214 protein-coding genes and 2 tRNA genes (2 of these 216 only partly in view) are annotated in these 229,793 nt (G+C 65.4%); 123 read left to right on the top strand and 93 right to left on the bottom strand.

Annotation, left to right across the window (positions count from 1 at the left end):
• Positions 1-454: the 5' portion of a helix-turn-helix domain-containing protein gene (locus tag CV023_RS05750; protein WP_230744510.1), read on the bottom strand. It extends 221 nt beyond the left edge of the window; only the first 454 of its 675 coding nucleotides appear in the window; it begins with the start codon at positions 452-454; its stop codon lies beyond the left edge, outside the window.
• Between the two features lie 65 nt (positions 455-519).
• Here CV023_RS05750 and CV023_RS05755 point away from each other — a divergent pair, with 65 nt between their 5' ends.
• From CV023_RS05755 to CV023_RS05785, 7 genes are all read left to right on the top strand, one after another.
• A complete protein-coding gene (locus CV023_RS05755; RefSeq protein WP_230744511.1) occupies positions 520-1,377 on the top strand; it encodes an AzlC family ABC transporter permease in 858 nt (285 codons plus the stop codon).
• The gene (locus CV023_RS05760; protein ID WP_230744512.1) at positions 1,374-1,889 is read left to right on the top strand and encodes an AzlD domain-containing protein; all 516 of its coding nucleotides are present in this window, start codon (positions 1,374-1,376) and stop codon (positions 1,887-1,889) included. The genes CV023_RS05755 and CV023_RS05760 overlap by 4 nt, the downstream gene beginning before the upstream one ends.
• Before the next feature lie 111 nt (positions 1,890-2,000).
• The gene (locus CV023_RS05765; RefSeq protein ID WP_230744513.1) at positions 2,001-2,312 is read left to right on the top strand and encodes a DUF2516 family protein; all 312 of its coding nucleotides are present in this window, start codon (positions 2,001-2,003) and stop codon (positions 2,310-2,312) included.
• A 15-nt stretch (positions 2,313-2,327) separates the two neighbouring features.
• The gene (locus CV023_RS05770) at positions 2,328-3,266 is read left to right on the top strand and encodes an alpha/beta fold hydrolase (RefSeq protein ID WP_230744514.1); all 939 of its coding nucleotides are present in this window, start codon (positions 2,328-2,330) and stop codon (positions 3,264-3,266) included.
• A 48-nt stretch (positions 3,267-3,314) separates the two neighbouring features.
• Positions 3,315-4,841 carry a glycosyltransferase gene (locus tag CV023_RS05775; protein ID WP_230744515.1) on the top strand — a complete coding sequence of 509 codons (1,527 nt, stop codon included), beginning with the start codon at positions 3,315-3,317 and terminating at the stop codon, positions 4,839-4,841.
• Positions 4,842-4,948: 107 nt separating this feature from the next.
• Entirely contained in the window at positions 4,949-5,635 is a 687-nt protein-coding gene (locus CV023_RS05780) for a YbjN domain-containing protein (RefSeq protein ID WP_230744516.1), read from the top strand.
• A complete protein-coding gene (locus tag CV023_RS05785) occupies positions 5,632-6,018 on the top strand; it encodes an iron chaperone (protein ID WP_230744517.1) in 387 nt (128 codons plus the stop codon). The genes CV023_RS05780 and CV023_RS05785 overlap by 4 nt, the downstream gene beginning before the upstream one ends.
• 108 nt (positions 6,019-6,126) lie before the next feature.
• Here CV023_RS05785 and CV023_RS05790 read toward each other — a convergent pair whose 3' ends face one another.
• Positions 6,127-6,705 (bottom strand): GNAT family N-acetyltransferase, encoded by a 579-nt coding sequence (locus CV023_RS05790; RefSeq protein ID WP_230744518.1) that lies wholly within the window; start codon positions 6,703-6,705, stop codon positions 6,127-6,129.
• Positions 6,702-7,739 carry a bile acid:sodium symporter family protein gene (locus CV023_RS05795; RefSeq protein ID WP_230744519.1) on the bottom strand — a complete coding sequence of 346 codons (1,038 nt, stop codon included), beginning with the start codon at positions 7,737-7,739 and terminating at the stop codon, positions 6,702-6,704. Before CV023_RS05795 ends, CV023_RS05790 begins: the two co-directional genes overlap by 4 nt.
• Positions 7,740-7,843: 104 nt before the next feature.
• Between CV023_RS05795 and CV023_RS05800 the strand changes: the two genes are divergently transcribed.
• Positions 7,844-8,587 carry a phosphoglyceromutase gene (locus tag CV023_RS05800; RefSeq protein ID WP_230744520.1) on the top strand — a complete coding sequence of 248 codons (744 nt, stop codon included), beginning with the start codon at positions 7,844-7,846 and terminating at the stop codon, positions 8,585-8,587.
• A 3-nt stretch (positions 8,588-8,590) separates the two neighbouring features.
• On the opposite strand, the gene CV023_RS05805 is transcribed toward CV023_RS05800, so the two are convergent.
• Positions 8,591-9,502, bottom strand: a complete 912-nt coding sequence (locus CV023_RS05805; RefSeq protein ID WP_230744521.1) for a LysR family transcriptional regulator — start codon at positions 9,500-9,502, stop codon at positions 8,591-8,593.
• A 72-nt stretch (positions 9,503-9,574) separates the two neighbouring features.
• Here CV023_RS05805 and CV023_RS05810 point away from each other — a divergent pair, with 72 nt between their 5' ends.
• A complete protein-coding gene (locus tag CV023_RS05810) occupies positions 9,575-10,528 on the top strand; it encodes an EamA family transporter (protein ID WP_230744522.1) in 954 nt (317 codons plus the stop codon).
• A gap of 63 nt (positions 10,529-10,591) precedes the next feature.
• Here the strand turns inward: CV023_RS05810 and phoU are convergent, their stop codons facing one another.
• Positions 10,592-11,254, bottom strand: coding sequence for a phosphate signaling complex protein PhoU (gene phoU, locus CV023_RS05815; protein WP_230744523.1), 663 nt, complete (start codon positions 11,252-11,254; stop codon positions 10,592-10,594).
• Between the two features lie 180 nt (positions 11,255-11,434).
• Here phoU and CV023_RS05820 point away from each other — a divergent pair, with 180 nt between their 5' ends.
• Complete coding sequence (locus tag CV023_RS05820) at positions 11,435-12,871, top strand: sensor histidine kinase (RefSeq protein ID WP_230744524.1); 1,437 nt, start codon at positions 11,435-11,437, stop codon at positions 12,869-12,871.
• Complete coding sequence (locus CV023_RS05825) at positions 12,868-13,551, top strand: response regulator transcription factor (protein ID WP_230744525.1); 684 nt, start codon at positions 12,868-12,870, stop codon at positions 13,549-13,551. Before CV023_RS05820 ends, CV023_RS05825 begins: the two co-directional genes overlap by 4 nt.
• A gap of 147 nt (positions 13,552-13,698) precedes the next feature.
• On the opposite strand, the gene CV023_RS05830 is transcribed toward CV023_RS05825, so the two are convergent.
• Positions 13,699-14,304, bottom strand: coding sequence for a hypothetical protein (locus CV023_RS05830; protein WP_230744526.1), 606 nt, complete (start codon positions 14,302-14,304; stop codon positions 13,699-13,701).
• A gap of 187 nt (positions 14,305-14,491) precedes the next feature.
• Here CV023_RS05830 and CV023_RS05835 point away from each other — a divergent pair, with 187 nt between their 5' ends.
• The 3 genes from CV023_RS05835 to CV023_RS05845 all read left to right on the top strand — a co-directional run bounded on the left by CV023_RS05835 (position 14,492) and on the right by CV023_RS05845 (position 16,652).
• A complete protein-coding gene (locus CV023_RS05835) occupies positions 14,492-14,692 on the top strand; it encodes a hypothetical protein (RefSeq protein ID WP_230744527.1) in 201 nt (66 codons plus the stop codon).
• Positions 14,693-14,774: 82 nt separating this feature from the next.
• Positions 14,775-15,257, top strand: a complete 483-nt coding sequence (locus tag CV023_RS05840) for a CarD family transcriptional regulator (protein WP_230744528.1) — start codon at positions 14,775-14,777, stop codon at positions 15,255-15,257.
• Positions 15,258-15,398: 141 nt separating this feature from the next.
• Complete coding sequence (locus CV023_RS05845) at positions 15,399-16,652, top strand: hypothetical protein (RefSeq protein WP_230744529.1); 1,254 nt, start codon at positions 15,399-15,401, stop codon at positions 16,650-16,652.
• Here CV023_RS05845 and CV023_RS05850 read toward each other — a convergent pair.
• The 5 genes from CV023_RS05850 to CV023_RS05870 form a co-directional block, all read right to left on the bottom strand.
• Positions 16,618-17,940, bottom strand: a complete 1,323-nt coding sequence (locus tag CV023_RS05850) for an amino acid permease (RefSeq protein WP_269067222.1) — start codon at positions 17,938-17,940, stop codon at positions 16,618-16,620. The genes CV023_RS05845 and CV023_RS05850 overlap by 35 nt on opposite strands.
• Positions 17,941-18,175: 235 nt before the next feature.
• Positions 18,176-18,847 (bottom strand): MBL fold metallo-hydrolase, encoded by a 672-nt coding sequence (locus CV023_RS05855; RefSeq protein WP_230744531.1) that lies wholly within the window; start codon positions 18,845-18,847, stop codon positions 18,176-18,178.
• A complete protein-coding gene (locus CV023_RS05860) occupies positions 18,847-19,938 on the bottom strand; it encodes an S-(hydroxymethyl)mycothiol dehydrogenase (protein WP_230744532.1) in 1,092 nt (363 codons plus the stop codon). The genes CV023_RS05855 and CV023_RS05860 overlap by 1 nt, the downstream gene beginning before the upstream one ends.
• Before the next feature lie 303 nt (positions 19,939-20,241).
• Positions 20,242-20,346 carry a methionine/alanine import family NSS transporter small subunit gene (locus CV023_RS05865; protein WP_230744533.1) on the bottom strand — a complete coding sequence of 35 codons (105 nt, stop codon included), beginning with the start codon at positions 20,344-20,346 and terminating at the stop codon, positions 20,242-20,244.
• Positions 20,346-21,941, bottom strand: coding sequence for a sodium-dependent transporter (locus CV023_RS05870; RefSeq protein WP_230744534.1), 1,596 nt, complete (start codon positions 21,939-21,941; stop codon positions 20,346-20,348). Before CV023_RS05870 ends, CV023_RS05865 begins: the two co-directional genes overlap by 1 nt.
• 248 nt (positions 21,942-22,189) lie before the next feature.
• Here CV023_RS05870 and cysS point away from each other — a divergent pair, with 248 nt between their 5' ends.
• Positions 22,190-23,644 carry a cysteine--tRNA ligase gene (gene cysS, locus CV023_RS05875; protein ID WP_230744535.1) on the top strand — a complete coding sequence of 485 codons (1,455 nt, stop codon included), beginning with the start codon at positions 22,190-22,192 and terminating at the stop codon, positions 23,642-23,644.
• A gap of 54 nt (positions 23,645-23,698) precedes the next feature.
• Positions 23,699-24,634, top strand: coding sequence for a 23S rRNA (guanosine(2251)-2'-O)-methyltransferase RlmB (gene rlmB, locus CV023_RS05880; protein WP_230744536.1), 936 nt, complete (start codon positions 23,699-23,701; stop codon positions 24,632-24,634).
• Between the two features lie 105 nt (positions 24,635-24,739).
• Here the strand turns inward: rlmB and CV023_RS05885 are convergent, their stop codons facing one another.
• The 4 genes from CV023_RS05885 to CV023_RS05900 form a co-directional block, all read right to left on the bottom strand.
• Complete coding sequence (locus CV023_RS05885) at positions 24,740-26,233, bottom strand: amino acid permease (protein ID WP_230744537.1); 1,494 nt, start codon at positions 26,231-26,233, stop codon at positions 24,740-24,742.
• A gap of 166 nt (positions 26,234-26,399) precedes the next feature.
• Positions 26,400-27,248, bottom strand: a complete 849-nt coding sequence (locus CV023_RS05890; protein ID WP_230745168.1) for an SDR family NAD(P)-dependent oxidoreductase — start codon at positions 27,246-27,248, stop codon at positions 26,400-26,402.
• Positions 27,249-27,475: 227 nt separating this feature from the next.
• On the bottom strand, positions 27,476-28,780 hold the full coding sequence (locus CV023_RS05895) for a DUF4032 domain-containing protein (RefSeq protein ID WP_230744538.1): 1,305 nt from the start codon (positions 28,778-28,780) through the stop codon (positions 27,476-27,478).
• Positions 28,781-28,783: 3 nt separating this feature from the next.
• Positions 28,784-29,563 (bottom strand): ABC transporter ATP-binding protein, encoded by a 780-nt coding sequence (locus CV023_RS05900; RefSeq protein WP_230744539.1) that lies wholly within the window; start codon positions 29,561-29,563, stop codon positions 28,784-28,786.
• Between the two features lie 164 nt (positions 29,564-29,727).
• On the opposite strand from CV023_RS05900, the gene CV023_RS05905 reads away from it, so the two are divergent.
• Positions 29,728-30,708 carry a LacI family DNA-binding transcriptional regulator gene (locus CV023_RS05905; RefSeq protein WP_230744540.1) on the top strand — a complete coding sequence of 327 codons (981 nt, stop codon included), beginning with the start codon at positions 29,728-29,730 and terminating at the stop codon, positions 30,706-30,708.
• Positions 30,709-30,734: 26 nt separating this feature from the next.
• Complete coding sequence (locus CV023_RS05910) at positions 30,735-31,769, top strand: substrate-binding domain-containing protein (protein WP_230744541.1); 1,035 nt, start codon at positions 30,735-30,737, stop codon at positions 31,767-31,769.
• A 173-nt stretch (positions 31,770-31,942) separates the two neighbouring features.
• On the opposite strand, the gene otsB is transcribed toward CV023_RS05910, so the two are convergent.
• Together otsB and CV023_RS05920 are read right to left on the bottom strand one after the other, a co-directional pair.
• Positions 31,943-32,857 (bottom strand): trehalose-phosphatase, encoded by a 915-nt coding sequence (gene otsB, locus CV023_RS05915; RefSeq protein ID WP_230744542.1) that lies wholly within the window; start codon positions 32,855-32,857, stop codon positions 31,943-31,945.
• A gap of 9 nt (positions 32,858-32,866) precedes the next feature.
• Entirely contained in the window at positions 32,867-34,522 is a 1,656-nt protein-coding gene (locus CV023_RS05920; RefSeq protein WP_230744543.1) for an alpha,alpha-trehalose-phosphate synthase (UDP-forming), read from the bottom strand.
• Between the two features lie 65 nt (positions 34,523-34,587).
• On the opposite strand from CV023_RS05920, the gene CV023_RS05925 reads away from it, so the two are divergent.
• The 4 genes from CV023_RS05925 to CV023_RS05940 all read left to right on the top strand — a co-directional run bounded on the left by CV023_RS05925 (position 34,588) and on the right by CV023_RS05940 (position 38,957).
• Entirely contained in the window at positions 34,588-36,642 is a 2,055-nt protein-coding gene (locus CV023_RS05925) for a serine/threonine protein kinase (RefSeq protein WP_230745169.1), read from the top strand.
• Between the two features lie 214 nt (positions 36,643-36,856).
• The gene (locus CV023_RS05930; RefSeq protein WP_230744544.1) at positions 36,857-37,717 is read left to right on the top strand and encodes a DsbA family protein; all 861 of its coding nucleotides are present in this window, start codon (positions 36,857-36,859) and stop codon (positions 37,715-37,717) included.
• Between the two features lie 163 nt (positions 37,718-37,880).
• A tRNA-Thr gene (locus CV023_RS05935) sits at positions 37,881-37,953 on the top strand.
• 290 nt (positions 37,954-38,243) lie between these two features.
• The gene (locus CV023_RS05940; protein ID WP_230744545.1) at positions 38,244-38,957 is read left to right on the top strand and encodes a hypothetical protein; all 714 of its coding nucleotides are present in this window, start codon (positions 38,244-38,246) and stop codon (positions 38,955-38,957) included.
• A 125-nt stretch (positions 38,958-39,082) separates the two neighbouring features.
• Here CV023_RS05940 and CV023_RS05945 read toward each other — a convergent pair whose 3' ends face one another.
• The 3 genes from CV023_RS05945 to CV023_RS05955 all read right to left on the bottom strand — a co-directional run bounded on the left by CV023_RS05945 (position 39,083) and on the right by CV023_RS05955 (position 42,478).
• Positions 39,083-40,696, bottom strand: a complete 1,614-nt coding sequence (locus tag CV023_RS05945; RefSeq protein WP_230744546.1) for an ABC1 kinase family protein — start codon at positions 40,694-40,696, stop codon at positions 39,083-39,085.
• 36 nt (positions 40,697-40,732) lie between these two features.
• Positions 40,733-41,098, bottom strand: a complete 366-nt coding sequence (locus CV023_RS05950) for a hypothetical protein (protein WP_230744547.1) — start codon at positions 41,096-41,098, stop codon at positions 40,733-40,735.
• Positions 41,099-41,254: 156 nt separating this feature from the next.
• Positions 41,255-42,478, bottom strand: coding sequence for an MFS transporter (locus tag CV023_RS05955; protein WP_230744548.1), 1,224 nt, complete (start codon positions 42,476-42,478; stop codon positions 41,255-41,257).
• A gap of 100 nt (positions 42,479-42,578) precedes the next feature.
• On the opposite strand from CV023_RS05955, the gene CV023_RS05960 reads away from it, so the two are divergent.
• From CV023_RS05960 to CV023_RS05975, 4 genes are all read left to right on the top strand, one after another.
• Positions 42,579-43,784 carry a low temperature requirement protein A gene (locus CV023_RS05960; protein ID WP_230744549.1) on the top strand — a complete coding sequence of 402 codons (1,206 nt, stop codon included), beginning with the start codon at positions 42,579-42,581 and terminating at the stop codon, positions 43,782-43,784.
• A gap of 166 nt (positions 43,785-43,950) precedes the next feature.
• Positions 43,951-45,123 (top strand): M4 family metallopeptidase, encoded by a 1,173-nt coding sequence (locus CV023_RS05965; protein ID WP_230744550.1) that lies wholly within the window; start codon positions 43,951-43,953, stop codon positions 45,121-45,123.
• The gene (locus tag CV023_RS05970) at positions 45,120-45,599 is read left to right on the top strand and encodes a hypothetical protein (RefSeq protein ID WP_230744551.1); all 480 of its coding nucleotides are present in this window, start codon (positions 45,120-45,122) and stop codon (positions 45,597-45,599) included. Before CV023_RS05965 ends, CV023_RS05970 begins: the two co-directional genes overlap by 4 nt.
• 10 nt (positions 45,600-45,609) lie before the next feature.
• Positions 45,610-46,623 carry a tryptophan 2,3-dioxygenase gene (locus CV023_RS05975; RefSeq protein WP_230744552.1) on the top strand — a complete coding sequence of 338 codons (1,014 nt, stop codon included), beginning with the start codon at positions 45,610-45,612 and terminating at the stop codon, positions 46,621-46,623.
• Between the two features lie 84 nt (positions 46,624-46,707).
• On the opposite strand, the gene CV023_RS05980 is transcribed toward CV023_RS05975, so the two are convergent.
• Together CV023_RS05980 and CV023_RS05985 are read right to left on the bottom strand one after the other, a co-directional pair.
• Complete coding sequence (locus tag CV023_RS05980; RefSeq protein ID WP_230744553.1) at positions 46,708-47,550, bottom strand: alpha/beta hydrolase; 843 nt, start codon at positions 47,548-47,550, stop codon at positions 46,708-46,710.
• Positions 47,543-48,376: an SGNH/GDSL hydrolase family protein gene (locus CV023_RS05985; protein ID WP_230744554.1), complete on the bottom strand. Its 834-nt coding sequence runs from the start codon at positions 48,374-48,376 to the stop codon at positions 47,543-47,545. The genes CV023_RS05980 and CV023_RS05985 overlap by 8 nt, the downstream gene beginning before the upstream one ends.
• A 235-nt stretch (positions 48,377-48,611) precedes the next feature.
• Between CV023_RS05985 and CV023_RS05990 the strand changes: the two genes are divergently transcribed.
• Together CV023_RS05990 and CV023_RS05995 are read left to right on the top strand one after the other, a co-directional pair.
• Positions 48,612-49,892, top strand: coding sequence for an amidohydrolase (locus tag CV023_RS05990; protein ID WP_230744555.1), 1,281 nt, complete (start codon positions 48,612-48,614; stop codon positions 49,890-49,892).
• Positions 49,889-51,661: a threonine/serine ThrE exporter family protein gene (locus CV023_RS05995; protein ID WP_230744556.1), complete on the top strand. Its 1,773-nt coding sequence runs from the start codon at positions 49,889-49,891 to the stop codon at positions 51,659-51,661. The genes CV023_RS05990 and CV023_RS05995 overlap by 4 nt, the downstream gene beginning before the upstream one ends.
• A gap of 17 nt (positions 51,662-51,678) precedes the next feature.
• On the opposite strand, the gene CV023_RS06000 is transcribed toward CV023_RS05995, so the two are convergent.
• Entirely contained in the window at positions 51,679-52,377 is a 699-nt protein-coding gene (locus CV023_RS06000; RefSeq protein ID WP_230744557.1) for a uracil-DNA glycosylase, read from the bottom strand.
• A gap of 242 nt (positions 52,378-52,619) precedes the next feature.
• Here CV023_RS06000 and CV023_RS06005 point away from each other — a divergent pair, with 242 nt between their 5' ends.
• From CV023_RS06005 to CV023_RS06030, 6 genes are all read left to right on the top strand, one after another.
• Entirely contained in the window at positions 52,620-54,086 is a 1,467-nt protein-coding gene (locus CV023_RS06005) for an aldehyde dehydrogenase family protein (protein ID WP_230744558.1), read from the top strand.
• A 271-nt stretch (positions 54,087-54,357) separates the two neighbouring features.
• Positions 54,358-54,624 (top strand): DUF3263 domain-containing protein, encoded by a 267-nt coding sequence (locus CV023_RS06010; RefSeq protein ID WP_230744559.1) that lies wholly within the window; start codon positions 54,358-54,360, stop codon positions 54,622-54,624.
• A gap of 3 nt (positions 54,625-54,627) precedes the next feature.
• The gene (locus CV023_RS06015; protein WP_230744560.1) at positions 54,628-55,230 is read left to right on the top strand and encodes a LytR C-terminal domain-containing protein; all 603 of its coding nucleotides are present in this window, start codon (positions 54,628-54,630) and stop codon (positions 55,228-55,230) included.
• Positions 55,231-55,647: 417 nt separating this feature from the next.
• Entirely contained in the window at positions 55,648-55,851 is a 204-nt protein-coding gene (locus tag CV023_RS06020; RefSeq protein ID WP_167950127.1) for a cold-shock protein, read from the top strand.
• Between the two features lie 477 nt (positions 55,852-56,328).
• Positions 56,329-57,966, top strand: a complete 1,638-nt coding sequence (groL, locus tag CV023_RS06025) for a chaperonin GroEL (RefSeq protein WP_230744561.1) — start codon at positions 56,329-56,331, stop codon at positions 57,964-57,966.
• A gap of 188 nt (positions 57,967-58,154) precedes the next feature.
• A complete protein-coding gene (locus CV023_RS06030) occupies positions 58,155-58,538 on the top strand; it encodes a nuclear transport factor 2 family protein (RefSeq protein ID WP_230744562.1) in 384 nt (127 codons plus the stop codon).
• 29 nt (positions 58,539-58,567) lie between these two features.
• Here CV023_RS06030 and CV023_RS06035 read toward each other — a convergent pair whose 3' ends face one another.
• Positions 58,568-59,338, bottom strand: coding sequence for a DUF1707 SHOCT-like domain-containing protein (locus CV023_RS06035; protein WP_230744564.1), 771 nt, complete (start codon positions 59,336-59,338; stop codon positions 58,568-58,570).
• Between the two features lie 151 nt (positions 59,339-59,489).
• On the opposite strand from CV023_RS06035, the gene CV023_RS06040 reads away from it, so the two are divergent.
• The 3 genes from CV023_RS06040 (at position 59,490) to CV023_RS06050 (ending at position 61,442) form a co-directional block, all read left to right on the top strand.
• Positions 59,490-60,239 (top strand): sulfite exporter TauE/SafE family protein, encoded by a 750-nt coding sequence (locus CV023_RS06040; RefSeq protein ID WP_230744565.1) that lies wholly within the window; start codon positions 59,490-59,492, stop codon positions 60,237-60,239.
• Between the two features lie 166 nt (positions 60,240-60,405).
• The gene (locus CV023_RS06045; RefSeq protein WP_230744566.1) at positions 60,406-61,230 is read left to right on the top strand and encodes a hypothetical protein; all 825 of its coding nucleotides are present in this window, start codon (positions 60,406-60,408) and stop codon (positions 61,228-61,230) included.
• Positions 61,230-61,442, top strand: a complete 213-nt coding sequence (locus tag CV023_RS06050) for an RNA-binding S4 domain-containing protein (protein WP_230744568.1) — start codon at positions 61,230-61,232, stop codon at positions 61,440-61,442. The genes CV023_RS06045 and CV023_RS06050 overlap by 1 nt, the downstream gene beginning before the upstream one ends.
• A gap of 158 nt (positions 61,443-61,600) precedes the next feature.
• Here CV023_RS06050 and pspAB read toward each other — a convergent pair whose 3' ends face one another.
• The 10 genes from pspAB to CV023_RS06100 form a co-directional block, all read right to left on the bottom strand.
• Positions 61,601-62,197, bottom strand: a complete 597-nt coding sequence (gene pspAB, locus CV023_RS06055; RefSeq protein ID WP_230744569.1) for a PspA-associated protein PspAB — start codon at positions 62,195-62,197, stop codon at positions 61,601-61,603.
• Positions 62,198-62,245: 48 nt separating this feature from the next.
• The gene (gene htpX / locus CV023_RS06060; protein WP_230744570.1) at positions 62,246-63,157 is read right to left on the bottom strand and encodes a zinc metalloprotease HtpX; all 912 of its coding nucleotides are present in this window, start codon (positions 63,155-63,157) and stop codon (positions 62,246-62,248) included.
• 87 nt (positions 63,158-63,244) lie between these two features.
• Positions 63,245-63,529: a PspA-associated protein PspAA gene (gene pspAA / locus CV023_RS06065; RefSeq protein ID WP_230744571.1), complete on the bottom strand. Its 285-nt coding sequence runs from the start codon at positions 63,527-63,529 to the stop codon at positions 63,245-63,247.
• Positions 63,526-64,275 carry a PspA/IM30 family protein gene (locus tag CV023_RS06070; RefSeq protein ID WP_230744573.1) on the bottom strand — a complete coding sequence of 250 codons (750 nt, stop codon included), beginning with the start codon at positions 64,273-64,275 and terminating at the stop codon, positions 63,526-63,528. The genes pspAA and CV023_RS06070 overlap by 4 nt, the downstream gene beginning before the upstream one ends.
• Positions 64,276-64,452: 177 nt before the next feature.
• Positions 64,453-64,740 carry a WXG100 family type VII secretion target gene (locus tag CV023_RS06075; protein WP_230744575.1) on the bottom strand — a complete coding sequence of 96 codons (288 nt, stop codon included), beginning with the start codon at positions 64,738-64,740 and terminating at the stop codon, positions 64,453-64,455.
• 270 nt (positions 64,741-65,010) lie between these two features.
• On the bottom strand, positions 65,011-67,188 hold the full coding sequence (locus CV023_RS06080) for a S1C family serine protease (RefSeq protein WP_230744576.1): 2,178 nt from the start codon (positions 67,186-67,188) through the stop codon (positions 65,011-65,013).
• Entirely contained in the window at positions 67,185-69,032 is a 1,848-nt protein-coding gene (locus CV023_RS06085; RefSeq protein ID WP_230744577.1) for a sensor histidine kinase, read from the bottom strand. Before CV023_RS06085 ends, CV023_RS06080 begins: the two co-directional genes overlap by 4 nt.
• Positions 69,033-69,062: 30 nt before the next feature.
• Positions 69,063-69,821 (bottom strand): response regulator transcription factor, encoded by a 759-nt coding sequence (locus CV023_RS06090; RefSeq protein ID WP_230744578.1) that lies wholly within the window; start codon positions 69,819-69,821, stop codon positions 69,063-69,065.
• 210 nt (positions 69,822-70,031) lie between these two features.
• Positions 70,032-70,760: a hypothetical protein gene (locus CV023_RS06095; RefSeq protein ID WP_230744579.1), complete on the bottom strand. Its 729-nt coding sequence runs from the start codon at positions 70,758-70,760 to the stop codon at positions 70,032-70,034.
• On the bottom strand, positions 70,760-71,350 hold the full coding sequence (locus CV023_RS06100) for a CGNR zinc finger domain-containing protein (RefSeq protein WP_230744580.1): 591 nt from the start codon (positions 71,348-71,350) through the stop codon (positions 70,760-70,762). Before CV023_RS06100 ends, CV023_RS06095 begins: the two co-directional genes overlap by 1 nt.
• Positions 71,351-71,557: 207 nt before the next feature.
• Between CV023_RS06100 and CV023_RS06105 the strand changes: the two genes are divergently transcribed.
• Together CV023_RS06105 and CV023_RS06110 are read left to right on the top strand one after the other, a co-directional pair.
• Positions 71,558-72,526: an EamA family transporter gene (locus CV023_RS06105; protein ID WP_230744581.1), complete on the top strand. Its 969-nt coding sequence runs from the start codon at positions 71,558-71,560 to the stop codon at positions 72,524-72,526.
• 92 nt (positions 72,527-72,618) lie between these two features.
• On the top strand, positions 72,619-74,298 hold the full coding sequence (locus tag CV023_RS06110) for an ABC-F family ATP-binding cassette domain-containing protein (RefSeq protein ID WP_230744582.1): 1,680 nt from the start codon (positions 72,619-72,621) through the stop codon (positions 74,296-74,298).
• Between the two features lie 142 nt (positions 74,299-74,440).
• On the opposite strand, the gene CV023_RS06115 is transcribed toward CV023_RS06110, so the two are convergent.
• A complete protein-coding gene (locus tag CV023_RS06115) occupies positions 74,441-75,610 on the bottom strand; it encodes an acyl-CoA dehydrogenase family protein (protein ID WP_230744583.1) in 1,170 nt (389 codons plus the stop codon).
• Positions 75,611-75,691: 81 nt separating this feature from the next.
• Here CV023_RS06115 and CV023_RS06120 point away from each other — a divergent pair, with 81 nt between their 5' ends.
• The 6 genes from CV023_RS06120 to CV023_RS06145 all read left to right on the top strand — a co-directional run bounded on the left by CV023_RS06120 (position 75,692) and on the right by CV023_RS06145 (position 81,505).
• Positions 75,692-76,390, top strand: coding sequence for a FadR/GntR family transcriptional regulator (locus CV023_RS06120; RefSeq protein ID WP_230744584.1), 699 nt, complete (start codon positions 75,692-75,694; stop codon positions 76,388-76,390).
• Positions 76,391-76,605: 215 nt separating this feature from the next.
• Positions 76,606-77,643 carry a TRAP transporter substrate-binding protein gene (locus CV023_RS06125; RefSeq protein ID WP_230744585.1) on the top strand — a complete coding sequence of 346 codons (1,038 nt, stop codon included), beginning with the start codon at positions 76,606-76,608 and terminating at the stop codon, positions 77,641-77,643.
• A complete protein-coding gene (locus CV023_RS06130) occupies positions 77,640-78,233 on the top strand; it encodes a TRAP transporter small permease (protein WP_230744586.1) in 594 nt (197 codons plus the stop codon). Before CV023_RS06125 ends, CV023_RS06130 begins: the two co-directional genes overlap by 4 nt.
• Positions 78,230-79,510 carry a TRAP transporter large permease gene (locus tag CV023_RS06135; protein ID WP_230744587.1) on the top strand — a complete coding sequence of 427 codons (1,281 nt, stop codon included), beginning with the start codon at positions 78,230-78,232 and terminating at the stop codon, positions 79,508-79,510. Before CV023_RS06130 ends, CV023_RS06135 begins: the two co-directional genes overlap by 4 nt.
• A gap of 11 nt (positions 79,511-79,521) precedes the next feature.
• Entirely contained in the window at positions 79,522-80,715 is a 1,194-nt protein-coding gene (locus CV023_RS06140; protein WP_230744588.1) for a CaiB/BaiF CoA transferase family protein, read from the top strand.
• A gap of 64 nt (positions 80,716-80,779) precedes the next feature.
• On the top strand, positions 80,780-81,505 hold the full coding sequence (locus CV023_RS06145) for an IclR family transcriptional regulator (RefSeq protein WP_230744589.1): 726 nt from the start codon (positions 80,780-80,782) through the stop codon (positions 81,503-81,505).
• A gap of 11 nt (positions 81,506-81,516) precedes the next feature.
• On the opposite strand, the gene CV023_RS06150 is transcribed toward CV023_RS06145, so the two are convergent.
• On the bottom strand, positions 81,517-83,151 hold the full coding sequence (locus CV023_RS06150; RefSeq protein WP_230744590.1) for a DNA repair helicase XPB: 1,635 nt from the start codon (positions 83,149-83,151) through the stop codon (positions 81,517-81,519).
• 115 nt (positions 83,152-83,266) lie between these two features.
• Entirely contained in the window at positions 83,267-85,381 is a 2,115-nt protein-coding gene (locus CV023_RS06155; RefSeq protein WP_230744591.1) for a helicase-associated domain-containing protein, read from the bottom strand.
• A gap of 71 nt (positions 85,382-85,452) precedes the next feature.
• On the opposite strand from CV023_RS06155, the gene CV023_RS06160 reads away from it, so the two are divergent.
• The 5 genes from CV023_RS06160 (at position 85,453) to CV023_RS06180 (ending at position 89,365) form a co-directional block, all read left to right on the top strand.
• Positions 85,453-85,677, top strand: coding sequence for a hypothetical protein (locus CV023_RS06160; protein ID WP_230744593.1), 225 nt, complete (start codon positions 85,453-85,455; stop codon positions 85,675-85,677).
• A gap of 446 nt (positions 85,678-86,123) precedes the next feature.
• The gene (locus CV023_RS06165; protein ID WP_230744594.1) at positions 86,124-86,504 is read left to right on the top strand and encodes a cold-shock protein; all 381 of its coding nucleotides are present in this window, start codon (positions 86,124-86,126) and stop codon (positions 86,502-86,504) included.
• On the top strand, positions 86,504-87,466 hold the full coding sequence (locus CV023_RS06170; RefSeq protein ID WP_230744595.1) for a DUF3027 domain-containing protein: 963 nt from the start codon (positions 86,504-86,506) through the stop codon (positions 87,464-87,466). The genes CV023_RS06165 and CV023_RS06170 overlap by 1 nt, the downstream gene beginning before the upstream one ends.
• An 8-nt stretch (positions 87,467-87,474) precedes the next feature.
• Positions 87,475-88,734, top strand: coding sequence for an MFS transporter (locus CV023_RS06175; protein WP_230744596.1), 1,260 nt, complete (start codon positions 87,475-87,477; stop codon positions 88,732-88,734).
• Between the two features lie 133 nt (positions 88,735-88,867).
• Positions 88,868-89,365 carry a DUF456 domain-containing protein gene (locus CV023_RS06180; protein WP_230744597.1) on the top strand — a complete coding sequence of 166 codons (498 nt, stop codon included), beginning with the start codon at positions 88,868-88,870 and terminating at the stop codon, positions 89,363-89,365.
• A 166-nt stretch (positions 89,366-89,531) separates the two neighbouring features.
• Here CV023_RS06180 and serC read toward each other — a convergent pair whose 3' ends face one another.
• A complete protein-coding gene (gene serC / locus CV023_RS06185) occupies positions 89,532-90,710 on the bottom strand; it encodes a phosphoserine transaminase (RefSeq protein ID WP_230744598.1) in 1,179 nt (392 codons plus the stop codon).
• 128 nt (positions 90,711-90,838) lie between these two features.
• Here serC and pdxH point away from each other — a divergent pair, with 128 nt between their 5' ends.
• The 5 genes from pdxH to CV023_RS06210 all read left to right on the top strand — a co-directional run bounded on the left by pdxH (position 90,839) and on the right by CV023_RS06210 (position 96,080).
• Complete coding sequence (gene pdxH / locus CV023_RS06190) at positions 90,839-91,510, top strand: pyridoxamine 5'-phosphate oxidase (RefSeq protein WP_230744599.1); 672 nt, start codon at positions 90,839-90,841, stop codon at positions 91,508-91,510.
• Positions 91,511-91,949: 439 nt separating this feature from the next.
• Positions 91,950-92,636, top strand: coding sequence for a metal-dependent transcriptional regulator (locus CV023_RS06195; protein WP_230744600.1), 687 nt, complete (start codon positions 91,950-91,952; stop codon positions 92,634-92,636).
• A gap of 429 nt (positions 92,637-93,065) precedes the next feature.
• On the top strand, positions 93,066-93,899 hold the full coding sequence (locus CV023_RS06200) for a C40 family peptidase (protein WP_230744601.1): 834 nt from the start codon (positions 93,066-93,068) through the stop codon (positions 93,897-93,899).
• 460 nt (positions 93,900-94,359) lie between these two features.
• Positions 94,360-94,860 (top strand): HNH endonuclease, encoded by a 501-nt coding sequence (locus tag CV023_RS06205; RefSeq protein WP_230744602.1) that lies wholly within the window; start codon positions 94,360-94,362, stop codon positions 94,858-94,860.
• A 155-nt stretch (positions 94,861-95,015) separates the two neighbouring features.
• Entirely contained in the window at positions 95,016-96,080 is a 1,065-nt protein-coding gene (locus CV023_RS06210) for a universal stress protein (RefSeq protein ID WP_230744603.1), read from the top strand.
• A 78-nt stretch (positions 96,081-96,158) separates the two neighbouring features.
• Here the strand turns inward: CV023_RS06210 and CV023_RS06215 are convergent.
• Positions 96,159-96,231 (bottom strand) — tRNA-Arg (locus tag CV023_RS06215).
• A gap of 106 nt (positions 96,232-96,337) precedes the next feature.
• Between CV023_RS06215 and CV023_RS06220 the strand changes: the two genes are divergently transcribed.
• Positions 96,338-101,275 carry a DUF4011 domain-containing protein gene (locus CV023_RS06220; protein ID WP_230744604.1) on the top strand — a complete coding sequence of 1,646 codons (4,938 nt, stop codon included), beginning with the start codon at positions 96,338-96,340 and terminating at the stop codon, positions 101,273-101,275.
• Positions 101,268-101,576 carry a hypothetical protein gene (locus CV023_RS06225; protein ID WP_230744605.1) on the top strand — a complete coding sequence of 103 codons (309 nt, stop codon included), beginning with the start codon at positions 101,268-101,270 and terminating at the stop codon, positions 101,574-101,576. Before CV023_RS06220 ends, CV023_RS06225 begins: the two co-directional genes overlap by 8 nt.
• 145 nt (positions 101,577-101,721) lie before the next feature.
• Here CV023_RS06225 and mscL read toward each other — a convergent pair whose 3' ends face one another.
• From mscL to CV023_RS06245, 4 genes are all read right to left on the bottom strand, one after another.
• Positions 101,722-102,186: a large conductance mechanosensitive channel protein MscL gene (mscL, locus tag CV023_RS06230; protein ID WP_230744606.1), complete on the bottom strand. Its 465-nt coding sequence runs from the start codon at positions 102,184-102,186 to the stop codon at positions 101,722-101,724.
• A 216-nt stretch (positions 102,187-102,402) separates the two neighbouring features.
• Positions 102,403-103,068, bottom strand: coding sequence for an SAF domain-containing protein (locus CV023_RS06235; RefSeq protein ID WP_230744607.1), 666 nt, complete (start codon positions 103,066-103,068; stop codon positions 102,403-102,405).
• A 191-nt stretch (positions 103,069-103,259) separates the two neighbouring features.
• Entirely contained in the window at positions 103,260-103,604 is a 345-nt protein-coding gene (locus CV023_RS06240) for an FmdB family zinc ribbon protein (protein WP_230744608.1), read from the bottom strand.
• Between the two features lie 137 nt (positions 103,605-103,741).
• The gene (locus CV023_RS06245) at positions 103,742-104,461 is read right to left on the bottom strand and encodes a 5-formyltetrahydrofolate cyclo-ligase (RefSeq protein ID WP_230744609.1); all 720 of its coding nucleotides are present in this window, start codon (positions 104,459-104,461) and stop codon (positions 103,742-103,744) included.
• A gap of 46 nt (positions 104,462-104,507) precedes the next feature.
• Here CV023_RS06245 and galU point away from each other — a divergent pair, with 46 nt between their 5' ends.
• From galU to CV023_RS06260, 3 genes are all read left to right on the top strand, one after another.
• Entirely contained in the window at positions 104,508-105,410 is a 903-nt protein-coding gene (gene galU, locus CV023_RS06250) for a UTP--glucose-1-phosphate uridylyltransferase GalU (protein WP_230744610.1), read from the top strand.
• Between the two features lie 120 nt (positions 105,411-105,530).
• Positions 105,531-106,115, top strand: a complete 585-nt coding sequence (locus CV023_RS06255; protein WP_230744611.1) for a GNAT family N-acetyltransferase — start codon at positions 105,531-105,533, stop codon at positions 106,113-106,115.
• Between the two features lie 129 nt (positions 106,116-106,244).
• A complete protein-coding gene (locus CV023_RS06260) occupies positions 106,245-108,227 on the top strand; it encodes a hypothetical protein (protein WP_230744612.1) in 1,983 nt (660 codons plus the stop codon).
• 72 nt (positions 108,228-108,299) lie between these two features.
• Here the strand turns inward: CV023_RS06260 and CV023_RS06265 are convergent, their stop codons facing one another.
• Complete coding sequence (locus tag CV023_RS06265) at positions 108,300-108,818, bottom strand: putative immunity protein (RefSeq protein WP_230744613.1); 519 nt, start codon at positions 108,816-108,818, stop codon at positions 108,300-108,302.
• A gap of 7 nt (positions 108,819-108,825) precedes the next feature.
• Positions 108,826-109,665 (bottom strand): IclR family transcriptional regulator domain-containing protein, encoded by an 840-nt coding sequence (locus tag CV023_RS06270; RefSeq protein ID WP_230744614.1) that lies wholly within the window; start codon positions 109,663-109,665, stop codon positions 108,826-108,828.
• Positions 109,666-109,858: 193 nt separating this feature from the next.
• Here CV023_RS06270 and shiA point away from each other — a divergent pair, with 193 nt between their 5' ends.
• Positions 109,859-111,223 carry a shikimate transporter gene (gene shiA, locus CV023_RS06275; RefSeq protein ID WP_230744615.1) on the top strand — a complete coding sequence of 455 codons (1,365 nt, stop codon included), beginning with the start codon at positions 109,859-109,861 and terminating at the stop codon, positions 111,221-111,223.
• Complete coding sequence (locus CV023_RS06280; protein ID WP_230744616.1) at positions 111,223-112,260, top strand: zinc-dependent alcohol dehydrogenase; 1,038 nt, start codon at positions 111,223-111,225, stop codon at positions 112,258-112,260. Before shiA ends, CV023_RS06280 begins: the two co-directional genes overlap by 1 nt.
• A 214-nt stretch (positions 112,261-112,474) precedes the next feature.
• On the opposite strand, the gene CV023_RS06285 is transcribed toward CV023_RS06280, so the two are convergent.
• A complete protein-coding gene (locus tag CV023_RS06285) occupies positions 112,475-113,932 on the bottom strand; it encodes an NAD-dependent succinate-semialdehyde dehydrogenase (RefSeq protein WP_230744617.1) in 1,458 nt (485 codons plus the stop codon).
• Between the two features lie 77 nt (positions 113,933-114,009).
• Complete coding sequence (locus tag CV023_RS06290; protein WP_230744618.1) at positions 114,010-114,699, bottom strand: MerR family transcriptional regulator; 690 nt, start codon at positions 114,697-114,699, stop codon at positions 114,010-114,012.
• A gap of 96 nt (positions 114,700-114,795) precedes the next feature.
• On the opposite strand from CV023_RS06290, the gene CV023_RS06295 reads away from it, so the two are divergent.
• Positions 114,796-115,314, top strand: coding sequence for a DUF2306 domain-containing protein (locus CV023_RS06295; protein WP_230744619.1), 519 nt, complete (start codon positions 114,796-114,798; stop codon positions 115,312-115,314).
• A gap of 79 nt (positions 115,315-115,393) precedes the next feature.
• Here CV023_RS06295 and CV023_RS06300 read toward each other — a convergent pair whose 3' ends face one another.
• Complete coding sequence (locus CV023_RS06300; protein WP_230744620.1) at positions 115,394-115,720, bottom strand: GNAT family N-acetyltransferase; 327 nt, start codon at positions 115,718-115,720, stop codon at positions 115,394-115,396.
• 237 nt (positions 115,721-115,957) lie between these two features.
• Here CV023_RS06300 and CV023_RS06305 point away from each other — a divergent pair, with 237 nt between their 5' ends.
• Positions 115,958-116,545 (top strand): GNAT family N-acetyltransferase, encoded by a 588-nt coding sequence (locus tag CV023_RS06305; RefSeq protein ID WP_230744621.1) that lies wholly within the window; start codon positions 115,958-115,960, stop codon positions 116,543-116,545.
• A gap of 72 nt (positions 116,546-116,617) precedes the next feature.
• Here CV023_RS06305 and CV023_RS06310 read toward each other — a convergent pair whose 3' ends face one another.
• The 3 genes from CV023_RS06310 to CV023_RS06320 form a co-directional block, all read right to left on the bottom strand.
• Positions 116,618-118,021 (bottom strand): SLC13 family permease, encoded by a 1,404-nt coding sequence (locus tag CV023_RS06310; protein WP_230744622.1) that lies wholly within the window; start codon positions 118,019-118,021, stop codon positions 116,618-116,620.
• A gap of 211 nt (positions 118,022-118,232) precedes the next feature.
• Positions 118,233-119,546, bottom strand: a complete 1,314-nt coding sequence (locus CV023_RS06315; protein ID WP_230744623.1) for an NAD(P)/FAD-dependent oxidoreductase — start codon at positions 119,544-119,546, stop codon at positions 118,233-118,235.
• Between the two features lie 30 nt (positions 119,547-119,576).
• A complete protein-coding gene (locus tag CV023_RS06320; RefSeq protein ID WP_230744624.1) occupies positions 119,577-120,674 on the bottom strand; it encodes a YeiH family protein in 1,098 nt (365 codons plus the stop codon).
• Between the two features lie 86 nt (positions 120,675-120,760).
• On the opposite strand from CV023_RS06320, the gene CV023_RS06325 reads away from it, so the two are divergent.
• From CV023_RS06325 to CV023_RS06350, 6 genes are all read left to right on the top strand, one after another.
• Entirely contained in the window at positions 120,761-121,678 is a 918-nt protein-coding gene (locus CV023_RS06325; protein ID WP_230744625.1) for a LysR substrate-binding domain-containing protein, read from the top strand.
• 91 nt (positions 121,679-121,769) lie between these two features.
• Complete coding sequence (locus CV023_RS06330) at positions 121,770-122,987, top strand: trans-sulfuration enzyme family protein (RefSeq protein ID WP_230744626.1); 1,218 nt, start codon at positions 121,770-121,772, stop codon at positions 122,985-122,987.
• 50 nt (positions 122,988-123,037) lie between these two features.
• The gene (locus tag CV023_RS06335; RefSeq protein WP_230744627.1) at positions 123,038-123,625 is read left to right on the top strand and encodes a GNAT family N-acetyltransferase; all 588 of its coding nucleotides are present in this window, start codon (positions 123,038-123,040) and stop codon (positions 123,623-123,625) included.
• 137 nt (positions 123,626-123,762) lie between these two features.
• The gene (locus tag CV023_RS06340) at positions 123,763-124,518 is read left to right on the top strand and encodes an enoyl-CoA hydratase-related protein (RefSeq protein ID WP_230744628.1); all 756 of its coding nucleotides are present in this window, start codon (positions 123,763-123,765) and stop codon (positions 124,516-124,518) included.
• A 167-nt stretch (positions 124,519-124,685) separates the two neighbouring features.
• Positions 124,686-126,317 (top strand): long-chain-fatty-acid--CoA ligase, encoded by a 1,632-nt coding sequence (locus CV023_RS06345; RefSeq protein WP_230744629.1) that lies wholly within the window; start codon positions 124,686-124,688, stop codon positions 126,315-126,317.
• Between the two features lie 183 nt (positions 126,318-126,500).
• A complete protein-coding gene (locus CV023_RS06350; RefSeq protein ID WP_230744630.1) occupies positions 126,501-127,241 on the top strand; it encodes a YceI family protein in 741 nt (246 codons plus the stop codon).
• 89 nt (positions 127,242-127,330) lie between these two features.
• Here CV023_RS06350 and CV023_RS06355 read toward each other — a convergent pair whose 3' ends face one another.
• Positions 127,331-128,194, bottom strand: a complete 864-nt coding sequence (locus tag CV023_RS06355; RefSeq protein ID WP_230744631.1) for a hypothetical protein — start codon at positions 128,192-128,194, stop codon at positions 127,331-127,333.
• Positions 128,195-128,310: 116 nt separating this feature from the next.
• Between CV023_RS06355 and CV023_RS06360 the strand changes: the two genes are divergently transcribed.
• Positions 128,311-129,255 carry a 3-hydroxyacyl-CoA dehydrogenase NAD-binding domain-containing protein gene (locus CV023_RS06360; RefSeq protein ID WP_230744632.1) on the top strand — a complete coding sequence of 315 codons (945 nt, stop codon included), beginning with the start codon at positions 128,311-128,313 and terminating at the stop codon, positions 129,253-129,255.
• Between the two features lie 78 nt (positions 129,256-129,333).
• On the opposite strand, the gene CV023_RS06365 is transcribed toward CV023_RS06360, so the two are convergent.
• Together CV023_RS06365 and aztA are read right to left on the bottom strand one after the other, a co-directional pair.
• Entirely contained in the window at positions 129,334-129,687 is a 354-nt protein-coding gene (locus CV023_RS06365; RefSeq protein ID WP_230744633.1) for a nuclear transport factor 2 family protein, read from the bottom strand.
• Between the two features lie 31 nt (positions 129,688-129,718).
• On the bottom strand, positions 129,719-130,396 hold the full coding sequence (gene aztA / locus CV023_RS06370) for a zinc ABC transporter ATP-binding protein AztA (RefSeq protein WP_230744634.1): 678 nt from the start codon (positions 130,394-130,396) through the stop codon (positions 129,719-129,721).
• A 30-nt stretch (positions 130,397-130,426) separates the two neighbouring features.
• Here aztA and aztB point away from each other — a divergent pair, with 30 nt between their 5' ends.
• The 10 genes from aztB (at position 130,427) to CV023_RS06420 (ending at position 142,681) form a co-directional block, all read left to right on the top strand.
• Positions 130,427-131,257, top strand: a complete 831-nt coding sequence (aztB, locus tag CV023_RS06375) for a zinc ABC transporter permease AztB (RefSeq protein ID WP_230744635.1) — start codon at positions 130,427-130,429, stop codon at positions 131,255-131,257.
• Positions 131,258-131,285: 28 nt separating this feature from the next.
• A complete protein-coding gene (locus tag CV023_RS06380; RefSeq protein ID WP_230744636.1) occupies positions 131,286-132,548 on the top strand; it encodes a hypothetical protein in 1,263 nt (420 codons plus the stop codon).
• Positions 132,545-133,495, top strand: coding sequence for a zinc ABC transporter substrate-binding protein AztC (gene aztC, locus CV023_RS06385; RefSeq protein WP_230744637.1), 951 nt, complete (start codon positions 132,545-132,547; stop codon positions 133,493-133,495). The genes CV023_RS06380 and aztC overlap by 4 nt, the downstream gene beginning before the upstream one ends.
• Positions 133,496-133,546: 51 nt before the next feature.
• Entirely contained in the window at positions 133,547-134,800 is a 1,254-nt protein-coding gene (gene aztD, locus CV023_RS06390; protein WP_230744638.1) for a zinc metallochaperone AztD, read from the top strand.
• A 132-nt stretch (positions 134,801-134,932) separates the two neighbouring features.
• Entirely contained in the window at positions 134,933-136,315 is a 1,383-nt protein-coding gene (locus tag CV023_RS06395; RefSeq protein ID WP_230744639.1) for an NAD-dependent succinate-semialdehyde dehydrogenase, read from the top strand.
• A gap of 109 nt (positions 136,316-136,424) precedes the next feature.
• Positions 136,425-137,804 carry a short-chain fatty acid transporter gene (locus CV023_RS06400; RefSeq protein ID WP_230744640.1) on the top strand — a complete coding sequence of 460 codons (1,380 nt, stop codon included), beginning with the start codon at positions 136,425-136,427 and terminating at the stop codon, positions 137,802-137,804.
• A 271-nt stretch (positions 137,805-138,075) separates the two neighbouring features.
• Positions 138,076-140,148, top strand: a complete 2,073-nt coding sequence (gene betT, locus CV023_RS06405; protein ID WP_230744641.1) for a choline BCCT transporter BetT — start codon at positions 138,076-138,078, stop codon at positions 140,146-140,148.
• 119 nt (positions 140,149-140,267) lie between these two features.
• A complete protein-coding gene (locus CV023_RS06410; protein WP_230744642.1) occupies positions 140,268-140,978 on the top strand; it encodes a DNA-3-methyladenine glycosylase I in 711 nt (236 codons plus the stop codon).
• 32 nt (positions 140,979-141,010) lie between these two features.
• The gene (locus CV023_RS06415; protein WP_230744643.1) at positions 141,011-141,454 is read left to right on the top strand and encodes an NUDIX hydrolase; all 444 of its coding nucleotides are present in this window, start codon (positions 141,011-141,013) and stop codon (positions 141,452-141,454) included.
• Between the two features lie 138 nt (positions 141,455-141,592).
• On the top strand, positions 141,593-142,681 hold the full coding sequence (locus CV023_RS06420) for a YihY/virulence factor BrkB family protein (protein WP_230744644.1): 1,089 nt from the start codon (positions 141,593-141,595) through the stop codon (positions 142,679-142,681).
• A gap of 51 nt (positions 142,682-142,732) precedes the next feature.
• On the opposite strand, the gene CV023_RS06425 is transcribed toward CV023_RS06420, so the two are convergent.
• Positions 142,733-143,284 carry a hypothetical protein gene (locus CV023_RS06425; protein WP_230744645.1) on the bottom strand — a complete coding sequence of 184 codons (552 nt, stop codon included), beginning with the start codon at positions 143,282-143,284 and terminating at the stop codon, positions 142,733-142,735.
• Positions 143,285-143,394: 110 nt separating this feature from the next.
• Between CV023_RS06425 and CV023_RS06430 the strand changes: the two genes are divergently transcribed.
• Positions 143,395-144,657, top strand: coding sequence for an MFS transporter (locus CV023_RS06430; protein ID WP_230744646.1), 1,263 nt, complete (start codon positions 143,395-143,397; stop codon positions 144,655-144,657).
• Between the two features lie 7 nt (positions 144,658-144,664).
• Here the strand turns inward: CV023_RS06430 and CV023_RS06435 are convergent, their stop codons facing one another.
• Positions 144,665-145,051: an ArsR/SmtB family transcription factor gene (locus CV023_RS06435; RefSeq protein WP_230744647.1), complete on the bottom strand. Its 387-nt coding sequence runs from the start codon at positions 145,049-145,051 to the stop codon at positions 144,665-144,667.
• A 16-nt stretch (positions 145,052-145,067) separates the two neighbouring features.
• On the opposite strand from CV023_RS06435, the gene CV023_RS06440 reads away from it, so the two are divergent.
• A complete protein-coding gene (locus CV023_RS06440; RefSeq protein WP_230744648.1) occupies positions 145,068-145,556 on the top strand; it encodes an SRPBCC domain-containing protein in 489 nt (162 codons plus the stop codon).
• Here the strand turns inward: CV023_RS06440 and CV023_RS06445 are convergent.
• Complete coding sequence (locus tag CV023_RS06445; protein ID WP_230744649.1) at positions 145,504-146,004, bottom strand: DoxX family protein; 501 nt, start codon at positions 146,002-146,004, stop codon at positions 145,504-145,506. The genes CV023_RS06440 and CV023_RS06445 overlap by 53 nt on opposite strands.
• Before the next feature lie 100 nt (positions 146,005-146,104).
• Here CV023_RS06445 and CV023_RS06450 point away from each other — a divergent pair, with 100 nt between their 5' ends.
• Complete coding sequence (locus tag CV023_RS06450) at positions 146,105-146,674, top strand: TetR/AcrR family transcriptional regulator (protein ID WP_230744650.1); 570 nt, start codon at positions 146,105-146,107, stop codon at positions 146,672-146,674.
• On the opposite strand, the gene CV023_RS06455 is transcribed toward CV023_RS06450, so the two are convergent.
• Together CV023_RS06455 and CV023_RS06460 are read right to left on the bottom strand one after the other, a co-directional pair.
• Positions 146,631-146,804 carry a hypothetical protein gene (locus CV023_RS06455; protein WP_230744651.1) on the bottom strand — a complete coding sequence of 58 codons (174 nt, stop codon included), beginning with the start codon at positions 146,802-146,804 and terminating at the stop codon, positions 146,631-146,633. The genes CV023_RS06450 and CV023_RS06455 overlap by 44 nt on opposite strands.
• Positions 146,805-146,897: 93 nt before the next feature.
• Entirely contained in the window at positions 146,898-148,454 is a 1,557-nt protein-coding gene (locus CV023_RS06460; protein ID WP_230744652.1) for an NAD(P)-binding domain-containing protein, read from the bottom strand.
• Between CV023_RS06460 and CV023_RS06465 the strand changes: the two genes are divergently transcribed.
• Genes CV023_RS06465 through CV023_RS06480 form a run of 4 tightly spaced genes read left to right on the top strand, consistent with a single transcriptional unit; the run spans position 148,420 to position 152,147 of the window.
• Entirely contained in the window at positions 148,420-149,769 is a 1,350-nt protein-coding gene (locus CV023_RS06465) for a TRAP transporter large permease subunit (protein WP_230744653.1), read from the top strand. The two genes, CV023_RS06460 and CV023_RS06465, sit on opposite strands and share 35 nt — an antisense overlap.
• Positions 149,770-149,779: 10 nt before the next feature.
• Positions 149,780-150,037: a hypothetical protein gene (locus CV023_RS06470; RefSeq protein ID WP_230744654.1), complete on the top strand. Its 258-nt coding sequence runs from the start codon at positions 149,780-149,782 to the stop codon at positions 150,035-150,037.
• A complete protein-coding gene (locus CV023_RS06475; protein ID WP_284934607.1) occupies positions 150,034-151,275 on the top strand; it encodes a CaiB/BaiF CoA transferase family protein in 1,242 nt (413 codons plus the stop codon). Before CV023_RS06470 ends, CV023_RS06475 begins: the two co-directional genes overlap by 4 nt.
• Positions 151,272-152,147: an HpcH/HpaI aldolase/citrate lyase family protein gene (locus CV023_RS06480; protein ID WP_230744656.1), complete on the top strand. Its 876-nt coding sequence runs from the start codon at positions 151,272-151,274 to the stop codon at positions 152,145-152,147. The genes CV023_RS06475 and CV023_RS06480 overlap by 4 nt, the downstream gene beginning before the upstream one ends.
• Here CV023_RS06480 and CV023_RS19105 read toward each other — a convergent pair.
• From CV023_RS19105 to CV023_RS06505, 5 genes are all read right to left on the bottom strand, one after another.
• Positions 152,138-152,896, bottom strand: coding sequence for an IclR family transcriptional regulator (locus CV023_RS19105; protein WP_442859924.1), 759 nt, complete (start codon positions 152,894-152,896; stop codon positions 152,138-152,140). The genes CV023_RS06480 and CV023_RS19105 overlap by 10 nt on opposite strands.
• Positions 152,897-153,053: 157 nt before the next feature.
• Entirely contained in the window at positions 153,054-153,344 is a 291-nt protein-coding gene (locus CV023_RS06490; protein ID WP_230744658.1) for a hypothetical protein, read from the bottom strand.
• Positions 153,345-153,434: 90 nt separating this feature from the next.
• Positions 153,435-154,445 (bottom strand): aldo/keto reductase family protein, encoded by a 1,011-nt coding sequence (locus CV023_RS06495; protein WP_230744659.1) that lies wholly within the window; start codon positions 154,443-154,445, stop codon positions 153,435-153,437.
• Positions 154,446-154,526: 81 nt separating this feature from the next.
• Positions 154,527-154,724, bottom strand: a complete 198-nt coding sequence (locus CV023_RS18790; protein ID WP_269067191.1) for an NAD-dependent epimerase/dehydratase family protein — start codon at positions 154,722-154,724, stop codon at positions 154,527-154,529.
• Positions 154,721-155,671, bottom strand: a complete 951-nt coding sequence (locus tag CV023_RS06505; protein ID WP_230744660.1) for an EamA family transporter — start codon at positions 155,669-155,671, stop codon at positions 154,721-154,723. Before CV023_RS06505 ends, CV023_RS18790 begins: the two co-directional genes overlap by 4 nt.
• A gap of 130 nt (positions 155,672-155,801) precedes the next feature.
• On the opposite strand from CV023_RS06505, the gene CV023_RS06510 reads away from it, so the two are divergent.
• Entirely contained in the window at positions 155,802-156,698 is an 897-nt protein-coding gene (locus CV023_RS06510) for a LysR family transcriptional regulator (protein WP_230744661.1), read from the top strand.
• Positions 156,699-156,781: 83 nt separating this feature from the next.
• The gene (locus CV023_RS06515) at positions 156,782-157,573 is read left to right on the top strand and encodes a sulfite exporter TauE/SafE family protein (protein WP_230744662.1); all 792 of its coding nucleotides are present in this window, start codon (positions 156,782-156,784) and stop codon (positions 157,571-157,573) included.
• 283 nt (positions 157,574-157,856) lie between these two features.
• Here the strand turns inward: CV023_RS06515 and CV023_RS06520 are convergent, their stop codons facing one another.
• Positions 157,857-158,207 (bottom strand): hypothetical protein, encoded by a 351-nt coding sequence (locus tag CV023_RS06520; protein ID WP_230744663.1) that lies wholly within the window; start codon positions 158,205-158,207, stop codon positions 157,857-157,859.
• A 243-nt stretch (positions 158,208-158,450) separates the two neighbouring features.
• Between CV023_RS06520 and CV023_RS06525 the strand changes: the two genes are divergently transcribed.
• Together CV023_RS06525 and CV023_RS06530 are read left to right on the top strand one after the other, a co-directional pair.
• A complete protein-coding gene (locus tag CV023_RS06525) occupies positions 158,451-159,560 on the top strand; it encodes a GmrSD restriction endonuclease domain-containing protein (protein WP_230744664.1) in 1,110 nt (369 codons plus the stop codon).
• A 214-nt stretch (positions 159,561-159,774) separates the two neighbouring features.
• Positions 159,775-161,364, top strand: coding sequence for an AMP-binding protein (locus CV023_RS06530; RefSeq protein ID WP_230744665.1), 1,590 nt, complete (start codon positions 159,775-159,777; stop codon positions 161,362-161,364).
• 3 nt (positions 161,365-161,367) lie between these two features.
• Here CV023_RS06530 and CV023_RS06535 read toward each other — a convergent pair whose 3' ends face one another.
• Together CV023_RS06535 and CV023_RS06540 are read right to left on the bottom strand one after the other, a co-directional pair.
• Entirely contained in the window at positions 161,368-161,916 is a 549-nt protein-coding gene (locus CV023_RS06535) for a PaaI family thioesterase (RefSeq protein ID WP_230744666.1), read from the bottom strand.
• Between the two features lies 1 nt (position 161,917).
• Positions 161,918-162,352 carry a PaaI family thioesterase gene (locus CV023_RS06540; protein ID WP_230744667.1) on the bottom strand — a complete coding sequence of 145 codons (435 nt, stop codon included), beginning with the start codon at positions 162,350-162,352 and terminating at the stop codon, positions 161,918-161,920.
• A 213-nt stretch (positions 162,353-162,565) separates the two neighbouring features.
• Between CV023_RS06540 and CV023_RS06545 the strand changes: the two genes are divergently transcribed.
• Positions 162,566-163,036 (top strand): winged helix-turn-helix transcriptional regulator, encoded by a 471-nt coding sequence (locus CV023_RS06545; RefSeq protein WP_230744668.1) that lies wholly within the window; start codon positions 162,566-162,568, stop codon positions 163,034-163,036.
• Here CV023_RS06545 and CV023_RS06550 read toward each other — a convergent pair.
• The gene (locus tag CV023_RS06550) at positions 163,008-163,904 is read right to left on the bottom strand and encodes a LysR family transcriptional regulator (RefSeq protein WP_230744669.1); all 897 of its coding nucleotides are present in this window, start codon (positions 163,902-163,904) and stop codon (positions 163,008-163,010) included. The two genes, CV023_RS06545 and CV023_RS06550, sit on opposite strands and share 29 nt — an antisense overlap.
• An 81-nt stretch (positions 163,905-163,985) precedes the next feature.
• Here CV023_RS06550 and CV023_RS06555 point away from each other — a divergent pair, with 81 nt between their 5' ends.
• On the top strand, positions 163,986-164,210 hold the full coding sequence (locus tag CV023_RS06555) for a hypothetical protein (RefSeq protein WP_230744670.1): 225 nt from the start codon (positions 163,986-163,988) through the stop codon (positions 164,208-164,210).
• A 67-nt stretch (positions 164,211-164,277) separates the two neighbouring features.
• Here the strand turns inward: CV023_RS06555 and CV023_RS06560 are convergent, their stop codons facing one another.
• The 6 genes from CV023_RS06560 to CV023_RS06585 all read right to left on the bottom strand — a co-directional run bounded on the left by CV023_RS06560 (position 164,278) and on the right by CV023_RS06585 (position 169,237).
• On the bottom strand, positions 164,278-165,507 hold the full coding sequence (locus tag CV023_RS06560) for a calcium:proton antiporter (protein WP_230744671.1): 1,230 nt from the start codon (positions 165,505-165,507) through the stop codon (positions 164,278-164,280).
• Between the two features lie 179 nt (positions 165,508-165,686).
• Entirely contained in the window at positions 165,687-166,244 is a 558-nt protein-coding gene (locus tag CV023_RS06565; protein WP_230744672.1) for a dihydrofolate reductase family protein, read from the bottom strand.
• 124 nt (positions 166,245-166,368) lie between these two features.
• Positions 166,369-166,857 (bottom strand): DoxX family protein, encoded by a 489-nt coding sequence (locus CV023_RS06570; protein ID WP_230744673.1) that lies wholly within the window; start codon positions 166,855-166,857, stop codon positions 166,369-166,371.
• Positions 166,858-167,000: 143 nt separating this feature from the next.
• A complete protein-coding gene (locus tag CV023_RS06575) occupies positions 167,001-167,567 on the bottom strand; it encodes an NADPH-dependent FMN reductase (RefSeq protein ID WP_230744674.1) in 567 nt (188 codons plus the stop codon).
• Positions 167,567-168,655 carry an LLM class flavin-dependent oxidoreductase gene (locus CV023_RS06580; protein WP_230744675.1) on the bottom strand — a complete coding sequence of 363 codons (1,089 nt, stop codon included), beginning with the start codon at positions 168,653-168,655 and terminating at the stop codon, positions 167,567-167,569. Before CV023_RS06580 ends, CV023_RS06575 begins: the two co-directional genes overlap by 1 nt.
• 129 nt (positions 168,656-168,784) lie before the next feature.
• On the bottom strand, positions 168,785-169,237 hold the full coding sequence (locus CV023_RS06585) for a MarR family winged helix-turn-helix transcriptional regulator (RefSeq protein WP_230744676.1): 453 nt from the start codon (positions 169,235-169,237) through the stop codon (positions 168,785-168,787).
• A 96-nt stretch (positions 169,238-169,333) separates the two neighbouring features.
• Here CV023_RS06585 and CV023_RS06590 point away from each other — a divergent pair, with 96 nt between their 5' ends.
• Positions 169,334-169,873: a MogA/MoaB family molybdenum cofactor biosynthesis protein gene (locus tag CV023_RS06590; RefSeq protein WP_230744677.1), complete on the top strand. Its 540-nt coding sequence runs from the start codon at positions 169,334-169,336 to the stop codon at positions 169,871-169,873.
• A 5-nt stretch (positions 169,874-169,878) separates the two neighbouring features.
• Positions 169,879-170,766, top strand: coding sequence for a formate dehydrogenase accessory sulfurtransferase FdhD (gene fdhD / locus CV023_RS06595; RefSeq protein WP_230744678.1), 888 nt, complete (start codon positions 169,879-169,881; stop codon positions 170,764-170,766).
• A 72-nt stretch (positions 170,767-170,838) separates the two neighbouring features.
• On the opposite strand, the gene CV023_RS06600 is transcribed toward fdhD, so the two are convergent.
• Positions 170,839-171,069, bottom strand: coding sequence for a hypothetical protein (locus CV023_RS06600; protein ID WP_230744679.1), 231 nt, complete (start codon positions 171,067-171,069; stop codon positions 170,839-170,841).
• A 176-nt stretch (positions 171,070-171,245) separates the two neighbouring features.
• Between CV023_RS06600 and CV023_RS06605 the strand changes: the two genes are divergently transcribed.
• A complete protein-coding gene (locus tag CV023_RS06605) occupies positions 171,246-172,559 on the top strand; it encodes an MFS transporter (RefSeq protein WP_230744680.1) in 1,314 nt (437 codons plus the stop codon).
• Between the two features lie 79 nt (positions 172,560-172,638).
• Here CV023_RS06605 and CV023_RS06610 read toward each other — a convergent pair whose 3' ends face one another.
• Positions 172,639-175,062 (bottom strand): HNH endonuclease signature motif containing protein, encoded by a 2,424-nt coding sequence (locus tag CV023_RS06610; RefSeq protein ID WP_230744681.1) that lies wholly within the window; start codon positions 175,060-175,062, stop codon positions 172,639-172,641.
• Between the two features lie 423 nt (positions 175,063-175,485).
• On the opposite strand from CV023_RS06610, the gene CV023_RS06615 reads away from it, so the two are divergent.
• From CV023_RS06615 to crtI, 3 genes are all read left to right on the top strand, one after another.
• Positions 175,486-175,989, top strand: coding sequence for a hypothetical protein (locus tag CV023_RS06615; protein WP_230744682.1), 504 nt, complete (start codon positions 175,486-175,488; stop codon positions 175,987-175,989).
• Between the two features lie 422 nt (positions 175,990-176,411).
• On the top strand, positions 176,412-177,494 hold the full coding sequence (locus CV023_RS06620) for a phytoene/squalene synthase family protein (protein WP_230744683.1): 1,083 nt from the start codon (positions 176,412-176,414) through the stop codon (positions 177,492-177,494).
• Positions 177,491-179,233 (top strand): phytoene desaturase family protein, encoded by a 1,743-nt coding sequence (gene crtI / locus CV023_RS06625; protein WP_230744684.1) that lies wholly within the window; start codon positions 177,491-177,493, stop codon positions 179,231-179,233. The genes CV023_RS06620 and crtI overlap by 4 nt, the downstream gene beginning before the upstream one ends.
• Positions 179,234-179,348: 115 nt before the next feature.
• Here the strand turns inward: crtI and CV023_RS06630 are convergent, their stop codons facing one another.
• The 5 genes from CV023_RS06630 to CV023_RS06650 are packed head-to-tail and all read right to left on the bottom strand — an operon-like array spanning position 179,349 to position 184,252.
• Positions 179,349-181,031, bottom strand: a complete 1,683-nt coding sequence (locus CV023_RS06630; RefSeq protein WP_230744685.1) for an FAD-dependent oxidoreductase — start codon at positions 181,029-181,031, stop codon at positions 179,349-179,351.
• Positions 181,028-181,429: a lycopene cyclase domain-containing protein gene (locus CV023_RS06635; protein WP_230744686.1), complete on the bottom strand. Its 402-nt coding sequence runs from the start codon at positions 181,427-181,429 to the stop codon at positions 181,028-181,030. Before CV023_RS06635 ends, CV023_RS06630 begins: the two co-directional genes overlap by 4 nt.
• A complete protein-coding gene (locus tag CV023_RS06640; protein ID WP_230744687.1) occupies positions 181,426-181,839 on the bottom strand; it encodes a lycopene cyclase domain-containing protein in 414 nt (137 codons plus the stop codon). The genes CV023_RS06635 and CV023_RS06640 overlap by 4 nt, the downstream gene beginning before the upstream one ends.
• Positions 181,836-183,200, bottom strand: coding sequence for a cytochrome P450 (locus CV023_RS06645; RefSeq protein WP_230744688.1), 1,365 nt, complete (start codon positions 183,198-183,200; stop codon positions 181,836-181,838). Before CV023_RS06645 ends, CV023_RS06640 begins: the two co-directional genes overlap by 4 nt.
• On the bottom strand, positions 183,197-184,252 hold the full coding sequence (locus CV023_RS06650) for a polyprenyl synthetase family protein (RefSeq protein ID WP_230744689.1): 1,056 nt from the start codon (positions 184,250-184,252) through the stop codon (positions 183,197-183,199). Before CV023_RS06650 ends, CV023_RS06645 begins: the two co-directional genes overlap by 4 nt.
• A gap of 104 nt (positions 184,253-184,356) precedes the next feature.
• On the opposite strand from CV023_RS06650, the gene CV023_RS06655 reads away from it, so the two are divergent.
• Positions 184,357-184,944, top strand: coding sequence for a MarR family winged helix-turn-helix transcriptional regulator (locus tag CV023_RS06655; RefSeq protein WP_230744690.1), 588 nt, complete (start codon positions 184,357-184,359; stop codon positions 184,942-184,944).
• 60 nt (positions 184,945-185,004) lie between these two features.
• Here the strand turns inward: CV023_RS06655 and CV023_RS06660 are convergent, their stop codons facing one another.
• Positions 185,005-185,898 (bottom strand): SDR family oxidoreductase, encoded by an 894-nt coding sequence (locus CV023_RS06660; RefSeq protein WP_230744691.1) that lies wholly within the window; start codon positions 185,896-185,898, stop codon positions 185,005-185,007.
• 47 nt (positions 185,899-185,945) lie between these two features.
• The gene (ku, locus tag CV023_RS06665) at positions 185,946-186,815 is read right to left on the bottom strand and encodes a non-homologous end joining protein Ku (RefSeq protein WP_230744692.1); all 870 of its coding nucleotides are present in this window, start codon (positions 186,813-186,815) and stop codon (positions 185,946-185,948) included.
• 152 nt (positions 186,816-186,967) lie between these two features.
• Here ku and CV023_RS06670 point away from each other — a divergent pair, with 152 nt between their 5' ends.
• Together CV023_RS06670 and CV023_RS06675 are read left to right on the top strand one after the other, a co-directional pair.
• Positions 186,968-189,475 carry an ATP-dependent DNA ligase gene (locus tag CV023_RS06670; protein WP_230744693.1) on the top strand — a complete coding sequence of 836 codons (2,508 nt, stop codon included), beginning with the start codon at positions 186,968-186,970 and terminating at the stop codon, positions 189,473-189,475.
• A gap of 183 nt (positions 189,476-189,658) precedes the next feature.
• On the top strand, positions 189,659-190,075 hold the full coding sequence (locus tag CV023_RS06675) for a ChaB family protein (RefSeq protein ID WP_230744694.1): 417 nt from the start codon (positions 189,659-189,661) through the stop codon (positions 190,073-190,075).
• Between the two features lie 6 nt (positions 190,076-190,081).
• Here the strand turns inward: CV023_RS06675 and CV023_RS06680 are convergent, their stop codons facing one another.
• The 3 genes from CV023_RS06680 to CV023_RS06690 all read right to left on the bottom strand — a co-directional run bounded on the left by CV023_RS06680 (position 190,082) and on the right by CV023_RS06690 (position 192,399).
• Positions 190,082-190,594, bottom strand: coding sequence for a flavin reductase family protein (locus CV023_RS06680; protein WP_230744695.1), 513 nt, complete (start codon positions 190,592-190,594; stop codon positions 190,082-190,084).
• Between the two features lie 9 nt (positions 190,595-190,603).
• Positions 190,604-191,368 carry a pyrimidine reductase family protein gene (locus CV023_RS06685; protein WP_230744696.1) on the bottom strand — a complete coding sequence of 255 codons (765 nt, stop codon included), beginning with the start codon at positions 191,366-191,368 and terminating at the stop codon, positions 190,604-190,606.
• A gap of 89 nt (positions 191,369-191,457) precedes the next feature.
• A complete protein-coding gene (locus CV023_RS06690) occupies positions 191,458-192,399 on the bottom strand; it encodes a glycerophosphodiester phosphodiesterase (protein WP_230744697.1) in 942 nt (313 codons plus the stop codon).
• 486 nt (positions 192,400-192,885) lie between these two features.
• Between CV023_RS06690 and CV023_RS06700 the strand changes: the two genes are divergently transcribed.
• Positions 192,886-194,355 (top strand): polysaccharide pyruvyl transferase family protein, encoded by a 1,470-nt coding sequence (locus tag CV023_RS06700; RefSeq protein WP_230744698.1) that lies wholly within the window; start codon positions 192,886-192,888, stop codon positions 194,353-194,355.
• A 10-nt stretch (positions 194,356-194,365) separates the two neighbouring features.
• Here CV023_RS06700 and CV023_RS06705 read toward each other — a convergent pair whose 3' ends face one another.
• The gene (locus tag CV023_RS06705) at positions 194,366-195,553 is read right to left on the bottom strand and encodes a magnesium and cobalt transport protein CorA (protein ID WP_230744699.1); all 1,188 of its coding nucleotides are present in this window, start codon (positions 195,551-195,553) and stop codon (positions 194,366-194,368) included.
• A 67-nt stretch (positions 195,554-195,620) separates the two neighbouring features.
• On the opposite strand from CV023_RS06705, the gene CV023_RS06710 reads away from it, so the two are divergent.
• The 11 genes from CV023_RS06710 (at position 195,621) to CV023_RS06760 (ending at position 211,654) form a co-directional block, all read left to right on the top strand.
• A complete protein-coding gene (locus CV023_RS06710) occupies positions 195,621-196,889 on the top strand; it encodes a CDP-glycerol glycerophosphotransferase family protein (protein WP_230744700.1) in 1,269 nt (422 codons plus the stop codon).
• 108 nt (positions 196,890-196,997) lie between these two features.
• A complete protein-coding gene (gene tagD / locus CV023_RS06715; RefSeq protein WP_230744701.1) occupies positions 196,998-197,387 on the top strand; it encodes a glycerol-3-phosphate cytidylyltransferase in 390 nt (129 codons plus the stop codon).
• 24 nt (positions 197,388-197,411) lie between these two features.
• Positions 197,412-198,806 (top strand): glycosyltransferase family 2 protein, encoded by a 1,395-nt coding sequence (locus CV023_RS06720; RefSeq protein WP_230744702.1) that lies wholly within the window; start codon positions 197,412-197,414, stop codon positions 198,804-198,806.
• Positions 198,807-198,899: 93 nt separating this feature from the next.
• Complete coding sequence (locus CV023_RS06725) at positions 198,900-199,730, top strand: CDP-alcohol phosphatidyltransferase family protein (protein ID WP_230744703.1); 831 nt, start codon at positions 198,900-198,902, stop codon at positions 199,728-199,730.
• A complete protein-coding gene (locus CV023_RS06730) occupies positions 199,727-200,650 on the top strand; it encodes a glycosyltransferase family 2 protein (RefSeq protein ID WP_230745170.1) in 924 nt (307 codons plus the stop codon). The genes CV023_RS06725 and CV023_RS06730 overlap by 4 nt, the downstream gene beginning before the upstream one ends.
• 108 nt (positions 200,651-200,758) lie before the next feature.
• Positions 200,759-201,817 carry an acyltransferase family protein gene (locus CV023_RS06735; protein ID WP_230744704.1) on the top strand — a complete coding sequence of 353 codons (1,059 nt, stop codon included), beginning with the start codon at positions 200,759-200,761 and terminating at the stop codon, positions 201,815-201,817.
• 246 nt (positions 201,818-202,063) lie between these two features.
• The gene (locus tag CV023_RS18980) at positions 202,064-203,758 is read left to right on the top strand and encodes a CDP-glycerol glycerophosphotransferase family protein (protein ID WP_230744705.1); all 1,695 of its coding nucleotides are present in this window, start codon (positions 202,064-202,066) and stop codon (positions 203,756-203,758) included.
• A gap of 146 nt (positions 203,759-203,904) precedes the next feature.
• Complete coding sequence (locus CV023_RS06745; protein ID WP_230744706.1) at positions 203,905-205,329, top strand: bifunctional cytidylyltransferase/SDR family oxidoreductase; 1,425 nt, start codon at positions 203,905-203,907, stop codon at positions 205,327-205,329.
• A 638-nt stretch (positions 205,330-205,967) separates the two neighbouring features.
• Positions 205,968-209,021: a CDP-glycerol glycerophosphotransferase family protein gene (locus CV023_RS06750; RefSeq protein ID WP_230744707.1), complete on the top strand. Its 3,054-nt coding sequence runs from the start codon at positions 205,968-205,970 to the stop codon at positions 209,019-209,021.
• An 81-nt stretch (positions 209,022-209,102) separates the two neighbouring features.
• Entirely contained in the window at positions 209,103-210,431 is a 1,329-nt protein-coding gene (locus CV023_RS06755; protein ID WP_230744708.1) for a polysaccharide pyruvyl transferase family protein, read from the top strand.
• A complete protein-coding gene (locus CV023_RS06760; protein ID WP_230744709.1) occupies positions 210,428-211,654 on the top strand; it encodes a CDP-glycerol glycerophosphotransferase family protein in 1,227 nt (408 codons plus the stop codon). Before CV023_RS06755 ends, CV023_RS06760 begins: the two co-directional genes overlap by 4 nt.
• Positions 211,655-211,657: 3 nt before the next feature.
• Here CV023_RS06760 and CV023_RS06765 read toward each other — a convergent pair whose 3' ends face one another.
• Together CV023_RS06765 and CV023_RS06770 are read right to left on the bottom strand one after the other, a co-directional pair.
• Positions 211,658-213,319 (bottom strand): stealth family protein, encoded by a 1,662-nt coding sequence (locus CV023_RS06765; protein WP_230744710.1) that lies wholly within the window; start codon positions 213,317-213,319, stop codon positions 211,658-211,660.
• Positions 213,320-213,337: 18 nt separating this feature from the next.
• On the bottom strand, positions 213,338-215,062 hold the full coding sequence (locus CV023_RS06770) for a stealth family protein (RefSeq protein ID WP_230744711.1): 1,725 nt from the start codon (positions 215,060-215,062) through the stop codon (positions 213,338-213,340).
• A 223-nt stretch (positions 215,063-215,285) separates the two neighbouring features.
• On the opposite strand from CV023_RS06770, the gene CV023_RS06775 reads away from it, so the two are divergent.
• The 5 genes from CV023_RS06775 to CV023_RS06795 are packed head-to-tail and all read left to right on the top strand — an operon-like array spanning position 215,286 to position 221,484.
• Positions 215,286-216,281, top strand: a complete 996-nt coding sequence (locus tag CV023_RS06775; protein ID WP_230744712.1) for a TetR/AcrR family transcriptional regulator — start codon at positions 215,286-215,288, stop codon at positions 216,279-216,281.
• Positions 216,278-217,825, top strand: a complete 1,548-nt coding sequence (locus CV023_RS06780) for an ABC transporter substrate-binding protein (RefSeq protein ID WP_230744713.1) — start codon at positions 216,278-216,280, stop codon at positions 217,823-217,825. The genes CV023_RS06775 and CV023_RS06780 overlap by 4 nt, the downstream gene beginning before the upstream one ends.
• Before the next feature lies 1 nt (position 217,826).
• A complete protein-coding gene (locus CV023_RS06785; RefSeq protein ID WP_230744714.1) occupies positions 217,827-218,780 on the top strand; it encodes an ABC transporter permease in 954 nt (317 codons plus the stop codon).
• Complete coding sequence (locus tag CV023_RS06790) at positions 218,777-219,694, top strand: ABC transporter permease (RefSeq protein ID WP_230744715.1); 918 nt, start codon at positions 218,777-218,779, stop codon at positions 219,692-219,694. The genes CV023_RS06785 and CV023_RS06790 overlap by 4 nt, the downstream gene beginning before the upstream one ends.
• On the top strand, positions 219,694-221,484 hold the full coding sequence (locus CV023_RS06795; RefSeq protein WP_230744716.1) for an ABC transporter ATP-binding protein: 1,791 nt from the start codon (positions 219,694-219,696) through the stop codon (positions 221,482-221,484). The genes CV023_RS06790 and CV023_RS06795 overlap by 1 nt, the downstream gene beginning before the upstream one ends.
• A gap of 195 nt (positions 221,485-221,679) precedes the next feature.
• Here the strand turns inward: CV023_RS06795 and CV023_RS06800 are convergent, their stop codons facing one another.
• Positions 221,680-223,347, bottom strand: a complete 1,668-nt coding sequence (locus CV023_RS06800) for a DEAD/DEAH box helicase (RefSeq protein ID WP_230744717.1) — start codon at positions 223,345-223,347, stop codon at positions 221,680-221,682.
• Between the two features lie 339 nt (positions 223,348-223,686).
• On the opposite strand from CV023_RS06800, the gene CV023_RS06805 reads away from it, so the two are divergent.
• Positions 223,687-224,772 carry an AI-2E family transporter gene (locus CV023_RS06805; protein WP_230744718.1) on the top strand — a complete coding sequence of 362 codons (1,086 nt, stop codon included), beginning with the start codon at positions 223,687-223,689 and terminating at the stop codon, positions 224,770-224,772.
• A gap of 75 nt (positions 224,773-224,847) precedes the next feature.
• Here the strand turns inward: CV023_RS06805 and CV023_RS06810 are convergent, their stop codons facing one another.
• Positions 224,848-225,903, bottom strand: coding sequence for an alpha/beta hydrolase fold domain-containing protein (locus CV023_RS06810; protein WP_230744719.1), 1,056 nt, complete (start codon positions 225,901-225,903; stop codon positions 224,848-224,850).
• Between the two features lie 131 nt (positions 225,904-226,034).
• Here CV023_RS06810 and CV023_RS06815 point away from each other — a divergent pair, with 131 nt between their 5' ends.
• Positions 226,035-226,724: a peptidyl-tRNA hydrolase gene (locus tag CV023_RS06815; protein ID WP_230744720.1), complete on the top strand. Its 690-nt coding sequence runs from the start codon at positions 226,035-226,037 to the stop codon at positions 226,722-226,724.
• A 44-nt stretch (positions 226,725-226,768) separates the two neighbouring features.
• Here the strand turns inward: CV023_RS06815 and CV023_RS06820 are convergent, their stop codons facing one another.
• A complete protein-coding gene (locus tag CV023_RS06820; protein ID WP_230744721.1) occupies positions 226,769-226,951 on the bottom strand; it encodes a hypothetical protein in 183 nt (60 codons plus the stop codon).
• An 83-nt stretch (positions 226,952-227,034) separates the two neighbouring features.
• Between CV023_RS06820 and CV023_RS06825 the strand changes: the two genes are divergently transcribed.
• The gene (locus CV023_RS06825) at positions 227,035-228,564 is read left to right on the top strand and encodes a deoxyguanosinetriphosphate triphosphohydrolase family protein (protein ID WP_230744722.1); all 1,530 of its coding nucleotides are present in this window, start codon (positions 227,035-227,037) and stop codon (positions 228,562-228,564) included.
• 104 nt (positions 228,565-228,668) lie between these two features.
• On the opposite strand, the gene CV023_RS06830 is transcribed toward CV023_RS06825, so the two are convergent.
• A protein-coding gene (locus tag CV023_RS06830; RefSeq protein ID WP_230744723.1) for a choice-of-anchor G family protein crosses the window boundary here: on the bottom strand, positions 228,669-229,793 show its 3' end. 2,565 nt of this gene lie beyond the right edge of the window; only the last 1,125 of its 3,690 coding nucleotides appear in the window; the start codon falls outside the window, past its right edge — the gene reads right to left on this strand; the stop codon is at positions 228,669-228,671.

The raw sequence follows: 229,793 nt of genomic DNA on the forward strand, positions 1-229,793 counted from the left end.
AGTAGATGTCACGTCGAGCGCTCGTCGGTGACGCCGAGAGCAGAGTGGCCACATAGTTCGCCGTCGTCGAGGGCAGGCTCGGCATGTCCCTGGTGTGCAGCAGCGCCACCTCGTGCGGGGGCGGATCGAGCAGCCGCGCCAGCGGGATGTCGAGGGCCGCGGCCAGTGCCCACATGGTCTCGAGGCTGGGGTTGCCGGCGCCCGTCTCGAGTCCGGACATCGTCGACTTGCCGATTCCCGCACGTCGGGCGACTTCCGAGAGGCTCAGCCCCGCACGCACGCGCTCCCGCTTAAGCGCGGTGGCGATCTGCTGGCTCGGTGAAGACTGTGCGGCCGGCGAGGACTGTGAGGCGGGCGAGGGCTGCGCGGCCGGCGAGGGCTGCCGGTCCGCAGAGGACTGCTGCGCGGCCGGCTCGCCACCGCTGAGTGAATCGTCGGAAGCTCGAGAACTCATTTGTTCATCATAGCGTCTAGTCGTTCGGGTTGACGAACATATTAGGGGCGTGCAGTATATGGAACATGGGTTCAGTATTTCGGACGGGCCGGCGGGTGCTCCCCGGCTCCACCTATCGGTCGGTGGCGATCGTCACCGTCACCATCATTGCGGTCGCCATGTCCTATGGTGCGATCTCGGCCGTCTCCGGATTCCCCTGGTGGCAGACCCTGCTGCTGGCCATGTTCGCCCTCGGCGGTGCTGCCGAGTTCACCTTCGTCGGAGTCATCGCCGCCGGTGGCGCCCCGATCCTCGCCGTGCTCGCCGGTCTGCTCGTGAACTCCCGGAACTTCGCCTTCGGCGTCTCCGTCGGCCGCTTCTTCCCACTGGACTGGCGCGCACTCATCGCCTCCCATTGGGTCAACGATGAGTCCACCGCGATCTCCCGCATCGGTGCGAATGACCGGGAGCGCTGGCACGCGTTCCTGCTCATGGGTGCCGCCATCGCTCTGATGTGGCCGAGCGGGGCGATGCTCGGCCAATGGCTCGGCGGGGTCATCGACGCCGATATGCTCGGCCTCGATGCGGCGTTCCCGATCATTCTCTTCTGCCTCATCCGCGGCGACCTCAAGAACCGTGCGACGTTGACGCTGACCGTCGTCGGCATCGTCATCGCCGTGGCCCTGACTCCGATCCTGCCGCTCGGCCTCGGAGCGGTGACCTCGCTGTCGGTCTTCGTCTTCGTCGCCGTGGGATGGCTGATCCGCGCCGCAGTGAGGAAGCGCCGAGGTGGGGCGACGAACGAGCCCGGAGGCGCGCCCGAGACCGCGAGCGAATCTGCGGGCGTGCAGCATCGAGACGGCGCCGAGGCTGCGAGACCCGTCACCGCGAAGGCCGCGACTGCGAAATCCGTCAGCGCAGAATCCGAGGAGGGGAGACGATGAACGCCGTCAGCTTCCTCATTGCGCTCGCCGCGCTGAGCATCGGCACCTATGTCATGCGCTTCGCCGGGGTGAAGCTCGGTGGGGCGATCGCCACGAAGGGCGAGCGTCGCCGTGCCGTGCCCGTCCCGGCAGGCGCCGGATCGGACGACGCGAGCACCTCGGTGGGGGAAGGGGCCAGCGTTCAGCCCACCTCGGCGGGTGAAGGATTCAGCGCCTCGCCCACCTCGGTGGAGGATGGGCCCAACGCTCCGACCGCCTCGGCGGCAGGATCCGACGGTGGCGGCGATTCGACCTCGCGGGTGACGATGTGGATGGACCGGGCAACGGTCGTGCTCATCGGTGCGGTGTTCGCGACCACGGCGGTCTTCGATGGTCAGGACATCGCCGATCCGGCTCGACTCATCGGCGTCGGCGTGGGCGTCCTCGCCGCGATCCTGCGGATGCCGATGCTGCTGTGCGTGTTCCTCGGCATGGGAGTCTGCGCGGTCATCCGGATGACCGGCATCCTGTGACGGAGCGCTCGGACGCTCGCGGCTGAGCGCGGGATGAGGCGGTGGTGGGGATTCGCCCAGGAACCGCCGCCGGGCGATGCTCCGCGCCTCCGCGATTGCTAGGCTGTGGGGATGGAATACATCGCCGACTTTCAGCGCCTCGTCTTTCTCGCCCTGTCGGTGGCCGCATTCATCGTCCAGATCTGGGCGTTCATCGACAGCCTCCGCTATAAGGACGAGAACTACCGTGCGGTGGACAAGCAGAGCAAGAAGTTCTGGGTCATCATCCTCGGCGTCGGGCTGGCCATCGCCCTCATCGCGCTCCCGCCCCTGGGCATGCGGATGATCTTCCTCAACCTCATCGCGCTCGTCGCCGGCATCGTCTACCTCACCGACGTTCGCCCCAAGATCAAGGCCATCGATCCTCGCAATCGCCGTCGCTGAGCGGCACATAGGCGTATGACGAACGATGCCACGACACCGATGACGAACGACCTCAACCTGCCCGGCCCCGACGCCGGCTACATCGCCACCTTCGGATCCGGTGAACCCCGCACACTCTTCTCCCACGGCTTCGCCGGCGCGATCCGCGATACCCGTCCCTTCGGCACCGGAATCACCGGCACCCGCCATTTCCTCCATCTTCCGGGACACGGCGGCAGGCCCTCGCCCGGACCGGGGTGGACCTATCCGCAGATCGCCGAGGCGCTCGCCGAGGCCCTGCGCACCACCTCGGCGACCCGGGCCCTGGGAGTGTCGATGTCCGCGGGCGGACTGCTCAACCTCATCAGCAACGGGCATCCCGTGACCCGGCAGCTGGAGAAGGTCGCGCTCGTCCTCCCCGCCTCCTTCACCGGATTCACCGCCGAGGTGCTCGACCGCAACCGCTCCTACCTCGAGACTCTGCGCGGACTGGTCGCCGCTGCCGACATCGAGGGCATCACCGATCTCATGCTGTCCCGGGAACCCGCCGAGGTGGCCGATCTGCTCCCCGCCCGGGCGTGGACGAGAGCGAAGGCCGAGAACCTCGTGGAGACCGATATGTCCGACGGCCTCGGACTCACCCTCGAGATCGCGGTTGATGGTGTCTCGAGCAATGGTGGCGCTGACGCGGACGACGCTGTCGCTGGTAACGGTGGCGCTGACGCGGTCGACGGTGGCGCGGTCGACGCTGGCGCTGATTACGGTGCCGTGGACGAGCGGCTCGCGGCCCTTGCGCGGTTCCCCGGTGAGATCCTCGTCCTCACCCACACCGACGATCCCGCCCACCCCGTGGAGATCGCCGAGTCGATCGCGGCCGCGATCCCCGACTCCCGGCTCGAGATTCTGCCCGCCGGTTCGATCCTGTGGCGCGGCCGCCACGAGGTCCGTCGCATCCTCGGCGAGTTCTTCGGCTGAGTTCACCGGCTGAGTTCACCGACCGGGTTCTCTGACTAGACTGTCATCGTGCGCATCTCCATCCTCTCCCTCCACACCTCGCCCGCGGCCCAACCGGGTCAGGGCGACGCGGGAGGAATGAACGTCTACGTCGACCAATCGGTGCGCGCCCTCGCCGAGCAGGGCCACATCGTCGACGTCTACACTGCCGACCCCGGCGGCATCGACGGATGCGGGACAGAGGCTGCGTCGAGCGCTGCTGACACCGCCGGCGCCTCTCGTACCGCCCGCGCCGCTGGTGGTTCTCGTGCGTTCGGATCTTCCGAGCCCGCGTCGGCGACCCTGCACATCGCCGAGAACATCACCCTTCATCAGCTGCCGATCGCGGCGGGCAGCAAGGACGAGCTCGCCGACGCGATCGACGAACTCTCCGTCCTGCTGCTGGCCGAACCCGGGTTCACCGGTGCTGACCTGATCTGGGCGCACTACTGGATCTCCGCCGAGGCGGCGCTGCGGGCCCAGCGGTACCGAACCTCCGAGGACGGCACGACGGCCCCGCGGATCGTCGTGAGCATGCACACGATCGGCGCGGTCAAGAACCGTGATTCGGAGACCAGCCACGAGCGACCCCAGCGGCTGCGCGCCGAGGAGGCGATCGCCTCGGCGGCGGACCTCATCGTCGCCAACACCCCGGCCGAACGACGCGATCTCATCCACGAACTCGGCGCGGACCCGGACGCGGTCGTCATCGCCCGACCCGGGGTGGACCATGATCTCTACACCCCCGGCGACCGGGCGGCGGCACGGAGCAGACTCGGCTTCGACGCCGAGGAGTCCATCGTGCTCTACGTCGGCCGCATGCAGTTCATCAAAGGCACCGATATCGTCGTCGACGCCTTGGCCGGGCTGCGGGAAAACAACCCGCGGCTGGCCTCCCGCACACGAGGGATCCTCCTCGGCGCGGTCTCCGGTGGAGAGACGGGTCCGGCACCGGGCACGGCGACGGGCACGGCGACGGCCGCAAAGCCGGGGACGACGAGGGACGAGGCATCGGGAACGCAGCCGGGAACGACGAAGGATGCGGCGGTTGAGAGATCCACTGCTCCGGCCCGCGCCTCGTCGGCCTATCTGCGCGAACTCGCCTCGGCGATCGCGGCCGAACCCAGCGTCGAGGTCAGACGACCGGTTCCCGCCGGGGAACTCGTCGACTACTACCGTGCCGCCGATGTGCTGCTCGTGCCCTCCCGCAGCGAATCCTTCGGTCTCGTTGCCGTCGAGGCCGCAGCCTCGGGGCTGCCGGCGATCGCCTCGGCGGTGGGCGGCCTGCCTGAGGTCGTCGAACACGACTTCTCAGGCGTTCTCATCGCCGACCACAATCCGCGGCACTGGGCGATGGCGCTCGAACGGCTGCTCCTCGACGACGCACTGAGGGCGGAGCTGTCCGCGCATGCCACCGCACGTTCGGCACGTTTCGACTGGTCGGTCACCGTGCAGGTCGTGCTCGGCGCGCTCGGGATCGACGATGACCAGGCGGTGCCGGTCAGCGTGGGCGCCGGTGCCGCGGAGCCCGCCGAGGTCTCGTCCTGCGGCGGATGACCGGACGAGTGAGCGACCGGACGGGCGACCGGACGGGTGACCGAACGAGTGAGCGAAGCCGGTGAGCGAACCGGCAGCTGACGATCGGCAAGGGAAGGACAGAGACAATGAGCACCGACACCGAGGCGATTCTGAGCGGAGTCCGCAGCTGGGCCGAGGAGAACGGGGTCGACGTCGATTCCGTGGAGGAATCCGAGATCGTCGTCACCCTGCCAGGGGAGAAGAAGCTCAAGACCAACGTGGCGATCAGCGTCTTCGCCCGCACCGCGCACCTGCAGGCCTTCGTCATCCGCCACCCGGATGAGAACGCCGCCGAATTCAACCGCTGGCTGCTGCTGAAGAATCTCAGACCGGGTCCGGTGACCTTCGCCATCGACAGCCTCGGCGATGTGTATCTGCGGGCGAGCATCCCGCGTGAACGGCTCCTCGAGGAACTCGACGTTCTGCTCGGTGCGATGTTGGCGACCGCCGATTCCGCGTTCAACGAACTCCTGCTCATCGGTTTCCTGACCGGGATGAAGAAGGAGTGGGCCTGGCGGATCAGCCGCGGGGAGTCCACCCGGAACCTCGCTGCCTTCGAAGACGTGCTCAGCGGACCCGACAATGAGTTCCTCGGAGCAGAGTCGGAGCAGTCCCCGGAGTTCCCGGAGTCCCCGGAGTCCCCGGAGTCGGCAGGCTCGGCAGAATCGACCGTGAGGGTCGCCGAGGCGGCCGGGTCGACTACGAGGAACACCGAGGCGGCCGAGTCGAACATTGAAAAGCAAGGGCCCGATGAGAAGCAAGGTCCCGCATGATCAAGCGGATCGATCTCAGCAGACCCGGCAACGTCGATGAGTACATCGAGACCTTCGAAGATGCAGAGAAGCGGGACTTCCTCCGCCGGCTGCGCGATCTCAGCCGAGCGGGCGCTCCCACCGCGGGCGAGGGACTGAAATGGGGCAATCCGTCCTACTTCCTCGACACGATCCTCTTCGCCTTCGCCGGATACTCGAAGCATGCGAACTTCGTCTTCACGCCGAGCACCAAGGAAGCCTTCGCTGATCGGCTCACCGACTTCGAGACAGGGAAGGGTTCGATCAAGCTGTACTACGATCGCGCGATCCCCGCCGAGCTGTTGACCGAGATGATCGCCTACCGGATCCGGGAATTCGAGGTCGACGGCGTGAAGTGGATGTGAGCTGACAGGGACTGCCGTGCGGGCCGTGGCGCGGGGTACGGCGGGTCGGGGGCGCGGGCCGGGGACGTGGCAGGCCCGCGAAACATATGCGCCCGCGAACCGGACCGGTCACTCGCCGAGGTCGAGCTTGAGTCCTTCATGACTGGCGGTGTAGCCGAGCCGTGAGTAGAAGCACTGCGCATCATGGCGTGACCTGTCGGTCGTCAGCTGTGCCAGCGTCGCCCCGAAGCGTCGCCCGCACTCGTGCGCCCACTCGAAGACCGCGGTGCCCAGTCCGATGCCCCGAGCCTCCCGGCCGATTCTCACCGCCTCGATCTGCAGTCGGGTCGAGCCCCGGCGCGAGAGGCTAGGAAGCAGACTGAGCTGAAGGGTGCCGACCACGACCCCGGACGGCTCGTCCTCGATCGTGACGAGGAGTTGGTTCGCATCGGCGTCGATGAGATCGAAGGCGCGCCGATAGGTCTCGAAGTCCTCGGGCGAAAGCTCACCCTCGCCCGAAGCCGCACCAGCTCCTTCGCGGTGTGCACCGAGGACATCGTCCTGCAAGAGTGCGACGAGACTCGGCAGATCGGACTCCACGGCACGCCGGATGAGGAACCGCCGTGACGCCAGCTCCAGAACCGACGGAGCGAACTCGGAGAACCCGCCGGCAGGACCGGGCAGAGGCGATCCGCCGGTCCCGTTCACCGCTCGGTCGCCGGTGTCTCGGCGCGGCGCTCGTCATCGGCGGTCGGCTCGCCGGCGGCCAGGTCGACGGGCGGATGGCCATACGGCCGTCGAGCGAAGATCGAAGCCAGGAGCGCTCCGGAGACGTTGTGCCAGACGCTGAAGACCGCTCCGGGCAGCGCCGCCAGCGGAGAGAAGTAGGTCGTGGCCAGGGTCGACGCCAGGCCCGAGTTCTGAAGTCCGACCTCGAAGGACAGAGCCCGCCTCGTCGGGGTGTCGAGTCGGCAGGCCGCGGCCACGGCGTAGCCGATGCCCAGGCCGAGCACATTGTGGGTGATGACGGCCAGCAGGACGAGGATGCCTGCGGTGGCGATCGACCCGGCGGATCCGGCGACGACGATCGAGACGATGTAGGCGATGGCGATCGACGCCAGCCAGGGCAGGATCGCGGAGATGCTGTCGACGAACTTCGAGGCCACCAGCCGGACGATGACGCCGACGATGACGGGCAGCAGCACGGTCTGGCAGATCGAGATGAACATCGACCAGAACGGGACCTCCATGTACGAGCCGGCCAGCCACAGGGTGAGCAGCGGTGTGAGAACCGGCGCCAGCAGGGTCGAGAGCGTCGTGATCGACACGGACAGGGCGGTGTCGCCCTTGGCCAGATAGGTCACGACGTTCGATGCGGTTCCGCCCGGGGCGCAGCCGACGAGGATGACGCCGACGGCGATCTCGGCGGGCAGTCCGAAGACGGTGACGACGAAGAGACCGAGCAGCGGCATCGCGATGAACTGCGTGACCACGCCGAGGGCGGCGATCCACGGCTTCTTCGCGATCCGCGCGAAGTCCGGCAGAGTCAGGGTCAGTCCCATGAAGAACATGACCACGCCGAGCGCCCAGGTGATCGTGGGCGCCAGGGGAGTGAAGGTCTCGGGTGTGAGGAACCCGAGGACCCCGGCGATGACGACGAGGAGCGGCAGAGCGGTGACGGCGATGATCGAGTTGCGGTCTGCGGTCGGTGCAGCCGCCTTCGACGGTGAAGTTTCGGACATGGGATCAGGCTACCCTGACCGTCCTGGGATCCGAGACGGCGACCCGAATACTGAGAAGCGGTCCGGTCCTGCGCTCGCCGAGGCGGTCGTGCGAAAATACTGCCATGACCTATAACCTCATCCTGCTGCGCCACGGCGAGAGCGAATGGAACCAGAAGAACCTGTTCACCGGCTGGGTCGACGTGCCCCTGACGGACAAAGGGCGAGCCGAGGGCAAACGCGCCGGCGAACTCCTGCGCGAGGCCGACCTCATCCCCGACGTCGTTCACACCTCACGCCTCAAGCGAGCCATCCTCACCGCAAACATCGCGCTCGAGGCCGCTGACCTCTCCTGGCTCGACGTGCACCGCAGCTGGCGGCTGAACGAACGCCACTACGGCGCCCTGCAGGGCAAGGACAAGAAGGAGATCCGCGAGGAGTTCGGCGAAGAGCAGTTCATGACCTGGCGCCGCTCCTTCGACACCCCGCCTCCGGCGCTCACCGACAGCTCCGAGTTCTCCCAGGCCGGCGAAGCCCGCTACGCCAACCTCGGCGACTCGCTTCCGCGCACCGAATGCCTCGCGGATGTCATCGACCGTCTTCTGCCCTACTGGTACGACGTACTCGTCCCCGAACTCACTGTCGGCCGCACCGTGCTCGTGGCCGCCCACGGCAACTCCCTGCGTGCCCTGGTCAAGCACCTCGACGGGATCTCCGATGCCGATATCACCGGCCTGAACATTCCGACCGGCATCCCTCTGCACTACGAGCTCACCGAGGACTTCACCCCGGTCAAGCCCGGCGGCACCTACCTCGATCCGGCAGCCGCCGAGGCCGCGATCGGCCAGGTTGCCAACCAGGGACGCTGAGACTCAGTCGGCGGCACCCGCCTCGGCGATCGTCCTCATCTCCTCAAGCAGGAGGGCGATCGCCGGGGATGCACTCATCGACGCCCGCCACACGAGATAGATCCAGCGGGCGATGTTCGGGTCGTCGAGTTCGACGACGGTGACGTCATCGGGCAGGTGCGGCCGACCCAGCCTGGGCACCAGCGCCAGCGCCCCCACCGCCCGGACGAACTCGATCTGGGTGTCGTACTCCATCGCCCAGTACTCGATCCGCGGTTCGGCGTTGAGCGACTCGAACAGCGCTGTCAGCCAGCGATGGCACACGCCGTTGCGCGGGGCCGAGACGAACACCTCGCCGAGGAGGTCCTCGCGGGTCACCTGCTCCCGCCCTGCCAGATGGTGATCGCGATGCATGACGATGTCCGCCCGGTCGACGGCGATGAGCTCGGAATTCAGGCTCGACTTCAGCAGCGGCGAGGACTCCCTCCAGTCGAAGATCAGCGAGGCGTCGATCCGTCCGGCCGTGACCATGTCGATGAGCTCAGCGGGCTCCTCCTCGATGTTCGTGATCGTCAGCTCCGGTGCGGTGCTCTTGAGCCGCGGCAGCGAGGGCACGAGGACTCCGCGGATCCCTGTGGAGAATCCGCCCACCGTGATCCGCCCGCGCGGTTCTCCTGACCGGGCCCGGGCCTCGGTCTCGAGGCTCTCGAGATCTTGGAGCAGCTCGGCCCCGCGGCGGCTGAGCTCGCGCCCCATCGGAGTCAGGGCGATTCCCCGCCCGGTCCGCTCCGTCACGGGTGCTCCGAGGTACCGGGAGAGCTTCTGCAGCTGATGGCTGATCGCCGCCGAGGTGTACCCGAGAGCATCGGCCGTCGCCGTCACCGAACCGGCCGAGTCCAAGGCGACGAGGGTGCGCAGCGCGAGTATGTCGATCATCAAATAATTTTAACGAAACCACTGAGTTTTGTTCAATAGAATTTTGATCGCAAAGCTGGGACGCTTGAGTCTATGAGGCCCGTTCACTACATGCTCGCTCTGCTCGTCGTCGTCCTCTGGGGCGTCAACTTCATCTTCATCGACTTCGGCCTGCGCGATTGGCCGCCGCTGCTCCTCGTCGCCGCCCGCTTCACCTTCGTCGTCCTGCCGGCGATCTTCTTCGTGAAGTTCCCGCGCGGCTCCTTCGGCCGCATCCTCCTCATCGGCGTCTTCATGTCTGCCGGACAGTTCGGCCTGCTCTATACGTCCATGTATCTCGGTCTGCCACCCGGGCTGACCTCGATCGTTATTCAGATCCAAGCGGCCTTCACCGTCCTCGTCGCGGCGCTCGCCCTGCGCGAGATCCCGGCCCGCCGCCAGGTCATCGGCATCCTCATCGGTCTCGCCGGCCTGTGCGTGATCGGGGCGAGCCTGCAGGCCGACGTCTCGGTCCTCGCCTTCGTCGTGGCCCTCGGCGCCGCCCTGTCCTGGGCCATCGGCAACGTCATCGCCCGCGGGGTCAAGGAAGGCACGAACGGAGTGCAGATGACCGTGTGGTCGGCGATCGTCGTCCCCATCCCGATGCTCGCCCTCGCCACCGTGATCAACGGCCCCGCCGAGGTGGCCCATGCGATCACGCATCCCACCTGGGGCGTCGTCGCCTCGATCGTCTACACCGCCGGCTTGGCCTCGCTCGTGGGGTACGTCATCTGGAACTCGCTGCTCGCCCGGTTCCCCGCCTCGCAGGTGGCGCCGTTCTCCCTGCTGGTGCCCGTGGTCGGGGTGCTCTCGGCGTGGCTCGTCCTCGGTGACCGGCCCACCATGCCCGAACTCATCGGCGGGGTGCTCCTGCTCTTCGGCGTCGCCGTCACGACCGGGGTGCTGAAGACGATCGCCCGCAGCCTCCGCGGGGGAGCACGCAGGAGACGACGCAAGGTCGTGGTCAGCGAAAGGCCCGACGTCGCAGCTGCGACGTCGGGCCGGTGAGCTCAACTCGATTCCTCACGGAGACCGCCCGGCAGATGCCGGGCAGTCCCGCGAGGAGCGGAATCACTTCTTCGACAGGTAGGGCTCCCAGTTGCCGGTGAGCAGGTATTCGACCTTCTGGGACACCGACACGGCGTGATCGCCGAAACGCTCGTAGTAACGCGAGAGCAGTGTGACATCGGCGATGTGGCGCGGGGCGAGGCTGCCGGCAGGAGCCTCGGCGAGCTTGGCGAAGACGCTCAGGTGCAGTTCGTCGAGCTCCTCGTCGATCGCATTGATCGTGGGCACCGCGGACAGGCCGGGGTTCGAGAGCAGGCTCTGCGTCGCCTCGGCGATCTTCTCTCCTGATTCGCCCATCCGGGTGAAGGTGTCCGCGAAGGGCTCGGGGATCGCGGACTCGGGGTAGCGGATCCGCACCTGCTGGGCGATGTGGCGGGCCAGGTCGCCCATCCGCTCGAGGGAGGCCGACATCCGCAGCGAACCGATGACGGCTCGCAGATCGGCGGCGACGGGGGCCTGCAGGGCGAGCATTTCGGCTGCCTGCTGGTCGAGGGCGTACTGCATGTTGTCGATGGTGGCGTCGGCCTCGATGACCTTCTCGGCCGAATCCAGGTCATTGTTGCGCAGGGACTGATTGGCAACCTGGATGGCCTCGAGCACCTTTGTTGACATGTCGACCAGCTGCGTGGCCAGTTCGTCCAGTTCGTTTCTGAAGACTTCGCGCATTGACAGCGGTTCCTTAATCTCATGGGTGAGGGGGGAAGTGCCCACGTGCGGGCACACTGACCACAGCTTCGCACCGGCGCATGAATGCCGTCTTTCGCGGAGGTGAATTCCTCGGCAAAACTCCCGGTCCGAGGTGAATTCGGTAGGTCCGGCAAGGTGACTGCGCATAAGCTTGAGGTCGTGGATCTCTTGATTGTAGCGGTCCTGACCGGCATCGTCGGGCTGGGACTGGGCATAGCGGGCATTTTGGCGTTTCGTTTCAGCGAACGCTCCCGTGATGCTGCCGATCTGCATTCCGAGGACGATCTTCCCGAAGGCATCGCCGAGGTGCTCGCCGTTCTCTCGTCCGCCGCGATCGTCATCGATGCCGGCGACGATGTCGTCAAGGCCTCCCCGGCCGCCTATACCTTCGGCCTGGTCAGAGGCCACTCACTGGCCTCCCCGCAGATGCTGTCGATGGTCGGCCGGGTTCGCGCCCGGGGTCTGATCGAAGAGATCGATCTCGAGCAGAAGCGGGAGGGATCCGATTCGATCCTCCGCTTCCTCCACGCCCGGATCGCGCCCTTGGGCACCTCCTTCGTCCTCGTCCTCTGCGACGACCAGACCGAGTCCAAACGCGTCGATGCCGTTCGCCGCGACTTCGTCGCCAACGTCTCCCATGAGCTCAAAACACCGATCGGGGCGATGGCCCTGCTCGCCGAGGCGGTCACCGACTTCTCCGACGATCCCGACGCCGTCGAACGATTCGGCGGTCGCATGCAGCGCGAGTCGAAGCGGCTGACCCAGCTGGTGCAGGAGATCATCGATCTCTCCCGGGTGCAGGACCATGCGGCACCGGCGACCACAGAGAAGATCTCCGCCGCCGAGGTGGTCGACGATGCCGCCGACCGTGCCCGCACGCGGGCGGAGGGCAAGAACATCCACATCGAGGTCTCGCCCCCGACGGACATGCTCATCGAGGGCAACTACGAACTTTTGGTCAATGCGGTGCGCAACCTCATCGACAACGCCATCAACTACTCTCCCGACGGCACCCGCGTCGGCGTCGGCGTCGATCTCGTCGACGAACGTGTCGAGATCTCGGTGGCCGACCAGGGCATCGGACTCTCGACGCAGGACACCGAGCGCGTCTTCGAACGCTTCTACCGAGTGGATCCGGCCCGCTCCCGGATCACCGGAGGCACCGGACTGGGGCTGAGCATCGTCAAGCACATCATCGCCACCCACGGCGGAGAGGTGCGGGTCTGGAGTCAGCTGGGCAAGGGCTCGACCTTCACGATCGTACTGCCGCTGGCCGGCGGTGCGTCCGAATACGAGGCGAGTTCCGAGGCGCCGGCGGGAGTGCTCATCGAACACTCCGCCGATGCCGATGCCGATGCCGCCGTCGACGAGGAGATCCCGGCGGGGCAGCGGTCGCCCGGGACCGCCTCGGCGGACGATGACGTCAACGACAATGATGTCGACGTCGATGACCATGCTGCTGTTCGCAACGATGATGTTCGCAGCGCATCCGAGGACGATCTCGGTGATAATGAAGAAGACGGCGACGCGGCCGAGGAGACCGCGGAGCCCCAGGATCTGTCAACCGGAAGCGAACAAAGGAAACTCACGACGTGACTCGAATTCTTCTTGTCGAGGACGAGGACTCGTTCTCGGACCCCCTGTCCTACCTGCTCGGGAAGGAAGGGTACGAGGTGACGGTCGCCGAGGACGGTGTGAAGGCTCTCGCGGAATTCGACCGCAATGGTGCCGATCTGGTCCTGCTCGATCTCATGCTGCCCGGGGTCTCGGGCACGGAAGTCTGCCGCGAACTGCGGTCGAAGTCGAACGTGCCGATCATCATGCTCACGGCCAAGGACTCGGAGATCGACAAGGTGGTCGGGCTGGAGCTCGGCGCCGATGACTATGTGACCAAGCCGTACTCCTCACGTGAGCTGCTGGCGCGTGTGCGGGCGGTGCTGCGTCGCAATGTTGAGTCCGAGAGCTACGATGACGAATCGGTCCTCGAAGCCGGCGGTGTCCGCATCGATGTGGAACGCCACGTGGTCTCCGTCCGCGGCGAAGAGCTGTCGATGCCGCTCAAGGAGTTCGAACTGCTCGAGATCCTCGTCCGCAACTCCGGGCGCGTGATGACCCGCGGCCAGCTCATCGACCGGATCTGGGGCGAAGACTACGTGGGGGATACGAAGACCCTCGACGTCCACGTCAAGAGGCTGCGCGCAAAGGTCGAGCAGAACCCCTCGGAGCCGCGCCTGCTGACCACGGTCCGCGGCCTCGGGTACAAATTCGAGGCCTGACCCGGACTCGGGGCCCGGTCAGGGAAGAAGCCCGACTTGAGGTCGGTCCCGATCAGGGACGAGGGCAATCAGACCAGAGACACTGAAGGAGCCGCACACGAAATGTGTGCGGCTCCTTCAGTGTGGGTGTTTCAGCTTTCGGCGGTCTCAGCCTTCGGCGGCAGCGGTCGAGTCACCCGCAGGTTCGGTGGAATCGCCGGCCGGCTCGGTCGGATCAGCGGCCTGCTCGGTTGAGGTGGCGTCATCGCTGGGCACCTCGGAAGGCGACTCGGTGGGGACGTAGTTCTCGTAGTACGGCAGGGCGTCCGAGAGCACCTGGGCCTCGATGGTCTTCTCTTCGCCGCCGACGCTGACGGTGACATCGATGAGATCGCCGGGCTTGGCATCGAGGTTCTTCAGCTCGATCGGCTTCTCGGTCGAGGAAGCCTGGCTCTCAGGATCCTGGACGAAGGTCTTACCGGCGTCGACGGTCTCACTCACGGTCTCGCCGGCGACGTCGATCGTCACCGAAGCGGACGAATCGCCCTTGTTGATGAGAGTGAAGAACAGCTGCGCAGGTCCGTCGCCGGACTTGTCCATGATCATCATGAGACCGCGAACCTCGACGTCACCGACTGTTCCCCAAGCGCCATCACCGGCGTTGTAGTGGTAGTCGGCCGTCTGATGCGGCGACAGCAGGCTTGCACATCCGCTGACGGGGATAACGAGAGCGAGTGCGGCAACTGCGAGAGCCGCGCGGTTGTGCCGTTTCATTGTGCTCCTTGAAGTGGCAATACACGATCAGTCTGAATACTACCTGGTTTTTGACCCGCTGTAGAACTGAGGGTGGGCTTCTGCGGGACCAGGCGCGAGCTTCTGCCGGGGCGGGCGCGAGCTTCTGCGGACCCGGGCGCGGGCCTCGCGGCAGACTTCGCAGATCCGTCGGTGATGATCCCGTCCCGTGCCCGAGACGCCCTTTGAATCGACTGCTGAACTGACGGTTGATCTGACTGCTGATTCGACCGCTGATTCGACCTTCGGATCGACCGCTGATCTGAACGCAGATTCGACCGTCGATCTGACTGCTGATTCAACCGTGGATCTGACGCCTGTTTCGACCTTCAATTCGACCGTCAGCTCGGGCCCGAGGTGCGGAGCCTAGCACGAAGATTCCGCTACCTGAACGATTTCTGTGGCGCGCCTCATGGTAAACTGGAAGTCCGCGAAAGGGGTTTGAAGAGAATATGAGTTTCCAGGTCGGCGACACTGTTGTCTATCCACATCACGGTGCAGCGACAATCCAAGAAATCAAGAAGCGAACCATAAAAGGTGAGGAGAAACTGTATCTCAAGCTCCAGGTCGCCCATGGTGATCTAGTGATCGAAGTTCCCGCTGACAACTGCGATCTCGTGGGCGTGAGGGACGTCGTCGGAGAAGAAGGCGTTGAGAAGGTCTTCAATGTTCTCCGAGCCGAATTCGTCGAAGAGCCGACCAACTGGTCCCGCCGATACAAGGCGAACCTTGAGAAGCTGCAGTCCGGTGACGTGATCAAGGTCGCCGAAGTGGTTCGTGACCTGTGGCGTCGCGAGCAGGACCGCGGCCTGTCGACCGGCGAGAAGCGCATGCTGTCGAAAGCCCGCCAGATCCTCGTCTCCGAACTCGCACTTGCCGAGAAGAAAGAGGAATCTGAAGCCGAGGCGCTGCTGGACGAAGTCCTCGCGTCCTGAGCCATCGGTCACACGGCATCTGAGCATCCAGCTCCTCGGGAGTCGCAACCACAATCGTGGTCGCGACTCCCGAGGAGCTTTTCGTACGCGAACGAGCCGTAGTCCGGCCGACGCGAGCGACAGGATTGACGACGGAGTCATATGAGAATTCTCTTCCAGGGAGCCGGTGCCATCAGCATCGCTAGCGCTGCTCTCTTCACCGATCGACATGAGGTGGCGGTTGCCACCCGAGCCTCGATCCCGCGCCCGCAGGCGGCCTATCCGCGGCGGATCGGGTGGCTCGATCCGGGGCAGGCGCGCTCGGCGGGACCACAGTGGCGCTCAGGCACTGACCGTGGCAGAAGAGAGTCCCTCGCATCGATCCCTGAGGTCGCAACCGCGGACGGTCTGCCGAAGGCCAACGGTCCTGGAACCGGGTGGACGGTCAGCGATGTGGCGAGCACGAGGCGGGTCACCGTCACCGGCTGGGACACACTCCTCGACGATGATCGACATGAAGCCACTACTCGGTCGCGAATGCGCGTACGGTGGGATCTCGTCGTCCTTACGACTCGGCCGGGAGATCTGGACGGGGCGGTCGCCTCGGCGATCAATGAGTTGGCACCGACGTTCATAGCGACGACGAGCCAGGTCGAGGGTGACCTCGACCGTACGCGCGAATTGTTCCCCGGCGCCGAGGTTGTCGTCTTCGGTCCGGCGTTCCTGTCCGAGCGTCTCGACCCCGGTGAAGATGGGCGCAGCGAAGACCGGCGTAGCGAAGACGGGCGCAGCGAAGACCTGCGCAGTGCAGAAGGGCTCGACGGAGCGGCAGCCACAACCGGGCGAGAGGTGAGGTACTGGGCTCCGGCCGGGGCACCGCGATTTCTCCTCGCCGGCAAGCTCGGATCCCTCGCCGGCGGACCTGGCGCCGCTGTGCGCAGGCTGTCGCGGGCGCTCGGCTCTCTCGTCCTGCCGGTGCCGCTGCCCGCACTCATCCGAACCCCAGCGGTCTTCATCCCCTTCGTGGCAGAGCTGAGCATCCGGGATGGCAGTTGGGCAGAGCTGAAATCACACCTGCGGAGGCCGAGCGCAGCGGCCAGCGAGGCCGTTCGCGCCGCGACCGGTCTGTGCGCACCGCGCTCGACACCGCTCGCACGAGTGATCATCGAGGCCGTGGAGAGGATTGTGCCGCTCGACGTCACCGAATATGCGGGACGTCATTTCGCGCGGCACAAAGGGCAGACCCTGGCGATGCTCGAAGGGTGGGAGCGGCAGCTCGCAGAACGAGCGGCATCCGGCGACAGGCCGGCCACAGCGGCCCTCGCCCTGGGGTCATTGGTTCGCGCGCTCGCTGTGAAACGCCGCAGCGGCACGGAGCGGATCAGACCGCTGCGCTGCGGGCCTGCCGACGGGTGACCACGAGGCCGATCGCATACAGCGCTGCAGTGAAGACGAGCGTGCCGATGATCTGGATCCGCACGGATTCGACGGTCAGCCCGAGGATGATGATCACGGCGATCCCGGCCAAGGTGAGGTAGGACAGCCACGGGTAGCCCCACATCTTCAGCGGCAGACGATGACCGCTCGCCTCGGCGCGGCGACGCAGGATGATCTGGGAGACCAGTGTGGCGACCCATGTGACGATGAGCGTCGACCCGACGACGTTGAGCAGGACCCCGAGCACCTCGGCGGCCCAGAAGTAGTTGAGTGCCACGGCCACGAACCCGAACGCCGAGGTGGCCAGGACCGCGGCCACCGGAACGCCGCGCTTGGTGGTCTTGCCCAAGCCCTTGGGCAGCATCGACCGCTGCGACATCGAGAACGCCATGCGGGAGGCGCCGTAGATGTTCGCGTTCATCGATGACAGCAGCGCGATGACGATGACGGCGGCGAGCAGGGAGGCGACGAACGGCAGCCCCGCGGTGTCGAGGACGGCGACGAACGGGGACTCGCCGAGGCGGTCGTCCTTCCAGTCGAGGACGAGGACGATGATGGCGACCGAACCGATGTAGAGGAACAGGATCCGCCACACGATCGTCTTGATCGCCTGGGTGACGCTGCGTTCGGGGTTCGAGGTCTCGGCCGCGGCGACCGCGACGATCTCGATGCCGCCGAAGGCGAAGGCCACGACGAGCAGGCCGGCCGCGATGCCGGGGATTCCGGTGGGCATGAACCCGTCGGAGAAGACCTCCGTCGGCGGAGTCGCCGGCGTCCATCCGAAGAGATAGGCGGCACCGAGGACGAGGAAGACCACGACGAAGGCGACCTTGAGCAGAGAGAACCAGAACTCGAACTCTCCGAAGCTGCCCGAGGTGGTGAGGTTGATGGCGGTGAAGACGATCATGATCGCCAAGGCGATGACCCACTGCGGGATCGACGGCACGTAGCTGGCGGCGATCTGCGCCGCCGCGGTGGCCTCGGCCGCGACGACGAGGCACAGCTGCACCCACCACAGGGCGCCGACGGCGAAGGCCGCGGCCGGGCCCATGGCCCGACCGGCATAGTGGGAGAAAGCCCCCGGATTCGGGTCGGCAGCGACCAGTTCGCCGAGGGCTCGCATGACGAAGATGACGATCAGCCCGGCGACGACATAGGAGACGAGCACCGCGGGACCGGCAGCCTGGACTCCGGCGCCGGAACCGACGAAGAGTCCGGCGCCGATCGCCGAACCGAGACTCATCATCACCAGGTGGCGGGGCTTCATCCCCACCTTGAGTCCGGTGGCCCCCGTCACCGGGCTCGGTGAACTCGGGGCCGAAGCATCGGAATCGGAGGGCACGGGCGGCTGCGGAGACGGTGTATCAGGCACCAGAGCAGTCTAACCGCGCGGCGTCGGAATCCGCGCCACCGGGTGCGAGGCGCCGGCCAAGGGATGGAGACGGCCCGGCCCCGGACAATCCGAGACCGGGCCGTGCGGGCACGCAGCGCCCCAGTGCGGCTCAGTGTCCGCGCTTGATCCAATCCTCGAGGCTCGGCTTCTCCGCACCGATCGAGGTCGAACCGCCGTGACCGGTGAGGACGACGGTGGCGTCCGGGAGTGCGAAGAGCACGGTGCGGATCGATTCGATGATCGTCTCGAAGCTCGAGTACGACCGACCCGTTGCTCCCGGGCCACCGTCGAACAGGGTGTCCCCGGAGAACAGCACCGGACCGACCGCGCGACCGGCCCCCGCCGAGGCGGGAACGGGCAGTCCGGTCTCGACGAAGAAGCACGTCGAACCGGGGGAGTGGCCGGGCGTGTGCAGGGCCTTCAGCCGCACCCCGCCGACGGTCCACGTGTCCCCGTCGGCGATCTCCTCATCGGGGCGGTAGCTCTCATAGGTCATGTCCCACAGGACATGGTCATCGGGGCTGAGGTACACGGGCGGATTGCCCACCTTGTGGGCGAAGTCGCGGACCACGCCCACATGGTCGTCATGACCGTGCGTGAGCAGAATGGCCTTGACATCCCTGGCTCCGACCGCCTCGGCGATGCCATCGACGTCATGGGCGGGATCGATGACGATCACCTCGGTGTCGTCGCCGATGATCCACACGTTGTTGTCGACGTTGTGAGTCTCCCCGTCGAGGGAGAAGGTGCCGGACGTGACGAGATGTTCGATGGCAGTCATCAGAGTTCCACCACCGATCGCAGGACCTTGCCCTGGCCCATCTTCTCGAACGCGGCCTCGACGTCGCCGAGTCCGATGCGTTCGGTGACGAACTTCTCCAGCGGGAAGCGTCCCTGCTGGTAGAGGTCGACGAGCATCGGGAAGTCACGGTCGGGCAGGCAGTCGCCGTACCACGAGGACTTGAGCTTGCCGCCGCGGCCGAACACGTCGAGGAGCGGAACGGTCAGCTCCATCTCCGGGGTGGGCACGCCCACGAGCACGACGGTGCCTGCGAGGTCACGGCCGTAGAAGGCCTGCCGCCAGGTCGCGGGAAGTCCGACGGCGTCGATGACGACATCGGCGCCGAATCCGCCCGTGCGCTCCTGGATTGCGGCGACGACCTCGTCCTCGCTCATACCCTTGGTGCTCACGATGTCCGTGGCGCCGAGGTCCTTCGCCCATTCGAGCTTCTTCTCGTCGATGTCGAGCGCAATGATCGTGCCGGCCCCGGCAAGAGCCGAACCGGCGATCGCGGCGCAGCCGACGCCGCCGGCGCCGATGACCGCCACGCTCTTGCCGCGGGTGACCTCACCGGTGTTGATGGCGGCACCGATGCCGGCCATCATGCCGCAGCCGAGCAGGCCGACGACGGCGGGATCGGATTCGGGGACCTTGGTGCACTGTCCGGCGGCGACGAGGGTCTTCTCGGCGAAGGAGCCGATGCCCAATGCGGCCTCGAGTTCGGTGCCGTCGGGCAGGGTCATCTTCTGCGAGGCATTGTGGGTGGCGAAGCAGTACCAGGGCTCGCCGCGCTTGCAGGCTCGGCACTCTCCGCAGATCGCGCGCCAGTTGAGGATGACGAAGTCACCGACGGCGACGTTGGTCACGCCTTCGCCGACCTCTGAGACGATGCCGGCGGATTCGTGGCCGAGCAGGAACGGGTAGTCGTCGCTGATGCCGCCCTCCCGGTAGTGGAAGTCCGTGTGGCAGACGCCGCAGGACTTCACATCGACGATGACCTCTCCGGCACCTGGATCGGGGATGACGATGTCGGTGAGTTCGACGGGGGCGCCTTTGCTCCTGGCGATGACGCCCTTGACGGTCTGTGGCATTGCGTCTCCTTGCTTCTTCGGGGGTCGTCCTGACCCGATGGTCCGTGCGTCGGCCGAGGCCGTCCGCACGCGACCGACAACGCGTACGCTCCCACCCTAACCAGGCACGGCGCCCGCGACCAGCGGGTCCGCAGAATGGGCACGCTGAAATTCGGGAAGGGCAGCGCGAATGTCTGGATGGGCACCGCGCATGTCTGGATTGGATGGCCGCGATGATCGCCGGGATGGGCGCTGTGAATGTCGAAGGCGGCCCGATGCCTCATGCATCGAACCGCCCTCGTCGGAGTTCCTACCCGAGTCGGGTCACTCCATGTCGGGATGTTTGCGCAGGTGCGCGATCGCGGCTGCCAAGCCGCCCCACACCGTGACCATGGCGATGACCATCATGATGATTGCCGAGGTGCCCATCAGTGTTCTCCTCCGTGAGTGGTGGTTCCTGTCTGTCCGGCCGAGCCCTGTCCGGCTGAGCCCTCTTCGGCCACCGAATCGGCGACCGCGGCGTCGAGCTCGTCGAGCGTCTTCTTCGGCCACTTGATGAGCGAGAGGACGATCGAGACGACGATGAGCAGACCGATCATGCCCCAACCGAAGACGCCCGTGACGCTGGTCGGGTACTCCTCGTAGCCTTCGGTGGCGTAGAGGATGATCTGGTGGATGAGCATATAGGCGAGCACCAGAGTGGTGACACCGCCGAGGATGATCATCCAGAACCAGCCGACCTTGAAGCTCGAGATGGCGTTGAGGTGGTTGCGCAGCACCGGAAGCTTCCTGGCGAACCAGCCGACGACGATGAGGCCGACGACCGCTGCGCCGACGATGCCGAGGTTGTTCGCCCAGGCATCGATCGTGTCGAGGACGTAGAGACCGGTGACAGTGGGCATGAGCAGGATCGAGATGATCGCCATGACACCGCCGACGAGGATGATCGAGGCCTTGTTGCCGATCCTGAACTTCTCGCGCAGTGCCTGGATGGGCACCTGCACGATCGAGATCAGCGAGGTCAGGCCGGCGAAGACGAGGCAGGCGAAGAAGGCGAAGCCGAACAGCCCACCGCCGGGCATCTCCGAGATCAGGGTCGGGAAGGCCATGAAGGCCAGCCCGATGCCGCTGTCGGCGACATCGGCGACCTGTGAGCCCTGTGCGGCGGCCATGAACCCGAGAGCAGCGAACACGCCGATGCCGGCGAGGATCTCGAACGCGGAGTTCGAGAAGGCGACGACGAGACCGGAGCCGGTGAGGTTCGTCTTCTTCTTCAGGTACGAGGCGTAGGTGATCATGATGCCGAAGGCGATCGACAGGGAGAAGAAGATCTGCCCGTACGCCGCGATCCACACGGCGGGATCGGCCAATGCCGCGAAGTCCGGAGTGAAGAGGGCGTTGAGGCCCTCGGCGGCACCGGGCAGGAACAGTGCGCGGATGACGAGGGCGACGAAGAGGATGACGAGCAGCGGGATGAAGATCTTCGAGAAGCCCGCGATGCCGTTCTGCACCCCGAGGAGCAGGATGCCCAGGGTGATGACCCAGACGATGATGATCGGAATGAGGATCCCGGGCACGAACTGGAAGGAGACGCCCGGATCTGCCGCGTGGAGGAAATCACCGGTGAAGAAGCTCGTCGCGTCATCGCCCCATGCCTGGTTGAGCGAGAAGAACATGTAGCAGCCGGCCCAGCCGATGATCGCGGCGTAGTAGATGCCGATGACGAAGGCGACTCCGGTTTGGAACCAGCCGATGGGTTCGGCGACCTTCGTGGCCATCCGGAATGCCAGCGGCGCAGAACCGCGGGAGCGGTGGCCCATCGCGTAGTCGAAGAACAGCAGGGGAATGCCTGCTGTCAGCAGTGCGACGAGGTAGGGGATGATGAAGGCGCCGCCGCCGTTGTCATACGTGACATACGGGAAGCGCCAGATGTTGCCGAGGCCGACCGCCGAGCCGATGGCCGCGAAGATGAACGCGCCGCGGGTGGCGAAGACCTCCCTCTGGGGTGTAGCCGTGGAAGACATGATGTCCTTTCTGTACCAACCGCCGAGCTGTGCGGCCGAGCGCCGGATCCGGACTCGGCTGTGAGTCCGGTCCGACAACCTGCGAAGGCCGTCCGCGGGGTGACTTCTGCGCAGACGCCTGCTGTGTGCTGAGTCCACTTTACTGGGAACTCGCTGTGCAATGTGCCGCGCATCACGTGAGCTGCGTAACAGTCTGGTATCGGATTGCCTGGCGATCATCGCTTGGGCGTGCCCGGTAGACTGAGCATGTGACTATCTCGCTCTACAACACGGCCAGCCGCACGACCGAACAGCTGCGCCCCGTCACCGACGGGCACGTGGGGATCTACGTCTGTGGTGCCACGGTGCAGGGCGAACCCCATATCGGTCACCTGCGCTCGGCGTCGGTCTTCGACCAGCTGCGTCGCTGGCTGCTCTACCGCGGCTATTCGGTGACCCTGATCCGCAACGTCACCGACATCGACGACAAGATCCTGTCGAAGTCCGTCGAAGAGGGCAGGCCCTGGTTCGCCCACGCCTTCATCTACGAACGAGCCTTCACCTCGGCGTATCAGGCTCTCGACGTACTGCCGCCGAGCTATGAACCCCGGGCCACAGGCCACATCACGGAGATGATCGAACTCATCGGGCGACTCATCGAGTCCGGTCATGCCTATCCCGCACTCGACGACAGCGGAGATGTGTACTTCTCGGCCGCCTCGTGGGCGGACTACGGGGAACTGACGAACCAGAAGCTCGAGGACATGGCGCCGGCCGACGACTCTGAGCTGCGTGGGAAGAAGGACGCCCGGGACTTCGCCCTGTGGAAGGGGCACAAGTCCGGGGAACCGGAGACCGCCTCGTGGCCGGCTCCCTGGGGTCGGGGTCGGCCCGGCTGGCACATCGAATGCTCGGCGATGTCGACGAAGTACCTCGGGTCCCACTTCGACATCCACGGCGGCGGACTCGATCTGCGCTTCCCGCACCACGAGAACGAGATCGCCCAGTCCCGCGCCGCGGGTGACGCCTTCGCGAACATCTGGATGCACTCGGGTCTGCTCAACGTCGGCGGCGACAAGATGTCGAAGTCCCTGGGCAACTCGATCTTCGCCTCGGACCTGTTCGCGCGCTTCAGCCCGCTGGCCGTCCGCTACTTCCTCACGGGAGCCAGCTACCGCTCGATCCTCGAATTCTCACCCGAGGCGATGGAGCGCTCGGCCGCGTCGCTGGAGCGGCTGACGAACTTCCTGCAGCGGGCCCGGCAGGCCCTCGGCGCATCGGCACCGGCGCTGCCGGATGTCGGCCAGGCGTATGCGGATCGCAGCGTCGACGTGCCGGACGAGTTCGCGGCCGCACTCGACGACGACCTCGGTGTGCCCAAGGCGCTGTCCGTGGTCTTCGCCTCCGTGAGCGAGGGCGCGAAGCTCCTCGATTCCGGCACCGACCGCCAAGGTCTGGCCAAGATCGTGGCCGAGGTCGAACTCATGCTCGACATCCTCGGCGTCAATCCCAGCGCCGAGGCGTGGGCCGGATCCGGCTCCGACGCGGCCACCGAAGCGGCGCTCGAGGCCCTCGTCGACGCTCTGGCGACCAAACGCACCGAGGCGAAGGCGGCCAAGGACTACGCCGCCGCCGATGCCATCCGCGACGACCTCGCCGCGGCCGGCGTCGTCATCGAGGACACGGCCGACGGGTACCGCTACCACCTCGGCGCAGGCAACTGATTTTCCGGGCCCCGGGCACCGGCCCGCGGCCACCAACGCACTCGAAGGAATCACATGGCTTCCAACCCCCGCTCCGGCGGCTCCAAGAAGGGCCCGACCAAGGGCTCCGGCGGAAAGAACAAGCGCGGTCTGCGCGGCAAGGGCCCCACGCCCAAGGCCGAGGACCGGGTCTATCACAAGGCGCACAAGACGGCGAACCAGAAGAACGCCGCTGCCGCCGCGCAGGCGAAGCGCCGAAAGAAGGAGCTCGGGTCGAACGTCGTGGCCGGCCGCAACTCCGTGCTCGAGGCCCTGCGCGAAGGCGTGCCCGCCACCGCGATGTACGTGGCCGGTCGCATCGACTCCGATGACCGCGTCCGCGAATCGATCACCCTGGCCACGCAGCGCGGAATCTCGATGCTCGAGGCCAGCAAGCCCGACCTCGACCGGCTCACCGATGACGCGATCCATCAGGGCATCGCCCTGCAGATCCCGCCCTACCAGTACTCCGAGCCCGCGGACCTGCTCGAGGTCGCCGTGGACCGGGGAGAGGCGCCGCTGATCGTGGCGCTCGACGGGATCACCGATCCGCGCAACCTCGGCGCGATCGTCCGCTCGACCGCTGCCTTCGGCGGTCACGGCGTGATCATTCCCGAACGCCGGGCCGCCTCGATGACGGCCGCGGCCTGGAAGACCTCCGCCGGTGCGGCGGCCCGGACCAAGGTCGCGCAGGTCGTCAACCTGGCGCGGACGATCGACGAGCTGAAGAAGCAGAACGTGTTCGTCGTCGGCCTCGACATGGATGGCGACGTCGATCTGCCGGGGCTGAGCTTCAGCCGCGACCCGCTGTGCATCGTCGTCGGCTCCGAGGGCAAGGGACTCTCTCGCCTCATCGCCGAGAAGTGCGACCAGATCGTGTCGATCCCGATCGCCGCGTCCACGGAGTCGCTCAACGCAGGCATCGCCGCGGCCGTGTCCCTCTACGAGGTCGCCCGCGCCCGCCGCCCCTGACCCTGGCCCCGAGCGCCCAGAACTACCTGGGGGCCCAGCAACGTCGCGCGACGTTGCTGGGCCCCCAGGTAGTTCTCGGGGAGGGGGTGAGAGGCCGGGTGCGGCTCAGGTGTCGACGCTGCTGCGGTAGTCCGACTCGCTGAGCGCGCCGACGCGGGAGTGGCGACGGCTGTAGCCGAAGTAGATGAGTGCGCCGACGACCATCCACAGGCCGAACACCGCCCAGGTGGTGCCGCTGAGGTTGACCATGAGGAACGCGCACGCCAGAGCCCCGAGGATCGGGATCACCCGACCGAAGGGGACCTTGAACGACCGTTCGAGGTCGGGGCGCTTGACCCGCAGGTAGATGACGGCGATGTTGACGAGGCAGAAGGCGAAGAGGGTGCCGATGCTCGTAGCATTCGCCAACTCGCCGAGCGGGATGAGAGCGGCCGTGATCGCGACCAGCCCGCCGGTGATGAGGGTCCCGGCCAGAGGCGTGCCCGTGCGCGGGGAGACGATGCCGAAGATGCGCGGGACCATGCCGTCGCGTGACATCGTCAGCAGGATGCGCGACTGTCCGTAGAGGACGGTGATGACGACGGAGAAGATTGCGAGCACGGCCGCGGCGGAGAAGATGAAGACCGCGAGGTTCGAGCCGGTGATCTCGTGGATGATCTGGACCAGGGGAGCTTTGGAATCGGAGAACCACTCCCACTCCCTGGCGCCGATCGCGGCGATGGCCACGAGCACGTACATCGAGGTCACGATCACCATCGAGAGGATGATCGCGCGCGGCAGATCCCGTTTCGGGTTCTTCGCCTCCTCACCAGCGGTTGAGGCCGCATCGAAGCCGATGTAGGAGAAGAACACGCTCGAGGCGGCCGCGGTGACGCCGGCGGCCCCCATCGGCAGCAGCGGTTCGAAGTGTCCGGCCTTGAACGCGGTGAAGGCGACGATCGCGAAGAAGACGAGGATGCCCAGCTTGACGAAGACGATGATCGTGTTGACCACCCCGGACTCCTTGGCCCCGCGCATGAGCAGAACGGTGGCGAGCACGATGACGATGAGCGCGGAGAGGTTGATGACTCCTCCGGGGCTCTCGGGCAGCCCGGGACCCGAGGTCAGCGAGGGCGGCAGCGAGAGTCCGAAGATCCGCAGCGTCTCATTGACGTAGTCGGCGGCGCCGACGGCCACGGCCGCGACCGAGACAGCGTATTCGAGGACGAGGCACCACCCGCAGACCCAGGCCACCCCTTCGCCGAGCGTGGCATAGGAATAGGAGTAGCTCGACCCCGAGACGGGCACCATTCCGGCCATCTCCGCATAGCTGACCGCCGAAAGCAGGGCCGTGATGCCGGCGAGGATGAACGCCAGCCACACGGCGGGACCGGCGATCGGCACCGCCTCGCCGAGGATGACGAGGATGCCGGTGCCCAGAGTCGCCCCGACGCTGATCATGGTCAGCTGGAAGACCCCGAAGGTGCGGCGCAGACCCTGCGACTCCGAGTCCCTGGTGTCCTTGATCATGCTGGAGATCGATTTTCGACGACCCAGCTGACGGGCGAAGCCCGGCCTTTCGCTCGCGGATCCTGGGGTCGGAGAGTCTGGTGCGGTCATAGAGATATTGTCGCACGCGCCCTTGAGGCGTGGTCGGGCTTCTTCAGCCCCCGCCGAGGTTGGGGTGAGGTCCCGCGCCGCCGAAGCGGGCCCGCCTCAGCAGATCGAACTCGGCAGATCAATCCCCACAGATCGAGCCCCGCAGTTCGAACAAGTCAGCTCGAACTCAGACGTCCGGAGTGAACCGTCCGTCGTGGGCCATCCAGCCGCCGTCGACGAGCTGCGAGTGGCCGGTGACGTAGCTCGAGGCGTCGGAGGCGAGGAACAGCACCGGTCCGGCGATCTCGTGCAGGGTGCCCCACCGGCCCAGTGCGGTCTTGTCCGCATAGGCGCCCCACCACCGGCCGTCGGCCTTGATCTGCTGGGTCAGAGGTGTGTCGAAGGGGCCGGGCAGGATCGCGTTGACGCGCACGCCCCGCGGTCCGAGCTCGCTGGCCATGGTCTTCGTCAGCTGCACGACCCCGGCCTTGGCCGCAGCGTAGAGTCCCTGCCCGGCTTCGATCGTCAGCGCGCGGAAAGAGGAGTAGGTGACGATGGAGCCGCGACCGCGCTCGGCCATTTCGGTGCCGAAGCCGCGCATCAGCCGGTACGTGCCCTTGAGGTTGATGTCGATGACCTTGTCGAACTCCTCGTCGGTGGTGTTCGTCAGGCGCTTGCGCACGTTCGCCCCGGGAGTGATGACGAGGACCTGCGCCTCGGGGTGGGCGGCGACGAGCGCATCGACCGAAGCCGAGTCCGTGATGTCGACCCGGGCGGCCTCGGCCACGGCGCCGGTTCCGGCGCTCGCACCGGTTCCGGCGCCAGCTCCACCCGCAGCTCGGCGGTCCGCGATCAGCCGGACGGTCGCCTCGGCGCCTTCGACATTGAGGTCGGCGGCGATGACGTGGGCACCGGCGTCGGCGAGGCCGAGCGCGCTCGCCTGCCCGAGTCCGGAGCCGGCACCGACGACGACGGCGGTGCGGCCGCTGAGATCGAACAGGGAGGGAATCGAAGGGTTGTGCTCATTCGTCGGCATCGAGTTCGGTGTTGAAGACGACGCGGCTGTCGAATCAGATGCGGTGGTCGAGTTCGGTGAGGAATCCTGGGGGACGTGCGACATCGGAGGTCCTTCCGGGTGACGGGATCGGTGATCGTCATGGGCGTGACCGGGCGGCTCGCCCCATTGAGATCAAAGGTATGCCCGCCGAGGCGGTCCCGGCCCGCCTGTTCCACGTCGTGGACTGCGGGCTCAGACCCGCAGCCTCAGAACTGCTTGCTGTCGACGTAGCGGGATTCGTCGGGCAGGTTGGCCAGGTAGTCGACGATGAAGTACGCGATCGCCTCCATCGTCGGGATGTCGCGCTGCCGGGCCCGAGACATGACCCGACGATGTTCGACGAATTCGTAGAAGATCTGCCCGGGCTCGAGCTTGTGCGTGAGGTGCTCGGGAATCGCCTGGATCAGCGGTTTGTAGACCTCTTCGAGCCACTTCCGCGCCGCCTCCGCCTCGCCGAGCTCCGCCGAGTCCTCACCCGTGGCCTCCGCCGACTCCGCGAATTCGGGGGCCGAACGGTACGAGTCGAGGTCGTTGAGCATGGTCCGCGCCTGGTTCTCGTTCGCCCCGATACCGGTCAGGCGCAGCAGCCTGCGGGAATGGTGGTTCGGCTCGACGACCTTCGGCTCGACGAGCAGGCTGACCCCGTCGAGGTCGGTCGTCACGGTCAGCTCACCGAGGTCGAAGCCCAGGTCGTTGAGGCGGCGGATGCGCTCGTCGATGCGCCAGCGCTCGTTGACGCTGAACTCCTCGACCCGGGTGAGCTCGGTCCACAGCCCCTCATAGGACTCGCACAGTCGCTGCCCCGCGGCAAGCGGATCGATCGCAGGATCGATGAGACCGGCGGCCTGCAGATCGAGGAAGTCTCCGGCGATGTTCGTCCGCGCGATGCGCAGATCCATCTGCCGCTGCCCGTCCGAGAGCTGATCGTGCAGCTCGCCGGTCTCGGCGTCGACGACATAGGCGGCATAGGCGTCGGCATCGCGGCGGAACAGGGTGTTCGACAGCGATACATCGCCCCAGTAGAAGCCGACGAGGTGGAGCCTGGCCAGAAGCACGGCAAGAGCATCGACGAGGCGGCCCCCGGTGTCCTGAGCGAGATCCCGGGAGAACAGGGCCCGGTAGGGCAGGGAGAAATCGAGATAGGCCGTGATCAACGCTCCCGGCAGAGCCTCCCCCGAGGCGGACCTCCGGTCGGTGACATAGGCGCGGGCCGCGACGGTGGGGACGTCGAGATTCTCGAGCACGCCGAGGATGTCGAATTCGCGCAGGGCCTGCCGGTTCTCGGTCTCCTTGATTGCGAGCACCTCATCGCCGATCTCGACGTAGCGCACGATGTGGCGGGAGATGCCTCGGGGCAGTCCGCCGAGCAGATCCTCCGGCCAGTCGCTGAGCGGAAGATGCCAGGGCAGCTCGGCCAGCGCGGAGTGCTCCGCAGTGCGCACCGCCTGGATCCGCGGCGCCGGGATCTCAGCCGAGGTCGCTGCCTCGGCGGGCGACGGGACCTCGGACACCGCTCAGGATTCCCCGTCGGCGATCGAGGCCACGAGCGCCTCGGCGACTTCGGGTTTCTCCACCCCGACCAGGCGGCCGTGGTCGAGGAAGGCGATCCGGTCGCCGAGGACCTTCGCATCCTCGAGGTCGGAGGTGGCGTAGAGGGTGGTCAGTGCGAACTCCTGCTGCAGGTCCTTGACCAGGGCAAGGGTCTCGGCCTTGTGCTCGGGCACGAGGTTGACCACGGGTTCGTCCATGATCAGGACCTTGGGTCGTCGCACCACGGCCCGGGCCAGGGCGATGGTCTGACGCTGGAGCTGGGAGAGGTCGCCGGGAACGGAGTCGAGGAAGTCTCGCAGGCCGATCTTCGAGGTCACCGACTCGACTCTCTCGGCGATCTCCTCGGCGGGCAGACCGTCGACGCGCAGGGCGAAGCCGAGGTTGTCGCGCACACTCATATGCGGGTAGAGCGCATAGCTCTCGAGGGCGAGGGTGACATCGCGATCGTTGACCGCGGCGTGGGTGACGTCGACCCCGTCGATGAGGATGGTTCCCGACTTCGGCGCTTCGAGCCCGTGGAGCATGCGCAGAATCGTCGACTTGCCGGATCCCGATGGACCGTAGAGGACGAGGAACTCGCCGTCGTCGATGAAGAGGTTGAAAGGATGCACGGAATCGGACGCGGTGTTCTCGTAGGCGTGACTGAGGCCATTCAACGACACTGTTGACATGTTTCCTCCTAAGTAGTTCATGTAGTTCATGAGCAGCTGGTCGTCGGCGACCTGGCGGGGATGCTCAGTCACCTTCATCCTAAGCGCACCGAGGCGTTCACCGACATCCTATTCGACACAGCGTAGAGTGATTCTCAGCACTGTGTCAGTGCGCAGGTGCACAGCTGAGTGCGGGCTGGGCGGGACGCCCGGCCGCAGTGCCCCACACCTGCGCGCCCACCGATAGACTTCCCGGTATGAAGGTCACGCTCGACGATGTCGCCGCCCATGCGGGAGTCTCCCTGGCGACCGTCTCGCGTGTGCTCGGCCGTCGCGGGGCCGTCGCCGAGGTGACACGGACCAAGGTGCTGACGGCGATGGACGAGCTCGGCTACGCGCGTTCGACGCTGCTCCATGAAGCGCCGAGGCGGTTGGTCGCTGTCGGTGCCCCCGGCAATCCCGAGCATTGGCAGGTCCAGGTCTGCACCCGGGTGGCCACGGCCCTGCAGGACCACGGCCTGCTCATCACCCGACCACCCGTGGAGACCGAACCGGAACCCCTCGAGGTCGCGGTCCGGGCCGGTGCCGTCGCCCTCGTCACCCCGACCCTGACGAGTCTGCACACGACGATCCCCTGCATCCGCGTCGACGAGCAGTCCGCGGTGGGCGACGAGGATGCCAGCGGCGACATCATCGCCGCCCGCCTCGACCTCGGCGGGGGAATGACCACGGCCTTCGAGCACCTGCAGGCGATCGGACACCGTCGCATCGGTCTGATCTGCAACGACAGCGGGGAACTCGCGGTCCAGCTGATCCGCCGCTTCCGGGCCGAGCATCCGGCGCGCAACCTCGGTGTCCGGCTCGATGACTGGATCGCCCAGGTTCCCAAGTCCTTCTCCGGCGGTTCGCGGGCGGTGCTCGACCTCAAGGATGCGACCTGCACCGCGGTCATCGTCCAGTCGGCCCTGCAGCTGCACGGGGCGCTGCACGGCCTGCGCAACCGGCACCTCCAGGTTCCGCGGGACATGTCGGTCGTCGGCTTCGGCGACGCTCCGACGATGAAGTTCACAGGTCCGCCGGCCACGGTCCTCGGCCTCGATGTCGATGGACTCTCGAACGCCCTCGTCGGGGCGACCCTGCAGACGCTGCGCATCTCCTCGACCGGACTGCCCTCGGTTCCACCGGTCTTCCGCCCGCGGCTGATCGCCCGGACCTCGACGGCGGCGGCCCGACAGTGAGCGAACACAGTGAGCGAGCCCAGACAATGAGCGAGCACAGGCACGTCGGACTCGCCGACATCGCCGCGACGGCTGGGGTCTCGAAGGCCACGGCCTCGCGGGCGCTGCGCGATCACACCTCCGTCTCGCCGACCTCTCTGGCGAAGGTCAGACAGGCCCTGGCGATCCTCGGGGTGGAAGGAGAACCTTGGGAGACTCCGCGAGCGGACACGGCTACGATCGCGCTCATCAAACCCGCAGTGGGCTCGGGCAACGTCGATCCCTATGTGCGCCTGTCCGAGATCCTGACGAACCGGATGTTCTCCTCCCGCATCGCCGTCGTCCATGTCGAGGCGCAGCTCGAACGTGTCGAGGCCCTCGCCGAGTCCCTGTTGGAGACGGGCGTGGGCGGGCCGAGCGTGGCCGGAGCGATCGTCGTCGGTGGGGGAGCGGCCGGCGTGCTCGCCGGAGTGCTGGACGAGCGCGGACTGCCCTTGATCAGGATCTCGAATGCCCGGCACGAGGATGGGATCTCACGGATCTACCTTGACGCCACCGGGGGCATCGACACCGCCGTCCAGCACCTCGTCCACCTCGGCCACCGGCGCATCGGTCTGGCGGTGCTCGCCGATTCGGCGGCGCCGGCCCGGATCGCGGGTTTCCGCAAGTCGATGGCCGGCGTCCTCCACATTCCGGCCACCCGCGATCAGGCCCCCGTCGTCGAAGCCGCGGGGGGAGCGATGGCCGGCGTCGCCGCCGCCGAGGAGCTGCTCGACATGCGCTGCACCGCGGTCATCGCCTGCGCGCCTTCGCTGTCCTTCGGGATCCTCGAGGCGGCGCAGAGGCTGCGCCTTGAAGTGCCGCGCGATCTGTCCCTGCTCACCGTCGGCGATGTGCCCGACGCCGATGTCATCGCCCCGCCGCTGTCTCAGGTCAGCTACGACTGGAACACTGTCGCGCAGTCGGCGATCGATGAGATGCGCACGATGATCGAGGCCGGCCCCGAACCCGCGCACATCGACTACACCGTCGCCCCGGATCTCGTGCTGCGCGCCAGCGCGGTGCCCCCGCAACGACGCTGAGGGCTGTGTCGCGCATTGACCCGTGAAGGCCGTGCCCCGCAGTGACGCTGCGGGTTGTGCCTCCGCAACGATGGTGAGGTCCGTGCCCCCCGCAGCGACGCTGAGGGCTGTGCCCTTGCACTGACGGTGAAGGCCGGCGCCGAGGCGGGGGACCGGCCGATTCAGGTGCGCGGTCAGGAATCGTCTGCGCTGCGGCGCTGCGCGGAAAGACGTTGTGCTGCGAGACGCTGCTTAGCGAGGCGGGCCAGCAGTGCGGCGACCGCATCCGGATCCGCGATCCGCACGGGTGCCCGGGTCGGAGCCGGGCCGACCTTGACGCCCAGCACTGCCGCCGGGTGGTCGGCGGAGAGCCTCTCGAGTTCGGCGAAGGCGTCCTCATCGGTGACATCGTCGCCGAAGTAGGCCACCGCGGTCGCCGCCTCGGCGGTCATGAGCTCGCGCAGTCCGTCGCCCTTCGTCGCCTGCTTGACGGCGAGTTCAGTGATGTCGTGGCCTTCGATGACACGGATGTCGGGGAACTCCTGCTGCACGGCGACGGCGTGCTCGTGGAGAGCGGAGGCGAATGCGGCGTCGAAGCCGCGCGTGTGCACGGTCCGCGAATAGGGCTTCCTCTCGACCCTGAACCCGGTGGCCGAGGGTGCCTCGGCGGCCTCGACGGGCAGTGTGTGTGCGAATGAATCGAGGTGGTCATCGATCGCTGAGAGCATCGACCTCTCCGCGGCCGTGAGCTCGGGGGAACGGGCGGCGGTGCCGAGGTCCACCTCGGCGCCGTGGGAGCCGACGATCCAGACGTCCTCTGGGGGCGCGGTCAGCCTGCGCAGAGTCGCGATGTCGCGACCGGAGACCAGGGCCACTCGGGTGCCGGGGATCGAGCTCAGCGCCGCGATCGCCGCGGCGGACTCAGGCAGGATCCGGGAGGTCTCGGGGTCGTCCTGCAGGGGCGCGAGGACCCCGTCGAAGTCGAGGGCGATGAGGACCCGCTCTGCGGTGACGAGCTCACGCAGATCCACCTCGGCGGGGTTGGTGAAACCGGGAGACTGGGTGGCCGGTGGGCAGGCAGGCGGAGAGGAAGTCGGATCCGAGGTCACGTGGGGCTCCTATCGAGCGGCAGAGGTATCGGAGGACGAGGCGCGGTCGGAGTCTGAAGGGCGCTGGGCGGTCGCAGCGTCGGCGTTCGCGGGGCGCTCGGAGTCTGCAGGACCCTCGGAGTTCGCGGCACGGTCGGAGGGAGTCGCGGGCCGGTCGGGGGCGGTCGTCGTCCTGTCCGGCAGGGCCGTGGGCCGGTCGGGAATGACAGCCTCGGGGTTCGTGCGGATCGCGTCGAGCTCGGCGAGGAAGGTCTTCGACCACAGGCTGACGGTGTCCGTGGCGATCTTCTTGCGCATCTGCTTCATCCGCCGCGACCGGGTCTTCTCGTCCATCTGCACGGCCTCGAGGATGCCCGCCTTGAGGTTGCCGATGTCGTGCGGGTTGACCATCACGGCGCCCTTGAGCTGCTCGGCGGCGCCGGTGAATTCGGAGAGCACGAGTGCGCCGTCGTCACGGCGGCGGCACGCGACGTACTCCTTGGCCACGAGGTTCATGCCGTCGCGCAGCGCGGTGACGAGCATGACGTCGGCGGCGAGGAAGAAGGCCGTCATCTCATCGCGCGGATAGGAATGGTGGAGGTAGCGGACCGCGATGGAGCCGACATCGGCCTGTTCGCCGTTGATCCGCCCGACCGCGAGCTCGACGTCGTGCCGGATGATCTTGTACTGCTCAAGCCGCTCACGAGAGGGCGTCGCGATCTGGATGAGCACGATGTCCTCGACATCGAGCCGCCCCTCGGCCAGCAGCTCGCCGAAGGCCTTGAGCCGATGCCGGATGCCCTTCGTGTAGTCCATCCGATCCACGCCGAGGAGGATGACCTTGGGATCGCCGACCTCCTCGCGGATCTGCCGGGCCCGCTCGATGATCTTCGGATCCCGAGCGAGCTCCTCGAGATAGGGAGTGTCGATCGAGATCGGGAACGCCTCGGCGCGGACCAGATGGGGCGGGAGGAAGTCCCCGGCCGGCACCGAGACCGTCGACCCCTTGGTCGTGAAGTTCAGTCGAGCCCGCACGGCTCGGCGGAAGTTCGCCGCATCGGCAGGCCGTTGGAAGCCGATGAGATCGGCGCCGAGGAGGCCGCGGAGGATGTCATCACGCCAGGGCAGCTGGGCGAAGAGTTCGAAGGGAGGGAAGGGGATGTGGTTGAAAAAGCCGATCGCCAGGTCTGGGCGCATCCGCCGAACCATCTGCGGGACCAGCTGAAGCTGATAATCGTGGATCCACACGGTCGCGGACTCTGCGGCCACCTCGGCGACCTTGGCCGCGAAGCGCTCATTGACCCGCACATACGCATCCCACCAGGTGCGGTGGTACTCGGGCGGGACGATGACGTCGTGGTAGAGAGGCCACAGTGTGGCGTTGGAGAACCCTTCGTAATACCTGAGGACATCCTCATTTGTCAGGGTCACCGGGATGAGGTGCATGCCGTCGATCGTGAAGGGGTCGAAATCGACGTCCGGCACCCCGGTCCACCCGATCCAGGCACCCTCCTGAGCCTTCATCACCGGAGCCACCGCAGTGACCAAACCTCCAGGTGAGGTGCGCCACCCCTGGTTCGGATCCGAAGCATCGCGATCGACGGGAAGGCGGTTGGCGACGACGACGAAATCACTGTCACCATATGGGGAATCGGTGCTCGGCGCGGCAGAGTCGACGGTGTTCATCTGCGCCTCCTCCTGTGTCGGTCCTTGGAATGAACTGTACCCGCTCGACTAGGCTGTGACAGGTGATGGTTCAGGATCTGGGAGGCTACCGCCTCATCGAGGAGCTCGGCTCGGGCGGCATGGGTGTCGTCTATCTCGGTGTCGACGGCGGAAACAACCCCGTGGCCGTCAAGGTCCTCCACCCCCACATCGCCAATGACGAGACCGCTCGCAAACGCCTCGCGCGCGAGGTGCGCACGCTGCGGAGGATCAAGCACCCTCGCATCGCCGAGGTCCTCGACGCCGAACTCGACTCCGCGCAGCCCTTCATCATCACCGAGTTCGTCGACGGTCAGACGCTGTCCGACGATGTGCGGGAGAACGGGCCCTTCGCCGAGGACGAGCTCGTCCACTTCGGCCACGCCCTCCTCGACTCCCTCAACGCCGTCCACGAGTCCGGCGTCATCCACCGTGACCTCAAACCTGCGAACGTGATGATCATGGACGGCGAGCCGATGGTCATCGACTTCGGCATCGCCCAGGTCGCCGACGAGGTGCGGGTCACCGCGACCGGCCTCGTCATGGGCACTCCCGGCTACCTCTCACCCGAGATCGCCGATGGGAAGACCTCGAGCGAGAAGACCGACTGGTGGGGGTGGGCCGCGACCATGGCCTTCGCCGCCACCGGCCGCAACCCCTATGGCTCCGGTCCTCTCGAGGCGGTGCTGGGACGGGTCGCGATGGGCAAGTTCGACCTCGACGGGGCTCCGCGGAACTTCGTCCCCCTGCTGGGAGCGTGCCTCGACCCCAAGCCCGAACGTCGTCCCAGCGGGCAGATGATCCTCGACGCCCTCGTCGACATCGAGTCCGGGCGTCCCCCGCAGCTCGGAGCCGGCTCGTCATCCGGTGCGGCGGCCAGAGGCGCCGACGGCCAGCGCCGATCGCCGAGCGGAACCGCCGTCATGCCCGCCGTGGATGAAGGCATGGCCCCGGGCGGTCAGGCTGCCGGTCACGGTGCCCTGCGCGGTGACTATCCCAGCTCGGGCTATCCGGGTGCGGCACGACCGACCGCCGGAGGCTCTGCGGGGGGCGGGCATGCCGGCTCGCATCCGGGGCACTACGGTGCTCAGGATCAGTACGGCGTTCAGGGCCAGGGCTCTCAGGGTCAGGGCTTCGCGCCGGGCGGACAGAGCTATGCGCAGTCGGGGCAGACTTTCGCACAGCCGAACCAGCCGAACCAGCCGAACCAGCCGGGTCAGGCCGGTCCGGTCTCCGGACCTCCGCTGAATCGGGCAACCGCGCCGCCCTTGGGCAATCCCAATGGAGGCATCCAGGCCGCTCCGGGGTCGCCGATGGCCGGAGCCGACCTCGGCGGGGCCGGATTCGTGCAGGCGAGCCCGGGCGGTCATCAGGGCGGGGCGCTGAGCAGGCCCGGCGATCCCGGAACGCTCTCCGGGGCGCAGCCCGGGCAGGGGATGCAGCCCGGCGGACCGGGCACGCAGCCCGGTCAGTTCGGCCAGCCGGGCTATGGCTGGATGCCGCTGACCTATCGCACCATTCGCACCGGCGGGTGGGTGGTCTTCTCACTCATCGTGCTGGCGGTGGCGATCATGCCGCTGAGCCCGCTGGTCATCTGCGCCTTCACTCTCGTGTGGTCGGTCTTCGCCCGGACGGGGACGCGCCTGGACCGGAAGGTGCAGAAGCATCGGTACGAACGCGGGCTCGAGGGCGGAGGATTCGGGCGGACGCTCGCCTCGGCGCCGGGTGCCCTGCTTGCCTCGGCGCTGACCTCGATCGCCTCCTTCATCCTCCCGGCGATCGCGGGAATCGCGATGCTCGTGCTCACCCGACTCGACATCGCGGGCATCGTGCCCGGTGACTTCTCCGAGCAGTGGTCGGTGTGGGCCGCCGGTGCCGCCGGTGCCCTCGTCCTGTGGGTGGGGCCGGGTGCGGCCAGTCTGCGCTTCGGCTCGAAGCTCCTGGTCTCCGGCGCCACGCGCAACCAGCTGGGACGGCTCATCGCCCTCGCGGCGACCGCGCTGCTCATCATCATCGGTCTCATGGTCATCCAGAGCGGAGCGAACATGACCTGGTGGCCGCTGACGATCAATCCCTTCAACTACCTGCCCGGACCGGTGTGAGCGTGCCTGCCGCGGTGCCGCCAGGGCCTCGCGGCGACGTCGCGTTCGCTCAACGAAGACGCGTGGTCGAACGCTTATGTAATTGAACCTTGAACTTTACTGGGAACCGGACGGGTGCCGATTTCGGTACAGTGGGGGCGTCGGGCCGCACGCGTCGGCTCACCACCTCGGGTCCCAGGCCCGCCCGCTGACAGACGATCCAACGTGAGGAACAATGGCGAAGAACAGCTCCGGAGACGATAGGCGCCAGAAGGCGCGCGAGAACGCCCGCCAGATCGCAGCGAATCAGGAGAAGAAGGAGAAGACCGCCAAGACCATCCTGTACGCGGGAATTGCGGTCGTCATCGTCGTGGTCGCCGCTGTCGTCGGTGTTCTCATCTTCCAGCAGAGCAAGCCCGGGGTGACTCCTGCGAACTACGTCGCCGGCGGAATCTCACTGGCCAAGGACGGGGCTCCCGTGCAGCCCAAGGAGATGCCAGAGGGCGAGGAGTCCGATCTGCCCGCGCCCACCGAGGCCGGAGCGCAGGAGAATGCGGCCACCGTGACCGTCTACCTCGACTTCCAGTGCCCGGGATGCAAGGCCTTCGAGGAGGCGAACACCCCGACGCTGCAGAAGCTCGCCGACGAGGGTTCGGTCGTCCTCGAGTACAAGCCGGTCGCGATCCTCGACCGGATGTCCGGCGGCAACGAGTACTCGTCCCGTTCGGCGAATCTCGCCGCCTGCGTCATCGACACCCAGCCGGAGCTCGTCGAAGACTTCTTCGCCGCCATGTACGCCCAGCAGCCCGAAGAGGGCAGCGAGGGCCGCAGCGACGAAGAGCTGCTCAAGGTCGCCCAGGACGCCGGGGTCGACACCTCGAAGAAGCTCAACTCCGATCCCGAGCAGACCGTCGAATCCTGCGTGAAGAACCAGACCTTCTCGAAGTACGTCGAGGACACGACGCAGGACGCGCTCGACTCGGGCGTCGAGGCCACCCCGTGGGTCCTCATCAACGGTGAGCACACCGAGCAGACGAGCGATCCGCAGGCCCTGGCCACCGAGATCCTCAAGGCCACCGGAGAGTTCAAGGGCTGAGGCCCTCGCGGGTGACGCCGTGACCGGTCCGCGCTCGCCGAGGCGGGTGTGGGCCGGTCTTCTCGCGTCCTGATGGTTTTGTGGTCGCCGAGGTGGGTTTTGTGGCCGCTGAGGTGAATGGACTACTATCGTGTAGGCGCAGACGGCTTCGATCTGCCGCCGCGCCTCCTTAGCTCAGTTGGTAGAGCACCGCTCTTGTAAAGCGAAGGTCGTCAGTTCGAGTCTGACAGGGGGCTCCCTCACTCCACACCCCACCCACCGCAGTCGTCTGCGGACGTGGGGTGTGGTGCGTTCAGACCGGCAGGATCTGCTGAATGCACTTTTCAGTTCACAGAACACTGGTTGAAACCGGTGCTCGCTGACTCAAAGGGTGCAATGCACCGCGCCTGTTCCAGATCTGCAACCCCATGTGCTCTATCGATCACCAGATGCCGGTGCCGTCGTCGGTAATGTCTCTCCCTGTCAGGGCCGATGAGTCGACATTCACTCGACTCAGGAAGTGCCCACCATTGTGAAAGGGAAACCGATGAACCGCACCGGACGCCACACAGCCCGAGTTCTCACGCAGACGTCTGCCTTGGCCATTGCCGCCGTCCTGGCACTGTCAGCCTGCGGCGGCAGCGGCGAGGACGCACCTCGCGAAGACACACAGAGTGAGGCCGCGCCCAGCGAAGACCAGAATCAGGGCTTCTCGGCAGAGGAGAACACCGAAGAGACCGAAGCACCGGACAGCACCGACACCACCGGGGGCGGCGAGACCACCGACACTACCGACGCCGGCGCCAGAGCAGCCGAAGGCACCGAGGTGAAGGTCGGCACCGAGTTCACCGATGAGGAGACCGGAGACGTCATCACCATCGTCTCGGCGGTGCGCCACAACCCCACCGAGTACTACGAAGCCACCGACGATCCCGATGGTGAAATGGTCTACCTCGAGGTGAAGGTCGAGCCCGGCAAGACCTATGGCGGCACTGTCAGCGCCGCGGACTTCTACCTCGACAGCGCCGGATCGGAAGCCAACTACGCGTCGACGGCGAAGGATGAGGTCGAAGCAGCCGGCTATGAGTACTTCGACTTCGCCTCACGCCGCGATGGTCGGACCACGGGCTACATTCCGATCTACCTGGGCAAGACAGCGGACTCGATCAAGGGGTCCTACGTCCGTCCCGAGGCGAAGGTGATCGGGGAGGACAAGAAGGTTCCGGAATTCGAGGCGGAGTTCGAGATCCCCGCCGCCTGATCGCTCGGCATCCCGGCTGAGAGCATCGCGGCTGAGACAGACCCCGTGCTCTGTGCAAGCGTGCAGGACGCGGGGTCTCGCGGGTGGCCCGCTGCCCGTCGAAGCGGGGTTTCGGAGACGGTCCGCTACCCGTCGACGCCGCGTCTGAACACGAGCATGAGCGCCCGCATGCTCAGCACGAATCCGCCGAAGAGGAGGACGAAGCCGAAGAAGGCGTAGAGGTGGATCCCCTCCGTGAGCAGCGGTCCCTCCTCGCTCGTGATGAGCATGATGGCGCCGACCACGGCCGCCCCGGCGAGGACCGCGACGATGAGCTGCTGGAACAGGCTGGTGAGGAACCGTCGATCCGAAGGATTCGCCAACACCCGCATGTTCATCGAGAACCAACCCTGCTCGAGGTCCTCGGTGATCTTGTTGATCCGCCGAGGCATCCGGTCGATCATCGGCAGCAGCTGCAGAGCCCGGCGTTGGAGCTCATCGGTGATCTTCGTGTGCTTGAGCTTGCTGCGCATGAGGCGCTTGCCCTCCGTGCGCGAGACCGCGACCACGTCAAAGTTCGGATCGATGACGAGGAGTGCTCCCTCGACCGAGGCCATGGCGCGGAACGCCGAACTGATCGGAGCCGGCACGGAGAACCTGTGCGCCAGCACGAGGGTGAAGAGGTCGTCGAAGAGCTTCTGCCCATTGTGAGCGCCCGCGCTGCCCCCGTACCGGGTGAGCAGCTCGCCGACTGCACGTTCGACCCCACGATCGTCGAGGTCCTCGGGCCGCCCGAGCAGTTCGATGAGCGCATCGGTGGCACCGGCACTGTCATTCTGGTCGATCGAATACAGCATGAGGCCGAGTGCGGTCTGCGTCGCGGGATCGAGCCTGCCGACGGCACCGAAGTCGAGGAGGCCCAGGGAGCCGTCGGGCATGATGAAGATGTTGCCCGCATGCAGATCGGCGTGGAAGATGCCATCGCCGATGATCTGTTCGAGTGTCGCTCCGAGAAGTGTTGTGGCCAGATGCGAGCGTTCCTCGGCGGACAGTTCGCGGAGGATCGACCCCGCTGCGGACACGGGCCGGCCGGGCAGCTTGTCCATGATGAGGAGTCGCTCGCCCGAGAGCTCCGGATAGCCGTGTGGGACGGTGACCGCGAACTTCCCTGAGCGCTGCAGCGATGCCTCGATGCTACGCATATTGTCGAGTTCGATGCGGTAGTCGAGCTCCTCCTCGAGGGAGTCGGCGAATCCTTTGGCCAGGTTCTCGATGCCCAGATCCTTGCCCCACACGGTGGTCCGGTTCAGCCATCTCGCCAGGCGCAGGATGATGTCGAGGTCCTGACTGACCTGGTGGAGGGCCTTCGGTCGTTGGACCTTGACGATGACTTCCGTCCCGTCGAGCAGGGTGGCCTCGTGGACCTGGGCCACCGAGGCGGCCGCCAGCGGCGTGGACTCGATGCGTGAGAAGACCGTCGAGATCGGTGCACCGATTCGGTCTTCGATGGCCGGTTCGATGACCGACCAGGGCTCGGGGGTGACCTGCGTCTGCAGGGTCTCGAGTTCGCGAACATAGGCCGGTGGGAGGATGTCGCGCCGGGTCGAGAGCATCTGACCGAGCTTGACGAAGGTCACCCCCGCCTCGGCGAGGGATTCCTTGAGTGCACGGGCGGTCTTGGACTCCCGGCCGGGCGAACCTGTCCTGCCGAAGCCGCGCAGCTGGGACCCGAGGCCATGACGGACCGCGATCGACACCACCTGGGCGTAGCGTCGCCCGCGCCGCCGCCGGGCCTTTCACCCGAAGAGGAGCGACTGCGGGCCGGGCAGGCTGCCGGTCGGGAACGCGGCCTCGATCATGACCAGCACACCCACACCGAGGGCGAAGATTAACCCGGTGGCCAACAGCAGGAGCATGAGAGCGACCCCGGGAGCCACGTCGAGACCGCCGACGTTCTGCCCGGTGCCGGCGCGAAAGAGGTATTGGACGGTCACGGCCATGACACCGCTCATCACGAGCCCCACCGCGATCGTCCGCGGCCACCCTGTGGGCACTCCGAGCACACGTCGGACCACAGTCGCGGCCAGCCATGACTGGATCAGCAGGAAGATGAGAGCGGCAATCGTCAGCAACGTGTACCCGCCGAAATCAAGGGCGGCCATCAGCGTCTCACCTGCATGGAAGAACTCCCGGACGTCGACGAAAGGGTCACCACCAGCCTAAGCCGTATCGGTCGACTTGGGCGGAGACGGATCTGCGTGCTCGCGGATCTGCGTGCTCGCGAATCTGCGTGCTCGCGAGACCGTGGAGTCCGGCAATCAGTCGCGCTGCCTCCGCCGGCGGCCCGGCAGTCCGATCCGAGGTGACCAGGCGAGGATCCAGACCGCGCCGAGGATGGCCCCGATGCCCGTGAACAGCACCCCGAAGCGCAGGGAGGCGACGGTGATCACCAGCGAGATGAGCGCCGGCCCGCCCAGCTTGCCGCCGTTGTTGAAGATCGCCCAGATGCCCAGAAATCGGGCGCGGCCGATCGCCGGCGACAAGTCCGCGCCGATCGTCATGTTCACCCCGGCGCCGAGGCCGTTGCCCACGGCCATGATGCCCGCGGCTACGATCATCCCGATCAGGCTCGGCAGCGCCACCATGACGATGAACCCGGAGCCGAAGATCGTCAGACACGCAACCATGGTGGCGACCCGGCCGAGTCGGTCCTTGATGTAGGCGCCGAGGAACATGAAGACAAGTTCGAGAGCGGCGCCGAAGGCGATGAGCAGGGAGATCGAGGACTCGTGCAACCCGATCTGGACACCCCACAGCTGGATCACGACGGGTTGGGCGGCACGGGCCACGGCCAGGGCGATGATGGAGATGCCGGCGAGGATCACAGCGCTCCACCGCACCTCGAGGCGGGGACGCCGGCCGGTCGTCGCCGTGGGTGAGGAGCTCTGCCGCTGCGCCCCCGAGCCCGGCATCTCAGGCAGCCGCCCGATCGGCAGGGCCATGACGATGACCGCGGCGATGGCGGCGAGACCGGCGAAGGCGAAGACCGACCAGATCGGGAGGACGAGCATGAGCCCGGCGCCGACGATGGGGCCCACGAGGTTGCCGACGCGCTGACTGCCGCCGAGTGCGGTCATCGCCTTCCCGAGGTCGTGCGGGGGCATGATCTCCGCGACCACCGCCTGCCGAGCCAGGCTCCAGATGTCGTTGACCGGAGAGAACAGCATGAGGGCGACGGTGTAGACGACGAGCGAATAGGGAGAATCCCAGATCAGCGCCGCGATGATCGCGCCGAGGACGACGACAGCGGTGGCGGTCGCGGCGACCATGGCCCGGAAGTCGCCGAGGCGGTCGATGAGCATTCCCGCCGGCACCGTTGCGGCCAGCGACACGGCTCCCATGATCCCGACGATGGCGGCCGCGAACGAGGCGGTCGACCCCAGGGACAGTGCCCCGAGGACGAGGACCGGAAGGATCGCACCCAACCCGACGGCGAAGAGCAGAGACGGCGCGAGAACGGGCCAGAGGATCGGTTTGAGCACCGATCCAGTCTAGGCGAACGGTGCACCGTCGGGTGCCCGGGCCTACACTGGGTCGAGCCCGCACCGCAGCCGCCATTCCCACGTCACCGAGGTGAGCCCCATGCCAACGCCGACCGGCGCCACCCCCTCCCGGTTCCGTCTGACCCCGATGCGCCCGCGCGACCCCGGTGAGTCCGGCCGCGCGGCGAGCACCCTCGAGCTCTTCTTCGATCTCGTCTTCGTCATCGCCGTCTCCATCGCCTCGACGAACCTCCATGACACGGTCACGGCCGGCCACCTCGGCGAAGGTCTCGGCCATTACTTCATCGTGTTCTTCGGAATCTGGTGGGCGTGGATGAACTTCACGTGGTTCGCCACCTCCTTCGACACCGACGACTGGCTCTACCGGGTGCTCACGATCGTCCAGATGGGTGGGGTGCTCGTCCTCGCCGCCGGGATCGGACCGGTCTTCGAACACGGAGACGAACACATCCTCGTCTACGGCTACGTGCTCATGCGCATCGTCATGATCGCCCAATGGCTGCGCGCCTCCCGGCACGCGGGCAGCGCCAAACGGACGACGATCATCTACGCCTGCGGCATCGGCAGCGTCCAACTCCTGTGGCTGCTCTGGCTGCTCGTGCCCTCCGGGGCGCTGTCGATCGCCCTGATGGTCCTCCTCGTCCTCGCCGAGTTGGCCATCCCCGTCCTCGCGGAGCTGCGGGAGCAGACCCCCTGGCATCCGCACCACATCACCGAACGCTACGGCTGTTTCACGATCATCGTCCTCGGTGAGAGTCTGCTCGCCTCGGCCGATGCGATCTTCGAGGCATTCTCGGAGATCGAGGACATCGTTCCGCTGGTCTCCCTCGGAGTGCTCTGCCTCATCGTCACCGCCGCCATGTGGTGGATCTACTTCTGGCCGCCCCACCACCGGGCGATCGGCGGTGTGCGGGGAACCCTCAAATACGGCTACGGGCACTACTTCATCTTCGGTGCCGCGGGTGCCTTCTCCGCCGGGGTCGGAGTCGAGGTCGATTCGCAGCTGGGCCACAGTGCGCTCGATCCGGTGCTCGCGACGTTCACGGTCTCGGTGCCGATCGCGATCTTCGTCCTCGGGGTGTGGCTGCTCGCCATCCGTCCGAACGCCGACGGGCTCGTCAACACGGTCATCCCGCTCTGCGCGGTGCTCGTCCTCCTCGACCCGATCATTCCCATCCCGACCTTCCTCACGACCGTGTTCATGATCATCATCGTCATCACCCTCGTGCTCCGCGCACCCACCGGGAGCAGGGAAGACACCGTCACCGAGGTGGCCGAGGGGTAGCAGACGAAGACGATCGTCAGTGCGAGTGCGGTGCCCCTGCGAAGAGTCTGAGATCCCGGTCCTTCGCCTCGTCGAGGCGGGCTGTGGGAACGCTGCGCAGGACCAGGTAGTGACCGCAGTCGCCGACGGCCTATCGGAATCCGTGCGAAGGTGCGACCCTTGGACCATGAGTGCTCATTTCGTGGTCCCGCCCTATCTGCTCGATGCGATCGCCGATCGTGGGGCCGAGAAGTTCCCACGTGCCGCCGTGGCCGCGCGCAGCTGCCGGATGTCCGATGCGCAGTGCCGGAACCTGCGGGCCGAAGGGCTGCGCTACACCCCGCCGGAGAACCTGCGCGAGACCGCCGACCGCTCCGCCGACCGCTCCGCCGACCGCTCCGCCGACCGCTCCGCCGACCGCTCAGCCGTCGCGTCCGAGGCATCCGAGCCATCTGAGGCGGCCCCCAACCGGCTCATCCACGATGCGCAGAACCGCGAAGTCCTGCCCGGCGTCCTCGTCCGCAGCGAGGGGGAGGAGCCCGTCGCCGACAGTTCCGTCAACGAGGCCTACGACGGCCTCGGCGCCTCCCACTCCCTCTTCTCCGAGGCCTTCGAACGCGATTCCCTCGACGGCAACGGCATGCCGCTCATCGCCAGCGTCCACTACGGCGTCGACTACGACAACGCCTTCTTCGACGGTCGCCTCATGGTCTTCGGCGACGGCGACGCCGAGGTCTTCACCGGCTTCACCGGGTCCGTCTCGATCATCGGCCACGAGCTCTCCCACGGGGTGATCAGCCACACCGCCGACCTTGAGTACTTCGGTCAGCCCGGGGCGCTCAACGAACACTGCGCCGACGTCTTCGGGGCGCTGACCGAGCAGTACGCGGCGGGGCAGAGCGCCGAGGACGCCAGCTGGCTCATCGGCTCCGGAATCTTCACCGCCGAGGTGACCGGTGAGGCCCTGCGCTCGATGCTCGCTCCCGGCACTGCCTACGACGACGATGTCCTCGGCAAGGATCCGCAGCCGGCACACATGGACGACTACGTCACCACCGACTCCGACAACGGCGGAGTCCACCTCAACTCGGGCATCCCCAACCGCGCCTTCGCGCTCGCGGCCACCAACCTCGGCGGTCCGGCCTGGGAGACGGTCGGCCAGGTCTGGTACGCCGTGCTCACGGGGAGGACGATCACGAAGCAGACCGACTTCGCCGGCTTCGCTGCACTGACCGTCGCCGAGGCGGCCGCGCAATTCGGGTACGGATCCGACGTCCACGATGCGCTCGTCCAGAGCTGGGACGCGGTGGGCGTGACCACTGGGACCGCGGGGCGAGGCAATGTGGGGAGCAGCTGGTGAGCGGCCCTGCCGAGGAGCAGTCGGGAGCAGAGCGCGCCGAGCTGGCCGGCCGTGACTCCGCCGAGCGCAAGTCGGCAGAGCGCGACTCCACAGAGCGCGACTCCGCAGAGGAGGGCGGGTTCGGGCACCTCCTCATCGAACGCAGCGGGGGGATCGGCGGCTTTCTCCTCGTGTGGGACATCGACGTCGATGCGAGCCGGCATCGGGAGGAGATCGGGCCGAGGATCGCAGCGCTGCCGTGGGAGTCGGAGTCCGGTTCGAACGAGTCCGAGGCCGGTCCCAACGAAGCCGAGGCCGGCGGGAGCGCCGAGGCCGGCGGGGGATCCCACGCCGGCGGGGGAGCCGATCGCTTCGTCTACCTCATCGAAAGCCGCTTCGGCTACGTCCGCTTCGGTGAGAGCCGGATGCCGGAGGATTTCAGACGGCTCGTCGACTCCGTGAGAGAGATCGCCGATCCGGAGCGCCGGAGGCCCTAAGCTGGTCGGCATGACTGACGACAGGTCCGAACAGACGGACGACCGGCCAGAGGCGAAGGACGATGGGTCCACTGCCGAGAAGAACGAACGGAAGCTCGAAGACGAGATCCACACCGACTTGAAGGAGCAGATGACCTACGGGTCGTACCTCGACCTCGACCGGCTGCTCAGCGCCCAGCATCCGGTCAGCGACCCGGTCCACCATGACGAGCTGCTGTTCATCGTCCAGCACCAGACCACGGAGCTGTGGTTCAAACTCGTCATCCACGAACTCCTCGACGTCCGCAGGCTCATCGCCGCCGACCGCCTGCAGCCTGCGCTCAAACGCATCGCCCGAGTCAAGCACATCCAGAAGACTCTGACCGAGCAGTGGTCGGTGCTCGCCACGCTGACCCCGAGCGAATACGTCGGCTTCCGCGACGAGCTCGGCAAGTCCTCGGGCTTCCAGTCCTGGCAGTACCGGGCCGTGGAATTCCTGCTCGGCAACAAGAACAGAGGCATGCTCGCCGTCTTCGACTCCGAGCCCGAGGCCCGGGAGCAGCTCGAGACGTACCTGGGTGAACCGAGCATCTACGACGAGTTCCTCCGCTTCCTCGCCCGGCGCGGACTCCCGGTGCCGCAGCGACTGCTCGAGAGGGACGTGACCGTTGCCCACATCTTCGACGAAGAGCTGCTCGAGACCTTCCGGATCATCTACGAGAACCCGCAGGAGTACTGGCTCGAGTATGAAAGCTGCGAAGAGCTCGTCGACCTCGAGGAGAACTTCCAGTTCTGGCGCTACCGCCACATGCGCACGGTGCTGCGGATCATCGGCATGAAGCGCGGCACGGGCGGCTCGAGCGGAGTCGGCTTCCTCCAGAAGGCCCTCGACCTCACCTTCTTCCCCGAGCTTTTCGACATCCGCACCGGCATCGAGCACGGTCCGGGCACGCAGTCCACGCCCGGTGCGGCGAATGGGAGAGGCGCGCAGAGCAGCCCGGACGCGGGGTCCGGGCAGGACATCGGCGCGGGCCCTTTCGCGTAGCCGCACTGCCATGATGAGCTACGGCTCGACAGGCTCGACAGGCTCGGCAGGCGCGACGGGCGCGATAGCCTCGACAAGCTCGACTCAGTCGATGTCGATGCGTTCTGTCGCGGCCGCGGCCCGACTGAACATCCGCCTCCGGACGTCCGGGAAATAGGGGGATGCGGGGTCAATGAGATCGAAGTGATCGGCGCCTTCGAGCACCGTCAGCGGTGCCGGGAACGTCCGGGAGAAGCCGACATCGACGGTCTCGTCGGCATCGCCGTGGATGATGTGGACGTCGACCCGATCAGGGATGCATGCGACCCGGCTGCGCGGGTCCTCCCGCAGGTAGGGCGCCAGGTCTTCCCCGGGGCGCGTACCGGGACGCACTCCCATATAGTCGAGCACCGCCCCGTCGCCGAGGCCCAGCTCGACCTCCCGAAGCAGATCGGTGACCGGGGCGAGGGGGAACAGGCTGACCGCTGGGCCGTCCTCGCCGAGGTGGCTCGCCCAGGACAGCACGAGGCATCCGCCTGCCGAGTGGCCGGCGATGACGAGATCCTCCCGGGCCTCGCGCGGCACACCCCAGGTTTCGAGGGAACCGGTCGTGAAGTCGATGGCGGCGGTGACATCGTCGAGACTCCGCGGCTGCCCGCCGATTCGGCGGTATTCGACGAGGACGACAAGCACCCCCGCCTCGGCGAGGGCCTGGGCCGTGGGGCGGGCATGGGTGAGATCGGTGCGGGGACGGAAGTAGCCGCCGTGGACGAAGATCAGCACCGACGAGGCGCTCGCCGGATCGCCGTAGACCTCGAGGAACTGATCGGGATCGTCCCCGTAGTCGACTCGGCGCACAGGCTCAGCGACGGCGAGGCCTTCGCCCTCGGCGATGAGTTCGTCGATGCGGGAGACCGCCGGCGTGCCCGGCCGGGCCGACTCAGTCATGCGCGACACCGCCGTCGTCGACAGGGTCACCGGCCTCCGGCGGACGCAGGCGGGTGAGGGTGGGCAGCTTCGCGCCGAGCCGATCGCCCGAGGACTGACCGCGCAGGCGCCTGCCGACCCAGGGGGCGAAGAAGTCCTTGGCCCACCGCGACTCCTCGCTCATGACGTCCCGGATCGCTCGGGTCGGCCGCGCAGGCATCGCGAAGCCCTTGACCGGCAGGGAATGACCGCTCTCCAACGTCGCCAGGGCCTGCCGGGCGACGAGGTCGTGGCCGGCCGGCGAGAGGTGGATCCGATCATCGGCCCACATCTCATCGGCATAGAGCGAGCGCAGCCCCCAGACGTCGATCATGTGGCAGCCATGGCGCTGCGCGATGGTCCACAGATGTGCGTTGTAGATGCCCACCCGCGGTCGCACAGCGCGGATCAGGGGCGAGGCGATCTCGGTGTCGAAGCCGTTGCACATGAGCACTTCGATGCCGGACTCACGCAGAGCGATAACGGCGCGTTCGAACTGATTGGCCAGATCGTCGATATCGGCCTTCGGTCGCAGGCAGTCGTTGCCGCCGGCACAGAAGCTGACGAGGTCGGGCTTGATGTCCAGCGCCTTGGGCACCTGCTCGTCGACGATCCGATCGAGCAGCCGTCCGCGGATCGCGAGATTGGCATAGCTGAGATCAGGGCTGCCGGCCGGGGATTCGGTGAGCATCCAGGCCAGTCGGTCGGCCCAGCCTCGGAAGCGGTTCTCCTCGTCCGGGTCGTGATCCATCAGGCCCTCGCTGAAGGAATCGCCGATCGCGACGTACGAATTGATGGTCTGGAGCATCAGGGATCCTTCTCTTCTCGACTCGACTTCAAGACTATACTCATCCCTCGACGCAGAGCACGGAGATCTCCTGACTCAGCGAACGGAGATCCCTGACACAGAGCACGATTCGGGCCGGTTATCCCACCGATTCCCTGCGGGTCGGACGCGGGTGATCGGCGGGTCGAAACCACCGGTGGCGTAGACTCGAAAACACAGTCAGAATGTCGGTGTCGACCACCCTATAAGGAGCACAATGTATCGCTCGGTTCCGGTTCCCACCAGCACGGATTTCGCGATCACGAACGCGCGGATCCTGCCGATCGCCGACAGTGACGGCAACCGCGCCGAGGCGATCGAATCGGGCACGATCATCGTCTCAGCGGGCACGATCACCTCGGTGGTCGGGGGGAACTCCGCGGCGGCAGATCTGCCGAGCGGAACCGAGGTCATCGATGCCGGAGGGCGCTGGGTGCTGCCCGGCTTCATCGAAGCCCACGGCCACCTCGGCGTGCATGAGGACGGCGAAGGCTGGTCCGGCGATGACACGAACGAGATGACCGATCCCAACGGTGCCGGCGTACGCGCCCTCGACGGCATCGACCCCACCGACCTGGGATTCAAGGATGCCCTGCGCGGAGGCGTCACCTCGGCGCTGATCAAGCCCGGCTCCGGCAACCCGATCGGCGGACGCACGGCCTTCCTCAAGACCTGGGGTCGGATCGTCGACGAGATGCTCGTGACCCAGGATCTGTCCGTGAAATCGGCGCTCGGGGAGAATCCGAAGCGCGTCTACGGGGAGAAGAAGGTCACCCCGTCGACGAGGATGGGCACCGCGAAGATCATCCGCGAAGCCTTCGTCGACGCCGCGAACTACCGGGCGAAGCGCGATCATGCCGAGACTGAGGGGACGCCCTTCGAGCGCGATCTGGTCAAGGAGACCCTCGCCGAGGTGCTCGACGGGACCCTCGCCTTGGACCAGCACTGCCACCGCGCCGACGACATCGCCACCGCCATCCGCCTGTCCGAGGAGTTCGGGTACCGGCTGATCATCAACCACGGCACCGAAGGCCACAAGATCGCCGACTACATCGCGGCCAAAGGCATCGATGTCATCCTCGGACCGCTGATGACCAGCCGCTCGAAGGTCGAACTGCGCGATCGCACGCTGGCCACCGCCGCCGCCCTGGCCAAGGCCGGTGTGCGCATCGCCCTGACCACCGACCACCCGGTGATCCCGATCAACTTCCTCATCCACGAAGCCTCCCTGGCCGTGAAGGAGGGGCTCGACCCGGTCATCGCCCTCGAGGCCCTGACGATCAATCCGGCCGCGATGTTCGGTCTCGACGACCGGCTCGGCTCTCTGGCCCCGGGCCGCGACGCCGATATCGTCATCTGGTCGGGAGACCCCCTCGACCTCGATGCGCGGGCAGAGACGGTCTTCGTCTCCGGCCGCAAGGTCTACGAATTCGACGCCGAGTCCGGAACCGCCGCCGTCGCCGACCCGCACGGCCCGACTCTCATCAGCGAGCCGTGAGCGAGGACACCCCCGAAGACGCCACCACCGCCCAGGTCCCGGTGGAGGATCCCGCATCACCAGGACCTGTGCGGGGAGCGACCCCTGCCGCGGCCAACCCCGAGGTGGGGTCGCAGGCACTGCGGGAGCTGCTCGAACGCACCCGCCTGCAGCGTCTCCAGGAGCTGCGCGACTCACCGGTCGGCGAGGTGCCCGAGGATTCCGCGGACCAAGCTGCAGCCGTTAACGCCAAGGCCGCGGCGAAGGCTGCGAAGACCGCCTCGGGCAAGGCCAAAGGCAACAGAACCGACCATCGGGGCGCCTCGCAGCGCATCGCTCAGCGAGTCGCGCGCCGCACCGTCGGCAAGCTCGTGTCCGGAACCTCGACGAACACGCAGCCGGTGCCGATCGTCACCGCCCTCAAGGGCACCCCCTACCAGGCTCCCGTGCAGGCGACCGAACCGAGCGAGGACGAGGCCCGAATGGTCCTTGACCTCGCCGCGGACATCGCCGCGATCACGATGCGCGCCGGTGCCGCCACCAGCGATGTCGAGGTCTCCGTGATCGCCGCCTGCACGGCCTGCGGTCTGGCCACCGTCGAGGTGGATCTCACCTCGAACACCCTCGTCGTCCACTATTCGACCTCCGATGGTCGACTGATGACCGTGATGCGGGTCAACCGCGGAGAGTCCACGCACTACGCGAAGCTTGCCTCCGTGCACAAACTCGTTACCGACCTCGTCGACGGCAAGCTCGGCTTCCACGAGGCCCGCAGCCGACTCGATGCGATCCGCTCTCAGCGCAGACCGTTCCAGGAATGGTTCGTCACCGGCGCCTGGGGACTGATGGTCGGCAGCCTCGTCGTCCTCCTCGGCGGGGGAGCGGTGGCAGCACCCTTGGGCGTCGTCATGGCCATCCTCATCTTCCAGGTCGGCAAATACCTCGGCCGGACCCACCTGCCCTCGTTCTTCATCACCAGCCTGCAGGCGAGTGCCGCGACGCTCGTGGCGATGGCGGCGGGCAACTTCGGCATCGTCGATTCCCCGCAATATATGGTGGCCGCCGGAATCGTGCTCCTGCTGCCCACCCAGTCGCTCTATTCGGCGGTCCAGGATGCGCTGACGAACTTCCCCCTGACCGCCGCCGGTCGGATGGTCGGGGTGTTCATGACCCTGGCGGGCATCGTCGCAGGCATCGCCCTCGGCGTCGTCTGCGGCCAGGCGATGGGGATGAGTCAGATCGAGGTGCTCGTGCCCAAGAACAGTCCGCACGTGGTCACGGCGATCCTGTCATTGGTCGCCTCGGCCGTGGTCGCGATGGCCGGTGCCGTGGGCATGCAGGCCAGGCGGCGCTTCATCCTGCCGGCTGCGGTCGTCGGATTGGCCTCTTACATCACGATGATGTCGCTGACCCTGCTCAACATCGACAATGTGTTGGCCAGCCTGCTCTCGGCCACGGTGGCCGGGTTCCTGTCGCGGCCCTTGGCACTGCGCCTCGGCGCCCCGGCGATCGTGCTGACGATTCCCGCGATCTACACGCTGCTGCAGGGCCTCTCGATCTTCGAAGCGGTCTACCAGATCGCCTCGGAAACGGAGAACGTGACCTTCGCCGTGGGCCTGTCCTCGCTGTTCACGGCGATCCTGTCCAATGCCGCACTGGCCGTCGGCGCCGTGTTCGGCGGCTACCTGGCCCGGCCGCTCAAGAGCCTCAAGGCCGATGCGGTGGAGAAGTCCGCGGAATCCGCCCGGTCCCAGGAGTCGACGATCGCCATCGACTCCGGCCAGGCCTGAGAGCGCGGGAACCGGGCCTACTGCTCCGGCAGGCTCCAGTCGATCGGGGCGATGCCCTTCTGCCCGAGGAGGTCGTTCGTCCGGGAGAACGGGCGTGAGCCGAGGAACCCGCGGCTGGCCGAGAGCGGTGAGGGGTGGGCGGATTCGACGATGGCCACCTCGGCGGTTCCCGATGTCAGCAGGGGAGCGAGGTTCCGCGCATCCCGACCCCACAGGATCGCGACGAGCGGCTGGTCGCGTTCGATCAGGGCCGAGATGGCTCTCTCCGTGATGGTCTCCCACCCTTTTCCACGATGCGAGGCGGGCTGACCGGGCTGCACGGTCAGCGAGCGATTGAGCAGCATCACTCCCTGCCTCGACCAGGCTCGGAGGTCGCCATGGTCTGCCGGAGCGATCCCGAGATCGGCCTCGAGCTCCTTGTAGATGTTGCCCAGGGAGCGCGGCAGCGGCCGGACCTCCGGGTCAACGGCGAAGGACAGGCCGATGGGATGGCCGGGTGTCGGGTAGGGATCCTGGCCGACGATGAGGACCTTCACCTCGGCGAGGGGTTCGGCGAAGGCGCGGAAGACCTTGTCCCCGCTCGGCAGATAGTCGCGGCCGGCGGCGATCTCGGCACGGAGGAAGTCGCCCATCGCATGGATCTGCTCCTCGACATCGGACAGGGCCTCGGCCCAGTCGGGGGACATGATCTCGGTCAGCGCAGGAGTCGACGTCATGCCCGCGATTCTAACGGTGACGGCGGTGGGGCCGTTCGACCGCCTCGGCGGCTGGACCACCTCGGCAGCTTGACCGTCTTGGTCGGTGCGTCCGTTCTGGGCGTCCGTGCGGGAGCAGCTGTGCGGGCGACGCAGACTTGCTGTGCGTGATCGCGCAGCGGTCGGGTCTGTGGTCGAGGCGGGGTGGGGGATATGCTCGGGCTTACGAGTTCATCGGAGAACCGAGAGGTGGAAGGACAACTATGCCGGAATTTCCCGAGGCAAGAGACTGGAAGATGCTCATCGGCGGCGACTGGGTCGACGCCGCCGACAGTGACAGAAAAGACGTCATCACCCCGATCGACCGCAACGTCGTCATCGCCACCGTGCCCAACGGCAAGGAAGAGGACGCCGACCGTGCGGTCAAGGCCGCCCGCAAGGCCTTCCCGGAGTGGGCGGCGCTCCCGTTCAAGGAACGCCAGAAGAAGCTCATCGCCTGCGCCGACGCGCTCGAAGCCGGCTCCGAGGAGCTCGCCCAGCTGACCGCGATCGACACCGGAAACGCGATCCGCACCCAGGCCCGCCCGGAGACCATCACCCTGGCCGACCTGTTCCGCTACATGGGCGGGGTCGCCGGAGAGGTCAAGGGCAACACCCTCCCGGCCGGCGACGGACAGCTGCAGTACACCAAGCGCGTGCCGCTCGGCGTCGTGGCCGGCATCCTGCCGTGGAACTCCCCGCTGATGATCGCGGCCTTCAAGACTCCTGCCGCGCTCGCCGCCGGCAACACCATCGTCCTCAAATGCGCCGAAGACGCACCGCTGACGATCCTCAAGATGGCCGAGCTCATCGCCGACATTCTCCCGGCCGGCGTCCTCAACGTCGTCACCGGCAAGGGATCGATCATCGGCGAGGCCCTCAACGTCCACCCCGATGTCGACAAGGTCTCCTTCACCGGATCCACCAGCGTCGGCCGTCACGTCGCCGAGGCGGCCGGAGGCCGGCTCGCCCATTCCTCGATGGAGCTGGGCGGAAAGTCCCCGAACATCATCTTCCCGGACTCGAACGACGACGACACGCTCCAGCAGGTGCTACTGTCGACCCGCTTCGCCCGACAGGGACAGTCCTGCACCATGGGTTCGCGGCTGTTCCTCCACGAGGACATCTACGACGACTTCCTCGCCAAGCTCGTCGACGCCGTGTCGAAGATGAAGGTCGGCGACCCGCGCGACGAGGACTCCGACATCGGCTGCATCATCAACGAGAAGCAGTACGACCAAGTCGCTGACTACATCGAACTCGGCAAGTCCATGGACGGCGTCGAGGTCGCCTACGACGGCTCCGATTCGCTCGAGGTCGGCGAGCCCGGCTTCTACCACGCACCCGTGATCTTCTCGAAGGCGAAGAACGACTGGCAGACCAGCCGCGAAGAGATCTTCGGCCCCGTCCTCTCGGTCATCCCGTGGAGGGACATCGACGAGGTCATCGACATGGCCAACGATTCCGACTTCGGGCTCGCGGCCTTCGTGTTCACGAAGAACGTCGACGCGGCGCTGACCATGGCCAACCGGATCGAATCCGGCTGGGTCCAGGTCAACCAGGGCGGCGGACAGCTGGCCGGCCAATCCTACGGCGGCATGAAGACCTCGGGCTTCGGTCGCGAGGCATCGCTGGAGGGTATGCTCGAAGGCTTCACCCAGATCAAACAGGTCAACATCCGCATCCGCTGAGCGGGCACCTCGGTCGGGCGGCTTCGCCCCTGCTCCCTCTCCACCACAGCGGACGGGAACGGACGAGGCCGAATCCGCCCCACCTCGGCGAGGCGGCTCTGCGGCTCTGCAGTCCACTCCGCCGGTGACGGTCTCGATTCCGATCGACGCTGTCACCGGCGGAGTGAGCCGTTTCAGAGGTGTGCGCAACTCGACGCGCCGGAAATTCCGGTCGGCGTCCATCGGGAGATAAGATAGACGCGACGCCACTTCTCGAAGGAGCACAACCTCTATGCCGCAGAACCACGACACCTCTGAACTGAGCGAGCTCGAGGTGGCCGTTCTGGAATTCGAGCGGCGGTGGTGGAAATACGGCGGCGCCAAGGACCATGCGATTCGCGAGCGCTTCGACATGTCCGCGACCAGCTACTTCCAGATACTCAACTCCCTGCTCGACAATCCCGCGGCTCTGGCCAGCGACCCGATGCTGGTCAAGCGTCTGCGTCGCATCCGCAGCACGCGGCAGAGCGAACGTGCCCAAGCCCGCGTCTCGAGGTAGACCATGACAGACGAATTCGACGAGATCGAGCCCGGTCGTCGCACCGGCGCACACCGCCAGGAATCGGCGGCCCATTCGAATATCGGTGCCATCACGTTGGTCATCGTCCTGGCGCTCGTCGCCGTGCTGCTTGTCGTCGCGGCCATCAACATCATCTTCTCCTCGATGGGCAACCCCGAGTCGAAGGTGGCCGATCCTCCAGCGGAGGAGACCAGCTCGGCGGAGCCTTCGCCGAGTGAGAGCGAGGTCAGCGTCGCCGACGACTCGATCACGGTCGATGTGCTCAACGGCTCCGGCAAGTCCGGTGTGGCCAAGAAGTTCTCCGAGGTCGTCGAGGAGAAGGGCTGGAAGCTCGGTCAGGTCGGCAACTACTCGACCGGACTGACCACCTCGACCGTCTACTACTCCGGTGAGGACAACGCCTCGCAGGCGAAGCTCGTCGCCGAGTCACTGGGCATCGACGCCACCGAAGCCTCCGAGGACTTCGACGCCGACGTCACCGTGGTGATCTGCTCCGATAAGGCCGACAGCGATCCCGGTTCCGGGGGCAGCGGCTCGACCGAGGAGTCCTCCACGAGCGAGGGCGCGGGCACCGCCGAAGGCTGAGCGCTGAGCGGGACTCGAGGTGCTGCCGAGCGATCGGCGCATTTTCGGGGAGTAGATTCTTCCGTTCAGCATGGATTCGAATCTCTGCAACGTCGGTTCCCTGATGCGCATCGGTGATCCGAGCAGTGAGTTCGGGGTGCGACAACCGAGGTGAACGGGCCGGGAAACGTCATATAACGAATTCATAACAGTGCAGAACGCCTGAAAGTCAGGTGCAGTGCTGGGGTAGAGTTGCACCAGCTAGGCAAGCACAGCACCTTGTGTTCTATTCGTGCTTCACCGAGATCATTCTCCAGAGGTCAATGAGAGAAATCGCGGGGTCGGTTGAGTTTTACTAGCGTCCGCATCCCTGCGCGCCGTCAACCGGCCGCGGTCTTGATGCGGGATGTCAATGACACTGCACTGTATGGAGAAGTAATGGCACAAGGTACCGTCAAGTGGTTCAACGCCGAAAAGGGCTATGGATTCATCACCCTGGAAGGCAACAACCAGGACGTGTTCGTTCACTGGAGCGCAATCCAGATGGACGGCTACCGCTCTCTCGAAGAGGGCCAGCAGGTCGAGTTCGAAGTTGGAGAAGGACAAAAGGGTCCTCAGGCGGAATCCGTCACCCTCCTCTGAGGCTCGTTCGCGTCAGCAAACAGTCTTCTGATCCGCTGCGGCGGGCATCGATCTCGGTCGAGGCTCTTCCGCGCGGGGAAAGCGCCAGGCAGTCCGCTGCCTGGCGCTTTTCAGTTGCCGCCGCGCGTGGTGTCTGCATGCCGCACCGCCTCCGCACGAGGCGCGCACACTCTTCTCATCGACGTGACCGTTCACCCCGTGCGGTGTCATTTCGCGCTGAGCCGAACCAGCACCCGATCGCCGAGGTTGCGGGGATCGGGAACGATGGGCCGCCTCGGCGGGGGGTCGTCATATTTGCACTCGCATGGGGAGAGTGCTAAATCTAGTACTGGTGAAAGCCGTTGGGATTTCCATCGGTCGTCTCGAGAGCGTGGTCCCTGTGTGGAATGGAACATGCGGACACACTCTCTGCCGTCGCGGGCGCTGACGACTGCTCTGGATTCCCACTCCACTCCATCAGGGAGGATCTAAGCCACTATGGCAAAGATGATTGCATTCGACGAAGAAGCTCGTCGGGGACTCGAAGCTGGCCTCAACCAGCTCGCGGACGCGGTCAAGGTGACCCTTGGACCCCGTGGCCGCAATGTCGTGCTCGAAAAGCAGTGGGGCGCTCCCACCATCACCAACGATGGTGTCTCCATTGCCAAGGAGATCGAACTCGAGGATCCCTACGAGAAGATCGGCGCCCAGCTCGTCAAGGAAGTCGCCAAGAAGACCGACGACGTCGCAGGTGACGGAACCACCACCGCTACCGTTCTGGCTCAGGCACTCGTCCGCGAGGGTCTGCGCAACGTGGCAGCCGGTGCTGATCCGCTCAGCCTCAAGCGCGGCATCGAGAAGGCCGTCGAGGCCGTCACCGGTGTCCTGCTGGGCAACGCCATCGACATCGAGACCAAGGAGCAGATCGCTGCGACCGCAGGCATCTCCGCAGGGGATCCCGCGATCGGCGAACTGATCGCCGAGGCCATCGACAAGGTCGGCAAGGAAGGCGTCGTCACCGTCGAGGAGTCCAACACCTTCGGACTCGAGCTCGAACTGACCGAGGGTATGCGCTTCGACAAGGGCTACATCTCCGGTTACTTCGTGACCGACACCGATCGCCAGGAAGCTGTCCTTGAGGATCCCTACATCCTCATCGTCAACTCCAAGATCTCGAACGTGAAGGATCTGCTGCCCGTCCTCGAGAAGGTCCAGCAGTCCAACAAGCCGCTGTTCATCATCGCCGAAGACGTCGAGGGCGAAGCCCTCGCCGTGCTGGTGCTGAACAAGATCCGCGGCACCTTCAAGTCCGTGGCCGTCAAGGCTCCCGGATTCGGAGACCGCCGTAAGGCTCAGCTGGCCGACATCGCCATCCTCACCGGTGGTCAGGTCGTGTCCGAGGAAGTCGGGCTCAAGCTCGACAACGTCACCACCGACCTGCTGGGCACCGCCCGCAAGGTCGTCATCACCAAGGACGAGACCACCATCGTCGAAGGTGCCGGAGACGCCGAGGAGATCGCCGGACGGGTCGCACAGATCCGCGCCGAGATCGAGAACTCGGACTCGGACTACGACCGTGAGAAGCTGCAGGAGCGCCTGGCCAAGCTGGCCGGCGGTGTTGCGGTCATCAAGGCCGGTGCTGCCACCGAGGTCGAGCTCAAGGAAACCAAGCACCGCATCGAAGATGCCGTGCGCAACGCCAAGGCTGCTGTGGAAGAGGGAATCGTCGCCGGTGGCGGCGTCGCCTTGATCCAGGCGGGCAAGGCCGCATTCGCCGATCTCGCCCTGACCGGCGACGAGGCGACCGGTGCCAACATCGTCAAGGTTGCCATCGAGGCCCCGCTCAAGCAGATCGCCACGAACGCCGGCCTCGAAGCCGGTGTGGTTGCCGACAAGGTCGCCAACCTCGAAGCCGGATTCGGTCTCAACGCCGCAACCGGTGACTACGAGGATCTGCTGGCCGCCGGCATCAACGACCCGGTCAAGGTGACCCGCTCTGCCCTGCAGAACGCCGCCTCGATCGCTGGTCTGTTCCTCACCACCGAGTCGGTCGTCGCCGACAAGCCTGAGAAGGCCGCACCAGGTGCTGACGCAGCTGCTGCCGGTATGGACGGAATGGGCGGAATGGGCTTCTGATCTGAAGTCCCTCTCGCTCAACGAGCCGTGCCGGTGCCCACAAGGGTGCCGGCACGGCTCTTTTCGTACCCGATCCGTTCGCCATTCCGTTCGCCGATCCGTTCGCCGAGGCGGGCGCGGAGCCCGGACCACTTGTGACCTGCTCGGCCCCATTGTGGCGTCAGGTGTGCCCGTCTACGCTGGGTGCCATGACCTTCACCGGCACCGATTCCTGCGGAAACAGCCCCAAGAACGTGTTCGTCGCCCGGTTCGAGGAGAACCTTTTCACCGGCGATCGTGATGCCCTCGCCGAGGTGGTCGCCGAGGACTGCGTCCTCCAGATCGTGAGCGAGGATGGACTCGACACCTATACCGGGCGGGAGGAGGTCGTGGAGGCCCTGCTGGGGGTGGTCGAGCGTCGTCCGGAGGCCGGTCACCTCGAAGCAGCCATCACCCACGGCAAAGCGGCCGCGGCCTGGGGGCACTGGAAAGACGATGCCGCCAGCGAGAATCTGCGCTTTTTCTCCCACACCTTCTGGTTTCAGACCCACAAGGCTGAAGCCTTCGCGCAGATCAGGGTCTTCGGGCCCTAGGCGAATTGACGCCTCGGCAGTGACTTCACTCAGTCCCAGGGATTCCCACGGCGTCGCCGGCGTTCCCAGCGCCGCCTGCGCATCTCATCTCGTGACGAGCTGTGAGTGCCCGGCGAATACGGCGGCTCCAGCGGATGCGGGGGCTGCAGTCCATGGCCGAAGCCGTCCGTGTCCACCTCGCCGTCCCGCTGGGTCTGCTCGAGTTCGCGCTGTGCTTCTGCATCGCCGAGGTGGGCCCGGGCCCGCTGTGTGAGCTCGCGTCTGCGATTGCGGATGATCTCGTCCTTGTGGGAGATCCGGGAGATCGCCCCGAGGAGCATCGGGATGATGATGAAGATCGGCCAGAAGAAGATGAACTGACTGCTGACGATGGAGGAGAAGGCCCAGATGCCGATCGTCACCCCGGCGGGCCCGGCGATGAGTCCGAGCAGTGATTGGCGAACTCGGTCCTTGTAGTACTTCTGTGCGGCGGCCTCGATCTGTTCGGGTGTGATCGGGATCCGGTCTGACTCGAGGCGGGCGAGTGCCTGGGCGCGGGCCGTGGAGCTGAGCTCGCTCGGTTCCTGGTCGTCGACGTCGACGACGATGAGATCCTGGACGAGGTCCGGGACCTCTCCCAGGGTCTTCAGACGTCCGGCCGCTTCAATGCGTTCGTCGAATTCCTCGGCATCGATCTGCCCCAGTGCGTAGGCCTCCGAGAGTACATCGGTAACCACGGCCCGGTCCGCGTCGGAGGCGCGCATCTGGGCGTGAGCGCGCGGATCCGCGCTGAATCGCGACCAGAGGGGACGGCTGTTCATGCCTCTTACTGTAACCCCGCTCAAGGTAGGTGAGCTCGACGGAGGCCGAGCTCACCCGATCTGTCGGGTTTTCCCCCAAGTTGCAAGAGCTCTGCTTCGGACAGCAAGAGCTCTGCCCGGGCCGGGAAGGGCCTCAACTAGACTCGAGCGTGTGGAACCCGTCGTCGTGCTCATTCTCTTCGCAGTGCTCATCGGCGCACTCTCCCAACGGGTCACGGGAATGGGCTTCGGCCTCGTCAGCGGCCCCTTCCTCGTCCTGCTCCTCGACCCGGTCTCCGGTGTCGTGCTGGTCAACGTCTGCGGCATCGTCGCCAGCGGCACCGTGTTCCTGCGCACCTGGCGCGAGGTCGAATGGGGCTCGTTCTGGCAGCTGGCGCTCGGCGCAGTCATCGGCACCCTGCCCGGTGCTCTGCTCGCTGTAGTCCTTCCGGCAGCCCCGCTGCAGATTCTCATCGGTCTGCTCATCATCGGATCCCTCACGAGTTCGATGCTCATCGGCCGAACCGGGACCAGCATACCCGCGAACTTCGCCACGAAATTCACTGCGGGAGCGCTCTCGGGCACGATGTCGGCAGCCGCGGGAGCCGGCGGTCCCGCGGTCAGCGCCTACGCCGTCCTCACCGGATGGGGTCAACGATCCTTTGCGGCGACCCTGCAGCCGTTCCTCGTGGTGGGAACCGCCTCGGCGATCGTGGTGAAGATGCTCTTCGCCGAGGCTGCCTGGCCGCAGCTGGAGATGCCCACGTGGATCGGCATCGCCGTGGTCATCGCGGTCGGTCTGATGGGAGGCGACTGGCTGTCGAAGCGGTTGGACGCGGCAGCGGCGCGGATCGGCATGCTCGTCCTCGCCTTCGGCGGTGGGATCGCCGCACTCGTCAAGGGGCTCATCAGCCTCGGCTGAAGGACTCAGCAGCCTCGGCTGAAGGGCCCATCGGCCTCGGCTGAGGAGTTCACTGGTTCGGGGCGAAGGGAGCTGTGCTGAGCGGATCCGGAAGCTGAGTTCAGAGCCTTGCCAGATTACTCGGGCATACTGGATCAAGAGTCTTTTTGCTGGGGAGGCATAGATCGTGGGATACATATTCCTGTTGATACTCATCGTGCTCGGAGCCGTCTTCTTCATCGGTCACCGCAAGGAGAAGGCGCGACAGAGAGAGATTCTCGCCACCGAGCTCCAACAGGTGAAGAAGACCGCCGAGGAGGATGTCACCTCCTTCGGCGAGGAAGTCGCCGAACTCGATATCCTCACGGCCGGAGTCGAACTCGACACCGGCGGTTCGCAGGACTATAAGCAGGCGCTCGACTCCTACGATGTCGCCAAGGAGACCCTGGAGAAGGTCGATGAGCCTGCCGACATCCGCCACGTCACCGAGGCGCTCGAGGACGGCCGCTATGCCGCGAAGTGCGTGCGCGCTCGGATCGAGGGCAAGCCGCTTCCCGTGCGTCGCCCCCCATGCTTCTTCAATCCTCAGCACGGTCCCTCGGTCGAAGACATCGACTGGGCCCCGGCCGGCGGTCAGCTGCGCCCCGTGCCGGTCTGCGCCGCCGATGCCGAGCGCGTGGCCGTCGGTGCCGAGCCCGCCGTGCGCAAGGTCGTGACCGCCGACGGCCACACCCGCCGCGCCTATTGGGAGGCCGGTCCTGCCTACGCCGAATACAACCGCGGCTACTTCAACTCCTACGCCGGTTCGGGGCTGCTCCCCGGCGTGCTCATGGGCGCGATGCTCTTCGGCGGAATGGGCGGCGGCTGGGACGGCGCCTACGGTGCTGACGCCGCGTCCGGTGCCGACGGCGGTGGAGACATCGGCGGGGGCGACGGCGGCGGCGATATGGGCGGTGGAGACGGCGGCGGCCTCTTCGGCGGCGACGGCTTCGACCTGGGCGACCTGTTCTGATGGAGACCATCGAGATCCGCGGCGAATCGATCAAGCTCGGTCAGCTCCTCAAACTCCACGGGGTCGCCGAACACGGAGCCATGGCCAAGGACATGATCGCCGACGGTGAGGTCACCGTCAACGGCACGGTCGAGACCCGCCGAGGTGCGACGATCCGTCCCGGCGACCGCGTCGAAGCCCTGGGCGAAGTCATCGAGGTGGCCACCGAGTAGAGCGCGTCCGGGTCGAGGGCCGGAACAGCTGAGAATGACATGAAGGAGGGCGTCCCCGCGGGGACGCCCTCCTTCGTGTTTCATGGTGCCGAAATCGGCGGCGGTGCCATTCCCCATTCCCAGTGACGGGATGGCCAGGCGCCGGGCGGCTCCGGTCCTCAGTCCCGTTCGGCCGCGGGGGAGTCGTTGAGCCCCGGGGCATCCCACAGGGCCGACCAGTTCGAGGTGTCCTCCTCGAACGGCAGCTCATTCGAAAGCACTCCGCGGACCTGGATCTCGAGCGGATTGTCCCGCTGCTTCGGCCCCGACTGCACGAAGGGATAGAAGGTTCCGCGCTTGTACTGGTAGACCAGGGCCATCCGCCGCCCGTCAGGGTTGGCGAAGTACACGGTCGTGCACAGCAGCATTGTGTCGAAGCCCTGACTGACCAGCGCCGAGTTCACGGCGTGGATGTTCGTGACCAGGTTGACCACTTCGGCGTCGGCATCGGAGACGACCTGCCAGGTGTAGCCGAACCCGTCATTCTGCTGTCGCACCGAGGCGGACGGGTCGGAGCCGATGAGTGCGACGCTCTCAGATTCGGCCGATTGGAATGCCGCGCCTTCGACCTGGCGGAAGGCCACCGCACCGACTCCGGTGGGGACGAATCCCGTGGCGGCCTGCAGGGTCAGCGCGGCCGGCGGCAGCGCGAAGAGATCGTCGAGGTTGGCCCGCTTCGGTTTGGACCGTCCGAGAAGTGCGTCGAAGAAACCCATGGAACTCCTAGTCGAGGGTGGTGAAGCTGCGCGGAGTGGTGGGAAAGGTCATTCGGGGCGCGAGAGCTGTGCGGAGATCTTCGCGAGTTGCTCGAGTCGCTTGTCGAGTGAAGGGTGGGTGGAGAAGAGCTGGCCGAAGCTCGCCTTGGCGTTGACGGCCGGGATGAGGGCCAGGTGATTCGCCGAGGCGCTGGCACGCAGGTCCTTCTCCGGGATCTTGTTCATGTCCCCGCTCAGCTTCGTCAGCGCCGAGGCCAGGGTGGACGGGGCACCGGTGAGGATCGCGGCGGCACGGTCGGCGGCGAGCTCACGGTAGCGCGAGAGGCTGCGGATGAGGACGAACGAGAGTCCGTAGACGACGGCTCCGACGAGCAGGAACAGCAGCTGGATCGGAACGCCGTTGTTATTGTTGTTCGACCGTCCGAAGCTCATGTAGTAGCCGGCCCGCATCATCAGAGCCGCGACGACGCCGGTGACACCGGCGACCGTCATGACGGTGACGTCACGGTGGGCGACGTGGGAGAGCTCGTGTGCGAGGACGACCTCGACCTCGTCGCGGTCGAGCTTCTCGAGCAGTCCCCGGGTGACGCAGACGACCGAACGCTCGGGGGAGCGGCCGGTGGCGAAGGCATTGGGGATCGGTGAGTTCGAGACCGCGACCCGCGGTTTCGTCGAATCCGCGAGCTGGCAGAGTCGGTCGACCATGGTGTGCAGCTCCGGTGCCTCCTGCGGGGTCACTTCTCTGCCGCCCATGGCGCGCATCGCGATCTTGTCCGAGAAGTACCACTGGAAGAAGAACGCGCCGACGCTGACGACCACGGCGAAGATGACCCCGCCGAGGTTCTGACCGAACATCCACCAGATCGCGAGGATGAGGATGACGTAGATGAGCCCGTTGAGGAAGATGGTCCAACCCATGCGCATGGTCAGTCCGTTGTCTTTGACGAAGCGATTCTTCATCGTGATTCCTCTCTGGGTGGTGCAGTTCCGGCCCACTGCCACGATCGGTGGCAATGGGCCGGGGTCATCGTCATCGTAATGTTGCGGTCAGGCCGGGTCCGGGATGAAGCCCTCGCCGGTGAGCAGTTCCGCGATCTCCGCCAGGGTGGCATCGACGAAGGGAACGACGACGTCGGACGAGCCGAGGTAGTCATCGGCAACCGGCTTGCCGTTGCTCACGACGTAGTCGTGGAAGGCGTTCAGAGCGGTGCGTGCACCCTCCTCGTCGCCGGCGGTGACGGCGTCTTCGACCTGGTTGTCGTAGCGCTGGAGCAGATCCTGATCCACCTCGGCGACGTCGAACTGGCCCTCGCCCATGATGCGGATGATCATTGCTGATCCTCGCCTTCGAGCGACTTCTGGTCCTTGCCTTCGGAACCGGCGGGCAGCGATTCGCGCATCCGGCTGAGCTCCATCTCCACGTCGCTGTCGCTCGAGAGCGCATCGAGCTGGGCGCTGATGTCGTCCTTCGAGGAACCGGTGACGTCCTCGAGGGCGCCCGAGGCGATGAGTTCGTCGACGGCTCCGGCGCGGGCCTGCAGGGAGGCGGTCTTGTCCTCGGCGCGCTGCACGGCGAGTCCGACATCGCCGAGCTCCTCGGAGATGCCGGTGAAGGCCTCGCCGATCTTCGACTGCGCCTCGGCGGCGTTGTAGGTGGCCTTGAGGGTCTCCTTCTTGGTGCGGAAGGCATCGACCTTGGCCTGCAGGCGCTGCGAGGCCATGGTCAGCTTCTGCTCCTCACCCTGCAGTCCCTCGTGCTGGCTCTGCAGGTCGGTGATCTGCTGGGAGAGTCCGGACTTGCGGGTCAGGGCCTCGCGAGCGAGATCCTCGCGGCCGATCTCCATGGCCTTCTGAGCCTGCCCGGTGAGCTTGTTCTGCTGCTGCTCGAGCTGGTTCATCTGCAGTTCGAGCCGCTTGCGGCTGGTGGCGACATCGGCAACACCGCGGCGGACCTTCTGCAGCAGTTCGAGCTGCTTCTGGTAGGAATAATCGAGGGTTTCGTTGGGGTTCTCGGCTTTGTCCAGGGCCTTATTGGCCTTGGCGCCGAAGATCGTCGCGATCCTTTGGAAGATGCTCATCCGTAGTCGACTCCTGCATTGGTTTGACCCGACGCTGCGAGGCCGATCCTCCCACACCCGGAGATTCCCGGCCGGCAACGTCGCGAACTATCGCTATCAGCCTACTAACAAAGGCTGATAGTTTGCCAGATGCCGACCTCGAATACGAGCAGACGATGCAGGTGAGGCTGGGCATTCTCAGGGTGCGAAGAGGCGAGCGTTCGCGGCCTCCACTTCCGAGTACTGCTTGCCCGCGGTGTTGAGCGCCCCCTGGATGGATCCGAGGGACTCGAAGAGCTGCTTGTTCGCACCTTCCCACTGGCTGACGACGGTCTGGAAGTTCTGCGCCGCACCGCCCGTCCAGCATTCCTGCAGCGCGAGGAGGTTGCGGGTCATCGTATTGGCCTCGGCGCTGATGTTCTGGGCGGTGTTGGCCGTCGCACTGGCGGCGGATTGGACGCGTTCGGCGTCGACCTCGAAACTCATGACTGCTCCTGTTCGTTGGGATCGTCTGCAGCGCAATCACATGGGGTATCGTCTGCAGCGGAACCGTCGCCGAGGTGGGGCGGCGGAGGTCCCAGCATCGACCGTTCCCGGTGTCTGAGACAAGAGCAGAGAAGCGGGGTGTGGACGGCGCTTGGCCGTCCACACCCCGTCTGCACACGAGTGGACTCGCAATCCACAGCCCGCGGCACGTGAGTGGCGGATGTCCGGATCGCTGTCGCACTCAGGCGGTCGGCGATCCTGATCCGTGCATCACTGCAGCACGAGACTCACATCGAGCTTCTGCTCCTGACCGCCGCGGATGACGGTGAACTCGACGGGTGAGTTCACCGGCTGGGCTCGCACCAGTGCCCGCAGCGCGATCGCATTGTTGACCTTGGTGTCGCCGACCGCGACGATGTCGTCGCCGTCCTTGAACCCGGCTTTTTCGGCGGGCGACCCGGACTGGATCGACTGCACCTTCGCACTGCCGCGGGTGATTCCGCCGCTGTTGATCTGTCCATCGGTGAGCGTGATGCCGAGGAACGGATGCTGGGCCTTGCCGTTCGCGATGAGCTGATCGGCGATCATCACCGCCTGCGAGGCGGGGATCGCGAAGCCGATGCCGATCGAGCCGGACTGCTGACCCTCGCCGGCCTGGCTCAGCGAAGCCGCGGCCGAGTTGACGCCGATGAAGCTGCCGTTGCCGTCGACGAGCGGTCCGCCCGAGTTGCCCGGGTTGATCGCGGCATCGGTCTGGATGGCGTTCGTGATCGTCGTCTCCTTCTCCTGGGAGGTGGCGTCCTCACCGATGTTCTCCGTGGACACCGGACGATCGAGCGCCGAGACGATGCCCGTGGTCACCGAGTCGGCGAGGCCGAGCGGGTTGCCCAGGGCCATCACCGGATCACCCACGCTCAGCTTCTTCGAGTCACCCACCGGCAGCGGCTTCATCCCGTCGGGCACCTGCTCGACCTTGATGATCGCGATGTCCGTCGAGGGATCGCGGCCGACGATCTCGGCCTTCGTCGTCTCCCCGTTCTTCATCGTCACGGTGATCTCACCGGCTGGAGTGTCGGCCGGGGCGACGACGTGGTTGTTCGTGATGACATGGCCCTGATCGTCGTAGAGCGAGCCTGAGCCGAGTCCTTGGACCTGACCGCTGGTGCCGACCTGGATCGACACCACGCTCTCGGAGGTCTGCTTGGCGACCTCGGTCCAGTCCGGTGTCTCGATGGTCTGGTCGGCGACTTTGCGGGGCTCATCGCCCTGCAGCGCGGAGACCGCATAGCTGCCGCCGAACGCGGCACCACCGCCGAGGAGAGCGGCCACCAGGGCGATGACGATCGTCGCACCCCAGCCGGGCCCTCGCTTCTCCCGCCGAGGTGGGGCCTGACCCCCGTAGGGTCCCTGCCCGTTGTAGTAATCCTGGGTCCCGTAGCCGGGCTGCCCGCCCGGGGCGCCCTGGCCTTGGGCACCGTAACCGGGGGCTCCTTGGCTCCCGACGTAGGGGCCCTGGTTGCCGGGGCTGCTGGTGTTTCCGGGGGCACCGGGGTTGCTGGTGTTCCCGGGGGCGAGGGGACCGCCCGTCCCGCCGGTTGCGGCGTAGGCGGCGGGGTAGTTCTGGCTGCCCGTCGAGCCTGGGTACCCCGATGAGTTCGGGTACCCGGGAGCGGACTGCTGCGAGGTCGGAGACGACTGCGACTGCGAGGGGGATGACTGCGGCTGCCCGTTCGAGTATCCCGCCTGACTGTCGGGGGAGGGGCGGCTGCCTCCGTACGGTTGCCCGGTCGCCGCCGCGGCACCCGCCGCCGCGGCACCCGCCGCCGCGGCACCGGCGCCGGTACCGGCACCGGCGCTGTGCCGCCTCGGCGTGGGCTGGCCCTGAGGTTGCTGCGCCTGAGACTGGGGTCCCTGAGACTGTGGTGGCTGGGCCGGGGACGGTTGTGCCTGAGGCTGCTGGCCCTGAGACTGCGGTTGCTGCGAATATGACTGCGACGTCTGTGCCTGCGGCGGCTGACCGGGAGCTCTGTCCACAGGGTTGGGCGCGTAAGTGGGGTGGACTCGGGGCTGTTCGACGGTGGAATCTCGCTCCGGCGATCCGCCCTGGTTCTGCCCGAAGTTCGGACCAGATGGTTGCTGAGGCTGACTCTGCACGCTCGGCCGCTGTGCGGGAGCGACCGGAGGACTCACCCGAGCAGGACCGTTCGATCCGGCGGGGAAGGTGCGCGGAATCTCGGTGCTGCGGCGATTCTCGGCTCCTGAACGCCGTGAGTCGGACGTGCCTCGCGCCCCCTCGGCGGAATTGCGGGTCGATTCGGACGAACCGCGGGTCGATTCGGAAGAGGAGCGTGAACCTTGGCCCGGGGACGTGCGAGACTCCTGTTCCCCGTGGCGGTCCCGCCCCGCCGGAGTGTCTCCCTGATTGTGCGGGTCGTTGTTCTCGCTCATCGCTCTTCCTTTCGTGCCTCAGGAGCGTTGTCATCTGTTTCGGAAATGGGCAGATCGATGCGGAAAGTCGCGCCGCCGCCCGGTGTCTCGTGCACGGAGATCGCGCCGTGGTGGTTCTCCACGATCGCCTTGACGATGGAGAGTCCGAGTCCCGAGCCGCCGGTGTCTCGGGTCCGGGAGACATCAAGTCGATAGAACCGCTCGAAGATCCGCGGGACCACCTCGGGGTCGATTCCGTCTCCGTGGTCTCTGACCTCGAAGCGGACGCGGCCATTGGGGAAGCCGCGCAGCGAATCATCCACGGAGATCGATCCCGCGGCGGTGACATCGGGGACGATGCCCGTCGGTTCCTGGGCGTCGTTCTGGTCGTTGCCGGACGAATCGCCTCGGCGGAAGATGCGGACTCCGCCGGTGACGAAGCCGCGTTCCCGGGTCTTCTCCTTGGCCCCGTTCTTCCCGGTCTGGCCCATTGCGCCCTGACCTCTGCCGGTCTGACCCTTGCCACCGGAATCGCTGTCCTCGGCGTATTCGGCCGAGCCGGCACCCTCCTCGGCGGGGGATCCGACGACACCGACGGCGAATTCGATCGCGGTGTGTTCGGGGGTGTGGCGCACGGCGTTCCCGGCGAGGTTGACGATGACCTGGCGGATCTTCGATTCGGATCCGCGGATCGGCGGAACCGGCCGGGCATCCTCGCCGTCGAGGCCGACGAAGCTGATGTCACGGTCGGGGGCCTGGGCGGCGGCATCGGCGGCGGCGTCGCGGACGACCCTGTGCAGGTCGATGGGGCCGATCTCGGCGGGTCGCTGCTCGTCCAGTCGGGCGAGGACCACGAGATCGTCGACGAGCACGCCCATCCGCTTGGCTTCGGACTCCATCCGCTCCATCGCATTGGCGACGTCATCGGATTTCGTGATCGCCCCCTGCCGGTAGAGCTCGGCGTAGCCGCGGATCGTCACCAACGGTGTGCGCAGCTCATGCGAGGCGTCGGAGACGAATTGGCGGATGCGCTTCTCTGATCGGGTCTGCCCGTCGAAGGAGTCCTCGATCCGCCCGAGCATCGCATTCAGCGCCGAGGACAGCCGCCCGAGCTCGGTGTTGCGCGGGTAGCTGGGCACACGCTGACTGAGATCGCCGGCGGCGATCCGCGAGGCGGTCTTCTCGATGTCGCGCAAAGGCCGGAAGGTGTTGTTGATCGCCCAGTAGCCGACCCCGGCGACCATCGCCAGGGCGAGCAGGCCGATGCCGATCATGGTGTTGCGGGCACGCTCGTTGATGTTGTCGATCTCGCGGTCGAAGGGCACCGCGATGGACACGAGCACATCGGTGTTCTGCACCTTCATGGCGCGGGCCCGCCACTGGGAGTTCGTCCCGGCCACGGTGAACGGCTGACCGCTGCGCGCATAGACCTCGGACTCGTCGATCGTCGGCAGGATCGGCTGGTTCTGCGGTTCCGGGGCCACCGGGTCGCTGATCGGCTTCCCGTCTGTGTCGTAGAACTGCACGTAGAAGCCGCCGGGCAGCAGGCTCTTGAGCTCATCCCAGGAGTTCGAGTCGATCGTCGTCTCGGATGAGTCACCGGAGTCCTCGGAGTCCTTGTCTCCGGACTGCAGCTCCGCCGGTTGGAACACATCCTGATAGGCCTGCTTCGCCAGGGTCTCCGAGGCGGAGATGAGCCGCTCGTCGGTGCGTTGGACCAGGCTGTCGCGGAGGTTCTCAAGCACCCATGCGCTCGTCCCGGAGAGGACGAGCAGCATGAGGAGCATCATGATGGCCAGCAGTTTGGTGGTCAGCGACCATTCTTCCCAGAAGCCGGGCCGGGTGGGACGGGTTTGTTTTGCCACGTGAGTAATCTACCGCCCGAGCTTGGGCGACTACTTGGATTCCGGTGTGCGCAGCATGTAGCCGACACCGCGCTTGGTCTGGATCATCGGCGTCCATTCCAGTTCGACGGGGTGGCCGGCGGCATCCGTCTCCGGGGTGACGTCGATCTTGCGGCGCAGGTAGGAGATGTAGGACTCGACGATGCCGGTGTCCCCGCCGAAGTCGTATTCCCACACGTGGTCGAGGATCTGCGACTTCGAGAGCACCCGGTTCGTATTCAGCATGAGGTAGCGCAGCAGCTTGAACTCGGTGGGGGAGAGGTCGATGAGGATGCCGGAGCGGCGCACCTCATGCGTATCATCGTCGAGCTCGAGATCGCCGGCGACGATCACCGCATTCTCTTCGTCCTCGAGGCTGCGGGTGCGGCGGAGGACGGCGCGGATGCGGGCGACGACCTCTTCGAGGCTGAAGGGCTTGGTCACGTAGTCGTCGCCGCCGACGGTCAGGCCGGTGATCTTGTCCGAGGTGTCATCCCGCGCGGTGAGGAACACGACCGGCGAGTTCATGCCGATCTGACGCAGGCGACGGGTGACGGTGAAGCCGTCCATGTCGGGCAGCATCACGTCGAGGACGAGGAGGTCGGGGCTGGTCTGCTCGGCCAGGCGCAGGGCCTCCGCGCCGTTGGCGGCGGAGACGACGTCGAATCCGGCGAAGCGGAGACTGGTCGAGAGGAGTTCGCGGATATTGGGCTCATCGTCGACCACGAGGAGTGTGGCTTCGATTTCGGTGTCGTTCTGTGCTGTAGTCATGCCACCAGTCTGGAGGTCATGTCTGGGAGTTTCTCGGGTGTTACCTGAATGCGATTGTGAGCTGTGTCACTGGAAAACTCTCAGGAAAGTCGATTCGGGGTCGAAGTCCCGCATGCGCTCTCAGGAACGAAAGGCATTTTTCAGGAGAATAGGTGGCTGTGCTCAGGTCAGGCCCAGGAATGTTCGCCGAGGCGGCTGTGCGTTGTCGGGTCATGGCCAGAGTGGCGGGTTAGGAGGCTGCGGGACAAGGGGAGGTGCGGAGCGCCGGTGGCCGACGGTGAAGCGCAGGACCCGTTCGGGCCGACGGCGGTCGTACTGCACTTGTCCCATCGTGCCGAGCATCGAAGGAGGCTGCGCCACGAGATGACGGGCCCAGCGGGCTCGCCCGGACTCGTCCGCGAAGCGGATGACGGTGAGGCTCGGCGCTGCACCTCGGGGCATCGCCCCCGACCAGTAGTCGACAACGACTGCTTCGGCGAGGCCGATGTGCGAGCGGGGTGGACGATCGAGAATCCGATAGCGGGCCCTCCGAAAGGCCAGCAGCGAGACGCCGCAGAGGGCGATGCCGGCAGCGATGGACACGACCCACCAGATCGGGTCCGCTCCGATCATCGCGGGAAAGAAGCCGAGCCCCAGGCCGCCGCCGACGCCGAGCGCTCCCAGCTGGTATCGGAAGAAGCGCGTGAGGCTGCCGCCGGTCCGATGCCGGCCGAGAGCGGCGCGCACGAGCAGGTGGCTGCCGGCGACGAACGCGCCGGCGGTGAGGACCGCGAGAGCGAGGAAGTAGAGGGTCGAGCTCCGGGGCTCACCGGGGCCCGTCGGGAGGAAGCCGAGCGCGGTGACGGCCCAGCCTGCGGCCATGCTCGTCGCGGTGAGGATTCCGGCGAGGCCGGCGGCGAACTTCGTCCCGCCGGTGATCCGCAGTGGTTGCAGTGACATCAGTCGGATTCGGTCTGGCGGGCACGGAACGCGGCAACGTGGGTGCGATTGGCGCAGTTGCCGGTGTCGCAGAACCGCTTCGAGCGGTTGCGGCTGAAGTCGGCGAGATAGGCCCGGCAGTCTGCAGCGGCGCACCGTCCCAGGCGGTTGAGGTCATCGGAGCGGATGAGGTCGATGAGCACGAGGGCGACGTCGGCGGCGACCCTGTCGGCCAGGCTCGCGGACTCTCCCGTCGCATGCAGGTGCCAGTCCCAGTGATCGTGGATGACCAATTGCGGCACCGAACCGGAGTCTCGCAGTGTGAGGTTGATCTCATCGACGACCGCTCGCACGCCGACATCGGACTCCTCGTCGGTGTCGGCATCGATGCTCTGATCGAGCGCCGAAGCGAAACGCGAGCGCAGTCGCCGGGTCTCTTCGACGTCCTGACGGGCCGCGCGGAGCGGCCCGGAGAAGTCATGCCGCGCCGCGAATTCGCGGAGTCGGGCGGTCGTTGTCAGCTGATCTCCCTCCTCGGCGATCGAGCCTGCCGTGTTGAGCAGGTCGACGAGCATGATGAGGTTCGACCGGATGTCGTAGGCAAAAGTCATAGCGGGAACCATTGTGGCACACAATGTAAGCACCAAAATACACTTGACTCATTTCATTGGCGTGGGAAATACTGATCACAGGCCACGGACGTGCACGGATCCGCGTTCTGCGGGCCACCTCGGCGAGGTGCTCTCCTCGTCTCCGATCCATCCATCACAACTCACCGCCATCACACCGAACCACCCAACGCCTTCAGGAGGTCGAGAATGAGTCGTACCGTCGTCATGGGGTTTCTCCTCACACTTGCCTCCGCGTTCTTCTTCGCGGTCTCCGGCCCGATCGCGAAGACGATGTACGCGATCGGGTGGACGCCGGGCTCCGTCGTGCTCATCCGCCTCGCGGGTTCGGCGATCCTGCTGCTCATCCCCAGCCTCATCGCGCTGCACGGCCGCTGGGGCGAGGTGCGCAGGAACTGGAAGACCGTGCTCACCTACGGGCTGGTCTCGATGGCCGGGGTCCAGGGCTTCTACTTCGTCGCCGTCGAACACCTCACCGTGGCCGTGGCGCTGCTGCTCGAGATGACCGCGCCGATGCTCATCGTGTTCTGGATCTGGGCCAGGACCCGCACGCGGCCGGCGACCGTGACCTTCATCGGGGTCGTGGTCTCGCTCATCGGGCTCGTCCTCGTGCTCAACCTCCGTGGCGCGTCGATCAGCATCTTCGGCGTGGTCATGGCGATGGCTGCGGCGGTCTGCCTGGCCAGCTATTTCCTCGTCTCGGCGAAGGACTCGATCAGCATTCCGCCGGTCGCCCTGACCGGCCTGGGAATGGGTGTGGGCGCCCTGACCATGGCGATCATCGTGATCGTCGGAATCATGCCCTCGGGCGTGGTCACCGCCGATGTGGACTTCGGCGGAATCAGGATGTCTTGGATCGTGCCGATGTCGATGATCGTCCTCTTCACCGTCGGCGCCTACATCACCGGCATCCTCGGACTGCGCTACATCGGGGCGACCGTGGGTTCCTTCGTCAACCTCATCGAGGTGCCGTTCTCCGTCATCGTCGCCTGGCTCGTGCTCTTCGAGATGCCCGCGCCCATCCAGCTCTTCGGCGGCGTGTTCATCCTCGGCGGAGTCGGCTTCATCAAATGGGGCGAGGCGAGACTGGCCCGCCGCGTCGCCCGGCGCCAGGTCGTCGCACGATCCGGCGCCGAAACCTCCCTCATTACTACCTGACGGGGGCCCAGCAACCTGGCGCCACGTAGCTGGGCACCCGTCAGGTAGTTCGGGGCGTACTCGGTGACGAGAAGCGTTGATAGGTTGTCTCTATGGGCCATATAGAGATCAATGACGTCTCGTGCACACTCGCCGATGGCCGACATCTCCTCGGCTCCGTCTCCTTCCGTGTCGGGGACGGGGCCAAGGCCGCGCTCATCGGTGCCAACGGCGCGGGGAAGACCACTCTGCTCAGGCTGCTGACCGGGGAGATCACCCCGGACGAAGGCTCTGTCTCCCACACCGGCAGCGTCGGCCTGATGCGCCAGTTCATCACCGCCGCCACCGTCGCCGAGGCGCTCGAAGAGGTGGCACCGCAGCGCATCCGAAAGGCGGCCGCTCAGGTCCGCCGGGCCGAGGAGCGTCTGCTCGGGCCCGACGGCGACTCGACGAACGTGCAGATGGCCTACGCCGCCGCGCTCGGGCAGTGGGGTGAAGTCGGAGGCTACGAGGCGGAGGTGCTGTGGGACACCTGCACCACCTCGGCGCTGGGAATGTCCTTCGATCGCTGCCGGGACCGGTCGACTCAGACCCTGTCCGGAGGGGAGCAGAAGCGGCTCATCCTCGAGGCCCTGCTGCGCGGCGGTGATGATGTCCTCGTCCTCGACGAACCGGACAACTTCCTCGACGTTCCCGGCAAACGGTGGCTGGAGGACCAGCTGCGGGACACGGACAAGTCCGTCCTCTTCGTCTCCCACGATCGCGAGCTGCTGGCCAGGGCCGCCTCGGAGATCATCACCCTCGAACTCTCCGCCGCCGGGAACACCGCCTGGACTCACCCGGGCGGCTTCGAAAGCTACCACGCGGCCCGACAGTCCCGGTTCGACCGCCTCGAGGAGCTGCGCAAGCGGTGGGACGAGGAGCATGCGAAGCTGCGCGCGCTGGTACAGATGTACAAGCAGAAGGCCGCGTACAACTCGGACATGACGTCCCGGTATCGGGCGGCGCAGACCAGACTCGAGCGCTTCGAGATCGCCGGGCCGCCCGAGGCGATGCCGCGTGAGCAGAACCTGGGCATGCGTCTGAGCGGCGGGCGGACCGGGAAGATCGCCATCCGCGCCCACGGCCTCGAACTGACGAACCTCATGCTGCCCTTCGACCTCGAGGTCCACTACGGGGACCGGGTCGCGGTGCTCGGTTCGAACGGCTCGGGCAAGTCCCACTTCCTGCGCCTGCTCGCCGCCGGCGGCACCGACCCGGAGCCGGAGCACCGACCGGTCTCCGATGTCGAGATCGCTCCGGTCGAGCATGCGGGGCGGGTGAAGCTGGGGGCCAGAGTCCGTCCGGGCTGGTTCGCGCAGACGCACGGCCGGCCGGACCTGCACGGTCGCACTCTGCTCGACATCCTCCATCGCGGGGACGAGCATCGCAACGGTCTTCCCCGGGAACCGGCCTCACGAGCGCTCGCCCGCTATGAGCTCGCCGGGGCGGCAGAGCAGACCTTCGACTCGCTCTCGGGCGGGCAGCAGGCGCGCGTGCAGATCCTCCTGCTCGAACTGGCCGGGGCGACCCTGCTGCTGCTCGACGAACCGACGGACAACCTCGACCTCGTCTCCGCCGAAGCGCTGCAGGATGCGCTGGCGGCCTTCGACGGCACGGTACTGGCCGTCACCCACGACCGCTGGTTCGCCCGGGACTTCGACCGATTCCTCGTCTTCGGATCCGACGGCGAGGTCTTTGAGTCGACGACCCCGGTGTGGGATGAGGGACGCGTGGCGCGCAATCGCTGGTGAGTCTCCCAGAACTACCTGACGGGGGCCTAGCAACGTGGCGCCACGTTGCTAGGCCCCCGTCAGGTAGTAGTTAGAAGGGAGTCAGCGCACCTCGATGTCGTAGCCGTAGCCCTGCTCGGTGAGGAAGCGGCGACGGAATTGTTCAGTAGCTGCGAGGTAGTCCGAGGACCTTGGTGCCGAGGTAGTTGAGGACCATCTCCTGGCTGACGGGGGCGATTTTCATCAGACGGACCTCACGCAGATACCGACCGACGTGGTACTCCTCGGAGTACCCCATTCCTCCGTGAACCTGGACAGCCCTGTCGGCGGCATCGACTCCGGCCTCGGCGCACAGGTACTTCGCGGTGTTCGCTTCCCGGCCGCTGGGCAGACCCTGATCGTAGGTCCAGGTAGCTTTGCGCAATGCGAGTTCGGCGGCATCGAGCTTGGCGAGGGAGTCAGCGAGAGGAAACTGTAGGCCTTGGTTCATCCCGATAGGACGGTCGAAGACGACGCGCTCGTTCGCGTATTTCGCAGCCTTGGCTAAAGCGGCACGGCCGATTCCCAGCGCTTCGGCGGCGATGAGCATGCGCTCGGGATTGAGCCCGTCGAGGAGGTATTTGAAGCCTTCGCCTTCCGCGCCGACCCGATGGGCCTCGGGGATCACCAGATTGTCGATCACGAGTTCATTGGAGGTAACGGCATTGCGGCCGATCTTCCGTATCGGCGTGATCTGCACATGCTCGCGGTCGAGATCGGTGAAGAAGAGTGTCAGTCCGTCGGTCGGTCGGTCGACGTCCTCGCGTTTCGTTGTTCTGGCCAGGAGCAGGATCTTGTCGGATTCCATTGCCTTGGAGATCCACACCTTACGGCCGTTGACGAAGTATTCGGCGCCTCGGCGCTGGGCGAAGGTCGTCACCCGGGTAGTGTCGAGACCGGCGTCCGGCTCAGTGACGCCGAAGCACACATGGATCTTCCCCTCGGCGATCTGCGGAAGATTGGCCTTCTTGAGCTCATCGCTGCCATGCTTGATCACAGGGTGGAGGCCGAAGATCGTCATGTGGATCGCGCTGGCCGCATTCATTGCGCCTCCGGCCGCCGCGACGGATTCAAGGAGCAGTGTCGCTTCGGTGATACCCAGTCCGTGTCCGCCGAATTCCGTGGGAGTCGTCAGGCCGAGCCAGCCCTTCTCTGCGAGGAGATTGTAGAACTCGATGGGGAACTCGTGGTCGGCGTCCTTCGCCGCCCAGTATTCGTCGTCGAAATGACTGACGATCTCCTCGGCCGCCTCTCGAATCATCAGCTGGTCGTCAGTCAGTGCGAAATCCGCCATGCCCGTCTCCTTTGAACGCATTTAATGGTAGTACCAATATAGAATGTATCGTACGCCGTCGCCCAGCGCCAGGGGAGCCCATTGGACACCACCGAAACCGCCCGATTCGTCACTGCTCTGCGCTCGAGGATCCTCGCCGGAGAGCTGCCGGACGGAGCGCGGCTCGAGTCCGAGCGCGAGCTGGCCCTGCGCCACGGGCTGAGTCGGACCACCATTCGTGCCGGTCTCCAGACGCTGGAGGCCTCGGGGCTCATCTCACGGCGAGTGGGCCGTGCAGGCGGCAGCTTCGTGTCGCTGCCGACAGGAGATTCCGTCGCCAACTCGCTTCAGCTGGTCATCGGGGCCGGCGGCATCTCCGGTCCGGACCTCATGGAGACACGTCTGGCGATCGAGCCGATGTGCGCCGAACTTGCTGCCGAACGGATGGGGAAGGACGGACTCTCTGAGCTCTCGGACATTCAGTCCGAGATGGTCTCGGCAATGCGCGTTGTCGGAAATCCTTCAAACCGTCAGCGGTTTTTGACGGCGAATGCCAGGTTTCACCTGCGGATCGCCTATGGCAGCGGGAACGCGGCTTTGGCGGCGATCCTCCGCGGCCTCATCGACCCGATCGAGAAACTGATTGACGACCCCGAGACCCTCGGTGAAACTCAGCTCCGCGAGCTGGTCCGGGCTCACGAGGCGATATGCTCCGCACTCCAGGACCGGAACGGTCCGCGAGCGCGCGCGGTCATGCGCAAGCACCTGCAGGCACATCTCGCCCTCAATGGCCGCTATTGAACAGGCCTTCCTGCGGCAGGCGGGCTGGATCGGGGTCTCTGCTTGCTCAACTCTGCGCAAATTGCTCCTCATGGCCTCCGTGTCGCCTGCTCTTGCGACGATGTGAAAGCTGTTGACATGCCTCAGTCCTCGATTAGACTGTTCGTGGTTACGTACCAGCATTCGTATATACCAATGGAGGTGTAATGCCTGTACGACCTGGCCGATTGGCCAAAATGATTACAGCAGTTGCTCTCGCACTGACCCTGCTCGGACTCTCGGCCTGTTCCGCTGAGACCGAAGACGACGTCGAAAATCTGAGCCTGGCCGACAGTTATGCGCCCACACACATCTTCGCCGAATCGGGTGTGAAGGTGTTCATGGACGAACTATCCCAGAAATCCGGCGGTGGAGTTTCCTTCGACTACTACCCGGCCGGTCAGATGGGAACACCTCGCGATCTCGTCTCACTCAACCGATCGGATGTACTCGATATCGCCCCAGCTTCTCCGGCGTACCTGGCCGACCAACTGCCGCTGTCCAGCGTCTCCGATCTGCCCGGGCTGGTCGAAGACTCCTGCACCGGTGCGCAGGCTCTGTTCGACATGATGTCGCCCGGGGGGATCCTCTATGAACAGGAGTACGAGCCTCGGGGCCTGCGACCCCTGTGGGTCTCCGTGTTGCCCAGCTACGAGATACTTACCGTCGACCGGACGATCAACTCGCCTGAGGACCTGCACGGGCTCAACATCAGAACCTCGGGCGGGGCGCTCGATGCCACGCTTGATGCTCTGGGCGCCGCAGCGGTGAGCATGCCGGCCTCCGACGCCTACGAGGCGCTCTCACGCAAGACCGTCGACGGCGTCGCCTTTCCCTTCATCAGCGTACTGCCGTACAAACTGCAGGAGGTGCTCGGCCATTCGACGACGGGGCTGAATATCGGTGCCTTCGCGATCCCCTATGTGATTAATGAGGACACCTGGGACCGTCTGAGTCCACAGATTCAGAAGAGGATCGAACGGGCCGGCAAAGATGCTCAGACGAGCCTCTGTGCTGCCGTGAACACCGATACTCCGGCGGCCATCGACACCATCAGGGGAAGCGGTGTCGAGTTCAACACCCCCGACGCCGAAGGAATGGACGCATTCGACGAAAAGCTGGCCCCTGCCCGAAAGCGCTGGGCCGAGAACATGGATTCCATTGGGAAGCCGGGCACGGAGGTTCTCCGCACGTATGAAGACAATTTGGCTCGGTACGAAGGAGCATCGAAATGAGTGCACGGACCGGCGGATCTGGTTCCGCTCTCATCACCGGAATCAAGCTCGCAAGCGTGTCCTTGGCCGGAACGGCGATCGTCGTCATGGCCGCGATCATGCTTGCCGAGGCCATCATGCGCTATGTCTTCAGCGAGCCTCTGGGGTGGAACATCAGCGCAGTCGAACGGATCCTCATGCCGATCTCCGTCTTCCTCGCCCTGCCCTGGCTATACGTGACTGCAGGGCATGTGAGCGCAGAGATCGTCTACGACCGTTTCCCGTCCTCATGGCGAAAGGCTGCCCGTATCATCGGCCACCTCCTCCTTCTCACCATCGCGGCCGCGATGGCGTGGGGAGGCATGGTCACGGTCATCGACTCCTTCGTTCTCTCAGACGCGCCGCCGCCCGGCTCGAGTGAGGTCCCCATCCCAAGCTGGATCTGGCAACTGAGCCAACCAGTCGGAGCCGCTGCCCTCTTCCTGGTCGCCCTCCTCGACAGCCGCCGTGCTGTGATCGAGGACAGGGCGTTGGAGGACACCGAAGGTAATGAAGCGGCGCTCATCGCCGCCGCGACAGAAGACAGCGACGACGGCGGTGGCCAGGCATGATCGCAGTCATCATCAGCATCATTCTGCTCGTCCTCATCCTCATTCGAGTTCCGATCCCCTTCGCCATCCTCGGTGCCGCCGGCATCGGCCTCCTGTGGGTCGGTGGCCTGAGCAATCTCATCGGCATCGTCGAGGTCATTCCAATGAGCTCCATCGGAAGCAACTCGTTGGCGGCGATCCCGCTATTCATCTTCATGGCCCACCTCGTGCTCAAGAGCGGAGTCCTCGCGTCGCTGTTCACTTCGGCGAGCACGATCATCGGACGGGTCCGCGGCGGAACCGGCATAGCCGCCGTTCTGGCCGGGGCCGGGTTCGCCGCCGTCTCGGGATCTTCGACGGCTGCGGCCGCCACGCTGGCTCATACGTCGACCGAGACGATGCAAAAACAGGGATACAGCAAACAGCTCGCCAGCGGAACGGTCGCCAGCGCAGGAACCCTGGCGGCGATGATCCCGCCCTCCATCCTCCTGGTCTTCTATGCGATCACCGCCGAGACCAGTGTCGGCAAGACTCTGCTGGCCGGGGTGATTCCGGGAGTCCTCATGAGCATCGGGCTGGCGTTGACGGTGTGGGTGATGGGGCTCCGCGGACATGCTCCGGCGACCCCGGCAACACCGTGGAGGGCGAAGCTCAGGGCTGTCTCGGGTCTACTGCCGATCATCTTCCTCTTCCTGCTCGTCGTCGGCACAGTGTTCCTCGGCATCGCCACCGCCACCGAGGCGGCCGCTCTGGGCTGCCTCGGCGGGTTCCTGCTCATGCTGTGGAAGAGAACCGTTTCCTGGACAAATCTGAGAGCGGCAGTTGTGGGCACCGTCTCGAGCAGTGCGATGATCCTCTCTATCGTTTTTGCCGCACACGTCTTCGGCATCTTCCTGACGCAGACGCGGGTGACGCCGCACGTGATCGATTTCGTTGAGAGCCTGCCGGTGCCCGCGATCGTCGTTGTGATCATCTTCGCCTTCATCTATCTGGTGCTCGGATTCTTCATGGATCAGATGGCGATCATCGCGCTCACGGTCCCCGTCACCCTTCCCGTGGTCGAGGCTATGGGCTTCGACCCGATCTGGTTCGGCATCATCGTGATCCTCCTCGCCGAGATAGGACTCATCACTCCCCCCTTGGGGCTGAACGCATTCGTCGTGTCCAGGGCCGCGAACATCCGAGTCGAGACGGTCTTCCTCGGTTCGGTGCCCTTCATCATCGCGATGCTCATCGTGACGGCCCTGGTCTTCGTGTTCCCCGATCTTTCATTGCTCCTGACAACAAGCGTGAAATGAGGTTTGAATTAGTGAGTGGAATTTCTTCGTTCCCCGCAGGTCCGGCAGCAGCCGCTCCGGCGCTGGCCGACCTCCGGGTGCTCGAGCTCGGGACAGTCATCATGGCCCCCTACGCAGGCAAGATCCTTGCGGATCTCGGGGCCGATGTGATCAAGGCCGAGCAGCCGGGCGGGGACATCGGACGCAGGATCGGACTCGGAGGGGCCGAGGGAGCCAGTGTGCTGGCGATGAACCTCAACGCGAATAAGCGCAGCATCGTCATCGATGCAGCTGCGGCAACCGACCGTCCCGTCCTCGAGGGCCTCATCACCTGGTCGGATGTCATCATCACCAATCTCCTGCCCCGTAGACGCGCCCGCTACGGACTCGATTGGGAGACGGTGCATCGAATCAATCCCCGGACCATCCTGTGCACGGCTCAAGGGTTCTCCTCCCACTCTGAGCGTGCAGACAGCCCTGCTTACGACGACATCGTCCAGGCGGGTTCCGGTCTTGCGGACACTTATCGGCTTCGGGACGGCAGCCCTGCCTACTCGCCTTATGTGGTGGCGGACAAGGTATGCGGAATGACGATGGCCCAAGCAGTTCTGGCCGCCCTTTACGCCACCGGCGTCTCCGGTGAGGGAACCTGGGTCGACGTACCCATGGTCGAGACGATGTCGGCATTCACGCTCGTCGAACACCTCGGCGGTCAGACCTATTCGCCTCCGCGCGGCGACGTCGGCTGGTCACGTGTGCTGGCCTCCGAACACCGGCCCCACCCGGCCCTCGACGGTCACATCTGTGTGATGCCCTATACGGACAGGAATTGGGCGGACTTCTGTGAGCTTATCGGCCGACCCGACTATCTGGATCATCCTGATCTGCACAGCAACCAGGTCAGGACGCGCAACCCTCGGATGTACGAGTCGGTGCTCGCCGAATATGCCGCTTCCAGAACCTGCGCGCAAATCGAGGGAGAGTGCCGGAGATACTCGATTCCGGTGCAGAGGGTGGTGCGCATCGACGAGATCCCGGCCGACCCCTACCTCGGAGCCTCTCCAATCCTCACCCGTGAGCGGCATGACACTGAGGGGGAGTATCTACATGTGGGATCGCCGCTGACCTTCAGCGATCATCCCAGACCCGACGTCCGCGCGACCTCCCGGCTCGATGCCGATCGTGCCGAGATACTTGACCTCATCGGCCTTGCCCCCGAGACATGAGGAGAGCAGGAAGGCTCCGGCCGGGCAATTGGCAAGTTGGGCCCTCCCTGGTAGAAGTAAGGGCATGACCTCGACACATCGAACCGTGACTCGGATCGTGAGGATCCTCGAATTGGTCGCCCGTTCGGGTGAGGACGCCGTTGGTCTGGCCGCGCTCGCCCGTGAGCTCGATGCACCCAAATCCAGTGTGCACGGCTTCGTACGTGGCCTGTGCGCCGAGGGCTACCTCCTCGAAGGTGAGGACGGCTATGTTTTGGGGCCAGGAGTCGCCCATGTGCTGGGTCCGGCCGAGAACTCGGTCGTCCTCCTCATCGAGGATGTGCTGGCAGAGATATCTGCACGGACCGGCGAGACCGTGACGGTGGCGGTGAGGGTCGGAGATTCGGTCGTCTACGTGTACAGCCTTCCGGCGGACTACGAGGTCTGCTATGTCCCCAGACTCAAGGTGAGGCGACCACTGCTGCCGACCTCATCGGGCAAGCTGTTCTTCGCCCTGTCTCCCAAGTCCGGTGACAGTGAGCTGTTCGAGACCTATGACGCGCACACACGAAACAGACTCGAGACGGAACTGCCGCAGATCCGGCACACCGGAATTGCGCACAACAGGGGCGAGACCGTCTCCGACGTGGCGGCCGTCGCGGTGGGCGTCTTCATCGACTCCGCGCTCTCGGCAGCGATAACTATTGCTGGACCCACCACTCGGACAGAGGAGCACCTCGACCACTACGGGTCGGTTGCCCGCGGTCTTCTCGATAGGGCCGGCTTCGGACTGGCTACCCCGACTGCCTGAGGAAGCTCCGCTCAGCGCACCTCGATGTCGTAGCCGTAGCCCTGCTCGGTGAGGAAGCGGCGACGCTGGGCGGCGAAGTGCTCGTCGACGGTGTCGGCGGCGACGACCGTGTAGAAGGTCGCCGAGCCCGAATCCTCCTTCGGCCGCAGGATCCGGCCCAGGCGCTGAGCCTCCTCCTGCCGCGACCCGAAGGCTCCGGAGACCTGGATCGCCACCGAGGCGGCCGGCAGGTCCACGGAGAAGTTCGCCACCTTCGAGACCACGAGTACCGGGATCGTCCCCGCGCGGAAGTCCCGGAAGAGCTCCTGCCGCCGCGACTCCGGGGTCTGCCCGGTGAGCACCGGGGCATCGAGTTCGGCGCCGATCTCCTCGAGCTGATCGAGGTACTGGCCGATGACGAGGATCTGGGCATCCGGATGATCGGCGACGAGCTCACGCACGATCGGCAGCTTCGCATCCGAGGTCGCCGCCAGCCGATACCGGTCCTCACCGTCGGCACGGGCATAGGCGGTCCGGGTGCCCCCGTCGAGACGGACACGGACCTCATGACAGGCGGCAGTGGCGATGTAGCCCAGCCGTTCGAGCTCCTTCCACGGCACCTCGTACTGCTTGGGTCCGATGAGGGAGAACACCTCGTCCTCCCGTCCGTCCTCGCGCACCAGGGTCGCCGTCAGTCCCAGCCGCCGCCTGGCCTGCAGGCTCGCGGTCAGCCGGAAGATCGGCGCGGGCAGCAGATGCACCTCGTCGTAGATGACCAGGCCCCAGTCCTTCGCGTCGAGCAGCTCGAGGTGGAGGTAGGAGCCCTTCCGACGGGTCGTGAGCACCTGATAGGTGGCGATCGTGACCGGACGGATCTCCTTCGTCGACCCCGAATACTCGCCGATCTCGTCCTCGGTCAGCGAGGTCCGGGCGAGGATCTCGTCCTTCCACTGCCGCGCCGAGACGGAGTTCGTGACGAGGATGAGCGTCGTCGTCTGCACCCGCGACATCGTGGCCACCCCGACGATCGTCTTGCCGGCCCCGCAGGGCAGCACCACGACCCCGGACTCACCGGACAGGGACTGGTCGATCGCTTCCTTCTGATAGTCGCGCAGATGCCACTGACCGCCGTGGGCGTCATCGGACAGGGCGATCTCATGGGCCTCCCCGTCGACATAGCCGGCATGGTCGGAGACCGGATGACCCAGCTGCAGCAGGGCATGCTTGAGTTCACCGCGTTCGGAAGGATGGACGAGCACGGATTCCTCGTCGAGGCGGCGACCGAACTTGCCGACGAGGTCCGGCTGGCCGGTCAGCTCGTCGAGCAGATGCGGCTCCGTCGAGGTCAGCGTCAGCCCGTGGATGGGGTGGTCGATGAGCGTGAGCACCCCGAAGCGGTCCATGATGTCGACGATGTCGACGAGCAGTTCGTGGGGCACCGGGTACTTCGCGAATTCGAGGAGGACGTCGACGACGGATTCGGCATCATGGCCGCTGGCGCGCGCGTTCCACAGGCCCAGCGGGGTGATCGTATAGGTGTGGATGTATTCGGGGGTCCGCGCCAGCTGTGCGAACGGGGCGATCGCCACGGCCGCCTCGACGGCCTGCTCGTGCCCCGATTCGAGCAGCACAGTCCGGTCGGACTGCACGATCAGCGGACCATTCATGGAAACTCCAGTTCTCCTTGCATCGGCGAGAGGTGCACGCCGGGAGATGTCGTCGACCGTTCGACCGACAGCGACACTCGCCGAGGCGGCACCGAGGGGCACAACGCCCGTACCCTCACGTTTGTTCCGGAGAGACCTCGACGCTGACGATGCGGGCGATCGCCAGGGACGCCTCGGCGCCGGTGCTCGTCACCGTGCCCCGCACGCGCCCGCCGTTGACGGTGGCCGGGCGCATCTCGATGACGCGTTCGTTGCCGTGGGAATCGGCCAGCCGGATCGTCACCGTCCGTTTCGCCTCGGCGGCCTCGCGCAGTCGATCCATGTGCCCCAGCGGCTCCGCGGTGCCCGCCTCGGGCTGGGCGCGGGCACCGGGGGAGCGGAGGATCCGGATGTACTCGCCGAGGCGGTCGTCCGTGACGCGGGCCCGCTTGCGCAGGTGGACCTCCGGTTCGGACTGGGTGATCACCCGGCGTCGGCGCGCGGGGGCGGCGGGCGAATGGAGGAGCGCGTGATGTTCGGCGGATTCGAGCAGGTGCATGGTCCGCTCCGGTCCGAGCTGCCCGATCGCCACCGTCGGGGCGAGGCGTTCGAGGCCGGCCGGCAGCATCGCCTGATCGGAGAGGATGACGTCGAGGTCGACCGGGTCGTCGACGATGAGGACCGACCGGGCTCCGGCGACCTGGACACGACGCAGCTTCGACGCGGTGTTGCGCACGAGGAACTCGAGCGTCGAGGGCAGCTCCTCGGCGCTGATCCCCGCGAGCTCGGCCAGCGCGTCGTCGGGGCTCAGTCCCGACTGCATGCTGTCCTCGATGGTCTCGGCGTCGATGCGGTAGACGGTGCCCTGCCCGCGGGCTTCGACGACGGCGAAGCGGCGCAGGATGTGGTGGACGCGAGGGTCGATGGGCCCGGTCGCCACAGCCGTGAGGTCGGATTGGATGAGCACCGATTCGACCTCGGTGCCCAATCCCTCCCGCACGCTCAGGACGAGTTCGCCGGGCACCTCGAGGCCGTCGACTCCGAGTCCGAGCGGGGCGATCGAGGGATCCTCGGCGGCCTGGACGGCCATGGCGGCGGCGAGCCCCTGGGCCAGGCGGAGGCCGAAGCCGCTGGGCCCGAAATGGGCGGGCTTCTGCAGTGGCGTCGTCGCCAGCCCGAGGCTGACGCAGGTGTGCAGCACCGCCTCGGTGACGGCGAAGCCGTGGGCGGGGATGAGGGGGCGCCGCGCGAGCACCTGCGCATGCACCCACTTGGCGGAACGGGCCGAACCGAGCCCGATGTCGGCGAGGACGGCGAGCACGGTCGAGCGCAGCAGCGGCATCGCCGGCACCGACTGCGCGAAGCCCTTGAACAGGGATTTCTTCGGGGTCGCGAGCACGGTGAGGCGTTCGTTCTCACTGGCTCCGGCGGCCAGCTGCGTGACGTCGAGGGACTCGCGCAGCCAGGAGGTCACGAGGGCCGCCCAGAGTTCGGCACGGTCCCCGGCCAGCACGTCCGCGGCATCGTCGGTGGCCGTCCACTGCGGGTCGAGGGCGTCCTCGAGGACGCCGATGAGGCGCAGCGACTTCGCGGCCAGCAGCAGAGTGATGGTCTGCTCGAGTCCGAGGTCGAGGGTGCGGGCGAGTCGAGACACATCGCGTTTGGAGATGCCGCCGCTGGTCAGCCGGGAGATAGGGGTGGCGGCGAGTTCGTCGACGAGGCCGCGCAGCGAGGAGATCACCTCGGCGACGCCCGCCTGTTCGCTGTTGCGGATGAGCGGTTGCGGGATGGACTCCACGGTGGAATCCGGTGCGGAGCCGTTCTCGTAGTGCCGCCAGGGTTGGGCGCGGGCGGAATCTGCCGCTGAGGTGGGCAGCAGGGTGATCGCCTCGGACTGGATCCGCCAGGTCCCTGCGGACCGTGCCCCGGAAGACCCTGCCGGCCATGCCAGGCCGAGGTCGCGCAGTCGGGGCAGGGCCGCCTCGGCGAGTGTGGGGTCGATATGAGGATTCTCACCTACGGCGATGTCCGGTGAGGTGCGGGCGGCCTTCGCCAGGGCGATGCCCACCTCGAGTTCCGCGGCGCTGAGGGCCTCGATGCCGCGGGAGACGCCGATGCGCGAGGACGCGGCCGCGGCCAGGGCAGGGATCGTCGGCGACTCGGGTTGGAGGAGGTCGCGACGGGTCCGGACGAAGGACTCGAAGTCGGCATCGGAACTGTGGGCCAGCCACTGGCTGAAGGTCATGGACATCGTCGTTCAGTTTACCGCGCGGGGTACACTGGAGGGGCAGAACAGGTACTCAGATCTCGGAAGGACGAGCATTGTCAGCCAAGCGAGTCGACACGGTCATCGTCATCATGGCAGTCGTGGCCGCCGTCATCGGAGCGGCCGGTCTCATCGGTGTCCTCGGACAGGCCTGGATGGGCCTGACCCCCTCGCACATTCTGACGTATCTGCCGATGATCCTCCTGCCGATCGCCGTCGCCATGCTGGCGGTGGCCCTGGTCAGAGCCGCATTGCGGCGCAGACAGACCGAGGTGAGCTGAACACTCACCGACTACGCCGAGGTTGCCCTTCGCGCCGGTCGCCGTGCCCCCGTCAGCGGGGCGGGGTTCGCGAGGGCGACATTCCGGCAGCGGAACCCCGGGTGGGGACACCGCACGACTGACATCGCCGAGACGGCGGACGCAGCTCGGGCCCTCGCGGCACACTGCCGGTCGGACCGGACACGGCCGAAGGGAACGGACACGGCCGGTCGGACCGGACGCCGTCGAAGGTTCGGAACCGGCCGGTTCGGACCCTGACTCGGCAGCGGAGCTCATGCACCGGATTCTCTGCACACGGAACCGGGTTCGGAACAACCACGCCACGGAGCCGACGCACCACACAGACTTCACCACGCACCGTCACCGCGACGGTGTGAGACGAGAGAGTCGGGGGCACCCCAGCCGCCGACCACCAGACACTGAGCATCACATAGGGAAAGGACGCTATGCCTACCGGACGCGTGAAATGGTTCGACACCGACAAAGGCTTCGGCTTCGTCGTCGCCGAGGACGGCTCCCAGGCCTTCCTCCACTCCTCGGTCCTGCCCGAGGGCGTCGAGGTCACGAAGGGCACCCGCCTCGAATACGACGTCGTCGACTCCCGGCGCGGCGCACAGGTGCTCAAGGCCCGCCCGCTGAGCGCCCCGACCAAGGTCGCGAAGGTCCGCCAGCGCCCGGCCGAGGACATGGCAGTTATGGTGGAAGATGTCATCAAGGTATTGGATGACCTCAACAACGGACTGCAGCACGGTCGCTACCCGGATCCCTCGCACGGGAACAAGGTGGCATCCCTGCTGCGGGCGATCGCCGACGATTTGGAGTCCTGATGTCATCGCTGTTCAATGAGTGGCTGGCCAGGCAGACTGCCCAGCCTAATTCCGCCGACCCCGCGGGAACGACTGCAACGGCCGCGAGCGACGCTGAGACAGCTGCGAGCGACGCTGCGGCGGCTCCAGCCGACACGTCCGGAACCGAGGCGGCGACCGCCTCGGCGAAGCCCGCGAAATCCGGCCGGACCGCGAAGTCGGGCACCGAGAAGATCGTTCTCGACACCCAGCTGGCGGCGGCGATCGACATCGCCCGCTCCGCCATCACCGAGGTGGCCGGAACCTCCGTGGTCGGCGAGCACCTCGGCTCCGTGGCCGAAGCCACCCGCCTGGTCACCCACTACTTCGTGTGCACCGACCCGACGTACCGCGGCTGGCGCTGGGTCGCCGTCCTCGCCCGGGCGCCCCGGTCGAAGAAGGTCACGGTCTGCGAGACCGCCCTGCTGCCCGGCCCCGATGCGCTCGTGGCCCCCGAATGGGTGCCCTGGGATCAGCGGCTCGAACCCGGGGACCTCACCCCACGCGACACCCTGCCCAAGCTCGATCGGGATCCGAACTTGCAGCCGGGCTTCCAGCAGACCGAGGACAATGCGGCCGACAATATCGACCAGATCGCGAACTTCGAGTTCGGGATCGGCCGTGAACGAGTGCTCTCGGCCGACGGAATCTCGGCCGCGGCCAGCCGCTGGGCCGACTCAGACGCCGGGCCCGAGGGCGAGTTCGCCTCGCGTGCCTCCGCCCACTGCGGGTCCTGCGGCTACCTGATGCCGATCGCCGGCTCCCTCCGGACGAAGTTCGGGGTCTGCGCGAGCGAATGGTCGCCCTTCGACGGCCGCGTCGTCGGTCTCGAATCCGGTTGTGGAGCCCATTCCGAGACCGACGCGAAGAAGCCCAGCCACGAACCGGCTGATGCCGTGGTCGACGACTACGCCGCCGGCGAACTCGAGTACCAGGAGGGCTGAGACACTCGATGGCCCACACGTTCCGGTCGCTGGCAGAACCGAACTACCGACATTGGTTCGCCGGTGCCCTGATCTCGAACACCGGAACGTGGATGCAGAGGACGGCCCAGGACTGGATCGTCCTCACCTACCTGACGAACAACAACGCCTCGGCCCTGGGCATCACCATGGCGCTGCAGATGGGCCCGCAGCTCATCATGTTCCCGTTCGCGGGAGCGATCGCCGACCGATTCTCCAAACGCAGACTGCTCATGGTCACCCAGTCCCTGCTGGGGGCCGTGGGTCTGCTGCTGTTCGTCCTAGTCATCACCGACGCCATCGAGCTGTGGCACGTCTACCTGACCGCACTCGCCCTCGGCCTCCTGGCCACCCTCGACAATCCTTCGCGGCAGGCCTTCGTCTCCGAACTCGTCGGTGAGAAACTGCTGCCGAACGCGGTCAGCCTCAACTCCGCCTCCTTCAACGGCGCGCGGATGATCGGGCCCGCCGTCGCCGGCGTGCTCACCGCAGTCATCGGCGCCGGGCCGGTGTTCCTCATCAGCGGACTGGGCTTCGCAGCGACCCTGACCGTGCTCATCCGTCTTGACCAGAGCCGACTCCATCCCTCGGGACGGCGCGGGCACGGCGGCATACTCGGCGGCTTCAAGTACCTGCGCAGACGCCCCGATGTCACTGTCGTGCTCGTCGTCCTCTTCATCGTGGCCACCTTCGGATTCAACTTCAACATCTACACCGCCACAATGGCCAGGATTGAATTCGGTAAGGACGCCAGCGGCTTCGGTCTGCTCAACTCCGTCATGGCCATCGGCTCGGTGACCGGAGCGCTGGCCTCGGCGAAGCGAGAGAAGCCGCGGCTGCGGTTCATCTTCGGCGCGGCAGGCGGCTTCGGTCTGGCTGTAGGTGCGGCATCGCTGATCCCCAACTACTACGTCTTCGCGGCCTCGCTCATGCTCGTCGGCTTCGCCTCGCTGACGATGATGACTTCCGCCAATGCCTATGTGCAGACCACGACTCCCGCGCACTACCGCGGACGGGTGATGGCGATCTACGCCGCCGTCGTCATGGGCGGAACCCCGATCGGCGCACCTTTGGCCGGATGGGTCGCCGACCTGTTCGGACCGCGGATGGCGATGGTCGTCGGTTCGGCCTCGGGCATCATCGCCTTCGCCGTCGGACTGGTATGGATGATCGTGGCCAAGAACCTGCGCCTGCACTACGACCCGAGATCGCGCATCCGCCTGCACGTGAGCTTCCACGGGCACCCGTGAGCCTCGTCTTCAGGGCGGCCCCAGGTGCGTCCCTTAGGATCGGATTCACGCTCCCAGGACAACCCGGCAGGTTCGAGAACCTCCGGATTCCTCGGGACAGTCAGGACCACCTCGGCGAACGGATCGGACACCCGTGAACATCGACAGCCTCACCTCGGTGCTGGTCGGCTTGGCGATTCTCGTCGGCTGCCTCGGCATCATCGTGCCCGTGCTGCCCGGATCGATCCTCATCGGCATCGCGGTCCTCGTGTGGGCGATCGTCATCGGCGGACCGTTGGCCTGGATCATCTTCGCGATCGTTGCCGTCCTCGTCGCCGGCGGCATGAGCGCCTCGCTCGTGCTCACCGGGCGCAAGCTCAAGGACATGGAGGTGCCGAACCGGTCGGTGCTCCTCGGCGGGGTGCTCGGCGTGATCGGCTTCTTCGTCATCCCCGTGCTCGGACTGCCCATCGGGTTCGTGCTCGGGCTCTACCTCGCCGAGTACTTACGCCTGCAGGAGGCAAAGACGGCCTGGAACTCGAGCTGGTCGTCGATCAAGGCCATCGGCCTGGGCGCCGCGATCGAATTCATCCTCGCGCTGCTGGCGACGATCACCTACGGCATCGGCGTGCTCATCCACTTCTTCGCCTGATTTCCCGGGCCGGGGAGGCCGGACGAGTGCTGCTGCGCCGGCCGAATGCAATACGTCCTACATAAACTGACACACCGCACCGTAGAGTGGACTGGTCCCGGAACGGTAGGATGTGTCAGTTTATGTAGGACGTACCTGACGCAGGCGCAGTCGGCCGCGACCGTGCTCAGGCCAGGGCGTCGATGACGTAGTCGAGGCAGCTCAGCAGCGCCTTGACGTCGGCCGGGTCGACCGAGACGAAGGTGGCGATGCGCAGCTGGTTGCGTCCGAGCTTGCGGTACGGCTCCACGTCGACGATGCCGTTGGCTCGCAGCACCGAGGCGATTGCGGCGGCATCGACCGAATCGTCGAAGTCGATGGTGGCGACGACGGAGGAGCGGTCGGCCGGGTCTTCCACGTAGGGGTGGGCCACCTCGGCGGCCTGGGCCCAGTCGTAGACGAAGCCCGAGGTCTCCTTGGTCCTGGCGGTTGCCCATTCGAGCCCGCCGTTGCCGTTGATCCATTCGATCTGTTCGGCCAGGAGCAGCAGCGTGGACACGGCCGGGGTGTTGTAGGTCTGGTCCTTCCGCGAGTTCTCGATCGCGGTGACGAGGTCGAGAGATGCCGGGATCCAGCGTCCGGAGGCCTTGATCTCCTCGGCGCGGGCGATGGCTCGCGGCGACATGATCGCCACCCACAGTCCGCCGTCGGAGCCCATGTTCTTCTGCGGGGCGAAGTAGTAGACGTCGGTCTCGGTGATCGACACGGGCAGGCCGCCGGCGCCGGAAGTGGCGTCGATGACGACGAGGTCGTCGGAGTCGATGCCCTCCGGTCGGGCGATGGTCGTGGCCACGCCGGTCGAGGTCTCATTGTGCGGCCAGGCCCAGACATCGGGGGCGACGCCAGCAGCGGCACCATCGGCGGCGGCATCGAGCCCGGCAGCGGCCAGTGTCGCGGGGGAGGGGATCGCCGAGGTGCCGGGATCGGCGGTGAGGATCAGCGAGCTCTCGAGGTGCGGGGCGGTGTCGGTCGCCTTGGCGAACTTCTGGCCGAACTCGCCGAAGGTCGCATGCGCGGCCCGGCGACGTACGAGCCCGAAGGCCGCGACGTCCCAGAAGGCGGTGGAGCCGCCGTTGCCGAGGACCACCTCGTAGCCGGCCGGCAGGTCGAACAGCTCGGCCAGGCCGGTGCGGATGCGGCCGACGAGGTTCTTCACCGGTGCCTGGCGGTGGCTCGTGCCGAGCACGGTCGCGGCGGCGGAGTTGAGGGCCTCGATCTGGGCGGGGCGGATGCGGGCCGGGCCGGACCCGAAGCGTCCGTCGGCGGGCAGGATTTCGTCTGGGATCGTTGTCTTCGTCGCAGTCACGCTCGACATTCTACGACGCGTCGATCCGCCGTGAGACACAGTCTCGTCATTGGAGGACTTCGCGACGATGGCCCGTGTCACCCCCGTGTCAGGCCCGCGGCATAGAGTGAGCGGCATAGAGTGAAGGTATGAGTGAGCCAATCGATCGCCTGCCCCAGACCCGGAAGTCCTATCAGGCGCCCACCTTCGAGCGTCCCGAATCCTCGCCGCTGGCCCTGTTCCGCCAGTGGTACGACGACGCGGCCGAGCGCGTGAGCGAACCCAACGCGATGACCGTGTCGACCCTCGACGAATGGGGCCCGTCCTCCCGCATCGTCCTGCTCAAAGGCATCGACAAACGCGGACTGATGTTCTTCACCGACTACGATTCCGCGAAGGGCCGGCAGCTGAGCGCCGATCCTCGGGTGGCCGTGAACTTCCCCTGGCAGGACATGGAACGTCAGATCCGGATCAGGGGACTCGCCGAGGTGGCCGCCCCGGATGAATCGGACGCCTACTTCAAGGTCCGCCCCCGCGGCTCTCAGATCGCGGCGAGCGTGTCCAAGCAGTCCCAGCCGGTGACCGACCGGGATCGGATGCAGGCCGAATACGATGCCGCCGTGGGCGAGCTCGAAGGCAGAGACGTGCCCAGGCCCGAGCATTGGGGCGGCTTCCGCGTCCGCGTCTTCGAGATCGAGTTCTGGCAGGGGCAGCGCAACCGCTTCCACGACCGGTGGGTGTTCCGCCGCGCCGACGGCAGCCACGACCCGGCGGATCTCGATGACGCCTCGGCGTGGACGACGACCCGCCTCTACCCCTGAGATGTGCGGCTGCCACTGAGCGGTGCGGCTGCTCCTGAGCCGTGCGGCTACTCCAGAGAAGCGCGGCTGCCCCACTTCTCCGCCGAAATATTCGGCCCACCTCGAGCGTTACGCCGAAGCCGGGATGGTCATGGTCAATGCGCGGACTGCGGGAGTCGATTGCCAGGGGCCGTTCGGGGACGGAACAGGCCGAGTTGCGGACTGCGGGAACAGGCCCGGGCGGATTGCGAATTCTGCACCGTGCGCGCGGCGGCATACGCCGGTGCCGGTCGAACTCACGCGTTCCGCTGAACGCGCGATAGGATTGAGCTGGATCGCAACGGCCGCGAGGACTCGCAAGGGTTCGGCGGCCGGAGCAGGGTCGCATGGCCCGAAGTGGTGACAACGCCTGAAACGGTCGAGATGACCTGAAGACGAAGAGTGGAGTGGCTGGTCTTAAGTGAACGACCTCATTGATACAACCGAAATGTACCTCAAGTCGATCATCGAGCTCGAGGAACAGTCGATCGTGCCTCTGCGCGCGCGAATTGCTGAACGATTGGATCACTCCGGTCCCACCGTTTCACAGACCGTGGCACGCATGGAGCGGGACGGACTGCTCCATGTCAGCAATGATCGACATCTCGAGCTCACGCCCGAGGGGCGTCGCATCGCCACCGAAGTCATGCGCAAGCACCGTCTGGCCGAACGTCTGCTCTCCGATGTGATCGGACTCGAATGGGAGCTCGTCCACGACGAGGCCTGCCGGTGGGAGCACGTGATGAGCGAGCAGGTCGAGCGCAAGCTCGTCACCCTGCTGCCCGAGACCTCGTCCGGTCCCTATGGCAACCCGATCCCGGGCCTCGGCGTCATCGGCGGCGAAGAAGCGAAGACCACCGAGGTGGTCGACCTCGCCACAGCCGTCGGTCGAGACGGAGCCAAGCAGCTGACCATCGCATGGCTGGCAGAACCCCTGCAGGTCGACATCCACCTGCTGCAGCAGTTCCAGGTCGCCGGTGTCCTTCCCGATACCGACGTCGAGATCTCCCGCAACGGGGAATACATCACCGTGCAGGTCCCCGGCGCTCAGGACGTCCTCGACCTGCCGCTGGACACCGCCTCGCATGTGTTCGCCTACCGGAAGTGACCGGACAGCGGACTCTCACACGGTGAGTCTGCGCTCAGCCCGGCGAATTCTCGGTCCCGCCTGATCGAGGAAGTGCCAGGCAGCGGTCACGGTCCACCATGACCGACCGCATCGATTTGTTACAAAACAGTGTTCAACGTGACCCAGGGCGCGGCCAGCCGCCCCCTGGGTCACGTCGTATAACGAAAAATGTTACGGAGATTTGAATCTCTATTGGGCCTCTGACCTGCACGTTTATGGAAAACCTCAGGGATGTCCTCCAGGGGTTGTGACAGAAACGTGACAATTGGTCACCGATTGGTTACAGTTGTGGAGGTCGTTCACGACGGGGACGACTTTGCAACGAGAGCCGAACGCCACGCTCGCTGTGAGAAACCAAGGACCGATAGTGGCGGTTGGGCAAGTACCAATAGGTGACGAGAGGAAAACGTGGCAACTAAGCAGCATGGCCGCCGCGCCGCAGAGGCGAAGGTCAAGACACCGCTGACAGAACTGACTGAACTCCTGAACGCCAACTCCGGTGTCTTCGGACGCCGCGCAGCGGTTGTCGCCGCCAGCGGTGGCCTGCTTACAGCAGCAGTCCTCCCGGCCGCAGGACAGGGTGCCGACGACAGTGTCGCCGTCTCCGCCGAAGCCGAGGCTTCGCCCCAGGCCGAATTCCAGAACCAGACTGCCACCGTCTCCGCCGACAAGGACTCGAAGGACAAGAAGTCCGAGAAGAAGGCTGACTCCTTCGGCATCGAGACCCAGACCGTCACCGCCAAAGCCGCTCCCAAGCCCGAGCCGAAGCCGACTCCCTCCGAGACCGCCACCGCGGATTCCGACGAGTCCGCCAACAGCGGCGCATCGACCTCCGGCAACAGCGGAGACAAGAGCGAGAGCAAGGACTCTGGCTCCTCCGACGATGCCGGTTCGATCGACGGCTCCAAGGCCGAGCAGGTGCTCGCCTGGGCCGCCAAGGGCGTCGGAACCCCCTACGTCTCCGGTGGAACCAGCCAGAGCGGCTGGGACTGCTCCGGCTACACCTCCTGGGTCTACGGCAAGGTCGGCGTCAACCTCCCCCGCACCTCCGGTGCTCAGAAGGGTGCCGGCAAGGTCGTCTCCGCTTCGGAGGCCAAGCCCGGCGACATCATCTGGCACCCCGGCCACGTCGGCATCTACGCCGGTGGCGGACAGATGTACGATGCAGGTTCGCCGAGCTCGGGAACCTCGAAGCGCAGCTACAGCTGGATGGGCAACGTCACCTTCATCCGCGTTCTCTGATCAGCTCTTCTCAGAAACTCCCCGTTCGACTCGACGGTCCTCGAGTCGGACGGGGAGTTTCTGCATCCCCGGACGCTTGCAACACGTCCCCGCGCCCCTTCCGGACGCCTCCCGCATGTCGCCCGAACGCGTCACGCACCCCGGCCGGACGCCTCACCCACGCGCGGAAGGTGAACGAGAATGAAAGATTCCGTGACGCCGAGGGTATGAATTCGATCACAGGGGCCCTCCGGCGTTATTCTTGAGAAGATTGAGTTCCACTACCGATGGGAAAGCAGATGGGGCAGAGTCGAATATTTCGAATAGCCGCTCCAGTCACTGGTGCGGAGCACATACTTGTCTCCATGCCCTCTTTCAAGGCGTCGTGCGCGAGCACGGCGCCTTTTGTGTTCCCCGGAGCCGCAGCGAACGATGTCGTGCCGAACGGGCGCGGCCATGAGACGAAGATGAGGGGCGAGATATGAAGACTCTCGTGCTGAATGCCGGATACGAGCCACTGTCGATTGTTCCGTTCACCAGAGCAGTCGTCCTGGTACTCACGGGCAAGGCAACGGTGCTGGCCGCAGAGGACATTCCGGTGAGATCCGAGCATGTGAGTCTCGATCAGCCCTCCGTCATCCTGCTCACCCGCTACGTCCGCCCACCCCACGACCGCAGGGTCTCGCTCTCGCGTCGCGGCGTGCTGCGCCGGGACAATCACCGCTGTGCATACTGCGCGAAGGCCGCGTCCACGGTCGACCACGTCGTCCCGCGCTCCCGCGGCGGCGTCAACAGCTGGGAGAACCTCGTCGCCTGCTGCCGGGAGTGCAACAACCGCAAAGGCGACCGTACCTTGGCCGAGATCGGGTGGAAGCTCAACGTGCGCCCTCAGGAGCCGCGCCTCGGCCAGTTCTGGATGCGCGGAATCGAGAAGCCGGTGGAGCAGTGGCGCCCGTTCCTGGAGCTCTCCCGGGCTGCCTGAAGCCGACCTCGACGCCGACGTCATCCCAGATGGGGGAGGGAATCGTCCAGAGTGTGGTCCGATTCGGATAACGATGTGACATAGGCAAAGTTCTCGTCCCGATTGTGTTTTAGGGTGGACTAAAGAGCACTTCGCTTCGACACAAGGAGCTCAGGATGAATGAGCAGGATCGCCCTCTGAACACTGACGCCTCACCTGCGGGAGAGCCCGAAGCGGTGGTCGTCGGCATCGACGGGTCGCCACCGAGCCGGAATGCGCTGGCCTGGGCGATCCAGGAAGCTCGCTCACTGAACAAGCCGATCAGGCTCGTCGGCGCGTACACGATTCCCAGCGTGGCTGCCGCGGCGATCGATGTCTCCTATGTGCCGATCGACGACACCTCGATCCGGGCCGCGGTGACGAACACCCTCAAGGAAGCCGCGGCGGAGGTCAGGGCCGCGGGCGTTCCCGTCGAGGCCGTCATCGAGATCGGTGATGCCGCCGGCGTGCTCATCGACGAGTCGAAGTCCGGGCTGCTCAACGTCGTCGGGTCCCGCGGCCGAGGCGGATTCGCCGGTCGACTGCTCGGCACGGTTTCGAGCGCACTGCCGGCTCACTCGGCGTGCCCGACCGTCGTCGTCCCCGCCTCGTGGGAGGCCGATGCGGAGAAGACCGCCCACCCGACCTCCTCCCGGCCGATCCGTCAGGACGGCATCGAGATCGAGGAACCGGACCCTGACACCGAGGCGATCGAAGGCATCCGCTTCGACGGCAAGGTCGTCGTCGGCGTCGATTCCCTCGGTGCCGAGTCGCCGGCGCTGTGGAAGGCCGCGCGCCTGGCCGTACGCCGAGGTTCGCCGCTGCACATCGTTGCGGTCATCACCACCACGGTCATCGGCCCCGAATGGCTGCCGAGCACCGCCGACCTCGAACGCCTGGTCAACGAGGGCGCGGACAAGCTCGTCGTGGCCAAGCAGAGGCTCAAAGACGAATTCCCGAACCTCGATGTCACCTGGACCCTCTTCGACGGCCAGCCCGCCGAGGTGCTGGTTCGGGCATCTGATACTGCCGATGTGCTCGTCATCGGCTCGCGCGGACGCGGCGGATTCGCCGGGCTTCTGCTCGGGTCGACCTCGCAGTCGGTGTTGCCGTATTCGCAGTGTCCGACCATGGTCGTGCGAGTGGCGAGGGATCACGGCAGGCGACGTCAAGACGGGGAGATCCCTGAACCGGGGCTGTGATTGCACCGCTCCGGATCGAGGCCGCAGTCGGTGCGCTCAGCCCGAAGAAGTGGTTGTCAGTTGGGTGAAGTGTTCCGGCGCCCCCGGGCAGATTCGAACTGCCGACACCCGCTTTAGGAGAGCGGTGCTCTATCCCCTGAGCTACGGGGGCCGTGTGGCGTCATCAACCACGACAACCCAGTGTAGCGCAGAAGAAACCTCGATGTTTCACGGTGTGCCAGCACCTATTATGCGAACTTTGTCGTTAGGGTCGAATTGTGCCGGATTCCGTTGTTGACGATCAGTTCCCCGAGCTCGGCGATGTCTTCGCCGAGTGGAAACAGCAGGCTGCCCACCTGGGCGGCCGCGACACCATGCTGCATTTCCGGGACTCTCGCGATGGCAGCATCGACCTCTCGGGAGCGCACCCGTCCGGACTTGCGCAGCTGCTGGCCGGTCGGGCCACACGCCTGTCGAGTCTGATCCGCGACCACGACATCCTCGCCGACGCCCGCCGAAGGGCCAAGTCGATCCGTTCGAAGGCCGAGCAGCTCGACAATGAACGGGGCATCCGCACCGCTCATCTGGCGATCGGCTTCGCCTCGTGGACGGAGAAGGACTCCAAGTACAAGTTCAACGCACCCGTGGTCATGCGCCACATCACGCTCGTGCCGCGTGGTTCACGGGTCGAGGACTTCGAGATCGTGCTGGGCAACGAGATCACGATCAACCCGGCTCTCGTCCACCACCTCGCCGAGGCGTACGACCTCGAAGTGCCCGTCGGCGAATGGATCGACGCCACCGGCGGACCGCATGGCTTCGATCCCGGCCCGGCGCTCGACCGCCTCCGCGATCTCGCGCAGTCGGTGCCCGGTCTGCGTATCAATCATCGTTTCATCGTCTCGACCTTCGCCAACATCGCGAACCCCTTCACCGCCGACTACCTGCCGAGCCAGCATCCGATCCTGCGCGCACTCGCTGGTGACGAGAAGGTGCGCGCACACCTCGGCGGACCCTCCTACGTGCCCAAGCCGAAGTCGCAGGCGAAGACCGAGGCGAAGACCGAATCCGGTTCGACGACGGAACCAGGCCCGGAATCCGGTTCCCAGTCGGTCGAAGCGCAGGCGCCGGAGTCTTCGTCACCGGGGACAGGGAACGATCGGTCAAACGCTGTCGACGCGAGCTCCGAAGCTCCTGCCGACACTGATGCCGTTGCCGGGACGGAGGCCGCGAAGAATAGGGACTCGTCTCCGGCAGCCGAGACCTCGGGCGGCTCGCAGACAATCGCTGAGGCCGAGGCACCCGCCGACGCATCGTCATCCTCGGACGCTGAGGGCCAGGCAGGCACGGACCGCAAACTCACCGATGCCGAGAAGGCCTTCGGAACCGTCGCCCCGGCACCTGCCGATCCGGCCGTCAAGGCTCCGTCCGAGGCGGCAGGTTCAGATGAAGCCGCCGCGGCGAGGGGATCCGCAGGTGGGTCATCGAATGAGCCTGCGAGCGAGCCGACGGAGGAGCCGGAGCTCGACGAACCGACCGTGCCGATCACCGACGGCCCTCTGCCCGAGCAGGAGGCAACCCCGAAGGACGCCGGCGCGAAGGCGACAGCAGAGCAGGGGACTGCCGAGCCCGCAGACGAAAAGGCAGAGCCGGCGGATGAGACCGTCGAGGGCGCTGCGCCCTCGGCCAGCGAGCAGACTGCCGGCGAGCAGGCCGATGGCGGACAGACGGCCGGCGGCCAGACCAATGAGGTACAGAACGCCGGTGAGCAGGGCGCGGACGAGGTCGTTCCCGCGGCCCTGCAGGAACCGGTCACACCGCTGCCGGACCGCAAACCGCAGGAGGAATTCCTCGTCATCGACGTCGACGGGGATCAGCAGGCCGTGGTCGATGCCGCGGTCTCCGGTCGCTCCGTCGTCGTCGACACCCCACCCGGCACCGGCGCCACCCAGGTCGCCGTCGCCGTCGCCACCACCTTGGCCCACACCGGCAAGAGCGTGCTCTTCCTCGCCCAGACCTCCGATGCTCTCGAGGACTTCTCGACTCGCCTCGGCGAGGTCGGGCTCGGGGACTTCGCTGTGGACACACGCGCCGGCTCCGATGAGATCCGTAAGCAGCTCATCGGCCTGATCGGCTCCGCCGAGAAGTCCGAACGCCCGGATCTCTCACGTCTGCTCAGCGAACTCAACGAGCAGCGGGCTACGCTGGCCGATCACGTCTCGTCCCTGCACCGCCGCCGCGAACCCTGGGACGTCTCCGTCTACGAGACCATGCAGCACCTGGCCGAGCTGACCTCGGGCGATGACTCCCCGCAGACACCGGTCCGCTTCGACGACGACATCCTCGGCGCCAGCGACGACCGACGGGCAGCCCTGCGCGGCAAACTCGGTGAGCTCGCGAGCCTCGGTGCCTTCACCCTCGATGTCGAAGACACCGTGTGGTTCGGCGCCGACCTCAAATCCGTCGATGAGGCCGAAGCGGCACGGACCGTGGCCGAACGACTCGGCCGTACGATCCCGGACCTAGCCACCGCAGTCGAACCCGTCCTGTCCAAGGCGAAGCTTAACCCGCGCCGCAACCTCGACGACTGGTCACGGGCGATCAAGGTGCTGCTGCGCGTGCGCACCACGCTCGACAGCTTCGCCCCCGACATCTACGACCACCGCCTCGACGATCTCATCGCCGCCACCGGCACCGCGGACTACCGCAATGAGATCGGCGTCGAGATGGGCATGCTGCAGCGCAAGCGGCTGAAGAAGTCCGCGAACGAATTCCTCCGCCCCGGCGCCGAGGTGGCCGACCTCCACTCCGCGCTCGTCGACGTTCGGGCGCAGAGGGTGATCCTCGGCGACCTCGCCGGTCACGACGGCCGTCCGCAGATCCCGCGCGGAGTCCTTGAGGCCGATGAGATCCTCCAGTCCGTCGAAGCCGACGTCGCGAAGCTCTCCCCGATCCTCGAGACCACCCCCGACGGCGGTGACCTCGGCTCGATGCTCATCGAGGAGCTCCAGGCCCGCACCGAGGCGATGGGCAGAGACACGGAGAACCTCGCCGATCTGCCCGAACGCTCCCGGTTGCAGCGCGAGCTCGACGCCGAGGGACTCTCCGACCTGATGTCCGACCTGCGTCGGCGCAAGGTCGCAGATGGACTCGTGGGCCCCGAATTCGACCTCGCCTACTGGGCCTCGGTGCTGCAGACCATGGCTGGCGAAGACCCCCAGATCGGCCGCCACGACAGCGCCTCCCTGCATAAGATCGCCGAAGGCTTCCGGGAGAACGACCGCGCCTTCGTCGCCGCCGGCGCCTCCCGACTGCGCTACAACCACGCCCAGGCATGGCAGCGCGGAATCGAAGCCGATCCGATCGCCGCCGGGGTCATCAAGTCGCAGCTGCTGACGAGCCACACCTCGGTGAAGACGATGTCGACGAAGGCTCCGGAGCTGCTGACGAGTCTGGCCCCGATCTGGATGGCCAGCCCGTACTCGGTGCCCGAGCTCTTCGCCGCACTGCCGCTCTTCGACGCCGTCGTCATCGCCGATGCGGGCCGCCTCTCGGTCGCCGATGTCGTCCCCGGCATCACCCGGGCCCGCCAGGTCATCTCACTCGGCGATTCGCGACTGCTCGGCCCGCGCCCCTTCTCGATCGCGGTCGACCGGTGGGGGATGGACGATGGGAACCACCCGAGCTCCGTGCAGGACCACCTCGGCGAGTTCCTGCCCCGGATGAGCCTGTCGAACTCCTACCGACTCTCCCCGGTGGGACTGATCGATCTCGCGAACCGTCATTTCTACGATTCGACGATCACGACCCTGCCGACCGCGCATACGGGCGAGGGCAGCGGACTCGAATTCTCCTATGTCGCCGAGGGCCGCGGCCCCACCGACATCGGCACCGGTCGGGTCGAGAGCCCCGACGCCGAGGTCAAACGCGTCGTCGAACTCGTGCTCAAGCACGCGCGCAACCGGTCACGGGAGTCTCTGGCCGTCGTCGCGCTCACCCCGCATCATGCGCAGCGGGTCGCCACGGCTATCTCCCGCGCGATGAAGGATCTGCCCTACGTCGCGGCCTTCTTCAGCGATTCGAGCAAGGAACCCTTCGTGGTTACCGATGCCGAGCGCGTGCAGGGGATGTCGCGGGACGCCGTGATCTTCACGCTCGGTTTCGGCCGGACCGTGCACGGACGCGTCATCCACGACTTCGGTCCGCTGTCGGGCCAGGACGGGGAGCGGATACTCGCCGCTACCATGACGCGGGCCCGCAAGCGCCTGACCGTGGTCTCGAGCATCGAGTCCGAGGACTTCGACGAGCACAAACTCAGCGGGGGAGCGGCGCTGCTGCCGCGCCTGCTCGGCGAGATCGCCACCGGCGGGGTCAGCCAGCCCGGCCCGCACGGGGAGATCTACGATCCGCTGATGGCCGATATCGCCGACCGTCTGCTTCAGCTCGGCGTCGTCGCACACGAGCATTACAACGGCATCAACCTGGCCGTGGCGAACTCCGCGGAGGACGAACACGGCATGATCATCGCCGTCGCCGGGGACGGTCCCGAGTACGCGTCGATCCGCAGCCTGCGCCAGCGTGACCGGGTGGTGCCCGAACAGCTGACCCGACGCGGTTGGAAGTTCATGCGCGTGTGGTCGACCGATGCCTTCGTCGACCCGCAGACCGAGACCGAGAAAATCTTCGAGACCTGGCGTTCGACGGTGGAGAAGATGAGCCCGCAGGCCATCCTCAACGCGGCCCGCGCGGCCTCGGTAGTCGTCGGCCGCACCGGCAGCCGCCCCAAGCTGGTCCCGGGCCTGCCGATGCACAAGTACTCCGACGAAGGCCTCGATGCGATGATCGACTGGATCCAGTCCGACGCCGTCGTCCGCGGCGACGGGGAGATCAAGGATCTGCTCCGCACCGCCCTGGCCCAGAAGGGCAGCTCAAGTCGCGGAGACTCGCAGCTCCAGGCCGCCGTCGAACGATATCGTCACCGGCACGCCCAGGCGAAGAGGGTCACCGGCGCCGAGGTGCTCGTACCCAAGTCCGGCACCCGCGGTCCCGTGGAGGGAGAGGTTCTCCCCTCCTTCGATACGGGTAAGATCCGCGCCGATGAGCTGCGTCAGGCCGGTCTGATCGAGACCGCGAGCAACGAGCAGGTCCCGGACTCCGAGGATGCCGCAGATTCCGTGGGGGATGCCGAAGGTAACACCGACTCGCGCAATGAGTGACGGGTCCGCTGGAGACGGTTCCCCCGGGAGGGAACCGGCCGAAGAGGAACCGCTCGGGCAGGAACCGGTCGAACAGAAGTCGATCGAGAAGGAACTAGTCGAGAAGGCGCCAGATGAAGTTGCGCCGGATGAAAAGGCGGAGCCGGCCTCGGGCGAAGGCTCCGAGGATTCGGTGAGCCGGCAGGCCCGACTCGAGGCCGCGAAGCGACGCTATCGGGCAACTCTGCGCAATGAAGCCGAGACCGAGGGTGGTGGGTTCAGCGAGGACTACTATCGTTCGCAGAAGCCGCCGCACTGGTGAACGGTCGTTTCCTGATCGGCTGAGCAGCAACGTGAAGAGGGCCCGTCTCCCAGGGGAGACGAGCCCTCTTCACATCTAGGCGGCCGGGGCCGTGAGTTCGACTCACACGCTCCGGCTGACCGAGACGATCAGCAGCCGAGGCCGTTCAGTGGCGTGGTGGTTCGTTCGGATCCACGGGGGTACCCGAGCTGGCAGGTCCCTCGGCGGGACCGGCCGGGCTGGCGGCCTGGTTGCGGAGGATCTCGCGGATGTCGCCGAGCAGGTCCTCGGTGGTCGGAGGAACTTCTTCCTCCGGGGCTCCGCGCTTGCGCAGTTCGTTGAGCTTGTTCATCGGGACGATGATGATGAAGTAGACGATGGCGGCAACGATGAGGAAGTTGATCGCCGCGGTGATCACAGCACCGAGGTCGATGGTCGTCTCAGGCACGTCCGGCTTGATCTGGAAGGACAGAGCCGGACCTTCGGCACCGCCTACAGCCGCGATGAGCGGGTTGATGATCTTGTCGGAGAACGCCGTGACAATGGCGGTGAAGGCTCCACCGATGATGACTGCGGTTGCGAGTTCGACGACATTTCCCTGGAGAATGAAGTCTCTGAAACCCTTAAGCATTAGAGGCACCCTTTCGGCGTATCTGCAAACAGTAATGCGTTTGGAATTATTCGATTACGTGTCAATAGTACACACTGGTAACTGGCTGGGACAGGATTCGCTGGCGAGTCTTTCGACTGCGAACTGCGGGTGTCTCTCGGCACGCGCGGTCTGACCATGATGGTCAAAGATGATCGATTGAGCACCAGGCGAGCCGGTGGCTCTCGGTCCGGAATCTCAGCCAGGCAGAATCGCGAAGCTGATCGGCATGCCGGCGAATTCCGCAATCCTCCCGGCATCGGCCGAAGATAATATCACCGAGACAAGCTGCCCTGATTCCGAGGCAATTCCCTCGGGCTTGTCGACCAGCCGAGCTATGGTCACTTCCTCGACCACGACCTCGGAACCTCCATCGGGCAGAGATGAGAACAGTCTGATGTGCTGCCCTGGCTGCAGCAGAGCGGCCGAGGCATCATCGGCCAGACGCACCGGCATGAGCAGATCGGTGCTGCCCTCGGGCAGCGCCTGCTGATCGAGCACGATCGCCCGGGTGATGGGCGAGCCCTTTGACAGTCCCGCCGATGTCCGCCTCTGACCGACCTCGGCGACCGAGGTGAAGGCCTTATCGGGCACGAGTCCGCTCGGGAAATCGATGAGCACGAGGTCCTGGGCGCTCAGCTCGGAGCCCGGCGGCAGATCCTTCTTCGCCACGACGACCGCGGTGCCCGACTCTTCGGGAGTGAACATCCAGACGACGAGCGCGCAGGCGCACGCGAGGCAGATGGCCGCGATGATCCGCTGCGGCCGGATCCGAGTCGAGCTCGACCAGCCGGAGAGGCGATCCCGAAAGCGCTGCACGATACCCATGGACGCAGACTCGCTGAGCGCCGCGATGTTCGGCAAGGACGAAAATCGAGCCTGTGGACAGAGCGCGGCCGCCCACAGCGGGAATACGCGCAAGTCGGGAGTTATCCACAGGCGCGGACGGGACCTGAAAGAGCGGACCGGGCACTGCTGGCAGAGTCACAAAACGCTCCGCCGCGAGGACGTTCGAAGCTGACCTCACATGCGGATGGAGGAAGCGGCGGGGCGGCTCAGTTGGCCGCTGGAGTGCTCGCAGACGAGCCGGAGGCGGCAGAGGAAGACGAAGAGTTCGAGGACGATGAGGCCTTCGAACCGTCCTTCGCCGAGGACGAAGATTCCTTCGATGAAGAGTCCTTGTTGCCCGAGTTCGCGGAGGACGAGACGGTGCTCGAGCTGCTCGCGCGGGAGTCTGTGGCGTAGAAGCCCGATCCCTTGAAGCTGATTCCCACGGTGCCGAAGACCTTCTTCAGGCGTCCCTGGCATTCCGGGCAGACGGTGAGCGAATCGTCACTGAAGTCCTGGTGGATATCAAAGGCGTGACCACAGCTCTTGCAGGCGTAGGAGTAAACGGGCATTCGAGACCTTTCTTCGACGAATAGATTATAGTGCACAACCGTCGACCCGATGTACACAGGGTTATCCACAGGGCGGCGCACGGCAGTGGACATCCTCGTTGTTGCGCCACAGGCTCGACCGCGCTGCGCCGGCAGTCTCAGAACCGGTGCACGCCCTCCTCGGTGACGGCAGCGTCGATGCGCAGGTCCCATCCCTCGGCGGCCAGTCCAGACAGACCGAGCTCCTCGGCGAAGCAGACTCCATAGACCGGAAGGTCCCGGCCGGCCAAGGGGGCCTCGCCCTGCGGACCGAACGTCCGATCGTAGAACCCGCCGCCGTTGCCCAGGCGGGCCCCTTCGATGCCGAATCCCAAGGCCGGAACGAATGCCAGGTCGAGGGCCACCTCGGCGCTCAGCAGCTGCTCACCGTTGAGCAGACCCGTGGTGCCGGGCTCCGGCTCCCGGATTCCCCACTTCCCGTGCGGTGCCAGCGCAGCCATCGACCCGGTGACCCGGCCGAACTGCAGTGCCTGGCCGACCGCGGTGACCACGGGCAGAAACACGGTGCCGCCGCGGGCGAGGAAACGGTCGATGGCCGCATCGAGGCTCGGCTCGCCAGGCAGGCCGGCGTAGGCCAGCAGCGAGCGGGCCGAGAGGTCCTCACCCGCCCACGACGATTCGATGAGTGCCCACACGGAATCGGCCACGGTCGACGACCGCCCAGCAGCCTCCTCGACGCCGGCGGGTCGCCCCGGAACCGCCTCGGTGCGGTCTGTCGGGTTCGGAACCGCTGCCTCGTCGCGGGACTCACGGGCACGTGCGGCACGGGCGGCGCGGATATCGGCACGCAGCTGTGCCTTCGAAGTTTCTGGATCCACGCGTTCAAGCCTATCGGCGGCCCAGACTTTGGTTAAGATGAAACGCATGAGTGATGAAGTGCAGCGCACAGTTCGCAAGGCCGTGATCCCCGTCGCCGGCCTGGGAACTCGCTTTCTCCCCGCGACCAAAGCCACCCCCAAAGAGATGCTCCCCGTCGTCGACAAGCCCGCCATCCAGTACGTCGTCGAAGAAGCCGTCGATGCCGGCCTGCAGGACGTCCTCATGATCACCGGTCGTAATAAGCGTCCGCTCGAGGATCACTTCGACCGCGTCGACGGACTCGAGTCCGCGCTGGCGAAGAAGGGCGATGACAGGAAGCTCGCCGCCGTCCGCCATGCCTCCGAACTGGCCGACATCCACTACGTCCGCCAGGGAGACCCCAAGGGACTGGGCCACGCCGTCCTCAAGGGACGCCAGCACGTCGGCCATGAGCCCTTCGCGGTCCTCCTCGGCGATGACCTCATCGACGAGCGCAGCCCGATCCTGCCGAAGATGATCGAGGTCGCCGAGAAGACCGGCGGCAGCGTCGTCGCACTCATGGAGGTCCCGCCCGAGGCAATCCACCTCTACGGCTGCGCCGCGGTCGAGGCGACCGAGGACGAGGAAGTCGTCAAGGTCACCGGTCTGGTCGAGAAGCCGGCCACCGACGAGGCTCCGTCGAATCTCGCGATCATCGGCCGCTACGTCCTCGCCCCGGAGATCTTCGACGTCCTCGAACACACGGAACCCGGACGCGGCAACGAGATCCAGCTGACCGATGCCCTCCAGGAACTCGCCGAGGACACGAACGGCAACGGCGTCTACGGGGTCGTGTTCAAAGGCGCCCGTTACGACACCGGCGACAAGCTCGACTACCTCAAGGCCGTCGTGCAGATCGCCAGCGCTCGTGACGATCTCGGCGCCGAGCTCAATTCCTGGCTGAAGGAATATGTCGCCACGCTCGACTGAGAACCTGGAGTGCTCAGCCCGTCGAGCAGACGTGGCCCGTCGAGCAGACGTGGCCCGTCGAGCAGACGTGGCCCGTCGGGCAGATGCGGCCCGAAATAGTCCGAGAGCGGAGGCAGCCGTTTGTGGCCGGTCATCCTGACTGATCGACAGTCCGACATCGTGCTGCGTCCGCTCCATCGACGCGACGAGTCCCAGTGGCGCGAGGTCCGCCGGCACAACCGCGACTGGCTGCGCCCCTGGGACGCGACCCTGCCGAATCCGGGTCAGGAGCTGCCCGGGTTCCGGGCCATGGTGCGTATGCACGATAAGCAGGCCAAACGTGGACAGTCAGTGCCGTTCGCCATCGAAGTCGGCGGCGACTTCCGCGGCCAGCTCACCGTTACGGGGCTGACCTGGGGCTCGATCCTGTCCGGACAGATGGGCTACTGGATCGACTCCCGCGTCGCCGGCCGCGGCATCACGCCCGTGGCCGTGGCGATGGCCGTCGACCACTGCTTCTTCGCCCTCGGCCTCCACCGCATCGAGATCAACATCCGCCCCGAGAACACAGCGAGTCTGCGCGTGGTCTCCAAGCTCGGGCTCCGTGACGAAAGCGTGCGCACGCGCTATATGCACATCGACGGCCAGTGGTGCGATCACCGCAGCTTCGCGATCCTCGCCGAGGAGGTACCGCAGGGGCTGCTCGCCGCCTACCGGTACGGCTAAGGCGGCTGAGGGTTCCTGTCGAGGATTCGCCGCAACGGCACCTGGGAATTGTGTGAACTTGAGGGCAGTTTGACCGACACACCATCGTCGTTCACGACCGAGTCGAGGTGTGCGCTCTAGGGTTGCAATGTGGACACCAGTATCATCGTCGTCATCGCCATCGTCGTGGTCTTCGCCGTTGCTGTGCCCGCAATGATCCGCAAGTCCGCGACCGAGCTCTCGCGCGTCGAGATCGACACCGTCCCCGATGAGGCGACGGTCATCTCCGCCGAGGCGCAGAATCCCTGCCGCAACGAGGGGCAGCGGACGGCGGTCTTCCAGCCCGGAGGCACGAGGAAACCGACCGTTCCCCGCCCGAATGTCGCACCGCAGTCGCAGGCTTTCGCCCTGCGGCTTTCGGCGCCCGCACCTGAATTCGCCGTCATCGACGGACTCGCCGATGATTCGGCCGCCACGAATCCCGACGCCGAGGCGGACGCCGCGTTCCAGCCCAGCGCCCTCCCGGCGGCGGTCGGTGAGTCCCGCCCGCTGCTCGGTTCGGCGATCAATGAGGCCGCGATCGGGTCGAGTGCCGACGGATCCGCCGGAAACGTCCGCATGCTTCACCCCGCCGTGCAGGCGGTGTTCAATCAGGGGCCGTCCGGAACCGGCACGCCGGGGCCCGGCGGAGCCGGACACAGCGGGTCCGTGCACGCCGGGTCCATACACGGCGCCCCCACGTCCTCCGGCAGCTCGAGCGCGCGCGGTGCTTCCAGCACTCGCCGAGTTCCCCGAGCCGCCGAGGCGGCCGCGACCTCCCGTGGACACGCTTCCGCATCGCGGGGCGGTGATCGCCCCGGCGGGGGAGCGGGCGAGTCGACCGAGCGAGGCCCACGCAATTCCAATCCGAAGCTCACAGCCGATGAGGAACATTCGATGACTGAGAAAGCTGCGCAGCTGCGCGAGTCCATGAGTTCACTCGGAGCCATGATCAGGGGCTTCGCACTGCTGTTCCTCGGCTCTGTGCTCGGCATCCTTGTCACCGGCGTGCTCGCGATGTTCTCAGTCGTCCACATCGCACTGGTCGGCGTGCTCTTCGGACTCGCCGTCGTCTCCCTCGTGATCGTGCGGACCCTCAACCTGCGCAAACGCGAAGTCAAGGCGCGTCTGCGCGAGGCAGAGCAGACTTCCTCCTCCGGTTCGAAGACCCGCCGGTCGCCTGCTCCGGCACCAGCGGCCACGACCGAGAGAGACACGACGCCGGCAGCGAAGCCGCAGAGTCCTGTTGCGAAGCAGGGCTCCGCGACTACTGAGCGCGCGGCCTCGGCCGCCGCGAAGAAGACCGGATCGGCCGCGACGAAGAAGGCCGCGCAGGCTCGGGCGGCGATGCAGCACACCGCCACCGCCAAACTGGCTCGCGAAGAGGCCGACACCGGTGAGATCCCACTCGTGCGGGTTCGCAACGAGGCCGCCGAAGGCCACACCACGCGGCAGGTTCTGCTCACCGGACCGATCCCGATCGTCAAAGAGCAGGCGGCCGAAGCCGACACTGCTCCCGAGACTGCAACCTCCGCCGATTCCGCATCCGAAGGCAAGAACGCCGCCGATGACGTGAAAGATCAGAGCGACGCGAAGACCGACGAGGACACCTCCTCCGCCCACGAAGAGGCGTTCGCCGCCCGCACCGCCTCCCTCGGCGCCGACCTCGCGCCGACCGCCGAGACCGGCACCGCCTCGGCGAACGAGGACGAGGTGCACGCCGCGCTCGACGCCGCCTCGCCCCGCGTGGATGACCCGTTCATGCAGCGGCTGAAGTCGCGTGACGGCTGGTCGCCGACGCCCCTGCCGGTGCCCAGCTACGTCGAGGCCGCGCATATCGAACACCCGGTCCCTGAGGCGACGGCCGCCGATGCGAGCTCGTACGAGGCCCGCTCATACGAGTCCTACGAGATGCAGGCCCGCAGCCGTGAGGACATCGCCGCGCAGTTCGCCGCAGAGCTCGGATACCGTCCTGAGCTCAGCGACTCGGCGCGCGAAGAGGGCCCGCTCGAACACGGACGCAAGGCCACTCGCACGCGCAAAACCGCTGACCTCGGCGCCGTCAACGACGTTCTGGCCCGCCGCCGCGCCTGAGGCAGTGTCTGAGCCGGCAGCGGAACCGGCCGCCATCGTGGAGTGCACCGCCGCCGCGCCTGAGCCGGCGGTTCACTCCGCCTCGTCGAACACCGACCAGCAGATCGCATTGCGTCGAGCCTGATCCTGAAGCACCAGATCTCTGATCGCCTCCGGCAGCTGAGCGCGCTGCCAGTCCCGTTCGGCACGTCCGGCCGCCGGGTCCGTGGCCGGTCTGCCGGCTCGGGCCGCCTTGATCGCATAGGCCGCGGCTCCCAGGTCATGCTCGGCGACGTGCCCGACACAGGCCGCCTGACCGGCCGCATAGGCGGCGAACCGAGGGGCTCCGCTGAGGGGACGCGCCGCACCCATGGCATGACCGCCGGTGGCCCGTGCCGCTATCATCGCCATCTCCCCGGCCGCCCAGGACCGAGCGGCGGCGATGGCCGCACGAGGCCGATCGTCGTCGGGGCAGACGGATTCGAAGAGTGGCAGAACGTGCTCGGCGCAGTCGGCGGCCCACCTCGCGAGCTGAGCGTGATCGGCGTCTGTCAGCGTTCCACCGCGCCGGATCGTGACCATCCGCGGGTCGCGGACCTCAGGCAGGATCATCAGCGACTTACTCCGTGCGTCCGCCGAAGTCCGAGTGTCCACCGAAGTCCGAGTGTCCACCGAAGTCCGCACGTCCGCCGAAGTCGGCGGCGATCGCCTCGGCGACCTGCTGAAGTTGGGGGACGAGATCGTTCTCGACGGAGAGTCCGCGCAGATGCGAGGTGTGCAGGGAGACGTTGAGGGCGGCCAGAGTCTCGTCTCCGCGACGGACGGGCACGGCCAGGCCGCGCAGACCGTCGTCGAGCTCCTGCGAGACCAGACACCATCCCTGCTCGCGGATCCGCCGCAGCTCCTCGCCGAGCTCTTCTGCCGAGGACACCGTGTGGTCGGTGAAGGGCGAGATCTCGACCCGTTCGAGGAACTGCTCCTGGAATGACTCCGGGAGCTCGGCGATGAGCATCCGGCCCATCGAAGTCGCCCAGGCCGGGAGCCGATTGCCCAGGTTGATCGTCACGGCGTGCAGCCTCGGCGCGGCCGCCCGCGCGATGTAGACGATCTCATCGGCATCGAGAATGCTCAGCGTCGCCGACTCGTCGAGGTCGAGCGCCAACTGGTGGAGATGAGGCCCGGCGATCTTCGGCAGGTCGAGGCCGGCGAGGAATCCGGCACCGATGTCGAGCACCCGGGGCGTCAGGGAATAGTGCGACCCGGCAGCGCGGACATACCCGAGATCGACGAGGGTGAGGAGGAATCGTCTCGCCGCGGCACGGGTCAGCTCGGTCGCCTCGGCGACCTGCGAGACCGTGAGCTCGGCCGAGCCGCCGTTGAAGGCCAGAAGCACGGCCAGGGTCTTCTCCGCGGACTTGACGAAATGATCGCCGCTCGGGGGCTGCTGTTCGGAACTCATCGTTGACTTCACCTCTCCAGACTAACGGTCGGCCGCCTCAGACCAACGCTCGGCCACCTCGGCGAGCATATCTCAAGTTGTGCGTATAGCGCACGACTGTACGTCATGTGCACAGCGTGTTACTGTGATCTGCGTCAAGGACGATCGCGCAGCAGAAGCGGGATGCACACGGAACCATTCGAAGGAGAATGTCATGTCCACAGCGGAGAACCGGGTGCCCGGAGCCACCGCCGAACTGCGGCGGGCGCGTCGTGCGGCCGCCGGATCATTCATCGGGGCGGTGGTCGAATGGTATGACTTCCTCCTCTACGGAATCGTCGCAGCCCTCGTCTTCGGAGAACTCTTCTTCCCCGGCTACAGCGCCCACGCGGGCACCCTCGCCGCCTTCGCGACCTTCGGCGTCGGCTTCATCTTCCGGCCACTGGGCGGAATCATCTTCGGCCACTTCGGCGACCGGCTGGGCCGCAAGTCCATGCTCATCTGGACGATGACGATCATGGGTGTGGCCACCGCCCTGATCGGATTCCTCCCGACTTACCAGTCCGTGGGCTGGCTGGCCCCGGCGCTGCTCGTGCTCCTGCGCTGCGTCCAGGGGATCGCCGTCGGCGGCGAATGGGGAGGCGCGGCCCTCATGGCCGTCGAGAGCGCCCCGCCGAAGCTGCGCGCCTTCTTCTCCTCCGGTGTCCAGATCGGGTACTCCTTCGGCCTGCTCCTGGCCACCGGTCTTGTCGCGATGCTCAGCAGCAACTTCTCCGAGGAGGCCTTCCTCACCTGGGGCTGGCGGATCCCCTTCATCGCCAGCGCTCTCCTCGTCCTCATCGGCCTGTGGATCCGGTCCGGCGTCGAAGAGTCCGAGGAATACCTCGAACGGGTGAAGAACGCGAAGGAGGACAAGACGGCGAAGCTGCCGATCCTCGAGGCGTTCAAACGCTTCCCCGCGCAGATCTTCCAGATCGTCGGCCTGCGGTTCATCGAGCTGCTGACCATGTACATCGTCACGACCTTCGCGCTGTCCTACTCCACCGATGAGCTCGGCCTCGACAGGCAGGTGATGCTCAACATCACCCTGCTGGTCGGCGGACTCGGCATCGCCACGATCCCCGCCTTTGCCTACCTCTCCGACCGTTTCGGACGCCTGCGGGTCTACCTCACCGGCGGGATCATCGGACTCCTCAGCGCCGTCCCCTTCTTCCTCGCGCTCGAATCCGGCAACCTCGTTGCGATCATCATCTTCGCCGTGCTGCTGATCAATATCGCCCACGATGCCGTCGTCAGCGTCCAGCAGCCTCTGTTCGCCGAGATGTTCAGTCCCGAATTCCGCTACAGCGGAGCCGGGGTCGGCTATCAGCTGGCCAGTGCGATCGCCGGCGGGTTCACTCCGTTCATCGCCACCTTCCTCGTCGGAGTCGGCGACGGCTCCTGGTACCTCGTCGCCGCCTATCTGGCCGGCGGCTGCCTCATCTCGATCGCCATCGCGCTCTACCTCATCCGTCAGTGGCAGGTGGCCCGGAGTTCCGAGCCGGCAGTCGTCTCGACCGCCGCGGCAGCGCAATCCTGATGCGCTCGGCCGAGATCACCGCACCCGGCCGGGTGGAGATCGTCGGCCGGCCGCGTCCGCAGGGCCGCCTCGGCGCCGGGGAGGTCCGCGTGCGCATGCTCGCGGTCGGGATCTGCGGAACGGATCTCGCCCTGCTCTCGGGGAGGCGGACGCCGCCTGAGCATCCGTGGCGGCTCGGTCACGAGGGGATCGGTGAGATCGCCGAGGTGGGGCCCGGGACCGTCGGTCTCACCGTCGGCGACCGGGTGGCGCTCGAACCCAACATCACATGCGGGGACTGTGAGCACTGCCGGCGGGGAACCACCTCGGCGTGCCTCGTCCGGCGCAGCGCCGGTGTGCTCACCCAACCCGGATTCCTCGCCGAGGTGATCGACCATCCCAGCGAATTCTGCCACCGGATCGACCCCGCAGTGCCGCTGGAACGCGCGGTGTGCGCGGAGCCGCTCGCCGTGGCCGCCGCAGCGATCCGCCGGTCGCAGGTGCGCGTCGGTGCGGAAGTCCTCGTCATCGGGGCCGGCGCCCAGGGGCTGCTGTCGATCAGCATCCTCATCGCCCAGGGCCATCGCCCCTTCGTCAGCGAACCCGACCGGCGGCGGCGTGAGCTGGCCGTCGACCTCGGCGCCCGGGTCTTCGAACCCGGTCTCAGCCCGGCGCCCGAATTCGTCATCGATGCCGCAGGTGTGCCCGAGGCGCTGGGCTCGGTCGTTCACCATCTGGCGCCGTTCGCCTCGGTGACGCTCGTGGGGGAGGACCACCACCACCTCGGCGCCTCGAGCTTCGACATCGTGCAGAAGCAGCTGCGCATCGCGGGCTCCTTCATCTACGAACACCCGCAGGACATGGCCGCGGCAGTGAACCTGCTCGCCGAGGTGCGAGCGGAGCGGATCCTCGCCCCGGCGACCGCGCTTGAGGACCTGCCGGGGTTGCTGGGTGGACAGGATGCAGCGCGGGACGGGAGCGCACCCGCAGCTCCGGCCGGCCCGGCTGGTCGCGCCGGTCCGGCCGGAATCAAACAGTGGGTCGACCTGAGGCGCTGAGCTCACGCCTTCCAGCGTGCGAGGCTGAGCCCACACCCTTCCAGCGTGCCAGAAGGCCGTGTGCCATGAACTTGTCCATGACACACGGCCTTCTGATGTACAGTAGCCGGCCGCTGTGCTGTGGCAGCGACAGTGGCGGCCGCGCCGCGGGCGGGCTGAGGGGAATCTCCGGGAGGATCAGCCCCAGCCCAGCCCCAGCCGGCCCGCAGTCGGCTCAGGCGCGGGGCGTGGCCACGTACTTGGTTTCGAGGAACTCGTCGATGCCGACTCGTCCGCCCTCGCGGCCGAGGCCCGACATCTTCACGCCGCCGAACGGAGCCGCCGGGTTCGACACCAGACCGGTGTTGAGCCCGACCATGCCCGCCTCGAGACGCTCGGCGAGTCCGAGGGCACGTTCGAGGTTCTCGCTGAAGAGGTAGCTGGCGAGACCGAACTCGGTCTCATTGGCGAGTTCGATCGCCTCGTCGTCGGTCTCGAAGGTGACGATCGGGGCCACCGGTCCGAAGATCTCGGTCGTGCGGATCTCCGAATCGGCCGGCACGTCGGTGATCACGGTCGGATCGAAGAAGAAGCCCTTGCCCTCGATCCGCTTGCCGCCGGTGACGACCTTCGCGCCCTTGGACACGGCATCGTCGACGAGGGAGACGACCTTGTCGAGGGAATCCTGATCGACCAGAGGTCCGACCTCGGTGCCTTCCTCGAGGCCATTGCCGACCTTCATCGCTCCCATCCGCTCGGCGAGCTTCCGGGAGAACTCCTCGGCCACGGACGCATGGACGAAGAGGCGATTCGCGGCGGTGCAGGCCTCGCCGCCGTTGCGCATCTTCGCAAGCACCGCACCGGTGACGGCCTTGTCGAGATCGGCGTCCTCGCAGACGACGAACGGAGCATTGCCGCCGAGCTCCATCGAGGTCTTCATGACATTGTCGGCGGCCTGCTTGAGCAGGCTGATGCCCACCTCGGTGGAGCCGGTGAACGTGATCTTGCGGGCGATGCCCGACTCCATCCACGGGGTGACCACGCGGCGAGCGGACTCGGAGGTGACGATGTTGAGGACACCGGCGGGCAGGCCGGCCTCATTGAGCACATCGACGAGCATGAGCGAGGTCAGCGGTGTCAGCTTCGCCGGCTTGAACACCATGGTGCAGCCGGCGGCGATGGCCGGGCCGATCTTGCGGGTGCCCATGGCCAGCGGGAAGTTCCACGGGGTGACGAGGATGCAGGGGCCGACCGGTTCGCGCGAGACCATGAGGCGGTTCTTGCCGTCGGTGGACTGCATGAAGTCACCGCTGACACGCACCGCCTCCTCGGAGAACCAGCGGAAGAACTCGGCGCCGTAGGTGACTTCGCCCTTGGACTCGGCGAAGGGCTTGCCCATTTCGGCGGTCATGACCGCGGCGATGTCATCGGCGCGGTCGATGAGCAGCTCGAAGGCACGCCGCAGGATCTCGGCGCGTTCGCGCGGCGGGGTGGCGGCCCAATCGGCCTGGGCATCGCCCGCGGCTCTGATGGCGTCCTCGGCATCCGCGGCGGATCCGTCGGCGACGGTGGTGATGAGATCACCGGTGGCAGGGTTCAGGACATTGATGGTCTTGCCGCCCTCGGCTTCTCGCCACTGGCCACCGATGAACAGTCCGGTGTTGAGCTTGTCGATGATCGGGGTGATGTCCACGACGGATCCTCCTTGATCGAAGAATGGACTCGGCCGCTCCCGGAGGCTGTCGCCCGGGTATCGCAACCACGACCAGTCTAGTCTCCGGGGCCGATGCGTGCCGCCGCCGAGATCGACGCGTGCACGAGTGCGCTCGCCGAGAGCAGCAGCCGGTTGTGGAGGGTGACCCCGCGGATCACCTGCAGGCAGATCTCGTCCCGGCTGAGCTCGTCGCTGATCGGCGCGGTGTTCGTCCGGGCGATGGTCTCGAGGGCGTGCAGGTGGGTGAGCACGGTCTCGCGCCCGACTTCGTATCCGACCGCCGACAGCGCGGCCAGCGCTGCGGCGACCGACGCGCGTGCGGACGGGGAGATGTCCGGGAGCTCGAGTTCGGTGAGTGCGTCAAGGACGATCGCGTCGAAATCCCGCCGAGGTGGGTCCGCCTCGGCGCTGTCCGACTCGGTGGTCCCCACGTCGTTGGAGACGACCAGACTCCCTCCGATGCCCGCCGTCGACCGCAGCGCGAGCCGTTGGCACTCACCCATGAGTTCGATGGTCGGCAGTGACTGGTCGTCGATGAAGGAGCACAGCCGCGCGATCGCCTCGATCGGGGTGTCGAGCTCCCTGCGCAGCCAGCCGATGAGGGCCAGGCGATGGAGATGGGGCTCGCCGTAGATCGCCGTCGTCGCGTTCCGCTTCTGCCCGGGCGGCAGGATCCCGACGTGGATGTAGTACTTGATGCTCGCCGTGGACACGGCGGACGTGCCGGCCAGATCGCGAAGTCTCATCGTCATCCTCCCGCACGCGGACCCGGGCATCGGATAGTGCCGGCGCCTCCGGCTATCTACGTTGCACGGTTTGGGTAGCGGTCCTATCTTAGCCCCATGACAACGACGTTCATCGTGATCCACGCGCTCTCGGCATCCGGGGTCATCCTGCTGGCACCGCTGCAGATCCTGCGGCGGACCAAGGACCGGCGCCACCGCTTCATCGGGCGCTCGTGGGTCGTGCTGATGTACGCGGTGTGCGTGAGCGGAATGTTCATCTATACCCTCACCGGCTCATTCACGGTCTTCCACGCCCTGGCCATCTTCACCTTCTGCACGACGACTCTGGGAGTGATCAACATCCGCCGAGGACGGATCCGCAGCCATGTCTTCAACATGGTCGGATCCTGGCTGGGGGCGATCACGGCCGGAGCCTTCGCCGCCTTCGTCCCCGGTCGGGTGATCCCCGAGGTGGCGGTCGAGGATCCGATGCTGCTGTGGACCATCATCGCCGTCGTCGTTGAGCTGACGACGTTGTGGGCCGTGTACGTGCTGCGCTTCGTCCGCACCGACGAACAGAGGTTCGCCGGAAGTCCGGCCGTAGCCGAAGCCGAACCCGAACCCGAAGCCGTCTGAGTCCTGAGCTCCGAGACCTGAGCTCCAAGCCCTGAGCCCCAAGCCCCGAGTCCTGAGCCCCGAGTCCTGAGCCCGAGCCTTAGGCCACGTACTTCTCGAACTCCGTGTTCTTCTGCAGGAACCCCTTGACGTAGGAGCAGGTGGTCCGGAACGTCAGCCCCGCCTCGGCGGAGGTCTCGAGTGCGAAGCGGACCAGCTCGGCGGCGATGCCGCGTCCGCCGTAGCTCGGGGACACCTCGGTGTGGGTGAAGGTGCGCACCGCCGACTCGGCGGTGTCATCGGGGCTGGCCGCGCGGTCGATGTAGTCGACGAGACCGATGACCTTGCCCTCGTGGGACACGGTGAATCGCGAACGCTCGGCCTCCTCGGCGAGGGTGTACATCTCTCCGGAGATCTCAAGTTCCATGGTCGCTCCTCACGGTTGCCCGCCGATGCCGGCCGAAGTGTCGGCCGACGATATCGGACGGCGGATGCTGCAGTCCTGACAGGTGACACTGTAGTTGCGGGCGCGATCGAGCCGCTAACCTGGTGGGAAACGCTCTGTGGCGGGCCACCGCTGCGGGGCGTCCCCTCGCCCCTACACACCTAACCACTTAGCGCCCTAGCCCCTAATCCCTCACCACACCCTCAAGGAGTCGGTTCCATGTCCTCTCAAGCCCCGGTCACCATGGTCGATGCGCACGAGCTGATCCTCCACGAATCGGGGTTCGAGGTCGCCGAACTCACCGAGGCCGATATCGACGACTACGTCGCTCTGGTGGCGTCGGCCTACCGTGGTGAGCATTCGAAGAACGGCTGGACGACCGAGGCGGACCTGCTCAGCGGGCAGCGCCTCGATGCGGAGATGGCGCGGGAGATGCTCGCCGAGACCGACTCGATCATCCTCCTCGTCCGCTCCGACGCGGGGCACGCCGTGGCCAGTGTGTACCTGCGCGAACCCGTCGACGGAGTCGCCTACCTCGGAGTGCTCGCGGTGTCCCCGCTGGGTCAGGGTCAGGGTGTGGGATCGGCGCTGATGAACCTCGCCGAGGCGTGGGTGGCCGAACGCTGGAATGCGCACTCGCTGCGGATGAGCGTGATCAACAAGCGCACCGAACTCATCGCCTACTACGAACGCCGCGGCTACGAACGCACCGACGAGGTCGAGCCCTTCCCCTACGGGGACGAGCGCTTCGGGGTGCCCTTGGTCGACGACCTCGAGTTCATCGTGCAGGTGAAGACCCTGGGGTGACCCGCCCCTCGCCGAAGGAACGGCTGCCACACGTTCCGGAACGGCGGCCAGACCCGCCGGAGGAACGGCTGCTCAGAAGAACATTGCGGGGACGACCAGTCCGCCGACGAGCACGATCGGGCCGATGACGACCATCGACATGCCGAACTTCACGAGCAGGCGGGTCAGCCGCTGCTTGTGCTCGGTCGGCGCGGTGGCCACGACCGTGGCACCCAGCGTCGAGAACGGGGAGACGTCGACGACCGCCGAGCACACGCCCAATGCCGCGATGAGCGCCCAGCCGGGGACTCCGCCAGCGGCGATGAGCGGCAGTGCGAGCGGGACGAGCGCGGCGAGGATGCCCGTCGTCGAGGCGAAGGCCGAGACCAGACCGCCGACGATGCAGAGGACGAAGGCGGCGATGAGCGGGGAGCCGATCGATTCGGCGCCCTGACCGAGCAGGTCGACGGCGCCCATGTTCTGCAGCACTCCGACGAAGGTGATGATCCCGCCGACCAGCAGCACGGTCGACCAGTCGATCTTCGGCAGCGCGGCCTTGCCGGTCTTGGGATCGACGAGTGCGAGGATCGCACCGAAGAGGAAGCAGAGCAGTCCGATGTCGGGGTCGTTGCCGAGAGCGGCGAGGACGACGACGGTGGCGATGAGGCCGACCATGAGGATGACGGTGAGGATCTGCACGAACGAGAACGGACGCGATTCCTCTGCGGCTTCCGAGTGGGAGGAGTCGAAGAGAGCTTCGTCCTCCTCGTCTTCGCCGAAGGCCACGGTCGTCGCCGAGGCGGAGCCGCGGGAGATCCGCTCACCGGCCGCGGACTGAGCCGACTCGGTTCCCGCGGCACCCGTGCCGAGTCCACCCGCGGCGCTCGCCGCGGACTTGCGGCCGAAGAGGTTGCGCCCGTACATGAAGTAGGCGAAGACGAGCATGAGCAGGTAGGTCACGACGGCGATGGCGAAGAGCAGGAACGGCGAGAGCTCGATTCCGGCGTTGTGGGCGGTGCTGTAGGTGACGATGCCGTAGAGGCTGGTCGGCGCGAAGCCGCCCGCGCCGATCGCGAAGCAGATCGCCAGTCCCATGAGCGCATAGTCGACCCCGTACTTGCGGGCCACCTGCATGCCCACGGGCATCATCACGAGTCCGGCCAGCGGAGCGCCCATGGCGGCGATGCAGCCGGTGATGACGAAGAACACGGCAGGCAGAAGCACGGCCGAGGAGCCGACCTTCTCAAGAGCCCAGTCGATGATCCGGTCGACGGTGCCGTTCTCCTGGGCGATGGCGAAGAAGTAGGTCACTCCGGCCAGCAGGATCATGATGTCGAGGGGGAACTCGGCGATGATGTCATCGACGACCATGTCGGTGAGCAGCAGTCCGGTTCCGGCGGCGCCGACGAGCATGAGCACGCCGATCTGCACCCCGCGGATCGCGCCGATGGCGAAGAGTGCGACGAAGATGAGCAGGGCGATTATCTGTAAGAGCATGACTCCCCGATGAGGCTGAAGTGAAGCTGGGCGAATCCGGTTGATTCGCTGTGTGACACTACCAGCTGCCCCCGCTCGGTCACATGCGGACGCGTCCGAGCGCTCGGAATTTCCCGTTAAACGGCACTGCGCTGGCCTCCGCCGAAGTGGGTTGTCGGCCCCGTGTGTCGCAGCGGGGAGTCGGCCCCGCCCCGCCGAGGTGGTCGGGCGCTCAGCCCATCACGTTCCCGCTCGTTCCGGCCGGGCTCCGCAGGCGCGAGAAGGTGCCGAGGTCGAGTTCGCCTCCCGTGCGGCGCAGCGGAACACGCACCGGGGCCGCATCGTGATCATGGCCGTGCTCGACGGTCTCGATGAGCTCGGCCATGAGCTCACCGACCATCGGCGCGTTCTTGAACTGATTGCCGCTCGTGCCCACGGCCTGGTAGAAGCCCGCGGCATTCGAACGGTCGTAGATCGGCGTCCAGTCCGCAGCGACATCGTAGACACCGACGACCCCGCGGGGTCGGTTCGGGATGGCGATGTCGCCGAAGCGCTTCGCGGCTCGCATCGCCTGAGTCTCGAACCTCTCGGCCCCCACGGAGTCGCCCGCCGCATCGGGATCCTCGATCCATTCCAACTCATCGCATTCCGGCTCGGTGCCGCCGATGAGCAGCTGTCCGCCCACCTCGGCGCGCAGATAGGTGCCGATGCCCGCGTCGAGCAGGGCCGGGATCGGACTGCCGTCGCCGCGGACGACCGTCGACTCCGCCGGCAGGGTGTGGACCTCTTGGCGCAGAGGCCGCAGCGAGACTCCGTGGTCGGCCCCGACCCCGGCGAGTTCGTTCAGCCGCGAGGACCAGGGGCCGGCGGCATTGACGACCACCTCGGATTCGAGGACGCGGCCGTCGGCGAGCTCGAGAGTCCACAATGCGCCCGAGCCGGCCCATGCGCTCTGGCTCAGGCCCACCACCTCGGCGCCGTAGAGGAATTCGGCCCCGTGGCGCTTCGCTGCGCGCACGAAGTTCTCGGTGGCGAGCACCGGATCGGGAATGTACCCGCCGTCGGGAGTGAACAGCGCGCTCGCGGGCTCGGCGGTCTCGGCCAGGAACGCGGGATCATCGGGTCGCGCGGGCGGATAGTGGTTCGCGGAATCGATTCCGGGCAGCTCCCGTTCGAGATCGGCCGTTGTCCATTCCGTGAAGGGGATGCCGAGCTCGGCGAAATCGGTGCGCAGGGACTCGGGGAGCAGGCCCGGGATGTCGATGGCGGCCATCCCGGTGTGGACGAACTCGGCGACGGGTTCGGTGTCGGGGGCGCCGAGGTGCTCGCGCAGGTTCTCCCACAGGTGCTTCGACTCCCAGGCGAGGGCGATCGAATCGCGCAGGGAATAGGTGAAGCGGATGATGGCGCTGGTCGCGGCCGTCGACCCCTGCGCAGGCCCGGACTTCTTGTCCACGACGATGACCGTGTGGCCGCGTGAGGCCAACGAGTAGGCGATCGAGGCGCCCATCACGCCGCTGCCGATGACGATTGCTGACTGACCCATGGCCGCATCTTCCCATGCGCCGGGCGACCTTCAGGTCAGCAGCAGCGCCCCGCCCAGACCGAGGGCGGCGACGATCAGCGTGACGACGGCAGCCAGGCCGAGGGGACCGGCGCCGAGGCTCTTGAGCGCTCGCCACTGCACGCCGCGGCCGAGGGCGAACATCGCCATCGCCAGGCATGCGGTCTGCACCCAGCCGAGTCCCATGACGGCGGGCTCGGGCAGCAAGCCGAAGGTCCGCAGCGCGGCCATGACGAGGAAGCCGAGGACGAAGAGGGGAACGAGCGGCGGACGCTTCCCCGGCGCCGAGGCGGGAGCTGGGTTCCCGGGTCCCACCTCGCCGCGGGCCGTCGAATCGGTTCCGGCCCCCGCCTCGGCGCCGGGCTTCGCATCTGGCCGGACCCCCGCCTCGGCGCGGGTCTTCGCTTCGGTCCGGCGCATCGCCATGCTCAGCACCGCGACGGTCGGGGCGAGCATGATCACCCGGGAGAGCTTGACGAGCACGGCGACCTGCAGCGCGGCAGGGCCGATGATCCCCCCGATCGCGACGACCTGCGCGACCTCGTGGGTCGCAGCACCTCCCCACATACCGGCGGTCTCCGGGGCCAGACCGAAGGCGGTGCTCAGCGTCGGCACGATCGCGATCATCAGCGTGCCGAAAAGGACGACGAGACCGATGGCCGCCGCCACGTCCTCCTTCTTCGCCCGCAGGGTCGACTCGACCCCGGCGACGGCGGCGGCCCCGCAGATGCCGAACCCGCATCCGATGAGCAGCGCGAGGTCCCGGTCGACCCCGAAAGGACGCGCGAGCCAAAGTGCCGCGACGATGCCCACGGCGACGACGAGAGCGGCGAGAACGAGGACGAGCCACCCGAGGTCGAGGATGTCGCCGAGGACCACCTGCGCTCCGAGCGCGATGATGCCCAGGCGCAGCAGGGGCTTGGCGGCGAAGTCGAGGCCCGGGCGCACGGTCTCCGGCAGCTGGGGCAGGGCATTGCCGACGATGATGCCCAGGACGATCGCGATGAGCAGAGGGGAGAGGACCGGGGAGGCCAGCGACAGAGGCCAGGCGATCGCGGCGGCCAGGGCGGCGATGCCGAGGCCGGGGAGCAGGCGGAGAACGCGATTCATATGGCCAGTCTGCCAAGGCCCGAACCGGCCCGGTAGACGGCAATTCTCGCGCGATCCATATGGATCTGATATGGCAGGATGGGGTGATGCAGGATCTCAGGAATATGCAGAGCTGGCCGGAGCTCTCGGCGCTGGGGCTCCTCGTCTCGCTCAATGCGGGTGCCCGCTCGATCGGGCAGGCCGCCGCCCAGCTCGGGCTCGCTCAGCCGAACGCCTCCCGCAGCCTGCGCGGTCTCGAGCGCGATCTCAAGGTGCCGCTGCTGCGTCGCTCGCCGCGGGGAACGGAACTGACCGTCGAAGGCCGGGCCGTCGCTGAATGGGCCGCGAACGTCATCGACGCCTATGCCGACCTCAACGCCGGTACGCGGGCGATCCAGGAGGCGCGGGCCGGAACCGTGCGCGTGAGCGCCTCCCTGACCGTCGCCGAGTACCTGCTCCCGCGAGCCCTGACGTCCTTCCGATCCACCCACCCCGACATCGACGTCGGCCTCGCGGTGGAGAACTCGGCGGCCGTCATCGCGGCCGTGCGTGAGCAGCGCTGCGAGCTCGGCCTCATCGAGTCGATCTCCCTGCCGGAGCAGATGCCCGCCGAGGTGGTCGGGCGGGACCGTCTGACGATCGCCGCAGCCCCGAGCTTCTCCGGAGCCTGGACCTCGCCGATCACCGCCGAGGCGCTGGCGCAGGTTCCTCTGCTGGTCAGAGAGGTGGGTTCGGGGACCCGGGAGGTCATCGATGTGGCGCTGGGAGAATTCGGCGGTGCCCGTGTGGAAGGGGAGTACGGTTCGAATTCGGCGCTGAAGATCGCGGCCGCCGCCGAGGTGGCCCCGATCGTGCTCTCGGAACTGGCTCTGCGCGACGAGTTCCGTGCCAGACGGCTGATTCCCCTGCCGGTGGCGCCCGAGGTCGACCTCGAGCGGGAGCTGCACGCGGTGTGGTCGCCGGGGCGCAGGCTCTCACCGGGTGCGAGGTCCCTGCTCGACCACCTCGTCGGAGCCTGGACGTAGCGACCGGGCCTGGTGACGAAGCCTGGCCCGGGCCGGCGTTCGATCCTGAGACCGGGGTGCGAGGTGCGGGCCCGCGTCATATATTGAGGCCATGACTTCGCGCGAAACCTCCTCCTCGGCCGATCGAACCTATGCCCCCGAGACGGTGCTCGTCGATGCGGCCCGCCCGGAACGGACCGAGGGTGCCTCGGTGAATCCGCCCATCGAGCTGTCCTCGACCTTCGTCGGCACCGGTGACGTCGGGGCCGCCTCCTTCGCTTACGGGCGCTTCGACACTCCCGCCTGGTCGCCCTTCGAGGAGGCCCTGGCCGAGCTCGAGCACGCGCGGCTGCCCGGTCTGGTCTACGGTTCGGGTCTGGCCGCGATCGCTTCGACGCTCAGCCTGATCCCGCGCGGCGGCACCCTGATCATGCCCCGCCACAGCTACCAGGGCTCGATGGAGTCCGCCGCCGAGATCGCCGAGCGGGCCGGCTTCGAGCTCGTCACCGTCGATATCGCCGACACCGAGGCGGTCATCACCACCCTCGATGCCGTCCGTGACTCGGGTGTCGGGTCCTCGCCCGCAGCCGCAACCTCGCCCGCAGCCGCCTCGGCGATGCTGTGGATCGAATCGCCGACGAACCCGATGCTCGAGGTCGCGGACATGCCGGCCCTCATCTCCGCGGCCCGGGAGCGCGGCATTCTCGTCGCCGTGGACAACACCTTCGCCACTCCGCTGCTGCAGACCCCGCTCGATCTCGGCGCCGACGTCGTCGTCCACTCGGTCACGAAGTATCTCGCCGGGCACTCCGATGTGGTCCTGGGTGCGGTCCTCACCAGCGACGGTGATCTGCGAGGGAAGCTGCACCACGACCGTTCCCTGCGCGGGGCCATCGCCGGACCCTTCGAAGTTTGGCTTGCCCTGCGCGGACTGCGGACGCTTTCGGTCCGGCTCGAGAGGGCCCAGGCCAATGCCGCCCAGATCGCCGAGCGCCTCAACGCGCATGCGGAAGTCGTCGAGACCCGCTACCCGGGGTTGCCGAGCGATCCTGGACATGCCCGGGCGGGGGCGCAGATGAATGGCTTCGGCGCGATCGTCGTGTTCACCCTCGATTCGGCGGCAAAGGCCACGGCCGTCGCCGAGGCGGTCCGTCTGTGGACTCCCGCCACCTCCCTGGGAGGGGTGGAGTCGCTCATCGAACGTCGCCGTCGGCACGCCTCGGAACCGGAAACGGTGCCGGAAGGCCTGCTGCGGCTGAGTGTCGGCATCGAACACATCGAGGATCTGTGGGCCGACCTCGACGCGGCGATCAGCACCGCCTGCCGGTGAGTCAGGAACGTCCGACGGGCTTGGGTGACGGGTCGCGGGCGGGAAACCGCGTGCCCGGTCTTGTGCTCGACCAGCCGCGGATCGGCGACCTCGACGATGTGTTCGAGATCTTCAGCGATCCGCGGGTCTGGACGCATTTCCCGAGCGGTCGGATGACCTCTCGGGAGGAAGCCGAGTCTTTCCTGCTCCAGCGCATCGCCGACTGGGAGGTCGACGGACTCGGCACCTGGATCGTGCGCGAGGAGAAAGGCGGGCCGATGCTCGGCAGCTGCGGCTGCTCGGTGCGGCGACAGGCCGCGGCCGATGACTCTGTGCAGACTGCCGCCGATGGGCACGTGCTCGTCGAAGCCTTCTGGAACCTCGGCGACCGCTTCCGTCCCGAGGTGCAGGGTCGCGGCTATGCGAGCCGGGTCGCTTCGCTCGCCATTGCCGAGGCGCAGGCACGCAAGCCCGAACTGCCGGTTGTCGCCTATCTGCTCGAGCACAATATCGCGTCGAAGGCGGTGGCAGAGAAGATCGGACTGGTGCTGCAGCACCGTGCCCCCGACGCCGGCAATGCCGACCCGCAGGCCATCCGCCTGGTCTATGCCGACCGCGAGCTCGACGACGCGCGGCAGCTCGATGCCACGTTGCGCTGAGTCACCGGGTGATGCGCGGAACCATCGTGTGAGAGCTGCTCCGGGTCGGGCGCTGCCGCGTGTGACGCAGATCAACTTATCGTGCGTTAAGGTGGGGAGGAAAGTTCCGCTCACCCGCGTCAAGCAGAGGAGTCTCAGTGACCTCAAGCATCCTCACCGAGTCACACGACGGGATCATCACCGTCACGATCAACCGCCCCGAGAGCCTCAATGCGCTGACCGCCGAATCGATCGCCGGACTCCGCGATGCCCTCGCGGCGGCCGGATCGGCCAGGGCGCTGATCCTCACCGGCAATGACCGGTCATTCAGCTCGGGTGCCGATCTGCAGGGAAGCGTGCAGGACGGAGGCCTCGGCCTCGACGAAGCCAACCGGGTCATCCGCTCTCTCATCGATCTGCCGATTCCGACCATCGCCGCCGTCTCCGGTCCCGCGGCCGGCATCGGCTGCTCCCTGGCTCTGGCTTGCGACTACACCGTGATGAGCGAGGAGTCCTACCTCATGCTCGCCTTCACCAAGATCGGACTCATGCCCGACGGCGGAGCCACGGCTCTCGTTGCCGCCTCGGCGGGTCGTCACCGGGCGCTGAAGATGGCGCTGACCGCGCAGAAGGTGTGGGCGCGGGAAGCCCTCGACTGGGGGCTGGCCAGCGAGGTCACCCCGGCCGGCACGCAGCTGACCCGAGCCCGAGAACTCGCCGGAGCGTGGGCGCAGGGTGCGCCCCTTGCGTTCGCCGCCTCGAAGGAGGCCATCAACCAGGCCACCCTGACCGAACTCGACGGAGCCTTCGACCGGGAGCTCGACGGACAGACCCGCCTGCGCGCCTCGGCGGACTTCGCCGAAGGGGTCGCCGCCTTCATCGAGAAGCGCGGCCCGAAATTCACCGGTCGCTGAGCCGCGAAGTTTCTAATTGGTAACGGTGCCGCACGGAATGTGATCGTCGTCACCGATGCCGATAGTCTGGCACCACCAGCAATTCAGCCCCACAGCAATTCGACCCCACGGACAACTGCCCCCACGAACCGCCGGCGCACACCGGCACCATGACCCAAAGGAGTCTCATGCTCACAGGCATCCCGTCCACCCTCGGTGACAGCTACCAGCTCAACACCACGTCGATGATCCGTCACGCGGCCACGGTCTTCGGCGAATCGGAGGTCGTCTACCGTCGCTCCGACGGCTCGTGGGGTCGATCGAACTACGCGGATGAGTTCAAGCGCATGGCTCAGCTCGCCCACGGCCTCGACGAACTCGGAGTCGGCGCCGGCTCCATGGTCGGAGTCATCGACTGGAACTCCCGCCGCCATCTCGAGCTCTACTTCTCCGTCCCCGGCGTGGCCGCGACGATGCTCCAGCTCAACCTCCGTCTGGCACCCGAAGACCTCGCCTACGTGGTCAGCCACTCGAAGTCGGACTGGATCTTCGTCGACGAATCGCTGCTCCACGTCGCCGAGGCGCTCGCCCCGAAGCTCGACGTCAAGGGCTGGGTCGTCATGACCGACAAGCGCCCGGCAGAGATCGAGACCTCGCTGGAGAACGTGGTCTTCTACGAGGACCTCATCGCCGACAAGCCCGAGACCTACGACTGGCCGGTCGTCGATGAGAAGACCGCGGCCTACGCCGGTTACACCACCGGCACCACCGGCCGTCCCAAGGGCGTCTATTACTCGCACCGGTCGATCTATCTGCACACGATGGGCGGACTGGCCGCGCTCAATGCCACCTTCGACGACTGCGTCATGCCGATCACCCCGATGTTCCACGTCCTGTCCTGGGGCTTCCCTCAGAACGCTGTGGCCGCCGGTGCGAAGCTCGTGCTGCCCGGCAAGTTCGCCGCCGAGGAGTTCGGCGCCATCGGTCAGGCCTTCATCGAGGAGGGAGTCACCCTGGCCAACGGTGCGCCGGCGATCTTCACTCCGATGCTGCAGATGATGAAGAACATGCCGACCCCGCCCGACCTCAGCGGTGTGCGGCTGGTCTCCGGATCCTCCGAGCCGCCGCTGTCGATGATGCGCGGGTTCAAGGAGATCACCGGCGCCGAGGTGATCCACGGCTACGGTGCCACCGAGACCACCCCGCTGGCCACGACCAATTGGGCGCTCAAGCCCGGAATGGACCTGTCCGAGGACGAGAGGTGGGACCTCAAGCGCTATCAGGGGCTGCCGATCATCGGCGTCGAGGTCAAGGTCGTCGACCCTACGGGCGAGGAGATGCCGCGCGACGGGAAGTCTGTGGGTGAGATCGTCATGCGCGGTCCCTGGATCACCGAGTCTTACTACCAACAGCCCGACAATGCCGACCGTTTCCTCGACGGCTGGTGGCGCTCGGGCGACGTCGGTGTCATCGACAAGCACGGCTACCTCAAGATCACCGACCGACTCAAGGACGTCATCAAGTCCGGCGGTGAGTGGATCTCGTCGATCGACATGGAGAACGCGATGCTCGACAATCCCGACGTCAAGGAGGCCGCGGTCATCGGCGTCCCCGACGAGAAGTGGGATGAGCGTCCCGTCGCCTATGTCGTGGCCAACGACGGCGCCGAGGTGACCCGGCAGACGATCATCGACACGCTCGGTGAGCGTTTCGCCAAGTGGCAGATGCCCGACGAGGTCAATGTCGTCGCCGAGCTGCCGCGCACCTCGGTGGGCAAGCTCGACAAGAAGCTGCTGCGCAAGGAGTGGGAAGCGAAGTGAGCTGAGCGCGGTCTGACCTCCTCTCGGCGGTCGGACCGTGCCGTTCAGCGGCTCCCCGGACCGCGGTCGGCGATTCCACGGACCGGGCCGCTCAGCGGTCGGTCCCCGTCTTTCAGCGGTTTGCCGGGGAATCCGCAGTACCGAACCATTCGCTTTGGTAATTGAAACTTCTACGATGGTGAGATGACGAACTCGCCGAAAGCTCGCCGCCCATTCCTCGCCCGCCCTCTGACCTGGATACTCGCCGTCGTCATCGTCGTCGTGCTGGTGGTCGGCGTTCTCGTGGGCACGAGGATGTACGCCGCCTCGGAGAACTCTGCTGCCCCCGAAGCGTTCTCCGATCAGATCGAGAGCGCTGGTGCTGACGGGTCGGATGGAGCCGACGGATCTGACGGTGCCGGGGGAGCGGTCGCCGGCGAATGGACGATCGGCGAGGGTTCGGAAGCCGGCTACCGCGTCGACGAGGTCCTCAACGGTGACGACGTCACCGTCGTCGGGCGGACCGAGGGCGTCACGGGATCGGTGACCATCGACGGCACGGAGCTGAGCGCCGGTGCCGTCACGGTCGATCTGAGCACCGTGGCCACCGACAACGATCGGAGGGACGGCTACTTCTCGTCGCAGGCCATCGACACGAGTGAACACCCCGACGCGACCTTCACGCTCAAGGAGCCGGTCGATCTCTCCGCGCTCGCCGACTCCGGTACCGCCGAGGTGCAGCTGCCAGGAACCCTCGAGATCAACGGAAGCAGCAACGATGTCACCGCGAATGTGAAAGCGACGCGGACGGACGACCGGCTGGGAGTCACCGGATCGATCGATGTCACCTGGTCCGACTACGGCGTCGAGGCGCCCGACCTCGGTTTCGTCTCGGTCGAGGACGCCGGGCAGGTCGAATTCTCACTGGTACTCACCGCCGACTGAGCGCTGAAATATGGCACTGACCGCCAGCTGACGCCGACCGACGCCGACCGCCGCCTGACGGGCCCCGCAGGCCGGCTCCCTTCGCCGCCTCAGGGATGGTGGAGCAGGTAGGTCCCGCCCTTGAGGCAGGTGTCGACGACCCAGCCGTCGGCAACCAGCCCGCCCAATGCCGCGCGCAGGGCCAGACGCCACCGGGTGGCCAGACCGGCATCATGGCCGCGCAGCGTCTCGATGTCGGAGGGGAAGTCGAGGGAGACGAGCGTGGCTTCCTTCGGCACCTCGCTGACCAGGGGCTCCCCATCCTCATCGGCGCGCAGGCAGGCGAAGGCCGAACCCGGGTCGACGCTGGGCACCCGGGCCGGGCGGTCGAGCGGCCAGGACACCATCATCCGATCGCTGGCCTGACCGGAGTTGACGCCGTCGCGCATCTGTCCGTAGAAGTCCTCGAGGTATTCGACCATCCCGACACCGAGGCGCTGGAAGTTGAAATAGGCATTGCGCGCGACCAGCGGATCGAAAGTCCAGGTCATCTCCGTGATCCCGAGGTTGAGGCACCACAGCCTCTGATGCAGCTTCATCGCCGACCCGGCTCCGCGCCCGATGGCCTCGTGCCTGACCCCGGCGATGTGCGAATGCATGACCGTGCCCAGAGGCTGACCGAAGAAGCCGATCGTCACGCCGATCATCTCATCGGGTTCGCCGACCCGGTAGGCCGCCGAGACATAGTTGCCCGCATGGGTGAAGGCGACGATCAGCCCGGGTTCGAACACGGTCGAGCCGGTCTCATCCACACTCCACACCTCATCGAGGAGCAGCGAGGCCTCGGCAGCCTCGGCGGCGGTGCGGATCTCCCGGACCTCGATCCCTGCGGTCTCGGCCGCGGCCGCGTACTCGTCCTCGGCCAGGGCGATGATCTCTGAGTCGACTGTTCTCAAACCTTCTCGCGCGCTCATGTAGGACATTGTGCCACCGAAGCGCGGAACCGATGGTTGAGACCCGGCATCATTTTCCGCTGTGCCTGACCGAGCTGACCTGCACGGGGAGGCCGCGACAGGACTAACCTGGACGCATGAGCTCATCAGTCGCAGTCATCGGCGCCGGGACCATCGGCCGCTCCTTCGCCTTCCTCTTCGCCCGCTCCGGGCATTCGGTGCGCGTCTTCGATCCCCGGGATGACCTCGCCGAGGTGGTCACCGCCCTCCAAGCCGAGGTCAGCGCCGATGCCGCCGCCCAGGACATGGTCGCCGCGGAGATCGGATCGATCGAGATCGCCGAGACCGTTGAAGCGGCCGTCGCCGAGGCAGTCTTTGTGCAGGAATCCGGTCCCGAGGATCCCGAATCCAAACCCGCGCTGTTCGCCCGGATCGCCGCGGCCGCACCCGCCGAAGCGGTGCTCGCCACCTCCTCGTCGACGATTCCCGCCTCCCTCATCGCAGAACGGCTGCCCGCCGCGGCGGCCGCCCGGGTCCTCGTCGGTCATCCCTTCAACCCGCCGCACCTCATGCCGCTCGTCGAGGTCGTCCCTTCACCGACGACGAGCAGCGAGACCGTGGATAGGGCGCTCGAGTTCTACCGCTCCTGCGGCCGTGAACCCGTGGTGCTGCGCCGGGAGGTGCGCGGCTTCGTCGGCAATCGGCTGCAGAACGCACTGATGAAGGAAGCGATCTCCTTGGTCCAGAACGGAGTCGTCACCGCCGCGGATCTCGATGCGGTGATGAAGAATTCGCTGGGCCTGCGGTGGTCAGCCATCGGCCAGTTCGAAGGGATGCACCTCGGCGGGGGAGAGGCGGGGATCCGCGGATTCATGGACCATATCGGCCCCTCGTTCGCGGCGATCGAGGATCTGCCGGTCGACGTCGACCCATCAGCCATGGGCGAGGTCTTCGCCCAGGTTGAGCAGGCCTACGGTCCGCATCCGACCCCCGCGGCGGCCGCGGAGCGCGACCGGGTCCAGCGTGCCGTGCTCGAGGCGCGCAGACAGTCCGACGCACGCAGTCAGGGAAGTGCCGGCTAGTCAGGCGCGCGCCGGCTAGGGAGGCCAGGAACCACCGGTTAGGGAGGCCGGGGGTCACCGGCTAAGGAGGCCGTGCGCCTACACGGCCGCCTGGTAGAAGTACGTGGTGCGCTCGGCGATGAGCCCCTCGGTGTCGAAGAGGAAGAAGTCCGCGAAGCCCACCGAGGTCTCCGTTCCGTCCTTGAGTCGACCGGTGAACACGCCGCGGCTCGATGCCCGGTCGCCCTCGACGAGGACTTCGTTCAGCGCATGCGCACCGGTCTCGATGACGCGCTCGCCGTGGTAGAAGTCGGTGATCTGGAGGCCGACCATCGTCGGGTATCCCGGACGGTCGTAGCTGGCGTCGGCGGCGAACAGCGCCGAGGTGGCATCCGCATCCCCGGCATCGACGGTGGTGTAGTAGCGCTTCACGAGTTCAGTCACTGTGGCCATGGTCACACGGTAGCAGTGGTTCCTGCCCTCGTCATCGCGCGAGCACCTCGGTGATGGTGCCTTGGTGCAGGCGGATCACCTGATCCGCAACCGCGGCCTGGGCTTCGTCATGGGTGGCCAGCACGATCGTCGTCCCCGCCGAACGCGCACCGTCGATCGCCCGGCCGATGAGGCCCACGGCCTCGGCATCGACCCCGGCCAGGGGTTCGTCGAGGAGAAGCAGCGGTGCCCGCTGCGCCAGACCCTGGGCGACCAGGGTGCGCTGGCGCTGTCCGCCCGAGAGGTCGCCGAGGCGGCGCTCGGTGAGATCGGCGATGTGCAGCTGGGTGAGGCAGCCATCAACGATCTGTCGATCCGCAGCATCGAGTCGGCCGAAGAGGCCCGTCTTCGCCCAGCGCCCCATGGTGACGGTCTCTCCGACGGTGATCGGCAGCTGATCGGAAGCGCTGCTGTGCTGCGGGACGAACGCGACGTCCTCCGGCGCCCCGGTGATCGTGCCTGCGCTGAGGGTGTGCAGGCCGGCCAGGGCCATGAGCACCGTGGACTTGCCGGATCCGTTGTGACCGACGAGCGCGGTGACTTCTCCTGCCGGGATGATCAGGTCGATGCCCTTGACGGCGAGGTGTCTGCCGTAATGGCAGTCGAGGCCGATGACCGTGATCGATTCCGGCGGGCTGGGCGAAGGTGGGGGTGAGTGTCGATTGTCCATAAAGTAATGATAATGACTATCATCAACTAAATGGAATTCCTCATCGCCCCTTTCGAGGTCTCATTCGTCCTCCGTGCTCTCATTGCCGGAATGCTCGCGGCCGTCCTCTGCGGCTGCATCGGCACCTGGGTGGTGCTGCGCGGTCTCGCCTTCTTCGGGGATGCGATGTCCCATGGCATGCTGCCCGGGGTTGCGGTCGCCGCCCTGCTCGGCGGTCATCTGATGGTCGGCGCCGCACTCAGCGCCCTGCTCATGGCTGCCGGGATCACCTGGGTCGCCCGCGAGTCGAAGCTGTCCCAGGACGTGAGCATCGGTCTGCTCTTCGTCGGCATGCTCGCCTCGGGCGTCGTCATCGTCTCTCACTCGCAGTCCTTCGCCGTCGACCTCACCGGCTTCCTGTTCGGGGATATCCTCGGCGTCCGCTGGGTCGACCTGGTGATCCTCGCGGCGGCGACCGGCCTCGGCGTGCTCGCCTGCGTCCTGCTGCGTCGGCCCTTCCTGGCGCTCGCCTTCGATGAGCGCAAGGCCGCCACTCTGGGGATGCGGCCCGGCTGGGCGCATATCGCGATGCTCGTCCTCACGGCGCTGGCCGTGGTCGCCTCGTTCCAGGTCGTCGGCACCCTGCTCGTGTTCGGGTTGCTCATCGGCCCGCCTGCCACGGCCTTCCTGCTGTTCGCCCGCGTCGGGACGATGATGATCGCCGCCGCCGTCCTCGGCGGGTTCGCGACTTATGCGGGCCTGCTGGTCAGCTGGTATGCGGAGACTTCGGCCGGGGCGACGATCGCGCTCATTGCGGTCGCCGTCTTCTTTCTTGCCCTGGTCGCCAAGCGACTCGGCAATGCGCTAGTATCGTCGAGGTAATGAGAATGAATATCACTAGGAAGTCTTCATGAAGAACTCCACAAACCACAACGCCGTGAGAACCAGAACTGTCGCCGCCGTCGCAGCGCTCGGTGCCGCCGCCCTGCTTGCCGGCTGCCAGTCCGCGAGCTCAGAGTCTGCAAGCCCAGAGGCCGCAGAGGCCACGTCCTCGGCCCCGCACGGCTATGTCGAAGGAGCCGAGGAGGCCAGCGAACCGCAGCTGCGCCTGTCCGTCTCCGACTCGGAGACCGGCGCGGTGACGATCCTCGACCTGCTCAGCGAGGAGACCGTGCTCGAAGTCCCGGCCTCTGCCGAGACCACTCTGGCCGGAGCCGATGCCCGCTACCTCTACCTCGGCGACGCCGAAGCCGGCACCGTGACCCCCGTGGACACGGGAGTCTGGACCGTCGACCACGGCGACCACAAGCACTTCTATCGGGCAGCACCCACGACACTCGAGACCATCAGCGGCACCGACCCCGGCCACATCGTCTCCGCAGGCACCGAGCTCGCCGTCTTCTTCGACGGGGACGGCCGGGCGAAGCTCATCGACCGCAGCGGACTCGGCGATGGCACGGTCAATCAGCTCGGCACCATACGGCCCGGGGCCCACCATGGTGTGGCCGTGCCGTTCGAGGACCACCTGATCTCGACGCTGCCCGGCGAATCGGCCGAGGACCTGCCCTCGACGCTCGCCGCCTTTGACGAGCACGGCACGTCCGCCCCCATCGACGAGACCTGCGAGGAGATCCACGGCACCGGGGTGACCCGCGAAGGCCCGGCCTTCGCCTGCACCGAGGGCCTGATCACGGTCGATGAGGACTTCGACGCCGAACTCGTGGACTACCCGAAAGAGGCCGCGGACTCCCGCGCCTGGTCGCTCGAGGCCGGCCGCGATCTCCTCGCCGCCCCCTTCGACGAGCAGGGCATCGGCCTCTTCGATGCGAAGTCCGGAAAGTGGGACCACATCGACACCGCCGCCGAGGTGATCGCCGCCGCGGTCGCCGGAGACGACTCCGCAGTGGTCGCCCTCGACGCCGAAGGCACCGCCTATGCGATCGACCCGGACACCGGTGAGGTCGAGACGAAGGACAACCTCGTCGAGGTTCCGAACACCGAGAACCAAGGCCACGGAACCGGTCCCGATGTCGTCGTCGACCGGGAGCGCACCTACGTCAGCGACCCGAACACCGGCACGGTCCTCGAACTCGATCAGGCCGATGGACTGCGGCAGGCGCGCAGCTTCGACGTCGGCGGAACCCCGGCCGCGCTTGCGGTCACCGGCCGATGACCGTCGGCACCGGGCGACACCGGCGGAAGCGGTCCGCGCCCATCATCGCCGCCGTGCTCACCCTCGGAACGGCAGCGACGGTCACCGCCTGCTCGCCGGGGGAGGAGACTGCGCGCATCGTCGTGACGACGAACATCCTCGGCGATGTGGTGCGAAATGTCGTCGGCGAATCCGCCGAGGTGACGGTGCTGATGAAGCCCAACGCGGACCCGCACTCCTTCGGGATCTCCGCGCAGGAAGCTGGGGCGATGGAGTCCGCGGATCTCATCGTCGCCAACGGACTCGGGCTCGAGGAGGGGCTGCGCGCGAACCTCGACAACGCCCGCAGCGAAGGGGTCGCCGTCCTCGAGGTCGGTGAGCACATCGACCCGCTCGAGTACACGGGCGGGGAGAGCTCGGGTCAGGCCGATCCGCACTTCTGGACGGATCCGGCGCGGATGGTCGCGGCCGTCGACGTCATCGAGGACACCCTCGCCGATCAGGTCGAGACCGGGGTCGCCGAGGCGGTCGCAGGCTCGGCCGAGACCTACCGTGACCGGCTCGAGGACCTCGATTCCGAGATCGCGGACATCGCGGAGGCGATCCCGGCCGAGAGGCGGAAGCTCGTGACCAACCATCACGTGTTCGGCTACTTCGCCGAGCGCTTCGACTTCGAGGTCATCGGAGCGGTGCTCCCGAGCGGGACCACGCTCGCCTCGCCCTCGGCCGCCGACCTCGAGGAGCTCGCCCGCACGGTCGAGGAGGCCGGTGTGCCGACGATCTTCGCCGACTCTTCCCAACCGCAGAAACTCGCCGAGGCGCTCTCCGGTGAGGTCGACACCGAGGTCGAGGTGGTGCCCCTGTTCTCGGAATCGCTGACCGAGGCCGAGGGAGATGCCGCCACCTACATCGACATGCAGAGATCCAACGCCGAGGCCATCGCCGCGGGACTGAACCCGGCGAACTGACGCCACGACAACCACCACACGAGAACCACCACAGAGAAGAAGAGAGAAGAGATGAGAACACAGCGCACAATCATCGGCTCAGCATCCGCGGCCCTCGCCGCGGTCCTGCTGCTGGCCGGCTGCTCGACGAGCAGTGACGAGGCCGACCTTGAGAATGCCGGACACGGGGAGTCCGGGGAGACTGCGGCCGAGGATGCCGAGGAGCTCGACGCACCAGCCCCGCGCCTGGTCACGACCTATGACGGAGGGATCATGACGCTCGATGCGCAGACCCTCGAGGTCATCGACGACACGAAGCTCGAGGGCTTCAACCGGGTCAATCCCGTCGGCGACTCCCGCCATGTCATGGTCTCCGTGGCCGAAGGTTTCCGACTCTTCGATGCCGGGACCTGGAGCGAGCAGCACGGCGATCACGCGCACAGCTACGCCTCCGCTCCCGCCCTGACCGACACGGTCTTCGAGACCGACACCCCGGGCCACGTCGTGCGCCACGGCGGATCGACGGTGCTCTTCGGCGACGGCGACGGGAAGATCCAGACCTTCGACACCGAGTCCTTCGCCGGGGGCGCACCGGACCCGCAGGTCAGCCAGGCCGAGGAACCGCACCACGGAGTCGCGGTGAAACTCGAGGACGGGTCGATCCTCCACACCATCGGCACCGAGGAGGAGCGCTCCGGGGCGAAGGTCGTCGACGCCGAGGGCAAGGAGATCGCTCGCAGCGAGGACTGCCCCGGCGTCCACGGTGAGGCCGCCGCCGAGGGCGAGGCCATCGCGCTCGGCTGCGAGGACGGGATCCTCCTCTACACAGACGGGAAGTTCAGCAAAGTCGACGCCGAGGACGACTACGGTCGCATCGGCAACCAGGCCGGCAGCGATGAGTCCCCGGTCGTCCTCGGCGACTACAAGGTCGACGAGGACGCCGAACTCGAACGACCGAGCCGCATCAGCCTCACCGATACCGCGGCGGGCACGATGCAGCTCGTCGACCTCGGTTCCTCCTACAGCTTCCGCTCACTGGGCCGCGGACCCGATGGTGAGGCCCTCGTCCTCGGCACCGACGGCACACTCAAAGTCGTCGACCCGGATTCCGGCGACATCGACGAGGAGTACCCGGTCATTGACGAATGGGAGGAGCCCGTCGATTGGCAGCAGGCCCGCCCGACCCTGTTCGTTCAGGGTCAGAAGGCCTACGTCAGCGACCCGGATAAGTCCGAGCTCCACATCGTCGATCTCGGCACCGGGAAGGTGGAGAAGACCGCGGAACTCCCGCACCCCACCGATGAGGTCACCGGCGTCACCGGCTGAGCCCCACCTCGGCGACCTGGGGAAGTGCTCAATATCGGCGTCGACGGATTGCCGCCGAGGTGGATGGGTCATAGCGTAAGAGTGAACCGGGTGTTCGGCCCGGGCTCGACAACCCCGACAGAGAGGTTCGACATGTCAACCATGTATCGCGTGACCAACCCGGCGACCGGAGAGGTGGCCGAGGAGTTTCCGACCGCCACGGATTCGGAGATCCTCGCCGCCCTCGACCGCTCGGCCACGACCTTCACGGATTGGAGTCGGACGACGGTTGCTGAGCGTGCCGCCATCCTCACGAAGGTCTCCGAGATATACGCCGAACGCGCCGAGGAGCTCGCCTCGGTGATCCAGCTCGAGATGGGCAAGTCCGTTCCCGAGGGCAAGGGCGAGGTCGGCCTGAGCTCGGCGATCTACAAGTACTTCGCCGACAACGCCGAGGCGTTCATGGCCGATGAGCCCCTGCGCGGACCCGAGAACGCGACCGCGATGATCCGTCGCAAGCCGGTCGGTTCGCTGCTGGGCATCATGCCCTGGAACTTCCCGTACTACCAGGTGGCCAGGTTCGCCGCGCCCAACCTCGCACTCGGCAACACGATCCTGCTCAAGCATGCTCCGCAGTGCCCGCGCTCGGCCCAGATCATGGAGGAGATCTTCATCGAGGCCGGGCTGCCCGAGGGTGCGTACATCAACATCTACGCGAGCAACGAGCAGGTCGCCGACCTCATCCTGCCCGACCCCCGCAACCACGGTGTGTCCCTGACCGGGTCCGAGCGGGCCGGTGCGGCCGTGGCCGCGGAGGCGGGCAAGAACCTCAAGAAGGTCGTCCTCGAGCTCGGCGGATCCGATCCCTACATCCTGCTGGACTCGGCGGACGTCAAGGAGTCCGCGAAGACCTTCTTCAACACCCGCATGGGCAACACCGGCCAGGCCTGCAACTCGCCGAAGCGGATGATCGTCATGGACGACCTCTACGAGGACTTCGTCTCCTCCATCACCGAGGCGGCCAAGACGATCACCCCGGAGACCCCGGGTCAGGAGGGCTCCCGCCTCTCCCCGCTGTCCTCAGTGGCGGCGGCCGACCGGTTCGTCGAGCAGGTCCAGGACACCGTCAGCGGCGGTGCCACCCTGCTCGCCGGCGGTAAGAAGTACGACGGCGGCGGCGCCTTTGTCGAACCCGTGGTGCTCACGGATGTGAAGAAGGGCATGCGCGGCTACTACGAAGAGCTGTTCGGCCCTGCCGTCATCGTCTACAGGGTCGGCAGCGAGGAGGAGGCCGTGGAACTGGCCAACGACACTCCGTTCGGTCTCGGTGCCGCGGTGTTCTCCGATGACATCGAGCGCGCCGAGCGCGTGGGCTCCCAGATCGACTCGGGCATGGTCTTCCTCAATTCCCCCGAGGGCTCACGCGAGTTCCTGCCCTTCGGCGGAGTCAAGCGCTCCGGCGTCGGCCGGGAGCTCGGACCGCTGGCCATGGACGAGTTCGTCAACAAGCAGCTCGTCTACAGGTCAGAAGCCTGATCGTCATCGCCCTCTGACCGGGCAGTTCGCCGGCGTCGACCGCACCATGCGGTCGGCGCCGGCGATTGTATGCTGGGAACACACAGGTTTTTCTCAGCAGGAGGTCCTCATGTCGGCACCGAAGCCGTCGACCCACGTCAACGCTGCAGCCTCGAAGGGTTTCATGCGTCCCATCAACCGCTTCCTCGAGCAGTGGATACCGTCGGCGCTGACGTTTGCCATCGTGCTCACCCTCATCGTCGCCGTCCTCGCCTTCATCCTCACCGGGGCCGGCCCCGCCGAGGTGGTCACCGGCTGGGGCGAGGGACTGGCGGGACTCCTCGAGTTCATGACGCAGATGTGCCTCATCCTCCTCCTCGGCCACATCCTCGCCAACACCGGCCCGGTGCAGAAGCTGCTCTCCCGACTGGCTCGAGTGCCCGGCAGCCCGGCCTTCGCCTATGTCTTCGTCTTCCTCGTCGCCGCGATCGCCAGCCTCATCACCTGGGGCCTGGGTCTGGTTGTCGGGGCGCTGCTGGCGCGGGAGATCGCCGTTCAGGCCCGCAGCCGCGGACTCAAGGTCCACTTCCCGCTGCTCGTCGCCTCCGGCTACTCGGGCTTCGTCGTCTGGCATATGGGCTATTCGGGATCGGGGCCGCTCACCGCGGCCACTCCTGATTCCTTCCTCGCCGAATCCCTCGGCGGTCAGGTCGTGCCCGTGAGCGAGACGATCTTCTCCGCCTGGAACATGCTCGCCGTCCTCGGCGTCATCATCGTCTGCGGACTGCTCATCTTCCTCATCGCCCCGAAGCAGGATGCCCCGGTCTACGAGTTGCCCCAATCGGTCGACTCCGAATCCCGGAGCACCGTCGACGAGGAGGTCGTCACCCCTGCCGACCGCATCGATGCCTCTCGGATACTCACTCTCATCGTCGGGCTCGCTCTCGTCGTCTACCTCGTCATCCACTTCGCGCAGGGCGGAGGGCTGACCCTCGACATCGTCAACTGGTCGTTCCTCGCCCTGATCTTCCTTCTCGTCCGCAACCCCTTCGAGCTCATTCACCTGACGAAGGGGGCCGCCTCGAACGTCGGCGAGATCCTGCTCCAATTCCCGCTCTACGCCGGGATCCTCGGCATCATGTCCGCGACGGGTCTCATCCAGGTCTTCTCCGATGCCCTCGTGTCGATCGCGAATCCGACCACCTTCGGGGTGCTCGCGCTCATCTCGGCCGGTCTCGTCAACTTCTTCGTCCCCTCCGGCGGAGGACAGTTCGCGGTGCAGGGGCCGATCATGCTCGATGCGGCGAATCAGCTGGGCGTCGATCCGTCCGTTGCGATCATGGCCGTGTCCTACGGCGACCAGTGGACGAATATGCTCCAGCCCTTCTGGGCGCTGCCGGTGCTCGCGATCGCGGGACTGAAGATGCGCGACATCCTCGGCTACACTTCGGTGACCTTCCTCGGCTCCGGTGTGGTGATGGCGCTCGCCCTGTTCTTCGTGTCCCTATAGCGCTTCAGGTCCCGGTGTCAGTTCCTGTTGTCAGGGCTCGTTGTCGGGTCCGGTGTCGGGTCCCGTCACGGTGACGATTCGTCCCCTAGGAGGTTACCCCTGACTACGGTATGGTAGCCTCCATGGTTGGCCCCATCCCCGCCAGCGGGGAGCGCGGGAATGCGAATGCCGACGTGCCGCAGCGGCACGGTTCACCAGGTTCGGTCGAGTGCAGCCATTCGACCGGGCGCAGATGCCAGGACGCCACCTCGTCCCACGAAGGAGCGATCAGATGCCAGCCACAGCGGACAGACCCGCAGAGAAGCCGAAGAAGAAGGATAAGTCCGCGTTGCCGCCTGTCAACAAGCCGGTCTTCATCGCCGCGGCCCTTGGCACATTGGCGATCACGATCTGGGCACTCATCGCCCCGACCAACGCCGAGGCGGTCCTCGGTGCCGTCGTCGGCTGGACCTCCGATTGGTTCGGTTGGTTCTACGTCCTCCTCGTCGCCGTCGTTCTCGTCTTCGTCATCTATCTCGCCGCTTCGAAGTACGGGACGACCAAGCTCGGTCCCGAGCATTCGAAGCCCGAATTCGGTTTGATGGCCTGGGCGTCGATGCTCTTCGCCGCGGGCATCAGCACGGACCTCATGTTCTTCGCAGTGGCGGAGCCGGTGACGCAGTATCTCGCTCCACCGAGCACGGAACCCGAGACCGTCGATGCCGCTCGCGAGGCCACCGTGTGGACGCTGTTCCATTACGGGCTCAGCGGCTGGGGCCTTTACGCGCTCATGGGCATGGCTCTGGCATACTTCGCCTATCGGATGAATATGCCTCTGGCGATCCGTTCGGCGCTCGCCCCGATCTTCGGCCAGCGAGTCAAGGGCGGTCTCGGTGACACCGTCGACTTCGCTGCCCTGCTCGGCACGGTCTTCGGCGTCGCCACGTCCCTGGGCATCGGCGTGGTCATGGTCAACACCGGTCTCAACACCGTCTTCGGCCTGCCGCTGACCACCGGTGCACAGGTCGGCATCGTCGTCATCGGCGTGGCCGTGGCCACCCTGTCCGCGGTCTCGGGCGTGGACAAGGGCATCAAGTTCCTGTCTCTGCTGAATGTGCTCCTCGCCGTCCTGCTCAGCCTGTGGGTGCTCGTGGCCGGCAACACTCAGTTCCTCCTCAACGCCTTCGTGCTCAATGTCGTCGACGTGGTCCGCCTGTTCCCGGACATGGTCGGACAGACCTTCGCCTTCGAGGACACCGGCACATGGATGACTGACTGGACGCTGTTCTTCTGGGCCTGGTGGATCGCCTTCGCCTCCTTCGTCGGACTGTTCCTCGCCCGCATCTCCCGGGGCCGGACCATCCGCCAGTTCGTCCTCGGTACTCTGACCATCCCGTTCATCTACATCATCATGTGGATCTCGATCTACGGGAATTCGGCGCTCGACCTCATCCGCAGCGGTGACAAGGAATTCGGCGAACGCACCATGCTCAACCCGGAGGGCGGCTTCTACGAGTTGCTGTCGAACTATCCCGGCTTCATGGTCATCGCCGCTCTTGCCACTGTGACCGCGCTGCTCTTCTACGTCACGACCGCGGACTCCGCGGCCCTCGTCATGGCCAACCTCTCCTCCCGTCTGCCGACCCCGCAGGATGACGGACGGCCGGGACTGCGGATCTTCTGGGCCGTGGCCACCGGAGCCCTGACCATCGCGATGCTCATCGTCGGCGGCGTCGGAGCGCTGCAGAACGCCACCGTCATCATGGGCCTGCCCTTCGCGTTCGTCGTCATCCTCGTCATGATCGGGCTCTACAAGGCCTTGCGGGTCGAGGCCCATCGGGCCAACAGTGTCGACCAGAGTCTGCCGGCCTCGCTGGCCCGCAGATCTGGACGCGACCACGAGAAGTGGCAGCAACAGCTGGCACGGGTCCTCGCCTTCCCGAGCGGGAACAGGGCACGAGACTTCGAGTCGACCGTGCTGATCCCGACCCTGACCGAGATCGCCGATGAGATGAAGGGCCGGGGTGTTGATGCCCGCTGCGGGCGGATCAACGTCGAAGGCCATTTCGTCGACGAAAGCGAGGACTGGGACCTTATCCAGCTCGAGGTCGACGGCGAAGGTCAGTTCCCCTTCCGCTACCAGATCTGGCCGCACAAGGTCAGCGTGCCGTCGTTCGGCGGACGGGTGCCGCGGGGAACCGAGGACTACTACCGGATGGAGGTCTACCTCGACGGCGGTGCCGGTCAGGGCTACGACATCATGGGCTACTCGAAGGGTCAGCTCATCGACGACGTGCTCGACAAATACGAACGGCATGTCGAGTTCCTCCAGATGCAGGAGAACATCTCAAACGGCGACGACTGAGTCGCACCGAACCCACCCCGCGCCCGGCGGCGATGACGAAGCCTCTGTCATCGGCCTCCGGGCGCGGTGTCGTGACCGCGGCCTCGGCCCGGGTCAGTGCGGCGCGATACGGTAGCGCTATGGATGAGACACAGGCGCGGACCGACAGCGGCGATTCGGGCGAGACACCCGGTTCCGGCGACACTGGCTGGCCAGCCGGGAGCGCGGGCAACCCGGCCGGAGGCAAGAACGGGCCAGCCGGAGGCGTGGTCATCGGCGAAGACGGCCTCGCCCGCACCCCCTGGGCCTACGGCGATCCGCTGCTGCTGGACTACTACGACACCGAGTGGGGCCTGCCCGTCCGCGATGAATCGGGACTGTTCGAACGGCTGAGCCTCGAAGGCTTCCAGGCGGGACTGTCGTGGCTGACGATCCTGAAGAAGCGCGAACGCTTCCGTGAGGTCTTCGCAAAATTCGACGCCGAGACGGTCGCCGGCTTCGGTGATACCGAGATCGAGACGCTGCTCAGCGATCCCGGAATCATCCGTCATCGCGGGAAGATCGAGGCCTGCATCGGCAATGCCAGGGCAGTTCTGTCCATGCGTGAGGAGGGCGGGATCGCCGATTTCATCTGGGGCTTCCGACCCGAGGACACCCCGCGCCCCCGCACGGTCGCTGAGATCCCGACCACCGGAGAGGAATCCGTGGCGCTGTCGAAGGCACTGAAGAAGAAGGGCTTCCGATTCGTCGGACCGACGACGATGTATGCGCTGATGGAGGCCATCGGCATGGTCGACACCCATCTCATCGACTCCCATCGTCGGGGCACCTCGGGAGTGTGGTCGGAGTGAAGGACGCGGGCGAAGGGAAGGAAGTGACCGGAGTGAAGGACATTCGGGTCTCCGCGCTGGTCCTGTTCCACCCGGACCGGGCGGAGCTGCTGATGGTGCGCAAGAGAGGAACGAGCTCCTTCATGCTTCCCGGCGGCAAACCCGAGTACGGGGAGAGCCCCGAGGAGACGATCATCAGGGAGATCGACGAGGAACTGGGGCTGCAGCTGTTCCCGGAGCGGCTCTTCCCTCTGGGCACATTCACGGCCGCGGCCGCTAACGAAGCCGAGCACACGGTCACCGGCGACGTATTCAGCTACGATGGCGTTCCTCCTGAACTCAATGTCGAGGCGGTCGAGCATCTCGCGGAGATCGCCGAGGCGCTCTGGGTGCCGTTCGATCCGCTTCCGTCGGACACGGCCGAACGCCAGTTCGCCCCTCTGACCAGGCACGAGGTGATACCCGCGCTTAGGGAGAACGGACTGCTGCCGCGCTGAGAGCCAGGCTCGCCTCGGTGGCCGGGCGGAACCGGACACACTCATCAAGCAGCCTTTCCTCATCGAGGGCTCGGTGTGCTCTACGATTGTGCCTTGTACACGCTGAGGCGAGAGCCCCGAGCACGATGGAGAGTCGTCATGAGCGAGAAGTTCGACAGTCGTCCGCGGGTCGCGGCGACCCCGCTGACTGAGGATTCGACGGCTCCGGCACAGGCGGCTCACGGGGACGAACAGCGCAAACCGAGCACGCCCACGAAGATCGCATGGCCGGTGCGCAAGCATATCCTCAGCAACACCGCGCGTCGACTGGTGACCGATCAGTGCCTCGATCTCGCCGCTGGCCTGACCTTCTACGCCCTGCTCTCCGCGGCACCGTCGGTCCTGGCGCTGGTCTCCCTGCTCGGTGTCCTCGGCGAGGCCGAATCCACGTTGGAGACCGTGCTCGGCCTGACTCAGGAGATGTCGCGCGAGGCCGCCGAGGCGATCCGCCCGATCATCACGGAACTGACCTCGACTCCCGCCGCCGGACTCACCCTCGTCATCAGCGTGATCGTCGCCGTCTGGTCGGCGTCGAAGTACGTCGGAGCCTTCGGTCGTGCCATGAACAAGGTCTACGAGGTCGAGGAGGGCAGGCCGCTGTGGAAGCTCAAGCCGATCGAGCTGCTCATCACCGCCGCCATCCTCGTTCTCACCGCGGCGCTGGGGCTGCTGCTCGTGATCTCGGGACCCGTCGCCGAATCGATCGGTCGCTTCTTCGGTCTCGGCGAGGTGGCCGTCCTCATCTGGAACGCGGCGAAGTGGCCGGTCATCATCGTCTTCGTCATGCTGCTCATTGCGCTGCTCTACTACGCGACCCCGAACGTGAAGCGGCCGAAGTTCCGATGGCTGAGCCTCGGCGCGATGGTCGCACTCGCCGTGCTGGTCATCATATCGCTCGGCTTCATCCTCTACATCAATAACTTCAGCAGCTACAACGCCACCTACGGTGCGATCGGCGGCGTGATCGTCGGATTCGCTTGGCTGTGGATGGCGAACGTGTCGCTGCTCTTCGGTGCCGAACTCGATGCGGAGATCGAGCGCGGTCGGCAGCTGCAGGCGGGCATTCCCGCCGAGGAGACGATCCAGCTGTCCCCGCGCGACACCCGGCAGATCCGCAAGGCACACGAGCGGGAGGCCAGCTCGATCGAGCGTGGGCGCGAACTCCGCAGCGACCTCGGCGAGCAGTGAGCCGATCGCTCGGCGAGCAGTGAGACAGTTGCTCGGTCCGGCGCTCTCGTCTCAGCCCTTCGGCTGGCGGGAGTAGGCGATGAGAGCCCGGTAGAGGTCGATCGGCGCGCAGTTCGCGCCCTTGGCCAGTGACTTCATCAGCTTCCGGTAGACCTGGTAGTCGACCTGTGCGGGATTGTCCGATTCGATGAGATCGAACTCGTGGAGCACGCCGACGGACCGGGAGTCCAGGATGGAGAACTTGCGCGGGTTGAACACCGTCAGCAGGGTGCTTGCGAGCGGTCCGCCGACTCCGGGCAGAATCTGCAGGAAAGGCAGACGCAGATGGTTCGGGGTGTCCTCATCGAGCGCCACGGCCGTGACGTATTCGATGTCATCGGAATCGATCTCCTCGATCGTGGGGAGGGCGCCGACGGCCTTCCACTCGGCGACCCTGAGGAACGTCTTCCGCTTGTAGGACTCGCGCTTGACGACCTTGGGCCCGATCTCATCGAAGATCTCGGCCTCCGCCTCGGAGACGATGTACTGAGGTTCGAACTTGAGCACGAACGCCGTATCGATGTTGCCGCTGGGGGTCTTTGCCTGGGAATCAGTCGAAGTCATGCGCTGAGTCTAATTCCTGCAGTTGACCGCGAGGTGAATTCCTCGACGCGCGCCGCCGCCGAGGTGATCGTGCCGTCAGCCCGAGCATGGCGATGACGTAGGGTCACAGTATGAGCTCGGAATGGTCGGAATCGCGGACGTTCACCCCGGCGCTGCTGGGGCTGGTGTGGACCGCCATGTTCGGCTTCTCCGCGTTCTTCTTCAGCTATTCGACGATGGTTTCCATCGCCTCGATCAGCGGGCTGACGACGGTGACCGGCGGTGCGGTGCTGACGACGATGATGCTCGGAGTCATCATCGTCCAACCCTTCGCCCCCATCATCGGCAGAGCCCTGGGATACAAGGGAGCACTGTTCCTCGCGATCGGTCTGCAGCTGGCAGGGCAGCTGCTCGGACTCTTCGTGGCACCGGCGCTCTTGGGCTTGGTCCTGGCCGGACTGTGTGGGGGAGTGGGCTTCGGTCTCTTCGTCGTCCTGGCCAACGCGGCGGTGCCGGCGACGACGTCGCCCGGTCGGACCGGCAGGGCCTTGGGCTTCTTCGGCGGCATCACCTCCCTGGCCGCCGCCTTCGGTGCGCCGCTGGGTCTGTGGCTGGTCGGGACCGTTCCGATCTGGTCGTTCCGCGTGATCGTGTGCGCCTGCCTGTTGCTCGCGGTCCCGACGGTGATCAGGTTCGTGCCCGGCCGGGACCGCGGTGGCAGGGGCCGTGGCTCGCGAGAGTCCGCCGATGCCGAGTCGGGCCCAGAAGACGACGCCGTATCTGCCGCAGGAGACTCAGTCCCCGGATTCTCGGTGCGCGGCGGTCGCAATGAGCGCAGATCGCTGAGAGGAGCCGGAGCCAAGGCAGGCGAAGCACTGGGACTGCTCATCATGCTCTCCCCGTTCCTCGTCGGCATGATCGTCTTCGGACTCATCGTCGGCTTCGGACCCGGGGAGGACATCGCCGGTGCCGCGCTCTTCATCGGCACCATGCAGGTCTCGGCCGTGATCGGGCGCTTCGTCGCCGGCGGCATCTCCGACTCGTTCAGTCCCTTCGCCCTCAACATCCTCGGCGTCGCACTGGCCGTCATCGGCCTGGTCTGCACCGTCGTCTTCTACGGATGGAGCCTCATCGCGGCGATGGTCATCATCGGACTCGGCCTGGGCACGCTGCAGTCGGCGAGCCTGGTGATGGCCTTCGAGTCGGTGAGCACTCCGGCCAAGGCCAGCGTTGCCTGGAACATGAATTTCGACATCGGCCTGGCCATCGCCGGGGTCCTCGGCGGGCTCGGCTTCACCTACCTCGGGGACTCCGCGACCTTCCTCGTCTGCGCTCTGATCCTGCTCCTTGCCGGGGTGCTGTCGTGGATGGCGAAGACGATCCGGAGCGATTGACCGCCGCTCAGGCGCTGGGGTCCTCGAGATCGGCCAGCAAGCTCACCGCCGCACGGGTGTACTCGCCGATCCACCGGTCGTGGATGCGTTTGATCGGCAGCGGAGCCAAGGCCAGGCGACGCGTCTTGCCGACCTTTCTGCCGGTCAGCAGTTCGGCTCGCTCGAGCACACGGATGTGCTGGAGGACCGTGGTCCGATCGAGCTCGGGAAAGGAGTCGCAGACCTCGCCGGTCGTCGTCGGTTCGCGTCTGAGGAGGTCGAGGATGCGCCGGCGGGTGGGATTGGCCAGGGCTTTGAATACCGCATCGTCCCGCCGGTCGGCGTCGGCTGCGCCGCGATGATCGAGCTGCACATCCTCTCGGGGATCGCCGAGCATTCCCTTTCTCTCCGACATGTGGTAAAAATATCACATGAATACTGAGCGGAATGCCAAGGACACGCAGCTCGAGGAACTCTCATTCACGGTCACGGGCTACATCTCGAAGACGCCCCATGAGACCTTTGAGGCGGTGGCCGACCCGGATCAGCTCTCGAAGTACTTCACCACCGGCGGTGCCCGCGGGCGATTGGAGACCGGCACCGAGGTGAGCTGGGATTTCGCGGACTTCCCCGGTCGCTTCCCGGTTGAGGTCATCGAGACCGTGCCCGACGAGAAGATCGTCATCAGTTGGGAGGGATCGGAACACTCCATCGGGCCGAACACGATGACGACCTTCGAGTTCTCACCGGTGGACGAGGGCGCACGCACCCTGGTGACGATCACCGAGAAGTCCTGGCAGCCGACCGTCGGCGGAGCCGAAGGGGCCTTCGGCAACTGCATGGGGTGGACGGGAATGCTCGCAGCGCTCAAGGCCTGGATCGAATATGGGATCGACCTGCGCGAGGGCTTCTATAGGTAGACCGCTTGCGCAGGCTCGACACGAACACCGCCGAGGTTGCCGCGAAGAACAATGCCTGCAGCAGGGTCCGTGGGCCGAGGGTGTCGTACCACGGGAGGTCGGTGCCGGTCAGTGCCAGATGCACATTTGCTGGGAACATCGCCACCAACATCAGCGTGAGTCCGCCCGCCGCCCATGGGCGAGTCGGCACCCGGAACATGGCCGCCGCTCCCGCGAGCTCGAGGAATCCCGTCAGGGTCACGAGGAATCCGGGTGTGGGCAGTCCGGGCGGAGCCATCTCGATGAGTTCGGCACGCATGCCGACGCAGTGGGCGATGCCGGTGGCTGACAACATCACCGCCACACCTGCCCGGAGGGACACGGGCCAGGGGCGCCGGCTCAGGATGAGGAACCGGCTCGTCGCGTGGACGAGAAGTGTCGTCCCCAGAAGGAATATCAAGGGTGCCATGCGGCTGCTCCTCATTGCACGCGTAATATCTTTACGATGACAAGATATGTATCGGAGAGGTATCTTGTCATTGAAAAGTTATGCGGAGTAGGGTCACTGTGTGACCTATCATCATGGAGACCTGCGTCGAGCGCTGCTGTCCGAGACCGCCTCGGCGATCAACGAATGCGGCGTTGCAAAGCTGAGCCTGCGGGCCCTGGCGAAGCGAGCAGGAGTGTCCAATGCGGCCCCGACCCATCACTTCGGAGACAAAACCGGTCTGCTCACCGCCCTGGCTGCGGAGGGCTTCGCTCTGCTGTCCGATGCTCTGGACGACGATGGGCAGCGCGCCTCGCTCGTCGAGATGGGCGTGGCCTATGTGCGGTTTGCGCTCGAGTATCCCGCGTACTTCTCGGTGATGTTCCAACCGCATCTGCTCCACGACGATGATCCGCAGTTGCGGTCAGCTCAGCAGCGGGCGAAGCAGGCTCTCGCCGAAGGCGTCGATGCGGCGTTCGGCGGCGTTGCGAGCGAGGAGTCGAGGATCGCGGCCTGGTCGATGGTCCACGGCTACGCGACCCTCGTCCTCGGCGGCGCAGTCGAGGTCGACGATGCGATCGCTGGCGCTCGGGCGGTCGCCGCGCACCTCAGTCCTGTGCCGACTGCGGCTCGAGGCCGTGGGAGTTCTTGATGAAGAACGAACCGACGACACCGGTCACGCCGACGATCACGGCGATGAGGAAGGCGACGTTGGCTCCGTCATTCGGGCCGAGCCGCCCAGCCGCCTGTGTCGGAGACCGCGGTGCAGGTGGCTCGGACATAGTTGGGCATGCGCTGCGAATCTTCGAACTGCATTCTGCGTCGGACCCGTATGAGTATGTGACGCCTCTATTGAGATCGTGTGCACCTGGTTTTCAGTCGGCGATTGCCGTGGGAACAGAGCGTCGATGTTCCGCGCTCTGCTTGGCCTCTGCATCTAGTTTGGCCAGACCTCCTCTGAGGATCGGCTCGGCCTGCAGAGCTGGTAGAACCATGACCCCATCCTTATCGGCGACGATGTAATCTCCGGGGTGGCACACCACTTCTCCGATGGAGATCGGGACCTGATGGCGTCCGGGGCCATGGCGATAGGGCCCCGCCGGTGTCACTGCCCTAGCGAATGTCGGAAAGTCGAGTTCGGCAATTCCGCTGGCATCGCGGACTGCGGCGTCGAGTATGACTCCGACAGCACCGGCGTCACGAAGGCGCTCGGCGATCAGCTCACCGATCAGAGCACGCTCCGTCTCTGCACGACCGTCAATGACGACGACATCGCCCGGACGGATGTCGGCGATCGCGTCATGGATCGCCTTGTTGTCGCCGGCTCTCGTTTCAATTGTGAACGCGCGTCCGGCGATCCGCGGAGATGCCCAGACCGGTTTGATCGCGGAGTGCATGAGTCCGCGACGTTCATTGGCATCGCCCAATGCGGGAGTCGGAACCTCGGCCAGGGCAACCGCAAGATCGTCTGCCTTCGACCGCGCGTACCTCAGGTGAGTAGCCAAGGCGCCTTCGGTGACGGTGGAGGTGACACCAAGCTCGGCAAGCACGCCGAGGCTGTCCTCGAGTTCATGGCTGCGCCTGCCGGCATGTAGACGTGTCGTGTGGTCGAGGCGTTTGATGGTGGAATCACCGTCGTTGAGCCATTCCGCGATCTGTTCCTTCATCCACTGCTCACCGTCGAAGGCCCGTGCGGCATCCATTGACTCTGCGATCAATGCGGCGAGGCTTTTGACGAAGACGCTGCGGACCAGCTTCCGCTGCGAAGCTGAGCCGATCTCCTCACTGATCACAACCGTCTCTGCGCCGATCTGAGACAGCAGGGATGCGCCCGACTGTGCCCGCGGGCCGGCGAGGAGCACCGTGACGTTCGGGCCGAACTTCATCACAGAGCCGAGGACGGCACCGTCGACCAGCTGAGTCTCGTTACCCAGGGCCGCGGCGACCTCGCGCTTACGCCCAGGCGATGCCGCATTGAGGTCAATGAAGACCGCCTCGTCCTTCAGGTGCGGACCTGCATCCGCGGCGGCGCCGACCGCGAAGCGTGCAGTTGTGAGGCTGAGGACGAGGTCGGCATCAGCGACTGCCGGGCCGACAGTGTCGAATCGGGCGACACTTTCCGGGGTCGGTGTGTCCGCCGGATCAAAGGCTGTGACCCTCCAGCCGGCTGTTGCGAACGCTGATGAGAATACTCGGCCTGCTTCTCCGAGACCCAGAATGGAAACGCGCATTGTTCCTCCACTGAAGTGATGCGAAAGTTGTCGGGAATTTACTGTGCGGCACTCGTTCTTGCGCTTGTGACCGTTGCCACGTACTGTACATGCAGTGCATTGCAATCGCATAGTGCGAATGTAAATTGCACCAGATGCAAAATGTCGGGCTTGACGAAGGAGACATATGCCCATTGCCTTGATTGCGCTGCTGGTGTTCATAGCGATTCTGATCGTGTGGAACGTTGCCTTCAAGCGCTCTATGAGCGAAGCCATGATCATCGGCTTCATCGCCACCTGTCTGTTCGCCGGCCCACAAGCGCTCACAGTTGCGTGGGGCGGCATTGCCTCGACTACGGAGAACGAAGTCGTCTATGCGGCACTCGGATTCGTCTTCATGACGTATCTGATCGACCAACTCGGAATCATGCAGAGGATCCTCGACCTGCTGAACTCGGTGTTCGGCAAGGTCCGTGGTGGACCGGCCTATGTCGACACCCTCGCATCCAGCGTGATGGGAGCTCTGTCCGGATCGAATTCGGGCAATGCCGCCTCAACCGGCGCTATCACCGGGCCGTGGATGGTCAAGGAGGGGTGGAAGCCGTCCCGGGCTGCGACGGTCGTCGCGGGCAACTCGGCGATGGGTGCTGCTCTGCCTCCGAGCACGTCCATGGTCATCATGCTCGGCTTCGCCGGGGGACTGGCATCGACAGGATCGGTCTATCTTGCCCTGCTGGTCAGCGGTCTCTACCAGGTCTTCTACCGTCTTCTGCTGATTACCTACTTCGTGTGGCGAGACAACATCAAGGCTGGTAATGGCATCGATGTGCTTGCGATGGGTCAAGCCTGGAAGCAGGGTCGGGTACCGATCCTGATCTACCTCGGTGCGCTGATTCCGATCGCTGTCACCATCGGGCCGCTGGCGTCCTTCTTGGAGAATGCGACAGAGGTCGGTGACGCTATGGGCGATATCTCGATCATCACGTGGATCCCTATTCTCATCATTCTCTTCGCAGTGCTCATCGGTTGGAAGGAGATCCCCAAGACGGGGCGAGGACTCTACGAGCTGATCGCCGGTTCGATCCCTCGATTGGCCCCCATCGGTGTACTGCTCTTCTTCGCCATCGCTGCCAGTTCGACGCTCACCGAACTCGGCTTGGCGCAAGACATCGAGAGCACTCTCAATGGTCTGGACCTGCCGAAATGGGTTCTCGTCGCCATCGTCGTTGTTCTGGTGGCGCTCATCGCCGGACCGCTGTCGTCGACGGCCACTGTGTCCGCCATCGGCCAGGTGTCGATGTTGTCGATGATTGCTGTGGGCATTGATCCGGTCCTCGCGATCACTGTGGTCCTGGTTGCGGCGTCGACGGAGGGATCCTCACCGCCTGCCTCAGCACCAATCTTCATCGCTTCCGGCATCGTCAAGGCAAAACCCGAAGCGACATTCATCCCACTGATCATCTACTACCTGTTGCCGGTAATGCTCATCGCAGTGCTGGTGGGCATCGGGGTTCTCCCAGTGCCGATGCAGGGATAGGAGAACTCTTATGACTCAGCCGACAATTTCGAGCTCGCGACTCATCCGGTCGCTGTTCGTCATCGTATTCAGCTTGTTTCTCATCACCGGGTTCGTTCTCGTGTTCGCTCAGATCATCGGTCTGATCATGACGAATCCGACCCTGGTGACCTGGGCGTCGAACACGCTCAACGTCCCTGCGGTGGTACTGGCCTCGGTCAGCGGAATCATCGCTTTCATCTATACCTATACGGACAAGTCAGCAGTATCCGCTGACGAGGAGGAGTGACAGACTTGACGCGAGAACCCACAAGCGCATCAGCGGGTGCCGATTCATCAAGGGATGCACTGGGCGGCCTCAAGGTACTCGACATGTCGACTCTGTTCGCCGGTCCGATGTGTGCGACGCTGCTGGGCGACTACGGGGCCGAGGTCATCAAGGTCGAGAACCCGAGGCAGCCGGATGCGGCGCGAGGGCACGGTTTTCAGAAGGACGGAATCGGACTGTGGTGGAAGACCCTGGGCCGCAATAAGAAGACCCTCGCAGTCAATCTCAAAGAAGCGGCCGGTGCGGACCTCATTCGCAGCCTCGTTGCGGACGTCGACATCATCGTGGAGAACTTTCGCCCCGGTGTCATGGCTAAATGGGGGCTGGGGTTCGAGGCTCTCTCGGAGATCAACCCGGGCCTGATCGTCGTCAGCGTCACCGGGTTCGGGCAGTTCGGTCCCAAGTCCAGTGAGCCCGGATTCGGCACCCTCGCCGAGGCGATGAGCGGGTTCGCGTCGATGACGGGCCAACCCGATGGCCCGCCCACCCTGCCGCCTTTGGCGCTGGCCGATTCCATTGCCGGAATCATGGGCGCTTTTGCCGCGATGACGGCGGTGCATTCGCGCCTCTCTGACGGTCAGGGGCAGCACATCGATATGTCACTCATCGAGCCCATGCTCGCGGCATTGGGCCCACAGGTGAGCGTCTTCGATCAGCTGGGTCTGGTACCCAAACGGTTAGGTAATCGGTCCGAGAACAATGCTCCGCGCAATCTCTACGAGACTGCCGACGGACGTTGGCTGGCGGTATCGACCTCCTCACAGTCGATTGCCGAACGGGTCATCGAGCTTGTCGGGCACGGCGAATACGTCGAGCAGGAATGGTTCAAGTCGGCCAAGGGCCGGGTCGAACACTCCGATGAGCTCGACGATGCCGTCGCCACCTGGGTGAGAACGAAATCGTCACAAGACGCATTAGTAGCATTCCGGGAGGCGCACGCCGCTGCTTCGCTCGTCTACAACGCTGAGGACATCATCGAGGACGAACAGTACACGGCGTTGGGATCCGTCATCGATATCGACGACCAGGATCTCGGCTCGATGAAGATGCTCAATGTTCCGTTCCGCATGTCGCACACGCCCGGTCGTGTCCAATGGACGGGTCGAGGCCATGGGAAGGACACGGATGAGGTGCTGTCCGGACTCGGCGTGGACGAAGAGACGATTGCTGATCTGCGCTCGCGAGGGGTGGTCTCATGAGCGAGATCTGCACCTGGCTCTACACTCCGGCATCGAGCGGCGGCAAGTTGGATAAGGCTCTGCACCGTGGGGCCGATGCGGTCATCTTCGACCTCGAAGATGCAGTCCACATCGATCGGAAGACCAGCGCCAGAGCCGAGCTAGTCGAGTTCCTGTCGTCGGTGAGCGAGTTTCCCGCGAGTGACTCGCCGGACAGCAGCACAGCAACTTCACGGATCTTCGTGCGTGTGAACGCTGTGGACTCGCCCTGGGGAATCGATGATCTGACCGCGATCGCTAAGCTGCCCGCTGTTGAAGGGATTCGCGTCCCCAAGGTCGAATCGTTGGCCGATCTTCGTCGAATCGAATCCGTCGTCAGCGCGGGAAAGACGATCCAGATCCTTCTGGAATCAGCCGTGGGGCTGGCGGCGCTCGAGGAACTCTGCTGGGCAGATGGATCGTCGAGTGTGTCCTTGGGCGACAACGACCTGCGAGCGGCGCTCAATCTTGAAGGTGAAGCGGTTCTCGACCAGATCCGTATCCGCTTGGTCATGGCATTGGCCGCCGCAGGCAAAGAGGCTCCCACCGGCTCCGTCTATCCGCGAATCAAGGATCTCGAGGGTCTGCGAGCGGATTCGATCAGACTGCGTGCGATGGGCTTCTTCGGCCGGACCGTCCTGCATCCCATGCAGTTGGAGACCGTGCGAGATGCATTTCGTCCCGATAGTGAAGAGGTCGACTGGGCACAAAGCGTCGTCGAGGCGGCCGAGAGAATCTCAGCACACGGGAGTGGAGCGGTGATGTTGTCCGACGGACAGTTCGTCGATCGGCCGTTCGTGACTCGGGCGGAGACGATCCTGCGTCGTGCGGGTGTTGACAGGCGTCAGCTGTAGCTCTTCATTCGGCTGATCTCGTGCCCCGCTGAAGTCAGAGAAGGGAGAACCATTTCGAGTTGTTCCTGCGTCGTACTGTCGCTGGGCCCCGTCAATGACAGGGATCCAGCGACAGTCTCATCTGTGAAGAGTGGTACTGAGATGGACGCGATGCTGATATCGCGTTCACCGATGGAGACAAGGTGGCGATCGCGTCGGATCACTTCGAAGTCCTCGAGGATCTCTGCGGCTGTCAGCACATGATGCGAGGTGGTCTCATGACCGTCGCCGAGTGTTGCGACTTCCTCCTGCTGTTGCGTTGGCATGAAAGCGGCGATCGTTTTGCCGGACCCGATGAAGAGAGGCAACCAGCGTCCGATCGGCTGCTGATACTGCATCGGTTCGAAGCCATCGACTCGAACTGAGAGCAGTCGCTCCAGTCCGCTGAGCAGGTGCAGGGTCGACGTCAGTCCGGTCTGTCTGGTCAGACTCTGCATGACAGGACGGGCGAACTGGCTGAGTGGGTCATTGACCAGGTACCCGTGCGTGAGCCGAAGCACGGCCGGACCGAGGCGGTAGCGTTGATCCTCTTCGACGACGTAGTTCGATGCCTGCAGAGTCGACAGGACCCGCGACACCGTTGCACTGTGCAGCTCGACCGCTTCTCCGATCTCTTTGAGGCGCAGAGATCGCTGTGCTCGCTCCAGGGTCTGCAGAATTGTGACGGCTCGTTCGACAGCCCTGATGTGGGGCTGCGAGGGTTTCGACATGTGTTTACCTGGAATCCTGGGAGCTGAAGATCATCTGGCCAACATACTCTCTTGCCAGGGGGACAAGGAGTTTGCTGCTTTGGCTCATTCTAGTGCCGAAGTCGGTGGAGAGGGCCTCAGCTCCTGCGACAGTGACATAGGAGACGTGTTTGCTCCCTCAGGTCTCGACTTCCAGCCCGTGTGAGTTCTTGACGGAGAACGAGCCGACGATCCCGCCGATGCCGATGATGCTTGCAACGAGGAAGGCGATATTGGCGCCGTGGACGGGGCCATCGACGCCATAGACCTCGGGATCCCTGGTCGCCGAGACCATGATCGTGACGAGCACAGCGGTGCCCATCGAGGCGGCGATCTGTAGAAGCGTGTTGTTCCGCGCCGAGCACGTCCTCGCCGTGCTCGGGCACTGCTTGCCCGCGGGTCTGCTGACCGCGGCGTGCACGTTCCTCATCGTGCGCCCGTACGACGAGGAACCCCACCACCGTGCTCGTCTGAAATACGCACAAGCACGGTTGGCGGGGTCGCCGTCACCCGAACGCATTCACACGATCCGTGTCTCTGGGGACTTCGTCTTCGACGGGTCGGTCACCGGCCGATCACCGAGGGCGTCATCGATGCGGGCGAGCACCTCGGCGTCGAGCTTGACCCCGGAGGCGGCGACATTCGACTCCACCTGCTCGGGACGGGACGCGCCGACGAGGGCGGTGGCGACGTTGTCGTTGGCGAGCACCCAGGCGATCGCCAACTGTGCCATCGTCAGTCCGAGATCGGCCCCGATCGGCTCGAGCTTCGCGACGGCGGTCAGGGTTTCGTCATTGAGGTACCGGTTCTTGATCGACTCGGCTCCTCCGCCCTTCTCATCGGTGGCCCGAGACCCCTCGGGGAGCGGCTGGCCCAGCTTGTACTTGCCGGTGAGCACGCCCTGAGCGATCGGTGACCACACGACCTGCGAGATCCCGAGCTCCCGCGAGGTCGGCACGACCTGGGACTCGATGACCCTCCAGAGCATGTTGTACTGCGGCTGGTTCGACACCAGCTGGATGCCGAGGTCGCGGGCGAGATGGTGGGCGGCCCGCAGCTGGTCGGCGTTCCATTCGCTCACGCCGATGTAGAGGACCTTGCCGGCACGGACAAGATCCGCAAAGGCCTGCATGGTCTCTTCGAGCGGGGTCTCGTAGTCGTAGCGGTGGGCCTGGTAGAGGTCGACGTAGTCGGTGCCCAGGCGAGACAGGGAGCCGTTGATCGACTCCATGATGTGCTTGCGGGACAGTCCGGTGTCGTTGTGGCCTTTGGGGCCGGTCGGGAAGTAGACCTTCGTGAAGATCTCCAGCGACTCCCGCCGCTGGCCCTTGAGTGCATCGCCGAGGACCTGTTCGGCAACGGTGTTCGCGTAGACATCGGCGGTGTCGAAGGTCGAGATGCCGGCGTCGAGGGCGGCATGCACGCATTTCTTCGCAATGTCGTTCTCCACCTGGGACCCGTGGGTGAGCCAGTTTCCGTAGGTGATCTCCGAGATCTTCAGGCCGCTGTTTCCGAGGTATCTGTGCTCCATGTCTTCAGCCTACTGCGGCAGGTCAAGAGGGCAGGATTTCAGTGCTCTGGGCGGAGTTCGACCCGCGTTCTGGCGATGTGGTCATAGGGGGATACATCCCTCGCCGAGGAACAGCGAGACGACATAGATGGCAGGGATGAGATACGCCGCCGCAGGCTCGGCGGACCGGTCGGTCTGAGCGTTGCGTGAGACGGCTGTGATCTCATGCCCGCGGTCGGCCGCCTCGGCGACGACGTGGGAGCCGACCATGCCGGTGGCGCCGATGACCGTGATCCTCATGATGTGGTTCCTTTCGGCGTGCGTGCACGTGGGCCGACCAGGCTGTGCGGGTTCAGCTGCCCGCAGAACAATGCGGCCAGGGCGAGTGTGAAGCCCGCGATCTGGATGAGGTTGAGGCTCTCGCCGGCGAAGGCGACTCCGAGCCCGGCCGCAACCAGCGGAGACAGCAGCCCGAGCAGCGCAGTGGCGGTCACCGGCAATCGGCCCAGACCGCGGAACCACAGCGTGTAGGCGAGTAGACCGCCGACGATGCCCAACCACAGATACCCGAGGACTCCTGCCGTGTCGATGGACTCGGGAATCCCCTCGAACACGAGAGTCGGGATGAGCAGGACGAAGCCGCCGGCGGACAGCTGCCAGCCGGCGACGCCCACGGCGCTGACCCCGGGCGGCCTGCCCCAGCGCTTGGTCAGGATCACTCCGGTGCCCATCGCGGCCGCCCCGCCGATGCCGGCGAGGATCCCGATCATGTCGAATCCGGCGGCCGGTCCGAGGACCACCATGCCGACGCCGATGATGCCGACGATGCCCCAGGCCAGACGCCATCGGGACAGGCGTTCGCCGAGGACGAGGACTGCGAGGATAGTGATGAGGATCGGCTGGGTCGCGCCCAGGGTGGCGGCGACCCCGCCGGGCAGTCGGGCGGCGGCGATGAAGAGCAGCGGGAAGAACAGGCCGATGTTGAGCGTGCCCAGAACTGCGGCCTTCCACCACCACTGCCCGCGCGGGAGCCGACGGGCGATGAGGAGACCGATCAGGCCGGCAGGCAGGGCGCGCATGAGGGCCGCGAACAGGGAGTGATCGGCGGGCAGGAATGCGGTGGTCACCAGGTAGGTCGTGCCCCATGCCGCCGGGGCCAGTGCCGTGGCCACGGTGGCGAAGGCGCGCGGACCGGTGCCGGGGACCGCGGAGCTCGGGTGGGCGGTGGACGTCGTCGTGATTGTCATGACTCCAGCATTGAGGCGTTCGGTCAATGAGTCCAACACATGGTTTTCATGGCACCAATCGTGTGCCACGATAGATGAGGCTCGTACACCGAGATCCCGCGCGAATCGGAGCAGATGAGGAGCACATGAGATGGAGCTGCAGCAGCTGAGGTACGTCCTCGCCGTGGCAGAAGAGCGGAACTTCACGCGTGCGGCCGCGAAGTCCCACGTCGTGCAGTCCGCGCTCAGCCACCAGATCAAATCCCTCGAACACGAGCTCGGAGTCCAGCTCTTCGCCCGCACCAGCCGACGTGTCGAACTCACCGAGGCGGGCACCGCCTTCCTGCCCGCAGCCCGCGCCACCCTCGACGCCGCGGATCGAGCCGTCGCCGAGGCGGTGGCGACGACCGGGGATCTGCGCGGCCGTCTGCTCATCGGTGCGATCCCCACGGTGACGACCGTCGATCTCACGGCGGCTCTCGGCGACTTCCACCGCGCTCATCCGAATGTGGAGATTGGGCTGACGAGCGGCGGCAGCCTCGACTTCGTCTCCGCGATTAGGCATTCCGCGATGGATGTCGCCGTGCTCGGGCTCGCGGAGGATACGCCGCCGACAGGGGTGGCCAGCGAAGTGCTCGCCCACGAACGACTCGCCGCAGTCATGTCGCCCGAGCACCGATTCGCTCGTCGCCGCCGACTGACGCTGTCCGAACTGGCCGAGGAGACCTTCGTCGACTTCCCGATCGACAGCCCCGGCCGGTCGCAGTCCGAACGCGCCTTCTCCGCCGCAGGGCTGAGTCGCACCGTCGCCTTCGACGTCATGTCCGCCGAGGTGATGCTCGATCTCGTCGCTCAGAATCTGGCCGTCGCCCTGTTGGCTCCGGCCGTCGTCCCCGAGGCCGGCGGACTCTCCGTCGTGCCAATCGCCGACGGGCCGAGCAGGATCGAGTACCTCGCGTGGAGCGCCTTCAACCCGAGCCCCGCGGCTCTGGCCTTCCTCGACATCCTCCGCCGCACGGCCCATCCCCGGGAAGAGAACTCGCAATGATCAGCCGTGAACGCTGCGGCAGCCACACACGCGTAATCGCCAGGGAGCTTGCTCACCGCGCGGCTGTGCGTTGAGATGAACGAGTGGAATTCCTCGGACTCGTTCTCGTCGGCTGCCTCGTCGGTCTGACGACGGTGCTCTTCGGCTTCGGCGGCGGATTCGTCGCCGTGCCGATCATCACGATCGTCGATGCGGACCTCGGCAGTGACACGGCACGGGTGGCGGCGGCCACCTCGGCGCTGGTCATGCTCGTCAATGCGATCGTCGCCACCGTGTCGACGAAACGGGAGACGCTCGCCCATCTCAAGGGCCGCTGGTGGCTGCTCATTCTGCTGGCTCTGGGCGGGGCGCTCGGGTCGTTCGGCGGACGATTCGCCCCCGAGGAGCTGCTGCAGTGGGGATTCGTCGTCTACATCGCGATCACCGCGGTCGACCTGCTCCTGCGCCCCGGATTCTTCTGGCAGGGCACCCGAGTCCGCGCGGAAACGGGAGAAGGCGGTCGCGGCATCTCCCCGGTCTGGGGTGTGCCGATCGGCGGCCTGGCCTCATTCCTCGGTGTCGGCGGCAGTGTGATGACCGTGCCGATGATGCGTCGATCGGGAGCCACGATGACCGTGGCCACCACCCTGGCCAACCCGCTGACCTTGGTGATCATGAGTCCCGCGGTGCTCGTGACGATCACCGCCCACGCCTCCATCGACGCCCCGGGGGTCGTCGGATCGCTCGACCTCTACTCGGCGGCCGCCCTGCTCATCGGGGCGATCCCGCTCATCGTGCTGCTGCGCCGACGAGTGCCGAAGATCCCCGAGATCCTCCACGCCTGGGGCTACTTCATCCTGCTCATCACCGCCGGAGTCGTCGTCGCCGTGGCCTGAGTTCGTTCCGGCAGTACCGTGCCCAGCTGGCAGCGCCGGGCTCAGTCGTCAGCGCCGGGCTCAGTCGGCAGCGCCGGGCTCAGCCGTCCCGGCGGCGCCGACGCAGCAGGTCGGGAAGGCCGAAGTAGATCGGCGGACAGGCGGCAGGTGTCATATCTGCCGTCGACAGCGGCGCAGCCGCGGGCGACTCGGGCCCATCCAGTGCCCAAGCGGCCTCCCAGCTGATCAACTCGCCGGCGTGGCAGACGGGGTCGCCGCCGGTGCTCGGCGGTTCGGTCCAGATTTATAGGTTGACCCCGTATTCGATGAGCGTGAGGCCGTCTCCGCGGTCTCGCGCGGTGTTTTCCTTGACCAATCCTGCCCGCACCCGCGCCGAGGTGGTTTCGAGTTCGGTCCACCCGTCCTGCCGGTGGAGGAGGAAGATCCACGTCCCCGCGGGGACGTGTCCGGGCACGAGCTCGGCGGGGCGGACCACCTCGGCGAACCCGTTCTCAGCTCCGCGCTCAAGGACGGTGGCGAAGCAGCTGCGGGCCACCTCGGCGGTGGGGGAGACGATGATGATGCCGGCCGCCTGCGTGCGCACGTCATCCCAGCTCAGCCGGGTGAAGCGGTTGTCTCGCAGCGTCGCCAGCACCCGGGCCCAATGCTCGGGGACCGGTACCTCGGTGATGAGGCCGGTGGTGACCGGCCGCTCCTCATCGTGTCTGACTATCGTCTGTCACCGCCTCGCTGCTCATAACGAATTCGTCACTATACGCCGGCATCTGCCGCCGCCGGCTCACTTCGGCCATATGATCTCCGTAGTGGATCGCGACGCGGCAGCAATGCCGGTCACGGTCCACGACCACGTTCTCACCTTTTGCACGACTGGATTCCGATGGACCTCTCCGCCTTCCTCAACCATGCCACGAAACGCCTGCACCGGGGTATGCTCCTCGCCCTGATCGCCGTCCTCGGCCTCGTCCTCCTGGCCGGCTGCGCCGAAGGCGGGGAGGTCGCGGCGTCCGACCGGGACGTCTCGTGGACCGCCGCCGATCCGACTCCGGCGAAGGAGACCACGGCGGATGCGAGCCCCGCCGCGAACTCCGAGGAGGACGAGGAGAAGCCCGAGGACTCCGAGCAGGGACGAGCCGGCGGATCGACGGCGGGCACGGCCATGGCGATGCTCGACGAACTCGAGGTCAAAGGCCGCGCACCGAAGACCGGCTACGACGCGGATCTGTTCAAGTGGCGCTCGGACGCCGACCACAACGGCTGCGACACCCGCAACGATGTGCTCCGCCGGGACCTCCGTGACATCACTTTGAAATCGGGCACGAACGGCTGTGTCGTCATCAAAGGCACGCTCAAAGACAGCTACAAAGGCGAGACCTACGCCTTTGACCGGAACCCGAACAACATCGACATCGACCACATCGTCGCCCGCTCCAATGCCTGGCAGACGGGTGGCGCGAAGTTCGAAGAGGACACGCTCAAGGAGTTCGGCAACGACCCGCTCAATCTGCTGGCCGTGAGCTCGAGCCTCAATCGGCAGAAGGGCGACGGGGATGCCGCGACCTGGCTGCCACCGAACAAGAGCTACCGCTGCGAATACGTCTCCCGCCAGATCGCGGTCAAACACAAGTACGACCTGTGGGTGGTCAAGGCGGAGAAGGCGGCGATGGAGCGGGTGCTCGCAAATTGTGAGGGCGAAGACGCATTCGCGAAGTACGTCGCCTGGCCCGCACCCGGAGACGGTGACAATGTGAGAACCGCGAAGGACACTCCGGCGAAGAAGAAGGCGAGCTCATCATCGGGCTCGTCGTCGTCAGGGTCGGGCTCGTCCTCTTCGGGATCGGGCAGGAAGTCGAGCTCCGCGGGCTCCGGCTCGGTCTACTACGAGAACTGCACTGCTGCCCGTGAAGCCGGCGCCGCTCCGGTTCGCCGCGGTGATCCCGGGTATGCCTCCCACCTCGACCGCGATGGGGACGGAGTCGGCTGCGAATAGTCGCCGAGGTAGTCGTTCATCGGCGTGGTCCGAGGTCCCTCGCCTGCACCGACGTCCGCGCAGACGCTTGCACCGGCGTCTGCGCGGACGTTCCCTGTGTGCGCCGGATCTCAATCCCTCGGTAGTCTGGGCGTGTGCTCACGGCCCGAGCTGCTCTCACTCACCGATGAGAGCGGCAGGAGAGCCTTTGTCGCCGACGATGAGGAGACCGACCATGACCGGACTGGACACCGCCCTGACACCGCTGCGTTTTCTCGAGCGCTCAGTGGAAGCCCACCCCGAGCGAGAAGCGGTCATCGATGGGCCCAGGCGCATCACCTATCGGGAGATGGCCGATACGGTCCAACGCTTGGCCGAAGGTCTGAAACGTCGTGGTCTGGCCGAGGGTGAGACCGTCGCGGTGATCGCGCCCAACAGCGCCGAAGCGCTCATCGCCCACTACGCAGTTCCGCTGGCCGGCGGAGTGCTCGTCATGCTCAACACCCGATTGGCGCCGCCCGAAGTCGAGTACATCCTCGGACACTGCGGTGCTCGGTTCCTCTTCGGCGACGCGGAACTGCTGCGAGCGATCACCGAGGCCGGCTGCGCGAAATCCGTCGAAGCCGTCGTCAACCACCCCGAACAGGATGGTTCACCCGGGAACCTGACGGGGGCTGAAGACTACGCCGACTGGATCGCCGAAGCGCCGGTCAGTCCTCGATCATGGGAGGTCGCAGATGAGACGGCTGCCATCACGGTCAACTACACCTCGGGGACCACCGGCAGTCCGAAGGGCGTGATGTACTCACACCGGGGTGCCTACCTCAACTCCCTCGGCGAGGTGATCACGCAGCGCTTCGGACCGCTGACGAAGTACCTGTGGACTCTGCCGATGTTCCACTGCAACGGGTGGTGCACCACATGGGCGCTGACCGCGGTTTCCGGCACGCATGTGTGCCTGCGGGCCGTGCGCGGCACCGAAGCCTGGCGACTCATCGATGACGAGTCCGTGACTCGGATGGCCGGTGCTCCTGTCGTGCTCAACACGATAGCCGGAGCCGCCGAAGCCCACGACATGTCGGGGACGCTGTCGATCACCACGGCAGGAGCCCCGCCTTCGCCGACGACGATCTCCATGCTCGAAGAGTTGGGAATCGAGGTCGTCCACGTCTACGGGCTCACGGAGACCTACGGGCCGTATTCCTCGTGCGAACCGCAGCCGGAATGGTCCGAACTTCCGGTCGAAGAGCGGGCCGCGCTGAAGTCTCGTCAGGGTATCGGCATGATCAGTGCCGACCGGATGCGCGTGGTCGAGCTGCGCGATGATGCCGAACTCAACGACGTGCCGCGTGACGGGGCGACCATGGGTGAGATCGTCATGCGCGGCAACAATGTCATGAAGGGCTATCTCAACGCGGAGAAGGACACCGAGGTGGCCTTCCGCGGCGGGTGGTTCCACTCGGGTGACCTCGCGGTGATGCACCCCGACGGATACGTCCAGATCCTCGATCGGGCGAAGGACATCGTCATCTCCGGCGGCGAGAACATCTCGACGATCGAGGTCGAACAGGCGATCGTGGCGAACTCGGCAGTGGCCGAAGTCGCGGTCGTCGGCATGCCCGATGACAAGTGGGGCCAACGGCCGCTGGCCTATGTGGTGCCTGCCGGAGGTGCTGAGATCAGCGAGGACGAACTCATCGCCTTCGTCAAAACGAGAATCGCCGGGTACAAGGTGCCGGCTACCGTGGAATTCGTCGATGAGCTCCCGACGACTTCGACCGGAAAGATCCGGAAGAACGCACTGCGGGACCGGGCCCGCAACTGAATCTCAGGACGCCTCGAGCGGGAAGATGAGCAGACTGCCCGAGGCGGTGGCGACGGTCTTGCCCGAGTTGTCGATGACCTCTCCCTCGGCGAAGGAGACCCGGCGGCCGCTCTTCGTTACCCGGCCGGTGCACAGCAGAGGACCGCTGTCCTTGGACACCGGTCGCAGATAGTTCACCTTGATCTCGATCGAGGTGTATCCCGTTCCTGCCGGCAGGGTGGTGTGTACGGCGCAGCCGAGCGCGGAATCGAGCAGGGTGCAGACTAAGCCGCCGTGTACCATGCCGATCGGGTTGTAATGGGACTCGTCGGGATGGGAACGGAATGTGACCGTTCCTTCACCCACCTCGGCGATCTCCATACCGACGTGCGCGCCGATGGGGGCACCGGGGATCTCTCCGGCGGCCATCCTGCGCAGGTAGTCGATGCCGTCGAGCGTCGGCAGGTGTGCCAGTGCCTTCGCCGGATCGGTCCAGGTCACCGTCGTCTCGTGGGTCGAAGAAGATTCGCCGGCCGTGGAGTTCGTGGGGTTCGTGGTGCTGTTCGTGCTCATCTCAGTCCTCTGCCTTCGGCAGCGGCACATTCTGCAGGCGCAGCTGACCGCGGGCCAGCACCTTTGACGATGACGAATCCGAGATGATGACCTCCCACAGCTGTTGGGTGCGTCCCTGATGCAGGGCGCTGGCCTCGACGGAGACCGTGGCGCCGGTGGTCGGGCGAAGGAAGTCGGTGGCATTGTGGACCCCGACGGCGAACTCCCCGCGATCGGCCACGGCATGGGAGGCGCCGATGCTGCCGGCGCTTTCGACGATGCTCGTGTAGACGCCGCCGTGGACGACGCCCCAGGGCGTGTGGTGGTCGGGTCCGAGTTCGGCATGACCTCGCACCGAGGTGGGAGTGACCTCGTCGACGACCAGTCCGGTGGCCGCGACGAAGCGGCTCGCTCCCTCCAGTGAGACATCCGGGATCGAATTCTCGTGCGTGTCCATCCTGCTCCTCTGCGATCTCGCAGCCGAGGCGATCCGTCCGACTGACTCAATGCTCGTACATCTGACTGCGTATTTGAAAGTTAGCCTAGAATGGAGCTGACGGTCAACCGGGCCGAGCACGTCGGCAAGACACGGCGGGGCAACCGCATCGGGCGGACCGGGTGAAATCGGCCGGGCCGGGTGAAATCGATCGGGCCGAGCGAAGGAGAGACGATGGACTGGAGCGAATTCGACACCACCGAGTGTTCGATCCAGAGGACCCTCGATGTCATCGGGGAGAAGTGGACGGTGCTCATCCTCAGGGAGGCGTTCAACGGGGTTCGCCGCTTCGATGCGATCCGCGACCACCTCGGCGTCTCCGATTCTGTGCTCTCCGATCGGCTCCGCACGCTTGTCAGAGCGGACGTTCTTGAGGCCAACACCTACCGTGAGCCGGGGCGCCGGGCGCGGAAAGAGTATCGACTCACGGCCAAGGGTCTTGATCTCTATCCGGTGATGATCGCCCTGCTGCGCTGGGGTGACCGATATTGTGCGGGGCCGGAAGGGCCGCCGCTCGAGGTCAGCCACCGCGACTGCGGCGAACCCGTCCGAGCCGTGGTGGAATGCGCTGCCGGACACTCCGTCTCCTCGCCCCGGGAGGCCGTCACCGCCGCAGTCACGAGGCCTGGGCCCGGGCGCGGATGAGCTCCTCGGCGGTGCGCACGTATTCGTGATGGTGCACCGCCTCCCGCGTCTGCAGGACGATCCTGCGCCGAGGTGTCGGATCGGTCAGCGGCACCGTGGTCACCCCGTCCGGCAGAGTGCGGATCGCCAGTGGGGGCAGGGCCGAGACGCCGACGCCCGCGGCGACCATGGCGAGGACCGCGTAGTGGTCATCGGAGCCGGCTGCGTAGCGGGGCTCGTAGCCCGCGGCATTGCAGGCGCGGGTGATGATGAGGCCCGCCGGGGTGTTGCTGATGTCCGCAGCGACCCAGGACTCGTCTTGCAGCTCGGACATCGACACCGCCTCGGCGTCGGCCAGCCGGTGATCGGCGGCCACGACGAGCAGGTAGTCCTCTTCGGTGAGCACCTGCCGACGGAACCCCGGGACCGTCGTCGGCGGCAGGGACGGCTCTTCCGAGTGGATCTCGAGGTCGTGCGGATGCCAATCCTCGGCGTCCGTCGCAGGACTGAGGCTGATCTCGAACTGCACTGTGGGGAATTCGGTGACGACCGAGGAGACGATGGCGGGGATCCACTCCTTCGCCGCCGAGGAGAAGCAGCCGATCTCGAGGCGCGGTCGCGGCCCTCGGCGCAGGTCCTCGAGGGTGGATTCCAGGCGGCGCAGGCTGGAGAAGACCTCGCCGGACTCCTCGGCCAGGCGCACTCCGACGGGAGTGGGCACGATCCCTCGGCCCTTCCTCTCATAGAGGGGGAGTCCCACCTCTGTCTGCAGTCGGATGATGTGCTGGCTGATCGTCGCCGGAGTGTATTGGAGGTTGGCCGCGGCCTGATGGACGGAGCCGCTGGCGACCACGGCCCTCCAGATCGCGAGTCGGTGGGTGTCGAGCATGCTCTGATTATAAAGTGATGGCTGACAGACGTATAGAAACGATTGCTTGTGCTTGATCCAACGCGGGGAGACCATGATGGCATGTGGATCTTTCCGGTGCTGTTCCTCGCCCTCGGCTACGCCCTCGTCCTGTTCGGGATGGGGCGCTTCCTGCAGCCCTCACACGATCGACTGGGGCTGCGACGAATGGACAATTCGGTCCTGGTTCAGACCCTGGCCCGCGGCTGGGCGGCCCTGACCTCGGCCCACACCCTCGAGCGCATCACCGATGAGCTCACCATCCGCAGGCGCGGAACGCAGGGCTGAGGCTGCGCTCTGGCGATCACGAGCCTGAACGCGATCACGCCCCTGAACGTGATCACGCCCCTGAACCTCAGGAGAACACTGCGATCCCGAACACCGCGAAGAGCACCAGGTGCGCGGCCCCGTGCACAGCGGTGACCCGTTTGGCGGCGAATGAGGCGACCGAGAGCAGGATCGTCACGCCGAGCAGCAGCAGATTGACCGGTGACTCCGCGAGCACGATGGGCTGATCGGTGAGCAGGCCGATGATCAGGACGACGGGAATCGTCAGCCCGACCGTCGAGACCAGTGCGCCATGGCAGAGGTTGCTCACACGCTGGATCTCACCGGCCCACGCGGCCCTGATCGCAGTGATCGTCTCGGGGAGGAAGACGATGATGGCGATGACGATGCCCGACAGAGCTGTCGGTGCACCGAGGCGGCCGAGTCCGTCATCGAGCAGGGCAGCCATATCGTGGGACAGCAGGACGATCGGAGCCACGGTCGCAACGAGAAGTGCCAGGCGCACGAGGATCTCGGTCCGGTGGGTCGAGAGGATCTCGACGATGCCGGGAGAGCCAGCCCCCACCTCGGACTCAGACTTCCTCTCGGACTCAGCCCCCACCTCGGCGGCGGATTCTTCCGTACCGGACACCGCCTTCGACTCTGCAGTCATCGCCGTCATCCGGGGCCGGACCCTGGGGTCGACTTCGGTGAAGTCCTCGGCCTGGGCGCCCATCTGACGGAAGAGGAAGAAGGCATAGGCGCCGATCGTCAGCACGATGATCGGGATCTCCTGCCACGGTGCATAGCTGCCGTCGGAGCCGATGACCGCGGGCAGAGCGAAGGCGAGTGTGGAGAGCACGACGATCATCGCCAGATAGGACGAGACCCCGGTCCGGTTGTGGACCATGTCTCCGTGCCGCAGGCCGCCCACCATCAGACACAGTCCCACCACGGCACCGAGGATGATCATCGACACCGCCATCACGGAGTCGCGGGCGATCGTCGCATGATCCCCGGGCCCCAGCAGGACTGCGGCGATGAGGACGACTTCGATGAGGACGATCGAAAGAGTGAGGACGAGGGAACCGTAGGGGTCGCCGAGGCGGTGGGCGAGCTGCTCGGCCTCGTGGACGACGCCGAAGGCGCAGACGAGGATGACGCCGACGATGACGATGAGTGCGGTGACGAGCAGGGCACCCGGGACCGGCGGTTCGAGCAATGGCCCGGCGAAGGCGAGTGCGACGAACGCGCCCCAGCCCAGCGCGAGGCGGATGATGGCGGTGGGGGTGACGATATCGCGAATTGCGGCAGTCATGACGGTCGAATCCTGATTCTGAGGCCGTCCTCATCGTGACTGTAGGCGTTCGGGTCGTCCCGGACACTCTTCCGTCTTCAGGATATCCATCCCGGTTCGGCGGGGCAAAGCCGGGCCGGTGCAGAACCGAGTCGGGTGCCGAATCGAGCGCCGAATCGAGCCCCGGGTCGCGACCGGCTTCAGCCCGCCCGTCGGTAGTGCAGGCCGAGAACGCCGTTGCTGAGAGGCTGCGCGGAGATCAGGTCGAGGCGTCGGGTGCTGGGCAGTCCGGACTGATACAGGGTGGGGCCGTGCCCGGCGATCCGCGGGTGGACGAGGAACCGGTACTCGTCGATCAGTTCCAGTCGGTCGAGTTCGGTCGCAAGGCTGCCGCTGCCGATGAGAACTCCCTCCGGGGTCGCATCTTTGAGCTCCTGGACCGATGCTTGCAGATCACCGCCGAGGTGGTGGCTGTTGGTCCACGGAAAGTCGCTTCGCGTCGACGACGCCACATACTTCTGCTTGGCTTCGAGCTTGAGCGCCCACTCGCGTATCGCCGGCGGAGCATCGACCTCACCGCGAGCAACTGCCGGCCAGTAGCCTTCCATCAGCTCATAGGTGACACGGCCCCAGAGCATGGCGCCGTTCTCGTCCATCAGCCGTGTGAACCACGCATGTGTCTCATCGTCGACGATGCCCTCGTGGTGGTCGACGCAGCCATCGAGAGTGACGTTGATGCTGAAGGTGAGCAGTCCCATGATGCGGCCCTTCTCGAGCGCAGGGTCCCGCCGCCGGTGCGGCGGGACCCAGGTGACGCGCTGTGTACCTCAAAGAGTGAGTCTTGAGGGGGTGCGCGTCAAGAGGTGCCGGTGGGTGTCTGTCTCAGACTTCAGCGGCCGAACGTGCGGCGGTCGATCGAGTTGCGGCTGACCGGCCGGCCTTGGTCTTCTTCCCCGCGAAGAGTAACCGGTCGACGCTCCAGCGGCCCGGGCCCATCGCCGCGAGCAGGAGTGCGCCTGCAGCCAGTGCAGCGACGAGTTCCCAGCCGCCCTGGTCGACGAAGGGCACCGCGGTGAGGTGGGCGATGACGAGGGCGCCGATCATATTGGCGGCCAGAAGCACTCCGACGATCGGGGTCAAAGCACCGAGGATGAGCAGTGCTCCGCCGATGAGCTCGACAAAGGTCGCGAACGGTGCGGCGATCTCCGGGGTGGGCACTCCCATCTGAGAGAAGGATTCGGTGGTGCCGGCGATTGTCCATTCGTTGAACTTCTGCCAGCCGTGGGCGATGAAGATGGCGCCGAGGCCGATGCGGGCAATCACTGTGACGATGTCGCGGACGGTGGTGGGGAATCCGGTCGTGGCGTACAAGCTGCTCTCCAAGATTGGTTGAAAGTGCAATCACACGCTATTGGGTGAACATGGCAGGACACTGAATGCGCTTCCGCCGGCGATGGGGTAACGGCCGGTGGTGGTGGCAGGTGGTGTCGGCGCGCGCGGTGTTTCCTCTCGCGTCAGAAGCCGTAGGCGGCTTCCTTCTCCTCACGAATTGCCGTGTAGGTCCTCGTCAGCACGATCGTGTCCTCGACGAGGCGGTCGAGTCGGGCGACGACATCCTCACTGACGATCTGGCCGCGGTGCAGATCGCGCTCCTCGACGAACACGTACGGGGAGACGACCTGCGCTTTCATATACGTGAGGATCGGCAGGAGGTGCTGCTGCGGGATGAGATAGTGCTTCGCCGAGCCAGCCGTCGCGACCGCGGCCACGACCTTGTCGCGGAAGGCACCCACCGGCAGCAGGTCGAAGGCGTTCTTCAGACTCGCGGGAATCGAGGCCTGGAAGATCGGCGTGCCGATGATGATCGCATCGGCATCCATCAGCGCCGCGGTCACCCGCCCGGTGTCACCCGAATACTCGGTGAAGTTCCGGCCGTCGGAGAAGACCATGTCCGCCTCGGCGAGGTCGATGAGCGTGACCTCGATATCGGGGTCCTGCGCCATCACCGCCTGCGCGACGTAGTCCATCACGGTGCGGGTCTTCGTTCCGACGTTCGAGCCGGAGAGGACGACGATCTTCATCAGGCGGTCTCCTGGGTGGCGGTGTACTTCTTCACGGCCGGGATGATCTCCGAACCGATGGTCTCGATCTGCTTCATCACCCGGTCATATGGCATCCCGCCGAAGTCGATCTGGCCGAGGTAGCGCTGATGGCCGAAGACCTCGTGCTGGTGGAGGATCTTCTCGACGATCTGCTGCGGGCTGCCGATGTTGACGATGCTCGCCGGGTCGACGCTTTGGGCGAAGAGCTGCTTGGGCATGCCCTGCCCGTTCGTGCGCTGCATCCCTTCGTTGATGTGCGGGTAGAGCCCGCGCAGCGCCTCCTGCGAAGTCGGAGCCGTGTAGAGGAACCCGGCCGTGGCGATCGGCAGGGACGCGGGATCGAAACCGGCGTGACGTGCGGCCTGACGGTAGGAATCGACGGTGGGCTTGAACGACGAGGTGGTCCCGCCGAGGTGGGCCATCACCATGGGGACGCCGGCCAGTCCCGCCTTGACCGCGCTGGCTGGCGCGCCGCCGACCGCGCGCCAGATCGGCAGCGGGTTCTGCTCGGGGCGGGGCAGGACCTCGGCGTTGTCGAGTGGAGCACGGAACTGTCCGGACCACGTCACCGATTTCTCGCGGCTGATTGTGAGGAGCAGGTCGAACTTCTCCTCGAAAAGCTCCTCGTAGTCGCGCAGATCGTAGCCGAGGAGTTCGAACAGTCCGATCCGCGAGGCGCGACCGACGACGAGCTCGGCCCGGCCTTCGGAGAGGTGGTCGATGGTGGCGAAGTTCTCGAACACGCGCACCGGGTCCGAGGTGCTCAGGATCGTCGAGGTGCTGCCGATCCGGATCATTGAGGTCGCCTGCGCGACCGCGCCGAGGATGACCGCGTGTGCCTGCGAGGCGAAGAACTCCTGGTGGCTCTCGCCGACGCTGAAGAAGTCGAAGCCCGCCTCCTCGGCCGCTTTCGCATAGCCGACGAATTCGCGGATGCGCTCGCCCGCGCTCACCCGGGTGCCATCGGCGGGGTTCGGCAGATGATCGCCGAGGCTGTACATCCCGAACTGCAGCCCCTTGGTGGGGTCGAATCCGACGGGATCCAGGGTGGTCGTGTTCTCGCTCAAGGTCTCTCCCATGCGCCGGAGACCGTCCCGCAGGGCCGATCTCGATTGATCATTTGCCCTGTCAACTGATGCGCGCGGAGATTTATTCCTCGCCCGCCGAGGCGGTGCTCAACCACCCGCCGAGGCGGCTCAGCCGTCTTCTTCCGCCGTGGCCCGTTCGGCGACGCTGTGGTCGTAGAGCTTCTTCATCAGTGCGTGCAGCGTCCGCTGCTCGTCCTCGTCGAGGACGTCGTCGAAGAGGGCAGACTGTTGGTGCAGCTGGGAGGGGAAGGCGCGTTCGAGGAGGGCAAGCCCCGCCTCGGTGAGGGAGATGTGCTTGGTCTTCCACGTCTGCTCGCGGGTGATGAGTCCCTCGCGTTCAAGGCGGGCGAGCATTCGGGACATGCCGCCGCCGCTGACGGTGAGCCCCTTGGCGAGGTCGGTCTGGGTGACGGGCTGGAAGTTGCGGATGTGGGCCAGCGCCTCGAACTGGGCGACGGTGAGGCCGAACTGGCGCAGATGATCGTTCGAGAGCTGGTTGCTGTTCTGGACGAAGCGGACCATCCGCAGCCAGATGAGCGTGCTCAGCGACAGATCCTCCACCGCGCCTCCTCCTCGTTTCGAGATCCCGGGTCGGACTCAGTTCGCGATCTCCGGTCGCGCTCTCAGCTTACCCACCGGGAGACGTAGGATGGCATCGTGAGCACAGACAACGACAACGCCGAACTCCTCGGCGCCGGACGGTCGGCGGCGGTCATCATCGCCTCCACCTCGGCGGCCAGGGGAGAGGCGGTGGACACGACCGGTCCGATCCTCGTCGAGTGGCTGCGCGGCCGCGGCTACGAGACCCCCGACGCCATCGTCGTCCGCGACGGGGAACCGGTGGGTGAGGCACTCCGCGCGCTCCTCATCGACACCCCGGGCGAGGACCGCCCGCGGATCATCGTCACCAGTGGTGGGACGGGTCTGGCGCCCGACGACCGGACCCCGGAATTCACCGCCGAACTCCTCGAACGACAGTCACCGGGCCTCGTCTACGCAATGTGGCGAAAGGGACTCGAATCGACCACCTCGGCGGTGATGAGCCGCGGAGTCGCCGGGGTTCGCGGACGCAGCTTCGTCATCAATTTCCCGGGCTCGAAGGGCGGAGTCAAGGACGGAATCACCGTCATCGACGACCTCCTCGAACACATCCAGACCTCGGTCGAGGACACCACCGACCATGGGCCCAGGGTCTGATCGCCATGCAGCAGCGCAGAGCCGTTCGCGCCCGAGTCCACAAGTTCGACGCCACCGGAGAGATCTCCGCCGGTCCGGATTCCCTGGCCGGGGAGGAGCCGCTCGAGATCCAGCTCGACGGCGAGCAGTTCTCCGTGACGATGCGCACCCCGGGCAACGACGTGGAGCTCGTCGTCGGATATCTGCTCTCCGAGGCGGTCGTGACCTCGATGGACGACATCGTGGAGATCGACTTCTCCGCCGGGCTCGCTCCCGACGGCTCCCGCAACTACAACGTTGCGAAGGTCCGGCTGCGGCCGGGTTTCTGGAGCGCCGAGGCGGCCCCCGCCCGATCCGTCTACACCTCGTCCTCGTGTGGAATCTGCGGGACGGCGGCCATCGATGCGGTGACGAAGACCTCGGCCTATCCGCTCATTCCCGCGTCGTGCCACCTCGGCGAGGACGAGGAGTATGAGTTCCCGCCGCTGCTCTCCGCGGCCCGGATCGGCGAGCTCCCGGATCGTCTGCGGTCGCAGCAGACCGTGTTCGACAAGACCGGGGGAGTCCACGCCGCCGCTCTCTTCGCCGTCGGCGAGGACCCGAATGTTGAGCCGGAGCTGCTCATCGGTCGCGAAGATGTTGGCCGCCACAACGCGGTGGACAAGGTCATCGGCTGGGCCATGGCGAACCACGAGAACGGCCTGCCCCTGCGCAAGACAGTGCTGCAGGTCTCGGCGCGTGCCTCTTTCGAGCTCGTGCAGAAATCGGCGATGGCGGGCATCCCGCTGATGTCGGCGGTCAGCGCGCCCTCGGCGATGGCCGTCGACTACGGGCGAAGCGTCGGCGTGACAGTCATCGGCTTCAACCGCCGGGGCCGTTTCAATGCCTATTCGTATCCCGAGCGAGTGGCCTGAGCTGAGTGGCCTGACCTGAGGGGCCTCGCCCTCAAAGATTTGAGCTGGGGCCGAAGCAGCAGTTTTCGGTGCTCAGATGCTCGGCAGCCTGTCGAGCATCTCCCCGAGTCGCGCACCGCAGAGCCGCACGATCGCCCAGCCGATGAGCGCCGGGGCGATCGTGATCGCGAACATCCACCAGGCGACCTGGCCTTCTTCGACGAACTGGATGATGGCTACGACGATGACGATCATCGTGGCGCCGATTCCCAGTCCGAACAGTGCCGCCCCGGCCATGGCGGTGACGACTCGCAGCTTCGACATGTGCCACAGACTAGCTGGCCGTGATTCTCCTGCACTCACTGTCGATGACAGTCACCGGTGGTCATCAGGCGGACTCATTCCACCGCGATTCCACCACGGAATATCATGCTGAGTTGGACCGTGAAGAGGAGTGACGGGTGGACAGCAGTGATCGGCGGGGACCAGGCACAGGACTGTTGACGGTCCTGCTGGGTGCTGTCAGCGCCGGACCGCTCCTGCTCTACGGACTCAGTGCCTCCAGCGATTCCCTCATCGTCGATCTCGGCATCACTGAGGCCCAGTTCGGTCTCTTGGCCACCGCCTGCTTCACCTGCGCCGCGATCGGCAACGCCACCTTGGGGCGTATGGCTGACAGGCACTCGGACACTTCGCTGATGACGGCGATCTTCGCGCTCGCCGCGGCGGCTCTGCTGTTGGTCGGGATTCCTGCAGGCTTCGGAGTGCTGGTGCTTGCCGCCGCGTTTTCCGGGGTGTCCCAATCCTTCACCAACGGGGTCACGAATCGGATCCTGCTCGACCGTGTTCCGGACTCGAAGCGGATCGGGTGGGTGGGAATCAAACAGTCCGGCGTGCAGGTCAGCCAGTTGGTGGCGAGCGTCGTCTTTCCGCTGCTGGCCGGTATCGCCGGGTGGCGGGGTGCGTCGCTCGTGCTCGCGCTTATCCCGCTTGTCCTCATGGTGATGTCTTGGCACGCACTGCGCGTCACACCGATGCTCCCGGGAGCTGCGGAACCGCCCGTCGACGACGAGGCCGCTGGCAGCGATGCAGAGACTGTTGGCAGCGACGAGGCCGTGGCTGCTGGCAGCGACGAAGCTGTGGACACTGCCGAGACGACTGACGACCCCACCGAGGCGACCGTTGCCTCCTCAGCGACTGACGTCGTTGCTGAAGCTGCTCGGACCCGTTCGCCGAGGTATCCGATGATGGTGTGGGCGCTGGGGCTCTTCGGTCTTCTCAACGGAATCGCGGTTCAGGCAACGAATGTCTATATGCCGCTGTTCTCCGTGCGCGAGTTGGGTTTCCCGCTTGTGCTCGGCGGTGCCACGGCGGCACTCGCCGGAGCGGTCGGCGTGGCGGCCCGCGTCGGATGGGCGAGACAGATGGCACGCGGCGCCTCAGGTCCTCACGTGCTGCTGCTCCTGGCACTCATCGCCCTTGTGGGCGCGGGAATGTTCTCCGTTGCCGGGTTGACTGGTTGGGCATGGCCACTGTGGCTTGCAGCGGCACTGCACGGAGCCTCGGCGCTCGGTGTCTCCGTGGTTCTGATGAGCGCTCTCATGCGGTCGATCCCCTCGGCGTCGATGGCTTCCGCCAGCGGAATGGTCACAGCCGGCATGTTTGCTGGGTTCGCCGCTGGCCCACTGATCATGGGGCTGATCGTCAGCTCGTCTGGCGGCTTCCTGCTGGGATGGGCAGTCGTCGGTCTGATCTATCTGCTCTGCGCGGCACTAGCCGTGGTCCTCATGCGAGCGGCCGGCAAGACTCGCTGATCCCAGTCACCGCCCAGTCCGCCATTCTCGACACTTGTCACCACCAGCAATTGGTCGGACTGCGGACGGATTCGGACAATCAGAACGGCGGGGGATCCGATTCCGGATCGTGCTCCCATTGGATCCGTGGCTGTGGTTTCGGGCGGGCTGGCTTGTCCACCCAAATGTAGCCGTTGATCAATTTGTGGGCGAATCGATCCGCGATGTATCGGTCGGGCTTTCGCCAGTATCCGGTGTATTTTCCCGGGCCAAGTTGCTTCATGGTTACAGGGTTGGGCCCTGGTGGAAGTTCCTTTTGAAGTCTCGTTGCACCCCAGTCCAGTGACCGCTCGAGCATCTGCCGGTGTCGTTCTGCTCGATTGTGCTCGAACCTTTCCTGCAGTGCGCGCTGTCGTGCTGCTTCTTCCTCGGCGGCCCGTCTGACCTCCGCCCGTTCTCGAAGTGTCGATTCTCCCGGCATGAGCTCGAGGATTCTCGGAGGCGTAGGAACCTTGTGTTTGGGCACTCTCCACCGTCGGGGCTTGAGGTTGCACAGTTCATTCAACTGCTGAGCTTGGGCAACATTGATCGGCTGATCCGGTGCGAAGTTTCGGGCCTTCACCCCATGTCGGAACTCGTATTCGACCAGTCCCGATTCGGGCATTCGCACGGTGTACCTTTTGGCAGTCTTCAGCGCATGATGGCGTTTGCACAATGGGTGCAGGTTCCCGAACTGAGTCTTTCCACCCTTCATCGGATCGAGGTGGAAGAACGGAATGACGTGGTCGATCTCCGTGTTGACCGCTCGGCGTGTGCAACCGGGGATCGTGCAGGTCGTCCACTGGGCGATGAGTGTCCTGCGGAGATCCTTGGGAATGGAGTAGCTGGTGGCTTTCGCATCGAGGGGAGTGCCGGTGGCCGGATCGGTGAGGATCCTCGTCAGGGTCGGGCTGTCGCCGGCGAGTCGGCGAGCAAGATCCGCCGGAATCGGCGATCCGTCCGGCAGAATGCCCGGCAGTTCGGACTGTCCGATCAGTGTGAGGAAGGGGACGGTTGCGACCAGACCTGCTTGGTTCCGCAGCCAATACTCGTGGGTCGGCATTTCCACCGAAACCATAGTGTCGGGGCGTTCGAAACTCTGCGGAGTGATTCCGAACGTCGAATCGCCGCCGGCCGATGAACCGGTGGAATCGGTGAATCCGGCCGCAGCCATGAGCCCAGAGGCGGACGTGTCTTTGGCGCCGAAGAGCGGAGTTCCTTCGTTGTCGAGGAGCGGCCGTGTATCGCTGGAGAGAATGCCTGTCACGGGGTCGACTCGGCGAACGGTGATATTGAGCTTGGGCTGAGGGCGCAGATAGATATCGCTCATCAGCGCCTGCATGTCCCGGTCGTCGACGATCTTGGTTCCGGCCGGAAGGTTGAACGTGTTCACTTGGTCGGTTCTGACCGCTTTGGCCATCGCGCGGACGCGGTCGTAGCTGGCGTTGATCTCCAACGCGGGACCCCACAGTCGGATGCTGGCCGTTCCGTCCCTGTGATTGGTGACGTCGACGAAACGACGTTCAGATGCAATCTGAGAACAGTCCTCGCGCGGTTGAATCAGCTGGAGGATCTTTCGCAGTGCTCGGAGGAGCGAATCGCTGGTCACTGACGATCGACATTTGGCGAGGTAGTCGTCAAGGTGGGGGAAATTCTGGAACTGGGTATCGACGCAGAGGTAGGCGACGGCTTCGACGTGTGCGGTGGCGAACTCTCCGCGACGAGCGCGTTCAGCGAATCGCGGCAGTCCATGGATGACAGTCATCGCGGAGGTCAGCTGGCGCAGAGCTCGGACCACGGATGTTCCGAGAATGGATGCTGCCTCAGCGACGTCTTCCGGTGCCACATTTTCACGAGACCACTCGAAGAAGGTCATGGTCCTGGAGTAGCAGGGGAAGTTCGGGAGGCCCTCGGGGCTCGCCTCCGGAGACCCTTCGGCCTTCGCCACCGGCCCGTCGTCTGCGCCGTTGGCGGTCTCGGCCTGCTGGGACGAGGCCCTTTGGGACGGGGCCTCGGTGCCCGAGTTCTTGGATGCCAGTGGAGCGCCGTAGGAGGCGCTCCACGGGTCGGTGTCGATGCGGGTGGCTGATCGGTCGCCGGAGACCGCTTCGGTGATTCGGGCAGAGACCGGCTCAGCTCCTTCGCCGGGTACCGGCTCGGTGGCCGGTTCGGAAGCGGGCCCAGATGATTCGTTGTCCGTGTTCGCAGTCGACTGCGCGATCGTTGCGAAGCGGTAGGGGGTGCCGTCTTCGGGCACCGGGGTGTCGAGTGCTTTGATCACCTCGTCCAAGACCGTTCCTGAGATCAGTTCGAGGACCAGGATGTGGGCTTGGTCTGCTGCCGTCGACGCCTTGGCCAACTCAGTGAGGCTTGAACCGATCCTGAGTGAGTAACGGGCGGATTGAAATGGCTTCTCGGCCTCTGCGCCGGCTGAGTTGTTCTCAGCGTCGGACGAGTCATTGTCGTAGTCAACGGTTGTCTTCATGTCGTTTCACCTGCCTCTGACATCTTTGTCGGGGAAGAGTGGTGATATTTCTTCGAATAAACTAGTACATCAATGGTAACAGAATAGAACTAGATGCGTAAATACCTGAGCCGATAATAATTCAATCTCATCATTGCCCCTCATGTCCTGATGGTGATCTTTGTATATTCAGGATCGCATTCGGCACTGACATGAGATTTTCGGTGTGGATCGGCGGCGAGTGTGGCCGCGGTTGGCGCTGATCGGATCCGCGCTCGACTGGGCGCGGACACATTCGAGTTGGGCTCCTCGTTCGAATGCGTTCTCTTTTGTCTCCGGCGGGGTCATTGGGCTCGGCGTTGTGGCGGATTGGCGCCGGATGCTGGGTTGCGGAGCTCGACTCCCTGCTGTTCAAGGGTGGATACGCGTTGCATAATAGAACGCATGAACGAATATGAGGTGCAGAATCTGGGTCACTCGCGTGACGAGCGGCCGACATCGGGGTCGGCTGTCGCCCCGGGGTGCCAGGGGTCGCTGAAGCGTCAGGACGCACCGGAGTGCCAGAGGCTGTTGGGCCGGCAGGGGCAGTTGGAGTGCCGAGAATCTCCTGAATGGATGACGCGGTACAGGGATTTCAAATCGTTGTGCGCAGATGTCTCGGGCGAATACATCCGCTTCTACCTCACCACCGGATGCGAGCAGATCGAATACGTACACTCGCAGAACACCGACGGCCTGCCGAGCTACTCCTGCCGACTGGCATCGACTGACGGTGAGATACTCACGCTGACTCTCGACGACTGGAGGTCGCGGCTGGGGGAGGTGCCCGAAGTGGTACGCACTTGGCTTGGAGACCACTCGAATCTACGCGGGTGCAAGCCGGCGAAGTCCCACTATCAGGGCGATCGGTACTGGCTCAAACGGTGGCAGCTGGCGAACCCGTGGTGATGCCGGCGCGAGGCTGCCCGTGATGTCGGGCTCGGGTTTCGTCAGGCCAGGCCCTGTCGGGCCGGGTTCCGGTGAACTGTGTGGCCGTTCTGGCTGCAGGTCGTTCCCGTCGTCTGCATGCCACGTCTGGTTGCGGGCCTCTCCAGTCGTCCGCGCGCCACTCCTGATCGCATGCCGTTCCCGATCGCACGTCATTCCCGTCGTCCGTACTCCACTCCCGATCGCATGCCGCTCCTGATCGCGAATCGTCCCCGGCTGCGCACCCACCCCAGGCTGCGCGCCCGTCCGCAGTCGCTCGACCTCCACGGATTCACTGAAAATATCGCTTTCGATTGCGCGCCGAGGCATTTCGTTAGCTAAGCTAACGATATGTCTTCACGATCAGCGCACGCGACCTCGGAACCGGTCGAGGTGCTGTCGTGATGAACTCGACCGCATACGACCAGTTCAGCCGCACTGCACGGCAGGCGGCGAAAACGGTGATCGCGAACTATTCGACCTCGTTCGCCCTGGCCACACGATTCCTCGGGCCGAGCCACCGCGACCACATCCGCAATATCTACGCGCTCGTTCGCATCGCCGATGAGATCGTGGACGGACTCGCAGCCGACGCGGGTCTCACGCCCGAAGACCAGGAGCGTCTTCTCGAGAGCTTCGTGACCGCCACGAAGACCGGACTGGAGCGAGGCATCAGCGACAACCTCATCATTCACGCGTTTGCGCAGACGGCACAGGCAGCGGGCATCACCGCGGAACTCATCGACCCCTTCTTTGACTCGATGCGCACGGACCTCGAGTCCGCGCACAAGGACTTGGAATCTCCTTCCTCAGCCACCAGAGCGCTTGCCCAGCGACCGTTTTCGCCGACCCCGCCGACTCGGCAGAACCAACCGCGTCCGCCGGTGCCACCGGGCCCACCGCCCCGACCGACCCCGCAACCGCGAGGGCTGCGCGGCTTCGATGCCGATGAACACAGTCGGTACGTCTACGGATCCGCCGAGGTGGTCGGGCTGATGTGCCTCACCGTCTTCCTCATGGACGAAGACCGCACACCCACCCAGCGTGAGCGGCTAGAGTTCGGTGCCAGGCAGCTCGGTGCGGCCTTTCAGAACATCAATTTCCTGCGCGATCTCGCCGATGACAGCATTCGTCTCGGCCGCAGCTATCTCACCGCCGAGGGACGCCTCACCGAAACGGAGAAGACAGCCTGGGTGCGCACTATCCGCGACCAGCTCGCCCATGCCGAGGACACCATGACACTGCTGCCCAGGGATGCCCGCGCGGCAGTCCGCAGCGCCGCCGCACTCTTCACTGCCCTCATCGACCGGATCGCCGAGACTCCCGTCGCCGAGCTCTACGTCAAACGCATCCGCGTCCCCAACGCCGTCAAGGCGCGACTGGCGGCGAAGGCCATTCTGACCACGGCGGCAGAAGGCCGAACACTCGAGCACGCGCGAAGCGAGAACGAAACAAGTGTGCACGCGCGACACGAGGGCCGCCAGTGACCACCGGAACTAGCGGAACAATTGGAACCAGCGGAAACACACCAACCCCCAGAACCACCCGAACCGGCGTGATCGGCGGGGGAGCGGCCGGTCTCGCCACGGCCATCCTCTTGGCCCAGGAGGGGCATACGGTCGATCTCTTCGAGAAGAACGACCACCTCGGCGGGCGCATCGACGTCTTCGAACGGGACGGATTCCGGTTCGACACGGGTCCCTCCTGGTATCTCATGCCCGAGGTCTTCGACCATTTCTTCGCCCTGGCAGGCACCACCGCCGAGGCGGAGCTCGACCTGCGCACGCTCGATCCCGGTTACACGGTGTTCAGTCGGGCCGGCGCGGTCGGTCCCGCCGACGCCTCGACCGTTCCGGTGCGATCGTTGACGATTCCCCACGGACCCGCCCGCGTCCTCACTGCCTTCGATCGCACCGAGCGTGGTGCCGGGCATGTCCTCGACGACTATCTGCAGTCGGCGAAGCGGACGAAGGAGCTCGCCCTCGCGCACTTCCTCTATAACCCCTTCACCTCGGCCGCCTCGGTGCTCGACCGTGAGATCCTCGGGTCCCTGCCGACTCTCATGCGCATGCTGGGCACCTCCCTCGAGACCCACGCGAATTCCGCCGTCCGGGATCCGATGCTGCGACAGATCCTGCAGTACCCCGCGATCTTCCTCGGCACCGATCCGCGGCGGGCGCCCGCGATCTATCACCTCATGAGCACCCTCGACCTCGACGAAGGCGTCCGCTATCCGATGGGCGGATTCAGCACCATCATCGACTCCCTCGTCCGGTTGGCCAGGCAGGCGGGCGTGCGCATCCATACAGGTGCCGATGTCACGCGGATCCGCGCCGAGGCGGTGCCGCGGTCGGCGCGCGCAACGCCGGCCCGCGGCGCGAGGGTGAGAGGCATGAGAGCGCGCGACATGAAGGCGCACGGCAGGACTGTCCACAATGCCACGAAGAATCGCCGGGTGACCGGTGTGACCTGGGTCGATGATGCGGGTGTCGAACGAGAGCACCCGGCGGAGATCATCGTCTCCGCAGCCGATCTCCACCACACGGAAACCCGCCTGCTCGACCCGGTCGACCGGAGCCGCCCCGAGGGCTCTTGGCAAAAGGTGTCCAGCGGGCCGGGCGCCGTGCTCGTCCTTCTCGGCGTCGCCGGAGAGCTGCCGCAGCTGCCCCACCACTCGCTGTTCTTCACCGAGGATTGGGCGGCGAACTTCGACGCGATCTTCGGTCCGCACCCGCGGATTCCCTCACCGGCCTCAATCTACGTCTGTCGCCCCAGTGCCACGGACCCGACCGTGGCACCGCCCGGACACGAGAACCTCTTCGTCCTCATCCCCATCCCGGCCGATGCCGGAATCGGCGCCGGGGGACCCGACGGAACCGGCGACCCGCGCATCGAAGCCGCCGCTGACAGGGCCATCGATCAGATCGCCGCGTGGGCCGAGATTCCCGACCTGCGGCAGCGGATCAGAGTGCGACAGACACAGGGCCCCACAGACTTCGCCGAGCGGTATCACTCTTGGTTGGGAGGCATGCTCGGCCCGGCTCACACCTTGGACCAGAGTGCGATGTTCCGGGCGAAGAACGCCTCGACGAAGCTCGACGGCCTCTACTATGCGGGCGCCACGACCTCGCCCGGCGTGGGCGTGCCGATGTGCCTGATCAGCGCCGAGGTCGTCCTCAAACTCATCCGCGGCGACTCGAGCCCGGGGCCTCTGCCGGTGACGTGACCTCTGCTGATAGTCGTGTTCGCTGTTGGTGACGTGTCCCGACCGTCGTCGGGGCCTGACCTGATGACCGGTTCGCTGCCTGGATGATCGTGCGCCGCCCGGCAACGCACGATCATCAGCGGCGAAGAGCGCCGATGAGTCCTCGTCGCAGCAGCCCGCGCCGAGGCGGTGACCAGATGTCCGTGCCCCGCACCCTCCACCCGGCCAGCAGTTCGTTGGCGGCCATGAAGCCCGTGGTTGCGGCCCGCTCCATGAGCGCGACCGGCGTCTCGCACCGGAGGGAGTCTCCGGCGAGCACCAGACCGGGAAAGGGCGTCGATACGCCGACTCGGCGGTCCCATGGCCGAGGATCGGCGAGGCCGCAGTCGTCCTCGATGAGGAGTTCCTGGTCGACGATCGGGATGTGCCTCGTCTCCGGGTAGGCCTCGTACAGGTCAGCCACCAGCTGAGAGGTGATCGCCTCGCGGTCGAGATATTCGAGGGCATAGGCGTGCAGCTCGACGACCGATCCGCCGTGAGTCTGCCGCCACCGTCGGGCTCCGGCCTCGAAGCGGTCGAGCACGGAGACGTTGTCGAGCAGGCGGTAGCCGGTGGTGCCGAGGAACGCGGCCCGATTTTCCGCCACCTCGCCACCGAGCCACAGTCGCAGCACGGCGAACGCAGGCGCGTTCGTCTGCGAGACCAGGTCTTCGACCCATCGTTTTCGAGCGGAGACATCGTCCCCGCCGGTCCGGTCCGAAGGCCAGGGGGCCTGCACTGAGTCCACTGACTCGGTCGGCTCGGATCGTGACGCGAGATCGGCCACGAGTTCGCGCAGGCTGCGGGGGTCGACCGCGAGGACGACGGCATCGGTCTCGGCTGCTTCGGTGGTGCCAGTGCTGGTCGTCGTCTCGACGGTCCACCCGGACCCGTCCGACCGACCAAATCCGTCCGATCGACCAGCGCCGCTCGAACGTCTAGACCTCGCCGCCCGTCCAGATCCCTCCGACCGGCCACCGTCGTCCGACGGCCACAGCCCGGTCACCTCGGTGCCAGTGTCGATCCGGACCCCTGCCTCGGCGAGGTGTCGGCCCAGGGGCGCCCACAGGGCGGTGTCGTAGTCGTCGTCGGGGACGTCGAAGAGCAGGCCTTCGGACGAGCCGGTGAAGTACGTGTGGAACATCGCCACGAGCTCCCCGGCCGCGAAATCTGCGGGGTCGGCGAAGAAGGACCGGGCGAAGACCTCGAGAGCCAGGTGCCTGGCTCCCTCGGGGAAGCGCAGGCGGTCGAGGAACGCCTCGGCGGATTCCCCGTCATACCTGTCCATCGACGACGGATAGTCAACGTCGATGAGTTCGCAGGCGGTCGCGAGGTCCACCTCGGCGAGGCCGCGGAGCGGAAAACTCGGACTGCTGAGCACGAACCCGGCCAGACTGAACGGGGGAGTGCGGGGAATCGAGGCGAAGGAGTCGAGGACGCCGTCTCTGCGCAGCAGGGGATAGTCGCCGGCCGGCACCAGCCGCCGCAGCCCGGGATCGGCGCGGGAGAGCAGACTGCGCAGGTTGTAATACTGCCGGAAGAAGGCGTGGAAACCCCGCGACATGGTGCGCTCGCCGGGAATCCCCCACGCCCGGACCCTCCCGCCGAGGCGGTCCTCCCGTTCGATCAGACGCACCGTGGCTCCGTGCTCGGTCAGGATCGTGGCCGCTGCCAACCCGGCGATCCCGCCGCCGATGACCGTGACGTGCTTGGGGCGCAGGAGCCGATCCCGTCCCTGGTGGGAGGGGATGCGGAGTGCATGACGGTCGCGGGGAGTCATCGGTTGCCGGCCTCCTCGGTCCCGGCCCCGGCAACATCGGCTCCGGCAACATCGGCTCTGGACTCGTCAGCGGCCTCGGCGACCGGGGAACGACGGTTCAGCCTGCGCTGCCAGAGCATGAGGACGGCGGTGATCATGGCGAAGCCGAAGCCGAAGTCCTCGATCGGGATGTCGAAGGGGAAGCGGATGCCTGAGAACTCGTCCGGGTTGTAGAGCACGATCGGGTTGCTCAGCTTCGTCAGCCAGCCGTCGACGAGACATTGGAAGAACAGGCAGATGCCCAGTGCCGCCCAGTACTGGGCACGGCGGAAGATGCCGCTGCGGACGACGAGCAGCTCGAGGACGATGACGACGACCATGCCGATGAGCGTCATGACCGTGTATTCGGGAAGGTTCATCGCCGGCCCTCCTCGTGCGCCTGTTGGGTTTCGTGCGACTGCGCAGCGTCGCCGTGTGCGCCTTCGGCGCTCCGAGCGCTTCCGGTTCTCCAGCGAGACCGCAGAGCCGTCAGCACCGTCCCGACGGCTTCGTAGCTGAGCAGGGCGCACAGGGGGATGACGAGGAAGAACACGAGCTCTTCGAGCGGAAGGTCGCCGAGGCGGATGCCGGTGACGAACCGCTCGTTGTAGTGCCAATGATCGCGGGCGATCGCCACCACGTCCCAGACCGAGAAGACGAGGACGACCGGAACGATCGCCCACAGTGCGGACTTCCAACGGCGGTAGACCCGTGCCTGGAACAGGAGTTCGAGCGGCAGGGTGATGAGCACGCAGGCGCCCATGAGCAGCAGGTATTCGTAGGCGCTCATGTCGGCTCCTCGTGGCCAGCCGGCTGTCCGTAGTCCGGCTCCCCGTAATCTGGTTCCCCGCGCTCCGTGCCGTGTCCGTGGTCGAAGGCCAGTTCCAGACCGCGGATGCGGTAGCCGGCGATGACGCTGTCCCAGCCGATCGTCGGCTCGTTGAGGATGCGGGGGCGGTGGGCGAGGATGCGGGGGCGGTGGGCGAGGAGGCGGTGGAGCAGGGCATCGGTCTCGAGCAGGGCCAGCGGCTGGCCCGGACAGGAGTGGGCTCCGTCGCTGAAGCTCATCCCCACCGCGGGCACCCCGTCTGCCGTGAGGCGGGCCGGGCACAGGGAGTGCGGATCCGAGCCGTCTCCGCCAGATTCGGTATCGTCTCGACCAGACTCGGTCGGGTCGAAAGCGGCAGGGTCCGTGTTCGTCTCGCGGACGCAGACGTCGATGAGATCTCCCCGCGCGATGGTGTGGGTGCTCCCGCCGTCCGCGATCTCGACCTCGTCCCGGGCACGACGGTAGAGATGGCCGACGACGGGTTCGAGGCGGATGATCTCCTTGAGGATCTCGAGGCGCCGAGGTTGCTCCGCCCGGCTGTACTCCGCACCCAGATCCGGATCGCTGAGGAGATGCCAGCAGGCCATCGAGATGAATTCCCGGGTCGTGACCATGCCCGCGGTCCCGTAGGTCACGCATTCGACGAGGATGTCGCTTGTGCTGTGTCCCGATTCGATGAGATGAGTGAGGACATCGCCGCCGGCCCGAGAGCCGCCGCGGCCGCGCCGTCTCGCCCTCACTGCGGGGCGGACGTCGGCGAGATAGAACCGTCCGATCGGCACGAGTCCGTTGATCGCGGCCTGCAGCCACTGCAGGCGGGTGCGTCCCCAGTTCGGGGTCGCGAGGTCCACGGGAGGTTGGGTGAAGAAGCCTTCGAGCCGGCGGGACATGCCTGCGACACTCGATTCGGTCAGTCCCACCACCTCGGCGGTGACTTCGACCGCGAAGTGCAGGGCCACCTCGTCGAGTCGGCACCGCCCCTGCCTGACGACGTGCTCGACCGCGGCCTCGGCGCGTTCGGCGATGAAGTCTCCGTAGCGGTCGGCGACCACGGCAGGAGCGAAGAAGCGGGCGAGATCCCTGCGCTGGGCGTCGTGGGCCGGGCCGTCGGAGATGAGGATCGGATGGCGGCGGAAGACTCCGCGCGGAATCCGCTCGGCGGTGAACCCCGCCTGAGATGTGCACGTGCGGGCGCGCAGCACCGTCCGTGCCGCCGCGAAGGAGCGGATGCGCCAGATCGCAGACGGACCCTCACCGATCACCTCCCGTTCGACGCTCGGTTCGGCGGCCTCGTCCTCCCGCAGGGCCTTACGTGCGCTCATGACTCCCGCAGCCCGCTCGCCGCGGTCAGCGCGTGCAGAGATGCGGCGAGGCGCGGCGGAAGATCCGCCTCATCGATGAGCCGGCCGATCGCCTCGCAGCGTTCGGCGATCATCGACTCGACGAACATGCGTGCCCCGGTGGCCTCGATGCTCTCGCGCAGACGCTGACCGTCGACCTCGTCGAGATCCGGGCGGCCGAACAGGTGGTCAACCTCGGCCCAGCCCGGGTCGGGGCGGGCGAAGGCGATGAGCAGGGTCTCCTTGCCCTCCCGCAGATCGCTGAGCGCGGACTTGCCGGTCCGAGCCTCGTCGCCGAAGACCCCAAGCACGTCGTCGCGCAGCTGATAGACGATGCCGATTCGGCGGGCTATCGCCCCGAGCCGGTCGATGACCTCGGGTGAGGATCCGGCGAGCACAGCCGCTACGGTCACCGGGGCTTCGAAGGAATACGCCGAGGTCTTACGGGCGATCATCTCGAGCACCTCCTCGGCGCTCGCCCGCTCGAGGCGGAGGCTCAGCCACACATCGGACTGCTCCCCGGCCGCGCTCTGCGCGATCGTGTCCTCGACGATGTCGAGGATGGCGATGCGACGGTCGCGGTCGACATCGAGCCTGGCCAGCAGCGACTGGGCGAGGGTGAGCATGAGGTCCCCGGCCAGCAGCGAGGAGGCCTCACCCCAGGTGGTCGCGGTCGATTCCGGCGCCCCGCGCTCTATGGCCTCGGCGGCGAAGCTGCCCGTGATGTTCGGTTCGCCGCGGCGCAGGGTGTCGTGGTCGATGACATCGTCATGGACGACGAGGGCGATGTGGAGCAGCTGCATCGCGCAGGCCGCATCGATCGCGGCGCTCTCATCGGTCCCTCCGAGTGCGGTGTGGGTGTCGATGAGCAGTCTGGGTCGGAGCAGCTTCCCGCCGCGCGCGATCCGCTCGAGGCGGTCCCAGAGCCGCTCGTATTGGGGTGTCAGGGAGCGGGCTCGCCCGCGAGAGGCCGCAAGCACTTCCCTCATCCGGGTCTCGAGGGTCAGTTGGGCCGGTAGTGCCTGGTCGGTCATCGGCGTCCGCCGTCATCGCAGTTCAGGACCATCTCCACGTCACGACCTCAATTTCGTTAGCCTGGCGAGAATTCAATCTAACACAGCCCGAGTATGCTGTCATCGTGCCACCTGCAGAGAGCAGCGAGCCCGAGGAATCCGGGCTCACATACTTTACGGACGATTTGGACTTCTCCGATCGCTCGCAGCTGAGCGCAGCCGAAATCAGAGAATCCAACGCCGTGATGGAGGCACTGCGGCGGTGGCGGGAGGCCGACCGGGCCCTCGCCGAGGCGTCGCGTCGATTTATGCGGCTCAACGATTCCGACATGCGCGCCATCCACATGCTCGTCCGCGCCCATCGGCGGGGGAACCTCTCCACCCCCAAAGATGTCGCCGCCGGGGTCGGCATCTCGAGCGCTGCGACCACGAAGCTCGTTGACCGGCTCGTCGCCGCTGGGCACCTCGTCCGCCTTCCCCACCCGCACGATCAGCGCACTGTGTGCATTCAGGTCACCGAAGCGACCGCCCGGGCCGCGCACGAGTCGATCGGTCGTCAGCACGCCCGCCGATTCGATGCGGCAGCCGCGCTCAGCCATGAACAGCGACGTGCGGTCATCGAGTTTCTCGAGGCGCTGACCGAGGCGGATTTGCCGCAGGGGATTCTCGCCGCAGCGAAGAACGAGACCGAGGCAGGCAACAGTAACGGCTGATCCGCCTCGGCGGGGATGGCTGACCACCTCGGCGATCGCAGGCGAAACCGCGTCCGCCGCTCAGGGAGTGGGCTGACCGCCGTTGACGTTGAGGGTCTCGCCGAGGACGTAGCTCGACTCGGACGAGGTGAGGAAGACGTAGGCCGGAGCCAGTTCTGTCGGCTGACCGGCCCGACCCAGCGGCGTGTTCTTTCCGAAGTGGGGCAGAGCCTCCTTCGGCTGACCGTCCGAGACCTGCAGCGGAGTCCAGATCGGCCCCGGGGCCACCGCGTTCACGCGGATCCCGCGCGGAGCCAGCTGTGTCGCCAGACCTTTGGTGAAGTTGTTGATGGCGGCCTTGGTCGACGCATAGTCGATGAGGTGCGCGGACGGCGAATAGGCTTGCACGGACGTGGAATTCACGATCGTCGAGCCGGCCGGCAGATGGTCGACCGCGGCTTTGACGACTCGAAACATCGCGTGGATGTTCGTCTCATAGGTGTCTCGCCACTGCTCCTCGGAGAGGTCGTCGACCCTGTCCACGGCGATCTGTCTGCCGGCGTTGTTGACCAGGGCATCGAGCCCACTCAGACCACTGAGCGTCTCCTCGACCAGATCGCGGCAGTATGCGGGATCTCTGAGGTCACCGGGCAGAGGCAGCGCTGTGCGGCCTGCGCGTCGGATGATCTCGCAGACGTGCTGTGCATCGTCTTCCTCTTCCGGGAGGTAGGACAGAGCAACATCTGCACCCTCACGGGCGAAGGCGATGGCGACTGCCGCACCGATACCGGAATCGGACCCCGAGATCAGGGCCTTCCGTCCTTCGAGTCTGCCGGTTCCCCGGTAGGTGTCCTCACCGCGGTCAGTTCTCGGTATCAGCTCGACGTCCAGGCCTGGTTCCGGTTGGTCCTGTTTCGGTGGTGAGATGTCGGGGTAGCGGTTGACGGGATTCTGCATGGTCAGTTGATCACTCATTGACTCTGCCCTTCTGTCTGTCGCTGTGTGGTGCTGCCGCTCCGGCCTCAGCCGGTGCGCTTCTTCGACGTCTTCTTGCCTGTAGTCTTGCGGTTCTTCCCAGTGGTCTTCCGGCTCTTCCCCGTCGACTTCCGGCTGCTGTCCACCGACTTGCGCAGCGCTTCCATCAGGTCGACGACGTCGCCAGAGGACTCGTCGTCCTCGTCGTCCTCGGAGAACGTCTTCTCCAGATCGAGAGAGTCTCCCGATTCGATCTTGGCGTCGATGAGCTTGCGCAGCTCCTCCTGGTAGTCATCAGTGAACTCCTCGGGAGTGAAATCCTCGGAGTACGAGTCGACGAGTTCAGCCGACATCTCGAGTTCCTTCTTGGAGATCTTCGCGCGGGAGTCGACGCCTTTGAAGTCGACGTCTCTGATCTCATCGGCCCACCGCAGAGTCTGGATCATCAGGAGCTTTCCGCATACCCGCAGCACGGCCAGCCGTGTTCGCGTGCGCAGAGTCAGCTTGACGATCGCTGTCCTGTCGGTGTCCTTGAGCGTCTGCCGCAGCAGCAGGTAGGCCTTGGGAGTCTTCGACGTCGGTTCGAGGAAGTAGGCTTTCTCCAACATGATCGGGTCGATCTGATCGCTGGGAACGAACTGGAGCACATCGAGGTCGCTGCTGTCATCCGCGGGCAGGGCCTCGAAGTCCTCATGCGTGAGGACGACTCGGTGATCACCATCGTCGTAGGCCTTGACGATGTCATCGAAGTCGATGACCTTGCCGCACTCCTGGCACCGGTGCTGATTGCGGATGCGGCCGCCGTCCTTCGCATGCACCTGATGCATCCGGACATCGTGGTCTTCTGTGGCCGAGTACAGCTTCACCGGCACATTGACGAGACCAAACGCAATGGACCCGGTCCAGATGGCTCTCATTCGTCCATTCAAACTCAGTCTCCGCTGCTTGGCTAGGGCCGTCGGCGAAATCACAGCCCCTGTTGCGCCCGGGCACCGCCGAGTACCGTGAACTGCAGAGACTGGGGATCCCGCGACCGTGGTCGACACGAGTCGCATAGGAGGAGGTGTTCATGACCAGCCGCAAGCAGAGGGTCAGCGTGGACGGTCATCGACTGTCCCTGAGCAATCTCGACAAGGTCCTCTATCCCGAGACCAGCACGACCAAGGGTGAGGTCCTCGACTACTTCGCCCAGATCGCCCCCTGCCTCATTCGGCATGCGAAGGACAGAATCGCGACGCGCAAACGCTGGGTCGACGGCGTGGGCACCCCGGACGATCCCGGCGAGGTGTTCTTCGAGAAAGATCTGCCGGATTCGGCTCCGAAGTGGATGCCCTCGCGGTCGATTCGGCATTCCACCGGCTCGAAGCGGTATCCCTTGGTCAACGATCTGGCGACCCTGACGTACCTCGCGCAGATGGCCTCACTCGAGATCCACATTCCGCAGTGGAGGGTGAGCCGCGGCGCGAAGGACCCGGGGACGGTCACCTCGGAGAGCCGATACCCGGACCGGATGGTCTTCGACCTCGACCCCGGGGCGGGCAGAGGGTTGGCCGACTGCGTCGAGGTCGCACAGCTGGTGCGGGAACTGCTCGAAGGCATGGACCTCGAGGTCTTCCCCGTTACCAGCGGGTCCAAGGGCATCCATCTCTACGCCCCGCTCGACGGTTCGGCGACCTCGCAGGAGATCTCCGATGTCGCTCATGAACTGGCGCGCAGCCTCGAATCCGATAATGAGAAGCTCATCGTCTCTGCGATGAAGAAGTCGCTGCGGGAAAACAAGGTGCTCATCGACTGGTCGCAGAATTCGGCGGCCAAGACCACGGTGGCGCCGTACTCGCTGCGGGGGCGCTTCGCTCCGACCGTTGCCGCCCCGCGAAGTTGGGATGAACTCGACGATCCGACTTCGGTCGAGCAGCTGCGCTTCGACGAGGTCCTTGAACGGGTCGAAGAATTCGGGGATCTGCTCGAACCCCTCGCCGAGACGAACGGCGGCACCGCCTCGGCGCCCGAAACCGATGATGACAGCACGCCGGTGCGTGATCGTCTGGAGATCTATCGCTCGAAGCGCGATCCGACGAAGACGGACGAACCGGTGCCGGAGACGCACGGAACGAGCGGGGACGAGCTCTCCTTCGTCATCCAAGAGCATCATGCCAGGTCACTCCACTGGGACTTCCGCCTCGAACATGAAGGCGTGCTCGTCTCGTGGGCGCTGCCCAAAGGTCCACCGGACGACCCCGAGAAGAATCACCTCGCGGTGCAGACGGAAGACCACCCGCTCGAATACGGCCGCTTCGAGGGCACGATCCCCAAGGGTGAGTACGGTGCCGGGGAGGTCGAGATCTGGGACTCGGGTACCTACGAACTCGAGAAATGGAAGGAGGGGAAGGAGATCATTGCCGTCCTGCACGGACGTGACAACGGCGGACTCGGGGGAGTGCGCCGATTCGCTCTGTTCAGCACCGGGAGTCATGGCCCGAACAAGGACCCGGACAAGAACTGGATGATCCACCTCATGGACGATGTCTCGGACTCGGGCTCGCGGACGGGGCCAGACTCAGCCTCTGACCCTGACTCTGCCCAGGATCCGGCGCCGAAAGACGCCTCGGATCTGTCGCCGATGCTTGCGAGCATCGGCGACCTCGACTCGATTCGCCACGGGACCGGGGAAGAGGACTGGGCATTCGAGATGAAATGGGACGGAGTCCGCGCGCTCGCGGCGGTGCAGCCGGCCCGCAAAAGTCGCCCCGGAAGTGTCGCGCTGACCAGCCGAAACGGCCAGGACATGACACGGGCATTTCCGGAGCTGGCCGAACTCGCCGATTGTGTCGGAGTCGACTGTGTGCTCGACGGTGAGATCGTCGCCCTGACATCGGGAAGCAGACCGGACTTCGGCCGACTCCAACGCAGGATCGGACTCACCGATGAGCGTGACATCGAGCGGGGGAGACAGCGAACTCCCGTGTACTTCATGCTCTTCGACATCCTCCATGCCGACGGCTCATCGTTGCTGCGCACCGCCTATCGTGACCGTCGAGAGCGTCTGTTCGAACTCGTCACGGAGAGTGAGCACATCCATGTGCCGGAAGCTTTCCACGGCGATGTGGATGAGGCCATGGACTCCAGCCGCGAGCTGCAGCTCGAGGGAGTCATGGCGAAGAAGACAGGCAGCGTCTATCTGCCCGGCCGCCGCACCCGCACCTGGCTCAAGCTCAAGCACACATCATCTCGCGATGTCCTCATCGTCGGGTGGAGAACAGGAAAGGGCGAACGGTCCGGGACCTTCGCCTCGCTGCTCTTAGCCGCCCCCGATGGGGACACTCTGCGCTACCTGGGTCGGGTGGGGACCGGATTCGACGATCATCAGCTGCAGACATTGAGCAGATCACTGGAGCGTCGCTCTCGAAAGACACCGGCCCTGTCAGTCCCGGTCGCGGACTCGCACGATGCGCATTGGGTGCGCCCTGACCTCGTCGGTGAAGTCAGCTTCAGCGGTTTCACCGAGGCGGGACGACTGCGTCATCCCGTGTGGCGGGGACTCCGCGAGGATATCGATCCCGCCGACGTCCGGATCTGACCGCTGCGCCCCATGCTGACCGGTGCGCCTCACGCTGGCGGCTGCACGCCTACACCGACAGCTGAACCCTACACCGAAGGCTGCACCCACTGCTGACGTCCGCACCCCTTACCCGAATCGGACAAGTGAGTTAGTGTCGACAGAACCGTGAACTCCACACACCAGCGAGGAGAAGTGGTCATCATGCCGAAGACTAGCCCATCGGGAAAGCCGAAGAAGTCGGAGCTGCCCGCGACCCTGAGGCGCTCGAGCCAGAAGGCGCAGCGGACCTTTGCGAAGGCCTACGACTCGGCCATGGATGAGTATCAGGACGAGGAGCGCGCCCATCGGGTCGCCTACGACACCCTCAAACATACCTTCGAGAAGGTCGGGGACAAGTGGGAGGCGAAGCCCTCGCCCGGTCCTTCGGATGCACAGAGCAAGGGCGGGAAGAACACCGACCGCACAACAGCAGGAGGAGTCGACGCCACCGCCTCGAAGGAACACCTGTACGAGCAGGCGAAGCGGCTGAAGATACCCGGGCGTTCCTCGATGACCAAGAGCGAACTCGTCGAGGCGCTCGAGCGTGAGAGCAGCAGAAAGACGAAACAGAACGCCTGAGCCCAATCAGTCCGGGTGGATCACTCGCTCATCGCTGGCGTGGCCGGCTCGGAGGTCTGCCACCGCGGAGGCGCGCAGGGCAGTGAAGGGCCCGACGTTCTCGACCGAGAGCACCCGAGCCGTGGTGGCGACGTGGTCGCCGCCGTCGTCGAGCATGGCGATGCGCTCGACGACCATGCGGTTGGGCAGAGCGGTGAGCAGCGGCACTCCGCGCTCGTCCGATTCGACCTCGATCCCCGCGAACTTGTCGCATTCCTCACCGGAACGGGTTCCGAAATGGCGGGCCAGGGCGAAGTCGTCGCTGGTGAGGAAGTGGATTGCGAAGCGAGTGGACCGCAGGCTGACCCGATAGGTGTGGTTGGCCTTCGACAGGCAGAAGCAGTACTGCGCGGGGGAGATGCTCGACTGCGCGTGGAAGCCGACCAGGCAACCGGCGCGTTCGCCTTCCGCCGAGGTGGTGACGATGACCATCGGAGAGTCGGCCGAGCTCATGAGCTCGGAGATGTCCTGCCCGGTCATTGTGATCGCTCATTCATGGCGTGCCCTCTCCGGGCGAGTCGATTCGTAGCGGAGGAAGAGCGTGTCGTCTTCGACCATCGTGGTCTTGAGCGCGAATCGGGCGATCCCCGCACCCGAGGGCGCGACGCTGACCGGAAGCGGATCTCCTCCCATCAGCGGCGAGACCGACAGGCACAGTTCGTCGAGGCGGTCGGCCGCGACGAGTTCGCCGAGCCACCTGGGCCCGCCTTCACAGAGCACGACCCCGAAGCCGAGACCTGCGAGAGACCGGAGAGCCGCCGCCGGGTCGACACGGTCGGTGCCGGCGATGACCACCGTCGCGGCCTGCTCGGCCGCGGCCAGACGATCCGGGTCGGCGTCCGCGCAGGTGATGACCATGGTGCGGGCGCCGTCCGGAGCGTCGGCGAAGACCGAGGAGGACCAGTCGAGGTCGAGGCTGCGGCTGACCACGGCCACCGGCGGCATCTCGGACTGGCCGCGACTTCGTCGCTGTTCCCGGGCGCTGTCAGACAGTCGGATCGGGGCGTAGCCTTCGCGGCGGATCGTTTCGGCACCGACCATGACGACGTCTGCGATCCGCCGCATCCGTCGGAACAGCGTCTGGTCGGGTGTCGTCGAGAGTGCCCCGACGCGTCCGTTGATCGCTGCCGTGCCGTCGAGTCCGGCGACCATGTGCCCGGTCACCCAGCATTCGTACCGGGGCGTCGAACGGTCGACCGCAAGGTAGGGAGTCAGCGGGTCGGGGATCGGTGCACTGCGTTCGAGAGGCTCCATGATCGCAGTCTACGGAACGATGACCGGCGTGCGCTTATCGCCGAAGCACAGATCCTATGGAACCCGCGCCCCACCTCGGCGCCGGAGGGTCAGTCGGTCCAGGCGTCGTCGGTGAAGAACCCGTCGATCCACCCGGGCAGGCGGTGCCCGTCCTTCGCCGTCCCGAGAGTGTAGGGCGCGACGTGGAAGCCGGCCTTGTCGAGTTTGTGCATGTCGTGCTTCGGCAGCTCGGTGCTCGGTCCGATCCAGTCGATTCCGGCGTCGGCGATTTCGTCGAACGATCCCGCGGGCAGGCTGGCCCCGGTGAGGTAGAGCGAGGTGTAGCCGCGCTCGGCGATCGTCTTCGCGGCTGCGAAGTCGAAGGACTGGACGATGAGGGAGTCGGCGAGTCCGCGCTTGTCGAATTCGTCGAGGACCTGGTCGACCTCCGCCGAGGTGGCTCCGGGCTTGATCTCGGGCACCATGACGACGTCTCCGCCGAGTTCGTCGAGCAGCTCCTCGAGTGTGACCGTCGGTGCGGGGTCACCGCCTGTGGGGTGTTTGATCGTGGCTTGGTCCCATTCCGCGGGGCTGAGGTCGCGGATCTTCCCGCTGGCTCCGTTGAGGGTGCGGTCGGCGGTGTCGTCGTGGTTGAGGACCGGGGTGCCGTCTTCGAGGAACTGGATGTCCATCTCGAGCAGGAATCCGTCCTTCGCCGAGGCGAGGAAGCCCTCCATGGACTCCTCCGGGTGGACGTCGGCGCCGCCTCGGTGGGAGATGGTGGTCGGGTACTCGAGGTCGGAGAGGGTGGCGGGAGCCGCGTATTTCGGTGAGGGATCGGCGTTGCCGTCACCGAGGCCGGCGGCCTGCGAGCCCGCCGCCTGAGAAACGGCGTCCTGCGAGCCGACGGATGAGGCGGAAACTGCCGCCGAGGCTGTGGCTGCGTCGCCCGGCACCGCGGCGGTGCCTGCGATGACCGTGCCCGCGATGACCGCGGTGGCGAGGATCGTGGATGGACGTGGACGGATGAGTTTCTTGTCATTCGCATTCACGACGGTGACGCTACGGTCGCCAAGCGAGCACGGGGAGACACCGACGTGAACGGAAGAACGAGAGCAGGCGAAGCGGCGGCGAACGATCGCCGCAGATCAGGAGACTGCGGCGGAGATCAGGACGTCCTCGGGCGCTGGGTCCTCACATCCACTTCTTCGCCCGGAAGACGACGTAGAGAACGATGCCGAGCCCGAGCATGAGCCCGAGCGCCATCGGGTAGCCGAAGGCCCAGTGGAGCTCCGGTGTTCTCATTGGCTGGCGTGATCCGGCTCGCGAGGGACTAGTGTAAACAGAGACCAATAGGTCGGGCACAGACGAGTGAAAGAAAATCAATCCCACAAAGCTCCTGCGAGATGTTGGTTGATTTCTCAATTATTCGTCTGGCTGATAGTTTAACGAGACTATTTGTGTTTTATCGTAGACCGAGGGAGCTGCTGGTGCCGCGTATTCTGATAAGAGGGGCTAAATCCCCATGGGTGCCCGTAGTGGCAGAGTCGGTCCTTACCCAGAACGTGCTGGCCACGAACATCGGAAATCTCTTGTTCGGCCAATCGGTCTTCCGCGCACTCAGCGTTGAAGGTTCGGAAGTCGTTGCCAACAGTTACAACTCTGGGCGCGATGGCATCGACGACAAATACATTCAGCGGATCAATGATGAGTTCGACAGTTTCGTCGTCCCGCTCGCCAATGCGTTCAGACCATCATTTCGACAAAATCTGTCCAACCTGACCAAGGTCATCGAGGGTCTCTCCATCCCTGTCACTGTCGTCGGAGTAGGGAGCCAACATCCTCTGGTAGGCGAGGACATCCCCGATTCGGAACTCGACGATGACGTACGACGGTTCATGAAGGCGGTCTTGGACCGGTCGGCCAGTGTCGGTGTGCGCGGCGAAGACACTGAGGCGTATCTGAAGCGCCTGGGGTTCGGCAACGAACATGTCGATGTCATTGGCTGCCCATCCGTATTCATGCACGGGCCCCGGCCAAGCGTCCGTCCCCTTGGTTCCGGATTGAACACGACAGGGTCGCTCGCGATGTCCGCTTCCCCGGAAACGCCAGTCATGGTCCCGGTGATCCGAAACCACAGTCAGCGGTTCAGCCGACTTCGGTACATTCCACAGAATTCGTGGGATCTCAACACCATGGTTTGGGGCGAAACCGCGAGTCCGCAGGACGCCATTACCGATTTGGTCAACCCCGATAGTCTGCTGCATCTCAACGATCAGATCAGATTTCCATTGGATCCAGATACATGGGTCGATTACCTCCGAGATTTCGATTTCGTTCTGGGTACCCGGATCCACGGTTCGGTGGCTGGAATCCTGTCGGGCACGCCCACCTTGCTGATTGCTCACGACTCTCGGACTCGAGAACTCGCGGACTATCACCAGATTCCGTATGTCCCCATAAATCAGATTACTGAAGCTACGCGCGCTGAAGATCTTTATGAGTATGCAGACTACTCGAATTTCCATCAGCGGCTTCCTGAAGCTTTCGCCCGCTTCACCTCTTTCCTTGATAAAAACGATCTGCAGAATATCTATCAGGAAAACGAACAGATCAACGACTACGACTCTAAGCTCGCCGAAGCGGAGCTACCCGAGATGGTGCACCCCGTACTCGCCCGCGGTGAAGCCGGAACGCGGGAAGTCGTGTCGCGATTGTGGTGGCTCCGACAGGGCAAGAAGGTGGACAATCAGCGGCTCCGATACGCATTTCGACCAGATCTGCCTCATACCAAGCAACCGCAACCGACCCTGAAATCCGTCGACAATCGCCTGAGCAAAGAGGTGTCCACGCTAAAATCCCAGTTGGCAAAATCTCAGAAGCAACTCGAAGAGACGAGAAAGATGGTCGAGTTGCAGTCGAGGGTCATCGAGCGCTTGGACGTGCCGATGTCGAAACGGGCTAAGCGTTACCTGGGGCGACTGATGGCACGAAACAAGAACAGCTGAGGAAGGGCCCTCACATCCACTTCTTCGCCCGGAAGACGACGTAGAGAACGATGCCGAGTCCGAGCATGAGCCCGAGCGCCATCGGGTAGCCGAAGGCCCAGTGCAGCTCCGGCATGTCGTCGAAGTTCATTCCGTAGATTGCGCCGACCAGCGTAGGGGCGAAGAGGATCGCGGCCCAGCCGGAGATTTTCTTCATGTCCTCGTTCTGACGTTGGGCCACGAGGGTGGAATTGACGTTGAGGATCTGGGACAGGGCCTCGCGCAGTTCGGCCGCCTCGGCGAGGACTCGGGTCAGGTGGTCGGTGACGTCGTCGAGGTAGGCCTGCAGGGACTCGGGGATCGCGTACTTCGTGGCCCCGTTGCCCAGCGCCTGGGTCAGTCGGTTGAGGTGTGTGGAGGTGTGGAGGACGTCGATGACCTCCTGGCTGAGCAGGTAGATGCGGGCGGCCGCGGCGGCATCACCGCTGAAGACCTGGCGTTCGATGCCCTCTTTGTCGTCCTGGAGTCCGTCTAGGACGGGGAAGTAGGTGTCGACGGCAGTGTCGAGGAGGCGGTAGATCAGGGCTTCGGGGCCCAGCGTCAGCAGGTCTCGGTCGGTCGTCCACTGCCGCTTCTCGTGGGTGAAGTAGGCGTCCATGTCCTCGCGGCGCTCGGGGATCGGGGTGGCGTCGATGAAGTGGTCGTCCTGGCAGATGACGACGAGGGTGTCATCGCGCATGAGGATGTGAAATTCCTTGAACTCGACCTCCTCGGCGGAGTCGACGTAGACCGCGGACTTGATGACGGTGAAGAGCACTTCACCGTATCGTTCGACCTTCGGTCGTTGGTTGGCGTGGAAGAGGTCATCGATGAGCACCGGGTGCAGCTCCCACGCCGAGGCGATCTCCTCGAGGAGCGCAGGCGTGGAGCGGGGAACGATGATCTGGTGGATCTCCGCCGCCGAGGCGGTCGTGTCCTCGGTCGCCGGCGCTGAGTCCTCGGTGTGGGTGGGGGAGCCGTCGGCTGCGGCGGGGGAGTCGTGTGTCGGGGTGACGAGAGCCTCGGCGAAGGTGGTCGTGACGTTGAGTTGCTGCGGCACGCTGTCGACGATGCGTCGACTGATGAGAACCGGCGCGGCTGTGGGGCTCGTGCCGTTCGTGGGCACCGGCTGCTTGCGCCGAGGTGCCCGCTCGGTCTTGTGCCTGCGTGCTCTGGCCATCACGCTTCCCTTCCCTCGGACAGTGTCAAAGGTACTCGAAGGTGACGTGTCCAGGCACAATAGGTGCATGACGAAGATTCCGGAGTCACTGACACGACGAGCGAAGCAGGGGCTCGACCTGGGTACAAAGGCAGCAGGTCGTGGTCGCCGCCTTGGTGGCAACGTCCTCGATGAGGCTCGATATTCGTCCGACTTCGCACCTCAAGACTCCGACGATTTTGTCGCAGCAGCCTACTTCGCCGCAGACCTGGACTCCGTCTACCAGCTCGAACAGTGGCTGTGGCCGATGGATCAGCTGCGAGATCGACTCCGAGAGCAGGGCTATGGTGATCAGCCCTTCGGGATCCTGTCGCGGAATATCCGCTCCGCCCGACGCCTGCGTGAGCAGACGGATATCCCGGTGCGGTTCTCGCGCCGCAGTGCGGGTTTCGACTCCTTCATGTCCGCGACTTCGCTTCGTCTCGTCTTCTACGTCAATCAGGCTCTGCTGAACTTTCAGGCAATGAAGTTTCCGCGACCGGCGCATGTGCATCTCAGTCACGGCGAGAGCGAGAAGATCTCGATGATCTCCAATCAGCTCAAGGCCTATGACTACATCTTCACCGCAGGTCAGGCCGCAAGAGAACGGATCGGATGCACGCTCGTCGGGATGGATTCAGAACGCATGGTCGATGTCGGACGCCCGCAACTCGACCGTCCGCGAACGGTGCCGCAGATCTGGCGGGAATTCGGCGCATCTGCTCCCAGCGGGCCGACCGTCTTCTACGTACCCACGTGGGAAGGCGACTCTCCGTCGATGGCTTATGGCACCCTCGCCTACAACGGGGACACGTTCGTCCGCGGCATGCTCAGCGCCGGGTATCGAGTGATCTTCCGACCGCACCCTCGCACCGGATTCCAAGATGAGGGATTTGCCAAGGCACTGGAATCGGTCAAAGAGATCGTCGCCGCCGACCCGCGAGGCTTCGTCGACAACACGCCCGATGTGTCCTGGCAGCTCGATGTTGCCGATGTCTGTCTGGCAGAGATGTCGTCGGTCGCCTTCGATTGGCTCTCCACACGCAGACCGCTTGTCATGGTCGCGCCTCACAACCCGGGCGCCGAGGTGCTCGCCGGGGGGCTGTTCGACCGTTGCCCGGTCGTCGAGGTAGGCAGAGAAGATCAGCTGGTCAATCTGCTGCAGGCCGGCAGTGGGTCGGCTGGGAGCGCCGATCAGCTGTCGGAGCACTACCTTGGCGGTACCGCAGCGAATGAGCAGGTGGAACGGTTCATCGAAGCAGGTCTGGCGGTGATCGACGACCGGACGACCGCACTGGCCGGTCGCGGAGACGTGTGATCGGCATCGCCAAGCGGGAGACTCAGGTGCCAAAATGGTAAACTGCCGCTGAACGCAAGGTTTTTTCGGCCCCGAGAATCGGGGCCTTGATCGTTTGGATGGTAATCGATGCGCCGAGTCATCACCTATGGCACGTTTGACCTGCTCCACTATGGGCACATTCGTCTGTTGCAGCGATGCAAGGAGCAGGGCGACTACCTGGTCGTGGCGCTCTCGAGCGACGAGTTCAACGCCGGCAAGGGTAAGAAGTCCTACTTCTCCTATGCCGAACGCAAGCACATGCTTGAGGCCATCCGCTACGTCGACCTCGTCATCCCGGAGGACAACTGGGAGCAGAAGTCGACCGACGTCGAAAAGTACCACATCGACACCTTCGTGATGGGCGATGATTGGGAAGGCGAGTTCGACTTCCTCAAGGACAAGTGCGAGGTCGTCTATCTGCCCCGGACACCTGAGATCTCGACGACCCGCATCAAATCCGAACTCGGTAAGTCCTGATCTCCCATCGACCAAGGTTATTTTGTGGCTGAGTCAATACGAGTAAGCGTTGTAGCTCCCGTCTACAACGCCGAACTCTTCCTTTCTGATTTCATCGGCAGCTTCCTTCGCCAGTCGTTGCCAAGTGAAGCGATTGAACTCATCGCGGTCGACGACGGATCAACCGACCGCAGCGGGATCATGCTTGATGAGTTCGCTGCGGATCACCCGAACATCCGCGTCATCCATCAGGAGAACTCGGGGTGGCCGGGGAAACCGCGCAATGTCGGTCTCGGGGCGGCTCGCGGTGATTACGTCTTCTTCGCCGATCCGGACGATGAACTAGGTGCGGCCGGAGCTCTTGAACGCTTGGCGGAATTCGCCGACAAGCACTCGAGCGACGTCGTCGTGCCGAAGATTGTGACAAGGGGTCGTCCTCATGCGCAATGGCGATATAAGACGACTCAGATCGATGCAGATCTAGTCACCTGCTTCACGACACTGACTCCGCATAAGTTGTTCCGCCGTACCTTCCTGCTCGACAGCGGAATTCGCTTCCCAGAGCAGAAGACGCGACTCGAAGACGGCCAGATGCTGTCCAGGGCCTATCTGCAGGCAGCTCGCGTGTCGATTCTCTCCGGATACGATTTCTACTACCTCATCCACCATCCCGAGCAGAACCATCTCAGTTCTCAGCCGAAAGACCCTGCAGAGTACATCAACGCAGTCTGCGTCATGAGCTCGAATGTCGAAGAGTACTGCGAAGACGAAGACACCGGCGACCGGATCATCAATGAGATCTACTTGAGGAAGGTGCTCCACAACCTCGCCAACTCTAGGTGGAACAAGCAGCGTCCGGAACATCGCCAGGCCTGGTTGGACTCCCAGCAGAGGTTCATCGAACGGTTCATCAACACCCGGCGCTACGACAAGATGAATGATGTGGCTCGCACTCGAACCGATTTGGTTCGCACCGGTGATATGGAAGCGATCGCCGACTACGTCGCGACGGACAGTGTCGATTTCAGCTTCACTTCTGCCAGCAGCAAACGCGGTCGGGTGACGATCTGTGGTGATTTCGATCGCTTGCCCGACAACGGGACATTGCCCTCCTTGGTCGTCACCTCTCGGCAAGATGACAACCAAGTGGTCAAGGTCCCTTTCGAACGCGAGAACGGGGATGCGCGTGCTTCCATCCCGAAATCGGCGTTGCCATTGACGTCGAAGATCACTCGCTATAATCTCTCGATCACTCCCGGCGCGGGCCATCCGTCGAAGAGGTTCCGCGGTCCGGAAGGAAAGTTCGCTCAGCTGTTCAGCGACGATCGTGAGGTCGAACTCTATACGACTAAGGCGGGAAACCTCAGTGTCAAGGTCAGCGCTGGTCTCCGCCTGCGTCAGAGATTGGCGCGAAGGGTGAAACGGCTTCTCCGCCGATGAGCCACCGCCGCAGTCGTTCAACCAGACCGTGGATCACGGGTAAGGTTTATTCGCATTATGACCGCAGGGAAAAACGCAGAAGGAGGAGTGCCGATGGACTCCGCCCATGAGCCGTCGCACCCGACCCTGTCCGAGCTGCGGGCCAAAGCGCAACCGCCCGAAGTCCGCAGCCGGAAGAACGCTGAACATTGGACGGCGCAACTCTATCTGCGTCACATCTCGATCTATTTCACCATGTTGCTGGTTCGCACACGGATCAGTGCCAACGGCGTCACCGGACTGATGATCTTCGCCGGTTGGTGCATTGCCGCCAGCCTTCTGATCCCCGGCATTTGGGGTGCGCTTCTTGCTGTCTTCTTCTCCCAAGTGCAGATGTACATCGACTGCTGTGATGGCGAAGTTGCCAGATGGCGGGAGACCAGCGGAGCCAAGGGCGTATTCCTCGACAAAGTGGGCCATTACACTACCGAAGGCCTCGTGGCTGTAGCTTTGGGAATCCGGGCAGTCGGAGAATGGCAGAATCTGTCGGACGACCCCGCAGGCACTTACCGATACCTGCTCGCCGGAACCGTGTTGGCCGGCTTCGTCCTTCTGAATAAGGCGCTGAATGACATGGTGCATGTGTCCCGGGCGTTCAACGGCCTCGATAAACTGACTGACTCCAAGGAAGCAACCGCGCTCACCCCGGGTCTGGTCGCGAAACTCAAGCGCGCCGCGCGGTTCGTGCCGTTTCATCGCATCTATCACTCTGTTGAAATGTCTCTCATGGCTGTCATCGCCAGCGTTGTCACAATGATTGCGATGCCGCTTGAGGGCGGGCCCCTTTTCGGAGAGCGTTGGCTGATCCTTATCATGGCCCCGCTCTGCCTACTTTCGGTCATCGGACACTTTATGGCCATCATGGCCTCGAAGCGGCTGTCATGACCGAATCACCTCGTCTGCTCGCGCAGCATTTCGAGTCCAGCCGCAAATACACGTTCGGCGTCGTCGTCCTGTCACAGGGCAAACGCCTTGACGAGCTCAACCGCGGATTCGAGTCCCTGCTTGCGCAGAAGGGCGTCGAACTCGACGTCGTCTGTGTCGGCAATGGATGGGAACCGGAGGGCATTCCTTCATCGGTCAAGAAGCTCGGGCTACCGGAGAACCTGGGTATACCGGCCGGTCGCAACGCCGGTGTACCGCATGTGAAGGGCGAGTTCCTCTTCTTCCTCGATGATGATGCCTGGCTGCCCGACGACACGACGCTCATGCGTATGGCACAGCTGATGCGTACGAAGCCGAAAGTCGGATTGGTGCAACCGCGGGTGGAGGAGCCGGGAGGGCCTGATGCACCGAAGCGGTGGATCCCGCGCCTGAGGAAGGGCGAGGCGGATCATTCCTCAAATGTGTTCTCCGTGTGGGAGGGCGCAGTCTGCCTACAACGACGGGCTTTCGACGAATGTGGAGGCTGGCCGGCTCCGTTCTGGTATGCCCACGAAGGCATCGAGCTTGCATGGCGCGTCTGGGATGCCGGGTACGTTGTCTGGTACATGGGTGATTTGGCCGTCGCGCACCCTGTCATCGACCCCCGGCGACACGATGAGTATTTCTACATGAATGCACGCAATCGCGTCTGGTTGGCTAGGCGCAACCTTCCTTGGCCTTTCAACTGGGCCTACGTCGGTTCGTGGACTCTCATGCAGACCTTGAAGTGGGCAAACAAACCCCAACAGCTCAAACCATGGTTCCAGGGTTGGCGTGAAGGGTGGAAACTCGATCCATGGGGCGAAGACGAGGAAAGACACAAACTCTCGGGAAAGGGAGTGCTGCGCATGTCGCGGCATGGTCGACCGCCGATCGTCTGAGTGCGCTGCAGACATCACAGCCGAGAATCGGCATTTCGAAGACTCCATATGACCGGTGATTCCGCGAACTTCGAGTCAACCGTTGCCGCGACCTGGGAGTGATGAGACATGAACAGCAAGAGAGAGGCACTCCGACCTGCTGTCGGAAAGCCACGTGACTTCCGATTAGACAAGGCCAAAGGTCTTCTCATCCTGTTGGTCGTGTACGGACACCTTCTTGAGCAGATCTCGGGTTGGGACATGGGCTTTAGCCGTGCAGAACTCACAGCGATTTATTCGTTCCATATGCCGGCGTTCGTGTTTCTGGCTGGAATCACGTCGAAGTCGAATAGACTGCTCAGCCGAGTTCTCGTGTTCGTTGTGCTCTTGGTGTCTTCACAGGCCGTCTACTACGTCTTGATGCGGACCTTGGACGGCGAATATCCCGACTTCTCTGCAATCATGCCCTACTGGATCCTTTGGTTCCTCCTCGCCATGATCTGGTGGACGTTGCTGGTTCCGGTGATCGAAAGGTTTCCACGGGCCGTGGTCATCGTCTCCCTCGCAGCGGGTGCCGTGGGAGGGATCATTCCTGTCATCGACTATGAGTTCGCGGTGGCTCGGACGTTGACCTTCCTACCATTCTTCGTTCTGGGTAAGTTGTACGGCCAGCGGCTGATCGACTGTGCAACGTCGATGAACATCCCCGCGAAAGTCGGATTGACGCTTGCTGCACTTGTGCCGATGGTGCTCTTCTTCACTCAGGACCTGGATAAGGAGTGGTACTACGGGGCGCGCGGGTTCAACTTCATGGATGTGGCAATACCGTACGGAGTGGGTATTCGAGTGCTGCTCGGAGCGAGCGCAATGCTGACGATCGTCGCGCTTGTCTCGTGGACGAACGTCCTGCCTTCTCTGCTGACAGCGGCAGGGCAGCGGAGTCTGTCGGTCTACCTCCTCCATGGTCTGATCGTCCGATCATTGGACAAACCACTGAATGCCGCGCTGGACAGCACGTCAGGATCAGTGATGATCGTGGTCACCCTGGTCATGGCAGTGTTCATCACTGCATTGTGCTCACTGTCGTTCTTCGACCGAGCAATCCGTCAGTACAGTTCATGGATAGCCGGGGTAGTGGAAGCCGCCTTGAAATCAGTGATCCCAGTTAGGCAAGCAGGGAGACACTGAGCTCAATCACTGAGAGCGTCCGATGCTGCTGAATGTGGAGCTCTCTCGACCACCGGCGTCGGTCCAAGCGATCATCTGGCCCTTCCCTGACGGGATGCTCCTCGTGATCCTGAACCGTTCAGATCCTCTCTCGGAGGCGTGGAGCGAGTAGGGGCACTATGATGAAGCACGCCCTGCCATCGTTTCTGAGAGAAGTCTGAAGTGAAAGATCGAATCGGCCGCTACGCACGACGGCTGCAGCGGCTGGTGGTGCGCTCCATCGGCGGCTACCTGCCGGAGCCTCTGTCGCGAAGATCGACATTGATGTCTGCGGGACTCTCCGCGTTCATTCTTCTGGCGTTCTCCGGCCACCTTGTCGGACTGATTCTCGGATTGCTTCTTGTGGCGGCAGTCTGGTATTCGGAAATGACACTTGCGCTGACCTCGACTCCGACGAGTCTGGCTCGACATTCGACCATCAGCTTCGAGTACATGCTTGTGCTGTCGATCGGGTTGGGGGCCGTTTACACCTCATGGTTCGACGAATCGGCGTGGGTCGAATGGTGCGCTCTGCTCTTGCTTTCGGTCTCCTCGTGGTTGGTGAGTGCTCAACCACCGTTCCTTGCTGTCAGGCCCATTCAGGCGGCAAATCTCACCAACCTGCCCGTGATCGGAGAACCACCGCGGATCCAGGTCAAAGGTCTGCTCCGACTCGTGTGGGCAGGATACGCGGTGATTGCGCTCCTTCTGCTGATCGGAGGCGCGATCGGGCCGTGGATCTCGGTGATTGTCTCAGTCGTGGTCTTGGCGGCCGTCGCGTGGAACGTCGTCGCAGCGTGGATATGGGCGGACAAAGCTCGATGGCGAACTCTCCGTGAGCTTCGACGGATGGAGCCTGTGGCGATGATGCCCTACGGCGGGTCGGCTGCCTTTCACATCCCGATGTGGGAAGAATATGTGCGTCAGTTGAAAGTCCCGTATTTCATCGAAACGCTGAGGGAACCGACGGTCGCCAAGCTGGCGAAGCTCACTGACGCACCAATCGTGTGTCCGGCCGATTCCACTGCAAAGGAGATCAATTCGGTGATTCCGCCCTCGGTTCGCGGGGCGTTCTATGTGCACAATGCTGCCTCGAACAAGGGATTCCTGGAGAATCGGGACATCACCTCGATTTGGGTGCATCACGGTGACGGAGACAAGATCGCCAGCTACCGAGCGAAGAGCGGCAGCTATGACTTCCTCTTCGTCGCAGGACAAGGAGCCATTGATCGCTACGGTGCCCACGGGGTGAGCATTCCGGAAGAGAAGTTCCGAATCATCGGCCGCCCGCAGACCGAGTCGATCGATGTCGAATCGACGCCGATCTCTTCGAAGACCTCACTTACCGTGCTCTACGCGCCGACGTGGCATGGAAAGTCCGACGATGAGAACTACTCGTCGTTGGAGTTCGGCGAAGCGATCGTTCGTGGACTCATCGAGAGAAATGCCAACGTGATCTTCCGTCCGCACCCAGCCAGCAGGAGTGCGGCGAAGTTCCGGAAGATCATCACAGAGATCCAAGACCTGTTGGCCCAGGATGCTGAAACCTCCCAGAGGACACATGTGTGGGGGCCTCCGGCCGAAGGTGATGTCTCAGTCGCGGATGTGGCCAATGCCTCGGATGCGATGGTTTCTGACGTGTCCGGAATCGTGACGGACTATATGCAGTCGAACAAGCCGTATGCGATGGTGACTCTGCGCATGTCCGAGAAGGACTTCAAAGCCGAGTATCCGACTACCCGCGCTTCGTACGTGATCACTGGCGACGAAGCGTCATTGAATTCGGCACTGGACGACATGCTCGGTGATGACCCGCTCCGCGAAGCGAGACAAGTCGCTCGTGCCTATTATCTGGGCGGATTCGAAGGGCAGGAGTCGGCCCATCGCTTCATCGCGGAATCATCTGAGATTCTCGGGCTCTGAGGTTCAGAGACCGCAACCTGTGCGCGTTGTGATCGCCGTCGTCGTCAGCTGAGCTTCAGCTGGTGACGCGGCCGTCGCGCGCTGTTAAACTGTTCTATTGGCTCAGATCGGACGGGCCGAGGCAATCGATATCGGGAGTTGTGCAAGTGACGGAAACAAGGAATATCGCAGTCATTCTCGCGGGTGGTGTCGGCACGCGGATTGGTCTCGACACTCCTAAGCAGCTGGTGAAGATCGCCGGTCGGCCGATTATGGAGCACACTCTGGCGATATTCAACGACCATCCGCAGATCGACGAGATCTTTGTCCTCATGGCCCGGGGGCATCTTGACCGTGTTCACGAGATCGTTCGGAAGAATGACTTCGACAAAGTGACGGCGGTGCTCGAGGGTTCGGGTACGCGAAATGACACTACGCAGACAGCCCTGCGAGCCATTGCAGAGAAATACTCCGATGACTGCAATGTGATCCTCCACGACGCGGTTCGACCGCTCTTGGCGCCGACGATCATCAACGACGTCGTGGATGCGCTCGATACCAACGCGGCGGTCGACGTCGCGATCCCTTCGGCCGACACCATCATCGAGGTCGAAGAGGGCGACGGGCAGTACCCCGTCATCAAGGACGTGCCGCCACGCTCAAACCTGAGGCGCGGCCAGACCCCGCAGGCGTTCAAACTCTCGGCAATCCAGCGGGCCTACGACTTCGCGGCACGCGACGAGAACTTCGTCGCCACTGACGATTGCTCCGTCGTCCTCCGTTACACCCCCGAGGTGCCGATTGCTGTTGTCAACGGCGATGACAGCAACATGAAGGTCACCCAGCCTATCGACATCTACATCGCCGACAAGCTGTTCCAGCTTCCGGGCCGAAACGAGCATGAGACGACCGAGGCCGCACTTCGCGAAGCTCTCGAAGGGAAGACGGTCGCGGTGTTCGGCGGCTCGTATGGTATCGGCGCAGACATCGCCTCGCTCGCCTCTGAACACGGCGCCACGGTCAAGAAATTCTCTCGCTCGACGACCAAGACCCACATCAATAGGCGAGAAGACCTCATTGCCGCACGGGACGAGATCCTGGCCGAAACCGGTCGGATCGACTATGTCGTGAATACCGCCGGAGTGCTGCCCCTTGCTCGTCTCGACGAAACCTCGGACGAGACGATCTACGAGGCGACGGAGATCAACTACATCGGCCCTATCCTGCTGGCCCAGACCTTCTTCCCGGAATTGGCCAAGACACAAGGCTCCCTCCTTCTCTTCACCTCGAGCTCGTACACCCGCGGGCGAGGTAGTTACAGTCTGTACAGCTCTGCCAAGGCAGCGACGGTCAATCTGACGCAGGCTCTTGCGGATGAGTGGAGCGGCGATGGGGTCCGCATCAACTGTGTGAATCCGGAAAGGACTGGAACGCCGATGCGCACCAAAGCGTTCGGTGAGGAGGATCCTGGTTCTCTTCTCGAGTCGGCAACTGTGGCGCGGGCGTCGCTCGAAGTCCTCGTCTCCAACAAGACAGGACATGTCATCGATGTGCGCAGGGACGATCCGCTCTCGGAGTATTCGGAAAGCTGAGCCGTAACGAAATCGGTTCGGCGCGCCCGTCAGCCTGCTCGAAGGCGTGAACCGACAGTGACCAGCATCGATCTGAAGAGCAGACGGATCGTTTAGGCCGAGGCTAAAGGCAAGGTGCAGTGAAACTGGCAGAAACAGAAGAGTCGAAACTCGAGTCAGCAGGACCGGCATTCGTCTGGTCGACGGTCGGATCAGCTCTCTCCTACGCCGTGCCCGCTCTGCTTGCCGCTCTCGCGACGTTCGCCCCGTTGATGCAGCTGCCGCAGTGGACATTCTTCGCTCTTATCTGTGCAGTGCTCACCTGGGACTTATTTCGGATCTGGGCCAAGGATTCGACACTCGGTCACCGCGCGGTCATCCGCACACTGGTCGCAGGCGCGGTTGCGCTGAGCTTCTCGTCGGGGTCAGCCCATCAGGATGTCTCGTGGGTAACGGCCCTGGCCTTCGTGGGCGTCGCTTTCCCTGTACTGATCGAAAGTTCCCTGGGCAAAGGAGTTTCAAAACGCACGGCCTTTGCCGCGAATCTCCCCGGACTTAAGCCAGCTGAACCGCTGCCTGCTGTCGCTCGCCCGTTAATGACGGCGTCTGCGGCTGTACTGCTGCTCGGTTCGATGTTGTCGAGCTTGGGCGGGAGCCCCGTGATCTGGCTGGTTCTGGTGATTCTGCTCGATCTTTTCTACGCCGGGGTGCTCATCGCCGCCCTGGCGCGAATCCAAACGGACAGGACTCTGAGGGCGGCACTGCCCGGCGCAGTCGCCGACTACCAGCCCGAGTTCATCATCTACACCGCACTCCCGGACGATGCGCCCCACCAAGTCATGATGTGGGCCCCATACCTTGCTCGAACAGGTCGGCGCTTCATGATCGTCACCCGGCATGAACGTCCGGCCAGGACGTTGGCGGCGATGACGGACGCTCCCGTCATCGCACGGCGGAGCATCGCGGATCTCGAAAGCGTGCTGACCGACTCGATCAAAGCGGTCTTCTACTGCAACGCATCGTCGGGGAACAGCACGATGGTGCGCTATCCGGAGTACACCCACGTCTTTCTCGGACACGGTGATTCCGACAAACCAACCTCGTACAACCCTCTCCATGCCATGTACGACCGAATCTTCGCAGCCGGTCCGGCCGCGACTCGCCGGTATGGTGCGCACGGAGTCATCATCGATCCTGATCGCTTCGAGATCGTCGGACGGCCGCAGCTGGAGAGTGTCGAGCGGTTCGACTCTCCGATGGCCGATGTCGAAGACCCGACCGTTCTCTACGCGCCGACGTGGCGCGGGCACGTCGAAGAGACGATGTTGTATTCGCTGCCGGTGGCGGCGCAGATGCTCCGCAGGGTGCTTGACCACGGCGCACGAGTCATCTTCAGGCCGCACCCGTTCAGCTACCAGTTCGACGAAGACGTCGCGTACATCGATGAGATCAAGGAGATGCTCGCCGCCGACACTAGGCGGACCTGTCGGCAGCACATCTTCGGCGAAGCAGCCGAGTCAGATATGGATGTCGTCGAATGTGCGAACCTCTCGGACGCAATGATCTCGGACGTCTCGAGTGTGGTCTCGGACTACCTCTACTCAGGCAAGCCGTTCGCCATGGTCGCCGTCAGTGCCATCGGCCAGGATTTCGTCGACGAGTATCCCATCGCTCGTGCTTCATATGTTCTCAACGGAGACCTCAGCAATCTCGATGAGACCCTCACCGCGCTGCTTCGTGACGATCCGAGGCAAGCTGAGCGAATCGCTCTGCGTACCGACTACCTCGGCGACTTTCCTGCGGAAGGCTACGCGGAGCACTTCATAGATGCGGCACGACGCAGTATCGATGAGAACGATTCGAAGGACGACGAGGCGACGGATCTCGACGAGAACGCCGACGAAAGCAGCGATGGATCGGTACCACCCGCCCAGAACGAGACGGAGCAGGACGACGATTCGACCGATGAAGCTGTTGGCAATCGCAGCGTGTTCTCGACGATTTGGAACCAGCTCGCCGGCAGAACCATCGCCCCGGCTCTGTTCGGCGTACTGACCTTCGTCTTCGCGATTCTGCCGGTCTCACACGCGGTGACAGCAACGTGCGGGCTCGTCGGAACACTGATTTATCTCATCATCTATCGGCGAGTGATCCGCCGTCGCGGCCGGAGCACGAATCTGCTGCGCGCATCGAACGGTGCACGGGCTCTTATCGTCTTCGCCCTGACTTTCGAGTGGATCACGGTCTTCGGATGGTCGTGGATCATCGCCACCGCGGGATTCATCCTCCTGCTCTCCATCGTTCTCGAGACCAGCATCATCAAGTCGTGGCGCGTCACCGGACTCGAAGCTCGCAATCTTCCCGGCGTCGAGACTCGCGGCTATCAGCCGTTTGGCCGCGGCAATGTCGCCATTGCGAGTTCGGTGACCACAGTGATCGCATGGATATTGTCCTACAGTGGAATCCTTTCCCCTGTCGCGCTCGTTCTTTCACTGATCACGCTGGCAATGGCGGTGTTCGTCTGTGCAGCGGGCCTAATCCGGGGCCTCCGCAGCGCGCGACTCGAGGTCGAGCTACCCGAAATGCTCGATACCTACGGGGCGGAATTCGCAGTATATTTCGGATCGACGATGGGAATCGGCTACCAGCTGGGAATGTGGGATCCGTACTTCGACAGAATGGGACGCCGATACATCGTCATCACCCGAAGTCTGAAAATGATGCGGGCGGCTCAGAACGTCACGGATGCCCCCATCATCAACCGACCGACCTTGCGCAGCCTCGAAACTGTCATCACCTCAAGTCTCAAGGCCGCGTTCTATGTCAACAACGCTGGAAAGAATTCGCACTTCATCGAGCGCCGCGAGATGACACACGTGTGGTTGAACCACGGCGACTCCGAGAAGCCGGCCTGTTTCAACCCGGTCCACGCAATCTACGACAAGATCTTCTCGGCTGGTCAGGCCGGAGTCGACCGCTACGCCAGGCATGGGGTACACATCCCGCGCCAGAAGTTCGACATCGTCGGTCGTCCGCAGGTTGAGCAGATCAGCCGCGCGGAGGTGCCGGTCGGTGAGATTGAGAACTCGACAGTTCTCTATGCTCCGACGTGGAAGGGCCCTTACAAGGACACGGCTTTCTACTCACTGCCTCGAGGAGAGGAGATCGTTCGCGAACTGCTCTCACGCGGTTGCACCGTCGTCTTCCGTGCTCACAGCCTCAACTACCGCTTCCCCGAGGCACGGGAGATGATTCGCCGCATCGGGGCGACCTTGGATGCCGATAGGGCACTGACCGGTCGTCAGCACATCTGGGGAGAAGCCGCGGAGAAGGAGATGTCGCTCGAGGATTGTTTCAATGTCTCCGATGCGATGATCGCCGATGTTTCCGCCGTCGTCAGCGACTACCTGCAGTCACAGAAGCCTCTTGCCATGGTGTCCGTAGGACGGACGCGGGAGCAGCTGGAAGAGGATGCTCCGGTTTCCCGTGCGTCCTATGTCATCGCGGACGACCTCGGTAATCTTGACGACATGCTCACTCTGCTGTTGGGAGAGGACCCGTTGGCGGAAGACCGCGAAGAGATGAGGAAATACTATCTCGGCGATTTCTCTGCCGAGAACTATGTGTGGGCCTTCGTGACAGAGGCGACTCGTGTCATCGACGTCAAGCGGGCAGAAGCAGAGAACACTGCGCAGACGAACGAAGGCGAATGAGCGATGACCCGAATACTCCTTAGAGCCTCGAAGCATCCCTGGGAGGCGCTGTCTGCGGAGGAGACCCTGCGCACCCGGGCGTTGGCGGAGAACGTAGGCAACCTGCTGTTCTCCCAGTCTGTCTACCGGTCATTGGCGACGCCCGATGCCGAGATCACTCCCGACGGGTACCAGAGTCACCGACGGGGGCATTCGGCTGACTTCGCGGCCCAAATCAACGCCGACTACGATGCTTTCGTCATTCCGCTCGCAAATGCCTTCCGCCCCGGTTTTCAGAAGTACCTGCAACGACTGACTGAGTTGGTCTCCAAACTGAGGATTCCCGTGGTCGTCGTCGGGGTGGGCAGCCAGCACAAGCTCGATGTCGAGGCGGAGGGCACCGATCCGATCGCTGCAGATGTCAGCGCGTTCATGAATGCCGTGCTGGAGAGATCGAGCAGCGTCGGTGTGAGGGGCGAATACACGGCCGAGTACCTGGCTGGACTGGGGTACGATGACTCGGTCGTCGACATCATCGGCTGCCCTTCGATATTCATGAACGGGCCTAATCCTCAGGTCGGTCGTCCCACTGTGGAGCTGCAGACTGACTCCGCTGTAGCGATGAATGTCTCGCCCTATGTCAGGGCGATGAAACCCATTGTCGCGCGGCACAGTCGCAAGTACGAGAATCTCGTCTACATACCGCAGAATCACAATGATCTGGCGATGATGGTTTGGGGCATCAACCGGACCAACCCGAAAGATCTGCGCAACCCGACTCATACTGGACACGAGCTGTACCGCCGCGACCAGATGCGGTTCCCGCTCGATCCGCGCACATGGGTGGAATTCCTCAGCAAACAGGATTTCGTCTTCGGAACGCGTATCCATGGAAGCATCGCGGGGATCCTGTCTGGGACGCCGACTTTCCTGCTCGCACATGACAGCCGGACACTTGAACTGGGTGAGTACCATCGGCTGCCGCACGCGAAGATTTCGAGCCTTCCGAAGAACATCGATGCGGCGGAACTTCATGAACGTACTGATTTCACCGAGTTCGAGGCGCAGACTCCCGAAGTCCTCTCCCGGTACATCGCGTTCCTGGAGAAGAACGGGCTGAGCCACACCTTCGCATCGGGGAACGAGCCGGTCGAATTCGACCGCATGGTCGCCGAGGCGAAGCTGCCTGACATGGTGCCGACTCTCTTCGCCGACGGTGACGCCGGCAAACAAGTGATCATGGAGCGGATCAGAGACCTGCACGAGCGTCAGTCGCTGCTCGAATCGACCCTGGCCTCAAACGGTATGTCCGTCGATGGCGGCGGACCTGTGCAGCGCGGACGGAGCGATGGAGGAGTCAAAGGTATCTTCAACGATTCGTCACGACGGGTTCGAAGAATCGTCTCGACAGCGCTCAGGAGGGCCAAATGAAGCGAGTAGTGCGGTCGAGCCTGCGTTCGCTGCTGGATTCCCGGCCAGGGCGAGTCCTCAGAGGATGGCTGCAGGACAGCGGGCCGGCGCGAAGATCCGGCATCCACTCGTACGGCGGAGCTCCGGACGCCGAGGTGGTCGCCTATTTCGGCGATGGGCCGGACAGACTGTACCAACTGCGTCAGTGGGTGCCGGCGCTCGAGCGGCTGAACGAAAATTTTCGGGTCGTCGTGGTTCTGCGAAACGAGCGGTCATTCGCCGCCGCCAAATCGCTGACCGATCTGCCGCTTGTGCTCGCGGTATCGCAGCCGGACCTCATCGATCTCTACACGGCGCAGGATTACCGCCTCGCGATCTACGTCAACAACAGCATGCGCAACTTCCAGTCGATGGCGGAGCCGGCGATCATCCATGTTCACGTGGACCACGGAGAGAGCGATAAGACCAGCTCGATCTCGAACCAGCTCAAGGCTTACGACAAGGTGTTCGTTGCTGGTCCCGCGGCAAAAGAGAGATGCGAGCGAGTTCTCTGGGGCTTCGACGAGACGAAGCTGGTCGAGATCGGGCGTCCGCCTCTGGACGGGGAGTTCGTCTCCGTTCTTCCTCGGGACAGTCGACAGACCGTGGTCTATGCGCCGACGTGGGAAGGCGAGAATGACTCCAACAACTTCACCTCGGTCGACGTTCTGGGTCTGCAGATCATCGAATCTCTGCTGGCAGCGAACGCGCGAGTGGTCTACCGCCCCCACCCCCGCACGGCCGACTTGTCTGAGTCCGACTTCGCAGCCGCGGACAGAGCCATCAGAGCGCAGATTGACGAGGCGAACGAAAGCGGAGGGTCTCATGTCATCTCGGCGGAGGAGAACATCCTCGACCTCTTCGTCGACGCTGATGTGCTCATCGCCGACATCTCCAGTGTCGGTCTCGACTTCCTCTATCTGCATCCGGAGAAGGGCCTTATCCTCACCGATCGGCACAATGATCCGCAGCGCCTGGAAGCGTCCTCGCCGATTGCTTCGAAATTGGAGTCCCTATCTCTGGACACCATTGCGGGCCTGCCCCGAATGCTCGAAAGCGTAGTCACCGATGAATCGCAGAGTGCCGCGAGACGGCAGCTCAAAGAGCACTATTTCGGAGTCGCCTCTGCCGGCGAGGCGACCGAGCTCTTCGTCGAGGCCGTTGAGAACGCCGTGCGGGAGCGCGAAAGCACCCGGCGTTCGTAGCCGCTAGATCTCGAACGTGCTCTTCCACGGGAAATAGGCCTCGAGGAAGGCTGCGACTTCGTCATCGGACAGCGGATCGACCTCCTCGACCGGCGCGTCATTGAGACACAGAGTCGAACGATTGCGCTGGCGGAGAGTCTCACGCATGACCCACCGATAGTTCTCATCGCGGATGTTGATGTAGCGGTACGTGATCGAGGTGGCGACCGCCTTCCCGACGATCTGCGAGTAGTAGTGATAGAGCTGGTCGGCGACGATGTCCTCATGATGTCGGAAACGACTCGCCCACGTGCGCTCGAAGGCAGCACGGAATCGCTCCTCCATCTCGAACTGGACGCTCTTGAGCAGGGCATAAGGCGTGTGTTTGATTGCGCGAGTCACCGTGATTCCGAACTCAGCCTCCAGCAGCTGACGGATGTTCCGCGTGAGATTGAAATGCGGACCATCCTCTAACGTCGCGGTGCCGAACGGCCGATGGTTGCGAGAGGGGAACACCTTCGACAGTCCGGTCGGCAGGAAGAAATCCTGAGGCCGAACGGGTTTGCCGAACATCACATCATCATTGAGGTAGATGAAATGCTCACTCAGTCCCGGTATGTGATGGAGACGCGAGATGATCGAGTTGCTGTTGAAGGTCGGCAGATGGTTCGGATCGTCATAGATCTCGGCATGGCTGATCAGTCTGATCTTCGGATGATCGAGATCGAGCCACGAGGGAACCTGCCCCGAGGTGACGATGTAGATCGTCTTGAACCAGGGGGCAAAGGCCTCGACCGATCGGAGAGAGTACTTCAGCTCGTCCTTCGACTCGAAGCGGGCTTCGTGATTGGCCTCGGGGTGATATTCGTGGCCCGCGATCTCCGCTTCGAGCCGCCGTTTGGACTCGATCCACTCCGGGTCGGCGCCGTCGACCCAGGTGTAGACCGCGTCGATCGGAAACGTGATGTCCTCAAGCATGGTGCGGTGGAGCACGCGGGGAGTGAGGCAGGCGATTCCGGACTCCGTCGTCGTCGGCTCGAGAGTGAATTCCTCCTCGGCGATGAGTTTGGCCGCTCTGTTCTCGGCGGGCGCATCGATGACCACGCGGGCATCCGAGACGATCGAGGTCCAGAATTCGATCGTGCAGCCATAGCGGTACCCGAAGGCCAGATTCGAATTCCGCACCTTCTTCGGTGCCGTCACGGTGATGATGTCGACCTCGGGTTCGCGGCACAGCCGGACCGCCTCGGCGAGAGCCACGGCACCCGTCTGCGGTGCTTTGACATAGATGGGTTCGCCTGGGCCCGGTGTCGCCAGAGCGGTGCCGACCTGCTCCTTGGACTCCGTCCTCACTCCGATCCGGTAGCCGTGGCCGGAATAGTCCTCGACGAGCCACCATTCGATGCCGGCGTCATCGAGGGCATCGACGACGAGACGGAAATTCTGCTCTGCCGCGTGCGGAGGGATCAACTCGTCGACGAGCTCATTGAGCAAGTCTCCGTGGCGCGTCACCTCTCGCCGGATCGCGAACCCGCTCTGCTCGGACCGTCGCCGGACCAACTGCCGACGTCGTCTGTCGAACCGGCTGAGGATCCGCAGCCCCTTCCGTCGCAGCTTGAGGTAGCGCTTCTCTCCCGACACCTTGATGACGACAGGTTTCGCAAAGCCGGCAACTGCAGTGACCAATTCTCTTCGCACGGTGATCTACCTTCTGCGCTTCTCTTCGGTGAGTACGGAGCCTCTTCGAGAGTATCCGCTGCCACGTCGCTCATCGGTGACATCGATATCCGCCGTGTCCGGTGACCGCTCGAAGCTCGAGGGAACCGGGAACCGGTCCTCGAAGAATTCTGAGACAAGTCTGTTCACTCCGGCCGCACACCCTTCGGGCAACGCAGTCTCATTGAGGCAGAACACATCGAGATCCGTGCTGCGTGCGACCCGACCGAGCTGAAGTTCGAGATCCTCGCGTGCCAGATCGACGAACTGGTAGCCGATGGCTCCTTCGATCGAACGGCCCTGTGCAAAGCACACGAAGTGATGGAGGGACGCGGGGATCGAATAGTCATTGGGGGAGCGGAACTTCGACGCCGCAACCTGAGCGAACAGTCCCGGCTCCTCGCGCTCCATGGCTTCGAGCTCCCGACGCAGCTGCGGGTGCGGCGTGTGCTGGAATCGATGCGTCACAGTCCGGCCGAACTTCTCGATCATGTAGTCCCTGCCCTGCTTGGCCGCAGAGATAATCGGCAAGTCCCGGGGCGACCACCCGCCGATATCGACCGGCACGACAGACGGGAAGTGCTTTGCCAATCCATTCGCCGTATAGAAGAGCTCCGGCTCAGTGGGGCGGAGGAAGAAGCAGTCGTCGTTGAGATAGAGGTACCGATCGCTCAACCCCTCGATATGGTGCAGCTGAGACTCGATGGCATGAGAATTGAAGACGGGAAGGACGCTGCGGTCAGCGAAGATATCGCGGTGATCGACGACAGTGATCCGCGGATGTTCGGTATCCAACCAAGCGGGGACCTGATCGTCGGTGACGATGAAGATGCGCCTGGCCCAGGACGCATAGTATTCGAGCGAACGAAGCGAGTACTTCAGCTCATCGCGAGAGGTGAATCGTGAGGCATCGAATGAGCTGGGTTCGGTGTAGTTCGTATCGATGTCCTCGCGTGCGGCAGCCATGCGTTCGTGCCACCGGGGATCCGATCCGTCGACCCACGTATAGACGATGTCGACGGGCCCCTCGAACTCTTTGAGGTGCGGTGCCGGTAGTCGCAGCACCGAGCTGTTCCTGATCGCCTGGTCCCAGACGGCGGGTTCGATGTAGTCGGTCAGCAGATCATGCTCCGGCTGTCGTCTCCGCAGCGTCCCCGGAAGATGCGTCCCTCCGTCCGCCCTGGGCACCCCGGGTCCGAGTCGCTCCCAGAACTCAACGGTGATGGTCTGGTCCGAGGTGCTGAGCTCCCGGCCGTTGGGTGCGAAGACGCGACGAAGGAGACGCATCGCGGCCACTTCACCGGCGTTCTTCTCCGCGGACTTGGCGGCGAGGGTGATGCCGTTGACCGAGCAGTACGATCCCTTCCACTCGGCATCTCGGTCGGCCCTGCGGCACAGGTCCGACAGTGCTTCCAAGGCCTGCCGAGTGTCATCGACTCCGCAGACGAGTGTGGGGGTGAAGGCGCCCCTGCGGGGCAGCTCGACGAAGTTCACCCCACGGTCGTCCAGTCGTCCTCGGACGATGTCGAGACTGTCTGCCTGGGCCCGCCTGGCATCGTATTCCACCGTTGTCGGGGCGGAACGGACAGTCGCTCGCCGGATGGTCTCCTGCCATGGGTGCTCCCCGTGGCGAAGCTTCGAGATCCATGCTTTGCGTTCGGGTGTCAGGCGTCGCACGAGCGCGGAACGGATCGACGACGGCGTGTACCACACGATGACAACGCCTCCTTGCGTCCTGCGTGGGGCCGGCGGCTTCAACACAACGTGCGTTGAATGCCGGTTAAGGGACGATTCTAGTCATTCTGCCTCCATGCGGCGGCCCAACGCACCGAGGAATCTCGACAACGGTGCCTGCGGAGTCGTTGGCCCGTGACACGCTGGATGCAACGAAAAACTACCCAAAACCCCAGTAACTCTTGCCAGAATCGCAACAAGTGTGCAGACTGTAGTGGTGGTCGACGCGGACGAAGGTGCAGACGAGAAGCAGAAGTCCCTGGCCGCCCGCGTCCGCAGAGCCATCAGAACCGCGGGAATCAACCACAGCGAAGTCGCCCGCAGCATCGGTATTGAACCGAGCAAACTCTCGAAATCCCTCGCCGGGACCCGGAAGTTCCGGGTCGAGGAGATCTCTCGAATTGCCGAACTCACCGAGGTCACCACGGACTGGCTCACGAGCGGACGAACCGCGCAGCCGCCTCGGCGCCGGATCGTCTCCGACTTCCACCAGGAGAACCAGGCACACGACGCGACGGTCCCCGGGGTCACCGTCGCGGTCACCACCGCCGAGGAACACCCCGGACTCCGGAGCGAACCCGACTCGACCTGGATGTCGAAGGGCACGCGCAACCGGCGGAAGATCGTCGCCGCGGCGTGGGAGCTCTACGCCGACCGCGGCATCGACAAGGTCCGCACCGAAGACGTCGCCCGCGCCTGCGGGATGACCACCTCGGCGATCAACTACCACTTCCGGACGAAGACCCAGCTGCTGCAGGCGGCCCTGCGCTACTCCCTCGAGATCATCGGCGGCACCCGCGAACTCCGCGACCCCGCCGACCCCGTCGCCGCCCTGCGCCACTTCGCCAAGGTCCACGCCGGCGTCGACGGCACCGTCCGCCGCGTGTGGTCGATATGGATCCAGAGTTGGTCCGCCGCCGCCTCCGACGAACACACCCGACTCAACCTCACCGCCGTCTACACCGAATGGCTCGACATGGTCACCGGCGTCATCCTCGCCGGCCAACGCGAGGGCACCATCCGCATGGGCAACACCGCGCTGATCGTCAAATCGCTGAGCATCTTCATCGACGGACTCGGCGTGGCCCGCAGCACCGCGCAGATGCCGGTCACCGACGACGAAGCCATGACCATGCTCGAGGACTACCTCACCGCACACGTCCTGACGAAACCGCACTCCCAGGAAGAAGGCACATGAACACACCGAACCGAAGACAGGCACTGGGAGCCGGGCTCACCCTCTCCGCGCTCGCCGGACTGACCGCATGCGGAGGCGAGACCGTGGGCACCGCCGACGCCGGCGACCCGGTCAAGGGCGGTGCCTTGCGAGTGGGTGTGACCGGAGGCAATGCGGCCGACACCGTCGATGCCCACATCCCCGTCAACAGCGGCGACATCGCCCGCACCGTCAATCTCTACAACTGCCTGCTCTCCCGCACCGATGACTACAAGATCCAACCCGAACTCGCCGAGTCCTTCGAACGCAACGACGACGCCACCGTGTGGACGGCAACCCTGCGCGATGGCGTGAAATTCTCCGACGGACGAGACATCACTGCCGATGACGTCGTCTTCAGTTTTGAGCGGATCAACGACCCGGACGACCCGAAGACCGCGGCGGCCAGCTTCACCATGCTCGACGAGGTCGTCGCCACCGGCGACCGCACGATCGAATTCCGGCTCAGCGAACCCAACGGCATCCTCGACGACTCGGTCTCCGAATACACCACAGGCATCGTCCCGGTCGACTACGACCCGGAGAACCCGGTCTGCTCAGGACCGTTCTCGCTCGTCTCTCACACCCCCGGACAGTCGACCGTGATCAAGCGCAACGACTACTACTGGCGCACCGAAGGCAACTACCTCGACGAAGTCGAGATCCTCAACTTCAATGACACCGACGCCCTCATCAATGCCCTCCTGTCGACGCAGGTCGATGCGATCGCACAGATCCCGCTGGCCCTCGTCGAGGTCATCGACGCCGACGAGCGGATGAGCATCCTCAACTCCGAAACCGGAATGTGGCTGCCCTTCACCATGCGCGTGGACAAGAAGCCCTTCGACGACGTCAGGGTCCGGCAGGCCTTCCGTCTCGTCGTCGACCGCGAGCAGATGATCGAACAGGTCCTCTCCGGATTCGGCACGGTGGGCAACGACATGTTCGCCCCGCTGGACCCGAATTACCCCGACTTCCCGCAGCGCACCCGCGATGTCGGCAAGGCTAAGCAGCTCCTCGCCGAGGCGGGCTACCCCGATGGTCTCGACGTCGAGCTGGTCACCGCGCCCATTCAGTCCGGAGTCGTCGAATCCGCCCAGGTCTTCGCGCAGCAGGCCGCCGAGGCGGGCATCCGGGTGACGATCCGCAAGGTCGACGCCACGACGTTCTTCGGCGACGAATACCTGCAATGGGACTTCGCCCAGGACTTCTGGAACACGCGCGACTTCCTGGCCCAATGCATCTCCTGCGTGGTCGACGAATCGCCATTCAACGAAACCCATTGGGACGACGAGGATTTCACGAAACTCGTGAAGAAGGCTCGAGCGATGACCGATGCCAAGGCCCGGCGTGACCTCGAACATGAGGCGCAGAAGATGCTCTACGACTCCGGCGGCTACATCATCTGGGGATTCGCCAACCAGGTCGACGCCTTCCAGAAGTACGTCGGCGGACTCGTCCCCAATGCCACAGGACGCCCGCTGTCGGGCTGGCGTTTCGACCGCGTATGGATCGGAAAGGTGTGACATGTTCGGAAAAGTCATCGGACGCAGGCTGATCTTCTCCGCCTTCATCCTCCTCGCCGTCTCCCTCCTCGTCTTCGGTGCGACCCTGCTGCTGCCCGGTGATGCAGCCCGCGCCATCCTCGGCCAGCAGGCCACACCGGAACGCATCGCCGCCTTGAACGAACAGCTCGGCCTCGACATGCCGGCCTGGCAGCGCTACTTCAGCTGGCTGGGAGGACTCTTCGTCGGAGACTTCGGCACCTCCTCCGCCAGCGGCGGCCCCGTTGCCGACCTGCTGGGAGAGCGAATCGGTGCCTCCTTCATCCTCATGGCCGTCGCCGCCGTCATCTCCGTGCCTCTGGGCATCGGCCTCGGCGTCTATCAGGCACTGCACCGGGGGAAGCGCCGAGATCAGGCGATGACCGGGGCCAGCCTGGTGCTCGCGGCCATGCCCGAGTTCGTCATCGGCATCGCGCTCATCGCGATCTTCGCCACCTCGGTGTTCCAAATCCTGCCCGCCGTGACCCTGGCCCCGCCGGGCGACCCGGTCTGGCATCGACCCGAGCAGCTCGTCCTGCCCACGGTCACCCTCGTCCTCGTCGTCACGCCCTACATCGTACGAATGATGCGCGCGACCATGATCGAGGTCCTCGACTCCGGCTATGTCGAGATGGCCCGACTCAAGGGAGTCCCAGAGAAGCGCGTCATCCTCCGCCACGCCGTGCCTCACGCGCTGGGGCCCGTGGCGCAGGTCATCGCGATCCAGCTGGCGTGGCTGGCCGGCGGCGTGGTCGTCGTCGAGTTCCTGTTCCGCTATCCCGGACTCGGCCAAGCCCTCATCGACGCGGTCACCTACCGAGACGTGCAGGTCGTGCAGGCGATCTCCATGCTCGTCGCCGCCGTTTACGTCGTAGTGAACCTGTTGGCCGATGTCGTCGGCATCCTCACCAACCCTAAACTGAGGAGCGCAGCATGAGCACCGACATGAACAACCTCGATGACCTCAAATCGCAGGTCGCCGAAGGCGCCGAGGTGCCCAAGGAATCGCAGACGACCTACACGCCCTTCTTCAAACGCGTGCTTGCGCAGAAGCAGGGCAAGATCGGTCTCGTCCTCACCCTCGTCATCGTCATCCTCGCCCTCTGCGGGCCGCTGCTGCTGCCCTGGGCGACGGGGAACACGGCCACGGAATTCGTGGCGAAGCCCTTCAGCCCGTACGGGCTCTTCGGCTCCGACAACCTCGGCCGGGATGTGCTCTCTCGTTTCATCGCCGGGGGGCTCACCCTCATCGTCTACGCCGTGATCGCCACGGCCCTGGGCATGATCGTCGGTGCGATCGTCGGTATGCTTGCCGCCTACGTGGGCGGACGCTTCGATGCCGTCATCATGCGCATCAACGATGTCTTCCTCGCGATTCCGCAGCTCGTGTTTGCCCTCCTGGCGATCACCGTGCTCGGTCCGCAGGGCTGGGTGCTCGTGACCGTCATCGGACTCACTCACGCACCCCGCATCGCCCGTGTGGCCCGCTCGGCCACCCTCGGCGTCGTCACGGAGGACTACATCCGTGCGGCGGAGATGTACGCGATGCCGCGCTGGAAGGTCCTCTTCCGTGAGCTCCTGCCCAATATCACCGGGCCGCTGAGCGTGGAGGCGGGGCTGCGGCTGACCTACTCGATCGGCTACATCGCATCCCTGTCCTTTCTCGGACTCGGACTGCAGCCGCCCGCCGCGGACTGGGGTCTGATGATCAACGAGAACCGCATCGCCCTGTCCATCCAACCCTGGGGTGTGCTGCTGCCGGTCATCGCGATCGCACTGCTGACCATCGGCACCAACCTGCTCGCGGACTCCTTCGCCCGAGCCACCGCATCAACGTCCGTGGAGGCATGATGAGCACGACGAAGACCCACACTGTCCGCCATGACCATGCGAATGAACCGAACGAGAAGATCGTGCTGCGGGTCACCGACTTGGCGGTTGTCACGAACGCCGGCGACGAGATCCTCCACGGCGTCGACTTCGCCCTCTCCCGCGGAGAGATCCTCGGGCTCGTCGGCGAATCCGGGTCCGGCAAGACCACGGCCGGGCTGGCCTGCATGGGCCACTTTCGGGAAGGCCTGAAGTTCGGCTCCGGATCCGTGAGCATCTGGCCGCGCGGGGACGAGACCGCCGTCGAAGTGGTCGACCTCGACGAGGTGGCCGTGCGGTCCCTGCGTGGATCCCGGATCGCCTACATCCCGCAGGACCCCGCCCTCTCGCTCAACCCCGCGATGCGGGTCGGCGAGCAGATCCGCGAGGTCCTCGACATCCACGGCTTCGGCTCATCCGAGCGTGAGCGAGCTGAGCGCGTCGCCGCGGTCCTCGTCGACGTCGGTCTGCCCGGGGACCGGGCCTATCAGAAGCGCTGGCCACACCAGCTCTCCGGCGGTCAGCAACAGCGCATCGGCATCGCCATGGCCTTCGCCATGTTTCCCGATGTGCTCATCCTCGACGAGCCGACCACCGGCCTCGACGTCTCCACCCAGGCGGTCGTCCTCGACACGATCCGGCAGATGACGGTGGCGAACAACGTCGCCGGGCTCTACATCACCCACGACCTTGCGGTGATCAAGGACATCTCGGATCGAGTAGCAGTGATGTTGCGCGGCGACCTCGTCGAGGAGGGACCGGTGTCCGCGGTCCTCGAACGCCCGCAACACGAATACACGAAGATGCTCATGGCCGCCGTACCCGATCTGGCGGGCCGGAAGACCATCGGCTATGGGGCGGCGTCCCTCGAAGACGTCGAGCGTGAGTCGGACGCGAGCTCTGAGGCTGGCACGAAGGATGGGTCGAAGGGGGCACCGACGCATATCCTCGTCTCGGCGGGGGAGGCGTCGGGGGCAGCCAACTCGGCGAAGGCCGAGGACCGGACATCCACCTCGGCGGATGCCTCGCTGCTCGAGGTCAGGGACCTTGAGCTCGCCTACGGGAAGGCACAGATCCTCAACGGGATCAACCTGGCGCTGGAGCCGGGGGAGTGCACCATGCTGCTCGGCGAATCAGGGTCGGGCAAGACCACGCTCTCGCAGTGCGTGGCCGGGCTCAACGACGACTATTCGGGGTCGGTGCGGCTGCGCGGAACCGAGCTGGCGCGTTCGACGCGGAAGCGGACGAACGACCAGCGGGTGGGAATCCAGTACGTGTTCCAGTCGCCGTTCTCCTCGCTCAACCCCCGGCGATCAATCGGGCAGTCACTGTCAGTGCCGCTGGAGATGAGCGGCGAAGGCACGGCCGCGACTAGGAAGGCCACGGTCGAAGAGGCGCTCGATTCGGTGCGGCTGGGGCGCTCGTTCTACCATCGGCGCCCCGGGGATCTCTCCGGCGGCGAGCGGCAGAGGGCGGCGATCGCTCGGGCCCTGGTCAACGCACCATCGGTGATGGTCTGCGATGAGATCACCTCGGCGCTCGACGTCAGCGTGCAGGCCTCGATCGTCGCTCTGCTGCGGAGCCTGCGTGAGGAGCGGCAGCTGGCGATGCTCTTCGTCACCCACAACATCGCGCTCTCCCGGCACATCGCCGACAACCTCGCCGTGCTCAACAAGGGCACGATCGTTGACTACGGGCCGACCTCCTCTGTGCTGGAAAACCCGAGCCACGAGTACACGAGGTCGCTCATCGCCGATGTCCCGAAGTTCTGAAGGTTCGCGGGTGGGCTCTCATCAGCAAAGTGGGGCGTGATTGCACATGACGTGGGAAATCTGAGCCTGCCTTGAGATAAACGGTGATGCCGTATCCGAACGCCGCGAAGGCCGTGACCATATGTGGGTCACGGCCTTCGCGGTATTGATAAGTGCGGAATCGAGTTCAAGCTGCCGAGGAGCGGAAGCCTGTCCTCAGCTGCTGGTCGAGTAGACCGTCTGCGAGCCACCTGCGCTGCCGCGGGAGCGATTGCGCCTGCGGGTCTCTGGGCTGGTGCCACGAGATTCCGCGGTCCGACGGTTGCCGGCGCCGCCGCGAGTGCCCTCGGACCGGCGACCGCCCTGAGAACCGCCCTGGCCGCGACCATCCCGAGAACTGCCGGCGCTGCGATGACGTGACTGACCGGAGCGACCATTGGACTGGCCTCGACCGTTTTCGGTCCGAGCGCCGCCGGTGCTGCGGCCGGCTCCGCCGCCCTGTCCACGCTGACCGCCGTGGTCACGCTGACCGCCGTTACCGCCTTCGGAACTGCGACCGCCGGCAGCATTCTCGCCGCCGCGACCGCCGCTGCCGCCTCGGCGACGCCTCGGTGAGCGCTTCCGACCTTGGCCTTCGGACTGCCGCTGCTCCGGGGTCTCCTTGGGGGCGGGCTCGACGAAGGGGGCGATCTCGCCCACCAGTGCGGCGACCTCCGGCGACTCCGCAGTGACCTTCTGCGGCTTGACCTTGATGGCGGCCTTGCGCAGCAGCGCCAGGGTGTCCTTGCGCTGATCGGCCTGCATGATTGTCACGACATCGCCGGCGCTGCCGGCGCGTGCCGTGCGGCCCGAGCGGTGCAGGTAGGCCTTGTGCTCGGTCGGCGGATCGACGTGGGCGACGAGTTCGACCGAATCGACGTGCACTCCGCGGGCGGCGACGTCGGTGGCGACGAGTACGCGCACGTCACCGTTGCTGAAGGCTGCGAGGTTGCGGTCGCGGGCGCCCTGCGAGAGGTTGCCCTGCAGGTCGACGGCCGGGATGCCCTGTGCGGTGAGCTGGCGGGCGAAGCGCTTCGCGCGGTGCTTGGTGCGGGTGAAGAGGATGCGGCGACCGGTGCCCGATGCCAGACGGTGAACGAGTTCGTTCTTGTCGTCATCGGCAACCTCGAAGAGGTGGTGCGTCATCGCCGAGACATGCGAGTTGGGATCGTCGACGGAGTGGAGCACTTCGTTGTGGAGGAATTTGCGCACCAACTTATCTACGCCGTTGTCCAGGGTCGCGGAGAAGAACATCCGCTGACCGTCGGTCGGGGTCTTCGACAGGATGCGGGTGACACCGGGAAGGAAGCCCAGATCGGCCATGTGATCTGCCTCGTCGAGAACGGTGACCTCGATCTGGTCGAGGGAGAGAACGCCCTGCTGGAGTAGATCTTCAAGGCGCCCGGGGCAGGCGACGACGATGTCGACACCGGCGTTGAGAGCTGCCTCCTGGCGCTTCTGGTTGACGCCGCCGAAGATCGTGGTCGTCCGCATGCCGCAGGCCTGCGCCAGCGGATCGAGGACGTTCGTGATCTGGGTGGCGAGCTCACGGGTGGGGGCGAGGACGAGGCCGCGCGGTACGCGGTTGCGTCGAGCCCCCGAGGTCTGGGATTCGGCCAGGCGCGCGACCATCGGAATGGAGAAGGCAAGGGTCTTGCCGGAACCGGTCTTCCCCCGGCCGAGCACGTCGCGACCGGCGAGCGTGTCCGGAAGGGTGTCCTGCTGTATGGGGAAGGCGCTGGTCTTGCCCTCCGCGCGGAGATTTTCGACTAGCGCGACCGGCACCCCGAGGTCCGCGAAGCTGGTCTGGGCGGTAGAGCGTGTACTGGTGTTCTGAGAGGTCACTGGTGTGAGGCCCTTCGACGTGCCGGAGGGCGCACCGATGTCACTGAAGTGTGACGGGGCCGCTGCCGGGCGTGGTTCGATCAGGTCGATCGGCCTGATCGTTCGCCGAGAGAAAACGGCTTCGGAATCATGCACCGGCAATTCGACCGGCTGCAGAGACGAGGCGTCCTGACGACGCAGGGAATCCGAAAACGGATTCGCAAGTGATACCAGCATACCTCTGCGGCGCATCGTTTCCCGCATCGGGGTCTCGGGATGACGGTCGGGGACTGCGGGAGCGCCCGGAGGTTTCGTCAATCTCCCCACCCATCACGGGCCGCGCGGCGCTAATGTGGGGGAATGACAGACGGTGTGCCGAACGCGACGGACAAGCGCGACGATCCCATCCCCGAGGGGCTCAAGCTCGGTGCCCGCTTCACCGGATACCTGCTCGTGATCATCGCGGGCATCACGGTCGCGATCTTCATCGCGCTCCAAGTCGCGGAGATCGTCATTCCATTCCTCGCCGGTCTCGTCCTCTCAGCGCTCCTCGTGCCTCTCTCCTCGTTCCTCCAGCGGCACCGGTGGCCGAAATGGCTGGCCGTTGTCAGCGTGTGGGTTGTCGTGCTCGGACTCCTCGCCGGCCTCATTGTCCTCATCACCGTCCAGGTGAGGAACGAGATCCCCTCGATCCGGGAGCAGGTCGGCACCTCGCTCGACGCGGCGAAGCAGTTCTTGGAAACCCAGCCCTTCGGGCTTACCGAGTCGAAACTCAACGATGTCGTCGCCACCTCGGGGACGTGGCTTCAGGACCATGCCGCGGGTCTCGGATCGGGAGCCGCCGAGGTGGGAACGACTGCCGCGCATGTTGTCGAAGGCATCATCATCATTCTCTTCGTCACCCTCTTCGCGCTCATCGACGGCCGTGGCATCTGGACGTGGGTGGTCCGCATCTGGCCGAAGCGGGCGCATGCGCGGATCGCCGCGGCCGGGGAGGCTGGGTGGAAGACCCTGTCGAACTTCATCCGTATCCAGCTCGTCGTCGCCGCCACCGACGCCCTAGGCATCGGGCTCGGAGCGCTCATCCTCGGTGTGCCACTGGCCGTGCCGATCGCTACGGTCGTCTTCCTCGGCGCATTCGTGCCCTTCATCGGCGCGATCATCGGCGGGGCCGTGGCGGTGGGACTGGCGCTGCTGTTCAACGGCTGGGTGCACGGGCTCATCATGCTCGGCATCGTCATTGTTGTCCAGCAGCTCGAAAGTCACGTCCTGCACCCCTGGCTGACCGGTCCCACGGTCAAGGTCCATCCCCTCGCGGTCGTCCTCGGCGTGACCGCGGGAGCCGCCGTCGCCGGTGTCGCCGGCGCATTCTTCTCTGTGCCGGTCATCGCCTCCCTCAACTCGATGATCCGGGCGGCGAAGCACTACACGGTCGGGTCACAGTGAGTTTCCCCGGCTCCAACGCTCGCTGAAGCCGGGCCGACTCACCCCAGCCGGGACGGTTCGCTCCAGCTCGGCGGCTCAACTGAGCCGGGACGCAGCGAAGGCGGCACTGCGGCCGAGGACGTCGCCGGCCTCGTCGAGGATCCGCCCGAAATGGAGAAACGAGTGGAGGACGCCCGGATAATCGACGTACTCGACTGGGACTCCGGCCCGCTGCAAGAGCACGTGCAGCGCCTGACTGTCGTCGTGGAGCGGATCGAGACCCGCCGCGGCGAGGAACACCGGAGGCAGTCCCGCAAGCTCGGCACGGAGGTGGTCGACATACGGCGTCGTCTCATCCCCGGGGTTGAGGAAGTAGTCATCGACGATCGAACCGAGGTCATCGGCGCCCATTCCGTCCCATGCGCCGCCATAGAGTCGCCGACTCCCGGAGTCGATGAGCCCGTGACCGCCGTAGAAGAGCAGCAGAGCACGCAACGCCTCGAATGTGAGCGGGGAGGCATCGACGGAGGCCGGATCGTCGCGCAGCAGCAGTGCGGCGCCAAGTGTGAGCATCGCGCCGGCCGAATCCCCGCCGACGGCCAACCGAGTGCCGTCGATGCCGAAGCGTTCGCCGATTCGAGCGAAGAGATCGATGACCCCGGCCGTCTGGTGGAGGGCGTGAGGGAATTTGACCTCGGGGGAGAGGGAGTAGTCGACGCCGATCACCGCGGCCCCGCTGGCGGCGGCGATGACCCGCATGATCCGGTCGTGCGTGTCGAGGTCACCGACAGTGAACCCGCCGCCGTGGAGGAAGACGATGCCGGGCAGCATCTCTGCCTCGCTCGGTCGGTGGATGCGGATGGGCACGTGACCGGCGGCAGTGTCGACCACCTCGTCGACGGTGAGCACCATCGTCGGCCCACCTTCGTTCCAATAGGAGCGCTCCGCACGGTATTCCGCGCGCATCGCGGCGAACCGAGCTGCGCCGGCGTCGTCGATCTGAGCCGCTGCGTCCTCACCGGCCTGAGCGCACTCGGCGGCGCGGGCAGCCTGGACGGCGAGGACGGCCCGCATCTGTTGGCCCATCGCCGCGAGAATGCCGGGTGGAATCCCTGTCAGCGCGTTCTCGGCCGGTGTGTTTGGAGTGCTCATTCTTTCCTCCGCGGATCGGGGTGGCGTGGTCATTGCCTCGTCCTCACTCTTCCACACGCACTGTCCGCCTCTGCGCCCGACCCACACGAGGAGAAGGGCGCTGAGCCCGGACGTCGGCCTAAGATGGACCGATGAGCGAACAGATGCGCAGACACGAGTCCGACCACGACGTGCCCTGGTCGCTGCCGATCGTGGTGCGCCGTTCGAAGACGAGTGTCACTCGTCACGTCGATGTGCTCGAGGCGACTGCACGTGGTGTGGTCGCCTTCCTCGATGATCCGCGCAGTCAGCCCGGAGGAGAGTGGTACGACGCCGTCGCCTATTGGCGCGACGCAGCCATCCGCAAGGTCGTGCGTCGAGGCGACGGCCAGAAGCTCGAGGATGCGCGAGCGCTGGGCTGTGTGACGATCACGCACGGCGGCACCGAGGAGTACGCGCCGGCCGAAGCCTCCGTGTTCCCGCCCGGTCCCGTCGAGCCCCTGCCCAGAGAGCTGAAGAAGCTTCAGGTGGGCGGGACCGAGTTCCCCGATGAGGGGCTCTCCTCGGTCTCCGTCGCCGAGGCGGTCGTGCTCATCGAGATGTCGCCCCTGGTGACACTGACGACGGGGAAGGCCGCGGCGCAGGCTGGGCATGCCGCGCAGCTGGCCTATGAGCAGATGCCCGCCGAGGTGCGCGATCGCTGGCGCGAATCGGGATTCGCGCTGCGCGTGGTCACCGCGACGAAGAAATCATGGGCGGCAGGTGGACAGCCCGTGAACGTGATGGATGCGGGTTTCACCGAGGTCGAGGGCATCACGGAGACCGCCCGCGCCTCGTGGTGAATGGTTAGCGGTTCGCGGAGACGTACCGAGATGCCGGGTGGACTCTAGGGCTGCTCCTCGAGTTCCTTCTCCTCGTCTTCGGTCAGCGGGCGGGTCTTTGTGCCGTTGCCGAACTCGTCGAGGATGATCCTCTGCTTGGTCACCTCGCCCGTCTCCTCATCCTTGACCTCGATGATGTCGCCCGGGTGGGTTGAGGGCTGATAGAAATCTTCGTTGACTCCAGTCATGGGACTCACCTCCTGTGATGTCTTCGACGGTACGCCACTGTGCTGTGAGTCTCAAGGGTGGCGCGGGTCGGTAGGCTGAAGGGATGGAGCGACTGAGATTTCATACGACCGGGGGCCGCATCCGCAATGTCGCCGAGGTGGACCCACCCGGAGAGGACGAGTTCCGCGTCGATATCGAACGGATCCGCTTCTCTCCATTCTTCTCCCGACTCGCCGCGGTCACTCAGGTCATTCCGCAGGCCGGCTCCGGGACGGTCATCCACAACCGGCTGACCCACTCGCTCAAGGTCTCCGCAGTCGCGCGATCGATCGCCATCACCCTGAACAATGCCGACGAACGGACACGGGCTCTGCTCACCGAGCTCGGCGGCTGCGATCCCGTCGTGGTTCAAGCTGCCGCCGCAGCCCACGATCTCGGGCACCCTCCCTTCGGCCACCTCGGCGAGAAGGAGCTCGATCGGGTCGCACGCACCTCGCTCAACCTCAGCGACGGTTTCGAGGGCAATGCGCAGACCTTCCGGATCCTCACGGCTCTGGACAGCTGCGATGCCACCGCGCGGGGGCTCAATCTCACGCGTGCGGTGCGGGCTGCGGTGCTCAAGTACCCGTGGGCACGCAGCGATTGGACGGAGCAGCGGCGTCTCGAGGCTGCGCAGATGCCGCGCGGGATCGGTGACGAGGTCGCGGAAGGCGCGATGAAGTTCTCCGCCTATTCGACCGAGGTGGCCGAGATGCACGAGGCGCTGTCGTCGTTCCCGGCGATCGGGGCGAATCAGCAGACGCTTGAGTGCGCGGTGATGGATGTCGCCGATGACATCGCCTATGCCGTGCACGATCTCGACGATTTCTACCGGTCGAATGTCCTCCAGTACACGAGTGTGTCCGCGGAGATGGGGCGGTGGCTGAGCGATACCCGACGGCTGGGCGCGCTGCACGATGCGGAGTTGGATCGGCAGAGGCCCGGTCACGCGCTTGAGACGATGTGGCGTCACATTCAGGAGAAGGATCCGTGGATCGCCGATGAGGATGCGTTCCGGGAATCCGTGGAGCGGGTGAACCGGGATCTCGTGGAGGGTCTGCTGGCCGTTCCCTATGACGGGGGAGTGGAGGCCGACCGTGCGGTCACCGCGTTCACCAGGCGCTGGATCGACCGGCTCAAGGCCTCGATCGTCGTCGATGCTTCGCCCCATGTGCGCAGTGGTCACGTGCGTCTGCGCGCCGATACCTGGCATGACGTGGTTGTGCTCAAATTCGTCCATTCGCGCTTCGTCCTCGAACGTTCAGATCTGGCTGTCTACCAGCGCGGGCAGACACGGATCATCGCTTCACTCGCGGAAGGCTTTCATGATTGGCTGTGCGATCCGGAGGAGGCGACGAGGATTCCCCGTCGACTGCTCGACTCCGTGGAGGCGGCGACTCAGGAATATCAGGAGCTCTACGACCAGGACCTGGAGAGCCTCGGCGACCAGGGGCCCGGGGATATCGTCAGGCTCGGACGGGCACGTGCCGTCGTCGACTATGTCTCCTCCTTCACCGACGCTCAGGCGATGTCGGTCAATGCGCTGATCACCGGTGCCTCCGACGAACCATGGGAGGCCGGACGGGGGCTTTGAGGGTGTGGGTTCGGTGGCGGTGGAACCCAGAACGGCGGGGCCGGAGCTTTCGCCCCGACCCCGCCGTTCAGGCGTTCAGCTCAGCAGGCTGAGCTGAGTTGGCCTCAGTGCTTGCCTGCGCGGTAGCGTCGAGTCGCCCACACCGCGGCCGCACCTCCGACGATGAGCAAGGCGGCGAAACCGGCCATGGCCGGGACACCGTCAGCACCCGTCCGTGGCAGGTCTCCGCCATTGCTGCTGCCCGAGGCATTCGTGCTCGACCCGGCCGAAGCGTCCGAACCGGCTGAGGCGTTGGCCGAGCTTCCGGCGTTGGCCGTCGAACCGCTGTCCGAAGAGGAACCGGCATTGGCCGAAGCTGCCTGGTCCGAGTCCGCGGAGGCCTGGTCCGCGTCGTCGGACGAGGAGGCGTTGGCCTCGTCACCGTCGGCCGAGGCATTCGCCTGCCCGCCTTCAACGGCCGCATCTGCTTCAGCACCGTCGGCAGCTGCCGTGGCGGACGCTTCCGAAGAGGAATCAGCCGTCGACGCTGCCGATGCCGCGGCACCTGCATCGGCATTGGCTGCTGCCGATGCCTGGGCGTTGGCGGCATCCGTATTGTCGGCGTTAGCGGCGGCGTTGGCTGCCTGCTGTGCCGAGGCGTTGGTCTCATCCGTGGCGTCTGCCGAGGTCTCCGAGGAGGCTTCTTCATTCGCGGCGGATTCGGCTGCTGCTTCGGCGTTCTCATCCGCTGCTGCCGATGCCGTGTTGTTGGCATCTTCGTCAGCGGCTGCCTGAGCGGCTGCCTGCGCGGCGGGATTGCCATCGTCGTCAGCATCGGCCGTGGCCGAGGCTGACGCAGAGGCTGCCGCGTTGGCATTCTCATTGGCGGCGGAGTCGTCTGTGCCATCAGCGTCGGCGGCTGCGGCTGCTGACGCTTCCGAAGAGGAGTCAGCGTTCGCTGCTGCCGAGGTTGCGGCCGCCGGATCAGCATCTGCTGCGGCTGACGTGTCAGCATTGGCAGAATCCTGATCGTTGTTGTCGGCAGTTGCCGTCGCTGCGGCCTGTGCCGAGGCGTTGGTCTCATCCGTGGCGTCCGTCGAAGCCTCAGAGGAGGCCTCTTCATTCGCGGCGGATTCGGCTGCTGCTTCAGCATTCTCATCCGCTGCTGCCGATGCCGTGGTGTTGGCATCTTCATCGGCTGCTGCCTGAGCGGCTGCCTGTGCAACGGCGTTGTCGTTATTGTCAGCGTT

The sequence above is a fragment of the Brevibacterium sp. CCUG 69071 genome (genome assembly GCF_021023135.1).
Classification (GTDB): Bacteria; Actinomycetota; Actinomycetes; order Actinomycetales; family Brevibacteriaceae; genus Brevibacterium.

Excerpts from the sequence above, each read along its gene's own strand:
- CV023_RS05755 (WP_230744511.1), top strand. The coding sequence starts at position 520 with ATGGGTTCAGTATTTCGGACGGGCCGGCGGGTGCTCCCCGGCTCCACC.
- CV023_RS05760 (WP_230744512.1), top strand. The coding sequence starts at position 1,374 with ATGAACGCCGTCAGCTTCCTCATTGCGCTCGCCGCGCTGAGCATCGGC.
- CV023_RS05765 (WP_230744513.1), top strand. The coding sequence starts at position 2,001 with ATGGAATACATCGCCGACTTTCAGCGCCTCGTCTTTCTCGCCCTGTCG.
- CV023_RS05770 (WP_230744514.1), top strand. The coding sequence starts at position 2,328 with ATGACGAACGATGCCACGACACCGATGACGAACGACCTCAACCTGCCC.
- CV023_RS05780 (WP_230744516.1), top strand. The coding sequence starts at position 4,949 with ATGAGCACCGACACCGAGGCGATTCTGAGCGGAGTCCGCAGCTGGGCC.
- CV023_RS05785 (WP_230744517.1), top strand. The coding sequence starts at position 5,632 with ATGATCAAGCGGATCGATCTCAGCAGACCCGGCAACGTCGATGAGTAC.
- CV023_RS05795 (WP_230744519.1), bottom strand. The coding sequence starts at position 7,739 with ATGTCCGAAACTTCACCGTCGAAGGCGGCTGCACCGACCGCAGACCGC.
- CV023_RS05800 (WP_230744520.1), top strand. The coding sequence starts at position 7,844 with ATGACCTATAACCTCATCCTGCTGCGCCACGGCGAGAGCGAATGGAAC.
- CV023_RS05805 (WP_230744521.1), bottom strand. The coding sequence starts at position 9,502 with ATGATCGACATACTCGCGCTGCGCACCCTCGTCGCCTTGGACTCGGCC.
- CV023_RS05810 (WP_230744522.1), top strand. The coding sequence starts at position 9,575 with ATGAGGCCCGTTCACTACATGCTCGCTCTGCTCGTCGTCGTCCTCTGG.
- phoU (WP_230744523.1), bottom strand. The coding sequence starts at position 11,254 with ATGCGCGAAGTCTTCAGAAACGAACTGGACGAACTGGCCACGCAGCTG.
- CV023_RS05830 (WP_230744526.1), bottom strand. The coding sequence starts at position 14,304 with ATGAAACGGCACAACCGCGCGGCTCTCGCAGTTGCCGCACTCGCTCTC.
- CV023_RS05840 (WP_230744528.1), top strand. The coding sequence starts at position 14,775 with ATGAGTTTCCAGGTCGGCGACACTGTTGTCTATCCACATCACGGTGCA.
- CV023_RS05845 (WP_230744529.1), top strand. The coding sequence starts at position 15,399 with ATGAGAATTCTCTTCCAGGGAGCCGGTGCCATCAGCATCGCTAGCGCT.
- CV023_RS05850 (WP_269067222.1), bottom strand. The coding sequence starts at position 17,940 with ATGAAGCCCCGCCACCTGGTGATGATGAGTCTCGGTTCGGCGATCGGC.
- CV023_RS05855 (WP_230744531.1), bottom strand. The coding sequence starts at position 18,847 with ATGACTGCCATCGAACATCTCGTCACGTCCGGCACCTTCTCCCTCGAC.
- CV023_RS05860 (WP_230744532.1), bottom strand. The coding sequence starts at position 19,938 with ATGCCACAGACCGTCAAGGGCGTCATCGCCAGGAGCAAAGGCGCCCCC.
- CV023_RS05865 (WP_230744533.1), bottom strand. The coding sequence starts at position 20,346 with ATGGGCACCTCGGCAATCATCATGATGGTCATCGCCATGGTCACGGTG.
- CV023_RS05870 (WP_230744534.1), bottom strand. The coding sequence starts at position 21,941 with ATGTCTTCCACGGCTACACCCCAGAGGGAGGTCTTCGCCACCCGCGGC.
- rlmB (WP_230744536.1), top strand. The coding sequence starts at position 23,699 with ATGGCTTCCAACCCCCGCTCCGGCGGCTCCAAGAAGGGCCCGACCAAG.
- CV023_RS05885 (WP_230744537.1), bottom strand. The coding sequence starts at position 26,233 with ATGACCGCACCAGACTCTCCGACCCCAGGATCCGCGAGCGAAAGGCCG.
- CV023_RS05890 (WP_230745168.1), bottom strand. The coding sequence starts at position 27,248 with ATGCCGACGAATGAGCACAACCCTTCGATTCCCTCCCTGTTCGATCTC.
- CV023_RS05905 (WP_230744540.1), top strand. The coding sequence starts at position 29,728 with ATGAAGGTCACGCTCGACGATGTCGCCGCCCATGCGGGAGTCTCCCTG.
- CV023_RS05910 (WP_230744541.1), top strand. The coding sequence starts at position 30,735 with ATGAGCGAGCACAGGCACGTCGGACTCGCCGACATCGCCGCGACGGCT.
- CV023_RS05920 (WP_230744543.1), bottom strand. The coding sequence starts at position 34,522 with ATGAACACCGTCGACTCTGCCGCGCCGAGCACCGATTCCCCATATGGT.
- CV023_RS05925 (WP_230745169.1), top strand. The coding sequence starts at position 34,588 with ATGGTTCAGGATCTGGGAGGCTACCGCCTCATCGAGGAGCTCGGCTCG.
- CV023_RS05930 (WP_230744544.1), top strand. The coding sequence starts at position 36,857 with ATGGCGAAGAACAGCTCCGGAGACGATAGGCGCCAGAAGGCGCGCGAG.
- CV023_RS05940 (WP_230744545.1), top strand. The coding sequence starts at position 38,244 with ATGAACCGCACCGGACGCCACACAGCCCGAGTTCTCACGCAGACGTCT.
- CV023_RS05950 (WP_230744547.1), bottom strand. The coding sequence starts at position 41,098 with ATGGCCGCCCTTGATTTCGGCGGGTACACGTTGCTGACGATTGCCGCT.
- CV023_RS05960 (WP_230744549.1), top strand. The coding sequence starts at position 42,579 with ATGCCAACGCCGACCGGCGCCACCCCCTCCCGGTTCCGTCTGACCCCG.
- CV023_RS05965 (WP_230744550.1), top strand. The coding sequence starts at position 43,951 with ATGAGTGCTCATTTCGTGGTCCCGCCCTATCTGCTCGATGCGATCGCC.
- CV023_RS05975 (WP_230744552.1), top strand. The coding sequence starts at position 45,610 with ATGACTGACGACAGGTCCGAACAGACGGACGACCGGCCAGAGGCGAAG.
- CV023_RS05980 (WP_230744553.1), bottom strand. The coding sequence starts at position 47,550 with ATGACTGAGTCGGCCCGGCCGGGCACGCCGGCGGTCTCCCGCATCGAC.
- CV023_RS05985 (WP_230744554.1), bottom strand. The coding sequence starts at position 48,376 with ATGCTCCAGACCATCAATTCGTACGTCGCGATCGGCGATTCCTTCAGC.
- CV023_RS05990 (WP_230744555.1), top strand. The coding sequence starts at position 48,612 with ATGTATCGCTCGGTTCCGGTTCCCACCAGCACGGATTTCGCGATCACG.
- CV023_RS06000 (WP_230744557.1), bottom strand. The coding sequence starts at position 52,377 with ATGACGTCGACTCCTGCGCTGACCGAGATCATGTCCCCCGACTGGGCC.
- CV023_RS06005 (WP_230744558.1), top strand. The coding sequence starts at position 52,620 with ATGCCGGAATTTCCCGAGGCAAGAGACTGGAAGATGCTCATCGGCGGC.
- CV023_RS06010 (WP_230744559.1), top strand. The coding sequence starts at position 54,358 with ATGCCGCAGAACCACGACACCTCTGAACTGAGCGAGCTCGAGGTGGCC.
- CV023_RS06015 (WP_230744560.1), top strand. The coding sequence starts at position 54,628 with ATGACAGACGAATTCGACGAGATCGAGCCCGGTCGTCGCACCGGCGCA.
- CV023_RS06020 (WP_167950127.1), top strand. The coding sequence starts at position 55,648 with ATGGCACAAGGTACCGTCAAGTGGTTCAACGCCGAAAAGGGCTATGGA.
- groL (WP_230744561.1), top strand. The coding sequence starts at position 56,329 with ATGGCAAAGATGATTGCATTCGACGAAGAAGCTCGTCGGGGACTCGAA.
- CV023_RS06030 (WP_230744562.1), top strand. The coding sequence starts at position 58,155 with ATGACCTTCACCGGCACCGATTCCTGCGGAAACAGCCCCAAGAACGTG.
- CV023_RS06035 (WP_230744564.1), bottom strand. The coding sequence starts at position 59,338 with ATGAACAGCCGTCCCCTCTGGTCGCGATTCAGCGCGGATCCGCGCGCT.
- CV023_RS06050 (WP_230744568.1), top strand. The coding sequence starts at position 61,230 with ATGGAGACCATCGAGATCCGCGGCGAATCGATCAAGCTCGGTCAGCTC.
- pspAB (WP_230744569.1), bottom strand. The coding sequence starts at position 62,197 with ATGGGTTTCTTCGACGCACTTCTCGGACGGTCCAAACCGAAGCGGGCC.
- htpX (WP_230744570.1), bottom strand. The coding sequence starts at position 63,157 with ATGAAGAATCGCTTCGTCAAAGACAACGGACTGACCATGCGCATGGGT.
- pspAA (WP_230744571.1), bottom strand. The coding sequence starts at position 63,529 with ATGATCATCCGCATCATGGGCGAGGGCCAGTTCGACGTCGCCGAGGTG.
- CV023_RS06070 (WP_230744573.1), bottom strand. The coding sequence starts at position 64,275 with ATGAGCATCTTCCAAAGGATCGCGACGATCTTCGGCGCCAAGGCCAAT.
- CV023_RS06075 (WP_230744575.1), bottom strand. The coding sequence starts at position 64,740 with ATGAGTTTCGAGGTCGACGCCGAACGCGTCCAATCCGCCGCCAGTGCG.
- CV023_RS06080 (WP_230744576.1), bottom strand. The coding sequence starts at position 67,188 with ATGAGCGAGAACAACGACCCGCACAATCAGGGAGACACTCCGGCGGGG.
- CV023_RS06090 (WP_230744578.1), bottom strand. The coding sequence starts at position 69,821 with ATGACTACAGCACAGAACGACACCGAAATCGAAGCCACACTCCTCGTG.
- CV023_RS06095 (WP_230744579.1), bottom strand. The coding sequence starts at position 70,760 with ATGTCACTGCAACCACTGCGGATCACCGGCGGGACGAAGTTCGCCGCC.
- CV023_RS06100 (WP_230744580.1), bottom strand. The coding sequence starts at position 71,350 with ATGACTTTTGCCTACGACATCCGGTCGAACCTCATCATGCTCGTCGAC.
- CV023_RS06105 (WP_230744581.1), top strand. The coding sequence starts at position 71,558 with ATGAGTCGTACCGTCGTCATGGGGTTTCTCCTCACACTTGCCTCCGCG.
- CV023_RS06110 (WP_230744582.1), top strand. The coding sequence starts at position 72,619 with ATGGGCCATATAGAGATCAATGACGTCTCGTGCACACTCGCCGATGGC.
- CV023_RS06115 (WP_230744583.1), bottom strand. The coding sequence starts at position 75,610 with ATGGCGGATTTCGCACTGACTGACGACCAGCTGATGATTCGAGAGGCG.
- CV023_RS06125 (WP_230744585.1), top strand. The coding sequence starts at position 76,606 with ATGATTACAGCAGTTGCTCTCGCACTGACCCTGCTCGGACTCTCGGCC.
- CV023_RS06130 (WP_230744586.1), top strand. The coding sequence starts at position 77,640 with ATGAGTGCACGGACCGGCGGATCTGGTTCCGCTCTCATCACCGGAATC.
- CV023_RS06135 (WP_230744587.1), top strand. The coding sequence starts at position 78,230 with ATGATCGCAGTCATCATCAGCATCATTCTGCTCGTCCTCATCCTCATT.
- CV023_RS06145 (WP_230744589.1), top strand. The coding sequence starts at position 80,780 with ATGACCTCGACACATCGAACCGTGACTCGGATCGTGAGGATCCTCGAA.
- CV023_RS06150 (WP_230744590.1), bottom strand. The coding sequence starts at position 83,151 with ATGAATGGTCCGCTGATCGTGCAGTCCGACCGGACTGTGCTGCTCGAA.
- CV023_RS06155 (WP_230744591.1), bottom strand. The coding sequence starts at position 85,381 with ATGTCCATGACCTTCAGCCAGTGGCTGGCCCACAGTTCCGATGCCGAC.
- CV023_RS06165 (WP_230744594.1), top strand. The coding sequence starts at position 86,124 with ATGCCTACCGGACGCGTGAAATGGTTCGACACCGACAAAGGCTTCGGC.
- CV023_RS06170 (WP_230744595.1), top strand. The coding sequence starts at position 86,504 with ATGTCATCGCTGTTCAATGAGTGGCTGGCCAGGCAGACTGCCCAGCCT.
- CV023_RS06175 (WP_230744596.1), top strand. The coding sequence starts at position 87,475 with ATGGCCCACACGTTCCGGTCGCTGGCAGAACCGAACTACCGACATTGG.
- pdxH (WP_230744599.1), top strand. The coding sequence starts at position 90,839 with ATGAGTGAGCCAATCGATCGCCTGCCCCAGACCCGGAAGTCCTATCAG.
- CV023_RS06205 (WP_230744602.1), top strand. The coding sequence starts at position 94,360 with ATGAAGACTCTCGTGCTGAATGCCGGATACGAGCCACTGTCGATTGTT.
- CV023_RS06210 (WP_230744603.1), top strand. The coding sequence starts at position 95,016 with ATGAATGAGCAGGATCGCCCTCTGAACACTGACGCCTCACCTGCGGGA.
- CV023_RS06225 (WP_230744605.1), top strand. The coding sequence starts at position 101,268 with ATGAGTGACGGGTCCGCTGGAGACGGTTCCCCCGGGAGGGAACCGGCC.
- mscL (WP_230744606.1), bottom strand. The coding sequence starts at position 102,186 with ATGCTTAAGGGTTTCAGAGACTTCATTCTCCAGGGAAATGTCGTCGAA.
- CV023_RS06240 (WP_230744608.1), bottom strand. The coding sequence starts at position 103,604 with ATGCCCGTTTACTCCTACGCCTGCAAGAGCTGTGGTCACGCCTTTGAT.
- galU (WP_230744610.1), top strand. The coding sequence starts at position 104,508 with ATGAGTGATGAAGTGCAGCGCACAGTTCGCAAGGCCGTGATCCCCGTC.
- CV023_RS06265 (WP_230744613.1), bottom strand. The coding sequence starts at position 108,818 with ATGATCCTGCCTGAGGTCCGCGACCCGCGGATGGTCACGATCCGGCGC.
- CV023_RS06270 (WP_230744614.1), bottom strand. The coding sequence starts at position 109,665 with ATGAGTTCCGAACAGCAGCCCCCGAGCGGCGATCATTTCGTCAAGTCC.
- shiA (WP_230744615.1), top strand. The coding sequence starts at position 109,859 with ATGTCCACAGCGGAGAACCGGGTGCCCGGAGCCACCGCCGAACTGCGG.
- CV023_RS06280 (WP_230744616.1), top strand. The coding sequence starts at position 111,223 with ATGCGCTCGGCCGAGATCACCGCACCCGGCCGGGTGGAGATCGTCGGC.
- CV023_RS06290 (WP_230744618.1), bottom strand. The coding sequence starts at position 114,699 with ATGAGACTTCGCGATCTGGCCGGCACGTCCGCCGTGTCCACGGCGAGC.
- CV023_RS06295 (WP_230744619.1), top strand. The coding sequence starts at position 114,796 with ATGACAACGACGTTCATCGTGATCCACGCGCTCTCGGCATCCGGGGTC.
- CV023_RS06300 (WP_230744620.1), bottom strand. The coding sequence starts at position 115,720 with ATGGAACTTGAGATCTCCGGAGAGATGTACACCCTCGCCGAGGAGGCC.
- CV023_RS06305 (WP_230744621.1), top strand. The coding sequence starts at position 115,958 with ATGTCCTCTCAAGCCCCGGTCACCATGGTCGATGCGCACGAGCTGATC.
- CV023_RS06310 (WP_230744622.1), bottom strand. The coding sequence starts at position 118,021 with ATGCTCTTACAGATAATCGCCCTGCTCATCTTCGTCGCACTCTTCGCC.
- CV023_RS06315 (WP_230744623.1), bottom strand. The coding sequence starts at position 119,546 with ATGGGTCAGTCAGCAATCGTCATCGGCAGCGGCGTGATGGGCGCCTCG.
- CV023_RS06320 (WP_230744624.1), bottom strand. The coding sequence starts at position 120,674 with ATGAATCGCGTTCTCCGCCTGCTCCCCGGCCTCGGCATCGCCGCCCTG.
- CV023_RS06325 (WP_230744625.1), top strand. The coding sequence starts at position 120,761 with ATGCAGGATCTCAGGAATATGCAGAGCTGGCCGGAGCTCTCGGCGCTG.
- CV023_RS06330 (WP_230744626.1), top strand. The coding sequence starts at position 121,770 with ATGACTTCGCGCGAAACCTCCTCCTCGGCCGATCGAACCTATGCCCCC.
- CV023_RS06345 (WP_230744629.1), top strand. The coding sequence starts at position 124,686 with ATGCTCACAGGCATCCCGTCCACCCTCGGTGACAGCTACCAGCTCAAC.
- CV023_RS06350 (WP_230744630.1), top strand. The coding sequence starts at position 126,501 with ATGACGAACTCGCCGAAAGCTCGCCGCCCATTCCTCGCCCGCCCTCTG.
- CV023_RS06355 (WP_230744631.1), bottom strand. The coding sequence starts at position 128,194 with ATGAGCGCGCGAGAAGGTTTGAGAACAGTCGACTCAGAGATCATCGCC.
- CV023_RS06360 (WP_230744632.1), top strand. The coding sequence starts at position 128,311 with ATGAGCTCATCAGTCGCAGTCATCGGCGCCGGGACCATCGGCCGCTCC.
- CV023_RS06365 (WP_230744633.1), bottom strand. The coding sequence starts at position 129,687 with ATGGCCACAGTGACTGAACTCGTGAAGCGCTACTACACCACCGTCGAT.
- aztA (WP_230744634.1), bottom strand. The coding sequence starts at position 130,396 with ATGGACAATCGACACTCACCCCCACCTTCGCCCAGCCCGCCGGAATCG.
- aztB (WP_230744635.1), top strand. The coding sequence starts at position 130,427 with ATGGAATTCCTCATCGCCCCTTTCGAGGTCTCATTCGTCCTCCGTGCT.
- CV023_RS06380 (WP_230744636.1), top strand. The coding sequence starts at position 131,286 with ATGAAGAACTCCACAAACCACAACGCCGTGAGAACCAGAACTGTCGCC.
- aztC (WP_230744637.1), top strand. The coding sequence starts at position 132,545 with ATGACCGTCGGCACCGGGCGACACCGGCGGAAGCGGTCCGCGCCCATC.
- aztD (WP_230744638.1), top strand. The coding sequence starts at position 133,547 with ATGAGAACACAGCGCACAATCATCGGCTCAGCATCCGCGGCCCTCGCC.
- CV023_RS06395 (WP_230744639.1), top strand. The coding sequence starts at position 134,933 with ATGTCAACCATGTATCGCGTGACCAACCCGGCGACCGGAGAGGTGGCC.
- CV023_RS06400 (WP_230744640.1), top strand. The coding sequence starts at position 136,425 with ATGTCGGCACCGAAGCCGTCGACCCACGTCAACGCTGCAGCCTCGAAG.
- betT (WP_230744641.1), top strand. The coding sequence starts at position 138,076 with ATGCCAGCCACAGCGGACAGACCCGCAGAGAAGCCGAAGAAGAAGGAT.
- CV023_RS06410 (WP_230744642.1), top strand. The coding sequence starts at position 140,268 with ATGGATGAGACACAGGCGCGGACCGACAGCGGCGATTCGGGCGAGACA.
- CV023_RS06420 (WP_230744644.1), top strand. The coding sequence starts at position 141,593 with ATGAGCGAGAAGTTCGACAGTCGTCCGCGGGTCGCGGCGACCCCGCTG.
- CV023_RS06425 (WP_230744645.1), bottom strand. The coding sequence starts at position 143,284 with ATGACTTCGACTGATTCCCAGGCAAAGACCCCCAGCGGCAACATCGAT.
- CV023_RS06430 (WP_230744646.1), top strand. The coding sequence starts at position 143,395 with ATGAGCTCGGAATGGTCGGAATCGCGGACGTTCACCCCGGCGCTGCTG.
- CV023_RS06435 (WP_230744647.1), bottom strand. The coding sequence starts at position 145,051 with ATGTCGGAGAGAAAGGGAATGCTCGGCGATCCCCGAGAGGATGTGCAG.
- CV023_RS06440 (WP_230744648.1), top strand. The coding sequence starts at position 145,068 with ATGAATACTGAGCGGAATGCCAAGGACACGCAGCTCGAGGAACTCTCA.
- CV023_RS06445 (WP_230744649.1), bottom strand. The coding sequence starts at position 146,004 with ATGGCACCCTTGATATTCCTTCTGGGGACGACACTTCTCGTCCACGCG.
- CV023_RS06455 (WP_230744651.1), bottom strand. The coding sequence starts at position 146,804 with ATGTCCGAGCCACCTGCACCGCGGTCTCCGACACAGGCGGCTGGGCGG.
- CV023_RS06465 (WP_230744653.1), top strand. The coding sequence starts at position 148,420 with ATGCCCATTGCCTTGATTGCGCTGCTGGTGTTCATAGCGATTCTGATC.
- CV023_RS06460 (WP_230744652.1), bottom strand. The coding sequence starts at position 148,454 with ATGAACACCAGCAGCGCAATCAAGGCAATGGGCATATGTCTCCTTCGT.
- CV023_RS06470 (WP_230744654.1), top strand. The coding sequence starts at position 149,780 with ATGACTCAGCCGACAATTTCGAGCTCGCGACTCATCCGGTCGCTGTTC.
- CV023_RS06480 (WP_230744656.1), top strand. The coding sequence starts at position 151,272 with ATGAGCGAGATCTGCACCTGGCTCTACACTCCGGCATCGAGCGGCGGC.
- CV023_RS19105 (WP_442859924.1), bottom strand. The coding sequence starts at position 152,896 with ATGTCGAAACCCTCGCAGCCCCACATCAGGGCTGTCGAACGAGCCGTC.
- CV023_RS06490 (WP_230744658.1), bottom strand. The coding sequence starts at position 153,344 with ATGAGGAACGTGCACGCCGCGGTCAGCAGACCCGCGGGCAAGCAGTGC.
- CV023_RS06495 (WP_230744659.1), bottom strand. The coding sequence starts at position 154,445 with ATGGAGCACAGATACCTCGGAAACAGCGGCCTGAAGATCTCGGAGATC.
- CV023_RS18790 (WP_269067191.1), bottom strand. The coding sequence starts at position 154,724 with ATGAGGATCACGGTCATCGGCGCCACCGGCATGGTCGGCTCCCACGTC.
- CV023_RS06505 (WP_230744660.1), bottom strand. The coding sequence starts at position 155,671 with ATGACAATCACGACGACGTCCACCGCCCACCCGAGCTCCGCGGTCCCC.
- CV023_RS06510 (WP_230744661.1), top strand. The coding sequence starts at position 155,802 with ATGGAGCTGCAGCAGCTGAGGTACGTCCTCGCCGTGGCAGAAGAGCGG.
- CV023_RS06525 (WP_230744664.1), top strand. The coding sequence starts at position 158,451 with ATGGACCTCTCCGCCTTCCTCAACCATGCCACGAAACGCCTGCACCGG.
- CV023_RS06530 (WP_230744665.1), top strand. The coding sequence starts at position 159,775 with ATGACCGGACTGGACACCGCCCTGACACCGCTGCGTTTTCTCGAGCGC.
- CV023_RS06535 (WP_230744666.1), bottom strand. The coding sequence starts at position 161,916 with ATGAGCACGAACAGCACCACGAACCCCACGAACTCCACGGCCGGCGAA.
- CV023_RS06540 (WP_230744667.1), bottom strand. The coding sequence starts at position 162,352 with ATGGACACGCACGAGAATTCGATCCCGGATGTCTCACTGGAGGGAGCG.
- CV023_RS06545 (WP_230744668.1), top strand. The coding sequence starts at position 162,566 with ATGGACTGGAGCGAATTCGACACCACCGAGTGTTCGATCCAGAGGACC.
- CV023_RS06550 (WP_230744669.1), bottom strand. The coding sequence starts at position 163,904 with ATGCTCGACACCCACCGACTCGCGATCTGGAGGGCCGTGGTCGCCAGC.
- CV023_RS06555 (WP_230744670.1), top strand. The coding sequence starts at position 163,986 with ATGTGGATCTTTCCGGTGCTGTTCCTCGCCCTCGGCTACGCCCTCGTC.
- CV023_RS06560 (WP_230744671.1), bottom strand. The coding sequence starts at position 165,507 with ATGACTGCCGCAATTCGCGATATCGTCACCCCCACCGCCATCATCCGC.
- CV023_RS06565 (WP_230744672.1), bottom strand. The coding sequence starts at position 166,244 with ATGGGACTGCTCACCTTCAGCATCAACGTCACTCTCGATGGCTGCGTC.
- CV023_RS06575 (WP_230744674.1), bottom strand. The coding sequence starts at position 167,567 with ATGAAGATCGTCGTCCTCTCCGGCTCGAACGTCGGAACGAAGACCCGC.
- fdhD (WP_230744678.1), top strand. The coding sequence starts at position 169,879 with ATGCAGCAGCGCAGAGCCGTTCGCGCCCGAGTCCACAAGTTCGACGCC.
- CV023_RS06600 (WP_230744679.1), bottom strand. The coding sequence starts at position 171,069 with ATGTCGAAGCTGCGAGTCGTCACCGCCATGGCCGGGGCGGCACTGTTC.
- CV023_RS06610 (WP_230744681.1), bottom strand. The coding sequence starts at position 175,062 with ATGAAGACAACCGTTGACTACGACAATGACTCGTCCGACGCTGAGAAC.
- CV023_RS06615 (WP_230744682.1), top strand. The coding sequence starts at position 175,486 with ATGAACGAATATGAGGTGCAGAATCTGGGTCACTCGCGTGACGAGCGG.
- CV023_RS06620 (WP_230744683.1), top strand. The coding sequence starts at position 176,412 with ATGAACTCGACCGCATACGACCAGTTCAGCCGCACTGCACGGCAGGCG.
- CV023_RS06630 (WP_230744685.1), bottom strand. The coding sequence starts at position 181,031 with ATGACTCCCCGCGACCGTCATGCACTCCGCATCCCCTCCCACCAGGGA.
- CV023_RS06635 (WP_230744686.1), bottom strand. The coding sequence starts at position 181,429 with ATGAACCTTCCCGAATACACGGTCATGACGCTCATCGGCATGGTCGTC.
- CV023_RS06640 (WP_230744687.1), bottom strand. The coding sequence starts at position 181,839 with ATGAGCGCCTACGAATACCTGCTGCTCATGGGCGCCTGCGTGCTCATC.
- CV023_RS06645 (WP_230744688.1), bottom strand. The coding sequence starts at position 183,200 with ATGAGCGCACGTAAGGCCCTGCGGGAGGACGAGGCCGCCGAACCGAGC.
- CV023_RS06650 (WP_230744689.1), bottom strand. The coding sequence starts at position 184,252 with ATGACCGACCAGGCACTACCGGCCCAACTGACCCTCGAGACCCGGATG.
- CV023_RS06660 (WP_230744691.1), bottom strand. The coding sequence starts at position 185,898 with ATGAGTGATCAACTGACCATGCAGAATCCCGTCAACCGCTACCCCGAC.
- ku (WP_230744692.1), bottom strand. The coding sequence starts at position 186,815 with ATGAGAGCCATCTGGACCGGGTCCATTGCGTTTGGTCTCGTCAATGTG.
- CV023_RS06670 (WP_230744693.1), top strand. The coding sequence starts at position 186,968 with ATGACCAGCCGCAAGCAGAGGGTCAGCGTGGACGGTCATCGACTGTCC.
- CV023_RS06675 (WP_230744694.1), top strand. The coding sequence starts at position 189,659 with ATGCCGAAGACTAGCCCATCGGGAAAGCCGAAGAAGTCGGAGCTGCCC.
- CV023_RS06680 (WP_230744695.1), bottom strand. The coding sequence starts at position 190,594 with ATGACCGGGCAGGACATCTCCGAGCTCATGAGCTCGGCCGACTCTCCG.
- CV023_RS06685 (WP_230744696.1), bottom strand. The coding sequence starts at position 191,368 with ATGGAGCCTCTCGAACGCAGTGCACCGATCCCCGACCCGCTGACTCCC.
- CV023_RS06705 (WP_230744699.1), bottom strand. The coding sequence starts at position 195,553 with ATGGCCAGAGCACGCAGGCACAAGACCGAGCGGGCACCTCGGCGCAAG.
- CV023_RS06710 (WP_230744700.1), top strand. The coding sequence starts at position 195,621 with ATGACGAAGATTCCGGAGTCACTGACACGACGAGCGAAGCAGGGGCTC.
- tagD (WP_230744701.1), top strand. The coding sequence starts at position 196,998 with ATGCGCCGAGTCATCACCTATGGCACGTTTGACCTGCTCCACTATGGG.
- CV023_RS06725 (WP_230744703.1), top strand. The coding sequence starts at position 198,900 with ATGGACTCCGCCCATGAGCCGTCGCACCCGACCCTGTCCGAGCTGCGG.
- CV023_RS06730 (WP_230745170.1), top strand. The coding sequence starts at position 199,727 with ATGACCGAATCACCTCGTCTGCTCGCGCAGCATTTCGAGTCCAGCCGC.
- CV023_RS06735 (WP_230744704.1), top strand. The coding sequence starts at position 200,759 with ATGAACAGCAAGAGAGAGGCACTCCGACCTGCTGTCGGAAAGCCACGT.
- CV023_RS06760 (WP_230744709.1), top strand. The coding sequence starts at position 210,428 with ATGAAGCGAGTAGTGCGGTCGAGCCTGCGTTCGCTGCTGGATTCCCGG.
- CV023_RS06780 (WP_230744713.1), top strand. The coding sequence starts at position 216,278 with ATGAACACACCGAACCGAAGACAGGCACTGGGAGCCGGGCTCACCCTC.
- CV023_RS06785 (WP_230744714.1), top strand. The coding sequence starts at position 217,827 with ATGTTCGGAAAAGTCATCGGACGCAGGCTGATCTTCTCCGCCTTCATC.
- CV023_RS06790 (WP_230744715.1), top strand. The coding sequence starts at position 218,777 with ATGAGCACCGACATGAACAACCTCGATGACCTCAAATCGCAGGTCGCC.
- CV023_RS06795 (WP_230744716.1), top strand. The coding sequence starts at position 219,694 with ATGAGCACGACGAAGACCCACACTGTCCGCCATGACCATGCGAATGAA.
- CV023_RS06805 (WP_230744718.1), top strand. The coding sequence starts at position 223,687 with ATGACAGACGGTGTGCCGAACGCGACGGACAAGCGCGACGATCCCATC.
- CV023_RS06810 (WP_230744719.1), bottom strand. The coding sequence starts at position 225,903 with ATGAGCACTCCAAACACACCGGCCGAGAACGCGCTGACAGGGATTCCA.
- CV023_RS06815 (WP_230744720.1), top strand. The coding sequence starts at position 226,035 with ATGAGCGAACAGATGCGCAGACACGAGTCCGACCACGACGTGCCCTGG.
- CV023_RS06820 (WP_230744721.1), bottom strand. The coding sequence starts at position 226,951 with ATGACTGGAGTCAACGAAGATTTCTATCAGCCCTCAACCCACCCGGGC.
- CV023_RS06825 (WP_230744722.1), top strand. The coding sequence starts at position 227,035 with ATGGAGCGACTGAGATTTCATACGACCGGGGGCCGCATCCGCAATGTC.